This window comes from Sphingomonas fucosidasi (genome assembly GCF_036663855.1).
Taxonomy (GTDB): domain Bacteria; phylum Pseudomonadota; class Alphaproteobacteria; order Sphingomonadales; family Sphingomonadaceae; genus Sphingomonas; species Sphingomonas faeni_B.
This window is the reverse complement of sequence record NZ_JAXOJR010000004.1, coordinates 230,686-400,460: the sequence shown is the minus strand read 5'-3', so window position 1 is coordinate 400,460 and position 169,775 is coordinate 230,686. Positions and strand designations below refer to the sequence as shown.

The following is a 169,775-nucleotide window of genomic DNA, read 5'->3' as shown; positions in this document are numbered from 1 at the left end:
CGTCCAGGCGGCAACAGCAAGCCGATGTCCTCACCTGGGCGGATTGCTACTCGATCGATCGGGACCGAGGTATCCGGCTCACCTAAGGGGCGGGCCTCGATCACACGCCACCCCTTTACCGGTCGCAATTTGCGGGGAATGGTAATGATCCTGTCGCCTGCCATCTTACGCCAATCCGGCCGTCCGCGCGTGAACCGCTCGGTTGGATGGTCGATGATTAGATCGAACGTTCCGGCGGGTTGGTCCGAAGGTAAGGTCGCGAGCCGCATGGTTTCGCTACCGCCCCGGCATGTCGTTTGTGAGATAGTAAGAGGATCAATACCGGTCTTTTCTTTAAGCCGTGCGGCCATCCATTTCTGACCATCGGCCCGAGGAACTTCGGTTGCATGCGAATAGCCTACGTGAATCAACAGCTTGGCGGTCGGGTGACTCTTTACAAATGCCGCTAAGTTGTTGGCCTGGGCTTCTTCTCGAAGAGCAATCTGCTGGCTCTGATTGACATCCTTGCTCGGCTCGTTGTGTGTGTTGTCCTCATAAGGCAGCAGGCGATAGCCAAGAGCCTTGGCTTGCCGCCCGAGCCGCCCGTAGCCCGCCTCTGAAGAGTAGTGGCCGTCGTCGTCAGAAAGATAGGGCAGTTCCGGATGGCCAAGAAGCGAGGGCAGATACCGCTGCGGTACAGTAGCCGGCGGATTAGACAGCGTTTCCAGCCCCAGCGTATCGTAACCCAGTGGGCGCAGGCGTCGTACTACTTCCGCAGTAAACCGGCGGTGACGCGATCGTTCGTGGCTTTCGTTGATGATGACTATGGAAGTCCGCCCGGCTCTACGCACGATTTCATCTACAGCCGCTGTCGCCAGTGCAGATGGTGAGCAGTTCGTAGGTTTATAATCGTCGCTAAATGCTGCGATTAGATCCTCACGCCCGAACAGGCTGAGGGTCTGTGTGTCGCCATCCGATACAATGGGATTGTCTGGATCGATTCTCGACAGGTTCTCCAATTTCCAAGAGATCATGGAAGGCAGACTATTTACCTGAACGATCTCGAATGGCTGTGAGAGTATTACGCGCTGCCCTAAGACACCGGGTTGGTCTGTTGCACACGAGCTAAGCGAGGCAACAAAAACTGCCGCGATGAGCTTTCGTGAACTCATATCTGGAATAAGTATGCGCATATCGAATGCTACCGGTCACCTTTTCCGATTTTAACTTTTGGCGAGCGTGAGAGCTCCCGCGTTTTCAAGCTTCTGATGCAAAATTCACGGATCTCGCATCAGCCCAAGGACGGCAGGAAACCAAGGGGGCCGGCGATTCAAAAAGACTGATGCAACTGGGATACCCGTTTAGTGATCGGTTTCTTGGGGGTGGGTGCCCCAAAGCAGACCGTCGGCTTTCCTTCCCATGCCGGCCTTTCGCCTACCCCAATCCGCCGTTCCCGGGCGCCAGCACGTTCCCCGATTGCGTACAGTCATTCAACAAGGCAGCATGCTCGATCATGAATAATGTATTGCCAGCATGCACCCCGCCGATTCCCACGATTTATCAATCATTCGCTACCCGGCAAGTGTAGATACCGAGCGTTGAAGTCGACATGATTTCGTAGTTTCGCGATGCTCGGTATTAGAAGCTGTCGGCCGACCTTCACGATCAACCCATCGGCCTCGAGCATTTTAAGCATCCTATTCACATGTACAGATGTCAAGCCGGTGGCGTGCCCCAACTGTTTCTGCGTCATCGGAATATTTATTACGTCCCCAGTGGAAAGACCCCGCTCGTCCATTCGCGCTGCGTGCTCACATATGAAATGCGCAAGGCGAGTTTTCGCATCACGTTGTCCAAGGTTCAGAATCCATTCTCGACATATAGAATTGTCAGTCAAAACCGAGAGCAATACAGCTTGGGCAATCGACGGAGATATGGTGAAAATATTACGAAGTCTGACTGCTGAAACGGTTGCAATCTTAATATCTGTCAATGCTCGGACATCGTGGTCAGCAGTTCTCAGAAAAACATTTGGTAGGTCGAGCGCATCTCCGGGGATGACAAGAGCCACTATCTGTTGATGACCGATGGCAGTGACCTTTTGACGGATCGCGATCCCGCTTATCAAGATTGAACAGGTGTACGCGAGGTCGCCCTCTCGTATGATATAGCTGCCCGCGAGTACGTCTCGTCGCGTTACGTCCAACGATAACAGAGCCTCCTGGTCACTCGCCGATAACGGGAATGTTTCAGAGAGGCGGTGCGTAAAAACTGAAAGAGATCTTGCCACAAAAATTCCCCGAAAACTTTAGTCCTGCCGCGAGGAACAAGGCCAGATACGCGAGGATGATCGGGCGCTATATGCTGGCAAATAGCAACCTCGTATAGTCCACTCACGTTCGTTTCAGCGGATAGCTGTTCTCCTTTGAACATGGACATTCCCGAAATTCGATTGAAATTGCGAATGACGATTTTAGCAGTCGTACGGCTTTGCCAACGCTGACCAAGGGTCAGCCAAAAGCAGGTTGCATCGTGGCAAAATCGCCTTAAATTGTGGCAGGCTTGCTGGCGTTAAATCAGGTGTCAGTTAAGCAGGTTATACGGGTTTATATGCATGTCCAATGAGCCAGCCAAGACGGTGAAGGATCTGAAGACCCAGCTGGAATACGCCCGGTCGTTTGCCGACAACCTCAGCTTGCCCATGGTCGCAGTGTATATCGAACACGCGATTACTAACCTTGAAGCTGCTGAAAAATTTAACAAACGGCACGGCGGCAATTAAACCAAGTTAGGTACACGAAGCGGGACGGGCCGTATGGCCTATGGGCTAGGTCGCCGCAGCTGGGGACTAAGCGCTTTGGCAGATTCAAACGAGAATACAATGATGCTTCGAGATCGACGTGAGGCTTTGCAGAACCTCCGGGCCATTCTCGAAAAGATTCTGGTGGAGGCGCAGGTGTCGGACATGCCGGTTGTCGCTGCGATAGTGACGAATGCCATCGCAGCGCTTCCCGACGAAAATGAGTAGTTTACGATGATCCGCTACCGTTGGGTATCAGGCACAATCGGGGCGCTGTTCACCGCCGATATGGCGTCGCCGCGGCCTGCCGGGTGTATGGCCCCTAACTACCACCGACGCTGAGCCTCTCCCGATCAACTATCGTCTATGAGAACGCAGCAGCCGCGCAACGTCGGCTATTGCCACCCGTTCTCCCGAAAGCCGCCAGTCCGCTTTCCTCTCCATTGTCGGCATTCAGCTGCCCGATATGTGGAAAACCCGGTCGTAATCACCATTGTGCGACAAACAGGTGTTTTGCGTCACCCGGGCCGGCCCGCCATCGCTCACTTGCAACAAACATCGGACCCAGTAATGACCTGGCCTGCTGATAGATCACGCTTTCGGTGAGGCCCGCCGCGGATGCTCCGCTGACCCACATCCGGGCGCTTACGCCCCTTCCCTCGCTTCCCAACTTCGGACGCTGGTTCATCTTCGCAAACTACCGATTTCGAAGCCCGGCTATCAGCTCGCGAACCTCGTAATGAGAGAGGAGAGCGGAACGGCTACTGTTCGAGCCAGAACAGGCACAAACCCGATGAACGTTCATGTCGAGCGGACCGCGACCTAGCGCCGTCAAGCGCCCTTTAAAGGCTAAGAACCGGCGCCCAGAAGCAGCAATCGACTAGTCGTCGAGCGGCGAGACCGTGCGCGTTACCGCACTTGTCGTATACCCCTGCCACTTTTCGACGACAGTGTATCTCTAAGCCAGTCGCCAACGACTGCCACAAGGCGAGGTGATCCGAGGTACGGGCCCAACTTCGACGCCTCATCCAGCGCGCCTGCGACTGCGCCATCCTGGAACGAATGGCCGAGCCCGGCCAGCATCACAACTCGAGCGCGGGGGTTGCTCGCCAAGGCGGCACGTGCCGCAGGTGCGTCGTCCACCACCGTATCCTTGGTCCCGTAGATCGCTATAACGGGTATGTGCAGGGCCTTGAGATCCGAGGCCGAGCGTAACTTGCTCCCTTTCCAGGCCTCTGGAACGTCGATCATCGCAAGCGCTTGTTCCGCCTGCGGCCGCGGGAACCCCGCTGCCTCGAACCGGTCGACAGCGTTTGCCCGAAGGCGTGAGATCGTTGCCGCATCTCTGCTGTCCACGCGAGCCTGAAGCAAAGTCATAGCCGCATCCGTCGCCGGGCCGACGAGGGTGTCACGGCCGCCGACAACCATCTTCATCATCTGCCTGTAAAGCCCCTTCCTGACGTAAGGCAGCCCGTCGCCAACATTGCCCGCCAGCGTCACCACGGCTGCAATGTCGGGATCGGCAGTCGCCGCAGCGGGCGCAATCACACCGCCCCCGCTATGGCCGACCAAAGCGATGCGGCTGCCGGCGATATCCGAGCGATGGCGCATCGCCGCAACAGCGGCTGCAGCGTCCGCGGTCAGCCGCTCGGGATCCTCTTCATAGATGCCGGTCGACTGCCCGACCCCGCGCTTGTCATATTCCAGAGCAGCGATGCCGTCGGCGGACAGGCGTTTGATTAGCTCGGAAAAGCCGCCACGTTTATTGGGTCCATTCCCCTGGATCATCACGGCCAAGGGATAGGGACCCTTGCCGTGGCCTGCCGGCAGGTACAGCGTTCCCGCCAGAACAACATCCGGCTCGGATGAAATGCGAACATCGGTCGCGATCGGCCCGGGCACGGCCAAGCCAAGCCGGTTCGGCGAAGGTTTGTCGACAGCTGCCTGTGACTGCGCCTCTACGCGGCCCGTGATGCCTGTCGCGAGAAGCGGAAGAAGGGCCGTTGATAGCCGTATGGGGGACCACCGGAACGCATTGGTCATGGCTTTCATCATTGCTCCACCTCCTTACCGTGCAGCACGGCCGGTATGCCGTGCCGAAGTCTTCCCACCGCTCGCTGCCGACCAGTCGCTCGTAGCGTTCAGCAGCCTTGGCTCCCGCTACGGAAACATATGTAGATTTGTGGGTCCAGATATGCTGGCTTCGGATCTGATCACTCAAGCTGATTAACAGATGCTTCCAGATTAGTTGCGAAGATTTGGCGTCAGCCTTTTGAAGACATAGGGTGTCAAACCCTCATGTAGCGTAAGCTTTGTCGCTGAAGGTAGCCTGTCGAGGCGCAGCTTGCGCACAGAGCGCGTTCCATCCACGTCGAGCCCCTGATCGGATACGGCGCCGACATCAAAGCGTGGCAAGATGTACGGCCCATCTGCATCTCTACCGACAATGTAGGATATGGTTTGCTGATCGTTGAGCAGCATCTCGCCATCGGCTAGCTTTATCGTGCCACAGAAGTCGTTTGCGAACAGGCCGTTCGCGCTGGCGTCAACAACAGGCTTACGAACGAAGAGAAATAAAGCGATGAGCAAGACAGTGCCGGCTGCAACGACACCTATGCTAAGTACACGTCGCATCTTCGCTTCCCTTTCGCGTGTCGGACGCTGTTCCTCTGAACCCGTGCACGGCTTCGGCGTTTCGTCGCCCCTCCGCGTTGAGCCTCGCCACCCTCGTGCTAAGCATAGCAACATATGTAGATTTATGAGTCAAGAGGTCCGCAGAGGTCCAACCAGCCGCGAGGATTGTTGAAGGGTCCCTACAAGCTACCGGGCAAGCAAATCGCGCGAGGCGCCGGCAAGAACCCGAATGTGCCAGCGCGAAATAGATACCACCGCCACAAATTCGATCGCCAGCTCCGCAACTTGCGCCCTCAAGGACGACAAATCGAGCATCAATACGCCCATGAATAGCGACAGCGTGATCATTGCCGCTCCAATCAGCGTGCCGCACTTCACGATGCGCGGCCAATCCCCCTCTACGAGCATCCACGCAAGACAGAGGTGCACCATACCGAGCAGAAGCCATGTGATAAGCAAGATCGGGATGGCGCTGTTCTGAGACCAGATCAAATAGAGATTCGGTCCGTCGGCGGCGCTTGGGATGCCGAAAGGAGGACCTCCTGCCGAGGATAGGAAGCCGACCGCCTGCTGGAACTGCAGAACTGCCATCGGGATGAGTAACCCCAGGGCGAGCGCGTAGTTCGCAAGGATGAGGCGTCCTTCGCTGTGCTTCCCAATCTCTCGCCACGCTGCAAACAGGCAGCCGAGAGCGAACAGGAATGGACGCCGATCCTCCACTGCGGCTTCGAACTCCGCTTCCATAGCCATCGCCCAGGTTCGGCGATCCGAGCCGAGAGACCGACTGGCCATTGACAGCAAAGCCCGCGAAACAGCTAGTGTCACGCGAAAGCGGCCTTGGTGAAGGTCAGTGGGCCGGCAGGTGTCGCCATCCGCGCAAATGCCACTCCAGCATTCGTTAAACGGTACGCATGTCGAGCAGGACGGCCAGGGCGTTCCGGTTCGCGCCACTCGGCCTCGACAAGCCCTTGGTCGGTCATGCGGATCAGTAGCGGGTACAGCGTTCCAGACAGAAGCCCCGTTTCTTTCATCAGATCGTAGCCGTGGCGCCACTGCTGAGTATGCGCCGACAGCGCCTCCAGCAAGAGGAGCATTTGCTTCGATGGTCGACGATTACGGCCCATGCCCCTACTCAACTTAAGTAGAGTTATCTGTCAACCGCCCAGCAGGCAGTATGGACACCCCAATCCGCCTTTTCGACGTTGGTAAGTGCCTGCTGGCGGTTAGCGAGGGAAACGGGGTCTGTGGACCGTATGTCACAAAGCGCCCAGCTCCGAGAGATCCGCCAAAGACGTGGATCGACCAAATCGAGCGATTCAAATTGCTGAACTTGGTCGCGGGCAACAATCATGAAGCGCAATTAACAAACGGCCAAAATTGGGATACGGAAGCTACCAATAGATGATCGATAGGAGGCGAAAAACGCCCTGCCCTCCGGCTTCCGGCCGGACCCACAAGCGGAGCCTTACGGCATCTTCCCAGTACAGCCAAACCGGCCGTTCGTTCGTTCGTTCACGTAAAATCGGCGGGCCAAAAGCGCTAGAAGCGCCACTTTAGGGTTACCGCCGCAGCGGGTGTTACAACCGCAGGGTTTTGGCTTTGAATTACGTGAAGCTTTGTTTCTGCGTTAAGCGGCCCGGTGAACTCACCGCGTAGCGGCTTCGATGCAAATTTTGCCTTATCCGCGTCAGAAATCCAGATGTTCATGTTCTTGGGAGCGCAAACGATTATTTCATCGGTCGGGCTGCGGTCTGCGCAAGTCGCTTCTTTACGATGAACCTTGTCAAGATCGAATTCGGCCATCCGCGGCGTGATGGTAGTCTGAGCACCAGACGCTGCAAAAAAGGCAGCCACAGCTGCGCTCAATACCATGAAGCATTCCGTACGAGCACAGCTTCATCTCCTGCCACGGCAATGCTTATCGGCTGTCCCGGTGGCGACCGTGTTGTTTCAATTTCCACAGTATTTGGGCAACAACATGGCTGGCGGAGGAAAAACAATGGTCCATGTCGTTCGCGATCCAAACCCCCAATTCCCAACCATCGCTTCAGTTTTAGAGAAAAGGCAAAGCTTACTTACTTGCTAGGATCAGGACCGATAAGGTCAATAAACTTGCCGTCTGAGTCGAGCATGATTCCGACGAGAAGGGTGCGATCGGGATAGACGAGCGTAAACTCATCGAACCCGAACCCATCGGGCCGTCGAAAGCGGATGGCCTGCGGAACTGGAAGTGGTTGCAGGCGGCGGTGCGTAGCCGCCAGCGCCGCGCGGCCTGCCTCTGAGGCGTTCGGTTTCATCAACGTGTAATCAGGCTCAGGCGCGGTACGGCCGGCAAAGAGGCGGCGCAGCATTGCCTCCCCGCCCCTGAGCGCCACGGTCCGCGGCGCGAAGACTGAGACGGGGGACGCCGCTTCGATCGTAGCGGCAGCGGGCACTTGTCCGAGGCGGCGTAGCGTCGTGGCGAGCGCATCCGCGGCGGGGACCTTGAGATCGGGCTGCACGCCACGCCCTTCCCAGTTCGATCCGGTAACGGGACTCTCCGCACGACCGGTCGGGATAAACGCCATGACACCGTGTCCAATGAAAATACGCTCCCCGGGGTTCGCGCCGCCACCGGTCACCTCGCCGACAACGGTGCCGAGCTTCAGCGTCTGCATGTCGTAGGCGAGCTCCTCGCCGCCCGAAAAGGTATTGCCGCTCGTAAGGACATAGGCAGGCACACCGGCGAAGCTGACCGGGGTCGGCTCGCTGAAGAAGGAATCGCGCCTGAGCTCGGTGGTCCCTGCCTTACGCTCAACGATGCTGTTGATCTTGGTCCGCTTGCCCGCAGAAAGAAGAAAGCTGACTAGGTAGCTTACCGATGCCGGATCTCCGCCTCCGTTGCCGCGCATGTCGAGGATCAAGGCGCGACTGCCCTCCAACCCCGCCATCGCGCGGTCGAGCGCTGGTTTGAACGCCCAGGGGTTGGCGAACCCGTCAATTTGGAGATAGCCGATTCCGCCGGGCAGCCGATCAGCGCGGACGATCCCCGCCTCTCCGGCTGGCATCGACGCAACGCTCGACGCTGGCCGGTTCGTTGTGTCGAACACCATCAGATGTTTGTCGGCCATGACGCCGCGGAGGTCCTTGGTCAGTCGCGTGGCGAACGTGGACAGATCCACAATCCGATCGTAGGCGCCCGACGCTGCGGCGGCGGTGATCGCGGCGGCCCCCTTCTCGCCGACATCCGAGTAAACGTATTTGCTGCGCAACTCGGTCGACAAGCGCGCCACGATCGCTGTGCGGGCGGCCGCGTCGAGATTGGAAGTCCGTGCAGACGTGGCCGAAGCCGTGACGGTTTGAGCGCGGGCAGACGGTGGCATGGAGAAAGCTAATAAAGGGAGGACCATAATGAGGGCATGGCGACGGCGGGACATCGATTACTCCTTGGTCGATTTGAGAGCGGTGAGACGCATTGGGATCGATGACGCATCAAGCTGGGCGTCAAAGCGATCAAGGACTGAGATCAGAGAAGCGCCGATGTCCGCAAACAGGCCATCAAACAGGGGGTTGAGGTCCGCGTTGAAAGCCGTGAGCGCGGCAGCCTCGTGACGTGCCTTGTCCGTCGGACTTAAAACCCGTCGCCGGCCATCGGACGGATCAGCGTTTATCTCGACCAAGCCTCGCTCTTGGAATTCCCGTGCCATGCGAACGATAAGCGGGTGAGACAACCGTAGGCGTCGCGAGATTTCTACCACCCCGATCTGTTGGTGCTCAACGATCAGCAACAGCATCGAAGCGCCGCGCGGTGGAACGTCGAGGCCTAGCTGGAGTAGAACGCCGCTTATCTCCTCGACGATACGGTCCGACGAGCGGCGCAGTCGATGCGCTAGGAATGCGCTTCCGTGTGACTCGATGTAGTCGGCCATCATCAAAAGATGTTCGGTAACAGGTTACGTGTCAAGTTACGTATGTTAGGTGCCGTCTACTGAGAACTACGACTGCCCAGGTCTATCGGAACGGTTGGTTTGGGGATCCATCGCCAATCTACTGAACCGCCGGGGATCAGTCGAAGGACTTCCGAAGTTTTCCGGCCAGACCCACTTCCGGGCGCACAGAGATGGCCAGGCGTCGCCCCAAGCCGAAAGCTCGTTCAGCATCATCGCCGGCTAATCAACCACATTTCCAAACCGGCGGTTTACTGCGCATGCGTATACTCGATTGACCGATCTGGGCCGATGGAGATAGTCGATGGGTCACTCGTCAATGGACCCCGCCTTTCACGAACGTCGGCCTTGGAACGAAGGCCAGCTGATTGGTGCGAAGCGGGCGCTGAAACAGCAACAGGTCTGGGCCATTCGCTTCTGGCTCGACCAGCAGAGGCGACTGCGCGACCGAGCGCTGTTCGACTTCGCCATCGACAGCAAACTCCGCGGCTGTGACGTGGTCAGGGTGCGGATCGGCGATGTAGTTTCCGGCGGGCGCGTCCGTGACCGCGCCGTCGTGGTTCAGCAGAAAACCAAACGACCGGTTCAGTTCGAGATAATGGACACCGCGCGAAAGACGATGCGGGCATGGTTGGAGCGACGTGGGGGGACACTGAACGACTTCGTTTTCCCGAGCCGCAACGAGCTGATAATAGACGCCTTTCTCGGCCGGGACGCCCTTCGCATCGGGTTGGTGGCGGTGAAAGAACACGCCCAGGCCGTGATCGCCGATCTCGAACAGATTGACCGCCTCGCGATATTGCGGCGGGGTCTGCGCGGTCAGGCGACGCATCGTCGCGTCGATCGGCTGCTCGAACGACGAGCGCGGGGCAAGATGGCCGGCAGACCATGCGCCGATTTCGTGCGCGAAGACCGCCACGGCGCCCGTCAGCACCACGGCATAGAGCAGCAGGCCGAGCAGGATGCCGGACCAGCCGTGCACCGCGACCATCGCCTTGGTCTCGTCCTTCTTCAGATGGATCATCGGGCCTCCCCAAGGACGGGCGCAGCGGCGGGCGCGGCTGTGACGAAACGATAGGCGACCATGCCGCCGTGCACGAAAAACAGCACGGCCCCCACCAGCGCGACGCGCGCGATCCTGCGATCCAGGCAGGCATGGAGAACAGCATCGCCCAGATCAGGGGCGCGAAGACGAGCGGAAATGCCAGATTGTCGATGCCCGCCGAGCCGCCCGGCAGCCACAGCGGCATGCCCGCAAACAACGAGTGTTACGACGATCGCGCCCGGCCCCGCCAACAAGGTTCGCGCCCATCGCTGACGAGGCTGGATCGGGGTTGTGTGCGTCATGGAAGACATAAGGACCGCATAAATGCACCGGGTAATGCTGGCAAGCTAATGCTATTGATAATCTGTCGCAACGATATAAGAACGCCTACAATCGAACTGGAACGAGACGAAGGGGCGGAATATGGGGAAGTTGATCGTTGCGGCCGGTATGGCGAGCGTGCTGGCCAGTTCTGCGGCCTGGGCTCAGGATGCGGAGCCGGTCGCGCCGGAGAATGAAATCGTGGTGACCGGCACCATCGCCGGCACGAAGACCGAAACCCCGCTGATCGAACTGCCGCAGCCGCTTACAATCATCCCGGCGGACCAGTATCTGTCGCAGGGCGCGATCAACATCAGCGACACGGTAAAGTACGCCGCCGGCGTCCTAGCCAATCCCTATGGCCGCGATACGCGAGTCGATGGCTTCAACGTGCGCGGCATCAGCGCGCTGCAGTTCCGCGACGGCATGCGCGACATCTTCTCCTATTATGCCAGCATCCCCTCTGACCCGTATAATTTCTCACGGGTCGAGATCGTGCGCGGCCCGGCATCGGTGCTGTTCGGGCAGGGCTCGATCGGCGGGCTCGTCAACCTTGTCTCCAAGACGCCCGAGTTCCGCACCGGCGGCGAGCTGAACCTCGTCTATGGCAGCTATGACCGCAAGGAGGCGCTAGGGGATGTCAACCTGGCGCTCGGCGACACGCTGGCGATCCGTGCGGTCGGTCGCGTGCGCGACGCCGACACCTTTATCGATCATATGCCCGACGACCGCGTGATGTTCGCGCCGTCAATCCGCTGGCAGCCGACGCCGGACACGGACCTGATCCTGACCGGCCTGTACCAGAAGGACGATACCGGCTCGACCTCGCAGTTCCTACCGATCGTCGGCACCTTCGCGCCCAATCCCGACAATCCGGGCGGGCGGCTCGATCCCTACACCTTCGTCGGCAAGGCCGGCTGGGACCGCTATGCCGACCGCTCGCTCCAGGGTGGCGGGTCGCTGGTCCACCGCTTCTCGGACACTCTTCGTATCAGCCTGAAGGCACGATACATCGACAGCGACCTCGAATATTTCACGCATTACGCCGACAGCTATACCAACCCGACCAATCCGTTCGCGGTCTATGGCACCGATGGCCGCACCATCGGGCTGTACGCCGAGGCCAGCGATGCGCGGATGAATGTCTTCTCGACCGACAACAACGTCCAGCTCAAGTTCAACACCGGCGCGAACGTCGAGCACACGCTGCTGGCCGGCCTCGACTATAGCTGGAACAAGGTCGGCAAGCGGTTCGCGACCACCGCGCTGGAGACGGTCGATCTCTACGACAGCGATTATGCGTCGCTGCAGACCTACGACCCGAGCGGCCCGTTCGCCTATGATTCGCAAAAGCAGCTCGGCGTCTATCTGCAGGACCAGGTCCGCTTCTTCGACCGCGTGTCGGTGATCGTCGGCGCCCGCCGCGACCATGTGACCAACTCGTCGGGCCAGAAGGACAATGCCACCACCTTCCGCGCCGGCATCATCGGCGAGGTCGGCGCAGGCTTCTCGCCCTTCTTCAGCTACACCGAAAGCTTCCTGCCGATCGCCGGCCGGCTGACGGGGCCCGGCGGCGTCCCGACCGACCCCTTCAAACCGCAGATGGGCACGCAATATGAGGCCGGGGTGAAGTGGCAGCCCGATTTCCGGACGCTGGTCACCGTGACCGGTTTCAAGATCAAGGAGCGCAACCGCGTCCTCTATCTGGCGAACAACGTGACGACCCAGTCCGGCGAATTGTCCACCAAGGGCGTCGAGTTCGAGGCGAGCCGCGTCCTGCCGCGCAATTTCGAGCTGCTGCTGAACTATGGCTACAGCCAGCTCGATTCCGACGTGAACACCAGTCTCGACTATATGCCGCGCCACACCGCGTCGGTCTGGTCGACCAAGACCTTCGGCGACACCAGCGGGCCGCAGCTGAGGCTCGGCGCGGGCGTGGTGTATAGCGGCAAGAGCAAGTCGACCGGGGCGCTCGACCCCTATGGTCTCAACGCCGGGATCGCGCCCGGCACGCTGTACACGGTCGTCACTCCGTCGCGCACGACGGTCGATGCGCTCGCGGAGATCAGCTGGGACAAATGGCGCCTGGCGATCAACGCGACCAACCTGCTGGACAACCGTGGTTTCGCCTCCTGCCTCGCGCGTGGTGACTGCTTCATGGCCGCCCCGCGCAACGTGATGGCGACGCTCGGCTTTCGGTTCTAGCGGGCGACGCCTTGGCATCACTGTCCGGCGGCATGGATGCCTGCGGGCAAACGCCACCCCGGTTGGCTCTTCCCGCGATAGAAGCAACCGGACTACCAGCGCATCACGGTCAATCCGGCCTGTTCGTTCCAGCTTACCCGTCGATGACGCTAACCGATTTGCACAGACGCCAGCATTCAGGGACAATCGAGAACGTCGCGAACGGTCAAATCGGAGCTGTTGCTGGCTGTCCGGTTTGTGCCACGCGAACAGAAGGATCTGTCGGGAACAGCCGTTCGCCGGCTAACGCAGCGATGGCTTGAAGTGATCGGAAGCCGCCGCGAGGCCAAGACCCAGTAGCGGACGTTCAAACGCCCTTCCCGGCTTCCCAACATCAGACGCTCGTTCATCTGCGATCTGGAATCGCAGCCCTCAATTATTCGCTCGCGAAGAAGTGAGGGCTACAGTCTTGCACTGGCCGGGTAGGTGGAAATATCAGCTGCCCGTACGAGGCGGCTGGTACTTGCTCTTGGGCGCATCGACCAACCGCTTAATTAGGTCGACCTCCGACTGACGGTATGGCGTCCCATCGGCCTTCAGCACGTCGTGGAACCAGATCGTTGGCTGCGTGAGCGTGTAAGGATGGTACCAACTATCCCACGGCAGCCGCGTCTTTGTCTTTCCGTCGACGAAGCCCCAGTTCATCATCGCGACGTTGTAACGCTTGCCGATCGGCAGGCTGCCATCGAAGGTCGAGCCGTTACCCCGTGCCATATACTCGGTGCACAGGATCGGCCGGTGATAGGGAAGTAGCTGTTTAATCTTGACCTCGAGCGTTTCTGGCCAGTCGTAATTGTGAAAGCTGACAATATCGGACCGATCGAGCTGGATGGCTTCGATCGGCTTGCGCTTACCGCCCGGTGCCCAGTCGCCGTCATGGCTCCAAACAGGGCTCGTCAGCGGCTGAGTCGGGTTCATCGCCTGCGCCCACTGAAAGACATCGCCGAGTATCGCCTGGACCTGGGCGACTTTGTCGGGAGTCGCCGCGTAGGCAGGTGCCAGATTGTCGGGCTCGTTCCATACGTCCCAGGCAAGCACGCGATCGTCCTTGGCGAAGGTCCCGACAATATCTTGTACATACGCTTTAAGCTGCGGCCGCGCATCGCGGTCCGCCAAGAGCGCGGCCCCCGGAGATTGTACCCAGCCGGAATTGTGGACGCCCGGGATCGGCGGATGCTGAGGACCCAGCTTCGGATCGGGATCCCAGCAACTGTCGAAGAAGACCAGCATGGGGCGGATTCCGTGCCTCTTCGCGATGGCGAGGAACGCATCGATCCGCGTCTTGAAGCCGTTGGAATCCTGCTGCCAGAGCTTGTCGTGAAGGAACACGCGCATCGTGTTCATGCCCATCGCCTGAGCCCAGCCGAACTCGCGGTCGATCGCTGCGGGATCCCAGGTCGCGGCTTGCCACATTTCCAGCTGGTTGATCGCGTTGGCCGAAATGTAGTTCGCGCCCACCAACCAAGGCTGCTTCGCATACCAGGCGTTGGCCTGCGCGCTCGTCCACCGTTCGCGGGCATCGGCTTCGCTCGCCCCCATGGCGGTGCAAGCCAGGGCAATCAGGGCAGCCCCCATCCGACCTTTCATATGCATCTCTCCTGTTGCCGCGACCGCCGCTGCGGTTCTTTCGGCCTGTTGATCAGTGTTTTCTGCTCAGCCTTCCGCATCCTTCGCGCCCGATGTCGGTGCAAATTCACGGAAACCCGCTGCCATGAACCGCGCCATCCGCGCTTTGACAGCCTCGAAATCGTCGGAGTGGCACAGACCGTTCGACAGCTTGTCGATCCGCCCGGTTCGCGCGAGCGTGAGCAGCAGGCTGCCGGTGACGAAGTGATAGCCCCAGAAGATATCCTCTTCCGCCATGTCGGGCATCGCCCGCTTGAGCAGGTCGATCAGCCGCATCACGACCGGATCGAAATGCTTGTCCATCAGCTCGGCCCCATAGTCGGTGTTGCTGAGCTGGCCGCCGAGCGCGCCCCAGTTGCGCCACCCTTCCCCGCCGGAAATATACAGATCCAGATCGGTATCGAGGAACGCGTGCAGCGCGCCCTCGACGGTCGGGCGCCCATCGCACGCGCGTTCATACGCATCGAGCGCCTCGATCCGCCGCGCGCGCGTGACGGTGGCGCGCCGTTCAAAGACCTCGACGAACAACGCCAGCTTGTCGGCGAAATAATAGTGCATCAGGGACGTGTGGACGCCGACGCGCTGCGCGACGTCCTTGAGCGTCACGCCGTAGATGCCGTGTTTCGAGAACAGATATTCCGCGGCGTCGAGGATCTGCTCGATGCTGTCTTCGCGACGCTCTTTCCTCGAGCGTTTGGGCTGTGGGCGTTCGGCGGGTGTATCGGTGGCCATGGCGAGGGTCATGCGCGGAGGACCGCGTCGGACGCAACCGCTTCGGCCGCGCCAAAGGTTGCGCGAAGCGCCTGCTTGTCGATCTTGCCCGTCACGGCGAGCGGCATCCGGTCGATTCTGACGATCGCATCGGGCATCCACCACCGCGGGATCCGGCCAGCCAGCTTTGCTTCGATATCGACGTCGGTGCTGGCCTCGTAAATCAGGACCGGTCGCTCGCCCCATTTAGCATCGGCGCGCGCGATGACCGCGACCAGGCCCATATCTAGGCTCTCGGCGACAATGCGCTCGATCTCGCCGGGATTAATCCACTCGCCCCCGGATTTGATGAGGTCTTTTGCCCGTCCCGTGATCGTTAGGCTGCCGTCGGGGTCGATGCGCGCCAGATCGCCGGTATCGAACCAGCCTTCGGCATCGGTCGCATCCTGCGTAGCCCCGAAATAGCGCTGCACCACACTTGGTCCACGGACTTGCAAATGCCCCTCTGTCTCGCGCTGTCTGACGAGCACCATGCCGGATGCGTCCGTCAACCGCAGATCCAGGCCGATCGGCGCACGCCCCGCCGATCCGGAACGCGTCCGCTCCACGCCGTGGGGTGCCACGGTGCCGAGCGGTGAAAGTTCGGTCATGCCCCAACTCGCATGGACGGACACACCCAGACCGCGTTCCAGTCGGCGTTGCGCGTCGATCGGCATGGCCGCCCCGCCGAGATAGATCCGCTTCAAGGACGGCAACGCAATGCCGTGGCGCTCGACATGATCAAGCAGGTCGAGCCAGACCGTGGGCACACCCGCCGCGACCGTCACCGCCTCCGACGCGATCAAGCTGGCGAGGCTGGCGCCGTCCAGGTTCCTCCCAGGCAGCACGAGTCCCGCGCCCACAGCTGGCGCCGCAAACGGTATGCCCCAGCCATTGGCATGGAACATCGGGACGATCGGCAGCACCCGGTCGTCCGCCGTCAGCGCCAGCGCATCGGCTTGGAGAAGGCGCAGGGTGTGCAAATAATTGCTGCGATGCGTGTAGAGGACACCCTTAGGCGGACCAGTCGTCCCCGACGTGAAACAGAGCCCGGCAGGATCGTTCTCCAGAGCGCGCCCCCAAACCGGCGCCTCATAGTCGCAACCCCCGGCCGTAAGATCGCTCAGCGATGTACCGGCAGAACGTTCTGGATCGTCGATCGCGATCGTCGCCAGAGCATCGTTGGTGATCTCGGACGCCAGCGACGCGAGGCCGGACCCATAGAGCAAGAGGCGTGGGCGGCTGCGCGCCGTCATCGCCGCGAGTTGCGCTGCGCTCAGCCGTGGATTGAGCGTGTGGCAAATTGCACCTATCGCAGCAGCCGCATACCATAGCAGCACGTGCCCCTTGGTATTCCAGCCAAGCGTTGCGATCATGTCACCCCGCCCGATCCCCCCCGCAGATAGCGCGGCCGCCAGCAGGCCCGCCTCGCGTCGCAGTTCGGCATAGCCTGTTCGAACCACCCCATCGGGGCCTGCCGACGCCACGGTCACGTCGGGATGCCATTTGGCCGCATGGTCGAGAAACTTCTCTACGGTGAGGTCATGGCGCTGCATCGATCCTGCGTGCGACCGCTCGGCGGTCATGGCTCGTTCGTCCACGCGGGGATCGAAGTTGCCAGCGCAGCCTTTCTCGCCTGCTCTTCCAACGGAGTCAGCATCGTCGCCCTGATCGGCGTGGCGATCGTCAGGCTGCGTGGTGCCGTTGCCTCGTCGATCCGCGGCCAGGCGACTGTCCCCTTGGCATTCGGATTACCCGTCCGTGCGAACTGCACCCAATAATTTCCCATCGCTCGCGAGACGGAACGATCGGCATCGTCCCACACCGCTCCGTCATACGGGTTCCCGAACAGATATTGTAGCTCGTCACCATGCCCCGCCCCTGCGGAACCGGCGCGTTGCGATGCGGGGACCTGGTCGAAATAATAGCTGTATGCGCGGCCACCGGCCGCGGCATGCATCGCCCCGATCGACACCGAAGGCAGGATCGACAGGACATCCTCCGCCAGATCGGTTTTTGCCGCGTCGGCCGATTTACCCGGTCGCGCCGCGACGTAGCGCGTCTCGAAGTCGCTCACCGCGGTTCCCAGCGCCAGCTTCACCGCATCGGCGTTGTTCGACGACAGGGTCGACTCGTTCGAATTGGCGCCGATGATCAGCGGTATTTTCCTCTCGCGCTTGCGCAGGAAAGCGGTACCCGGGCTTGCGACGACGATCTTCCCGTCGATGAAGGGGAAGCTTCGCATCAATAGCTTGTCCGCCGGCAGCGCGCGCAGCCGCGCTGCCGTGACATCGCCCAGACCGGCCGCATCGCTCAACGTCTTGCCGATGGCTTCCACCTTCGCAAAGCTCGGCAGCACCGAGCCGCCTGCACCGGATTGACTGATCGCCTTGTCGAACAGCCCCTCTGCGGCGGGCGCCCCCATCAGGAGCTGCACCGTGCCGGCCCCCGCGGACTCGCCGAACGCCGTGACGTTACGCGCATCGCCCTGGAAACCCGCGATGTTGTTGCGCACCCATCGCAGTGCGGCGATCTGATCCATGATTCCATAATTGCCGAGTGCGCTGCCGGGAGCCTCGCGCGTCAACGCAGGATGCGCAAAGAAGCCCAGCACGCCGAGCCGGTAGTTGAGCGTCACTACGACGACGCCGCGGCGTGCCAGCGCGGCACCGTCATATAACGGTACGCCTGCCGACCCGTAGGTGAACCCTCCGCCGTGGAAGAACACCATCGCCGGATATCTGCCCGGTTTGGCCGGCTGCCAGATGTTGAGGAACAGGCAGTCCTCGCTGGTCGGGCCAACCTGAGCCCAGGCTTCCTTGCGTCCCGCGGGCTGCATGCAGGCTGCGCCGAACCGGGTCGCGTCGCGTGTCCCCTGCCATGCAACGACGGAAGCCGGTGCGCGCCACCGCCGATTACCGACCGGTGGAGCGGCATAAGGGATGCCCTGGAATATCCGCAGATCGTCCGTGGCGCGCCCGACGACGTCGCCACCTTCGACGGATACGACGGGCCCCTTCGGTGCGGCACACGCCGGTACAGCGCCGCCAAACATGGCCAGCGCCGCGACCAGCCCCCTCGTCAATCCAGATGTCATGCGCCCGGCTCCTCTATCCTGATCGATGGGCTCTGATGGCCCTGCTGATACCCCTTTTCATCATTCACTAATTCACATGTCAATCAGTATTGACTCCATTTTATCTTTCGGGGATTACTATGGACGAGCGCCGAAGAGCGCCGTTTTTAGGGAGTAAGAGGATGCGAGGGCTTCTTCGTGCGTCGGTGTCGATGCTCGTGCTGGCGGCATGGCCTGCCGCGGCGCAAACCGTAGCTGCGGGCGAGCGCGCGCCGGCGGCGACCAGTGCCGACCCGGTCCAGGCGGATGCGACGCCGCCCGACGACAGCACCGAGTCCAAGGATATCATCGTCACCGGTTCACGTACGATCGTCGACGGATCGCGCGCACCGACACCGATCACCGTCGTATCCGCCAGCCAGCTCGAAACCTCGGCACCAGGCACGATCGCACAGGGGTTAAACCAGCTCCCCGCCTTCCGTGGATCGACCGGCGCGGCCAACGGCCAGAGCGGATCGAACGCCGCCGATTCCGGCAGCTTCATCAACCTGCGCAATCTCGGGCCGCAGCGCACGTTGCTGCTGCTCGACGGCCGGCGTGCACCACCGTCAACGCCACTGGGTACGGTCGACACCAACATCCTGCCGCAGGAACTCGTCAAGCGCGTCGATGTCGTCACCGGCGGTGCGTCCGCTGCCTACGGGTCCGACGCGGTGGCGGGTGTGGTCAACTTTGTACTCGATACCGGCTATGAAGGGCTGAAGGGCAGCGTCCAGGCCGGCACCACGACGTACGCCGACAACGGCACGCAGAAGGTCACGCTGACCGCCGGCTCTGGCTTTGTCGGCGGACGTGGCCGCATCGTCGCAAGCGGCGCGTTCTACAGTTCCGACGGCGTCGGCAGCAGCGCGAAGCGCCCCTGGGGCCGAGATGCCTATGCCGTCATCCGCGATCCGGCAAATTCCGCGCAGAGCATCATCGTCTCGGACTTTAACAATCCGATCTTCTCGCCCGGCGGCGTGATCTATGGCGGCACCGGTCTCGGGTCTGGCGTGCTGCAGTTCGGTCCGGGCGGCACGTTGCTCCCGTTCAACCGTGGCACTATCGTCGACGGCGTGCAGGTCGGCGGCGACGGCCCCAAGACATCGACCAACCTGATCGCCAAGGTGCGATATGGCAGTGGATTTACGCATGCCGAATTCGACGTCACCGACAAGCTGACCGTCTTTGGCGAAGGCATGTTCAGCAGCGTGCGCAACCGCTACAAACAGGTCGAAGACTTTTTCATCCCCGGCTTCAACGCGCCGACCATCCTGAGCGGCAACGCGTTCCTGCCAACCGCCGTGCAGTCGATCCTGACCGCCAACCGGCTCGGTGGATTCCAGCTTGGGCGCTTCTCGTACGATACCCAGCCCGCGACCGCGACGACGACCAACGACACCTATAACTTGGTCGCCGGCCTAAAGTGGAAGCTGCCGAGCGACTGGCGGCTCGACGCCTATTATTCGCGCAGCCACAATACCCAGCTCACCAAGGTCGCGAACGACGTCATCTACAGCCGGTTCTTCGCGGCGGTCGACGCGGTCCGTAATCCCGCTAACGGCCAGATCGTCTGCAATGTCACACTGACTAACCCGGGCCTGTATCCCGGTTGCGTGCCGATCAACCTGTTCGGTAGCGGCAGCCCGTCCCAGGCCGCGATCGACTATATCAAGGGCACCGCCTTCTACCGTGCCGTGGTCAAGCAGCAGGTCGCAGAGGTCGCGCTGAGCGGTTCCGCGTTCACGCTCCCCGCCGGCGACGTCAGGGTCGCGATCAGTGCCGACTACCGCAAGAACTCGGTCACGCAGACCACCGACTCGCTGTCGACCACCCCGGTGTCCGCCACCGGCCTGCGTCTGGTTCCCGCCGCGGTGCTCGCCGGCGCCGGCAGCTATCAGCTTGGCAATACGCAGCCCTTGGGTGGTTCGTTCGACGTCAAGGAAATCGCCGGCGAGGTCAACGTGCCGGTCCTGTCGTCACGCTCGCCGATCGGCTCGATCGATCTCAACGGCGCCGCGCGCTACACCGATTATAGCATCTCCGGGTCGGTCACGACGTGGAAGGCGGGCGCAGTCTGGAAACCGGTCGACGGCATCGCGCTGCGCGGCACCGTGTCGCGCGATATTCGTGCGCCCAACATCCAGGAACTGTTCGGCGGCTCGATCCAGAGCCAGGTCACGGTCAATGATACGCGCAACAACCTCGCCGCCAACGTCATTCAGAGCCGGATCGGCAGCATCGCGCTCGATCCGGAGATCGCCAAGACCTATACCGGCGGCGTCGTATTCACCGGTATTCGCGGGCTGGTCGCGTCCGTCGATTACTTCAACATCAACGTGAACGACGTCATTCAGACGTTGACGCCGCAGCAGACGATCGATGCGTGCACCGCCTCGGCGTTCACGTCGGCCCAGTGCGCGAACCTCGTCTACACGAATGCGGCTGCGCGGACCGGACTGGTCCGTGTCTTCACGCCGCAACAGAATCTGAGCCGACTGAAGACGAGCGGGATCGACGGCGAGGTCGGCTACACGACACCGCTCGCCGGCGGCACGATGCAGGTCAGGGCGCTGGCGTCGTATCTGATCAACTATTCGATCGGCGTCCCGGGCGGCGCGACGATCGATTACACCGGTGTCGTCGGGACGTATCAGAACCCGCGCGTCACCGCCCTTGCCAGCGCATCCTATTCGGCCGGCGCCGTCACGCTCTACGCGCAAGAACGGCTGGTCGGGAAAGGCAAGTTCCAGGCGAGCACCGACTATTACAATCCGGCACTCAGCCCGTCCGACAATCGCATCCGCGCGGCTTGGTACACCGACATCACGTTGAAGGTCGATGTCGGCACGGACCGCCGCATGCAGCTGTTCGGCACTGTCAACAACCTGTTCAACGCGCATCCGCCGATCATTCCAAGCGGCGCGTTCCAATATGATTATCCGACCAACGCCAGCCTGTACGACGTCGCCGGTCGCACGATCACCGTTGGCGCACGAATGAAGTTCTGGTGACCGCTGCCAGCGCCACGCCGGAGGTCCCTTCCCCGCGCACAGCGGGGACACCGACGCCAGCGCGGCGCTGGATCACGCTCGGCATTCTCACGGCCGTCTACATCCTCAACTATGTCGACCGGACGCTGCCGTCAGTCCTCGCAAAGCCGATCCAGGACGATCTGAAGCTGACCGACGGTCAGCTTGGATTGCTTGGCGGGCTGTACTTCGCGCTGTTCTACGGCGTGCTGTCGCTCCCCGTCGCCTGGATTGCGGATCGGTCGAACCGGGTGCGCATCGTCGCCGTCGCGTGCGCGCTGTGGAGTGCGGCGACGATCGCCTGCGGTCTAGCCCGCGGCTACGGCGAACTCGCGACGGCGCGCATGGCGGTCGGTGTCGGCGAGGCCGGCGGCGTCGCACCGTCCTATTCGATCATCGCCGATCTGTTTCCCGGCGAACGCCGCGCCACCGCGCTGTCGCTGTACAATCTCGGGCCGCCGCTGGGCCAGATGCTCGGGGTCGCCGGCGGGGCTGCGCTGGCCGCCAGCGGTGGTTGGCGCCACGCGTTTCTGGTCGTCGGCGCGATCGGCGTGATCGCGGCGTTGATCGCCTCGATCGCCCTGCGTGAACCCGCGCGCGGCACGATGGATGCCGCTGTTCCAAATGCCGCAGAAGCGCCCGTGCGCGTTGGCTTAACCACCAGCGTCCGCCTCTTCTGGGCCGACACGACGCTCCGGATAGCCGCATTCGCCGCAGCCGCGTCGGCGTTCATCGGCTCGGGCACGCTCGCCTTCCTGACGCTGTTCCTCATGCGCGAGAAAGCCATGACCCTGCAGCAGGTGGGCAGCTACTTCGCCGTCCTGCTCGGCGTCTGCGTCTGTTGCGGCATCTTCGCCTCGGGCCGAATGATCGATGTCCTGTCGCGACGGTCGACCGCCGCATACGGACTCATTCCCGCCCTTGCCACGGCGGTATCGCTGCCGTTCTTCCTCGGGTTCGTCGCAGCGCCCGATTGGCGGATCGCACTTGCGCTGCTCGCCGTGCCACTCTTCTGCAACTATTTCTACCTGACGCCGGCCGGTGCGCTGGTGCAGGCACGTGTCCCCGCCGAGCGCCGGGCGACTGCCAGCGCGGTGATGTTGCTCGTCATGAACCTGATCGGCGGCGGGCTTGGTCCGACGTTCCTCGGCATGGTCAGCGATGCCGCGCACAGCGGCCATTCGGATACGCCGCTGCAATGGGCATTCTACGCGATGGCGCCGGTCTTTGTGATCGCGGTCTGCCTCCACCTTGCCGTGGCATGCAGGCTCAGGCGGCCGGCATCGTGACGCGCGCCGTGGCGCTGATCGTCGCTGCCCTGACGCTCACTGCGTGCGACGGCAGCAAACGCCACACCAGCGGCAGCGACATCGTCGTCGTCCGCAACGACACCGACCTGCACGCCGATCTCGTTGAGCCCGTCGTCAACCAGGAACGGCAGACGCCGATAGTCGCGCCGCCCACGTCGTCCGGCCTCGAAACCCAGCCGGCCGTCAGCGGAACCTTCACCGACACGCCGCTGCCACCCGAATTGGCGCACCTGAAAAATCTTGGGGCCGCGCCGAACATGACCATGTCGAAGCCCGAGGAGAGGATACCATGATGATCCGTACACTGAGTGCCGCACTGGCAATTCTGTCAGCCTTGCCCACCACGGCGATTGCGCAGAGCCTGGCACCGACCTCACTCGTGCCCGGCGATGGCGATTACGTCATCGCGCCCGATATCGTTCCCCGAACCTTCAAGCTCCACGTGCCCGCAAGCTACGACGGTACCCTGGCGGTGCCGCTCGTGCTCGACTTCCACGGCTTCAGCTCGACCGCCGAGGAAGAGCGCAGCGTCTCCGGCCAGCTTCAGCAGTCCGACAAGCGCGGCTTCATCGTCGTCTATCCCGAGGGACTGGCGCGAAGCTGGAACGGCTATGGTTGCTGCTCGACGAGCAAGGCGACCGAGGTGCCCGACGTCCACTTCGCACGCGCGATCATCGACTGGGTGAAGGCCCGCGCGAAGATCGACGCGACCCGGGTCTACGTCACCGGTATCTCCAATGGCGGCTCGATGGCACACCGCATGGCGTGCGAAGCCGCCGATGTCGTCCGCGCATCGGCCGCGGTGTCCTTCCCGCTCAACCTCGACAAATGCACGCCGCGCCGTCCGATCACGATGTTTTCGATTGCCGGCACGGCCGACACGACGATCCCCTATGACGGATCGAAGCCGGATGCGCCGGTCAGCAACATCGCCGGCGTGCCGGTCCGCATCCAGTCCGCGCCGGCAAGCCTTGCCGCGTGGAAGGCCAATGACAGCTGCTCGTCCACCCTCGCCAGCCGTGCCGTGATCCCGGATCGAGTACTCGAGGATGTCTATACCGACTGCGCGGGCGGCGTCCGGACCGGACTGCTGACGATCGTGGGCGGCCGGCATGTCCTCTACAACGGCTATCGCGGTCCCACGCTGAGCTACAGCGGCGACAACGCGCCGATCGACGTGTCCGAATATATCTGGACCACCGTTTTCACCCAGTGACCGCGGGACGGCATCGTCCCCCCGATAGCGATCTGAACGAGGCGCATTGCACAATGTCTCAGAACCAGCCGACAGGCGTGACGACACGCCGTGAGGTATTATTTGGCGCGGGAGCACTCGGCGGCATCGCTCTTGCGGAAAGCGTTGCGGGGGCGGCGTCGCCCGCTCGCGACATCGTCCCGCTGCCGACGCCCGAGATAATCCGCCGCGACTATCAACGGATGGTCGATTTTGGACCGAGGCTGCCGGGACACCCCAACCATGTTCGCTTCGTCGATTTCCTCGCAGCCGAGTTCCAGCAGATCGGGCTGACCCTCGGCCCATGCGACAGTTACGCCTATCGGCGCTGGGATCCGCTGGCCTACGGGCTCGATCTCGAAGACGACGGAACGATGAAGCCGGTCCCAAACATCGCCTATTACGTGCGATCACACCCTGCACCGCCCGGCGGTATCACCGCCCCGCTCCATTATGGCGGGACGATCGACAAGAACGGACCGACTGCGCTCGGCGAGGTTCCTGCCGGCAGCATCGTCGTGTTCGACGGCAAACTCCCGCAGACGACGATCCAGCAGCTTGTCGATCCGCTCTACATCCACGTGCCGGATGCGGAGAAAGCCGAATATCTGTCGCGACCCTATAAACGGCTGTGGCTCATGCCCGCATTTCCGCTCGAGGCCGTGCTGGCGAAGGGGGCCGCGGGTGTAGTCATCATCATCGACGTGTCGGACGCAATGATTGCTGGAAACTTCTCCCCCCACGCCAGCCATTACAGGCCGCCGCTTCCGGCACTGTTCGTCGGAAACGAAGCGGGCAATGGCGTCCGCCGGCTCGCCAAGCTCGGGAAACGCGCAAAGCTCACTGTCGACGCACAGTGGGTCAATTGCACTGTGCCCTCGCTAACCGCGATCCTCCCAGGCGAAAGCGACGAAGTCGTCGTCATCGACACCCACACCGACGGACAGAACTTCATCGAAGAGAATGGCGGCATGGCGATGCTGCAACTGGCACGGCATTTTGCCAGTCTACCCAAGCATCAGCGCCTCCGCCGGACCTTGGTCTTCGCTGGCTGGCCCGGTCACATGAGCGGTGCCCTGCCCGAATGTGGAGGCTGGGTCCGGGCGCATCGGGATCTCGTCAAGCGTGCCGCGGCTGCGGTAACGATCGAGCATCTCGGCGCGCCCGAATGGGAAGACGTTCCCGGCAAGGGCTACGCGCCAACGGGGCGCAACGAATATATGAACTTTGCAACAACCGGCGGGGTACTGACCGATTTGGTCAAGGACGGCTTTCGTATGTTCGACCTGCGTCAGCATGGTATCCAGGCTGGTCCGGGAACCACAACCGGCGCAGTGTTTCATGAATGCGGCGTCCCGCATGTCGGGGTCATAGGCGGACCCAATTACCTGCTGGGCATCGTCAAGAACGGCCACTTAGACAAGCTGGACGCCGACCTGGCAGCGCGACAGACGGCCATGATCGCCGAGTTGCTCACGCGCATAGACGGCGTATCGGCAACGGTCCTCAGGTCAGCCGATCATACCCTTGGGGCGCACCCTGCGCTCGGTGCTGATTCAAGCGTGCGCTCCGCATGTCGCCCAGCATTAGCGCCGGGCTAACCCGCCCAACGGACATGGCCGAGGCGACCGGACCCACAATCGGTCATTCGCGGCATTCGTTCCGCTTCTCCAAATCGGACGTTCGTTTAGGTTCAATAGTACCCCGCGAAGTCGAACCTTCGAGCAACATTCCTGTTGGGGCAGGCCGAGCAGCCGCTGTTAGCTAAACAGTGCTTCCATCGGAATTAGCGCGTCTATCAGGCCATCCTCGGTGGCGTAACGCAGCATACGGTCAAGCACGGCGCGATTGGGCTCGACGCCATACGTCCACGGCTGCTCGCCAAGCGCTTCGACACCACTTTGAGCAGAATTGGCGAGCCAAGGCATCGCGCATTTCGGAAAGTCTCGCGTCGCCAAGTCGGAGAGCGCCAGATCCAAGCTGCGGACGAACGCGTCGTACACGGCGACGCCTAGGGTTGGTGACCGCTCAATCAGTGAACGGCGGACCACCAACACGTGCATGATCGGGAACACGCGCGTCCGGTGCCAAAAATCGATCTCGGCCTGGCGATAGTCCTCCCACAGGCGACGCACCGGCGCGGCTCCGGTAGTGAAGCAGCGTGGCGCGGTTGGGCTGATGATGGCGTCGATGGCTCCGTCGGACAGCATCGCGTCGAGTGTCGACGACGATCGCGTGACAGAGATTTCCTCAGGCAGTGTCATCGACATGCGATCGGTGAGCACCGGGGCGTGCAGGCCCGCGGTGACCCAGTCGATCCCGTCGCGCGAGACGCCATAATCGTCGGCGAGTAGGCCGCGCAGCCACAGCGCGGCGGTCTGCTGGAAATCGACCAGTCCGATCCGCTTGCCGGCGAGATCGGCCGGGCTTTCGATGCCGCGATCCGCGCGGACGTAGAGATTGGAATGACGGAAGCTGCGCGAGAGGAACACGGGCAGGCCGACATACTCGCGGCGTCCCTGCGCGACCGCGGCGATATGGCTGCCCATCGAGAGTTCGGCGACATCGAACGTCGCGTCGTCCAGCGTCATGCGGAACAGCGATTGCGCCTCGACGCATCGGAGCGTCGATAAGAAGCCTTCGATCGCGACGCGACCGTCGAGCAGCGCCTCGATCCGGTCGGAGAAGGTGCAGCCGATCGTCAGCGCCGGGAGATCGCCGCGCGCCGCATCGCTCATCGGGCGAACGGGACGGCGAGCTGCGCCGCCTTGCATACGTCCGATTTGGCCGGCGCGACCCCCCATTGGTCGGTCCGCCCCAGTGCCCAGGTCCAGTCGGCGGGACCACCGACCCGGTAGTTGTCGTCGACCTGCAGCACCTCGGCAGTCTGTTCGATCACGAAGCCGAACGGATCGACGAAATAGGCGAAGACATTGTCGCCAGGGCCATGCCGCCCGACGCCCCAGGCGATCGGGAAGCCATGGTCGATCATCCGCCCCGATGCCCGCATCACGCCCTCCCAAGTCGGCACCAGAAAGGCCACATGGTTGAGCGTATTTACGGCGGCGTCCGCGATCACGATCGAATGATGATCGGTGTTGGTCCGCACGAAGGCCATCATTTTCGACCGATCGGTCAGCCGGAAACCGAGCCCGTCCACGAACAGCGCGGTATCGCGTGCGACGTCATCGCTGTTGATGTTGACGTGCGCCAGCCGCTCGGGCCGATCCGCGACGGGCGCGTCGGCGATGCGCCGTTTGTCGTCGGCGACGATACGGATCGTCCGGCCGGTGACGTCGGTGACGGCAAAGGCGGTGCCGTCGCCGGGTTCATCGACCGCATGAAGCGGCATCCGCAACCGACAACCCACGCCCAATAGCCGAGCGAGCGACCGGGCCTGCGCATCGCGATCCGTCGCGCGGAAGGTCATCGAACGGATCGTGGCACGTTCGCCAAGGTGGAGAGCGAGAAGCTGCGCATCTTCGCCCGTTCCCCGAAGCCAGGCCGAGTCGCCACGGCGATCCGCAAGGGTCAGCCCCCAGGCCGCGCTGTAGAAATCGACCGCCGCGCCGACGTCCGGCACAGTAAAATCGACGCTGCGCAGCCCGGATACATCAAAGACGGTCATCGCTGCGCGCCGTCAGAATCGAGCGCGGAACGTGGCACCGGCATAGCGGGACGCCTCCTTGGCGGTGAAGTAGAGAAGATTGCCGGGATTGGCGGCGTTGGTGACGATGTTGTCGCGCTGCAGGCCGAGCGCATAGGATTTGTCGGTCAGATTGCGGACGAAAACGGTCAGCTGATAGCGATCGTCCTGCGTATGCACGCCGATGCTGGCATCGATCGTGGCATAACCCGACTGACGCAACGCCTGATCCTGCTCGAACGAGAAACCAACGGCGGTCTGCGCATTGCCCGTCAGCTGGACGAAGCCGGCATAGTCGGTGCCCGCAATATCCTTGTCGTAGCGGACGCTGACATTGCCGCGCCACCGCGGCGCATTGGGAAGGCGCACACCGCTGAGGTTCTGGAGCGTGCCGTTGGCGTTGCGATAGCATTGGTTTACCGGTTCGGCCTGGCCGGCGGCGAGCACGACGGGGGCGGCCTGCGCGGGCAGGGCGCAGGCGATGCGATCCGCATCGTAGGTCGCATCGAGATAGGTGACGCCGCTGTTGATCGTCAGGTCGCGGGTCGGGCGTGCGGTGAATTCGAGTTCGATCCCCTTCGACACCGACGATCCGGCATTGGCCGGGATCGACACGTTCGGGGCGGTGGTGGTCTGGATCTGAAGATCGTTATACTTCGCGTGGAACGCCGCGGCGTTCAGGCTGAAGCGTCCATCGGGGCTCTGCCCCTTGAAGCCGATCTCGAAGGCGTTGACCGTCTCTGGCCGGACTGGAGGCTGACTGGCGAAATTGGCGGTCAGTTCGAGGTCGTAGCCCTGACCCTTGTAGCCGCGCGACCAGGTGCCATAGACCTGCGCCCGCCGGCTGAACTCGTACTGAAGCCCCGCCTTGCCCGACAGGTCGGTGTCGGACACCGATCCGCGGCCGGTATTGGCGGCGAACAGGGCGCGGTCGCCGGTGTAGGACGGAAGGCCGTTACGGCTGCCGGCATAAGATACGGTTTCCCGCTGCAGGCGGAAGCCGCCGATGGCGGAAAGCTGGTCGGTGACGTGCCACTGCACCTGGCCGAACGCGGCGTAATTGTCCGTCTGGCCGGTCGATGCGCTCGATCCCGACGAGAAGAAGAAGGTCGGGCAAGGCTGGCCGAACGCCGCAGGGTTGGTGACGCAGCCGCCGGTACGGCGCGTGAAATCGCGGTCGAGGTCGAGGTGGAAATAGAACAGACCCACCGTGTATTCGACCGGTACGTTCGACGGGGAGGTCAGGCGCAGTTCCTGTGTGAACTGCTTGATGTCGACGGTGCCGCCGTTGATCCCGAAATAGCCGTTGCCGAATGGCACATAGACCGGCGTCGCGGCTACGAAGCCATCGACATCGACATTGTTGGCGAACTTCCATTGCCGCCAGGCGGTGATCGACGTGAGCGACGGACCACCGAGATCAAGGCCGGCTTCGAGCGAGACACCGCCCTGGCGCGTGTCGCTGAACGTGCCCTGGTCGCTGGCGACCGTACGGTTTTCGCGCGAGGCTATGACCGGCGCCCGCAACGCGGCAAGGACAGGACTGGTGGTCTGGTAAGGGATTGGCTGGCAGCAGTCGCTGTCGCTCTTGCGATAGTCGGCGGTGAGCAGGAGGTTTAGGTTGGCGGTGGGATCCCATTCTACCTTGCCACGCAGGCCGAACGTCTCGTTGCCGTTGACGTGCTTGCCGCGACCGACATCGTACAACCAGCCGCGATCATTGGTGTAATAGCCGGTAAGGCGCGCGCCGAGAGTCTCGGTCAGCGGACCAGATACCGATCCGCGTACGCGATACTCCCCCATCTCGGCGATCGTCGCCTCGGCGACGCCCTCCAGCGATTTGGACGGGCGCTTCGTCACGACGTTGATGACGCCAGCGGTCGCGTTCTTGCCGAACAACGTGCCCTGCGGCCCGCGCAGCACCTCGACGCGATCGACGTCGATCAGATCCTGAAAACCCTGACCCTGCCGCGACAGGACGACGCCGTCGACGACGAACGACACCGCGGATTCCAGCCCGGTGTTGAACAGCGAGGTACCGACACCGCGGATGCGGACATTGTTGTTGAGGTCGCTCGTCGACTGAGTGAAGGTCAGCGACGGGACCAGCGCGGCGATGCCGCTGGTTCCGGCCACTTGGCTGTTGGCGAGCTGGTCACCCGACAGCGCCGTAACGGCGAGCGGCACGTCCTGAAGACGCTCGCTGCGCTTCTGCGCGGTGACGATTATGTCACCGGCTTCGAGGCCGCTTTCGGGGCTGGCTTGAGGACCGGAGTCGGATGGAGTCGGCGAGTCGGCCTGCGTGCTGACTTGAACCGGTTCGGTCGACGGGGCGGTCTGCGCGATCGCGGGTACGGCGATGCCGAGCGCCAGGCTGGCAGTGGCTGTGGTAGCAAGCAGTCGCCCGCAACGGTGAAACATTTGAAATCCCCTTCCAAGTTCCGCGCCGTTGATCGGCCGCTCTGTGATTGCTCTCGGACCACGAAGTAGCGGTCTTCGCCTCGGCTTTCGAAGTGCGCTCCGGCCATGCCCCGGTCAAATGATCGTACTTTGTATCGTGCCAACTTTTCCTGATGGCTGCCTACCGCGTCGTTTTGGGCGCGTAACGCAAACCATAGCCGCGCGCATAAAGCGGCCGGCCAGTGTCGGAGGGAAGGTCGGGCCGCTGGCGCTCGACCGCCGCCATCGACGCCGGCAGCTCGAATGGCAGCCGCCCTTCCGGTCGGCCATGGCCGAGCAGCACGTCGAGCAGCGGCCCGTCGCCGACCCCGAAATCGGCAAGCAACGCGGTCATGCCCGGCTGGATGTCGGTCAGGATCGCGGGGCGGTCGAGATAGGCGCTGACGACCAGCGGGATGAGCGCCGCCGTTGCGCGCTCGATTGCAAGACGATCCGCATTATCGGGCGGGAAGGCGAGCGAACCCTCGTGATGGCGCGCGCCGAAGAAATAGTTCGTATGCTGCGTGAACGGCGCGGCGATCCGGACGATCGCGAGATCGGCATCCTGCGGCCGCTCGACGACCGTGAAGCCATGCGCGCGCGCGACCTCGGGCGATACCTTCCACAGCCAAACCTTGCGACTGGCGGACGCGAGCGGCAGCAGTCCGCCGGTATTGCGCAGCAGCACCAGCGAACGGCGCTGCGCGTCCTGCGCGGCGGCGCGCGCGGCGGGATCGCCGACGGTCCGCTCCGCGTCGGCGGGATCGACATAGGCGTTCTCGAACAGCCCTAGCGCGAAGATCTGGGTCAGCAGCCGACGCGCGGAACGATCGATCCGGTCGGGCGCGATCCGGCCGGAGCCGACAAGGCGGACGACGATGTCGACATCCATCACGCCGCCAAACTGGTCGACTCCAGCGTCCAGTGCCTTGGCGAAGCGCTGATCCTTGGTCAGGCCCTCGACGCCCCACGGCATGCCGACCCGGTCGATGTCGAGCGTGCCGTCGACGCAGACGCGATCGCAATCGTCCGTGATCTTCCAGTCGGTCAGCACCACGCCGCCGAAGCGGTAACGGTCGCGTAACTGCTCGGTCAGCAACTGGCGGCTGAAGCCGGCGCCGACCCGTTCGAGCGCGCGTCCCGCGACGACGAGGCCGGCGGGCGGCTCGGCATAGGTCGGCATGACGCCCGCGACCTGCGAACGAAAGGCGCCGAGGAAGGGCCGGACATGCATTGCAAAGGCATCGCCGCGCAGCGACACGCGACGGCCATAGGGATTGTGCGCGTCGTAGCCCTCAGGCTGCGCCCCATAGCCGACCCAGTGCTTGACGACCGCGGCGACGCTGTCGAGGCCCAGCCCGTGGTCGCCGCCCTGGAACCCCTCGACATAGGCCTGGGCGTAGCGACCGACCGCGTCCGGATCGTCGCCGAACGTGCCGCTGATCCGCGGCCAGCGCGGTTCGCTCGCCAGATCGGCCATCGGCGACAGCGCCATGCGGATGCCGACCGCGCGATATTCGCGGGCAGCGGTGGTGGCGAAGCGCCGGACGAGCGCCGCGTCGCCGATCGCGGCAAGGCCGGTCGGCTCGGGCCATTGCGAAAAACGTCCCGCCGCCACGCTGAGCCCGAAGGTGTTTTCCTGCGTGTTGCGCGGATCGGAGCTGAACACGATCGGGATACCCAGGCGGCTACCTTCCGCCATCTCCTGCGCGGCGTTCGCCATCTCCGCCAGCGCGGCGGGGGCGGCGGTGACGCGGTGGATGAAATAGCGGATGTGGCGATCACGGATCAGCGGCTTCATCGCAGACAGGTCCCACGGCGCGCGCAGCCCCTTGTCGATGCCGGGCGGCGTGCCATGCATCAGCAGCCCCGCCTTTTCCGCGAGCGTCATCCGCGCGACCAGATCATCGGCGCGGCGTTCCGGCGACAGCCTCCAGTCCTCGTACGGCGACAGACGACCGTCGCCGTCGGAATCGTGGAAGTCGCGGCCGTCGACACGAAGAACGGGCTTGGCACGGTGGCCGATCGCGGGCTGCGGTTCCGGCACTGGCGCAGCGCCGATCAGCAGGGGCATCGCCGCCGCGAGCAACAGGAAATACCGGGTCATACTGATGATCCTGCGACCGGGAGGACGACATGCGGGGCATCGCGACGACGAGTCCTCGCATGGTGCGACGCGACGACTAGCGCGGCGATCGCCTGCGCGGCGGCGAGCATCGCAAGCGTCGTCCACAGCGCGTGCGGCATCGTCTGGGTCCAGCCGATCAGCAGCGGTCCGGCGACCCCACCGATCCGGCTGACCGCGACCGCCATCCCAACCGCGGTGCCGCGGATCGCAGTGGCATAGCTGACCGCGGTATAGTTGTTCATCACCGCCTGCGTGCCGAAGATGAAGAAGCCCGCCGCGGCGACTGCGACGAAGGCAAGGCTGCCGCCGATCGTCGTCGCGAGCAACAACAAGGCGGCGGCTCCGCCGACGAACCCCGCGGCCATGACGGGCAACCGCCCGTGGCGATCGGCGAACCAGCCCGCGACCAGACCGCCGACGATCTGCATCGTCATCAGCAGCGATCCGTATCCGAAGGCGGTGTTCACCGCAGCGCCCTCGCGCAGCAGGATCGAGGGAAGCCAAGCGGTAAGGCCATGAAGGCAGAACAGGCTGAGCGCGCTTGCGATCCAGATCGTCAGCGTGACGGTGCGATGCCGCGCGTCGAACACCGTGGCGAGGGTCGACCCGCCGTCATGCGGCGCGCCGCCCGCTATGAAGGTGGCACTTTCGCCATAGGCACCGACCCGATCGGGCCGCAGGCGGCGCAGGATCGCGCGGACCTCCGCCCAGCGTTCGCGCGCGGCGAGGAAGCGGACCGATTCGGGCAGGACGGCGTGGCAAAGCAGTGCGATCGGGATCGCCGCCGCACCGATCCAGTAGAGCGCGTGCCACCCATAGGTCGGCGCGAGCGTCATGCCCGCAAGTCCCGCGAAGATGCCGCCCAAGGAAAAGGGCAGCACGAACGCCATCGTCGCATAGCGGTTGGCGCACGACGCGGGCGCCCATTCGTTGATGTAGACGAACGCGATCGGCGACAGCATGCCAAGCGCGATGCCGAGCGCGACTCGCAGTACGCAGAAGGTCGAGAAGTCATGCGCCAGGGTGGCGAGCGCGAGGCTGGCGAGACCGAGCAGCCACACGCCCGCCAGCATGATGCGCCGGCGCCCGAAGCGGTCGGCGAGCGGCCCCTGGAGCAGCGCGCCCGCGGCCAGCCCGGCAAGCCCCAACGACAGCATAAGCCCCACCTGCGGCGCGCCAAGCTGCCACTGCGCCTTCACATAGGGCGCGACATAGGCCGCATTGAACAGGTCATAGCCGTCAATGAACAAGACGGTGCCGATCAGCGCCGCGAACCGCAGGTGGAAACGCGACAGCGGCGCCTCCCCCATCTCCCGCTCGACATCGATCATCGCCGTTCCTTTCTGGGGCGATCCGCCCGCCGGCCAGACAGAGCCGCGGGCGCTCGAACCCCCGTCACCCCTCGTCGCGAACCGGATTGGTCAGCGTGCCGATCCCGTCGATCGTCACTTCGACCGTGTCGCCCGCCTTCATCCACAGCGCCGGCTCGCGCTTCGCGCCAACGCCGCCGGGGGTGCCGGTCAGGATCACGTCGCCGGGCGAAAGCGGCGTGAAGGTCGAGCAATAGGCGATGATCCTGGCCAGCGGGAAGACCAGCTGCGCGAAGCTCGCCTGCTGGACGACCGTCCCGTTGAGGCGGGTGGTGATCGTCTTGTCGTCGATCGCGCCCATCTCGTCCGGGGTGACGAGCCACGGCCCGCTGGCGCAGGTGGCGGGGAAGTTCTTGCCGGGCGCGAACTGGGTGGTGTGCCACTGGAAGTCGCGGACCGATGCATCGTTGGCGCAGGCATAGCCCGCAATATGATCCAGCGCGTCCGTCTCGGCGATCCGCCGGCCGCCTTTGCCGATGACGATCAGCAACTCGCCCTCGTAGTCGAGCATCGTCGATTCGCGCGGGCGCAGGATCGGTGCACCCGCCGCGATCTGCGTGTCGGCCCAGCGCGTGAAGATCGACGGATGGTCGGTTTTGGCACGGTTGGTTTCCTTCCGGTGATCCTCGTAATTGTGCCCGACGCACAGGATCTTGCCCGGATTGGGCACGACCGGCAGCAATTCGACGTCGGTAAGCGCCAGCGACGGCTCGGCACGCGCGGCGAGATCGGTCAGCGCATCGGCGGCGATCGCGGCCTTCAGGTCGGCGGGTGCGCCGGGCAGCGCAGCGAAGTTCGCCACCTGGTCGCCGGTGAGCGCGCCGTAGCCGGGCGTGCCGTCGTAGCGAAAGCTGATAAGTTTCATGCGGGATCCTTGTCGCTGTCGGCGTTCGGTAGAGGAGGGTCAGGCGTAGCGCCGGGGTCGGCAATCAGGCCGGCGTGCGCGACGGCGGCGACGGCGCACGCCTCGTCGAGGTCGGAAGTATCGCCGCTGATGCCGACCGCACCGATGATCTCGCGGTCGTGGTTGCGGATCAGCACGCCGCCGGGCGCGGGGATAAGCGTCCCCTCGCTCACGACAGCGAGCGCATCGAAGAAAGCGGGAGCTGCCTTCGCACGCGCCGCCAGCGCGCGGCTGCCCATACCCATGCCAAGCGCGCCCGACGCCTTGGCGGTGGCGATCGCAGCGCGCAGCAGACCGGCGCGTTCGTCGCGCTTGAGCGCGAGAACGTGTGCGCCCGCGTCGAGGACGACGACGCATAGCGGTTGCGCACCGCGTGCTTCGCCCTCCGCCAGCGCCGCATCGACGATCCGCGCGGCGGTAGCCAGCGTCAGCGCGATCACGCCGCGACCATCCGCGGCGGCATCGCCAGCGCGACCGCAGTGAGCAGGTCGTTGACCAGCCCCACTACGCCGTCGCGCGACGCCGCAGTGCCATAGACGTAGAAATCGGGACGAACGAGCACCGCAACAGCCTCGTGGCCCGCCAGCCATTGTGCCATCGTGCCCTCCGCATCGGCGAATTCGTCGCCGATCGCATAGACGGTGCCGCCGAGCGCGGCGAAGGCCGCGATCGTCGCCTGGTCCAGTGCCTCGGCTATCGCGCCATCCGCAGCGATCAGTACGAATCCGCCGCCGGTCACGTCGTCGAGCAGCGCAGGCGTACCGTCGTTATCGGTCACGCGCGGCTGAATGAACCGCGCGCCACCGCCTGGGTCACCATCGCGGACCATGCCGTGAATGGGAACGATCAGGTCCGCGGCAGTGTGGACGGTGCGGTCGGCCTCGCGCGCGCGGATCGCAACGTCACGCGCAGCGGCGGCGGCGGGATCGCGCTCGCAGATATAGCGCCCGGTCTCGACCGCAGCGGCGATCACGGCGCGCACCTGCGGCTCGCGCTCGCGTTGGTACCCGTCTAGCAACGACGGCGGGGCGGCGCGCCGCGCGACCAGCGCCAGCTTCCAGGCGAGATTGGCGACGTCGCGCATGCCATGGCACATGCCCTGTCCGAAGAAAGGCGGGGTCTGGTGCGCGGCATCGCCGGCCAGGAACACGCGGCCCACCTGCCATTGTTCCGCGAGCAGGCCGTGAAAACGATAGGTTGCGGCGCGGATCACGCGCGCGGGTGCATCGCCGATCCACGGCGCGATCAGCCCGTCGACCACGTCGGGTTCGCGCATCGCCAGGTCGTCTTCGCCGGGCAGCAGCATGAATTCCCAGCGGCGATGGTTGCCGCGGCCGGGCACGATCGTCGCCGGCCGGCGGGGATCGCACAGCATCACCGACAATTGCTGGACGTCCGCGCCCTCGGGCAGGCCGGGAAAGTCGGGGAAACGCACTGGGCCGTCGACCTCGGCATCGACGACCAGCCACGGCTCCTCGAAATCTAGATCGACCAGCGGCACGCCCAGCACCTTGCGGACGGGGCTGCTCGCGCCGTCGCAGGCTATGACGTGGCCGACGCGCAGCGATGTGCCGCCGGCGATTGTCACCGTGACGCCGTCGTCGTCCTGCACCAGACCCTCGAACCCCTCGCCGAAGCGAAGCGAGACATGCGGAAACCGGGCAAGTCCGGCGCGCAGCGCGGTCTCGAGTTCGGGCTGGTAGAAGAAATAGTCGTTCGACCACCCGAACTGGCGCGCCTTGCCCGCGGTGCCGAGGTAGCGCAGCACGCCGCCATCCGCACCGATATGCAGGTGGCCCTGCGTGTCGCGCATCTGCGGGCGGATGACGTCGTCTAGTCCGGCGGACTGGAAGATGCGCATCACCTCATGATCGATATGCACCGCGCGGGGCAGCGGATAGGGTGCGGCCTGCTGCTCGATGACGACGACCCGCAGGCCAGCCTGTCCCAACAGGTTCGCAGCGGTGCCGCCCACGGGTCCACAGCCGATGATCGCCGTGTCGAAATCCAGCACTTCCGGCGTCTCCCCTCGGTGGCTCCGCTATGGCGGTGTCTGAGCAAGGCTTTGACAGCGGAGCACGGTTCCGGTCAAATGATCGTACTGCGGCGCGTATGGAGTTTTGCTGATGGCAGTCGATGCGGTCCAGATCGCCAACCTCCTCGCGATCGCGCGGCACGGCTCGTTCACGCGCGCCGCGGAGGAAAAGGGCATGTCCCAGCCGGCGCTGTCGAACAGCATCGCGCTGCTGGAACAGAGGCTCGGCGTGCGCGTGCTCGAGCGCAGCCGGCGCGGGTCGACGCTGACGCCCTATGGCGAGATCCTGGTCCGCCGTGCGGAAGGCCTGCAGGCGTTGCTCGGCGATGCCGAGACGGAGGTTCGGATGCACGCAGCCGGCGTGTCGGGGCCGTTGCGGATCGGGGCGACGCCCAGCGTCCTGCCCAAGCTGCTGCCCCGCGCGCTCGCCAGGCTGGTCGAGGACGAGGGGCCGGTCGATATCGAGATCATTGAACAGCTCGATCAGGCGCTCGTGCCGATGCTGCGGTCGGGCGCGCTCGACATCATCGTCGGGCCGGTCGGCGAGATGTTCACGTCGAGCATCGACATCGCCGAGGTCACCCTGCTGCCTGATCCGTTCGCGATCGGTGCGGGACCGCGCAGCCCCTATCGCGACCGTACCGTGCTGACGCTGGCCGAGCTTCAGGATGCACCCTGGATCCTGCCGCGCGCCGGCAGCACCTATCGCCGGCATGTCGAGGCGCTGTTCCTGACCGCCGGCGTGCCATGGCCGCGCGACTGCATTCATGCCAACTCGCTGCCGCTGCTCGAGGCGATGGTGTTGTCCACCGACCGGGTGACGATCGTGTCCCCCATCCAGATCGCTGCGTCGGGGGCTGCGATCTCGGTCGTCACGCTGGCCAATGGCGGCAGTCGTGCGATCGGTTACAAGGTCCGGGCACAAGGCCGGATGACACCCCTTGGCGATCGTTTCATCCGGCACCTCGTTGCTGACACAAGTCAAAGCAAACTGCTCGAGGAGAGATGACCCACAACCCGACATTCAAGCGCTGTTTAACGTGTCCCAACTTCCGCCATTCGTTCATTTGGTTGAACGCCAGCTCTAGGTGCCCCGGTTCAGCCGTTTGTACGACTAAAAAAGCGAGGATCGTGTCGACACATCTGCGTTCGTACGTAGGCAGGGCTAAAGTTTAGTTCCAATCGGACTACGTGCGCCCGCCCCCTTAGGCGGGGGCCATTTGAACCCGGCATTAATTGAGCTCGGTCATCTAACACGGATTTCGAACGGTTACTGCGAGAAGGAGCCCGTTTTTTTAGTGCGATTGGGGCCTTTCGAGGACATGAATTCAGCTTCAAAATGCGCCCAAGCTGCGCCAGAGCATATCGACGATCTGTTTGCTGGAGGCGAGATGTCCCGTAGACCGCAGGGGCAGCAATATCGCGGCCAAGTAACGAACGCCTTCCTGAATGGATCACGGCTAGGTGTTAGCTCGATCGACGATCAGCGTAAGGGCAACGTCCGCCGTAACATTCCCGATAGTGCGGAAGATGTCGGGGATGGTCTCGACCGCGAGCAATAGCGGTAGTATCTCGACCGGTACACCCATCGCCAGACAAACCGGTCCGATCGAGGTGAAGAACGACACCTGGCTCGGCAGGCCGACCGCCGCAAGGCTGACCACGGTGGCGACGATCACGCCGATGACGAACAGGCCGGGGCCGATCGCGATGCCGTGTAGCGCCGCGACGTACAGGGCGACGGCGAAGTTGGCGGCGGCGCTGGTGATGCGGAAGATCGACACCGCCATCGGCAGCACCACGTTGCGCACCGGCTCGCGAATCTTCAGCGGACCGCTGGTCGCGTCGATCATCGCCGGGAGCGAGGCGATCGACGATTGCGTGCTGCACGCGATCGCCTGCGCCGGCGCGACCGCCCTAGCAAACCGGCCGATGCCAACCCCGCTGGCGACACGAACGACCGGATAGACCAACACTGTGACCGCCGTGCAGGCACAGACGACGATGGCGACATACTGCGCGATCGTGCCGGCGGCGGCGATACCGGCGCGCGACCCCGCCACGGTGGCGAGCGCAAAGACGCCGATCGGAGCGAGCCGAAGGACCCAGTGAACGATCACCATCAGCGTGTCGGTGAGGCCGTGGAACAGGCCAATGAGACCGACCCGCCTGGACCCGTCGATACGCGTGGCGGCGAACCCGAACAGCAAGGCGAAGGCGACCAGGGGGACCATCTCGCCTTCCGCCGCAGACTTGAAGGGATTGACCGGGATGAAGCTGAGCAGCCAGTCGCCAGTGATCGCAGTGGCCTGCGCGGGCATCGCGCTGGCCATGCCGAGGCTGCCGAGCGCGCCGGGCGCCACCGTCCAGATCGCCAGCAAGCCCTCGACCACCAACCCCGCGACGAGCGCCGAGCCCGCCAGGCCGATCGCGATGAACAGCAGGGCGCGACCCGCGACGCCGCCGGCGCGTGCTGCATCGGCGGCGGACGCGATGCCGGTGACGATCAGCGCGAACACCAGCGGCACGATGGTGATCCGCAGGCCGCCAACCCACGCTTTGCCGATCAGTTCGGCGACTGGCGTGACCCGCGCGGCGAGATCGGGGAAGCGGGTGAGTAACAGCCCGCATGCCAGGCCTGCGATCAACGCGGCCAGGATCCGTTGGGTCAACGTCATGCGGTGGCCTCATAGGCGAGCGTGTGCGTCATTCGCGGTTCAGTGGGCAGCGGTCGCCCTGATAGCGCATCGCACGGGCCAGGTCGCGGTTCGGGTGGCCGGCGACGATCTCGGCGAAGGTGCCATCGGCCTCGTCCTGCCCGAGCTTGAACACTGCCTCGCACGACGTCACGGTCGCGCGGAACGCGACGATGTGCTCGATCATGCGGTCGTAGCGATCACCCATCGCGTCCACCTGCCACCCGCCCTCGGGCTCGAGATGAGCAGCGAGCTGGCGCAGGGCCGCATCGGTCTCGCTTGCCACGAACGCAATCTCGGCGACGATGCGCAGCGTAGCATAATTCCACGTAGCGCCCCAGATCGGGTTCGACACCAGTCTCGGGGAGACATAGCCCTGCGGCCCGTTGAACAGGATCAGCGCATGGGGATCGGCCTCGAACGCGGCGACCTGCGGATTGCCACGGGCGTAATGACCGAACAGTGACACTAACATCCCCTCCCCGTCGCATTCAGCGAGCAGCGGCAATGGGGTGGCGTCGAAATCGCGCGAGACCACCCAGGCTAGCGGGTGCGCCGCGATCAGTGCGGCGATATCCGCCGGCGCATGCGGTGCGAAGCTCATGAATGGCGCGCACCGAGCCGAGCGGAGAGCCAGTGCGCGGCGTCGTCGAGCGCACGATCGGCCAAGGCGGCGATCGACATCGCCTCGAGAAAGCTGTGCGTCGCGCCGCGATAGACCTGCGCCTCGACCGCCACGCCGGCCGCCGTCAGACGCGCGGCCATCGCCAGGTTGGCATCGGCTAGGATGTCGCACTCGGCGATCGCCAGGAATGTCGCCGGAAGGCCGGCCAAGTCGGCCTTGAGCGGTGCCACGAGGGGATCGGTAAGCGCAGCGCTATCAGCGGTATAGTTGTCCCAGAAGCGATCCATCTCGGCGATCGTCAGCATATAGGCGGGGCCGTCGAACCGCGCATAGCTCTGCGTTGCTGCGGGATCGAAGGCACCGTAATTGAGCAGCGTCGCCACAGGCAGCGGTTCGTTCGCGGCGCGCAAGGCTAGGCAGGCGGCGACCGAAAGGTTTGCCCCGGCGGAGTCCCCGCCAATCGCGATCGCGGCGGGATCGATGCCGAACGTGGCGGCGTCGCGGCGCAGCGCGCGAAACGCATTGACCACTTCGTTGAGCGCGACCGGATATTTCGCCTCGGGCGATAGGCTGTAATCGATGCCGATGACGACGATACCGGCGCGCGCGGCATATTCGCGCATCAGGCGATCGTGCGTGTCAATGCTGAACATCGTCCAGCCGCCGCCGTGGATATAGAGCAGGGCGGGTGGCGGCGCGGTCCGTGCCTCCATGTGCGGGCGATGCAGCCGCGCGCGGCAGCCAGCGATCACCGTCTCTGTCGTCTCGGCCATCACAGGGCCACCGGCGCGCCACCGCTCCCGTACCGTCTCCGCCGCCGCGCGCCGTTCAGGCAGCGGCAGCGCGTCGAAATCAGAGAACTGACCGTAGCCGTGGTTCAGCGCGGCGATGAACCCGCGAATCTCGGGATCGACGTCATCCTGCTCGGCCATTGCCTCGATCGTGGAAGTCATGCCTCGTCCTGCTCCGTTTCGGGCGCTGCCGGCCCGGTGTCGATCTGATAGGGGCTGTCCGGTTGCGCGAAGACGGCGGTCAGGCCAAACATCGCCGCAATCGGGCCAGCTGGCGATTTACGGTAGTGCGTACATGCTGGGCGGTACGCCATAGGCGCGGCGGAACATCGCGGTGAACGCGCTCGGACTGTCATAGCCGACGTCGAACGCGATTGTCGTTACCGGCCGCCCCGCCGCCATCAGCGACAGCGCCTGCATCAACCGCACCTGTTGCCTCCATACGGCCAAGCCCATCCCGGTCTCGCGCTTGAACGCGCGGGTAAAGGTGCGACGCGCCATCCCGGCGATGCAGGCGAGCTGATCGACATCGCGATTGTCCGCCGGGTCGGCCAGAATGGCCTTGCACACGCGCAGCAGCCGCTCGTCGCTCGGCATCGTCGCGCCGTAGGGAGCGATCGGCATCGCCGCGACCTCGTCGAGCAACACCTCGACGATGCGGCCCGCATGACCATCGCAATCATATTCGTGGCCGAACGAAACGACCTTTAGGATCAGCGCGCGGAGGAAATCGCTGACCTCAACCACCCGGCATTCCGGCGCCTGGGCATATAGAGCGGGATCGATGTAGAGCGTGCGGAGCGACACCGGGCCACGACACGACACTTCGTGCGGCATGTTGGCGGGCAGCCATACCGCACGCTGCGGCGGGACCACAAAACTGATCGCTGGCGTCACCACCGACATCACGCCGGAACAGGCATAGAGCACCTGAATACGGTCATGGGTATGGACCGGATCGACGAAACCCGCTGGGTATTCGTCGGTCAGGCCGCATACCGGCCGGGTGCAGGTTTCGAAATTGTGCGAATGCTCGATCGGCCGGATCCCTACAATATGCCCTCGATCGGCGCGAAACTGCCTGTTTCGCGCCGATCACGCAATCGTCAACGAAGTCCGAAGCGCAGGCTGGCGCCGATCGTGCGGGGCCGCGTTACGCTGCCGGCGAACGAGAAGGGCGCGTTGAGGATGCCATATTCGTCGAACAGGTTCTTGGCGAACACGCCCGCCTCGATGCCGTCCGCGACGCGGATCGAGGCGTTGAGGTCGATCAGGCTGTAGTCCCCCTTCTGCAGCGCCGCGCCGAACGCGACCGGCGCCTTCGACAGATAGCGATGCGCGATCCCGATGCGCGGACGCAGCGGGGAATTTCGCAGTTCGAAGTCGAGCTGGTTGGCGAGTATCCATTCCGATGCGCCGGGCAATCGCGTGCCCGCCGCATAGCCGCCGCCGGCGGCCGAGCTGTCCGGCAGCAAGCCCGACAGGCGCGCATCGTTATAGGTCAGGTTGGCGGTGTAGGTCAGGTTGCGCGATGGGCGGAAGACGAGCGACATTTCTATACCTTCGATCTTCGCACCGCCGCCATTCACCGTATAGGCGTTGAAATCGACCGGCGTGAACAGCCGCGACTGGATGTCGTTCCATTTGATGTGGAACGCGGCAATATCAAACGACATCGTGCCCGGCACCAGATCGAACTTCGCACCGACCTCGTAATTTTGCGTAGAATCGCTGGCGAATTCGAGCGGTACGCCGGTCGCTACGGCATAGGTATTGATCCCGCCGATCCGGAACCCTTCCGAGTAGAGGCCGTACACGGTCAGCTGGTTGCTGGGCTTGTAGGACAGCGAGACCTTGGGCACGAACCCCGATTCGTTGCGCGTGCCGGGCGCATAATCGAACGGTGCGATCAGCGCGGCGTTGGGTAGGAATTGCAGTCGCGGCCGCGACTTGTATTCGAACAACCGACCGCCGACGGTCAGCGTGACTACGTCGGCAAGCGTGTAGGACAGTTCGCCGAATGCCGCGGTTTCGCGCACGCGGCTGGTCCCGATGGTCCGGCGGAGCAGATCGCCAGGTGCGAGCACGCTACCCGCCTGGCCCCCGAACAATGCCGAGTTGGCATCGATATAGGCACCGATCCCCTCGACGAACGCACCATCGGTCGAATCCGAGCGAAGCTTGGTGTAATTGCCGCCGATCAGCCAGGTGAACGGTCCAGTCCCGCTGGAGGCCAGGCGAAGCTCGCCATAATCGGTCTTCGACCTCCCGACCGAGCTGGACAGCTGCGGCGTGTCGGTACGTGAATCGTTGCCGCCGAAGATCGAATCGTCGAACGCCAGATTGGCTTTCTTGATGGTATGGCTGCCGATCGCGGTGAGGTTTGCGAAGCCTAGCTCCTGATCGAGCCGTAGGCTGAACAGCTGGATCTCGGTATCCTGGAACTCGTCGACATTGGTGTTGCGATCGTACGTCTTGGCGTACGGATCGGCGCCGAACTGTACGTAGGTCTGATCATCGAGATCATATTCCTGATACAATCCCAGCGCAGCGATCTTGGTCGTTTCGGTCGGCGTGAAGACGATCGAGCCGCGCAGGCCGCGCACGCGCAGATCGTTGCTGCCCTTCTCACCCGTGCCGGTATTGTTGAGATAGCCCGCATCGTAACGCTGCAATCCGACCAGGCGCACCGCCAGCTTGTCGGCGATGATCGGCAGGTTGATCATCGCCTTGGTCGCATAGCTCGCGTCGCCCGAGCGCCGGGTGGAGGAGACAATGCCCTCGGCCCCGGCGTCGATCGCGGACGGATCGGCTTCGTTGACAACATAGTTTATCGCGCCGCCTAGCGACGACGATCCGAACAGCGTGCCCTGCGGGCCGCGCAGGACTTCGACCTGCTTTACGTCGAACGAGTCGATATCGGGGATGACCAGGGGAAAGCCTGGCTCCACCAGCGGAATCTGGTTGATGTAATAGCCGGTCGTGGCCTGGTTCGCCTCGTGATAGGTCGTCGATGCCACGCCGCGGATCACCACTTCCGACACGCCGGGCTGGTAGTCGTTGAACACGACGCCGGGGACACGGGTGATATAGTCCGACAGGCTCTGCGCATTGAGCCGCTGGAAATCCTGTTCGGTGACTGCCGAGACCGAACCAGCGATATCCCGTGTAGATTCGTTGCGCTTCGTCGCGGTGACGACGATATCCGTCGCCTCGGGATCGACGGCGGTCGCGGATTGGGCGAACGACGCCGCGGGCGCGAAGGCTATCGCTGCTAACGCGGTGGCGCTAACCCGGCATAAGAATGAAATATTGTTGCGCATTTTCGCCCCCTTCGAAGTGTCCCGAGGCAAGGTTACGAGTATTTGTGACGCTTTCGAGCGCCGTGATGGCGCTAGCTGGGTCGATGGCTGTTGCGTTTGGGCCAAACTGGCGGTGAGCCGGACGTATCGATTGCTGAGGTCGGGCGCTCGCCCCTACCCTCGCTTCAGACCGCCCCATGAGGAACGCCGACTGCCATGTCGCTCGCCACATACCCCTTCGCCCTGTCACGTCGCCGCTTCCTGGCGGAGGTTGGCGCCGTCGCGATCCTGAGCGGCGTGACGGTGCCAGCGCGCGCCGCTGGCCGCGCGCTGCCGCCCCCGCCAATCACGCCGCGTATCCCGTTTGTGCGCACTCAGGTCGGAAGGACGCGGACCGACCCCTATGCTTGGATCAAATACGTTCCAGCCAGCGGGCAACGCAGCATTGAGACGCTGCCCGCGCCGGTGCGCGAGCATCTGCTGGCCGAAAATGCTTACTCTAGGGCGGTACTGGAACGCGTGGCGGCGGACGAGGCCGCGTTTTTCAGCACGATGCAGGCGCGCTTGCCCAACGGCGATGCCGAGCCCAATCTTACAAGAGACGGGTGGGCATATGACACCGCGTATCCCGACGGATCGCACGCGCTCTATTCGCGCCGTCGCATCGGATCGTCGGTCGTCGAGACGCTGCTCGACGAGGCGGTGCGCGCGAGCGGCGAGGCCTATTATCGCACGACCGGACAACAGGTCAGCCCGGATGGAACGTGCTATGCGTGGGCAGAGGATGTCGGCGGCAACGACCGACATCGTATCTGCGTACGCGATATCGTCAGCGGCGCAGTACGGACGCTCGTCGATAGCGACGCGTACGGCTATGGCGGGCTGATCTTCTCCCCCTCGTCGGACTGGTTGTTCTGGATCTGGCGCGATGCGCGCAACCGGCCGACCCGCGTCTATCGCACGCCGGTAAAAGGTGGCGCGCGGGTCTTGGTGTATGAGGAGGCCGACCCGGCGATCTTCATGCAGGTCAGTCGCACCGCGGCTGACGGGTTCGTGACGATCACCCTATCGGGGCCGGATACGAGCGAGGTGCGGTTGATCCCCGTCAAGGGCGAGACGGACGCACCCGTGGTGGTATGGCCGCGCGCTGAAGGGCGGCGCTATTCCATTGAGGAATGGAATGGCGACCTGGTCGCTTTGATCGAAGATGCGGATGCGCTCGACGGCCGGATCGCACGGGTCGATCGCGGCACTTTTGTTGAACGGGGTGATCTGGTGCCGCACCGAGGGGGCACGCAAATCCTGCAAATGGCCTCGTTCCAGGGCGCGCTTGTGCGGCTCGAGCGGCGCGACGTGCTGCCGCGCATGGTGCTGACCCTGCCGGGCGGTGAAGAAAGGGAAGTCACAATCTCGGGCAATGCGTATGCGTTGACCATACCGATCGGACAGGACCATCGCGGCACTACGTGCCGGGCGATGATCGAAACGCCAGCCAGCCCGCCGCGCTGGGTCGACGTCGAACTGACCAGCGGGCGCAGCACGGTGATCGCAACGCAGCGCATCGCCGGGTTCGATCCGGCCCGCTTCGAGGTGCGGCGGCTGTTCGCGACAGCGGCGGACGGCGCACGCGTGCCGATCACGCTGCTGACTCGTAAGGGCGCGATTGCCGACGGCACCGGACCGTTGTTGCTATATGGCTATGGCGCGTACGGCGTGTCGAGCGAAGCACTGTTCGATGTCGCGCCAACGGTCTTGGTCGAACGCGGATGGAGCTACGCCATCGCGCATGTCCGCGGTGGGTCGGAAAAGGGCCGCCGCTGGTTCCTCGACGGGCGACTGCATGCCAAGTATAACAGCTTCGGCGATTTCGTCGCCTGCGCGCAGCACCTGATCGCCGAGCGCCACGCAGCGCGCGACAAGGTAGTTTCGTACGGTTTGTCAGCGGGCGGGTTGCTCGTCGGCGCATCGCTGAACGCCGCGCCCGAACTATGGGCCGGGGTCATCGGTTCGGTGCCGTTCGTCGACATGCTCAACACGATGAGCGATGCCGATCATCCGCTGGTGCCGCTGTTCCGGCCCGATTGGGGCGACCCATTATCCAGTGCGACGGACTATGATTACATGGCCTCGATCTCCCCGTACGAGAATGTCCGGCGCGCGGCTTATCCGCCGCTGCTGACGACCGCCGGTCTTAAAGACGACCGGGTGGGATATTGGGAACCGGCAAAGCTGGTTGCCGAGGTGCGCGCGCGATCGACCTCCGCCAGCCCGGCGATGCTGCTGACCGACATGGCCGCCGGACACCAGGCCAGCGGCGGGCGCGAGGCCGAGAACCGCAAGATGGCGCGTTTCTATGCCTTCGCCCAAGGTTGTGTCGAGGGGATGTTCGCATGATTACGGTGTTCGATCCGCGCCAGCTGTCGCACGCACCGCGGCGGGAACTGCATAATGGCGGGTGGACGGCTTATAACGAGACCCCTGAGCGGGCCGCGACGATAATGGCGGCGGTCGGCCCGGCGACACCAGCCCGCGATCATGGCATGGCGCCGCTCGAGGCAGTGCACGACGCGGCGTATCTCGACTTTCTGCAGGTTGTGCATCGCGACTGGATAGCGGCGGGACGCGAGGGCGATGCGATCGGCTATACCTGGCCAGTGGTGGGCCGGCGTGACCTGGACCTCTCGCGGATCGATGCGCGGCTCGGGCGGTACAGCTACGACGCCGGAACGCCGATCACGGCCAATAGCTGGACCGCGGCCTATTGGTCAGCGCAGACAGCGTTGACGGCGCTGGACGTGGTCGCGCAAGATCGTCAGCGCGCTGCGTTCGCGCTTTGCCGCCCACCCGGGCACCATGCCGGCGCTGACTATCTGGGCGGCTATTGCTTCCTCAATAATGCCGCCATCGTCGCGGTAGAAGCGCGCCGGATTGGACTGGGGCCGGTCGCGATCATCGATGTGGATTATCATCATGGCAACGGCACGCAGGATATTTTTGCGGCTGATCCAAACATGCTATTCGTATCGATCCACGCCGACCCGGCGACCAATTATCCGTTCTACTGGGGGCATGCCGACGAAGGAGGCACTGGCGCGGGGATCGGCACGACGCTAAACCTATCGCTGGCGCGCGGTACCGACTGGGCGGGGTATCAACCGGCGCTGGATCGCGCGCTGGCGGCGATCGCGGCATTCGGCACGCGTTTCTTGGTCGTCTCGTTCGGCGCGGATACCTATGCCGGCGATCCAATCTCCCACTTCGCGTTTCAGCGGGACGATTTCACCCTATTGGCGGCGCGGTTGGCGACGCTGGACGTGCCGAGCGTGATCGTGATGGAAGGCGGTTACGCAACCGCCGCGCTAGGGAACAACGTAGCGGCCTTCCTGCGGGACGACGCGTGGAGGTGCCGTGATACGGACTGACGGGTAACATATTGCCTATCGTACTCATGCCTACGGCCCGTGGGCTGACGCTCCGTTGCGAACTCCACGTGAGTTTGATCGTTTGCGAACAGGTTATCCCCATGCAGACTTATAAGCTGTTCAGACTGTCCCCTTTCCGATCGAGGAAGATTAGTTAGACCGCGGACGCGTACTTGGGGGACGACGACCCACAATCGGACGCTCCCGCCCATTCCCTCGCTTCCCAACTTCGGACGCTGGTTCATCTTGGCGAATGACCAATTTTGAAGCCCGGCTATCAGCTCGCGAATGTCGTGATGTGGGCAGGTTAGCGGACTGGCCGCTATTGGAAAGACAGATGGCGTTAGTGGACGTTGCCGGACGCTGCGGCCTCCTCAAAAGGTTCAAATATCGGGAACTGCCGGATCTGGAGAAAACCGCGGCGTCAATCCAGCTACGAGTGCATTCTAGCCATCAAGTACATCAGCAACAGCAAGACGGCGATCGTGATGACGGTGAGCATCGCGATTGGGAGGAGCAACCCGGCGCTGTTGTCGTGCCGCCAAGCCAGCATGAGAAACGTTGCTATCACGCCTATCGTAAGCCCACGCGGACCGAAGGCAACGCTTCCTACACCGACAATCAGGACAGCCAAGCCAACTGAAACCCCAACGCGCGAAGCTGTTTTTGAGGGTTCCATCGGTCTTACGATGTCACCGACGGGCGTGAGGCGCAACATAAGCATGCCTGCCGATGCCGATCCCCTGGAGTTTAGACGGCGGTAACAATCCCGCGAGGAGTAGAATTCCGGGAATGTCGGGCTTGGGAAGGATTGCGGACCGTTGGCTTTGGAGACCGGATCCCCAGGAAGCGGACGTTGACCTATGTCTTCAGTGGCCAATCTACGGTGTCAAAATCAGGGTGCTGGAATGATATAATTCCTGCCAGATGAGCGGCGGCTCGCGGTTCATCTGTTGGGTGTTCCGGCAAATTTGCCAAAGCCTCAAAATCCGCGATGCGCTCAGGAGAACAAAGCTGCTCGCACAGATTGATCCAGTGAGGTTTGTCCATAGCGCCAAGCGCGAAACTGATGTTTCCCTTACCGTACTCGAACGTTAGGGGCGTGCCACAATCACGGCAAAACCCACGACGCACTTTATTTGAACTTCGAAAATAACCGGGCTGGCCTCGGGTCCAGATCACTGCGTTGAAGGGCGCTCCGACGTAGGGTCCGAATAACCCGCCAGTTGCCTTCTGGCACATTCGACAATGGCAGATGGATGCGTCTTCAAGTTCGCCCTCAACCCGGAACCGCACTGCTCCGCACTGACATCCACCGGTACTGATCATCATGACTTGAGGGTTTCATATTAGCTATAGATTCGCAACGGTGCGGAACTGGAACGGGCGAGTTGGAGAGGAAGCGGACTGGCGGCTTTCGGGTCCGCGCTCGGGGAAACCTACCACCGAATGTGCCTGTCAAATCCGCCCGATTTCGCACCGGCGGATGCACCGGCTTCCTGCCGTTCTGGGGCTGACGCGGAATCAGTAATTTTATAATCAGAAGCAGAGGAAAAGGGGGAGGGCCTACTCTCGCTTAAAAGTTGAAATCAAGAAATATGACCGCTAGCATTCGATATGCGCCTACTCATTCCATATATCAGTTCACGAACGCTTATTATTGGTGGAACTCTCGTTGCGTCCCTTAGTTCGTGTGCCACCGATCGGCCCGGTGCTCTTGGGCAGCGCGTAATTCTCGCACAGCCATTCGAGGTCGTTCAGGCGGATAGTCTACCTCCCGCGATTTCGTGGAAATTGGAAAGCTTATCGAAGATTGATCCCGACCATCCCATTGCGCCGGATGGCGACACACAGACACTTAGCTTGTTCGGGCGTGAGGATCTTATTGCAGCGTCTAGCGACGATTATCCACCTACTAATTGCTTGCCATTAGTCCCGGGAACGGCGGCTATAGACGAGGTTGCTCGTAGGGCCGGGAAGACATCCATAGTCATTATCAATGAAAGCCACGAGCGATCGCGGGGCCGCTGGTTTACTGCTGAGGTAGCTCAAAGATTGCGCCCATTGGGTTACGATACGTTAGGTCTGGAAACACTGTCGAACCCGCCCGCCACAGTACCGAAGCGCTATCTACCTCCACTTCTGGGCCAGCCGGACCTACCATATCTTTCCGATAACGACGGCCAATATTCTTCAGAGGCGGGTTATGGACGGCTCGGGCGGCAAGCCAAGGCTCTTGGCTATCGCCTTCTGCCTTATGAGGACAATACACACAACGAGCCGAGCAAAGGCGTCAGCCAGAGCCAGCAGATTGCTCTTCGAGAAGAGGCGCAGGCCAACAATCTAGCAGCGTTCGTGAAGAGCCACGCGGCTGCAAAGCTGTTGGTTCATGTGGGCTATTCGCATGCCGCCGAAGTTCCTCGGGCCGATGGTCAGAAATGGATGGCCGCACGACTTAAAGAAAAGACCGGCATTGATCCTCTTACTATCTCACAAACGACATGCCGGGGGGGTAGCGAAACCATGCGACTAGCGACCCTGCCTTCTGACCAGCCTGCTGGAACGTTCGATCTAATCATCGACCATCCAACCGAGCGGTTTACGCGCGGACGACCCGATTGGCGTAAGATGGCAGGCGACAGAATCATTACCATTCCCCTCACATTGCGACCTGCAAAGGGGTGGCGTGTGATCGAGGCCCGCCCCTTAGGTGAGCCGGATACCTCGGTCCCGATCGATCGAGTAGCAATCCGCCCAGGTGAGGACATCGGCTTGCTGTTGCCGCCTGGACGCTACCATGTCCGCGCAATCAACGTGGCTTATTCCAACCGCAAATAAGCATCAGCGGACAGGTAATTCGTGTTGGCCTGTTGATTCAAAGCTTCTGGTTTTTGCATCAGGGATGACCGGGATGGAAAAGATCGTCCTGAACGAATGACTGCTTCTGACGGCTCAGATTTTTAACTCGGGCGTCCGGATCTGGGCGAAACTGTTGGGCATCGCAGGGCTGCCAAGATCTAACAAGCGACACTCACAGGTCGTTTCCTCCCCCTTAAATTAGACGCTCATTCATCCTTTGGGTTTGCCGCATGCTGGCGCGACAGCTTGGACGTCCGAGGGCGCTGCCCGGTCGGGAGCGACGGGAGACTTGCGACCTCGCATGGACTTCAACGAGACGGATAGAATTCAGATTTTCGTCACCCCCACGTCATCCGATCCGGTGCACCTTCGCTCAATGGTGATTTTCCTTGCAGCATTCCTCGCGACTACTTCTGCCGATCCGGTCGGCGAAACCCGCGCGCAGAACGAAGCCAAGGCTCCGGCGCTGCATAACCGCCTCGATGCGGACCACGACGGCTTTGTGACTTATGCCGAAATACGTGCTGCCACCTTGGCCATGATCGTGCCGAAAGCGCAGATCTTAGCGCAACTGCCGAACGATCGCATGTCCCATGCCGAGTTCGATCGCGCGGACAGTGGTCACGACGGGCGAATATCGGCAGATGAAGCGGTCGCTGGTGCAAATAGGACATTCGATGAGGCCGACATGGATCATAACGGCCTCCTTACTCCACAGGAGCGCGGCGCTTACATGGCGCGCTCGCTTGCGGCCCTTCAGCGCGAAATCTCAACGTGGAAGCCACTGCCCTGCCAGCCCGGTGCGGCTTGTTCCACCGCGCGCGATCGTAGCTCGAGACCGCTAAAAAGAGACCCGTAACGGTCGCCCCATTTGGCACATCGATGACTGCCCCGTTCCGAGGATCGCAGGATGGTTCGACAAAAAACTGCATTCATTTTGAGGTGCCTTGCCGTCAGCGCATTGCTTGCAGCGTCTCACTCGGCCGCCCAAGCCCAATCGGCATCAGTTCAGGTTCCGATCCACGAGATCGATCTGTCCGACGGAACGCGGCGCTATGTGGTGACGATCGAAATCGATGGCCACCCCATCGACGCCGGCCTCGATACTGGTTCGGTTGGGTTGCGCGTGCTTCCAGGCGGTATCGACACTGCGGCGACCAAGACGGTGGGACCGGTGCAGCGATATAGCTACGGCGCCGGCACCACTCTTGAGGGACCAGTGGTGCGAACGGCGGTCTCTGTTGGGGGCCTGCAGAACGGTGGCCGCTGGCAGATCATTCGTGCGATCGGATGTAGCGCTGCACGTCCCGATTGCCCTGCTGCCCATGTTGATCCACGCAAGTTCGGTATCCAGGGCAATGGCCTTGCCGGCGAAGGGTTTCGCGCGATCCTCGGTGTTGGCCTGGCAAACGCCGACCTGCCCAATCCGTTTCAAGAGATCGGCGCGCACCGCTGGATCATCGAACTTCCCAGGCCCGGCGAAACCTCTAGCGGGCGCTTGATCCTGAACCCAAGCGACGAACAGGTGGCCGGGTTCACATCGCTACTGCTGGCGGATTCGCATCGGTCGCGGGCGAACGACGCTGTGCGCGCATGTTTGGAGCACGACGGCGGAAAACCCATATGTGCGCCGACGCTGATCGATTGCGGGGCCCCGGGGATCGAACTGGTCAACCACCGCGCCGACACCGGCTGGACCGAGGGCATGGGGGCACGGCTAACCTTCGAACAACCCACTGATACGGCGCTGGGAATTCGCTTCAGCGTAGGCCGCAGGGCGCAAGCATCTCGGTTCGATGCAGTCGCCGATCCGCGGGTGGATGGCGTCCGCATCCGGTCGGGCCTGTTGACCTATTTCGCCTACGACGTTCTTTACGATGCCGATCGCGGCTCGATCGCGATCAAACCACGGCCAGCCTATTCGGATGGGGTTGCTGCAGTCGATGGCGATCATTCAAATTAACCAAGAAGCCGACATCTATGGCGCCCTCTCCTCGCGCCATTTCCAGGCCAGACGAAGCCGCTTCGCGGCTAAATCGACCCATAGTCGACCACTCGCGTGCCCTGCCCTGCTCCCCAACTTCAGACACTCATTCAGGAGAATTCGAATGGCCGCACCCGACCAGCCCGCTCGGCTATCTTGAGCTTAGGACTGTGCCAACGGGCTCAGAACGGGCCGATCGCGACGGCGCATCTCACACCGTGGGAATAGTGCCGCCGTCGATCACGAACTCGGCTCCCGTGATGCTTGCCGCGCGGTCGGACGCCAGGAAGGCAATCAGGTTCGCCACCTCCTCGGGCGTGGACGGTCGTCCCAGGGGGATACCGCCTAGCGAATCCATAATGATCCGCTTTCCCTCTTGCGGGCCGCCTGCACCGCCAAGCCGCTTGGCCAGCGCAACGGCTGCCTCGGTCTCGATCCAGCCGGGAGACACCCGCACGACGCGTACGCCCGCCGGCGACACCTCCTTCGACAGACTTTTGCTGTAGGTCGAGAGCGCAGCTTTGGCGGCCGCATAGGCGGTCGTCGCGTCCGGCAGCGGCATCACGTGCTGGATCGAAGTCACGTGAATGATCACACCTGTATCGCGCGACACCATCTCCGGAACCAACGCGCGATCGAGGCGCACCGCCGGCATCAGATTGAGGTCGAGCTCCTTCGCCTATTCCGTTTCGCCGAGTGCGGCGAACCCTCCTGCTGGCGCCGATGATCCGCCAAGCATGTGCACGATGATATCGACCCCACCCATCCGCTCGCGCACGGTATCGGCTAACGCCGTGCACCCCTCGGCGGTCGTGAGATCCGCAGCGACGAACAGCGCGTCAGGCAGGCTTTCGGGCTTCGTGCGGGCGGTCGTGATCACGCGCGCGCCGAGTTCGCGGAACAGGGCGACGGTCGCGGCTCCGGCACCACGCGTGCCCGAGGTAATGAGCGCGCGCCTGCCCTCCAGCGAGAGGAACGGCATCATGGCTTGATTTCCAATGCGGTGACCTGTTCGCCGGCGAGTGTGAACAGGTATCGCAGATCGACCGGGCTGCCCGGGAAGTTGCCGACAACGTGACTGGTCACGATCGTGCGGTCGCCCTCGTCGGCGATCGCGAAGGGCTCGACGGTATAGCGATATTCCGCGCTCGCGTTCGCCTTCCATGCCCGGATGGCGTTGCGGCCGGTGTACGTGTGACCTTCGTCCCGGACGACGGCATCGGTCGTGAAGCAGTTGGCGACGGCGGCGGCGTCGCCCGCTCGGTCCACCTCAAAATATCCTGCGATTGCGACCGGCAATTCAGTGGCCATGACTTTCCTCCAGTGGTTGCGGCAGAGCGGACGCTGCGCCTCAGCCACGCAATCTATGGGTGGACGGCCTCCACGATAATCGGGATAAAAGGGGATGTCGCGTTACGGAAATCAGAACAATGCCACGATCGGGACTGGTTGAACTGGAGGCGGTTCTCGCGATCGTCCATCGTGGGTCGTTCCGCGCGGCGGCTCTCGATCTCGGCATATCCACGACGGCGCTCAGCAACGCGGTCGGCAAGCTGGAGCGCACGATCGGCGTGCGCCTGTTCAACCGCACGACACGCAGCGTTTCCCTGACGGATGCGGGCCGGACGTTCGTGGGCCAGATCGGGCCGGCGGTGGAAAGCATCCATGACGCCATGAACACCGCGCGGTCGCAGCAGGAGACACCGTCCGGCACGCTGCGCATCAATGCCTTTGCTACCGCCGCCCGCGAAATCCTGTCGCCGCTGATACTCGAGTTCCTTCGTCGTCACCCCCAGGTTCACATCGACCTCGTCACCGAGGGGCGTCTCGTCGATGTCGTGGCAGAGGGCTTCGACCTCGGCATTCGCTCGGCCGACCTGATCCCGACCGACACGATCGCTATCCTGCTCGGGTCTCCCCGACGCTTTTCGGTCGTGGCGTCGCCGGCCTATCTGGAAAATCGCGAGAAACCGCGCGTGCCGCACGACCTGCTGGATCATCCGTGCATTCGCGTGCGGTTGCCCAATGGCGCGCTCTATCGCTGGCATTTCGAGAAGGACGGCCAGTCGGTCCAGATCGACGCCGAGGGGCCGATCACGCTGGACGAGGCCAGCCTCTCGCGAATTGCCGCGCTCGATAGTGTCGGAATCGGGTTCTTCATGGAGGCGGACGTTCGCGAAGATATCGCGTCCGGCCTGCTCGTCCAGATGCTGGCGGACTGGACTCCGCCGCTCGCACCATTGTGCCTCTACTATCCGAGCAGGCGAAATCCTTCGGCGGCCTTCACGGCATTCATCGAACTGGCCCGAGAGGTCGCAGGGGCGCAGGGGCGCTAAGGCCCACAAGCCAACATTCAAGGTGCCCTACCGCCTTCCCAACTTGAGACACTCATTCATCTTCACGCTGCGCTGAGCTTGACCCTTTCGGCCTGCACCTCGTCCAGTCGCTTTACCTCCATCAGACCGTTGGCGTCATGGTAGTTGGCTAATTGGGCATGCCATTGCCCACCGGCATCAAACCCGCCTGCCTCAGCCTCCTAAAACTGGTGCAGCGCGTGCGCGGGTTCGGCTCGCGCGACGCCCCATGCCTGGCTGGCAACCGTCGCGGCAGCGATGATTAGCGCGAGCGCGCTGGCGGCGACGAAATAGACCGGCGACAGGGTGATCCGATCGTCGAATCCACCCAACCAGTGCGACATCGCGAACCACGCGATCGGCCACGCGATCACGTTCGCAAGGAGGACCGGCTGGAGGAACTGGATCAGCAGCAGCCGCATAACGTCGCTGGTCGAGGCGCCCAGCACCTTGCGGATACCGATCTCCTTCACCCGGCGCATGGTGTCGAACGCAGCCAGGCCATAGAGCCCGAGACACCCGATCGCGACCGCCAGCACCGCGCCGGTCGTGAACAGCCGCGAGCGCTGGACGTCCTGGCGATAAAAGGAATCGTATAGTTTCTGGTCGACCGTGATTGCGCCCGACGGCACATTCGGAGCAAGGCGACGCCATACCAATTCGACCCGCGCCAGCGTCGCCGCGACGTCGCTATTGGTACGAATGACGAGGACCGGAGCAGCGCCGCCATCCGCTCGATAGCTGTACGAGACAGCATTCAGCGGCTCGCGCGGAGTAGCGAAACGCATGTCGCCGACGACGCCGATGATACGCGCAGTCCGGTCGCCCTGTGCGATGACCTGTCCGACGGCGGCGGCGGGGGTTGTAAAGCCTAGGCGCTGGATCGCCGTGCGGTTGAGGATGACATTGTGGTCGCGCGTCTTCGTGCCCTTATCGTCCTGCTCCTCGTCGATTGCGAAGCGGCGTGGGTCAAATCGGCGACCGGCGAGCAGCGCGACGCCATAGGTCTCGAAAAATCGCTCGCCGACGGTCGCCTGGAGAATCATCGGCGGTTCGCCGGTCGCTCCGGCACGGTGCATGGCGCTGATCGAATAGCTGCCCCCGGTGGGTGCGATTCCACTGGTCGTGGTAGCTACAACTCCTGAAGTGGCGCGGATCGCGATGGCAAGCGCTGTGCGTTGCACGCGATCAACAGCCGCGGCACCATATCCCGGCACCATGATCAAACCGTGGCGCGAGAAACCGATATCGGCGTTCTGGACATGCCGCGTTTGCGCGACGAGTATTCCGGTGCCGATCATCAGTGCGATCGCGATCGCAAACTGAAAAACGACCAGCATCTTACGTAACCGCGCGCCCGGACGATCGCCGCCTGGCGTTCGCGCCGATGCCAGCACTCCCGCGGGTTGAAAGCGCGAAATCACGAAGGCGGGATGGAACCCGGCAAGAACCGACACCGTCACGATCAACACCGCGAGTGGGACCAATATCGAGTCCGATCCCCAATAGACGATCGCTAGGGTGGTGCCGCCGGTGGCGTTCACAAAAGGCAGCGCGACTTCAGCAAGCGCCAACCCGACCAGCGTTGCCACGGTCACCGCGATCAACGCCTCGCCAAGCAACTGCACGACGAGTGCTCCACGGGTCGCGCCGACGACCTTGCGCAGCGCAATTTCACGCGCACGTAGCGCGGCGCGCGCGGTTGCGAGATTGATGTAGTTGATCACCGCAAGCAGCAGCGCGACGGTGCCTACCGTTCCGAGTACGGTAGCAACTGTCCCCACGGTGTCCGCAGCAAGATGCACGTCGCCCAGCGGCACGATGCCGGTCTTGGCTATATCAACCATGCCAACTGGAAAATCGGGATCTGGGTGGCGTTTGACGAATGCCGCCAAGTCGCGCGCTACGCGTGCGGCGGCGGCATCGTCGGGAAACGACAAGAAAGTCCGGAACCCCTTGCCGCGCTGTGCCGTCGCATCGGGCGGAATGGCCGTGAACAGGTCGCTAGCGTAGGATATGTTGCCAGGCAGCGGCCGCAATACCGCTCCCACCCGGTACAGATGGGGCGCACCATCGAACAGGACGGTCAGCGTTCGCCCGATCGATGAGCCTTGCCCGAAATACGTCTGCGCGGCGGTGGTGGTTATGACGATGCCATCGGGTCGCGCGAGCGCGGCAACCGGATCGCCTTCGGCCGACGGAAACGGGAAGAGCTGGAAGTAGGCCGGGTCGACCTGTCCCATCGTTTGCGCAACGCTGACCGTACCGTTCTGAACCGCGACGTCGTACTGGAGCAAGCGCGCGCCCGTCGTGCCAGGATAGTCAGCCTTCATCTGGGCCAACATCGGCGGCAGCGAGGGAATCTCGACCTTCGGATTACCGGGAAACTGGAGCGTGCGCTCGATCATCCAGACGCGCTCCCACCCCGGCAGCACGCGGTCGTAGTTGGTTTCGAACCGGACGAACAGCATCAGTACCAGGAACACTGCGATGCCGAGTGCGAGCCCGCCGATGTTGAGCATCGCATACAGCCGATGCCGGGTGAGCGAACGGTACAGCGTCAGGAAAGCTGTTGACATCGCTCGGCCCCTATTCGTGGCGCAGCGCGCGCGCGGGTTCGGCACGGGCGACGCGCCACGCCTGCCCGAAGACCGTGCCGCTCGCGATCAGCACCGCGGCGAGCGAGGCGCCGACGAAGAACAGCGGCGACAGCGCGATCCGGTCGTCGAACCCGCCAAGCCAGCGCTGCATCGCGACATAGGCAAGCGGCCACGCGACGAGGTTGGCTAGGATCACGGGGCGCAGGAATTGCCCGATCAATAGCCGCAGCACCTCGGCGGTCGACGCGCCGAGCGTCTTGCGGATACCGATCTCCTTCACACGCCGTGCGGTGTCGAACGCCGCCAGGCCATAGAGCCCGATGCAACCGATCAGCACCGCGAGCACCGCGCCGATCGTGAACAGCCGCGAGCGTTGCGCGTCGGCCTTGTAATAGCGCTGGTACAAATTGTCCTCGACCGAGCGCGCCTCGAACGGAACGCCGGGAACGACGCGCTTCCATGCCGCCTCAAGCCCCGCCGTCATCGTCTTCGCATCGGCGCCGGCATAACGGACCGCCGCGAACGGCGAGAGGATATCGACGGTGTTGTAGGTATAGGCGACCGGCGTGACGGCATCGCGCGGGCTCCTGAAGCGCAGGTCGTCGACCACGCCGATGATCGTCGAGTCCCGTTCGCCGTCGTTGATCGCCTGCCCCAGCGCCGCGGTCGGTGACGCAAAGCCCAGCGCGGTCACCGCCGTCCGGTTGATCACCACATTGGGCCCTGCCCGCTTGCGTTCGGCCATCGTCAACAGGCCGCGGTCGTCGGCATGCGCGGCGTCGAACAGGCGCCCCGCGACGAGGCGCGCGCCGTACACGCGAAAATAGTCGCGACCCGTGCCGACATCCATCAACGATATCTTGGCGCCGGACACCCCAGCCCGGCTGTATCCCGAGAAATTGGTCGTGCTCTGGTCGCCCGGGGCATTGTTGGCGACGGTGACGCCGGTGACGCCGGGGGCTGCCGCGAGGCTGCGCAGGATCGCCGCGCGCTGCGGGGAGTCGATCCCGCCGGTCATCAGCGAGCGGACTATCATCAAGCCGTCACGGCGAAAACCGAGATCGGCGTCACGGATATGCTCGGTCTGTTTGAGCATGACCCCGGTGGCGATGGCGAATGCGATCGCGATCGCAAACTGCACGACCACCAGCGCACTCCGCAGCCTCGTGCCGCTACGCCCACCGCCAGGCGCGCGCGTCGAGGCGAGCACCGCCGCCGGGCGAAACCCCGACAGTACGAACGCGGGATACAGCCCCGCGACCAGTGCTATGCCCAGGACCAGCAGGACTAGCGGCAGGACGACGCCGTCCCAACCGACATAGCGGATCGCCAGCGACGTTCCGCCAAGCGCATTGACGAACGGCAGCGCGATCTCGGCGAGCGCGAGCCCGATCAACGCCGCCACCGCGACGGTCGCCAGCGCCTCGCCCAGGAATTGCCGGATGAGCGACCGCCGCGTGCCGCCCAGCACCTTGCGCATCGCCACTTCGCGCGCGCGCAGCCCGGCACGGGCGGTGGCCAGATTGACGTAGTTCACGATCGCGATCAGCAGCGTAAGCAGCCCGACCGCGCCCAAGGTCGTGACGATCGCGCGATCGCCCGGACTATACAGATGCATCGCAGTCAGCGGCCGCAGGGACTGGAAATACTCGCCTTTCTTGAGGCTGCCACCCGCATAAGCGTGGCGATCGAGAAACGCGGGCAATTGCGCCTCGAACGCGCGCGCGGCGGCATCGCTGGGGAAACGCAGGAACGTGGTCAACGACGCGCTGCCCCAGTGCTCCCACCATTCGTTGCCGAAGCGCGTGCGCGACAGTTGCGCGAACATCTCGCTCTTGAAGGTGACGTCGTCGGGCATGTCGCGCAGCACCGCCCCGACCTTGTAGGGATAGGTCGTCCCGTCGATCGACAGTTGCAGCGTCCGGCCGATCGCCGACTGGCTCCCGAAATATTTCCGCGCGGTCTTCTGCGTGACCACCAGGCCGTTCGGATCGGCAAGCGTTGCTGTCGGATCGCCCTCGACCGCGGGAAAGCGCATGAGATCGAGGAAGTTAGGGTCGACTGTGCCCAAGTCCTCGGCGGTCGCCTGCCCGCCCTGCTTCACGGTCGCGGCCATGTTCATGTAGCGCGTACCGACCAGCTGCGGGTAATCCGCCTGCAGGATCTTGAGCTCGCTGCCCATCGTGTTCGGATTGGTGTCTGCCGGATAGCCCGGCATCACATAGCGCTCCTCCATCACCCACAACCGGTCTTGTTGCGGCAATACGCGGTCGTACCCGGTCTCGAACCGCACGAAGAGGAACAGGACGAGGAACGTCGCGATCCCGAGCGCGAGACCGCCGATGTTGAGCAGCGCGAACAACCGGTGATGCGCGAGCGAGCGATAGAGACTGGAGAGCGCGGACATGGCGGTTCCTTCAGGCGTCGCTGACTGGCGTGGGGCTGGGCTTGGTCGCGGCAAGATGGCGGACGAGCACCACCACGAGCAGCAGCAACACGATCATCTGGAGCGAGCGGCGCATCAGGCGGCGCGCCGCGCCGAGGAGAGGATACGCCCGTCGAGCATTTGCACCGTCCGCTTGGCGATATCGGCGTGCGACGGGCTGTGTGTGACCATCACGATCGTCGCGCCCTCCGCATTGAGCTGGCTGAGGATGTCCATCACCTGCGCGCCGTTCTCGGTATCCAGGTTGCCGGTCGGCTCGTCCGCGAGGATCAGCCGCGGTTCGCCGACGATGGCGCGGGCGATCGCCGCGCGCTGTTGCTGGCCGCCCGATAATTGGTGCGGGTGATGACGCTGGCGGTGGGCGATGCCGACACGGTCCATCGCCGCCGCCACGCGCTCCTTCTTCTCGCGCGCGGGCATCGTCCGATAGGCCAGCCCCAGCGCGACGTTCTCGGCGATCGTCAGCTCGTCGATCAGGTTGAAGCTCTGGAACACGAAGCCCAGCCGGTCGCGGCGCAGCTTGGCGAGCTCGGCTTCGGGCGCATGCGCGATGTCGGCGCCCTCGAACAGGTACCGGCCGTCGGTCGGCCGGTCGATCGTGCCGATGATGTTGAGCAAGGTCGATTTGCCGCACCCCGACGGCCCCATGATCGCGACGAATTCCCCCGCCTCGACTGCGAGGTCGATGCCGCCGAGCGCGGTCGTCTCGATCTCGTCCGAGGCATAGGTGCGGCTGAGGTCCTGCAGGTGGATCATATCGAATCCTATCGGATGAGAAGGGTCTGGAAGGGGGTGTAGGTGCCGAGCGCGGTGGTCACGATCCGCTCGCCGGGTGCCAAACCGGAGACGATTTCGACCTGGTCGGGATTACGCCGGCCGGTGACGATCGCCCGCCGGACGGCCTTCTTGTCGCCGTCGAGCACGAACGCGGTGGTGCCGCCCGCATCGAGCCAGCCGCCCAAGGGCGCGACCACTGCGGGCCGGTCCGCGCCGAGCACGAGCCGTACGTCGACCGTCTGGCCGCGGTTCAGTCCCGTGGGTACGGGACCGCGAAAACCGAGTTCGACGCGAAACCGACCTTCGGTCACCTGCGGCAGGATCTTGATGACCGACATCGGATAGCTGCGTCCGTCGATATCCGCGGTCGCCGCCAGCCCGGCCCGGAGGCGCCCTAGGTAGAATTGGTCGACATCTGCGGTCAGCTTCCACTGGCCCTCGGAGTCAATCTGCCCGACCGGGTCGCCGGCCTTGAGTGTCTGGCCGGGCTGCAGCGTGAAGGCGGTGAGCCGTCCCGCGACCGGCGCACGCAGCACCAGTGCGGACAGGCTCGCGCGGACCATCGCCAGGCTCTCGCGCAACTGCCGCGCGGTGGCGGCGATCCCCGAGGACTGATCCGCCAGCGTCGCGCCCGCCTCCGCGGTCCCGCGATCGAGCGCCGAAACACGCGCCTGCTGATAGCCGACATCCTCGCGCACCGGATCGATCGCGGCGCGCGTGATGATCCCCTTGTCGTACAACACCTGCTTCTGCGCGAGCAACGTGCGCGCCTTGGACAGCGCGTTGCGTGCCTCGGCGAGATCGCGTGCGCCATCCTGCCGGGTGTTCTGGACCGACAACCGCTGGCCGCTGATCGCGCTCAATTGCCCGACGATCTCGGCCGAGCGGCTGGCGACGTCCAGTTCGAGCGATGGATTGGACAGGCGCGCGAGCGGAGTACCCGCCGCGACTATGGCGCCGTCGCTCGCGGCGAGTTCGGCGACCTGTCCGCCCGAGATCGCGGTGACGAACACGGTCCGCAAGGGTGCGACCTCGGCACGTAGCGGCACGAAATCGCGGAACGGCGCGCGCACGACGTCACCGGTCCTGATCGCTGCGGCGTCGACGGTCAGCGCATTGGCGCCGGGCATCAATAACCACAGCAGCACCGCCGCGGCCACTACTGCGAGTACAAGCCCACCGCGTACGATCCGCTTGCGCCGCCGGGCGTGCGGACGCTCGATACGCCGGTCCATCGCAGCGCCAGTTCCAGGCAGGGTCGTCTCCGTCATGCGGACAGTGTACGGGATCGAACCAAGCAAACCTAAGTCGCTGTTATTACCCTGCTTCTTACGGAAAGCACCGGAGTAGTCACTTCTACTGTACCAACTGTCCGTTTCCGGACACTATGCCGGCCATGTCAACCGAATCGCATATCCTCGTGATCGACGACGATCCAGACATCGCCAAGGCGGCGCGGTTGTTGCTCGAGCGGCACGGGATGCGCGTGTCGACCGCGGCGAACCCGGAGGCGGCCTGGGTCTTGCTCGCGGGCGAAGCGATCGACGTCATCCTACTCGATCTGAATTTCGCGCGCGGACGGACCACCGGCGAAGAGGGCTTCACGATGCTCGACCGGCTGATCGCGGCGGACGCGCGCGCCGTCGTGATCGTCGTCACCGGGCATAGCGGGATCGCGGTGGCAGTGCGGGCGATGCGCAGCGGCGCGACCGACTTCGTGATCAAGCCCTGGAACAACGAACGCCTGCTGACCACGGTCGAACGCGGTTTGGCGCTGCGCCGCGCGAGGCGGGAGACCGCCGCGACACCGCCTGTCCATGACGGCATCCTGCTCGGCGAAAGCGCCGGGATTGCCCGCGCCCGCGACCTGATCGCCCGCGTCGCGCCGACCACCGCGCCGATCCTCGTCCACGGTGCTGCGGGCACCGGCAAGACGCTGATCGCCCGGCTGATCCATCAGGCCTCGCCGCATGCCCATATGCAGCTCGTCACGCTGGATGCCGAGGCGGCGGACGCCGCAGCTATCGCCGAGTGCACTGCGGCCGCAGCTGGCGGGATGCTGGTGATCGACCATATCGACCGATTGCCTCGCGCGCTCAACGGCGTTCTGCTGGCTGCGTTAGATGGCATTCGCGTCATAGCGACCTCGCGGCTGGATCGCATCGGGATCCGGGGGGCGATCGGCGAAGACGTGCTCGACCGGGTCGCCACGATCGAAATCCCGTTGTCCCCGCTCGTCGATCGCGTCGGCGACGCGGTAGTGCTCGCCCGCCATTTCCTCGCGCTGTTCGCGTACCGCCATGGCAGGCCGAGCATTGCGCTCGACGAAGATGCCGCGCGCGCGATCGCCGCGGATCGCTGGCCCGACAACGTCCGCGGTCTGCGCCAGACGATCGAACGCGCGGTACTGCTCGGCAATAGCGACCTCATGCTTTCACCCGCTAACGCCGAGCCCGCAGCGTTAGCGCCCGACCTGTCGCTGGCCCGCAACGAAGAGTCCCTGATCACCGCAGCGCTCGAACGCCATGCCTTCAACGTCAGCCGCGCCGCCGCCCAGCTCGGACTGACCCGCGCGGCGCTGTATCGACGGATGGCGCGCTATGGCCTCTGACCAAGTGCGCGCGATGCTGCGCGCATTGGTGATCGCCGCGGCCGGCGCTGGCGGGGCGGTTGCCGCCATGCGCGGCCTGTACGCGACCGCATTGCTTGCGGCGCTGATCACGGTCTGGATCGCCGCGCTCGACCTGGTCGATCGCGGTCCTCGACGGCCGCCGGCACCTCCGCCCCCCGCGCCTGTTTTCCCCGGAGAAGAGGAACGGCGCCGCTTGAACGCCTATCTCGATCTGTCGCCCGCACCGCTGGTCGCGCTCGACGACGGTCGCCTGCGCGTCGTCAACCGCGCCGCGCGGCGCTTGCTCGGAGCCAGCGATCTGGTCGCCGATCCACCCGAGGGGCTCGTCGCAGCGCTCTCGGAGACCCGCCCAGGCCGGACCGCCACGATCGACATCGGCCACGACGCCGACGTCCGCAGCTTCGCGCTTTCCACCGGCGATCTCGCGCTGACCGGCCGGCTGACGCGGATCGGCGCGTTGATCGACATCGACGCCGAACTGAAGGCCGCTGAGGCCGCTGCGTTGCGCGAGCTCGTCCAGGTCCTGAGCCATGAGATCGTCAACGCCCTGACCCCGATCGCCTCGCTCGCCGAGACCGCGGTGGCGATGCTTAACGACCCCGACCCGATGCTGCCCAAGGTACGCGACGCGGTCGAGACGGTCGCGCGCCGCGCAGCCAGCCTACACCGTTTCGGCGAAAGCTACCGTGCGTTGGCGCGGCTGCCGGCCCCCTCGGAGGAACGGATCCCTCTCGCTGGGTTCGTCGGCGATTTGGCAGCATTGTTTGCCACGAGATGGCCGACGATTGCCTTCACGACCGACCTCCTTGAGGCACCCGCCAATATCCTGGCTGACCCCGATCAGTTGACTGCCGCGCTCTGGGCCGTCTTGCAGAACGCAGCCGAGGTATTGCACGATTCGCCCGGTGCACGCGTCACGCTCACCATCACGGCCTTAGTCGGCCAAACGCAGTTCACGATGACGGACACCGGCCCGGGGATTCCAGCCGCGAACCAAAGCGACATCTTCCGCCCCTTCTTCACCACCAAGACCGAGGGCACGGGCGTGGGTCTGGCCCTCGCCCGGCAGATCTTCCGTGGCCATAACGGCGATCTCAGCCTCGCACATTCTCTACCCGGTAAAACGCGGTTCGACGGCACAGTGCCTTCCAGTCCGACCAGCTAAACAGGCATCAGCGAATATTAATGTATTGAACACATCAATTAAACCGGAAGCCCCACTTTCGGCCGCGCAGAGACTACAAGGCGCCGCCCGAAACAGAGATCTTGTTTAGCATCATCGACGGCTGATCAACCACATTTCTAAACCGGCGGTTTACTGCGCATGCGTATACTCGATTGACCGATTTGGGCCGATGGAGATGATCGATGGGTCACTCGTCAATGGACCCCGCCTTTCACGAACTTCGGCCTTGGAACGAAGGCCGGCTGATTGGTGCGAAGCGGGCGCTGAAACAGCAACAGGTCTGGGCCATTCGCTTCTGGCTCGACCAGCAGAGGCGACTTCGCGACCGAGCGCTGTTCGACTTCGCCATCGACAGCAAGCTCCGCGGCTGTGACGTGGTCAGGGTGCGGATCGGCGATGTAGTTTCCGGCGGGCGCGTCCGTGACCGCGCCGTCGTGGTTCAGCAGAAAACCAAACGACCGGTTCAGTTCGAGATAATGGACACGGCGCGAAAGACGATGCGGGCATGGTTGGAGCGACGTGGGGGGACACTGAACGACTTCGTTTTCCCGAGCCGCAACGACTACATGGACCACATGAGCACGCGGCAATATGCCCGCCTTGTGCGCGAGTGGGTGGTCGGCATCGGCCTTCCGGCGCAGGATTATGGGACGCACTCGCTACGGCGCACGAAAGCATCGATCATCTACAAGGCGACTGGCAACCTCCGCGCCGTTCAGATCCTTCTCGGCCATGCCAAGATCGACAGCACGGTGCGCTACTTGGGCGTTGACGTGGAGGACGCTTTAGAATTGGCCGAACGCACCGAGGTCTGAGCGGACCCATAGGCCGTCATCCAGTTAGCTCTTACGGCCCCCCAGCTCCGGACGTTCGTTCAGGTCGGCGGCGCAACAAATGCGTGCCGATTGCCGGTGTGACCGCCGCGGTCCCGCCCATTGCCGACAACCTTGTCGTTTGCGCGGCAGACCTCATCTTTGCTGCCATGAATACGTCACTGGCGAGCCCGCTCATTACTATCGACAGCAACTGCGTGGTTGGCCTGTTCGATCGAACCTCCGCGACCGCGACTTCTGTCGACGAGCTTCGCAACCTCATGCGGTACGCTCTGTCGGGTATGATCCGCATCGCGGTGACGACTAAGGTCGAGGTAGACTTCTCGCGAGACCGAAACGACGAACGGCGGAACGCGATGCTTGAGCAGATGGCCATGCTTCCGGTAATCGCATCGACCTTCCGGCTCGACGAAAGCAGGCTCGATGAGCCTGACGTTCTTTTCGGCTCCCGGGAGCAGGGCCTTTGGGACGAGATCCAACGGATCGTGTTCCCTGGGCTGACGGAGAGCAGCGGCAAGCGGGCAAACAAGATCGCAGACATTGACCACCTCCTCGGTCACAAGCTCGCCGCCCGCGACGTCTTCGTAACCGATGACCGCGACATTCTGCGGCGCTACTCAGAACTGCGGGACGGGCCTGGAATCATCGTCATGAGCCCAGAACAGTGCCTGCGGTACGTCGATGCGCACTTCGCGCGTCAAGAGAAACGGCCGCTCGAGCCGATTGGCGGAGCGGACGCCTATCGCGACACCAGGCTGCGGGGCACCGTCTCCTTCGATTACTCGAACAATGACCAGCGTTTCGTGATTGGCGAGGGCCTGAACCTGTTTGAGACGCAGTGGTCCAAGGCGAGCGACACAAGTATCTATGCGCTGCGGGACGCACCTTCGATTGATGCCATCGCGCTTGCCAAAGGGGCGACGGATATTATAAATGTTCGAACCGCCGCAGCCTACGATTTCTCCTCGCGCCACCGGACTCCAGGGCTTGGGGAGATCATCGTTTGGCGCAATGCGAACGGCGTTTATGCCGCCACGAAGATCGTTGCGATCAAGGATGACACCAGGGGTGCCGACAATGACGAACTCAGCTTCGAGTTCGTTATCCTGCCGGACGGATCGACCGACTTTTCGCGAGCTTGAGGGTGTGAGCGACGGTGCGACCCACATCCGGCCACTGAAGGCTTCTCGTTCATAGCTCCGAAGTGGACGCCTGTTCATGTATACCTATCGCCGGAATGGACTGCGAGGCACTGAGAGACAGGGTAATCTGGCCGGCCCGCTTTGGTCTTCGCTCCGCCTCACGCGATCGGCCCCGCAAGACGATGGCGTCGAACCGTCATCAACGCGCGATGATGCAGCTGCGCGTGTCCCATGCAGGAAAGCGGCCGAGTGGACCATCCACGGCCTCTGGGATGCCGTCGGTCGTATTGTCGACCTCTACTCGCCCCAGGAATGCTCAAACCGTTTCGTAGCCGTCGGTTACGATGCAGCCTGATCAGAAACCGCTCTAGAAGCCAACAATCTTGATCCAGAACGCCGCATGCCAGTTGGCCAGCTGCTCGTTGCGGCCAGTCGCTTCCTAGAGGCATCGTCAAGATGATCGCACTCAGCGGGAGCACTCGCTACCGTGTGCCCCTATCTCCGCTGGCACGTGCACGGGCGGATTCTAGAATATCTGACACTTTAACTCAACGACGGGATTGCCCCAGCCTTTTAGTTCTATACGCCGTTTGAACGCTTGCTGCAAAAGGTCTTCGATCGCTGTATCGTTGAGGTTTTTCGTGTGGTGTCGAAAGGATCGGAGCGCAGCTGCGTTCAACGCCCCACGAATGGGGATCTCTTTCGGCAGAATCACGCCAGGGACCCCGCCCTGTTCGATCGTGAAATCGAATTCGCGTTTGACGTCCAAAACCATTCTCCCCGGCTATGATGGATGTGATGAGTCCGGCTCAGCTACGGATGGATCGTGGGGCTGGATGCACACGGCCTATGGCGATCCGACCGCCGTCCATCAGATGGATAAAGCGCGTTGGTCGAATAGTTCATGTAGGCGGCGGCACGAAATTTTCGTAATACTACCGTAATCGGTCACCGTCACATTAATGGGATCGCGCTGGGCGAACTGTCCTGGCAGCGCAGGGCTCGCAAGACCCACAATCGGACGCTCACGCTCCTTCCCTCGCTTCCCAACTTTGGACGCTGGTTCATGCCCGCGATTAGGCCGATAGAAAGCGCGGCCATCGACTCGCGAATGTCGACAAAAGGCCGGCCGTTCGCTTTCGAGGGCCGCAACAACGATGTCAGACATGCGACGCTACTGCCCATCCACTTTGGGAAATCCAACCGAAAGGTAGCGAGGGGAACGCCGGTTTTTGTGCGTAGGTTATAACGGCGTTTCATCGACGCTAGCCATCAGAACACGATCTCCCCCCTGATCACGGCGCTGACGCCGCGATCATGTCCGGGGAAGTCGCCGATCGGATTGAGGATATTGTACCGCACAAGATTGAGTTTAAATCCGGCCCAGTTGTTGAGATACCAGTTTGCCCCAAGCGTCGCAAAACTTCCGCGCCCGCCGAACGGTGCGTCGGCTTGGTCCTCCCGATCGTAGCGTAGGAGCAATTCGAAAGCGCCCAAGCCTCCATCGGTCACCGACGAGCGGACCTCGGGCCGGTGCCATACGCCTTCGCTGCTGGATAGAGGGGGCGCCTCGCCGGTCAGGAACAGACCACCACTCAGCGACCAGGCATCCTGTTTGAAACGGCCGGTCGACGCCGTGCGAATGTGCCGCTCGCCATATTCCCCGGAGAACCACGCCGAGCCGACCACCCCGGCCGCCTCGACCCCAAAAGCGTCGATCGAGCGCGGATCGCGGATCAGGCCGGGCAGCACGGCGATATTCTGGTTGAAGTTCGAGCCCTCGACGTCTCCTTCGGCAAGCAGACCGACATTGTCGTTGATGCGTTCGTGAAAACCCCAGCCCCCAAGGTGCAGGAAACCAGATTTGCCGTGCAGTGGCACGACATGGCCGCGGCCGATAACGACAAGGCTGTCATTGCGCGTACCGTCGTTGGACCCCTCGCCTTCGCCCTTGACGTTGACGCTGAGGTGGCCCCGCTCACCCTCAAGCGAAGCGAACACGCCAACCCCGTAGCTGCCACCTTGTGGCGCGATGAGATTGGCGACCGTGTTGCGTTCGGCAAACGGGATCGAGGTCAGCGACGTTGCCCCGTCAAGTGACCGGTCATTGAGCTTGTTCCCCGCCAGCAGGCGCAGATCACCCAAGCTGGTATCCTTCTCGTACCCAAACCAGGCGTCGCGGATCGTGACTTCGTCGCCGGCGAAGTCGATCTCCGCACGATAGGCGAAATCGCCGATGCCGCCATCGGCTCCGAGACGGACGAGACGGAGTTCCGTCCCGGAAATGTTGCGATCCGGGAAGCGCGAGCCCGAGCTCGTCGAGGCGTCGGCTAGTACGCGCAAGCGAGGCCGGAAGGTGAACCGTCCATCGGCGCTCTCGATCGACGGCACGCCGTGATCCCAGCTGACCGGCGATACGGAGGTGATCGATGCCGAAGCGGAAGAGGTCGGGGCGGACAACGGTGCTGGCGCCACCGCCGCAACACGCGGCGCCCCGCTCTCGTTACGCGCAATAGTATCATCGCGCACTTCGACCGCATGCAACCGGGTAGATAGGGCCTCGATCTGTCGGGCCTGCTTGTCCACCAGGGCGCGAAGCGCCGCCACTTCGCCATCCTGGGCAAACGCGGGCTCCGCCATCACGATCGTGGCCACCGCGCAGCCAGACATAAGTGCGTGAACGATCCGGCTCATGATATTCCCTGCCCGCCTTTAAAGGCCCGCCGTCCGGACCCCTTCCACATGCGCGTGTCATCCGCACATTGCCACAGCTCGCCTAATGACTAAATGTGCTAGTAGATCAAGTACTTAGTTGACTAAGGCACTTGTTTGCTTGCCATGAATCACGTCGGCGGCCAGCGGCTATGGATCAAAGGACGCTTCGTCAGCATCTGTCATTTGGAACGCGCGTCCTTCGCCTGCATGACAGTTTTAGCAGCAGGGCATCCGCCCCTGCACCACATCCGGACTATGCCATGACAAACCCCGCGACATTGCCGCTACCTCTGCACCGTGCGCCGTCAAAAAGATCGATCGATAGGGTAGGCTTTCGACCGGCCCCTCGCGTTGTAGCCGCTGAACCACCTTTGCCGTGGTCACCCGGCTAACGCCAAGATGCTCAGCGAGATCGGTCAGCCGCACCTCCCCGATCCTGCTGATCAGGTCGCCGATCAGTTCGACGTAATTCTCTGCGTCCTTGCGGTGAACCCTAGCGCAAGGGTCGAGCGTTCGCGCCATTGAACGAGAGGGAAGTCTGTTGATGATTGGAACCCTGAGCCAAGCCGTCCTGGCATCTGCGATACTCTCGGTGGCCTTCACCGCTTGTTTAGCAGTGTGGGTGCGTCGCACCGCAGGCTAGGTCTCGCTCTCGTCGGTTCAGACCCAGTTCCGGACGTTCAGTTGCCCTTCCCCGCTTCCCAACTTCAGCCGTTCGTTCATCGGGCTGGAAGTGACCGACGCTGATCGCTGGCGCCTGGCGATCTCACTGGCTCGGTGCTGCAATGTCTTTGCCTGTGCCGAAGGCGGTCCCCGCCATCTTGGCGATGCAGTCTCCGTTCAGCTGCGCACGGGGGTCACGAAGGAAGGCCATCGTCATCTGCCCACCGCAACGGTTGAACATTGCTCCATGGGACTGCCCAGGAACCTGCACGAACCTTGCGTTGGTCATAGTACGGAGCAGCCGACGGCCCCAGGCCGGTGGTGTGATTGGATCGAACTCACCAGCGAGAATGAGGACCGGCACGTCGCTTGTCACCGGAGCGTTTGCCAGCGCATCGGCGGAAGAGACGCGCCACGCCGCACACATTTCCGGCGTCGCCGTGCGATTGTCGGTTCCGCCCAGACCCAACGTCGGGGATATCTGCGAGGCCATCCGATGGGCGTTCTCGAACGGCATTTCTTCACCGCACCAGATCGACAAGCGCAATCCCCAGTTGAAAGTCGATGCGACCTGTCGGGTCAGCGGCAGCAGTCCGGTCAACCGGCCTCCGGCGGTCTCGCTAATGATGTCAGGCAAGGCCGGAATAACGCCGGCTTGCTGTAGACCGGCGCCTACAGCCTCGACGATATCGCGACCACGCAGCACGCGACCCGGTGCCGGGATACCGTCGCGATCGGCATCGGCGACTAGCGCGGCGAAGCGAGCGCGAAGGTCCGGGTAGCGGACATCGCACACCTGATCGCCGGCGCAAGCGTCCAGCAGGGCGTTAATCGCGCGCCTTAGTGAAGAGGCAGCCGTCTCGTCATAGTTGACGTCGACGGGCAGCACTGAATCGAGAACGACACTACGCACACCCTCCGGATGGCGTTGCAGCACCGTCTGGGCCAGACGCGTGCCGTAGGAGAAGCCGATCAGGTTCCATTGCCGGATACCCAGCGCGCGACGCAAATCGTCAAGGTCATCTGCGGTCTCGGCCGAGGTATATCCATCGAGATCGACGCCCGACGCGCTTAGCTCTGTCCGGCAGCGGGCTGCCGCCGCTGTCTGCACGGTGGGAGTCGCATTCGCGGCACGAAGATCGTTTATCTCAGGGCAGCCAAGCGACGGCCGGGCGAACTTGTTGCCCCGACCTTCCAGAAGGATCTGGTCGCGTTCCGCGAGGAACGGGTTCCCTTTACCCGTCGTGCGTCCGTCGATGCTGCTCAGGCCCGGTCCCCCGGGAAAATAAACGACCGGGTCGGCCGCGGGAGCGGAGGCGGTGCTGCGAAAGATCATTACCGGAAGACTGATCGTGCGGCTTCGAGCCTTTCGCCGGTTCTCCGGCACGAATAGCAGACCGCATTCAATCCTTTCGGTGGGCACGACCTTTACGACGCACTCTGACTTTTCGAAGCGTGGCTTCACTCGCCTGCCATCGGATGCACTCGCTGTCGTCGATGCTATTATCGCAAGGGGTATCAGGGTAAATCTGACGCGGTGAAACTGGATCAAAACGGTCCCCAGGCAAAAGAGCATAGCGGTGTATTGCCGTAATAATACGCCATTGCAACATAGCTCGTTGCCAGCACTCTCGGTTGGAACTCGTAACGGGAAAGGCGCAACTTCCAGTCGGCCAGTTAGAGAGAGAGCTCAGACCCAGAACCGGACGTTTACGCCCCTACCCTCGCCTCCCAACTTCAGACGCTGGTTCATCTTTGCGAATAACCGATTTTCAAGCCCGGCTATCCGCTCGTGAAATCGTGATGGGGAAGGAAAGCGGTCGGGCTGATTCTGGTCACGCAAGCGGCAATAGCCGACATTCAACTGTTGACCGCCGGGCGTTGGACGTCAGACGATCTAGTGTCCGAACCATGTAGATAGCAAATCACCATGGTCTTTCACTTTGTCCTACATCACCAACGCCTTCCAAAAAGCCATATCAAAGCTTTATATACCTGTCATTTGATTTCAAAATAAGCGCTCCCGTCTCCATCATCGCTAAAAACAGATGCGCTGTATATTCCGGTTCTCGCAATATCAACATTCTTGCTCACTACAAAGCCAGGTGACACCCTCGGATATCGAATGCTGTCCACACAAACCTTTGATCCGCGATCTAGGCCGGCGACCCAGACTGTTTTCCTGTCTCTTTGTACAATTACAGAACTGATACATACGCCTTTTCGCCAGAATTTATCGTGGGCCGATATGATGAAACTTCTACCATCAATATCGCGAACAGCTACCTCTATTACTTTTGCGCAGGAGGTAAGGTATAATAGACAAGTGACAAGCGATATTAGGTAAGACTTTCCTGAATACATGGTTCTCGCCTTCCGAATCCGAGTTTTTGCACATGTAGCAGTAGAGAGGATGTCTGCAATTGGCGTTAGCGGAATGGTAGGTATGAAGGCGAAAGAGGACCGGCTGCTTGACGCTTCCGGCATTAAGGAACGGCAGCTTGGTGGCACCGCCCGTCCCGACCTTTTACGTCCGAGTTTGGGCGTTTACAGCCATTCGATCCGACTTCTGGGACTACCACTTTTTCTCGACCCGGTGCCCTTCCCAAAGCCCACCCGGCCCCCGAAACGTCGCGATCCCGCTCTCCGCCGAAATCCCGGCCCCGGTAAGAACGACGATGTTTCTGATGTCCTGCATCGCCACAGGATAAACCGCGTTCTTGCCGTCCGAAAGGGCGCGCAATGCAGTTGGAACCCGTCGCCGAACACACCGACGCGGCGCCACCTCCCATTTCAGCCCGCTGAGCCTATGATGGGCCATGCGCCGTTATGAAAAACGCCAGCGGCTGCTGGCAATCGGGCTCGCCGCACTGGCGGGATTCGTCGATGCGCTGGGGTTTCTGAAGCTCGGCGGCCTGTTCGTCTCGTTCATGAGCGGTAACTCGACGCGCTTTGCGGCGGGTATCACCGGCGTCGTGCCGGGCAGTCTGTTCGCGGGTGCGCTGATCGCTGCGTTCGTCGGCGGGGTCATGGCCGGCGAAACCGTCGGGCGGCTGGCGGGACGACGGCGGAAGCAGGCGGCACTGGCGTTCGTGCTGGTCGCGCTGGCGATCGCCTCTGGGGCGGCAACGCGCGGTGGTGATCTCGTCTTGGCGCCGCTGCTGATGGCGGTGGCGATGGGGTCGGCGAACGCGGTGTTCCAGCGGAACGGCGAGGTCAGCGTCGGCGTCACCTACATGACCGGCACGCTCGTCAAGATTGGCCAGCACCTCACGACCGCGTTCGCCGGCGGCCCCCGCTTTGCTTGGGTGCCCTATCTTCTCCTGTGGCTGGGGTTGATCGGGGGAGCGACCGCGGGCGCCGCAGTGTTCCCCATCCTGGATCTGAAAGCGCTGTGGATCGCGGTCGCGCTGGCCGCACTGCTACTCGTGGGTGCCGCCACGCTGGGAACTTCGCACGAGGAATAAGCGGTGAGCGGAATGACCGGGTTGGATAGGAAAACGGACTGGCCGCTATTGGAAAGACAGATGGCGTTAGTGGAAGCTGCCGGACGCTGCGGCCTCCTCAAAAGGTTCGAATATCGGGAACTGCCGGATCTGGAGAAAACCGCGGCGTTCATCCGGCTACGAGTGCATTCTAGCCATCAAGTACATCAGCAACAGCAAGACGGCGATCGTGATGACGATGAGCATCGCGATTGGGAAGAGCAACCCGGCGCTGTTGTCGTGCCGCCAAGCCAGCATGAGAAACGTTGCTATCACGCCTATCGTAAGCCCACGCGGACCGAAGGCAACGCTTCCTGCACCGACAATCAGGACAGCCAAGCCAACTGAAACCCCAACGCGCGAAGCTGTTTTTGAGGGTTCCATCGGTCTGACGATGTCACCGACGAGCGTGAGGCGCAACATAAGCATGCCTGCCGATGCCGATCCCCTGGAGTTTAGACGGCGGTAACAATCCCGCGAGGAGTAGAATTTCGGGAATGTTGGGGTTGGGAAGGTTAGCGGACGTCCCGATGCCGCTTCATCGCGGCAACATAAACCATCGGCACGTAGACGCAGCTACCCAAAATCGTGATGCCAACTGCCGGGAGGGAAACCCACAAGCTCGATGACCTGCTCCCCGTTTTCAGGCCGCTGATAACTTAGCTTCGGTTTCCATATGCCCCTGGCGGGGGCGGTTCGTAAACTCGGCGGGAGCCATCCCGCCAAGACTGCTGTGCGGACGCACGGTGTTGTAGTCCGTCCGCCATGCCTCGATGATCCGTCTCGCCGCAGCCAGCGAGGGGAACAGGTGTTCGTTCAGACACTCGTCGCGCAAGCGACCATTGAACGATTCTACAAAGCCATTCTGCTGCGGCTTCCCCGGGGCAATGTAGTGCCACTCGACGCCGGTGTCCTGACACCAGGCGAGGACGGCGTGACTGGTCAGCTCGGTGCCGTTGTCGCTGACCACCATGCACGGCAGCCCGCGACGCTCGGCGATGGCGCTCAGCTCGCGAACGACCCGCCGACCCGACAGCGAGGTATCGACGACGCATCCCAGGCATTCCCGGCTGTAGTCGTCGATGACGTTGAGCATGCGGAACCCCCGGCCGCAGGCCAACGAGTCCGATACGAAGTCGAGCGACCAGCGCTGGTTGGGTTCTTGCGGGATCGCCATCGGCGCCCGCGTCCCCAGCGCGCGCTTGCGACCGCCACGCTTGCGCACCGTCAGTCGCTCCTCGCGATACAGCCGATACACCTTCTTCAGGTTCATGCCCTTGCCCTCCCGCTTGAGCAGGATCGCCAGCCGTCGATAGCCGAAGCGACGACGTTCGTTCGCGATCTCGCGCATCCGCTCGCGGACAGCATCGTCCTTCCCGCGAAGCGGCTCATATTGCCACGCCGACCGGTTGACCCCGATCAGCCTGCAGGCGCGACGCTCGGAGAAGCTGTGGTCGGCCATCAGCTTCTCCACCGCAGCGTAGCGATCTCCAGACCGGGTCAGTTTTTTCCCAGCAGATCCTTCAGCGCCGACACGTCGAGCATCGACTCCGCCAGCAGCTTCTTCAGCCGGCGGTTCTCGTCCTCGAGCGCCCGCAACCGCGCCGCCTCTGACACGGTCATCCCGCCGTACTTGGCCTTCCAGTTGTAGAACGTCGCGTCACTGATTCCATGCTTCCGGCACAGCTCGGCGGTCTTCACGCCGGCCTCATGCTCGCGCAGCACGCCAATGATCTGATCCTCGGTAAATCGGCCTCGCCGCATCACTCGTCTCCATCTGACGAGCTAACTTACCAATGGCATGAATTCTGGGGAGCAGGTCATCGACGGCCCGTGAAGACCGAAGATCGCGCAAATCAGCACTGCTACGATGGCAGGTATCGTCCAGATGGCTGCATCACGCCAAATGCCCCCAAGGAGGAAGCCAACAGCGTCACGCCGAGAGGCCGCGTCCGCCCGCATTGCAAGTCGATCGTGATATCCTTGGATCATAACCCATATGTCTCACGGACACTCAATGTCGGCAATTGGGCGAAGGCACCCTGCCTTCCGGCTTCCGGCCAGACCCATGGTCGGCCATTCGCGCGTCCTTTCCCACTGCCCAACTTCAGACACTCATTCATCTCCGCGCTGACCACTTTTGGTGCCTGCTCTTCCTTCATGAACGTCGTGATAGGGAAGGAAAGCAGACCGTCCGCATTCGGGAAGTCGGGCGGAGATAGCTAACATTAGGCACAATCAGACCGACGATCTGCCTTCAATACAGCACAGTGAGGGTTCGCCCGCGATCCGGGTCAACAGGCTCCGTCAATAGATGCCGATAGATAGAGTTAAGCGGGGTTTCGCCTAACAACATGAATGTAGTGTCAAAGTCGCCTACTGAAACGAGTTTTTTCCAATCGTGGATTGTGACGATACCGGCACGAAGTTCGACAATTCCTCCGATTCGCAGTTCCTTAAGGGTTCTATTCACATGAACACCTGTCAGGCCGGTCGCGTCGCCGAGATCCGATTGGGTGATAGGCAATGGAAACGATGTCCGGTCGCCATGACCGGCCTCCTCGCTGCGGATCGCCATCTCGCAAAAAACGTGAGCCAATCGCGATAAAGCGTTGCGTCTACCGACGTTCACGACCCATTCGGAGAATATCGAGCCGTCTGCCACACAATCTCGCCAGAAGGCCTCGGCTACACCTGGGTGTTTGGCGGCGAGCCTCCGCAGGTCAGTGTGGGGGATTTGGAGAATGGTTGTGTCCGCTAAAGCACCGAGCGCCCAACCTGATGTTGGACTAACAACGGAGGGTAGGTCCGCCATGTCTCCGGGAATATAGAGGCAGGTGATTTGTCGGATGCCATCGCGGGTCTGTCCAAAACGGCCAACAAGTCCTTCGACTACCAGGCAGGCGTGACTAACCTGCTGACCAAGCCGAACAAAGTCGACATGGGCAGCGACCTGTTTGCAGCTTCCGGTCAGGCCCAGAAGTGCTTCGCGTTCCACATTTGTTAGAGTGGAACGCGATCTGAGACGGTTCAAGAATAATTCAAGTCCCGCCTCTTTGGTTCGATGCATAACTAACTCCAGCCCGATAGGCGGGAGCACACGAGGTCTCACAGCCACCGGCGCCAAGAGATAATTGCCCGCGGTTCACCACGCTAGCATGCCTAGTAACGGTCACCTATGAGCCGATTTTTACATTCTACCTTTTGGAGTAATGCGAATTATACACGGAACCAATCATATATCAGTATAGATCGGCATATCAAATGATCTGCCAGCTGCTCGGATTCTAGAATGGAGAGATTGGAGAGGGCGCCTTCGCAGATTGTGGTTTTCCGTTGAAAACTGATAAATGAATCTCTCAACCGATGCTAATATTATACGGCATGATCGAAACTGCCAGCACCGTATTACGATGGCGACTGACTGAGCAGCCCCCACCGGGTGGTCCGGGTAGATAGTTAGTGCATTGTCGCCTCCGCCGCCATTGCCGGGCGTAGGTGGAGCGAAGCGGAACCGGAGGCTGGCAATGGCGGGGTCGCTGCTGCTGGCGCCGGAGGTCGATAGCCCAGACTGCTGTGTGGTCGGACGGTGTTATAGTGACGCCGCCACGCCTCGATCAGCACCCTTGCCTCGGCGAGGCTGTAGAAGATCTCGCCGTTGAGCAGCTCGTCGCGAAGCGAACCGTTGAAGCTCTCGTTATAGCCGTTTTCCCATGGCGAGCCCGGCGCGATGTACAGCGTCTTCACGCCGATCTGGCCGAGCCATTTCTGGACCGCGGTAGCGATGAACTCGCTGCCATTGTCCGACCTGATATGCGCGGGCGGCCCCCGGGCGATGAACAGCTCGGCAAGCGCCGCCAGCACGTCTTCGTGTTTCAACTGACGTGCGACGATCAGCGCCAGGCATTCCCTGCTGGCCTCGTCGATGATCGTGAGGATCCGGAACTTGCGCCCGTCGTGCGTTCGCGCTTCGACAAAGTCGTATGCCCAGACATGCCCCGGATACTCCGGCCGCAGCCGGATGCACGAGCCGTCGTTCAAACACAGCCGGCCACGCTTGGGTTGCTTCTGTGGCACCTTCAGCCCCTCACGCCGCCAGATGCGTTCGACACGCTTATGATTCACCGACCACCCCGCGGCATGCAGCAGTGCGGTCACCCGGCGGTAACCGTAGCGTCCATACTGCCCGGCCAGCGCAACGATATCCTCAGTCAGTGCCTGTTCGTCATCTGCCCCACACGGCACTTTGCGCTGCGTCGACCGATGCTGCCCGAGCACGCGACACACCCGTCGCTCGGATACGTCCAGCACCTCTTTCACTTGGTCAATGCAGCGTCGGCGCCGCGCGGGGCTTAGAAGTTTCCCCGTGCCGCCTCCTGCAGGATCAGCTTGTCCAGTGTCAGGTCGGAGATCGCACGCCGCAGCCGCAGGTTCTCCTTCTCCAAATCCTTCATCCGACGAGCCTGATCCGTCTTCAGGCCACCATATTCCTTGCGCCAGCGGTAATAGGTTTGCTCGCTGACCGCGATCCGCCGACACGCCTCGGCGGTCGTCCCGCCCTGGCCCAGGACGATTTCAACTTCACGCAGCTTCCCGATGATCTCTTCCGGCTTATGCTTTTTCGCAGGCATTCGTCGTCCCTTCCTTGATCCAGACTCTCATAGTCGTTGGACCGCTCAGAAGGGGGCAGCTCATGACAAGGCGATACGGTTTGCATTGGCAGGAGCTGAGTTGGCGTAGCGGCCCCTATCAATCCTACGAAATGAGCGCGAACTCCGTCCGAAGCTTGGTGCAGCAGTCTACGCACCTGCGCGTCGTACAAGGCAGTCTCCTCGTTAGCCCGACGATGAACCATGTTCCATGACCCAAACTCATTGGTCGTTATGCGGCAGTCAGACAACACAGTCAGGTAATAGTGACGAGTATCGCGTTTTATCCTTTCGAAACAAGCTTCAACACTAACGCGAGGCCCCTCGATGGCCTGCAAAAAACTTCTCCCGTCGGACCAAAGCAGGCCGGTGATGCCGTCGATCGCGTTATTGTGGCGAGATTGGTTGAGAATAGCAGAAAGATCAGCACCATCGCCCGGTACGCTGCTTAAGCTCACATATACGATTTGCCGCATCGGATTGCCCCCAACAAGAGAGCACTGTTATCGCGCGAATTACTGGAACGTCTTCGATCTACATCATACCGATTGAATGAGGATTATGCGTTAGACCATACTCCTAGGCTCGGCATTTAGACGCGTTGAAGCCATAACGGCGGACCGCAGGCCTCCACTCGCGATCGGAACTTTTAGCCAGACGGTCGTCCGCCTGATGACCCTGAAGGGGTGCTGTCAGTCTAACGCGAACCGCTCTCCACGCGATGCACGTCGGGCTTGAGCGCAGCGGCCTAGCTCGCGAGGATCTGCCACTCCGCCAGGGCGGCGGAGCGTCGGTCCTTGTAGGTCTGGCGATCGACGAGATGGCGTTCGAGATTGAAGTGGTTTTGGACGTTGGCATGGACCGAGGCGAACTTCTGTAGCGTCTTCATTCGCCTGAAACGCAGCATTGCACGCTCCCTTCGTCGGAACGACAGGTGGCTGTTCTCAACCCGGTTGTTGGCCCAGCGTCCGACCTCCTGCTTATCGATATTGCCCAGTTCCTTCATCGCAGCACCGTACGAGCGCAGCCCGTCAGTCGTGATCGACTCGGGCCTGCCGTGACGCTTCAGCGCCTTCTTCATGAACGTGAGCGCTGCCCCCTTGTCTCTGGTTTTGGTGATGTAGCTCTCCAGGATCTCGCCCTCATGATCGACCGCTCGCCAGAGGTACACCATCTCGCCGTTCAGCTTCACGTACATCTCGTCCAGGTGCCAGCGCCAGTGGCGGAAGCCCCGCATCGCGCTTACCCGCTGCCGGCGGATGTCGCCGGCGAACAGCGGGCCGAACCTGTTCCACCACATGCGCACCGTCTCGTGACAGACGTCGATGCCGCGCTCGAACAGCAGGTCCTCGACATTGCGCAGCGACAGCGGAAATCGGACGTACATCATGACCACGAGCCGGATCACCTCCGGCGACGAGTTGAAACGGCGGAACGGGCTAGGCGGCAGTGCCCTCGATTTTCGGCTCATCCGTGGCCGGTATCATCCACCCGCCCCGCCTGCCACGTTGGTCTGACAAAGCCCGCACCATAGATCTACATCTCCGCGCCGAGATACCGTCGGAAAGGTTTAAGTGGTCGGAACGGCGATCGCATGGGCTGCCTATCCACTGAACCGGTCACCATCATTTTCGGCTGGTATGTATAATACAGTTCAAAATGGATCGTTCTGTTCGATTATGTACTCCAGAACCTTGCCCGGAAGTGGGTGGCTAAAGTCGACCCCGATCGCTTCCGGACTGCTCCAAGCGACCCAACCCTGCACGTCCGTGAAACTTGGTATCGCTATCCGAATGAAAGTACCGACAGCAACGCCCAGGTCCGTTTCGATACGACAGCCGCGGGTGGTACAATCCGTGACCTTCACGGCGCACGAGCCAACTTTCTCAACAGCGACCGATGCTCCCCAATCCACCACGATGCGGACTGAATTTCGCTGGTCTTTTCCAGTCCAGCCTGGAGCCGCAAACTTGAACGATCGGTCTGTCATTACGGGCTTCCTTGCACTGGCCATCCACGCCGCCTTACGAAAGTACGTCTGAAAGTGGCGGAAAACGCTAGTCGAGTCGCCGCCGCCTCGCTTGCAATTTGACCTAGTGCGGTAACACGTCAATCCATTCTAAGAGTGCAGCAATGATTACTACCCGAATTGCCGAACCGTATGATCTGCCGCGAATCATGACCTTCGATTCGTTTCCGGGCGATCGTATCGCTGAGATCGTGGAGCGTCGGATGCTAGTGGCGGAGATGGGCGACGTCGTTGTGGGCTATGTTGCTTGGCAACGCGGGGGCTGCATTGGCAAAGACTATGTGAACAAGCTGGTTGTTGATAACCTATATCGCCGTCGTGGCACTGCTCAGGCTTTAATCCGCGCATTGAACACAATGCTGAGTGGTAAGGTTTTTATTTCGACGGGGGCGGAGAATACAGCCGCGTTATCACTTCTCAAGCTGACAGGCTGGTTGCCGGCGGGCCAAATATTTGGCCTTCTCCCGTTGAATGAGCCGACCATCTTCTTCTACAGAGATATATGGCCCGCAACGTCGCACGTTGAATCGTAAAATCGTCCCTGTCTATTGGCTATAGTCGGAAAGCGGCCGACGTTGTCGCTTGCTCGATGTGCATGAAAAGATCAGCCAGTTAGTCGCACCAGAGGCTCGCAACACGGTCCCGCCCTAGCGTTCAGACTTCGTGGCCGCGTTAACTACCGCTCGTGCCGCCGTGTCTTCGGTTGCTTCGGTCATTGCGTCCCAAGTTTCTACCGATCGCTCGTGCATAAGGCGGCGGTTAGCCAAGCTAGTCGCCTTGGCAGCCTCACGCTGGGCAACCGCGTTCGAGCGGTAGATTTCGGCAGGGGTCATTTCTTCAATCCAAGATTGGCAGAGCATCGGAAATGTTTTCAGAATGCGTGGCCATCCCCTTTGCCGACGGTGCTCCACTCAACAAGTCGTTGACGAGAGCTTCGGTCGCGTACGGATGGCGCTGAGGAGCGATGGTCAGCGCAGCGGGGGGCGTCTCGGGAACGCTGAACTTGCTGCGGTAACCTCAGTCGTGATAGGCGACACAAGAGACGCAAGACCGGTGGATCCCAGGTTGCGGCAATATCGCGACGAACGCGTATGACAAGCACGATTGAGAAGATCGCCGCGACCGACGTCTAGTAGTTCCAATCGTTTAATGGCCCGCGTCCGAAATGCTGTGATCAGATCGACGGGTGCGGACAGGTCTGGCCATTGGGCTGGGCCTTATAACGATTTGAAGGTGCCCGTAACGCCCTAAACTGAGTTATGCAAAAAGCGAATGCTATAACGGCCCGCCCCCCGGGGTCAGGCAAAGGACGGGCCGGCCAGGCGTCGATGGGCGCCCCCGGCACTGCCGCGGATGCTCATGTATGGTGCCGATTGGCAAGGTTAGTGGGACCGTTCAAACGTAACGGATAACCCGTGGCGGACCGGCCGAACGAGCAGCCTCGGTATAAGCGCCCCGCATGTCCGTGTGACTGAACTTTGCGGGGCGCTGGGGTACTCGACACTGGAAGCCAACGCCTCCACTGCCTGATACCGTGTTGCTTTTAATTTTTGGTGAAGCATCCCGCCCGCTCCGTGTGACACCTCAGATGCCGCGGGCGGGATACCGAGCATTCGCTGTTGTGGATTCGCGAAGCTCTAGCGACGGTGTTGCTGATGCCGGTAGAGTACGCAAGGGGAACAGTCCGGACAAATCCCGGAGTGGGACTCTGCGGGCATCGTGATTGCAGTCTAGTGTTGTCGTGCTTCGTCAGATCGCGACGTTTTGCTCGATAATATACTCGAGAACGCGGTTCGGAAGCGGATGGGCGAAGTCGACCCCGATCGCTTCCGGACTGCTCCAGGCGACCCAACCGGGTACGTCGGCAAAATTCGGGACGGCGACATGCACGAATGTCCCGACTGTCACTGCCAACCAGGTTTCGATTCGGCACCCTAATCGTGTGCAGTTGGTAATCCGGACAGCCTCTACGCCAAACTTGTCCGCCGCGACTGTCGCAGGCCAGTCCACAGGGATGCGGACGGCTTTGCGTTCGTCTGCCGCTAACCAAGATGGATACTCGGGATTTGAAGATTGGCTCGCCATCGTCCGGCAATAGCCGACCGACCTCAACATTTGATTACGAGCCGCCTACTTACGTTTTGCCCGCCCGACGAGTAACTTTCGAAGGAGGCCATTCGTTAAATGCAGAGGCGGTTATCGTGCGGCGCTTCCGACAGGAACCGACAAGGCTGCCCGTTCAGATCGAAATACTGCCTCTTTGGCATCGACGAGTTGACCGAAGCATGCCCGATGGCGAACGTGTGGGAACAGTTGCCCGAATCGGCTAACCGGGCATAGGCTCGGGCCATGAGCCAGCCCGAAACCGCTTCACCCCTCCTGGCCGAAGTTCGGCGCCTATTGGCCGCACAGGATGCATTGGCACTTATGCCGACCCCAATGCTCGATATGTCGGTTTCAAACCTAGGGGTCGACCCTATGGCGGCATTGGGAACCGTTGAGCTACAGCACGACATTGCCACTGCGATCGCTCGAGCTTCGGACACCGATCTGATCCAAGCATACCAAGAGACTGGGGGAGTCCCTGGTGACTTGGAAGCGGACTCTCTGCTCGCCGAGATCGAGCGGCGCAACCTGAACATCTGATGGCGCGCGCTGGTCCCATGGACGATCGAGAGGTCTGGATACAGGCGGGTGCAATCCTCGCCCAACATGGCGACGGAGCGACCGACTATGTCATTGACCAAATATGCGATGCACTAGGGAATCGGGCGGTGGTCGAAGACTGGCGCCGGGTCGCGAATGCGGTAGACGCGATCACCGGCGCCGCCCCTCAATGAGGAAGCCGATATATAAAACTCAAATCGCCGCCAATACGCTTTCCGATGAAGCGGGAGAGTTTTTACAGAGGGGGCGTTTCGACGGAAGCTGTTGGGTTATTTATGATCTGACAGCCCAAGCAGCCAGCGAGTTGCTCACTGCGAAACTGGTTCGTCTGCGCCAGGACGACCACGTCATTACTAATTTCGGAATGAATGTCCGCGCTGTGATCAAACGAGTCAGTTATTATTGATCGTTATTCACGGGAATTGCCGATTCATGTCGCCGCCAATCGACCTCCGCTCGGACTGTGCTAGATTTAATCGCCGGTTCCGGTAAGTGCCGACCAAGCCGCCTATAATCATCTGGGATTTGACAGCGGTTAGGAACGGCGCATGAGCATCAGGCGTGCGTCGTTCCGGTCCGTCGCGCAGATATACTGGCCCGACTCGCTCGTCACGCATAGTCGTGCGCCATGAGTAAGGAGCCCCTGGAGGACGTGATCGAGTTCCTGGACAATCAGAGCTTGCTTGAAGCGTATCAAGAGACGGACAGATCGCCAGAGAGAACCGAGGCCAACGCGCTGCTCGGCGAGATCGCGCGGCGTAACCTCGACATATGACGGTTCGTAAGGTCGTCCACACGATCACCGCGGATCAAACGAAGGACGTTGCCGTGTTCGAGCACGACCTTGGCCCTGACGTGATCGTTCAGGTCCGCAGCAAGCGCGGACGCGTCCTGAAGATGTGAGTCGATGTCCTGCCCGATCGCGTACTTGTGCACTTCAAGGACGGGACCAGCGAGCAACTGGTGGTGGTGATCATTGGCTAGGGTCCGTTCTAAAAATGTCCGCGAGATCGAGCGGGTCGTCGTCGCTGAGCGCAGCAATTGACGCTTTGAATGTCGCTCGTTTTGCGACAGCAGGTATGCGCGGTACGAAGGACAGGGGCGGCCGCTCTGCTTGGTCCGGACACCCGGCAAGGCCCATGACGTGCGAGGTTTCGGGCAGTTGTTTAGGATGTTGGCCGAGTGGGTCAAAGCTCCGCTCGCGGACAGGGGTTATGATGCAGACTCCATCCGCGAGACGCTCGCCAAGGCCGATGTCGAGGCGGTCATCCCTGCCAAGAACAACCGTAGCACGCCCATTCCGCAACACCCGCGGAAGTACCGCTGACGCAATCTCGTCGAGCGCCTGTTCGGCAAGCTCAAGACCTGGCGGCGCGTCGCGACCCTCCATGACAAAACCGCAGAATCCTACCTTGGCTTCGTTACCCTCGCCTCAGTAAAGCTGTTGATACCAACTGTCTACTATGCCGATTTTGTGGCGGGAGGCTCCGTAAAAGCCTTGCGAAATCTGGTTAACTAAATTTTTACTATCCCGCATCCGGTGATCTTGACGACACGTATCTTTTGTTAGCGTGATCAAACCGTGACCCGCACGGGCGGAAGAACGCTGAGGCTCTGGGAGAACCGAGATGGCTACTGTGAACGGTGACGGCGGTGACAATTTCCTGACTGGCACTGAAGACGAGGATGTCATTAACGGATTAGGCGGCAGCGACACTATCGACTCGGTAGATCGCCCGGCAAATATCTTTGGACCTTCGATCAGTCCACAGCGTGACGTCGTCGATGCTGGTGAGGGCAACGACCTCGTCACCGGCGGCAGACTGGATCAGCTCGATGGCGGCGCCGGAACCGATTTCTTGCTCCTCAACTTTAATTTTAATGGTCCGGTTGCAGGTTCGGCTTCCGCGATACAACTCATGCTGAACTCGGCTGGCACCGGCACTGCGTCTGACGGTACTTCCATCACCGGCTTCGAGTCCGTCAACTTCTTCCTGTCCGATAGCTGGGACAACGTCGTGAACACGGGCAATGTTCAAGCGCAGCTGACAGGTGGTACTGGGGCCGATGTTTTGACGACCGGTTCGGCCGATGACGGGGTGTTCGGCGGCAGCGGCGATGACATCATCTCCACCGGCGGCGGAAATGATACGATCGGTGGTGGCGCAGGCAATGATCTCGTTACCGGCGGCGATGGCGACGATACGGTCGGAGTCGATTTGGCGAACGATGGTCGTGACACCGTTGATCTGGGCTTGGGAAACGACACGGTCCGCTTTAACGGCGCGACCGGCAACGTCCGTGTCACCTTCACCTCTTCAGAAGTTGGCAACGGCAATGCGAACGACAGCAACACGATGGCAAACCAAGACGGTGGCTTGGCTGTGCGCATCCAGGCAGAGGATGGTGGCGGCAACCCGACGGGTCCCGTTTCACGGTATGACGACGAGGGAACGACTTTCATCGCTGGAACTCAAGGCATCACCTTCGATGTCCGCGATTTGGTGTCCGGCGTCGCCCGCGGCGATGCGTTCGAAGGCGTTGTGCTCGGCACAAGCGGGGCAGATGCACTCACGTTTTTCCCACCATCTCGTGCGGGTCAGAGCTTCTATTATAATGCGGGCATGGGCGACGATCTCGTCACCGCCGGCCAGGCCAACGACTTCCTCGTTGGGGGCGGTGGAAACGATAGGCTTGAGGGCAATGCTGGCAACGATAGCTTTATCGGTGGCGGCGGAAACGACACTCTGTATGGTGGATCCGGCAACGACATCGCGACCGTCAACGTGGTCACCGATGGCGCCGATAGCGTCGATTTAGGTAGCGACTCGGACGTCGTCAACGTAAACAGCACGACGCCAGGCCAGGTACGACTGAGCTTCACCTCGGCGCAGGCCGGAAACGGCATTGCAAACGACAGCAACACGATGGCCAATCAAGACGGCGGTCTCGCGGTGCGATTGCAGGCGGAAAACGGCAGTGACGTGCTCGTAGGGCCGGTGAGTCGATACGACGACGAGGGCATAACCTTCGTCGGAGGTGCGGGCGTGACCTTCGATGTTCGCGATCTGGTGAGCGGCGTCCAACGTGGCGATCAATTTGAGGTGGCGACGCTTGGTACAGCCGATGCCGACACCTTGACGGCGGTGCAGCAGACTCGCGCCTATTACATCAACGCAGGGATGGGGAACGATACGATAAGCGGTGGCACTGCCGACGATTTCCTGGTCGGTGGCGCAGGTAACGATCGCCTGGAGGGCGGCGCGGGCGACGATCAGTTTATCGGCGGAGCCGGCGTGGATCGCTTCGCGTATGCGCTGGCGGCGAACACAGGAGACGATACGATTTTGGATTTCATGAAGACAGATATCTTCGTGTCAGACGGTCGGTTACGCGACGGCAATGGTGACGGCATTATCCAGTTCGACGGCAACAAACTGCTCGATCTGGGCGTCGGCGATACGGTGGCGTTCACCGGAATCGATCCGATGTCGGGACTGCGCTTCCTAGGGCAACTATCAGACGGCAGCTTTGCCTATGCCGATGCCACGACCAGACCGATGGGTGCCAAAGAAGGAACGCTCGCCAATGACACCCTGAATGGTAGTGGCGGCGCGCAGCAGTTTTTCTTCGACACTGCGCTGGGCTTGGACTTCGGCAATGACCGGATTGCCAACTTCGGAATGGACGACCTGATCATCACGACGAGCGCGATCACCGACGGGAACAGTGATGGAATAATCGCCTTCGGTCGTAATCGCACCGTGGACTTGGCCGACGGTACAAATATCCTGATAAACGATGGAAACGTGCGCTCGCTGGAGTTCGATGGGTCAACCATCCGGAACGGCGTAGAGTATTTCGTCTACAGCTTGGCCGGCTCGAACGGAGCGGGCGTCGCGGCTGCGATAGGGTAAAGATCGCGCCAACCATACTGACGTAGTCAAGTCCCGCCCCGCGGTTCGGCAGAAGCCTACGCGGGGCGGAAAGGATCATGTGCTGGTTCGTTCATCCTCGTGCCTACAACGGCGGCTCCTCGGACGGCTTACGGAAAACTTCAGCTGTTACACCGGCCGCGAGACCCGGGCTTTCTTGCGTGACAGCGGCTTTGACTAAAAAACATGCCGAAGTTGGTATCCTCAATGAGCCTTCAAGATGCCAACCCTGACCTGACTGCTGCCTTAAGCGGCACGCTTCGAAGGGCGCCTCCGAGCTCCCGCTACTCGAGGTCGCTTTCTGTCACTGTTATCAGATTGGCTGTTGGCCGAAGCTCGGCAAGATCGGTGCAGATATCGAGAATTTCGTCGCTGAACCGTTCGAACAGTTCCAGGGCGTCATTGTCTGGTTCGTCGCCGCTCACCTCACGCAAAACGGCGTATTTCACGGCAAAATCGCGGTCGTCGCTATCGATTTCGGCGGTAAACTCGACCTGCTTTTCGCGGTCGTTGTCGACCAGGCTGTCTTGATCAATCGTGAGTCGGTTCGCCATGTATCACTGCTTCCTTTGTTGGCAGGCTCCCCTGCCCGAAGGCTACACAGCACGCAAACTCAGCAAAGGCTGATCCCGCGGTACGTCGCATCATCCACGATGATCTTGGCAGTTCCCGGGCCGACGATCGTGTTCACCTTCCCCAGCGTCGTATCGATCGTGTCCCCTGGAAATACGATCTCGACCACATGGGAATTGGCGACTGGGAGGCCATCAGCGCTGATTACCATCGGCGCCGGTAGCAGTTGAACACGATAGGCAGGTATGTTGGAGTTGGTCATGCGATCTTCTCCAACCTGCTGCAATTGTGTCAATCCCGGCGGACCTCAGCGTAGAAACTGTTCCAGCATGGGGCAGATTTGGTCACGTTCATTTGCCGTGACTGCGCTCAAAGGCTACAATCCGATCACGCACTTGGCACATGCCCGCAGGGCTTATAGGCATGGCCGTCTTATCATCGACGCATTCTCGAAAGTCCGGTTTCATGCAGGTAATCGTCCGCGACAACAACGTAGACCAGGCTCTTCGCGTTCTGAAAAAGAAGCTGCAACGCGAAGGTGTGTACCGCGAGTTGAGGCTGCGCCGTCATTTCGAGAAACCGTCGGAGAAGCGAGCTCGCGAACACGCAGCGGCCGTTAGCCGGGCGCGCAAGGCCGACCGCAAGCGCGCCGAAAAGGATCAGTAAGCGCGGGATTTGACTAGACCGTCAGCGTGCGACTGCGTGCTGGTTGCTCAGGCGGCGAACGACGGAAACGAGCTTCGCCATTGCGGGGTCACGGATCGGCTCCGCGATGCGCACCTCGCGGCTTCGTCCGTCAATCGTCAGGCCAACCGTATACGTGCGCGCGTCCGGCCTCGCGACCTCGGTCGATGGCTCACAACCAAAGAAGTCAGCTTGGTCGGCAAGGCTGGTGAGTTCCTGACGCTCCGGTATGGCAAGGTCGCCGAACGAAATGGTCTGCTCCCTCGCACGACCGGGAAAATGGGCGAGGCCCCCCTCGATCCGAACCCGGGCTTCGCCCGTCACGGTCTCGTCGCAAGCCTTGCCCATCTGCATCAGATCACTCCAACCGCTGTCCATGCCTCGGCGACGGCTGTCGTCTCGGCGCTGTCTGTGCCGTGCAAACGCCCCGCGACGTCGATGGTGACGCGGGCAAAGCCGGCGAAGTCCGTGTTGGCCCGCGTACTAGGGTCCAGCAGCGCACTATACCATATGCGACCGGCGCGGTCCCATGCGTTTCCACCGATCGCCGTTGCGGCCAGATAGAAGGCTCGGTTGGGGATGCCAGAGTTGATGTGAACCCCGCCATTGTCCTGATTGGTGCGGACAAAATCGTCCATGTGGCCGGGCTGCGGATCCTTGCCGAGGACTGGATCGTCATAGGCCGTGCCGGGCTCCTTCATCGACCGCAGCGCGACGCCGTTGACCGCCGAAGTCAGCAGTCCGGCACCAATGAGCCAATCCGCTTGATCAGCCGTCTGGCCCAGCAGCTTCTGCTTCACCAGGCTGCCGAACACGTCGGAGATGCTCTCGTTAAGCGCGCCCGACTGGTTGAAGTAAGTGAGCCCTGCCTCCTTCTCGGTAACGCCGTGGGTGAGCTCGTGACCAATGACATCGAGCGCGATCGTGAAGCGGTTGAACAGCTCGCCATCGCCATCGCCGAACACCATCTGGGTGCCGTCCCAGAAGGCGTTGTCATAGTCCTGGTCGTAATGAACCGTGGCATCGAGCGGCAGCCCGGCATCATCAATCGAGTTGCGCTGATAGGCCTCCCAGAACAGCGCGAACGTTGCACCCAAGCCATCATACGCCTCGTCGACCGCGATATCGCCCGTTGGTCCCTCCCCTTCACGCCGCACGACTACAGAACCAGGCGCTTCAGGTTCGCCCCCGGCGTCTCGGATCGTGCGCAATGGACTGGGCACAATAATGTTGCCCGCAGCCGATCGCCGTCGGGCGAGGTCTCCGGTGACGGGCCCCGCCGTACTGGCCCGCACGATCCGGATGGTCGGGTCGATCATCAGGCTGTGCATCGCGATGGCGCGCAGCGCAGGTGTGCCGTTCTCGGCGATCTTGGAGAGGATGTAGGGTGGCAGGATGCAGTGAAGCGAATGCCGGTGCGTGGACATGCACATGATCGTGTCTCCTTGGGAATTAGTGGCGAGAGTGGCGGAGTGCGAACGGTACGAGCGCGACCCACATGATCGTGATGAAAGCGAGGAACTGGCTCGTCTGTGCAGGGCCGCCCGGGAGGTAGCCAAAGCCGCCCAACGAGGCCGCGTAGAGCTCGAACGAAATTACTGACACGCCGATCGCCAGCACATCGGCATCTCCGCCACTCTCCTCCTGCGTCCCGAACCATCGCAGCGCGATGACGAACAGCGTAATGATGACGATCAGGATCAATCGAATGACGATGTCGGTGCCCGCGATGCCTATGGCGAGGGGGTAAAGCGTTACCGCCTCGACAGGGAATAGCTTCACCAAGCTGGTGTAATATGGCTCAGGGGTTGGATCAGGCCGGCGCCCGGGTCTGACCGACGGCGTTGATGCTCGTCGAAGGCGCAGCGCGCCGCGCAGGGCTGGCCGAGCGGACGCCACCCCATCATTGGCAAATGCTGCAATCGCGCGCTGTACGGCTGCCGCATACCGCGACACCTCGGCATCGCCCGGTGTTAGTGCGGCCCCGATCGCCGTCGCCTGTTCGCAGCGATCCAGGATCGTGGCGAACGCCGATCGGTCCTCGGCCTCGGGGCTGTGCAACGAAACGAACCGATCGCGTTCGTTGCCGAGCGCCGTGCGTAACCCGAACATCGTATCGAAGAAGCGCGGGAGATAGCGGGGGTTCTCGGTCAATTCCTGAAGCTGATCGATAAGCGCATCTGCAGCCTCCACGGCCTGGGTAAAGGTGGTCATTGGATCCTCCTCAGGCGGGGGTGGCGATCGACGCGATCAGTCCGAGCGCGCGGGTGATGCGATCGATGTTCAGTCGAGCCGCGGCGCGGCGCTGCTGCGATGATAAGCGACCTGCCAACGCATCCCGCAGCCCGGCCTGGGCTTTTGCGGTGAGATCAATCGCGTCTGCCACCTCGGCCGCCCGTACGGGTCCCTGCTTCGCGGCCTCGCGGGCGGCGAAAACACGGGCGGCAAGCTGCTCGCGCTGTTCGGCCGTCAGACTGGTGCGATTGCGAAGGTAGGTTCGGAACAGCGCGTTACCGTAGAGATCGTCGGCGTTGCGCGCCGCCCCCATGCCCCAGGTCGTGACCTGGACAGACAGCGATGTCAGTGCGCGATCGACGACGGTGCCGCGTTCGACAACCAATGCACGTACATCGCGGGTTTGCCGGGCTTCGCGCGCGAGGTCGTTGGCAAACGCGATCAGCGCGACGACGCTCTGCCCTTGTTCGCTGCCGACAGCGGCGTTGACGTTTGGCAGGTCGGTGCCGGCGACAAAGTTCGTGAACCGGGCCAGCCGGTCGGCCTGATCGGCAAACGCAGTGATCTCGACGGATACGTCGGTCTTAGGAGCATCGAGAATCGCCGCCAAAGCATCAGCGTATCCGCTAATCGCGGCGAGCAGGGCAACACGCGGCTCCAGTACTGCGCGTGGACTGCTCCCGATGTCGATTTCGAACGCCGTATAGCCAAGGGCGGGTGCCTCGTTCGCAAGGCATAGAGGTGCGGGCGGGACGGTCGGCGCCGTAGGCACCTGGATGCGGAGCGGGGTGGCCGGCAGGCAGCTTGGATCGCTTGCGACCAGCGCTGCAGCAGCCTCCCGACGGCGCAGCTCTATCGCGTCGAAATAGGCCGTCGTGGCTAGGACTGCCTCTCGGCCTCGGGCCTGAACGGTCCCCGCGGTTTCGAGCTGAATTCCGTTTGTCGCACACCCCGCCAGAAGAGGCAGGCCCGTCAGTACGGGCAGAAGAGAAATGACGCAGCAGCGCATAACGGGCTCCTTCGGGCTTTCCGGCATCATGCGCCTAAACTTCGATTCTCTCTTCTCTTTCTACGCCGCGGGATCGTCCGCACACGCGAACGGTCCGCTGGCCGATCACGCGTGCGAACAGCCGTAATGATGTTGACGACGCTGGTGATGAGCGCTGCGATACCTACGAGCATGGGGCCGTCGATCATGTCGGTCATTGTCCGACTCTCCTTGTTGATCCGACCGCCGATGTTCCACATATGTTCCTTGTAGGACAGCGCTATTTGCGGCCGTTACAGCCTAATATCTTCGGCCTCGGTAACTAGCACCCGGACAACGTCGCCGGTCGCCTTCTCCTCGTTCGAGAATCCGTCAAATCCCCGCAACGACCCAAAGTCTAGGTTCGTCAGGCCTTCTATCGCGAGGACTGATCGCTGATAGGTCTTGAACGCTCCGAACAGGAGCAACTGCGCGTCCAGGTCGACATCGTGATCGATCAGATACGCGGAGGCCGATGGACGGCCATCGTCATGGATGAAGGCCACGACCTTCCAATAAGCCAGCGGGATAGCGACGCCGCGGTAAACCGGATCATTAGCCCGGAAGACCGGCCCCGTAAAAACGGTCGCACGTTCGCCGACCCGGCGCGTGTTGCCGAGGATATAGTCCTCGAGGCTCAGCCATGATCGCTGATTGAAGACCGAGAGTTGGGGCGCGCAGTTGGTGAAATGAAAGGTATCGCGGTTGGCTACGCTGGCGGTCGGGCCCCAGTTCGGATCTTCGCGCCGCACAAGATGGCCGCGATCGAAGTCGTTATCCGCATATAGCTCATCCCCCGCCTGGGCCTCTTCGGGAATGCGGCCGTCGAACGCCCACGGATCTCCGCCACGCGGTACCGACACGCTGGCGCTTCCATCGATATTGACAGCGGTGAAGAGGGCAAGACGCCGGCTTTTCGACATGAGAATCGAGAAATGCTCGTAATCAAGGCGGCCATCCTCACTGCCCGTAACCGGCAGCACATCCCCGGCAATAACACCGGTTTCGGGGATAGGCACGGCAAAGCCGGGGAGAAAATCTGCGTCGTAACCTGCCCGTCCCTGGAACGCGCCAGCGTCGGACGTCCTTACTCCTTCGCGTTCGAAGGGCAGTAAGCCGCGACTTTGAGGTGAGAGCGTCCGAAGGTCGGCCAACCGGGGTCTATATGACAGGTCGATCATGATGATCAGCTCCTCAGAGTTTCACGGCAGGTGCGCTCGATACGTAGTGTTTTGATGACATCCGCGTCGCGGACAAACGCATAGGGACGCAAGGTGGCAGTCTCATTGCATTGATGCGCCGCTACCTGACACGGTATCATCCAGGGCAGCCGAAGCTGTCGGTTACGACCCTTCCCGTGATTTTTCTCGAACAAATACGAAAAGGCCGGGCGATCGCTCGCCCGGCCTTTCATTCAAGCAAATGGGTGAGATTAGCGCGGCGGAGTGGTGCCGGGCGTTCCCCCTGTCGTGGAGCCCATCGTACCGCCGGTCGTGCCACCCATTGTGCCGCCAGGGTTCGTGCCACTCATTGAACCAGCGGTGCCGTCGGTCGTACCGCCCATCGTGTCCGCACCAGTCGTGCTGCCGGTCGTACCGGACATCGTGCCACCCGTCGTACCTGACGTTGTGCTGTGCGTCTTGCCACGGGCCTTCGTGCCGTGCTGCGTGCGTGTCGTTGCGGTCGATCCTGATGTACTCGTCGTTGGATTAGTCTGGTCCATCGAACCGGTCGACGCTCCCCCGTTCATGGTGCCAGTGGCTGATCCACTCATACCGCCGCTTGTCGTGCCACCGGTGGTGCTGCCGGTCGTCTGTGCCATCGCTACACCCGGAATAATCAGGGCTGCAGCTGCTATCGACGTTAAAATCCGCATTTTCTCTCTCCTATATTCTTAAAGAAGAAAGCGATCGCGGTTAAGTATGTTCCCTACGACATGAATATAAAGGGTCCTTCGTCCGACTCTATCACGGGTGCCTGGTATCTGTCGACGACTTACGCAACCTGATCGACGGAGGTATTATTCTAAACCGCAGCGTGTGGTGCGTCGGTCCTGATCGTAATATTCTTCGCCTTTATCGCCTCCGAATTCGCGAACCAGGTCAATTACGAGCGACCGCGTCCAGCAAGGATGGCGCGGAGGGGTGCTGTCCGTCTAACGCGGACCGCTCTCCATACGATACAGTCCGGGCTTTGAGCGCAGCGGCCTAGCTCGCGAGGATCTGCCACTCCGCCAGGGCGGCAGAGCCCCATTCCTTGTAGGTCTGGCGGTCGATGAGGTGGCGTTCGAGATTGAAGTGGTTGTGGATGTTGGCATGGACCGAGGCGAACTTCTGCAGGGTCGTCATTCGCCTGAAACGCAACATGGCGCGCTCCCTTCGCCGGAACGACAGGTGGCTGTTTTCAACCCGGTTGTTGGCCCAGCGTCCGACCTCCTGCTTTTGGGTATTGCCCAGTTCCTTCATCGCGGCACCGTACGACCGCAGTCCGTCGGTGGTGATCGTCTCGGGCCTACCGTGACGCTGCCAGTCGGCCGTCAGGCGACCAGGGCTGATCCGGCAATGTCCATGCGAGATCCGGCGTGCCCGTTCGAGCGATCAGAGTTCGCCCGCCTGCATCTATCACTGCAAATCCGTCGCCGCGTTGTACCGCCACCTCACTGCCTTGCGGCGACGCCATCGCACCGTCGAGCAAAAGCGCGTCGATGCTGTCGTTGCCGACCTGCCGAACAGTTGGTCGAGCGAAGTCGATCTCAAACTTGTCGTCATCGAAACGGAACAGCAACCCGCGGTCCCCCGTCCTCAAGACGAAGGGCATCTGCGTCGGCAACGCGACCACTTTGCCGGTCAACGCTGCCAATTGCGCTCGCAGTTCCGCCGCGCTGATCACCGGCGTTCGCGTCCCCCGAGCAGCATCGACCAGAACCCAGCTCCCTGCGTCCGGTCCGATCGCATCCCAGAAAACCAGGCGATCGCTCGCAGTCAGCCAGCGCGGTGCGACAAGGCTGTCACGGATCGCTTCGGGCCAACGATCGACGCGACGGGCGCGGTCGACCCGGGAAACGACCTCGCCGTCCTCTTGTGGCACCTGAGCGACTGCCACGCTGACCCAGAACAGCGCGGCAATGATGACGGTCAATGAATTAAACATACGTGATGGGTAGCTCGCCAATGCCATCCGCTACCAATATATCGTTGAGTGCGGATCGAGACGGGAAACATCATGATCGACATACGTCAGATGCGCTTGCTCATCGCGGTCGCCGAAGAGCTCCATTTTGGCCGGGCTGCGGCACGGATCGGTATGGCGCAGCCGCCGTTCAGCCAGCAGATTCTAAAACTGGAGCGCGATCTCGGCGTCGATCTGCTCCTGCGTACCAGCCGTCGCGTCTCCCTCACCCCGGCCGGCGCCGAATTGCTACGATCCGCGCGAGATTTGATCGCACGCAGAGACCAGGCGGTCGAACGCGTCATACGGACGGCGAACGGCAACGCAGGCACGCTGCGCGTAGGTTTTGCCGCATCATCCGCCATCGGGATCCTCCCGCCGATTATTCAGAAGATGCGCGCAGAGCTTCCCGACGTTATCTTGCAACTTGATGATCGCGACGGGGCCGACTTCGCCCGCCTGATACGCGCCGACGCGCTTGATGCCGCGATCGTCCGCGCGCCGTTCCAAGCGCGTGGCATCGTGGTCGAGTCGTTACACAGCGAGCCGTTCGTAGCGGTATTTCCCAATGGTCACCCGCTGAGTGAACGCGACTCGCTAACGCCGGGCGATCTCGCGGACAGCCCGTTCATTCTGTTTCCGCGAGCGGCCTCGCCAGGTCTCCACGACACCATCATCGGCATGTGTATCGGGTCCGGGTTTTCCCCTGCCATCGTTCAGGAAGCAGGCGCTTGGTTGTCCGTCGTCAGCCTGGTCGAAAGCGGACTTGGCATCACGATCGCGCCGTCCTCTGCAGCACGGCACTGCCCCTCGGGTGTTGCGTTTGTCCGAATTCGAGGCACCGAGGCCAGGGCCGAGCTCGCTACGGCCCGTGGCGAGGGACCGGCTTCGCCGCTTGTTAAACGCTTCCTGGACATTGCCAGATCGCTAGTAAGCGTGCCAACTCCGGTGGCATAAAGTAGATTTAGCTGTATCCGATTATTATGCTTGAAGACCCATAACCGGACGTTCAGCCCGCCCTTACCGCTTCCGAAGTTCGGACATTCGTTCAGGTCAGAAGCTCAACGTTGTCTAAGGGTCAGCGAGACTGATCGCACCGGAACGCCGGCACGTATGCAAACAGGCCGGGCAAGCCGCCGGTCATGACGAACAACACCGGTTCCTCGTTGCATCACGAATCGTCTCGGATGGCGGCGATGAGACCTGCAAAAGCCTTTTCGCTATAGACCGGATCGAGCACGCAGCCCTTCCGACCGGGCAACCAGCTGTACTACATCGAACATTGCGTTGGACGCTGCGGTCTGCGCAACGGCGATTACAGGCGTCGGTACCAGCGCCGCCAAGCAAGCGCGCTTTTCAACAATTCCGCGCCCTAACTCTCTCCTATCGGCACCCTTCTCATAAACGGCGATCCCGATCCCTGCGGCTCGGGGCCAACATCCAAAGGGAGCGGGCGTTCTTGAAGCGGAATTGCGTCGCGGACGACCAACCTTCCGGAACGGCGAGGCGTGCAGAAGCAGACGCACGGCCCTGCACTTAGGTAATAATAATCTTCCGTTGCTATACTTGGTAATATGATTTATCCATAACTCACAATCAAAAGGTGCTCAGAGCATCACGGGGAGAGGGAAATTGGACACCAAGGCTCGTCTGACGTCTTTTGCGATCGGCGTCAGCGCCATCGCACTGTGTCAACCGGTGAATGTGCAAGCTCAGGTTGACGCACCTGCACCCACGCAAACCCAAACCGAAGTAAACGCTACCTTGCCTGTTGACGGGACGGAGAGGACGCCGGTCGAAGACATCATCGTCACTGGCAGCCGCATTCCACGATCAACATTCCAGACGCCGACCCCAATCACGACCTTCACTGAGAAGCAACTGGAGCAGAAAGCGGCGACCAACGTGGTCGATCTCCTGCGCGACGTGCCGGCTCTACGTCCCAACCGTAACAACGGCAGCGGTCGCAACCTCGGTCTCGCGACCTTCAATATGCGTGCGCTTGGCTCCACCCGCACCCTGTTGCTGATTGACGGGCAACGCGTGCTCGACAGCAGCCCGATCGCCAACGGGTTCGACATCAACATCATCCCCGCGCCGCTCGTGTCGCAGCTGGATATCGTCACGTCGGGCGCCTCGTCGGTTTATGGATCCGACGCGATTACCGGCGTCGTCAACGTCGTCCTCAACGACAAGATCGTCGGTGGAAAGATCGACGGCCAGTTCAACATGTCCACGTATGGCGACATTCCCCAATATTCGCTGAGCGGGATCTATGGCGGCAAGTTCGATGATGGCCGGGGACATTTCGTGGTCGCCGCCTCCTACTTCGAGCAGCCCGACATCGTCTATCAGGGTGCCCGCCCCTGGGGTCGCCGCGGCGTGACGTTCATACCCAACGCCGCCTACACCCCGACAAACGGCGAATTCCGCCAGCTGATCGTGCCGGACGTCCGCTATTCGCAGATGACCGCCGGCGGCGTCATCACCACGCCCGGCGCGCTGCGCAACATCCAGTTCGGCGAGAACGGTGCGCAGAGCCTGTTCCGGCAGGGCACCAATGTCGGCACGGTCTGGATGCAGGGCGGCGACGGGCTGATGCCGCAGCCCGACTTCGCCCCGCTGCAGGTCGCCTCGCGGCAGTTCAGCGGTTTCAGCCGGCTGACCTATGACTTCCCCAACGACATGACCGCGCGCGTCGACGTGCTCGCCGCCAACACGCGCGCGCAGAGCACCGGCAACTACAACACGAACAACGCCGACATCACGATCCGGCGCGACAATGCGTTCCTGCCGACCAACATCCGCGACGCGATGATCGCGAACAATCTGACGACGATCCGGATCGGGCGCTACAATCCCGAACAGGGCCGGAACGAAAATTCGACCAGCAACACCTATATCAGAATCGGCGCCGGACTGAGCGGATCGTTCTCGGATATCTGGAAATGGGAGCTGGGCAACAGCTACACCTATGCGCGATCGTTGACGCTCGGCCGCAACAACCGCAACCAGGCAAAATGGGCCTTGGCGCTGGACTCGGTCATCGGACCCAATGGCCAGCCGGTATGCCGGTCCACGCTGACCAACCCGGGCAATGGCTGCGTCCCGGCCAACGTCTTCGGGATTGGCGCGGTGACCTCGGCGGTGAACGAGTATGTGCTCGGCACGTCGCGCCAGGATTCGCGTTCCGACAGCATCATCTTCAACGCCAACACCTCTGGGCAGCTCTTCAACACCTGGGCGGGGCCGGTGAAGGTCGCGGTCGGTGCGGAATATCGGCGCGATACGGTCGACAACAAATCCGACCCGATCTCCGACATCAACGGATGGCGGCAGGGCACGTTCGGCTCCTATTACGGCAGCCTCGAGGTCAAGGAGGGTTACGGCGAAATCTCGATACCGCTGGCCCGCGACACCAGCTTCGCGCGCAGCCTCGACGTCGATTTCGCCGGTCGATACGTCGACTACAGCACGGTCGGATCCGCCACGGTGTGGAAGGCCGGGGTGAACTACGCGATCAACGACAGCATCCGCCTCCGCAGCACCTACTCCCGCGATTTCCGCGCACCGAAGATCAACGATCTGTTCGCACAGGCCAATATCCGCATTGGCACGGTGACCGATTATCTGACCAATCGCACCGCCAACGTGAATTTTCTAATCGGCGGCAACCCCAATCTGCGGCCGGAGACGGCATATACCTTCACGGGTGGCATCGTCCTCCAACCGTCGTTCATTCCCAACCTGCAGCTGTCGGCCGACTTCTACGATATCAATCTGCGCGATGCGATCGTCACGCCCGGCCAGCAAGAAGTCGTCGACCGGTGCGGCCGCGGCGAGAGCATCTTCTGCACGGGCGTGATCCGCGATGCATCGGGCGAGATCACGCAGGTCAACGCGAACTCGTTCAATGCGCAGCGGCTCAAGACCCGCGGGATCGATTTCGAGGCAAGCTACCGGTTCGAGCTCTTCCAGGGACAGCTCACGACGCGTGCGCTGGCCACCTATGTCGATCGCCTGATCTCGACGACCGCGAGCGGCCAGGTCGATACGGCCGGCCAGCTGCAGGGCGGTTTCGCAGTGCCGAAATGGCGCGGCTCGACCACATTGTCCTACGACCAGGGGCCGCTCAACCTGCGCGTCCTGTTCAACTATATCGGCCCGGGCACCTTCGACAATAATTTCGGTCCGCTCGACCTGAACCGCAACCACTACCCGGCCTATGTCTATACCGACATCTCCGCGCAGTACGACATCACCAAGACCTTGCAGATTTTCGCCAAGGTCGAGAACCTGACCAACACCGCGCCGCCCCTGCTAGCAGAGGCGAGCATCACCGTCGCACTGGCCACCCTGTCGCAATATCACGACCTCCGCGGACGGGTATTCGGCCTGGGCGGACGCCTACGGTTCTGAAACCGCGCAGCATCGATGAGGACAACAGCATGAAGATCGGATTTGCAGGCACGGGCATCATGGGCCGGCCGATGGCGGGACACCTGCAGGCCGCAGGCCACGAACTGCTGCTGGTCCAGCATCGTTCGCCCCTGCCCGCCGAACTGCTGGCGGCGGGCGCGACCGTCTGCCAGTCCGCCGCCGAACTCGCCGCCGGGGCGGACATCGTCATCCTGATGCTGCCCGATACCGGCGACGTCGAGGCTGCGCTGTTCGAGGCCGACGGCATCGCCGCCGGGCTTCGGCCGGGCGGGTGCGTGATCGACATGAGCTCGATCGATCCGATCGCGACGCGCGGGTTCGCCGCGCGGATCGCGGCGCTCGGCTGCGATTACGTCGATGCCCCCGTATCGGGGGGCGAGGTGGGCGCCAAGGCGGCCAGCCTCACGATCATGTGCGGTGCTTCCGACACGGCGTTCGCGCGCGCCGAACCGCTCTTCCAATTGATGGGGAAGAACATCACTCATGTCGGCCCGGTCGGCGCGGGCCAGGTGACCAAGGTCGCCAACCAGATCGTCGTCGCGCTCAACATCGAGGCGGTGGCCGAGGCGCTGCTGTTCGCGGCGAAGGCCGGCGTCGATCCGGACAAGGTTCGCAGCGCGCTGATGGGCGGGTTCGCGGCATCGCGCGTGCTGGAGGTGCATGGCCAGCGGATGATCGATCGCACGTTCGCGCCGGGCTTCCGCATCGCACTCCACCAGAAGGACCTCAATCTCGCGCTGAACACCGCGCGGTCGCTCGGAATGGCCTTGCCCAACACGGCCTTGGCACAGCAATTATTCAGTGCCTGCGTCGCGCGCGGCGGCGCCGACTGGGATCATTCGGCGATGGTGCGCGCGCTGGAGGTCCTAGCGGATCACGAGATCGCGAAGGTTTGAGCGCGACGCGCTACGGGAGACGGTGATGGACGGGTTCGACATCAAGGCAGCATCGCGGCGCGGCGTACTGCAGACGCTGTCGCTGGCAGGGCTCGGCATTGCGACGGGAACGTCCGGCCCGCTGCTGGCGCAGGGGCGGCCCGGTATCGATACCCGGTTCGATCCGAAGAAATGGTGGACGCAGGATTACCGCATCGTCCAGACCAATTTGCGCGAGATCGATATCCGCGAAGATCCGCGCACGATCGCGCGCGCGATCCGTCAGTTCGGCGGCAACGTCATCGTCTCCAACATCGGCGGGATCGTCGCCTTCTATCCCACCGCCCTGCCCTATCAGCGCCGCAACCCGTATATGAAGGGCGATTTCGTCGAGGCGATGATTGCCGCGGCGCGCGAGGAGGGACTGGCCTATATCGGCCGCTTCGATCTCTCCAAGGCGATGAAGCCCGTCTATGACGCGAATCCCGAATGGTTCATGCGCAACCGCGACGGCACGCCGCGCGAATTCGCCGGCACGTATCAGGCCTGCCCGAACGGCGCCTGGGCGCTCGATTACGGCCTGCGCATCCTCACCGAGGGACTGACGCGGTACAAACCGGACGGCATCTTCTTCAACATGACCGGATATCCGCGGACGGATTACGCCAATGTCGATCACGGCATCTGCGTCTGTTACAATTGCCGGCGCGGTTTCCTCGCGATGTACGGCAAGGAATTGCCCGCACGCGAAGGGTTCGCGGACCCGAACTGGCGCGATTACCTGGCGTTCCAGGCGCGCACGTCGGAAGCGTTGCGCCAGCGGATCTCGGCGCACATCAACCAGCTCGCGCCCGGCGTGCCGATCACCCAGCATGACAGCGTTGAGCAGGTCGGCCGCGGCGAGGTGCAGCGGCGGGTCGACCGTGCCGCGCCGGAATGGGCGTATCAGTCGGGCGAGCAATGCCGGTCGGCGCTCGCGCGCAGCCCCGGTAAGCCCTGGTCGTCCACCTCCACCGCGCACATTGACTATCCGTGGCGCCAGGTGACCGAGAGTGCCGCCTGTCACGAGAACCGGATGGCGCAACAGATGGGCGTCGGCGCGAAGCTCGATCTATACCTGATGGGCACGCTCGCCGGTCAGGACGATCCCACGTATCTGCCCCCGGTTTCCCGCCTCTTCAGATGGCGCGCGGCGAACGCCGACAGCTATGCCGGCATGGCGGAGTCGGCGCCCGTCGGGATCTATCAGTCGGGCGCGACCGGTCGGCTGGCCGGGATGACGCCGTACGCAATATACCAGACCGACGAGTTTCGCGGGCTCTACACGGCGCTGGTCGATGCGCGCATTCCGTTCCGGTTCGTCCGCCAGCCCCGAAATGCGGATGATGCCGCCAAGCTGCATCAGGTGTTCGACGTCATCGTCGCGCCCAACGTCATGGTCGTGTCGGATGCCGAAGCGGCGGCGCTCGATCGGTTCGTGCAGGATGGCGGCGTGCTGGTCACCACCGGCCTGTTCGCCGGGTTCGACGACCGCGGCGACGCACGCACCGAGATGCCCCTCGCCTCGTTCCCGCTGGCGCGCTACGCGGCGGCACGGACGATCGCGGGCTGGACGCTCGACCCCGCCAAGAGCGTATTGAAAACCGCCGGTCGCGTGCCGCTCGACGGCCTCTATTTCGGTGGCGCGGCGCGGCGTGACGCGGAGACGCTGATGCGCTTTGCCCCCGACCAGCGCTTTGGCCCGCCCGAATTCAGCTATGCCATTCCGGGCGTCGCCGCGCGCACCGATCCGGGCGTGTCGGTGCGCGCGCACGGCAAGGGGCATACGGTCCACATCCCGTGGTTCATGGGCTGGCACTATTACCGCGACGGCCTGTCCGCGCACCGCGAACTGATCGCCGCGATCATTGCCCGCTACGTGCCCCCGCAGCGCTTCGCCCTAACCGGCGCCGGCCCCGCCGAACTGATGGTCATGCGCCGCGACGACGGCGCCTCGCTCGTCACCGTCGTCAACTATGCGGGGCAGCGCAACGGCACGTACGTATCGCCGCCACCGCTGCACGGCCTGAGTATCGGTGTGCTCGGGTCGCGTGCGGGCGAGGCGCGTGCGCTGGTCGGCGGCCAGACGATCCGCGCGCGTCCTGGCGACGCCGGTCGAAGCTGGTTCGATCTTCCGCCGGTCGGTGCATTCGAAGCGGTGCTGATTCCGGTATGACCGGTGCGGCCCATACTTTCGGGCGGACACGGGGCACGCTATATGATGGCATGATGTCGGATCCCCTTTCATGAATGCACCATCGATCAGGCCGGCAAAGCTCGCGGACGCGATCGCCGAGCACGTCCAGCAGATGATCCTCGAAGGGTCGCTTCGCCCCGGCGAGCGGTTGCTGTCGGAGCGCGAACTGTCCGCCAAGCTCGACGTGTCGCGACCGTCGCTGCGCGAGGCGCTCGACAAGCTGATCGCGGCGGGCCTGTTGACTACCAATGCCCAGGGCGTGGCGCATGTCAGCGAGGATATCGGTCGCAGCCTGCGCGATCCGCTCGCGCAACTGATGGACACGCCCGAGGCACGGATCGACTGCCTCGAACTCCGGTCCGAGATCGAGGCCGCCGCCGCCGCCTTTGCCGCCGAGCGCGCATCAGATGTCGACCGCGACGCCATCCGCGCCTGTTTCGAGGCGATGGTCGTCGCACACGAGGCGCAAGACGTCGACGAGATCGCCCGCACCGATGCGGAGTTCCACTTCGCGATCTACGAAGCCAGCCATAACCTGATGATGCTGCACTTCATGCGCAGCATCGAAGGCATCCTGCGCTCGAACGTCTATTTGAACCGCAAGAACTTGTACGAGCATCGCCGGCAGAAGGATTCGCAGCTGCACGAGCATCAGGCGATCTACGACGCGATCATGGCACGCGACGTCGCCGGCGCGCGCGAGGCGTCCCGGCTGCACATGACGACCGCGATGCGCACCCAGCGCGAGATCTACGATGCGGAACGTCGCCTGGAGGCCAGCATCCGCCGGCTGGCACGCAGCGACATCGTCGCCCCCCCAAGGTCCCGCGGCCGCGACGCCTGAAGCGGGCATGCGAACGATCCTCCCCCGCCAGGGGGAGGTGGCAGGCGTCAGCCTGACGGAGGGGGCGGTAAGCGACACCCAGCGTTCCGTGTCCTCCCCCTCCGACGTCTGCGGCGCCACCCTCCCCTTTCGGGGGAGGATCAGGAAGCTACCGCCGGTCGGACGGCGCACGCAGCAATGGTGAAGCGGACCATGCCGAGCGGGCCGTAATCCGCTGCATACCGTCCCGGTAATAGCCAGCCGCGATCGCCGATCTTGCCGGTCACGATCAGGTCACCCGGCCGTGCAGCGCGTCCGGTCCTTCGCGCCAGCGTCACCACCGTGTCGAGGCTCCGCCGCTGGCCGCCAAGCGACTCGGCGCTGAGCCCGGACGCGATCGGCTGCCCATTGCGCGTCAGCGATACGCGGACGCCATCGAGGTCGACCCCATCGGCATCGCGCATCGCCCCGCGAACGTAGCGCGCCGCCGAGACGTTCGCGGCCACCATGTCGATCGCGCTATAGTGATCGGGATCGCGGTAGGCGATGTCCGGCAGGTCGATCACGGGCAAAACCATGACGCCTCGGCTGGGGTCTGCCGAGGACGAAGACAGCAAATAGCCCAGCTTCAGTTCGAACGACGCCTTTCGGTATCCGCACAGCGAAATGGTCGCGCCGTCGTCGGCCCGGCCCGAGGCGAACACCACGCCCACCAGCGGCTCGGCAACGTTCCGCGCCTTCAGCGACGCGTGCGACATCAGGCCGCCCTTATAGCCTGCCACGGTATCGCCCGTCCGGAGGCGGTGGCGGACATAGCGCTGCTGCATGCGGTAAGCGCCGGCGAAATCCGTCGTCGGCTGGCTCGCGGTTATCGGATCGAACGGCGTGGCGGCGCGCTCGGCGGCAATGAAGGGCCCGAGATACGTACGATCGGCCCCGTCAGTCGCGCACCCCGCCAGCGTGGCCACGGTCACCGCCGACGCAAGCAAATGCCATCCGCGCCTCATGACGGGATGATGCCGGGGAAGACGTATTGTTGAAGCATGACAATCACCCCGAGCACCAGCGTCAGGAACACGCTGTGCTTGAAGGTGCGCGCCAGGATCGCGCCTTCCTGTCCGCGGCAGTCGGTGGTGCTGGTGCCGGTCGAGATGTTCTGCGGCGAGATCATCTTGCCGAGCACGCCGCCCGACGCGTTGGTCGCCGCCATCAGCACCGGGTTCAGATCGAGCTGGCGCGCAGCGACGACCTGAAGGTTGCCGAACAGGGCATTGCCCGACGTGTCGCTGCCCGACAGGAACACCGCCAGCCAGCCGAGGAACGCGGACAGGAACGGAAACAGCGGTCCGACCGACGCGACCCCGACGCCGAGCGTATAGGCCATGCCCGAATAGTTCATCAGATAGGCAAGGCCGACGATCGTCATCGTCGTCGCGAGCGGCAGCCGGATCTGGCGGAGCGTCTGCCGGATCGCCGTCACCAGCTGGGCAGGCGTCAACCGGAGCAGCAGCGCGGTGATGATCGTGGCGACCAGGATCGCGGTGCCGGTGGCGAGCGGCTGGAACGACCAGATCGCGGCATAGGGCTTGCCATAGGTCGTGATGAAGATTGCCTCGTGCAGCCCCGGCCACGCCACCTTGATCTCGCCGATCAGGTTCACCTTCAGGTGCACCCACAGGATGACGGTGACCGACAGCACCAGCCATGGCAGCCAGCCCTTCAGGCTGTTGCCGGGAACGGCGGGCGCGGCCGTCGCGCTCGATGCCATTTCTGACGATGCCGCGCCTGGGGATGCCGTGGCTGGGCCGCGCAGCGCGAACGCGGGATCGGGCTTGATCCGCCAGACCTTCACGAAAATCAGCGTGCAGACCAGCGACGAGAGCGACGACAGGACGTCGGTCAGCGCATAGCCAAGGAAGTTCGCCGACAGGAACTGCATCGTCGCAAACGATCCGCCCGCGACCAGCAGGACGGGCCACACGCCGCGCACGGCCCGCACGCCGCCATAGACCGCGATCACGTAGAACGGCAGGAACAGGGCGATCAACGGCAGCTGCCGGCCCACCATCGCACCGAGCGCGACGTCGTTCAGCTGCGTCACGGCCCCCAGCGTGATGATCGGCGAGCCCAGCGCGCCGAACGCAACCGGTGCGGTGTTGAACATGAGGGTAAAGACGATCGCCTCGATCGCCGGAAAGCCGAGCGCGACCAGGAGCGCGCTGGTAATCGCGATCGGCGTGCCGAAGCCCGCGACCCCTTCCAGCAGGCACCCGAACGAGAAGCCGACCACGACCAGCGCCACCCGTCGGTCGTTGGGCAGATGCTGGACCATCCAGGCACGGAACGCCTCGAAACTGCCGGTGACCACCGCGATGTTGTAGAGGAGCAGCGCGTTGAGCACGATCCACATCACCGGCCATGCCGCGAACGTCGCGCCGGCGGCAATACTGTTCAGCGCCATTCCGGCGGGCAGCCGCCACACCGTCACCGCCAGCACGAGCGCGACCAGGACACCGGCGATGGACGCCTGCCAGGCAGGACGCCGTACGATCCCGAGGAGTACGAGCACGACCACGATGGGCAGAGCAGCGGCCAGGAACGATAGCGCCAGATTATCGGCGACCGGGGTGACTAACTGGCGGAACATTCGTCCTCCTCTCCTGCTGCGCCTTCTGGCGTCGATCGCGCGATCCTAGGGTGCGATGACCATTATTTCAATTGGAAAGTATATATAGCCAAGAATGCATTACTCCGTATTGGGCAATGGATTGAGAACGTTGTAATTGTATATTCCGATTACCCTTCTCGTCGTCAATTGAATCGGCTTGAAGAGCCGCTGCGTGTCGTGGTAATAAAGATTATCCAATAGAAGAATACGCCATGGGAGGAGATGCAATGGTCGGCAATCAGCCGGAGCGCCTGGACGGTATCGACCGCCGTACCGTGATCGGCGCGTCAGCGCTCGGCGTCGCGGCGGTTCTCCCTGGCGTCGCGTTCGGACAGGCGACCAAGACTGCGACGGGCGAAGGATGGGAATGGGGCCCGATGCGCTGGGTCCAGATCTGCGCGACCGAGGACGATCCCGGTCGCTACGACATCGGTTTCTGGCTCGATTTCCTTAAACGCACCAGCACGCAGGGCGTGTGCCTGAGCGCGGGCGGGGTCACCGCCTTCTACCCGACCAAGGTGCCCTATCATTATCGCAGCCCGTATCTGGGCACCGGCGACATGTTCGGCGATCTGGTCCACGCCTGCAAGGCGATGGGCATCCGCGTGCTGGGCCGCGTCGATCCGCATGCAATGCGCGCCGACGCGCTGGCCGCGCATCCCGAATGGGTGGCGCGCGATGCCGCCGGCCAGCCCAAGCGCCATCCGACCGACCGCGATCTGTATCTCACCTGCCCCAATGGCCCGGTCACGTTCGACTGGATGCCGCAGGTGCTGCACGAGATCGTCAGCACCTATCCGGTCGATGGACTGTTCGGCAATCGCTGGGCGGGCGGCGCCGGGCTGTGCCACTGCGCCGTCTGCAAGACCAAATTCAAGTCGGCGAGCGGCTTTGCGCTTCCCACCGCGCTCCGCGACGTTAGCGACCCGGTGGTGCGCGCCTATCTCGTCTGGGACGACGAGGTCCGGTACGAGCAGCTGGCGCTGTGGGGACGGACCGTTACCGCGGTCAATCCGCAGGCGTTCTTCACGCCCGGAACCTGGGGACGGCTCGATCCGCGTCGCCTGCGACGCACCGCGCGCGCGTTGTTCGCGGATCGCCAGGCGCGCAGCGGCAACGCGCCGGCGTGGCTGAACGGACGCAGCGCCAAGGAAACCGCCTGCCTGATGCCCGACCGGCCGATGAGCGGCATCTTCGCGGTGGGCGAGACGGCGACCCCCTATCGCTTCATGGATTCGGTGCAGGCGCCGACCGAGATCCGCGCCTACCTTCACGACGGTCTGGCGCACGGCTTCCGGCCGTGGATGACCAAATTCAAGGCGGAGGTGTTCGACAAGCGCTGGGTGCCGGCGGTGGCCGAATCCTATGCCTGGCATGCCCGCCACGAGGCGTATTTCCGCAACACCGACAATCTCGCGCAGGTCGCGATGCTGCATTCGTCGCAGACCAACACCTATTATATCGAGGAGGTGCAGCGCGCCGACGGCGGCTCGGGCGGGCCGCAGGACGCACAGTCGCTGCGCGGCAGTTCCGACGATGCCACCAACGGCTTTTACCAGGCGCTGGTGGAAGCGCGCGTGCCCTTCGCGTTCGTCGACGAACGGCTGCTCGAGCCCGAGGCGATCGATCGGTACAAGGTGATCGTGCTGCCCAACATCGCGGCGCTGTCGACCGCACAATGCGCGGCGCTACGCGGCTATGTCGCGCGCGGCGGCGCGATCGTCGCGACCCACGAAACCGCGCTGTACGACGAATGGGGCAAGCGCCGCGCTAACTTCGGCCTCGCCGACCTGTTCGGCTGCGACTTCGACGGCACGATCGATCGCCGCGTCCAGAACAGCTATCTGACTGTGCGCGGACCGGGTCCGCTGACCGTCGGACTGGACGATACGCCGCGCATCATCGCCGGCACCAAGCGCGTGCACGTCCGGCCCCGCGGCGCCAGCCTGCCCGCCGCGTTCACGCTGGTCCCGAGCTATCCCGACCTGCCGATGGAGAAGGTCTATACCGCGACGCGGACGACCGACGAGCCGATGGTGTATGCGCGCCGGTTCGGCAAAGGCCGGGTGGTCTATTTTCCGTTCGATCTCGATCGGACGTTCTGGGAAAACTCGACCGGTGACCATCTCGCGCTGTTGCGCAACGCGGTCGTCTGGGCGGCGGATGGGCCGCAGCCGATGGCGGTGACGGGCCCCGGACTGCTCGACATCAGCTATTGGCGACAACGGGGTTCGCTGGCGGCACATCTCGTCAACCTGACCAACCCGATGGCGATGCGTGGCTATATGCGCGAAGTGCTGCCGGCCGGCCCCTATCAGGTGACCTTGCAACTGCCGCGCGGCGCCACCCCGCGCCGCGTTCGCCTGCTCGAAGCCGAACGCGACGCGACGTTCCGGCGGGAGGGCAATCGCCTGATCGTCGAGGTGCCGCAGATCAAGATACACGAAGTCGTCGCGGTGGATCTGGCGTGATGGCGGAACCGATCGCCAAGCTGAGCCCGTGGACCGACCAGACCGCTCGCGACGCGCTGCGCCATCTCTTCGACGTGGCGGTGGCGAGTGCGGACCCCGCCCGCGTGCTGGCGCAACATCTGCCACCAAAACCGCAGGGACGTTGCATCGTCGTCGGGGCAGGCAAGGCAGCCGCGTCGATGGCGGCGGCGGTCAATGCGGCCTGGCCCGACGTCAACCTGTCGGGCATCGTTGTCGTGCCGTACGGCTACGGCATGCCCGCCGGACGCATCATGGTACGCGAGGCGGCGCACCCGGTACCCGATGCCGCCAGCGAGGCCGCCGCGCGCGAAATTCTAGCAGCGGTCGCCGGGCTGCTGCCCGAGGATCTGGTGCTCGTTCTGATATCGGGCGGTGGATCGTCGGTCATGGCGCTGCCGGCACCGGGCATCACGCTGGCGGACAAGCAGAAGGTCAGCCGCCTGCTGCTCGCCTCCGGGCTCGACATCCGCACCATGAACGTCGTTCGCCGCCGCCTGTCCGCGATCAAGGGCGGCAAGCTGCTGGCCGCGGCACATCCGGCCCGCGTCGTGACACTCGGGATCAGCGATATTCCCGGCGACGACATGGCGGCGATCGCATCGGGTCCGTCGATCCCCGATCCCACCGCCGACATGGACCTGCGGCATGTCGTGGCATTGCTCGGCGACCAGCTTCCGGCGGCGGTGTCCGCCCGGCTGCTCACTGTGGAGCCAGCCATACTCTCCAGTGGCGACCATGATGCCCGCCTGATCGGAACGCCGGCTGCCGCCCTCGACGCAGCCGCGGACGCTGCCCGAGCGCTAGGTCTTCATCCCATCCTGCTCGGCGATGACCTGGAGGGTGAAAGCCAGGCGCTGGGCCAGGAGATGGCCGCGCTCGTACGCCGCGGGGTACCCACGCCGACCGTCCTGTTGTCCGGCGGCGAGACCACCGTGACGCTGGCGGGAAAGACCCCTGGGCGAGGCGGACGCAATACCGAATTCGCGCTTGCACTGGCGTGTTCGATCGAGGGACTGCCCGACGTCTGGGCGCTGGCAGGCGACACCGACGGCGAGGATGGCGCCAGCAAGGCCGCCGGCGCGCTGATCGCCCCCGATACGATAGACCGGTGCGCAGCGATCGGTCTCGATGCCCACACGTATCTGGCCGCGCATGACAGCGGCACGCTGTTCGCGACGATCGGCGATCTGCTCGTCACCGGCCCCACCCGCACCAACGTCAATGATTTCAGGGCGGTGCTCGTGCTGCCATCGGAGGACCACGCATGACCCGCCTCGCCGCCAACCTGACCATGTTGTTCACCGACCTGCCGTTCCTCGACCGGTTCGCCGCCGCCGCCGAGGCCGGTTTCAAGGCGATCGAATGCGTGTCGCCCTATGGCGAGCCCGCCGAGGCGGTGGCGGCAGCTGCTCTGCGACACGGCCTGACGGTAGCATTGTTCAACCTGCCGCCGGGTGACTGGGCAGCTGGCGAGCGCGGCATCGCGGCCGACCCGACACGCGTCGAGGAGTTCCGCCAGAGCATCGATACGGCGCTGGCCTATGCGCGCGCGACCGGATGCCGGACACTCCACGTCATGGCGGGCAAGATCGCCCCCGGCGCGGACCGGGAGGTCTGGACCCGCACCCTGATCGACAACATTCGGATCGCGGCCGACATGGTCGCGGACGACGGTATCACGCTCGTGCTCGAGCCGATCAACACGCGGATCGATATCTTGAACTATTTCTACGACACCACGGCCGCCGTTCTGGACGTGATGGACGCAGTAGGTCGCGACCACGTCAAATTACTCTACGACGTGTATCACATGCAGATCATGGAGGGCGACGTGGCCCGCGCGATCGAGCGCCTGCTGCCGCGCATCGGCCATATCCAGATCGCCGACAATCCGGGGCGGCACGAGCCAGGAACCGGCGAACTGAACTTTCCGTGGCTCCTCGAACAGATCGACACGCTTGGCTACACAGGATGGATCGGGTGCGAATATGCGCCCGCGACGGAGACTGTCGCCGGCTTGGGCTGGGCCGGACGGTATCTCGGCTGAGTTGATTTACGGCACGTCGGGCCCGACAAGCGCCCGACGACGATCGCGCGGGATAGAGGATGGCCATTGACGACACCGGCATCGCGGACTCCTGGCACCCCTGGAACGGGGGACGATGTCCGGTAGCCGATGATGCGGCAGTCGCGGTCCGCTGCCGCTATGGTCCCCGGAAGTTCGCGCGCGCCGGCGACCTGCGATGGTCGCACGACCAGTATCTGGCTTACGGCGCCGAAGATATCGTCGCGTACGCGCTCGTCGACGAGAGCCCCGCCCCCGCTGCCGTAGGACCGCTACGGTCGCCTGAGCCAGCAGAAGACCCCTTTGCCCGTGCAGGAGACACGCCATGACCATCCTCGCGGTGGCGCTTGCCGTCGGCCTGCTCGTGCTGCTCATCTCGGTGGTAAAGCTGCACCCGTTCGTCGCGTTCCTGATCGCGGCACTGGCGGCGGCGATGCTGCTCGGCCTGCCGCTCGACCGCGTTGCAGGATCGCTGACCCGCGGAGTCGCCGACATGCTGGGGTCGCTGACCGCAATCCTGTGCCTAGGCGCGATGTTCGGCAGGATCGTCGCGGACAGCGGCGCCGCGCAGCGCATCGCCGATACGTTGATCCATGCTGTCGGGCGCGGGCCGATCACGCTGGCGCTCGCGCTGGCGGGGTTCATCGTCGGCATACCCCTATTCTACAATGTCGGCTTCGTCCTGATGGTGCCGCTGATCCTGTCGGTCGCACGCCGTTCGGGCATGCCGACCGTGTATCTCGCCGTGCCGATGCTGTCCGGACTGTCGATCGCGCACGGCTTCCTGCCGCCGCATCCCTCGCCGACCGCACTGGTGGGGATGTTCGGCGCGGATATCGGGTTGACGCTGATCTATGGCCTCGCGGTCGGGATACCGACGCTGCTGATCGCCGGACCGCTGTTCGCCCGCAGCCTGCGCGGCATGACGACGCATCCCCGCCCCGCCGCCGATACGCCGGAGGCCGTCGTGGAACTGCCGAGCGCGACCGCCAGCTTCGCGATCGCGCTGTTGCCGGTCATGTTGCTCGCAGGCGCAACCGTCCTGATGACGCTGCCCGCGCTCCCGCCGGTTGCAAAGGGCTGGATCGCGTTCGGCGGCAACCCAGTCGTGACGATGCTGATCTCCGTGCTAGCCGCGATGCTGATCCTCGGCGTCGCGCGGGGCACGTCGCTGGCGCGGCTGTCGACGGGCAGTGGAGAGGCGGTGAAGGACATCGCCGGCATCCTGCTGATCGTCGCCGGCGCGGGCGCGCTGAAGCAGGTGTTCGTCGATGCTGGCGCGGACGTCGCACTGGCCGGCTGGTTGAGCGGACTGAGCCTGGCGCCGCTGGTACTGGGCTGGGGCCTCGCGATGGTGATCCGGGTGGCGCTGGGGTCCGCCACGGTCGCCGGCCTGACGGCGGCCGGCATCGTCCAGCCGCTGATCGCCGCGCACGGCGTCGATCCCAGCCTGATGGTGCTCGCGATCGGCGCGGGCAGCCTGATGTTCAGCCACGTCAATGACTCGGGGTTCTGGATGTTCAAGGAATATTTCGGCCTGAGCCTGGCCGAGACGTTCCGATCCTGGTCGGCGATGGAAACGCTGGTCGGAGTTTTCGGGCTTTTGTTCACGTTGCTGCTCAGCTTGGTGGTATGATAATCCCGAGATGAGCTCCTAGGTGACTTGCCTGGCCCTTTAGTTTTGGGCGCATCGCTCACATTGCGCTTCTGACCCAGAAGCGGTCATTTGCTGGCGATTTTTTAGCTCTCTAACTTCCGCCATTCGTTCACGCTGCGACGACGACCGCGGCACTTGGATGCGGAAAAGACATCAGCACGACATATAAATTGGTATAAGTTGCCATTGGCGCGGTGCGCCGAAGGAGATCGCCATGTCATTCATCGTCAACGGAAACGCCGTCGCAGGACCGGTCGACCCTCGTGTATCACTGCTGGACTATTTCCGGGAGACGCTGCACCTGACGGGCACGAAAAAGGGCTGTAATCAGGGCGCATGCGGGGCGTGTACGGTGCTGGTTGATGGCGAGCGCATCCTGTCCTGCCTCGCGTTGGCGGTCCAGTATGACGGCCATCAGATTACGACGATCGAGGGCCTGGGCGAGGTCGGGACGCTCCACCCGTTGCAGACGGCCTTCATCGAATATGATGGCTTCCAATGCGGCTACTGCACGCCGGGGCAAATCTGCTCGGCTATCGGCATGGCGGCGGAGGCGCGACGCGGCGTTCCCAGCAACGTCAGCGCCGACCTATGCGGCAGTGTGACGCTGACCCGCGAGGAGGTTCAGGAACGGATGAGCGGCAACCTGTGCCGTTGCGGCGCGCATAACGGCATCATTGATGCGATCCAGGCGACGATCACATCGGAACGCGCCAGGGAGGTAACGGCATGACCCCCTTCAGCTACACGCGTGCCGACGATGTGACGGATGCGGTGCGACTCGGCGCGGGCGATGCGACGGCCTTCCTCGGCGGCGGCACCAACCTCGTCGACCTGATGCGCGAGGCGGTGGCGCGGCCGGAGCGGCTGGTAGACGTCACCGGCCTGTCTGACGCGATCACCGAGACCGCGGATGGCGGGCTGCTGATCGGCGCGGCTGTCCGCAATACGGCGCTAGCCGAGCACCACGCGGTGCGGACACGCTATCCGGTGCTGTCGCGCGCGATCCTGGCGGGTGCTTCGGGGCAGATCCGCAACATGGCAACGGTGGGAGGCAATCTGCTGCAGCGGACCCGGTGCACCTATTTCTACGATACGGACGGATCGCGCTGCAACAAGCGCACGCCCGGCACCGGGTGCGATGCCCGCAAGGGCTTCAACCGCATCCATGCGATCCTAGGCGCCTCCGACGCCTGCGTCGCCACGCATCCATCCGACATGTGCGTTGCGCTGACCGCGCTCGAGGCGACCGTGCATATCGAAGGACCCGACGGCGCGCGCACGCTCGCCTTTGGCGACCTCCACCGCTTGCCCGGCGACCGGCCCGATCTCGATACGGTGCTGGCGCCAGGCGAGCTCATAACGGCTATCGCGCTGCCGCCGCTAGGCTTCGCGGCGCGTTCCACCTATCGCAAGGTGCGCGACCGGGCGAGCTACGCCTTCGCGCTGATCTCCGTCGCTGCGGCGGTGGAGATGGACGGCGACCGGATCGGCGATGTCCGGATCGCGTTCGGCGGCGTCGCGCACAAGCCCTGGCGCGCGACCAAGGCGGAGGCCGCGCTGCGCGGCGCATCGCCCACCGAAGCCGCGTTCCGCGCGGCAGCGGCCGCGGAGTTCGCCGACGCGCAGCCTCTTCGCGACAATGCGTTCAAGCCGGAACTGGCGGCGCGGACGCTGGCTGCGGTGTTGGCCGACCTGGCGAAGGGAGAAGTGGCATGAGCATCGTCGAGACCGCGAAGCAGGTAGCGCAGGGCCTGATGCAGCGCGCAATGGAGAAGCTCGTGCCGCTAGCACCCGACAGCTGGATTCCCGGTGGTCGTCCCGATCCTCTGATCGCGCACAAACACGGCCTGATCGGCACGCCCGTATCCCGGCTCGACGGCACGCTGAAGGTCAAGGGCGAGGCTACCTTCTCGGCGGAATTCCGCTTCGACCACATGGCGTATGCAGCGCTCGCTTATGCGACGATCCCGCGCGGACGGATTACGGCAGTCGACAGCGGCGCCGCGGAAGTCGCGCCGGGTGTCGTGCTTGTGATGACCCACCTCAACGCGCCTCGGATGAACAAGCCGGGCGTTTTCGGCTCGTCGCCGACCGCGGTGGGCCCCGCCGACCTGCCTATCCTGCAGGACGACCGAATTCACTGGAACGGCCAGCCGATCGCCTGCGTCCTCGCCGAGACGCAGGAACAGGCCGATCATGCCGCGTCGCTTGTTCGCTTCACCTATGACGAGGAGCCGTCGACGACCAACCTGGCGGGCGCAAAGGCCAACGGCATCGAACAAGGCTTGTTCATGGGCCAGCCGCTGCTCAACGAGATCGGCGATGCCAAGGCCGCGCTCGCCACCGCGGCGCATGTCGTCGATCAGGTCTATCGCACGCCGCGCCACAACCACAATGCGATCGAGCCGCATGCCGCGACAATCGCTTGGGTCGATGGCGAACTGGTAATCCACGACGCAAGCCAGATGGTCACCGCGCAGGCACAGACGATCGGCGAGGTCTTCGATCTCGATCTTCATCAGGTCCATCTGACGTCGCCCTATGTCGGCGGCGGCTTCGGCAGCAAGGGCCTTTGGGACCACCAGATCATTGGCGCCGCCGCGGCGAAGCTAGCGCAGCGGCCGGTGCGTATCGCGCTGTCGCGCGAGGGCGTGTACCGCGTCGTCGGCGGTCGAAGCCTCACCGAGCAGCGCGTCGCAATCGGCGCGACAGCGGATGGCGCCTTCGACGCGCTGATCCACACCGGCCTGTCGGTCATGACACCGCACAACAACATGCCCGAACCGTTCATCCTGGGCACCCGCGCTGCCTATGCCTGCCCCAACATCACCCTGCAGGTCGAGATCGCCAGAATGAACATGCTGGCCAATACCTTCATGCGCGCGCCCGGAGAGGCGGTCGGCACCTTCGCGCTGGAATGCGCGATCGACGAATTGGCTATCGATCTCGGCATGGATCCGGTGGAGCTGCGTATCCGCAACGAGCCGGACAAGGATCCGACATCGGGCCTTAGCTTCTCCTCGCGGCACATCGTCGACGCGTGGCGCTCCGGCGCCGAGCGGTTCGGCTGGGCGGATCGCCCCGCCGTTCTGGGCGAGCGCCGGGACGGCGAGTGGCAGGTCGGCATGGGCTGCGCGACCGGCACTTATCCCTATTACCGGATGCCGGGTGCCCAAGCACGCATCACCCTTGCGCGTGACGGAGACACGGTGCGCGCGAAGATCGAGGTCGCAGCCGCCGAGATGGGCATGGGGACGTCGACCACCACCGCGATCGTTGCAGCGGAGCGACTGGCCCTGCCGATGGACCGGATCGAGGTCGGCTACGGCGACGCATCGATCCCGGGCGCGATCATGGCAGGCGGATCGCAGCAAACCGCAGCGATCGGTGCCGCCGTCATCGCCGCGCAGAACGCGCTGGTCGGCGAACTCCTCAAGCTCGCCGGCAACGATTCGCCTCTAGCCGGGCTGTCAGCGGACGAGGTAGGTAGCGAGGACGGCGGGCTCGCCAAGCGCGACGATCCTGCGCGGCGGGAAAGCTACGCCTCGATCCTGACACGCGCGCAACGCGACAGCGTCACCGTCACTGAGGCGGCGTCCCAGCCCCTCGAACTGATGCACTGGTCGATGCACTCGCACAGCGCGATTTTCTGCGAAGTGCACGTCAACGCGGTTACCGGCGAGACACGGGTCAGCCGTATCCTTGGGTCATTCGATTGCGGCCGCATCCTCAACCCCAAGACGGCGAGGAGCCAGTTTCGCGGTGGCATCATCATGGGACTGGGCATGGCGCTGATGGAGGAGACGCAGTTCGACGAACGCAGTGGTCGGATCATGAACCCTAGCCTCGCCGAGTATCACATTCCCGTGCACCTCGACGTGCCGGACATCGACGTTATCTGGACCGACATTGCCGACCCTCACACGCCGATGGGTGCGCACGGTATCGGCGAGATCGGTATCACCGGCGTAGCGGCGGCCGTCGCCAATGCAGTCTACAACGCAACCGGCAAGCGCGTGCGCGATCTGCCAATCACGCTCGACAAGCTGATGTAGGTGGTTGGTTAGAGGGAACGCGTTGCTTTGACCCACAAGTGGTCACTCAGCGGCTGTTAGGCTCCCCCAGAAACGGACCTTTGTTCATCTAGCATGTTCCGCCTTGTTTGGCCGACCTCCGTCCGGCTGCTTCGGAGAAGAGCCTGTTCGCAGGGCAGTAGCGGGCCATGCGGGCTGTTCCACCGTCCATCGGTCCCATGCTAAGCCGAAGCAGAGCAACGTGGGGAGGTAAAATGCTGGAAGTCCGCCGCATGATTGCTGATGCGTTGGGTCCGAACAAGCAGAGCCCTTCTTCCCTTCCCAACGTTCCGGTTTCCAACGACTGGTTCGAGCAACCGACGTGCGGGAATTGCGCTACGCCGATGACAACCGCGTATTGCAGTGGATGCGGGCAGAAAGCCGCGAAGCGGTTCGTCTGGCACGATATCCGCAAGGAAACCTGGGATCGGCTCCGCCTGTTCGAACTGCCGGCAATCCGGACGCTCGGCAAGCTGATCGTAACGCCCGGTACGGTCGCCCGGGAATATGTGATGGGTCGGCGCACGACGTGGGTGCACCCGCTGAAGCTGCTCGTGGCGACTGTTGCCGTCCTTGTTTTACTACTCGCGACCAACCAGTATTTCAGCGTCTATGCGGGCGTTGATCGCGATGGCGTCGTCAAGCGCATGGCCGCGCAGGTGCTGGCTTATTCCAACTGGAGTTTCTCGCTGGGCATCGTCGCCATCGTCGCTGCGGCAGCGATCGTGTTCCGGCGCCGGCTTGGCTATAATCTGGTCGAAGTGACGGTGCTGGCGATCTACTGTCAGTCGATCGTGTTGGCGTTCATCAGCGTCAACATGTTGCCGACGTTGATCTGGCGTGATCCGGGGTTCATCCTGACGCACAAGGCGGCGTCGCAAATTTACGTGCCCATTCTCAAAACGTTGATCGTCGTGGTGGCCTATCGCCAGTTCTTCCTCCTGTCATGGCGGACCGACTGGCCAAGGCTGGTTTTAGCCGGCATCATGGTCGCCGCGATCAACTGGACGCTGCTGCGCGTTTACGCATGGGCGATCCTTTGGCTGGTAAGCCGCTGACGAGGAGACGGTAACATGCGGACCCTGCATCTGGCATCAATGAGTGCGCTGGCGGCCCTCCTGACAAGCGGATGCGGCAAGTCGGACGACACGAGCAAGACGGCCTCCAGCGCGGCCAGGGTAGAGGCGATCGCGTCGACGCTGCAGGCCTGTTCCTATGACGGCAAACCGGTTCAGGCGGATGCAACATCGCTGAACGGCGGTGCCCCGCAGGATTGCGCCAGCGCCGTCACGCGCATCATGGGCTATACCGGCCTCCCCGCCAATTTCGTCGTCGTGTCTGGACCGGTGCCGAACGCTGCCGCGGTCATCATGCTCGATGACAAGCGTGTGCCGCGCCGAGTTATAGCCTTCAACCCCGCGTTCATGAAGGCGGCTGAAGCGCAGGTCGGCGGCAGCCCTTGGGGACCGATCAGCATCATGGCGCACGAGATCGCGCACCATCTGTCCGGGCACACCATCGTGCCCGGCGGCAGTCGCCCAGAAATCGAATTGGAAGCCGACAAGTTCAGCGGCTACGTCCTGCAGAAGATGGGCGCGCCGCTCGCCGAGGCGCAGCGGATGATCCTGACGGTCGGCAGCAGCCACGGCTCGCCGACCCATCCGGCAAAGGACCAGCGCGCCAACGCGATCCAGCAAGGGTGGCGACAATCCTGCACGCAATCGGGCGGTCTCGAGTGCGCGGGCGGGAAAATGCCTGCGGCGCCCGGCGGTGCCTCGCCAGGCCCGATCGCGCAAGGACCGACCGCGCCACCGGCCGCTACACCGCCGGCGGTCGTGAATGCCTCGGTCCCTGCCCGCCTGTTACCGGCACCCGGATCGATACCCTTCAAATACGGCCGCTTCATCGTAGACGAGACCGGACGGCTCGATCCGGCGCGTATGAGAACGATGGAGCATAGGCTGTATCGCCTCGCCAAGGACTCAGGCGTCGAAATGAGTATCCTGGTGGTCGACGACCTGAAGGGGCTTTCCGCGAATGACTATGCCTGGGCGATGATGCGGCAGTTGCGGATAGGCAAACTCGATGTCGGCAACGGCGCGGTCGCGGTCGTCGCTCCGCGGCAACATCAGGCCGCGGTCGCGTTCGGGCCCGGCCTTGCCAAGGAGGCCGAATTCTCGGATCCGAACACGCAGCTCGTGCGATGGATCGATGCGGCGTGGCCCAATTGCGAAGATGCCGATGGATGCGCCGGCTGGACCGACGCGCTGTTCACCGTGTTCGACGGAACCTTGTTCTGGGCCGAGCGCAGCAAATGGACGATCGACTATCAAAGTCTTGGCCAGCTGCTCGACCATTACAACACGATCAATGCCGAGCGGATGCGGACCAAGCGGCCGTTCAACGCCGCGACCGATCAGCCCAACGGCAATCTTGTCCGGGTGACTGGGCGCATTACGAGCCTCACGTCGCCGACCGGATACGGTCAGGCGAACGAACGGCTTCTGGGCGGAAAGCTTGGCTACACGGCTGTCAGCATGACGACCGACGATGGCCATGACCTAGTGTTGTATGTCGCACCCCGCCTCGCACTCCTGATGCCGTCCGGTTCACTCAGAAACGGCGCCAGATATACTGCAGTCGGCCGGCTTCAAAGCACCGGTGACAAACCGAGCAAGCAGAGCTCGTCAATGTGGCTATTCAGCTACGATGCAATCTGATCTTTGCACGCGCGTTCCACGATATGGCAGCCAGGACCCAATTCCAGACGTCCAAACCGCCGTGCCCGCTTTCCAAAAGCAGCCGCTCGTTCATCTCGCCTCGAAGCGCCTTCCGGCGACTTTCGCGCGTTCGACGTTAGGCTTTCAATCGGGGAAATAAGATTTACCCCCATCGGCGGGATCGACACATGGCAGAACCCTTCTTCATAGCGGTACTCGACGACCGCCTCGCCGCCATCCGCGCAAAGGTCGAGGCGTTCGACTGGAGCCTTATGCCGGACGCGGGAAGCTGGCAGTCAGGCGTCGGCCTCGCCGATCTCAAGCGGCTCGTCGACTATTGGCTGGCGGACTACGACTGGCGCGCGCAGGAGCGGCGGCTCAATATGCTGCCGCAGTTTACGGCCGACGTGCAGGGGCAGAGCCTCCACTTCATTCATGCGCGGGGCGATGGCTCACGTCCCCCGCTGCTGCTGCTGCACGGCTGGCCGGGTCGTTCCTCGAATTCGAGGCGCTGATCGCGCCACTCGTCGCCGACGGTCACGACGTCGTCGTCCCCTCGCTGCCCGGCTACGCGTTTTCGGGCCGCCCCGTGTCTCCGATCGGACCGAAGCAGACCGCAGAACTCATGCACGGTCTAATGGTCGAGCTGTTCGGCACGCGACGCTATCTCGTGCAGGGCGGGGACTGGGGTTCCGCGATCGGTGGCTGGATGGCACACGCGCATCCCGAAGTGATCGCCGGACTCCATCTGAACATGGTGCTGCTCCAGGCCAATGATGCGGTGCCAAAAAAGCCCGACGAGGTCGCCTGGGCTGCGAAACGCGCCAGGCTTGCCAAGGAAGAAACCGGCTATTCGCAGGAACAGGGCACGCGCCCGCAGACGCTAGGCGTAGCGATGTCGGACAGCCCGGTCGGCGTCGCGGCGTGGATCCTGGAGAAGTTCGGCACATGGGCCGACGTGCCACGCGACGCACACGGCCGCCCCGACCTGTGGCAGGCGTTCGACGAGGACCTGCTCCTTACCAACATCATGCTGTATCTGATCGAGGGATCGTTCGTGACGTCGACCTGGATGTACCGCGGTCGCGTGCTGGAGGATTCGGGCACTTTTCCCGCGGGAACGCGGATCACCGTACCGACCGGAGTCGCGGTGTTCCCCGACCCGGTCTTCCCGCCGCCGCCGCGCTCGCAGGCGCAAAAGACCTACGACATCGTCCAGTGGACCGAGATGCCCGCGGGCGGCCACTTCGCCGCGCTCGAGCAACCCGAATTGCTGCTCGCCGACATGCGCCGTTTCTTCGCGTCCAGATCGGTTTCCGACGACGCCCCGAAACGCTCGATCGCACTTCGCTCGGCTGGGATCATCGCTGCGACACTGGCAGCAGCCGCGGTCTACACTCGCGCGACGACCAAGCGGATCGAGCAGGACGTGCCCGCCGACGGCCGTTTCATCGACGTCGCAGGTGCACGGATCCACTATGTCGATCGCGGTGCGGGACCGCCGATCGTCCTGATCCACGGATTGGGCGCGCAGCTCCGCAACTTCTCCTACGGAGTCGCCGATGCGCTGGCCGACGGGTATCGCGTTATTCTCGTCGACCGACCCGGCTCGGGCTATTCGGTGCCGACCGGCGAACAACCCGGTATCCTTGGCCAGTAGGCGATCATTGCGAGCCTCATCGACACGCTCGCGCTCGATCGTCCGCCGCTGCTCGTCGGTCATTCGCTGGGCGGTGCGGTAGCCCTCGGCGTGGCCACGCACCATCCCGGTTCGGTCGCCGGCCTCGCGTTGCTGGCGCCGATGACGTAGCCGCCTGGATCGATGCCGCCTCGGTGGCAAACGCGATCGAAGGCAGCCCGCGCTCACGCTCGATATTCGCCAATCTGATCGGTACGCCGATCAGCCGTGCGGCGTATGGCCTGCGCTGGGGCAAGATCTTCGCGCCCGATCCAGTCCCGGCCGATTTCGCCACGCGCGGCGGCGGTGGGCTTGGCGATCGCCCGGTTGCGGTCAATGGTGCGCTGCTCGAACTGGCCAGCGCCGACGTCGACCTTGCCGCAATTGTCAGCCGCTATCCTGAACTGACGATTCCGGTCGCGCTGCTATACGGCCGTGACGACCAGGTAATCGCCCCTTCGATCGATGGCGAGCAGACAGTAGCGGCAATTCCAGGCGCGACGCTGGAAATGACCGACGGAGGCCATATGCTCCCTGTCGCGCATCCGCAGGCCAGCGCCGCGTTCGTGCGCCGATGCGCCGAACACGTCTTGCAATAGCGCCAAGCGGGTCAGGGAGCTCGGTGCCCGCCGACCCACTCAGAGATATAACGACGCGTACCTGTCTTGCGCGTCAGTGACCGGCGACTTGTCCACCGTCGACGTGGAGTATTTCGCCGGTCACGAACGTGGCATCCTCGAGGTACAGCACCGCGCCGACCACGTCCGCGACCGTGCCCATCCGACCGAGCGGGTGAAACGCTCCGAGCCCGGCGCGCGTCTCGGGAGGGTGCATCGGCGTTTCGGTGATGCCGGGCGACACCGCGTTGGCGCGTACGCCGCGGGCGGCATATTCGATTGCCAAGCTGCGCGTCACCGCCGCAAGACCGCCCTTGGTCAGCGACGCCAGCACCGAGGGGAATTCGACATCGGCGTGCTCCGCCAACGTCGTGACGATCTGCAAGATATGGCCACTGCCCTGCTCGACCATCAGCGGCAGCGCCGCTTGCGTCATGTTGAAGAAGCCATCGAGATTGGTCTGCGTGATCTGGCGATACTGCTCTGCCGTATAGTCGGTGAAACGCTCACCGATGAAAACGCCAGCGTTGTTGACGAGCGTGTCGACACGCCCGAACCGGCCGCGCGCGGCCATCACGGCGCGCCTCGCGGTTTCAGGATCGGCGACGTCACCCGCAACGGTAATCCAGTCGTCCGATTGCGACGCTGCGATCGATCGCGACACGCCGACGACGCGCCAGCCGCGCGCGCGATACGCGCCTGCAATCCCCTCACCCAAGCCTTGCGAGGCACCGGTGACGATAGCGACCTTGGGCGCGTCAGACATCGACGGCGCCCAAATGCGCACGGAAAGTAACGGGATTCGTCATTGCCGAATGGACTCCAGAAGAGAACGAGAGCGCATTGGTGCGCCCTCGTTTTATCAGGACAGCGGAGGTTGACCGTTGGACGCGGTCAGCCCGCCGTCGACCGCCAGGTTGACGCCCGTCACGAAGCGCGCGTCGTCGCTCGCCAGGAACGCGATCACACCCGCGATATCGGCGGGTTCGGCGCCCCGTCCGAGAGGAATTCGCTCCTCGAACTTGGCGATCAGGTCGGGCTGTTCCTTCATCCCGGCGGTCAGCGCGGTATAGGTCAGCGATGGGTTGACCGCGTTGACGCGTACGCCGTTCCTGGCCTCGTCCATCGCCAGCGCGCGCGTGAAGTTGCTGACCGCACCCTTGGCCGCGCAATAGAAGCTGTGGTTCCAGTCGCCGCCGAGCCCCGACACCGACGACACGTTGATGATGCAGCCCTTCGACGCACGCAGATGTGCGATCGCCGCGCGGCTCATATGGACGACGCCGTACAGGTCCGTCTCGATCACCTTGGTGAATTCCGAAAAGTCGCCCTCGTCCAGCTTGCCCAGATGGTCGACGCCGGCGTCGTTGACGAGTACGTCGATCCGACCGAAGCGGTCGATCGCCGCCTCGACCAGCGCCTCGCACGCGGCGCGGTCGGTGACGTCGGTTTCCCGCGTCTCGACGGTGCCGCCCAGTTCGCCCGCCAACCGGTCGAGCGCGCCCTTGTCGATGTCGCCCAGCACCAGCGTCGCGCCTTCCTCGGCGAAACGGCGAGCAGCACCCTCACCAATGCCCGAGGCGGCACCGGTAATCACGACCACCTTGTCGGCAAAGCGCGCCATCATGCGTTCTCCGCCTGCGCCTCGTGACTGCCCTCGCAGAACTCCTCGACGAGCTTTGCACAGAACGCAGCCAAGTCATCCGGGGTGCGGCTGGTGACGAGGCCCTGGTCGACGACGACCTCCTGATCGACCCACGTACCGCCCGCATTGCGGATGTCGGTGGCGAGCGTCGAGAACGAGGTGAGCGTGCGGCCGCGCACCTGATCGGCCTCGATCAACGTCCACGGCGCGTGGCAGATCGCGGCGACCGGCTTCCCGGCGGCGAAGAAATCGCGCACGAACGCTACGACCTTGTCCGACGAGCGCAGCGTGTCCGCGCCGACGCACCCGCCCGGGATCACCAGGCCATCGAAGTCGGATGCCGACACGTTGTCGATCGCTTTGTCGACGGCGAACGTCTTGCCAGGATCGAGATCGTTGTTGACCGTCTCTGCGTCGCCGGTTTTGAGGCTGATGACGGTTACTGCACCGCCTGCCTGCTCGACGGCTGCCTTTGGCTGCGCGAACTCGGGCTCCTCCGTGCCGCGCGGTGAAATCAGAATTGCGATTGTCTTGCCTTGGAGCTTCATGATCGTCCTTTCGAAATCTGAATAAGCGTGAGCGGCGTCAGGCCGGGATATCGGTGATGGTCGCTGTGTTGGCGACGGCAATGCCGGTCTCGCGGTGGCGGAAATCGCTGAGCGCGCGATACACCTGCATGCGCGCGCGCATCACGCCACCGAGCGGACGATGCGCCTCCAGGGCGTGCGCTGGCCGGAACGTCATCAGCTCGTCGAAATAGCGGACGCGATCCGGGCCATAGGCGGCCTGCCGCGGCAGACGGATCGTCGCGATCGTGCGGTATTCGCTGACCCGCGTCGGCCAGTCGACCGACGTATCTTCGATCGGCTGCGTCTCGGCATCGGCCCAGAGTTGCGCGCGCAGTTCGAACACCGCGTCGTTGGCGTCGAAATACGCGATCGCGGCGTGACGGAAGCCATCTTCATCCTGATGCGGATCGAGCCGCCAATCATCGAGTGCACGCTGCTCAGGCGCGACCGGAAACACGCCGAGTTTCGCGACATGACCGCCGTAGCGGATGGGGCACTGGCTGAAATAGGTCTCGACGAGCGGGTGGCTGAACGGATGGCCGTAAAAGTCCAGCGTTGGGCTCGGTTCGGCACCGACCGCGTTCAGGACCTTGTTGATGTTGCGCGCGATCGATGCGGCCGCGCTTTTGACACCTTCGGGCATCGGCACGGTCATGCCGATCTTCTTCGCCTGCGCTAAGAACCCGGCGGCGGTGCCGGCCGGAAACGTCGTACCGCTCGCCAGGACGAAATCCTGCGTCGGCGCGTTGTGACCGGCCAGCTTGGCGCCTCCGACACCAAAGACCTTGATCGCCATGCCACGGTGCGTCGAAACCCTGTCCCCGAGCTTCTCGCCCGGACCTTGCGCGAAGCGGACCGCGACGTCGAACGTCCCCGGGCTCGCGAACAGCCCTTGCGCCAGTTCGGGCGGCAAATTCCCGGCGACGACCATCTTGCCGATGACGCAGGCCGTGCTCTTGGCGTGGCTGGCGCGCACCGCATGGCCGTCGCGCTTCTCGACCGTCTCGCTCTCCTGCGTCATCCCCTTGATGATGCCGTCAATACTCTCCTGCTCGCCAGCTTCGGGCGTCTCGATGTCGTCGCGATAGGGTAGATAGGGCATGGGAAGCTCCTGTTGCATCAGGATGTTAACACCCGAATGCCCGGCGACGTTTCGGTACGGTTCCGTGCAGACCCGATCAGTCGAGCGGGGGAAGCGTCCGCGGCTCGTGCATCGGGCAGCCGTTCAGCTGGCTGCGCAGATCCTGGATCACCGGATACACCGCACGGCGCGCGCGCATGACCGACCCGAGCGGGCGATGCGCCTCGACGCCGTGCCAGGGGCGGAATGCGGTCTGTTCGTTGAGCACGGTGACGCGCTCCTCGGACCAGCTCTTCTGCGGCTTCACCGTGATGGTCGCGACCGGGATGTAGGGATTGCGCTGCTCCGGCCACGACGTCGCGGCGTCCTCGATCGGGTTTTCCTCGAGGTCACGGCAGAGCTGCACGCGCAGCGTCCAGGCACCACCTTCGTTCGCGAAGATCGCCATCAGTTCTTCGCGGATCGAATCGGGGCTCTTGCTCTCGCCGAGCTTCTGGTCGGTCAGCGCGCGGAAATTGGGCGATTCCGGCACGATGTCGAACTTTGCGATATAGTCGCCGAAGCGGAGCGGCGCCTGCGTGCCATAGCGGTCGCCGATCGGATTGGTGTCCGGATAGCCGCCAAAGCCCTTCAGCAATGCGCTCTCGCCGCCGACCGCTTCCAAAGCCTGCTCGATCGGGCGCAGCACCTTCGATAGCGCCGCCTTGGCCCATTCCGCGCGGTTGGTCGTCGCGGCGAGCGGCTTGGTGTTGCGCAGGAACCCGACCGGCGTCGGGTTCGAGAACACGACACCGGACGCCATGAGGAAGTCCTGCGTCACTTCATCCTCGGCACCCGGCAGCCGATCGCCATCGACGCCGATGATCTTGATCGAGAAGCCGCGCGGCAGCGACACGCTGTCTCGGATTGGATCGCCGGGGATCGCCGACATGCGGATGATGACGGGGTAGCAACGCCCGCGCTCGAAAATGCCTTGCGCTTGTTCGTCAGCGAGGTCGTCGCGCACCACCATCTCGCCTTCGAGCAAGGCATGGCTCTTGGCATGGACGCCGCGCTGCGCGTGGCCGAGGTCCTCGTGCGTCTTTTCGACAATGTAGCTGAACGTCTTGTTGAGACCGTCAATCGTCTCCTGCTCGTCGGGACCGATAGTCTCGACGTCGGGGCTGTAGCGGATCGGGTTCTTCAACATGGGAAATCCTTATGGATCAGGGCAGTAAAGCGCGATTCGCGCTTAGGGGGCGTCGGTGTTCCGGAACGGTCAGGCGTTGGCCGCCGCCTTCGCGCCGGCCGCGGTCGCGACGCCGAAGACGAGGTGGACCATCGTGTGCGTCCCGATCGTCGCCGCGTCCGCCTGCCATTCGGGCTTCTTGAGGCCCAGCATCGGCCCGGTGATCCAGTGCATCGCCGCATAGAACGCCAAGCCGAACACGATCCCCGATGACACCACGCCCGCATCCTCGTCGACGGTCGCGGCATAGACCGCGCCGGCCGCGGCGGAGAGCAGGAGGTGACTGCCCTGAACCACGACCTGTTCGGTGGCATCGGGCAATCGATCGCTCGGCGGTACGGCGCGGACGCCGAGTTGCCGCGCACCGGCCCGTTCGAGATCGGTGAGCTCGGACGGCGTGCCGCTCTTCCTCTCGCCCGCCAGCATCATCGCGGTGATGTCGAGGCCTGCCACCAACCCACCGGCGATCGCGCCGGCCATTCGCTTTCCGTTCATGCGCGCTCTCCCTCTTCCTTTGGATCGTCGGGCAGTCCTTCCTCGCGGCTGGGGACCGACATGTCGTAGGCATTGAGCAGTAGCGAAACGAGGCAATAGCCGCCGACCAGGTAGACCAGCTCCGCCGTCTGGTCCTCGCCGAACGCGCGCACGGCACGGTTATAGGTCGAGGCTGGCAGCTGACGCCCGGCCGCCAACGTGACCGCGACGTCATAGGCGGAAGCCTCCTCTTCGGTCAGGTCCCCGGGACGCTGCCCGGCGGCGATTGTCGCGACCTTCTCGGCCGACAGACCCGCCGCCTCGCCGACCCGCTCGTGCGCGTAGAGTTCGTAGCGCGAGTTAAAGACCGCGCCGGTCGCCAAGATCGCGACCTCGTGCGCCGCCTTGGGCAGCGTGGCGTTGTCGATCAGCGCCTTGGTATACGTCCAGGCGGCGCGACCGAACGCGGGAAAGCGCAGCATCGGCGCGAATGGCCCGACCAGCGCGCCATCAGCCCGGTGCGAGACGAAGCCCTTCAGATGCTCGGTGATATAGGCGTCCATCTCGTCGTGGAGCGGACGCAGATCCGCGGGCATGTCCGCGGGCGGATAAGGTGGGGTACGCATCGCTTGCTCTCCGTTGTCAGGCCGCGCCGGCCAGATGCCGGTCACGAATTGATCGACGGGGCGGCGCCGGCCACCCCGTCGAACCGATCAGCGGCGGGGCGCACCTGCGAAGGCTGCCTTCAGGCGCGCGACCGCCAGCTCGTTGGCGTCCTTCGCACCGTGCACGACCTTGGCCATGCCGAAGAACTCATGCGTCACGCCGGGGAAGGTCTTCTGCTCGACCTTCACGCCCGCGGTCCGCATCGCGGCTGCCAGCGTCTCGCCGTCCGAGCGCAGCGGATCGATCTGCGCGTTGATGATCGTCGTCGGCGGCAGGCCGCGCAGGTTGGCGGCGACCAGGTTCAGCCGCGGATCCTGCGCATCGGCGGCGCTGGTCTGGTAATAATAGCCGAACCACTTCAGCATCGCGGCATTCAACGGCTTGGCATTCGCCGAATCCTTACGCGACGGCAGCGTCATGCTGCTGTTGGCGATCGGATAGACCGAGACGATGTAGCGCGGCACGGTCAGGCGATTGTCGCGTGCGTAGATCGCGGTGGCGATTGCAAGGTTGCCGCCAGCGCTCTCGCCCGCAACCGCGATCTTGGCGGGATCGCCACCCCAGCTCGCCGCGTTCTGCAACGTCCAGCGATACGCCGCTGCGGCGTCGTCATGCTGCGCGGGAAACTTGAACTCGGGCGCGTGGCGATACTCGACCGACACGACGATCGCGTTGAGCGCCTTGGCCATCGCGCGTGGTGCCGAATCATACGTGTTCACGTCAGCAATCACCCAGCCGCCGCCATGATAATAGACGACGACCGGCATCGGCTTGCCATTCGCGGGCGCTGCCGCGGGCTTGTAGATCCGCGCGAATTGCTGGGCGTCCGAGCCATACGGCACGTCCTGCGTCGTTACCGAAGCGTCGGGCGCGGTCGACATGCCCTGCTGGACCATCGCCGCCTTGGCGCCATCGGCGGCCGAAGGCTGCATCCGCGCCTGCGCCGGGGTCAGCGTCTCGATCGGCTTGCCGCCGAGACCCGCGAGCGCGTCGAGCACCTTTTGCATGTCGGGCGCGGCCTTGGGGGGCTGCGTCGCGCTTGCCGGCGGGGCGGCGGGTGGCGGTGCGCTCGGCGAGCGTGCCGATTGCGCGAGAACGCCGGCCGATGCCGTCAGCAGCGCCGCCGCGAAAAGGCTGCGCGCGACCGGGCGCTTCGAGATGGAAACCATTTGATCCTCCTGTTTGATCGCTCATGAACAAAGCAGGATGGCCAACGTTGCTGTACGGAACCGTGCAAAGTCCGCCGGTTAGAAGGAGAATTGGGTGTCGACGATCGTTTCCTTTACCGGCGCAACGCCTTGCGCAGCGGTCGATCGCGATGAAGCTCCTGTCGAAAGAATGGTCGGCAATCGGCTGCTAGCCAGCCTCTCTCCGGAAGATTTCAGCTTGCTGGCGCCGCATCTCAAGCCGGTATCGTTCGCGGTCGGAGATTTCATCACGCGAGCCGGCGATCCGATCGAAAGCATCTGCTTTCTGGAACAGGGTATTGCCGGAGTGCTGGATTCGCTAGACGACGATCGTCGCTATGCGGTCGGTCTGGTCGGCGCCGAGGGGTTCATCGGCTGGCCGCTGGTCATGGGCGACGATCGCTCGCCCTACGACGTCACCATGCGCGCCGAGCGCGGCCAGGCGCTGCGCATGCCCGCCAAGGCGTTGCTGGCAGCGGTGGACCAAAGCCCTACGCTGCGCATGACACTGCTCCGCTTCGCGCACGTGTTCATGTTGCAGATGGGCCGGACCGTCGTGTCATCGCTGGCGCATTCGATCGAGCGCCGCATGGCACGGTGGATCCTGCTCTATCACGACCGTGTCCAAGCCGACGAGATCTGCATGACGCACGAAGAGTTTCGGCTGATGCTGGGCGTTCGCCGCAGCAGCGTCACGGACGCACTCCACCGGCTGGAGGAGGAGCACGCGATCCGGGCCGTCCGGGCCAAGGTTCTTGTCCACGATCGGACAAAGCTAATGGCCCTGGCGGGCGATACATATGGCCAACCAGAACAGGACTATGTCCGTCTCCTACAGATGGGCCGAAGACGCTAAGGATTTGCGACAGGTGACCCACAAACGGCCATTCAGGGCCCCATGGCCTCGCCCCAACTCCGGCCGTCCGTTCATTTAGCGAGACGCCATTTTTTCGGCGCTTCGTACGAGAGCTTCGGGCAGATGGAACGTAGATAGGTGGTCTTGACGACGCGATCGTGATCAGCCGTCACTCGAACTCAAGGTCTTTGATACGCACGGCATATGAGGGACAGTAAAGTCCATGTGCTTCGGTAGATTTCGCAACGACCGAACCGGCGTTGATGACGCAGCCCTCTCGAACAGTGACGCCCGGATAAATGGTGACGTTGGCGCCTACCCAGCAACCGCGCTCGATCAGGACAGGCCGAAGTCGATCCCCATCCACGCCCCGTCGCCAGACCGAGCGTGTGATGTGGTGGGTCAGCGAGATGATCGTGCACCGGTAGCTGATCCGCACCGCTTCGCCGATCTCGACGCCACCGCCGGCGTCGATCAGTCCTTCCGGGCCGACGAACGCACCCTTGCGCAGCGTCAGGCGATGCGGATCGATAACCGTGCAGCTCGGATCGATAAAGGCCCCTTCCTCCATCGTGATGAGGCGCAGCATGTCTTCGGTCAGCACAGGCGTCTTTTCTCAGTTCTTCAATCCGCCGTCCGTCGTCGAGGCGTCCCTCGCGGTCAACTCCCAACCGTCTCAGTACCGGACCTTCGCCCCCGCGTAAAAATACCGACCGACCGGCGAGATCGGCACGTTGGTCTCGAAGCCGATGTCTGGCTTCTGATCGGCGAGGTTGTTGACCCCGCCATAGAACGAGAATTTCTCGTCGACCGCGACCTCGGTCTGCACGTCGTGCTGCCACAGCTCCTTGTACTGGAGATAGCGCGGATCGACGAGGCTCGGGTTCGCATCGGTATCGACTTTCGCAAACCGGCGGACGCCGTCCTGCCAGCGCAGGTTGTAGCTCAGCGTCAGCGCCCCCGCGGTCCAGCTCGGCGAGAAGGTGAGGGTATATTTCGGACGGAACGGCTGATCGACATTGTCCTCGGTGATGGCGCCCGGCGTGGCGACCTGTTCGAGCTTGTTGAGATAGCCGCCGACTAGCCGGATATCGAACGCGCCTGCTCGCGCCGTCCGGAAGCGATAGGCAATGTTGAGTTCGGCGCCGGCGGTGCGGAACGCCGCGACGTTCTGCGGCTGGACGACATAGCCGTTGATGAACCCGGTGCCGCGCTCACGGCTGATCGCGTTGCAATAGGCGTTGTCGAGCGTCGGCTGGTCGACGCACAGCGACGCGATCGTGTTCGCATCGGGCGTGTTGATCGCGTCGCGCAACCGGATATCGTACCAGTCGAGCCCGATCGACAACCCCGCAATTGGCCGTACCACGACGCCTGCAGTCCAGGTACGGGCGACTTCGGCGCGCAGGTCCGGATTGCCCTGCTGCGTGCCGGGGATGAAGATCGTTGCGTTCGGGTTGTTCTGCGCGGTGAAGGTGGTGGGATTGCCCCCTGCGCCGGTGATCAGCGTCTGGCAGTTCGCGGTGCGGAACTGCGTCCCGAGCGTGCGGTTGCCGAGGTAGCAGGGATCGGAGAAGAAGTTGCTGCTGCCGGTCTGCGGACGGAACATCTCGCCGATGTTGGGCGCGCGGACCGAGCGGCCGTAGGAGCCGCGGAAGCTGATCTCGCGGATCGGCGCGTAGATGCCGTTGAACTGGTACGCACGGGTCGAGCCGACCGTCGAATAATCCGAATAGCGTCCCGCGGCCCCGACCGAGAGCAGGCTGGCGAACGGTACGTCCTTCAGGATCGGCGCGTTCAATTCGCCGAATGCTTCCCAGACATCGAAATGGCCGCTCGACGGGGTCGGCAGGATGTATTCGTCATACTGGTAGAACAGATTGTCGGTGATCGCCTGCGCCGGACGGAAGCTGCTCGACTCGCGGCGATATTCGCCACCGACAGCAAATGCGACCGGGCCGCCGGGCAGTGTAAAAAACTGTCCGAAGTCGCCGTTCAGCGAGGCGTTAGCGACGTGCTGAGTCAGTCGCGCATTGCTGACCGGGTTGCTAAGGAAATAGTCGAACGAGGCCGGGTCCACGGTGTTGCCGCCGAACGTGTTGACCGGGACGCAGCCGGCCGCGCTGGCCTCGGCCGAACGGCAGACGATCGTTCCCCCCGGCGCGCGCACCGCATCGAGCGCGTTCAGGAAGCGATCGTTCAGGCGGTCGTTGAGCTTAGTCGCGCGGACGTCGGTCTGGCCATAGGTATAGGACACGTCGTAGCTGGCATGCTCCGAGACGCGGCCGGTGACGTCGATGACGCCGCGATATGTGCGTCGGCGGTCTTCCTCGCCACGCCGCGGGATGTCGAAATTGTTGCGGTTGACGTCGACCGAGCCGAGCCCGGCCGCAGTCGCGGCGGCGAGGATACTCGCCGGGATGTAGGGATTGTCGAGCGCGATGATCGCCGGGTAATTGCCGCCATAGCCGCCAAAGCTGGTCACGGTCGACTGGACGAACTTACCCTCCAGGCTGATCTTGAACGCGTCCGAGGCATCGTAATGCGTCAGCGCGTTGATCGCGTGGCGGCGGGTACGCGGGAAGATATCGCCGATATAGCCCGCGACCGGCGTGTCGTCGCCGCCGACCGTGTACCCGTCGTTTTGCAGGAACCGGCCGGGCGTGTAGAGCGCGCCGTCGCCCCGGAAAACCTGGTCGCCGATATACACGATGCTCTGGTTCGAACTGTACGGATAGCGCAGGTCGCCGACCGGTCCGATCTTGTAGCTGCCAGCGCGCGTCGGGTCATAATTGTCGAGGTTGACGAAATACTGGCGGTCGCCCTGTGCGAGATACCGACGATCGTCGTTCGCGAGCGGCTGGTCGGCGTTATACTCGTACGCGAGCGTTAGATTGCCGCGGCCGTCAGCGAAGTTGCGGCCCGCGATCAGCGACGCAAAGCGGTTGGCGGCGTCGCCACGCTCGGAGATGCCAAACTGGCTGCGGGCCGCGACGCCATCGAAATCGCGCTTCAGCACGAAGTTGACGACGCCCGAGACGCCGTCCGCGCCGTACACAGCCGACGCCGCGCCTGTGAGTACATCGACGCGCTCGATCAGGTCGGTGGGGATCGCATTGATGTCCACAGCAGCGGTGTCGGGCTGGCCGGCGACATGGCGGCGACCGTTGACAAGCACCAGCGTACGGTTGGGGCCGAGACCGCGCAGGTCGAGCAGGTTGAGGCCGACCTGCCCGAAGCTGCCGTCGGCCTGGGCATTGCCCGCGGTCCGCGTGCTGTCGCGCGAGTTGGTGAGCGCCGGCACGCGCTGCAGGAAGGTCGTGACGTTGGTGTTGCCCGACTTCTGGAGGTCGGCGGCGCTGAACGAAACGATCGGGTTGGGTGCTTCGTAATCCGGGCGCGCAATGCGCGAACCGGTAACGACGATCTCGCTCACTGGATTGGGTGCCGGATCCGTGGCCTGGTCGGTGGCGGTGGGCGCTGACGTATCGGTAGAAGGCGGAGCAATCTGCGCTTGCGCCGAAGTGGCGGCAAGCAGCGCGACGCCGGACAGCAGATGACGGCGGCGAAGGATACGCATGACTTCTCTCCCTGTTCGCCGGCATTGACCCCCCACCGGCGTTCGTTGCGTCCGGCTTAAGCGCATCGTCGGCAGGGGAGCAAGCCGATCGCCCGCGCAAACTCGGCCAAGGCCTTAACCTGACGCAATTTTTCGGCCGTTACCGTGTCGCGATGGGGGTAGCGCCGGACGCTGCGATGCGCCACGATCCGGCGATGGGGGAGCAGGCGCAGGACTGGACGCGGAGAGCCGCATTGGGACTCCTGCCGACGCTGGGTTTGGCGGCCTGTACCGGCACGCGCGGCCCCAAACCGCTGAAATTCTGGGCGATGAGCTATGAAGGCGATTATTCGCCGATGCTGATGCCTGCCTTCACTGCCACGACGGGGATACCGGTAGACGTGCAATCCCTCCCGGCGACCGCAGCGCACGAAAAGCTCCTGACCGCGCAGGCGGGCGGCGCGATGCCCGACGTGCTGATGCTGTATAATGGCTGGGTCCAAGAGTTCGCCACGATCGGTGCAATCGCCCCCGTCCCATCCACCGCGCTAGTCGCCGACATGTTCCCTGGCGTGCTCGAGGCCACGAGAGTCGGCGGTCGGGACTTCGCGGCGCCGTGGTCGGTCGCGCCTCAGGTCCAGTTCTACCGTCGGGATATTCTCGCTAAGGCAGGCTACACCGAGCCGGCAAAGGACTGGGACGGCTGGCTCCGCATGGGCCGCGCGATCAAGCGACAGCGGCCCGATGATTTCGTGTTCATGCTGCTGCTCAACTGGCCGGACACGCTCATCACGATGCTTCGCCAGACCGGCGCGACAATGCTGCGCGACCACGACACACGAGGCAATTTCCAGACGCCGGAGGTTAGGGCCGCGTTCGCCTATTACGCGCGGATCTTCGCCGAAAGTCTCGCACCGAAAGCACTCTCGACCGAAATCCAGGATCCCGTCGCGGCCTTCGCGCAGGGCTATTTCGCGATCTGGCCGACCGGGCCGACGACCCTGCTCGACCTTCACCGTCGCGCGGCGGAGATACCCGCCGATCGCTGGGGGACGGCGCGGCTCGCCGGTCCGCACGGTCTTGGCGCGGTGTCGGGGCTGAGCACTAGCCTTTGCGTCTCCGCATCGACGCCGCGCCCGGCCGAAGCCTGGGCACTGGTCCGCCACCTCAGTTCCCCGGCGAGCGAACTCCGCTACCAGCGCCTGATCGGCAATCTCCCTGCCCGTCTGAGCGCGTGGTCGTCGCCGCAACTCCGCGCGCCGATACTAGCGCCGTTCAGGGAGCAGATGCGCTTCCCCACTGCCGCGCCGAAAGTGATCGAGTGGGAGCGGATCAAACTGGAGATCCAGTTCGCCGCCGAGCGCGTCGTGCGGGGCGTCCAGACGATTCCGCAAGCGCTCGCCGGGCTCGACACGCGCGTCGACCAGTTGCTCGCCAAGCGCCGTGCGCTGGTCGAGGCGGGCACGCTCGCATGACCCGCCAGGAACGCGCCGCCTGGCTCTTCTCCGCGCCGGTCCTCGCAATCATCGCGCTGGTCTTCGTCCTGCCGACCGCACTGGCGATGGCGTTGTCGGTCACCGACTACTCGATCTACGCGCTCGCCGACTGGGCGAACCTGCGTTTCGTCGGGCTTGGCAATTTCGTCGACCTGTTCTCGACGCCGCTGTTCTGGCGCGCGATGGGCAACACTGCAATCTTCGCGCTGCTCGGCGTGCCGATGGCGATCGGTACTTCGCTCGCCGTCGCGCTGCTGCTCAACGACGCTACCGTCCGATGGAAGCCGCTGTGGCGCGTACTGCTGTTCGCGCCCTACGTTACCAGCATCGTCGCGACCGCGGTGGTGTGGCGGTTCCTCTTCAACGAACGCTCGGGCCTCATCAACCGCGCGCTCGCGGCCATCGGCGGGGCGCCGGTCGACTGGCTCGGCAACCCACACACTTCGATTCCGGCGATCCTGATCTTCGTCACGTGGAAGATCTTCGGCTACAACATGATCGTCTTCACCGCCGCGCTCTCCGCGGTGCCACAGGACCTGATGGAGGCCGCACGGCTCGACGGCGCGGGCCGCTGGAGCCGCTTCCGCCACGTCACCCTCCCCGCGATCGGCCCGACTTTGCTGCTAGCCGCGGTGATGAGCGTCGCGGGCTTCCTCCAGATCTTCGCCGAACCCTATGTCATGACGCTCGGTGGCCCGGCGCAGAGCACCACGACGATCCTGTATTTCATGTTCGATGAGGGCTTCAAATGGTGGAACCTGGGCCAGGCTAGCGCGGTCGCGTTCGTCCTGTTCCTGATGATCCTCGCGCTGACGATGGTCCAAACGCGGATCGGGAGGCGCTACGAATGGCTCTGATGAAACCGCGTGCGATCCTCGCCAATGTGGCGGTTGCGACCCTGACCGCGCTGACGATCGCCCCGCTGCTCTACATGGTGATCGTGTCGTTCATGCCGCGCGGCGAGTCGAGCAACCTGCCGACGCCGCTCTGGCCATCGCATTGGTCGCTGGAAAATTACCACGAGCTGCTCGTCCGGCGGCTGATCGACGGCGCGTGGTTCGACTACCGGATCGTCCCCGCCTTGTTCAACAGCGTCGCGATCGCCGCGATCTCGACGCTGCTTGGCCTGCTGCTGACGGTCCCAGCCGGCTACGCGTTCGCCAAGCTGCGCTTCCGCGGACGCGAGCGGCTGCTGAAGATCCTGATCGCATCGCTGGTAGTGCCCGGCCAGGTCGCGATGCTGCCACTGTTCCTGATCTTCAAGCAGCTCGGGCTCGTCAACAGCTATGCCGGCGTGATCCTGCCGAGCCTCGCCGGCATCTTCGCGATCCTGTTCGTGCGGCAGGCGACGCTGGCGATCCCGGACGAGATGATCGACGCGGCGCGGATCGACGGTGCGAGCGAGGCGCGAATCTTCGTGACCATCGTCCTCCCCCTCCTCATCCCGATCGTCGTCACACTGGCGCTGTTCATGTTCCTCGGCTCGTGGAACGACTTCCTGTGGCCGCTGATCGTGCTGGCCGACCAGCATCTCTACACGCTGCCGGTCGCGGTCGCAGCGATCGCGCGCGAGCATTCGGCGGACGGCGAGCTGATGATGGCAGCCGCAGTCGTCACGACGATGCCCGTGCTGCTACTCTTCCTCGCGATGCAGCGCTATTACCTGACCGGACTGCTCGGCGGCAGCGTGAAGGGATAGGCGCGACCATCGGCGGCGAACACATGCGCGTCCTCAGGCGCAACGCCGACCCGCAGGACTTCCCCGAGCGTGACCGACCGATCCCCCGGCAACTGCGCGACGATCGTATCCGCCGCGCCCCGCGCGCCAAGATGCGCGAACGACAACGGCCCGAGCCGCTCGAACAACTCGACCGCACCATCGAACGGCCCTGCGTCATCCACGTACAGATGTTCCGGCCGGACCCCGAACGTGACCGCCGCGCCAACCGCTCCCGCGGGGACGATCGCGCCGGTCCTCACCGTCTCGCCTTCCGACAACCTTACGGTCGTACCGTCAGCGTCGACCGACGCGATCGTCGCCGCGAGCAGGTTCATCCCCGGCGACCCGATCGCCGCGGCGACCGCCAAACTCGCCGGTCGCCGATACACGTCGATCGGCGGACCGACCTGCTCGACGCGCCCTTCGCTCATCACGACGATACGATTGGCCAGCGTCATCGCCTCGAGCTGGTCGTGCGTGACATAGATCATCGTCGCGCCGAGCTGTTGATGCAGCCGCGCGAACTCGTGCCGCATCCGCGCGCGTAGATTGGCGTCGAGGTTCGACAACGGCTCATCGAGCAACAATACCTTCGGCCGTCGCACCACCGCGCGGGCGATCGACACGCGCTGGCGCTGCCCACCCGACAGGGCGCGTGGCCGTCGGTCGAGCAGTTCGGAAAGATCGAGCATCGCCGCGACCTCAGCCACCCGCTCGGCCATCTCGCGCTTGGCGACCTTCGCGACCTTCAACGGAAACGCAATGTTCTCAGCGACCGTCAGATGCGGGTAGAGCGCGTAGGACTGGAAAACCATCGCCAGCCCGCGGTCCGACGGCGCGGCATCGGTCACATCGCGCTCGCCGATCACCACCCTTCCGGTGCTTGGTACCTCAAGCCCGGCGATCATCCGCAACAGTGTCGACTTGCCGCAACCCGACGGCCCGACGAGTACGACGAACTCGCCTTCCTCGATCGTCAGGTCGGTCGGATGGAGCACCGTCGTGTCACCGAAACACTTAGAAAGTCCACTGATTTCGACGCTCGCCACGGCATGTCCTTTACGTATCCCATCTTGAGTAGCGGCTGACACGACAGCGGGCAAAGCCATCGTGATTTGTAACCAAGCCGCTCCGCGCTGACGAGGACCCATAATCCGTCATTCGCGGCGCACGGTGCGCGTTCCGATTCTCACCATTCGTAAATCTCTAGGATTGAAAGCCAGCCACAACGATACCGTAGGTCATTGTTTCAGACTTATAATGCTGAGCAAGACAGATTCATTGGAAGGTAAACTCCGCTTCCGGGTCCGTTCAACGCGAGTTGAACATCGAAATCTCCCGGTTCCGCTCGCGTTGTGCCGTCCTGCGTGACGAACGCCAGATCGGCACGGGTAAGAGACACCGCAAACCGCTGACGAACGCCAGCACGCACGGCGATGCGCGCGAACCGCTTGAGTTGCTGCACCGGCCGCGTCCGGCTGGCGACGCGGTCGTGAATGTAGAGCTGGACCAGCGCTACGGCATCGCGGGCGCCGTTATTATGGACGAACCCACCGACCGAAAGTTCGGCTTCCCACGCCATTGTCGGGGCGACCACGACATCTTCGAGCGCCAGGCGTCCATAGGTCAGCCCGTGTCCGAAAGAGTAGAGCGCGCGATCCGGTGCGTCGCGCCACCTAGCGCGGCCACCCTCCAGCGGATCCGCGTCGCGCGCGGGGCGGCCGGTCGAGCGGTGATCGTACGACCAGGGCTGTTGCCCGCTCGCCAGCGGAAAGCTTACCGGAAGATGGCCCGACGGGCCCTCGATCCCGAATATCACGTCGGCGACCGCGTCGCCGGTCGCTTCGCCAAGGAACCACGTCGCGAGGATCGCCGCCGCATCTCGTATCGCACCGTCCAGCACCAGCGCGCGGCCGTGACGCAGCAGCACGACGACCGGCGTACCCGTCGCAGCGACGGCCTCCGCAAGCTGGCGTTGCACGTCGGGGACGTCGATCTCGACGCGGCTATTGCCTTCGCCGGACATGTCGCCGGCTTCCCCCACCGCCAGCAGCACGACGTCCGCCGCCCGCGCTGCAGCGACGGCACGCACAATGCCGTCCGGGAGCGCCTCGTGAATGCCGGAGCCCGGTTCGACGACCAACGACGTCGGGTCGGCAAGGCGCGCACGGATCCCGGTCGCAAGGTCGGTCCCCGCACCCTGTTCACCCGCAAACGACCATGGTCCGTAGAGATTGGCCCGATCGGTCGCGAACGGCCCGATCAGTGCGATCCGCTTGCCGGCACGCGTCAGTGGCAGGATGTCGCGCTCGTTCTTCAGCAGCACGATCGACCGTGTCGCCACCTCGCGCGCCAGCCTGCGGATCGCCGGGCTGCGCGTCTCCCGGCGTTCGACCCGCGCGTCCATCGACCGGTACGGATCCTCAAACAGCCCGAGCGCTTCCTTGAGCGCGAGCACCCGGCGCACCGCCCGGTCGACAGCCGCGATCGGCACCGTGCCTCGCGCGACCAGGCCGGGCAGATGCCGGTTATACAGCCCGCTCTGCATCGACACGTCGATCCCGGCGAGGATCGCCAATCGCGCGGCATCGGCTTCGTCCGCGGCAATGCCGTGCGCGATCAGTTCGCGGTCGGCGTCATAGTCCGACACGCAGACCCCGGTGAACCCGAGTTCGCCGCGCAGGATGTCCGTCAGCAGATGACGGTTCGCGGTCACGGGTATGCCGCCGAAATCCGTGAACGAGGCCATCGTCGCGCCGGCGCCCGCCGCGAACGCATCGGCGAACGGCGGCAGATAGGTCTCGCGCAGTTCCGCCTCGCTCATGTCGACCGCGGCATATTCCATCCCGCCGCGCACTGCCGAATAGCCCGCGAAATGTTTGGGCGTCGCGAGCATCGCGTCCGCGCGTTTGAGGTCATCGCCCTGAAACCCGCGCACCCGCGCGACGGCGAGCAGGCGGTTGAGGTACACATCCTCGCCAGCACCCTCCGCCACACGTCCCCAGCGCTGATCGCGCGCGACGTCGACCATGGGTGCGAAGGTCCAGTGGAGCCCGCCCGCCGTCGCCTCGCGGGCGACCGCTCGTGCGGCCCGTTCGGACAGATCGGGATCGAAGGCGGCGGCCTCGGCCAGTGGGATCGGGAAGATCGTGCGGCAGCCGTGGATCACGTCGGCCGCCAGCACGAGCGGGATCTTCAGCCGGCTCTGCAACGCCGCCGCCTGCAACCGTCGCGCACCCGCGACGCCGTAGCCGTTGAATAGCATCCCGACACGCCCCGCCCGGACCCGCGCTAGCATCGCGTCCGCACTGCTCGCGTTGACGATCGGATTGAACACCGCGCCGACCGGGCGGACGTCGTCGTTGAAGCAACTGAGCTGGCCGGCCTTCTCCTTGATCGTCATTGCCGCGATCAGGTCGTCGATCCGCCGCGCGGCGGCCCCGACCGGTACCGGCACTGCGGTCGCCGCGGCGAACAGTCCACCCCGCACCAGCAGCGCACGACGGTCAATCGTCACTTTCGTGGTCGAAGCGCGGGGGGCGGACGTAGCGCGAGAAACACCGTGCTCCACAATTGCGCCGCGTTGGACTCGTCGACGTCCGCACTCGATGCGCCGAACGGGGCGACGGTGTAGCGCCCGTTTGCATATGCCCAGGACCAGAGTTCGGACGTCCGGACCTCGCCAGCTGCATCGATCGCCCGCCACAATCGCGCCCGCGCCGATACCAGCCGGCCTCGCGTCGCCGCCGGAAGATCGCTCCGCGCCAACTGCCGATCGAGACCCGCGGCCAGGATCGCCTGCTGCCACGACCACACCACCGTCCCGTGATACGCCGTCGCACCGAACCGCCCCTGCACGTCCGCCGGCGCAAAGGCGGGGTTGGCGACCAGCAGTCCGATATCTGTCATCAACCCAGCCGGGAACGGCCGCATCATCGCATCGACCGAACGATCCAGATCGGCAGCGGAAGCCGTGCCGAACAAGAGCGCGAACCCGTCGTCGGAATGGACCACGGGGACGGGCTTCCCTGCATCGTCGAGCGACAATGCGTTGAACGCAAGCGGTGCCGTCCCAAGCGATGCCAGCGCCGACGCGGACGGCACGCCAATTTTCCGCGCATAGGCGGCGATATCGGCACTCGCCTCGGCATTCGGCACGGTCATCGCGAACAACCTCGGCGCGGCGCGCTGCCAGACTTGCGCCTGCGTCGCGGCCTTCGTCATCGCCGCGCGGTCTTCGGGCGTGCCGTAGCGGTCGAGCAGCCCACTGGCGGCAAACCGCTCGATCGCGGCCAGCGCGGCGGGCACCCACACCGCGTTCACGTCATACGCGTACCGGCCGCGCCCGAGCCCTTCCTCGCTGTCACGCCACTGCCCGGTCAACCGCCCGGCCTTGATGGCGACCAGCGCCCTGTACCCCGGCTGCCCAGCGAACGCGGCGGTGCGATCAACGACCCAGGCGAAGTTCCGCGCGATCAGGTCGCCTTGCCGCAGTCCTTTCCCCGCCGGCGCGGCGAGAAAGGCGGCGGCGCGCGCGCGACCACGCGGCGCGTCGAGCAGCCACGCACGCGCCACCGGCGCCAGCATGAAGTCGTCGTCGACCATCGCGTAGTCATAGACCGGCGTCGCGATCCGCCCGCGGCCTTCCTTGGCGTTACGCAGGACCGCGAACTCGCCGATATCCTCCTCGTGCGCGACCTCGCCATTGGCAGCGAGCCGTGCCAACACCGCGCCGATACCATCCTCGACCGCAGCCGGTTGCAGCACCGGCATCAGCAGCCGCAGCGACATCAGCGTGTCACGGCCGAAATACGTGTCGAACCGCCACGACCCCGCCAGGAACTTCTCCTTGTACGACAGGTACGACAGCGCATTCCGTGCGCGCGGATCGTTGCGTGCCGCTGCGGTCAGCAGCGCATCGCCACCGAGCGGGATGAGCGGCGTCTCGCCACTGCCGGCGACGATCGCGATCCGGATATGCCCGCCCTTCCCCGCGCGAAGACCGTCCTTGTCGACCACCGTGCCGTCGAGCCCGCGAACCGACAGGATATAGCCTGCCGCGCCGTCGAGCCGATCGCGCGTCCAGACCATCCCGGGCCCGCCGCGAAGATCGAGATCATACCGCCCCGCCACAAGGATCTCGGCAGGCGCCTTTCCCAAAGCCTCATAGTCGCGCAGCACTCGGATCGACGACAGCACCGCCTGCCGAAAGCGCAGCACCGGCACGTCGATGCTCGCGGTCGCCTGCACCGCATGCAGCGGCCGCCCCTTGGCATCCATCATCGGCGACGGCATCGGCGGCGTATCGAGCGTCCAGGTCGCGGGACGATCGATCTTGTCGAACCAGAGCCCGACCGCGCTGTTACCCGCCGGAAATGCCGACAGGATGCGCGGCACGTCGCCCGATCGCAGCAGCAGGTGCGCAGCGATCTGGCCGTCGCGCACGAACGCATTGATGTTCCGCCCTTCGTCGATCCGGAACGCGAGCGGCGCCGCATCGCGCTGGGCCCGGCCGTCGGTCAGCGTGCGTTGCGCGGACCCGGCGACACCGCCGGCAAGCGCGACGACTAGCGCCAGCGCGGAGGTGAAGCGGATCATGATGCCTCCGAAGAAAAAGGAGCACGGCAGGGGTGGACCGCGCCCAAGGGGAGTTAGAAGTCGAAGCGCACGCTCGCCACCGCGTTGCGGCCGTTGATCGGACGCGCGAAATACGTGTTCTGGCCCGTATTCTCGACGAACCCACCGCGCGGGTTACCTTCGGTAAGTCCGATCACGTTGCCGATATTCTCGACGCTCGCCGACAACGATACCGCCTCGTCGAGCCGGAACAGCACGCCCGCCGAGAACACCGAATACGCCGGCAGCTCGAGCGAGTTCGACACGTCGGCATAGATCTTCCCGATCCGCTTCCAGCTGCCATAGATCTCACCCAGATTGTTCGGCAGCACGATCGCCGGGGTGACGTTGATGTTGAGCGCCGGCGTCCGCTCCGGCCGGTTGCCGCCAAACCCCTGCACGGTCGCCCGCAGCGCCGGATCGATCGTGTTGAGATCGACGACCACTCCGTTGCGTCGCGCGATCAGCTCGCCGATGCTGATGCTCGAATCCTGGATCACGCCACTCGCCTGCAGCCGGAACCAGGTCGTCGGGCGCAACGTGACGTCGAACTCGCCGCCGTACACCTTGATCCCCGAATTGGCGGTCAGCTGCTGCGTGATCTGCACGCCGCCGACGGTCGAGGTGATGTCGCGCGACTGCGGGTAATCGAGGAATTTGGTGTAGAAGCCGGTGACCGACGCCTGCAGGAAGCCACTCGAATAGCGCACGCCGCCTTCCGCGAACCGCAGATTGGTCGGCGTGTTCTGCTCCTGCGCCTGGAACCCGGTGGCATAGCGGCCATAGACCGCGAGCCGCGGGGTGATCAGGTAGTTCGCGCCCAGCGTCCACGCGACCTTGTTGAACTCGCGGCGCTGCGCCGTGTAGGTGCCGGCAAAGCTGTTGTTGATGTAGTTGTTGGCGATGATGTTGTCGTTGTCGACCAGCAGGTTGCCGTTCGCATCATACGTGCCCGATCCGGCGATCGGCGCGCGGTTGATTGTTTCCCCCGCCAGCCGGTTGAACACGAAATGCTCGAAACGCGCGCCGCCGTCGATCCGCAGCTTGTCCCACAACGTCAGCTGGTCGGTCGCATAGGCCGAGATCGAGCTGAATTTGGCGCGGCTCGGACCCTCGCCAAACGTGCCATAGGTCAGGAAGCCGTTCTCGGTCAGCGATCCGACCACGTTGTTGGCGGCGTTGAGCGCGACCACGTCGACGCGGCGCGCCCGGTCCTGCACGTCGGTCAGGAACGTCGCGGTACCGATCGCATCGTTGTAACGGCTTGACCGCGTGAACAGCCCGCCCAGCGTCAGCGAGTTGGTCGGGGTCTGCCACGTGATCCCGGTATCGCTGTTGAACTCCTTCACCGACGCGCGATTGCGGCCGATCACGCTCTCGGCGATCAGCCCGTTGCCGTTGATCGCGTTGAGCGCCGCGGTGCCGGTGATGACCTGGCCGGTATCGACATAACGGAGGCCGAGCTTGTTCGCCCCCTGCGGCACGAACCGCGCGAGCGTCTGCGCGCTGGTCGGGTTGTTCGCCAGCCGGTCCGACGCAAGCCCCAGCCCGGAATTGTCGTACGAGAAGATCGAATTGAAGTCGGTACCGAAGTTCGTGTAGCGGCCGCGCGCAAAGAAATTGAAGTCGCTGCCGATATCCTGCGTCAGGTCATACCCGTACGACTGCGCCTTGGTGTGCACGCCGTCTTCGAGGTCGATGGGCTGGAACGAGCGCCCAGTGGTCGGCGAGGTACGCGTACGGACGAGCGAGAAGTCTCGGCTCTGGAGCAGGCCGTGGGTCGCGGACAGGCCGGGGATCGATTTCGGATCGCCGACCCCGGTCAGCGGAATACCGACATAGAAGATGTTGCTGTCGTCGACGACCTTCGCCGACAGCGTCAGCTTGCCGCCGGTCCAGCGCTGCGCGATTGCGCCGCGAAAGATGAAACCGTGGTTCGCGTCATACCCCGGATCGCGGATGCCGTCGTCCTTGCGGTAGAACCCGCCGATCGAGATCGCCGTGTTCTCGGCGATCGGCTTGGTCATGAACGCATCGACGCGTGCCGTCCCGAAGCTCGACGTGGTCAGTTGGAACGTACCGCCGGACTTGTCGAAATCGGGTTTGCGCGTGATGAAGTTGACCGTCGCGCCCGCGCCGTTGACGGTCAGGATGCCCGACGACCCCGACCGAACCGCTTCGAGACGATCGATCGAGACTTCCTGCTTCAGGATCGTGTCGCTGAGCGCATTGATGTAGAAAACGGGCAGCCCGTCCTCCTGCAACTGCACGAATTGCTGGCCACCACCGGCGAGGCCGCGGACCGAGAAATTGTTCGAGACTTCGCCGCCCGACCCTTCGACGAACACCCCCGGAATCAGCTCGAGCGCCTGCGCAGTCGAGCGCGGCGCCTTGCGGTCGAGGTCCTCGCGGGTCGCGACGGTAACAGCCGACGACGAGGTCAAAACGGTCTGGCCGCGCGCACGCGTGCCGGTGACGACGATCTCGTCGAGTTCGTTGCTGGCCTGCTGCGTCTCGGGCTGGACGCCGACCGGTGTTGCGGGATCGGTCTGCGACACTTGCGACGCGGCGACGGCACCGGTGGCGAGGACGGCCGTGCGACCGTCGAACGATACGAGCCTCAGGCCGGATGCGGTGGCAATGCGGCGAAGCCCGTCGGTGATGGCGAGATTACCGCGGATTGCGACGATCCGCCGACCGCGCGTGGCGTCTTCGGGTGCGATGATCTGGATACCGGCCTGGCGCGCGAAGGCGACGATGCCGGTCGATGCGGACTGCGCCGCGACGTCGAAGCTACGGGTCTGTCCAAAGGCCGCGGCGGGCGACGCGACGACGAGGGCGCTGGCCAACACCAGACCCGTATACAGCTGTGAACGCATGACATTTCCTCCCTGCGATTATCCCGAACGCGTCTTCAGCGCGTCTGGGGATAGAGATGCGTCGCCGTCGGATTTCCGTCAGTGCACCGCGGAATTATTCGACGACCCGCAAATCGCTGCCATCGCGCTCGATCCGCGCGCCCGTCATCGCCGCCGCCGAGCGCGCAAACCCTTCCATGTCGTCGGTCCGGAACCAGCCGACGATCCTGCGATCCGCGAGCGGCGCCTCGACCGACAATTGCCGAGTGTTGTACCGGTTGAACTCGGCCGCCGCATCGCCCAGCGTCATGCCATCGAGCACGATCTCGCCCTTCCGCCAAGCCAGCGTCTCCGCAGGCTTGGCCGTCGACACGATCGTCTCGGCGGTGCCGGATGCGTCCGCGACGACCGCGTGCTTGCCCGCGTCGAGGGTAACGAACCGTTCGGGCGCGGCTACCGACCAGACCCGCACGCGCCCCTCGGTTACAGTGACTTCGGCGCGGCCGACATGGCGCCGCACGGCAAAGGCCGTACCGACCGCCCGCACGCGGACGTCGCCCGCGGAGACGATGAACGGGCGCGCATGGTCCTTTGCGACCGCAAACCAAGCCTCGCCGTCGTCCAGCGCGACCGAGCGTTGTTCGGGGGTCATCCGCACACGCGTCCGGCTCGCGGTGTTCAGAACAATCGTCGAACCATCGTCGAGTTTGGCGATACGACGCTCGCCGACCTTCGTGGCCAAGGCCGTATCGCCGCGCGTTTCCAGCCAGATCGCACCGACCACGGCAGCGGCAACCGCCAGCCCCCCGCTGGCGGCCAGCACGCGACGGCGTGACCATGGGGGCACAGTCTCTATCGAACCGTCGTCCACCTCATCCGCGTCGATCCCGGTCCACACCGCGCGGGCGCGCAACAATGCACCCGAGTGACGCGGATGCTCCGCACACCAATCCTCGATCTCACGCGCCAGATCGGCATCGTCCGGTGCCCGGTCCAGCCGAGCAACCCAACGCGCCGCAGCCGTTTCGATCACGTCAGGCTGGTCGGGCATGACGGCTCCTCACGGTGCGGGCAGGTAGGTCGGCACGGTCTTCCGCCGAAAGTCCGTTCAATATGGTCTTCAATCCTCGTGCCAAGTCATTCTCGACGATGGTTTCGGTGATCCCCAGCGCGCACGCGATATCCCTCTGCGACAGTCCTTCGACCTTGCGCATGCGGAAGATCGTCCGGCTACGTTCGGGAAGGTCGGCGAGCAGATGTTCCACCCGTGAGAGCAGTCCCCGTCCGGCAACGATGCGTTCAGGCGACAGATGATCGGCCGCCAGCGCACCTTCGAGATCGGCGCTGGTCCCGACGACATCGATCCGCACGACCCGCGAACGCCGCAGTTCTGCGAGCACGACATTTCGCGCCGTCTGGAACAGGTACCGCCGTGGGTCCTCCACGCGCCTGAAGTCGGCCAACGCCGCCAGCCGGCAATAGGATTCCTGGACGACGTCATCGACATCGACGCCGGGAAACCCGGTACGGAGCCACCGCCGCAACGCAGGCTCGTGCGGCAGGATCTGCCGCGCGACCCATGTCACAAGCTCGGTACTCAAACGCGTCATGTCACCCCTTGGCCATCGCATGGATGCTCGGCGTGGATACTTCCGTCACGTCTAACCGAAATTTTTAAGGACGTTAACGCCGCCCGATAACCAAAGAGCCTTCTCTGTATGGTCGAACTGAAGTGATACGAGATCGTTGTCGACGATCTGCATTCCGACTGTTTGCGGCCGCGACAATGTCGACCCAAATGTTGACGTTCGGCACTGCGTGGCGGCTTCCCATAAGCTGCCTTTTGTTCATTTGCGTGGCATAGGCAGAAGCTGCCTCAAACCTACCGGGCCCTTCATACTACCGCACAAGCCGTCCACCGGCTTCAGCCTTGCCCGGGAAAGACACATCTGCCGAGATTGCAGATCCCAACCTGCCCCATCACATCGCCTGGAAGTTGTTAACCCCCGCCCCGCGGCGATGCCCCCGAGCACGCGGGTGCGCAACCGATCCAGTCGTCACGACCATTTTTGCCGATTTCAATCCAAGACAGACAGGCCGGCCGCAGCAATGCCGGCTAGCGCGCACGTCTCGTCATTGTCCGAGGTGTCGCCGGTCACACCCACTGCACCAACCAACTGGCCGTCTGTGTCGACGATGAGCACTCCACCCGCCGCAGGCACGACGCCGTGCGGAGAGATGGGCCCGAGCGAGGCGATGAACGTCGGTCGCTCCGACGCCATCTCGGCAATCTTACGGCTCGATATGCCGAGCGCGAGCGCCCCGCCCGCTTTGGCCATCGCGATCTGCGGCCGCAGCGTTGAGGCCCCGTCTTCACGCTGCATCGCGACGAGATGACCTCCAGGATCAAGCACCGCCACGCATAGCGGCTTGAAATCGAGCTCCACCCTCTTCTGCAACGTCGCCATGATAATCTGGCTGGCAAGTTCAAGCGTGATGCGCACCATGCATGGTTCCTTTGTATCGACCGCTATACGGGACGGCCGGTGATCGGCGCGGGGTTGGCCGGGATCATGGCCAATGGGGGAATGCCTCGACCGCCTTCAGCGATCCACGCGGCGCCGATTTCGGCAGTTGCCGCACACAAATATGCCCCGGTTGACCGGCCCAAACAAATGCTTTGCGGCCCACGTTAGCGGTCGATCGTTAAAACCGTCATGCGGCGGTCGATCCTCGTCGACTGCGAACGTGCGATTATGGAGTACGGATGATGGGCGATCTTCTGGCGAGTCGAGTTGGCCTTGAAATTGTCGAAACGGGAAAGGGCGTAGGCGCGGAGGTTCGGGGTATCGATCTTCGGACGCTAGACGATCAACAGTTCGCCGAGCTGCAGCAGGCTTCGCTCGACAATCTTGTCCTGCTCGTCCGCGACCAATCGCTGTCGGACGCGGACCTGATCGCCTTCAGCCGCCGGTTCGGCGACCTCGATCTTGCGCCCATCCAGGAGACCGGCCGCCGTTTCGTCGAGGGACTACCCGAACTCTATGTCGTCTCGAACGTGGTCGAGGGCGGCGTCCCGATCGGCAGCCTCGGCAATGGCGAGGCGGTCTGGCACACCGACATGTCCTATGTCGAAGTCCCGCCCCAGGCGAGCGCGCTCTATGCGCTGGAAGTGCCGCCGACTGGGGGCAATACGAGCTTTATCGATATGTACGCCGTGTACGAGGCGCTGCCCGATGACTTGAAGGCTCGCATCGCCGGACGCCGTGTCAAGCACGACGGCACCTACAATAGCGGTGGTTTCCTGCGCCAGGGCGTCACGCCGAGCGACGATCCGCGCGAAGCGCCGGGCAGTCTGCACCCGTTGGTCTACACCCATCCCGAAACCGGGCGCCCCGCACTGTATCTCGGCCGCCGGCGAAATGCCTATATCGATGGTCTGGATCTGGCCGAGTCCGAAGCGTTGCTCGACGAGCTTTGGGATCATGTCGACGGCGACCGGTTTGGATGGAGTCATCACTGGCGCAAGGGTGACCTGGTGCTGTGGGACAATCGCTGCACGATGCACCGGCGTGATGCGTTCGATCCTGCCGCACGGCGCGTGATGCACAGGACGCAGATCAAGGGGACGGGCCGACCTGCATGACGGGCCATGGCCTGAGCCGGACCGAGGCGGTCGCTCGTCACGTCCCACGGTGGATGAGCATCCCGAACCGCATCCTCGCGGTACTCTGCCTGATGTATCTGGTGCTTTACATCGACCGAGTGAATCTGGCGACGGTTGGCCCGCGGATGACCGCCGAACTGGGCATTAGCAACACCCAGTTCGGCTTGGCGATCTCCGCCTTTTCCTATCCGTATGCCCTGATCCAGCTTTTCGGCGGTCGGGTCATCGACCGTTTCGGGCCGCGACGCATGCTGCTGATCTGCGGTGCGATCGTTTGCGTGGCGACGGTGTTGACCGGTCTGATCGGCGGGATGGCATCGCTGTTCGCACTGCGTCTCGCGCTCGGCATCGGCGAAGGGTTCGCCTTCCCCGCCGCGACGCGCGCCATGGCGACATGGCTGCCACCGGCGCGCTGGGGCTTTGCGCAAGGGATCACGCACGCCGCCGCGCGGCTCGGCAATGCGCTGACCCCGCCGCTGCTGGTCGGGTTGATGGCGCTCGTGTCCTGGCGGGGGGCGTTCGTGGTGCTAGGCCTTGCGAGCGCGGTCTGGGTGATCCTGTGGCTGGTGGTCGCGCGAGAGAACCCGGAACGACACCCCGGCATGTCCGACGAGGAACGCGCCGCACTGGCCCCGGCCGCGCAACAGGCTGCCACCACGCCTCCCGTCCCGTGGTGGCGGCTCGCGCGGCGGATCGCGCCCGTCACCGCCGTCGATTTCTGCTATGGCTGGACATTGTGGGTGTTCCTGACGTGGCTCCCGTCGTTCTTCTTCAAGAATTTCGGGCTCGACCTGAAGCACTCGGCGCTGTTCTCGGGCGGCGTGCTGTTGGGTGGCGTGATCGGCGACTGGGTCGGTGGAGCGGCCAGCGATTATATCTACCGCAAGACCGGCAGCCTGCAGGCGGCGCGGCGCAACCTGATCATCGTCGGAATGGTCGGCGCCTTCGTGTTTCTCGTGCTCGTGGTCCTCACCCACGACCTGACGACGGTCGCGATATGCCTGTCGCTCGCGTTCTTCTTCTCCGAGCTTGTGGTTGCGCCGATCTGGGCCGTCCCGATGGACATCGCGCCGCAATATGCCGGCACCGCCAGCGGCATGATGAACTTCGGCTTCGGGATCGCCGGTATCCTCTCTCCGCTGGTGTTCGGCGTGGCGGTAGATCTCACGGGAAGCTGGTCGATCCCGTTCTGCGCCTCGCTGGCGCTACTCCTGGTCGGCGCAGGCCTGTCGTTCTTCATGCACCCGGAAAGGCCTTTCCAAGTCGACGGACCTCGCTGAGTCGGAATGGGGAACGCGCCGCTTTGCAGGACGTGGTGACATATCGCGTGAAATCTAATCGCCCCGATCTCAGCCGAGACCCGGGATAGAACGGTCTGGCGCGTATCTGAACAGCCACATTGCGCCGCTAACCGGAAGACGGCAGCTTGTGCGTTCACGGAATGGGAGACCGGATTGTGTCTGTTGCTGTCCTGGATAGCCATCGGCTGACGCTTATCGCGCTCGTCCCCGACAAGGCCGTCTCCATATTCGAGCGGTTCCGGGAGTTTCCGCGGTTTGGCGATGCTCAGCATATCGCTGTTCGCAGCCGTACCGCGGCCGAGCGAACGGCGCTGGCGGCGCGGATCGATGCCGCCGTATCGGCGTCGGATCGTGCCGTCATGCTCCTGGCGCAGGGGAGTGCCTGCGCGGCCGCCGCATGGTGGGCGCGACTGTCGCCGAAAGCCTATACCGCGAACGTTGCTGGCGCCCTGTTGATCGCCCCCGAAGGCGCAGGCTCGCATCACGGTCATTTTGCGGCACCGAAAATCGGCCTGCCCTTCCCGTCGATCGTCGTCGGCGCCGATGACGAAGCGCAGCGCCTCGGCGTGGAATGGGGCAGTCGCCTCATCGATGGCCCGCTCCTGAACGCGGCAACGGCGCCGACCAACCGCCTGCGCGCCATCATCGAACGCTTCACGTCCGCAGTGGTCGAGCGCGACGTCGGTGCCGCGTACCGCATCATCCAAGCGATCGGAGACGCCTAGCTGCATGGCGGCCGTCAAGTTAGACTGGCCGAACGTCGGGCGATGCGAGCGCCCTGTCGTAAATCGCCGTGACGAAGCAAACCTATCCCAGCGGCGCACCTTTGCTTGCTTTCAATTCCCATCGATCGAGGGGATGTTGGCAGCAGCAAAGGAGGTGGATATGCGAAATCTCGTCGCGAGGATGCCCGTTATCGAATGGCCCACGCTCACGGTCGCCGTCCTGATCTACGCTGGCTGGATCGCGCTTACCGCGTTTCACGCGCAGGTTCCGCTTCCCGTGCTGATCGTCCTCGGCGGATGGCTAGTCGCCTGGCAGGGATCGCTGCAACACGAGACGATCCACGGCCATCCGACCGGGATCGGCTGGATCGACGGCGCGATCGGCTTTGCCCCCTTGTCGCTCTGGCTGCCGTACCGGCTGTATCGCCGAAGCCATCTCGCGCATCATGGCGCCAAGGTGATCACCGACCCCCGGCACGATCCCGAATCGCGTTACCGTCTATCCCGACGCGGCGCCCTCGCCGCTTCGCTGCAATCGACGCTGGTCGGCCAGATGATCTTCGGCCCGGCGCTGTCCATCGGCCGATTCCTGATCGGCGAGGCGCGACGTGCGGTCCGCAGTCCTGCTGCCGTCGCGCGAGACTGGACACCGCATCTGATCGGCGTGGCGGCGCTGTTGTGGTGGCTGGATCATGTCGGACTGAACCTTGCCACCTATCTGCTGGCCTTCGTCTATCCGGGCACCGCGCTGACGATGCTGCGGTCCTACGCGGAGCATCGCGCAGACCTGGCGAGCCCCGGACGCGCCGCCATCGTCGAGCGCGGTGGCCTGTTCGCATTGCTGTATCTCAACAATAATCTCCATGCCGCCCACCACGAACGGCCACGGCTCGCCTGGTATCGCCTGCCGTCCTATCACCGCAGCCACCGGGACCGGTTCGTGGCGCAAGGCGCGCCGGTGTATCGCGGCTATCGCGAGATCCTGCGCCGGTTCGCGTTTCGATCGCACGACGACATGCTCCATCCCGATCACCGGACGCGCTCCGCGTGACGCGGCTGGTCGCGTCGCTCGGGATGTACGATCATCCGGCGCAACAGGGATCGAACGATCGGATCTGGTCCGCGATCGTCCGTATCCTGCGCACCCGCGGGGTCGAAGGCGTGCCCGATGTCCTCGACCGGGCGCGCCACGTCCATGACCTCTGGCGGGACCCGAACCTGCTGTTCGGGCAGGCTTGCGGCTATCCGCTCATCGCCGACGATAGCCTTGCTCTGCACGTCATCGCCTTGCCGATCTACGACGTGCCGGGGTCGACGAGTAGCGACGCGACGCACGCCAGCGTGCTGGTGGCGCGCGCGAACGATGGGCGTAGATCGCTGGTCGACTACCGCGACACCCGCGCCGCGATCAACGATCCGCAGTCGAACACGGGCATGAACCTGTTTCGCGTGACGCTGGCGCCGATCGCCGAGACGAATGTCTTCTTCGCCAGCGTGGTGCAGACCGGATCGCACCGCGCCAGCGTCGCGGCGGTCGCCGCCGGAGACGCGGATATCGCCGCGATCGACGCCGTCACCTATGCCACGCTGGTGCGTCACGAACCCGATCTGGCCGCCCCGCTCAGAATCGTCGCGCGCAGCCCCGCCTCGCCGACGCTGCCGTTCGTGACGTCCGCGGCCACGAGCATCGAGACGATTGCAGCGCTTCGGCTGGCCTTGCAGCAGGTCATGACGGACTCTCGTCTCGCGGACGATCGCGCCATGCTCGGGCTAGCGGGTATCGTCCCCGCGAACTCCGACGCGCTTGCCCCGATCCGCGCGCTGGAACGTACCGCGATCCGCTTCGGCTATCCGGACCTGCGATGACAGCGCCGCATCAGCAAGTGCCCGATCTCGACGACGCCATCGCGGACCTGCGCGCCGCACGCGACGCTTGGCGACGCGAGGATGGCGGACGCCACAACGTCGCGCACTTCCCGTCGCGCATAGAGGTCGAGCGCGCGGTCGGCGATCTCGTCGTCGCGCTGTTTCCCGGTCGGCTCGGTGGCTATGCGGGGGATGGCGCGGGGGAAGACGCCTTCGTCGCCTCAGCACTTCGTCGCGCCCTGACGATCCTGCAGCGACAGGTGGCGAGCGAACTTGCCTATTGGCAGGAGGAGTCGGCGCACGCATTCGACCCCAGCCAGCCGGCGATGATCGTCCGTGTCTTCGTCGCAGAACTTGGGGCCATCCGCGAGATGGCCGACGCCGATGTCCGCGCCGCGTTTCTCGGCGATCCCGCGGCACGCAGCGCGGACGAGATCCTCATCTGCTATCCCGGTATCGTCGCGATGCTCCATCACCGTATCGCGCATGCGCTCTATAATCTCGGCGCGCCGATCGTCGCTAGAATCGTCTCCGAACTCGCCAACACGCGCACCGGCATCGACATCCACCCCGGCGCCACGATCGGGCGAGGCGTGTTCATCGACCACGGCACCGGCGTGGTGATCGGCGAGACCGCGATCATCGGCGACCGGGTCCAGATCTACCAGCATGTGACGCTCGGCGCGCGCAGCCCTCTCGGCGTGACGGACATGTCGGTGCGCGAGCGCTTGGCCCGCCATCCGATCGTCGAGGACGACATGGTGATCTATGCCGGGGCCACCATCCTGGGGCGGGTGACGATCGGTCGCGGCGCGACGATCGGCGGCAATGTCTGGCTGCTGGAGGACGTGCCGCCCGACAGCGTCGTGGCGCAACCGACCGCGGTGATCCTGAAAGGCGACGCCGCCACCCAGTTGCACGAAACGTTGCGCGGGCGAACCGCGTGACGCGTTTCTTTCCCTCGTGTCGTGATAACAGCCGTCGCGATGCAGAACCCGCACGCCCGGTGATCGGCGTGGTGTGCTGCAACGAAGTCGCCGATCGTCCGATCCAGGCGGTCGCCACCCGCTTCATCGATCCCCTCGTGCAGTATGCGGACGCGACCGTGCTGCTGGTGCCGGCGGTTGCGAACGCGCTGGACGCCCGGTCGCTGGCGACACGGCTCGATGGCCTGTTGCTTACCGGATCCCGGTCCAACGTGGCTGGCGACCGCTACGGCGGGGTCGACGTGGCGGCCGATACGCTGGATCTCGACCGCGATACCGTGGCGTTCGATCTTGCCGCGCGGATGATCGAGGCGGGCCAACCGGTCTTCGGCATCTGTCGCGGACTGCAGGAACTGAACGTTCTGTTCGGTGGTACACTGACCGATGCCGAAGCGGGGCACCACCGCCAGACCGGCGACGCAACGGCGTATGAAACGCTGTTCGATCATGTCCACGATGTCGCCTTGCAGACCGGCGGGTTGCTCGAAACGGCAATGGCGCGGTCGAGCGTCACGGTGACGTCGGTGCATCGCCAGGGCGTCGACCGACTTGGTACCGGCCTGAGCGTGGAGGCGGTAGCGATCGACGATGGCCTGATCGAGGCATTTTCCGCACGGCCTTGCGGCGGCGACGTCATCGCCGTTCAATGGCATCCCGAATGGGATGCCGCGGTCAGCGACGCCAGCCGCGCATTCTTCTCCCTGATCGGCCGATCGCTTAGAAATTCGACGAGTTCGTGAGCCAACACCCGCAACGAGATCGATCAGATCCTCGAAGATCGATCCACCAAAGAAGCTGGTCGGGGCCATCTCGCCTACCGGAATAGATCGAGAAACGCGAATTGCTGGCCGTGATGTTCCCGCCTTGACATGGCGCACACTTCGATGGCTTTTAGCGCCATGGGGACTGCGATCTCCCCACGAGGCGACAGGCTGGAGTATCGCGTCCCTATCTACCTGAGGACGCATCATGCCTGCGCTAAATGCCATCACCGTGGACAAGCTTGTTCGTATCGTTGGAACGCCGAACGGCCCTGTCGTCATCGATTTGGGACTGGATACGGTCCAGCATACCATTCCCGGCGTTCTACGTCGGCCCTTCGCCACTATGCCTGACTGGGCAGGTGGGTTCGTCGGCCAATCCGTCATTGTCGTCTGCGAGGATGGCGGCGCAAATAGCCAAGGCGCTGCCGCCTGGTTGCGGCAGGCCGGGGTTGATGCCGACTACCTGGCAGGAGGTTCACGCGCCTGGGCCAAGGCTGGGCTTCCTGTCGTCGACCAAGACGCGGTGCCGCTGCGCGATGCGGCGGGCCGCACGCTCTGGGTTACGCGCGCGCGCCCCAAGGTCGACCGCATTGCCTGTCCCTGGCTGATCCGACGCTTCGTCGATCCCACCGCCATGTTCCTGTTCGTCGCTGCGCCCGAAGTGCTGGCGGTCGCCAAGCGGATGGGGGCAACACCGTTTGACGTCGAAGGCGACGGCGTGCGGTGGACTCACGATGGTGAGCGCTGCACGTTCGACGTCATGGTCGATGCTTTCGGCCTTGGCGGATCGGATGCTCTGACCCGGCTGGCGACGATCGTGCGCGGAGCGGATACCGGCCACCTGGAAGCAGCGCCCGAAGCCGCGGGACTGCTCGCGGTGTCACTGGGCCTGTCGCGCATGTACGCCGACGATCTCGAACAACTCGACGCCGGGATGCTAATCTATGATGCGCTGTACCGATGGTGCCGCGATGCCACCGGCGAGACGCACAACTGGACCTCGCATGTCCCTGCCCGATCGAAGGAGCGCGTATAATGGCCATCTCCTCGCAATCCACGGGCTCTGTGCCGCTCGAACGGCCCGCGCCGGTGACGCTCGGCGCCGCCTTCTGGGTCTGGCTACGCATCGCATCGCTCTCGTTCGGTGGACCTGCCGGGCAGATCGCGATGATGCACCAGGTGCTGGTCGAGGAGAAACGGTGGATCGGCGAGCATCGTTTCCTGCACGCCCTCAATTACTGCATGCTGCTGCCGGGGCCTGAAGCGCAGCAGCTCGCCACGTATATCGGCTGGCTGATGCATCGCACGCGCGGCGGGATCATCGCGGGCGGTCTCTTCATCCTGCCCGGCCTGCTGTCGATCATGGCGTTGAGCTGGATTTACATCCTCTATGGACGGCTCGGCATCGTGTCGGCGATCTTCTTCGGCCTGAAGGCGGCGGTCCTCGCGATCGTTCTCCAGGCGGTCGCGCGGATCGGCGGCAGGGCGCTCAAGAATAGTGTCATGCGCACGCTGGCCGCGACCGCGTTCGTGCTGATCTTCTTCTTCTCCGTTCCGTTCCCGGTCGTCGTCCTGGGTGCCGGTCTGATCGGCTGGTTTGGTGGACGCGCGGGAAACCCGGTTTTTCAGGTCGGTGGAGGGCATGGTTCGGCCAAGGGGAGAATTGTCGCGGATGCAGATACGCTGCTCGGCGACGAGCTGCCGGCACACGCGAACCCGAGGTGCTGTCAGTCTAACGCGAACCGCTCTCCACATGATGCAGTTCAGTCTTTGAGCACAGCGGCCTAGCTCGCGAGGATCTGCCACTCCGCCAGGGCGGCGGAGCGTCGTTCCTTGTAGGTCTGGCGGTCGACGAGGTGGCGCTCGAGATTGAAGTGGTTGTGGACGTTGGCATGGACCGAGGCGAACTTCTGCAGGGTCTTCATTCGCCTGAAACGCAACATCGCGCGCTCCCGTCGTCGGAACGACAGGTGGCTGTTCTCGACCCGGTTGTTGGCCCAGCGTCCAACCTCCTGCTTATCGGTATTGCCCAGTTCCTTCATCGCCGCACCGTACGAGCGAAGTCCGTCAGTTGTGATCGTCTCGGGCCTACCGTGACGCTTCAGCGCCTTCTTCATGAAGGTGAGCGCTGCGTCCTTGTCCCTGGTTTTGGTGATGTAGCTCTCGAGGATCTCGCCCTCATGATCGACCGCTCGCCAAAGGTACACCATCTCGCCGTTCAGCTTCACGTACATCTCGTCGAGGTGCCAGCGCCAGTGGCGGAAGCCCCGCATCGCGCTTACCCGCTGCCGGCGGATATCGCCGGCGAACATCGGGCCGAACCTGTTCCACCACATGCGCACCGTCTCGTGACAGACGTCGATACCGCGCTCGGACAGCAGGTCCTCGACGTTGCGCAGCGACAGCGGGAAGCGCACGTACATCATGACCACGAGCCGGATCACCTCCGGCGACGAATTAAAACGGCGGAACGGGCTAGGCGGCAGTGCCCTCGATTTTCGGCTCATCCCGTTCCGGTATCATCCCCCCGCCCCGCCTGCCACGTTGGTCTGACAGAGCCTTTCTGCCGTTTAGTCGCGATGCCAAACTCAAGGAGCGACAGAATGCAGATATACACGGCACCCGAGAAGGAACTTTATGACGCGTCCATTGTATCACCCCCGTCACGCAACTGAAGCGCCCAGCCTTATGTTTGGACCGGTTGTCCATGATCACGACGTTGCCGGGTGAAAGATCGGGCACGGGGACGCGATTGACGTAGGTCGTGAAGGCTTCGCCGTCTGCGATCACTGTGAAGACGGCTTCTTTCCGTTCCAACGATAGGATTGCACCATCAGACCGTCGGATAAACCACCTAAGCTATCTGGCTCTGCTTTAATCGACCGCGAGGAGTTTGAGGTCCAAAACAAAAGCATTTTAGGACACGTAAAAACTCGCATTCTGCGGTTGCGTCCTTTATAGAATTGTGTTCCCTACTATCTGCTCCAAGCCGCGTGATTACTGGGGTGAACAACGACCTTTACGTCATTTCGGTGATTTGCTGACCCTCTACCGGGTCGTGATTCAGCGCGGCAAGTGCCTGGACGCTCCAACTACTTTTTACGACTAGCTTTATGAGCTGCCGGACGTTGTTCGGCCGCTGTCGCTATGCCCACACGGCAATAAACGAAAAGATATAGTAGTAGAAAATTACGCTTCTACGCAACTGCAGAGGCGATAATGTCTATTGAACTATAATATGGTTGACGAAACGTTAATCAGATTATATTCGATTCGCCGGCGTAGCCCCAGTATGTCCGGGAACAATATCGATTGTTTTGGCTCAATGGGAGGTCGTAATGGCATTCAGAGATAATAGCGTCCTGATATCGACGGCAGTAGACGTGACAGTTTTCGCTAATAATACCGATGATTCCTATGATGGTAGTGGAGGTGCAACTGCTTTTGTTGTGGAAACCGGCTTAAGTGGCGATGATGATTTCCTAAACTTCGGCAGCGATGATTCACTCATTACGGGCCGCAAGATTTTTGACGGCAATGACGACGGCTTAATCGCCTTTGGCCCCAACGGTGTGCTTGATGTCGACCGTTATGGTGGAGGTGATCGTCGCGCCGGTGCGGACCAGTTCCAGCTCGTCAACGGCGATGCAGACATTACCACGATTCGCTATCTTGGTACCAAGAGCAACGAAGCCGGCCAGCATGTCTATGCCAGCGCCAGCACGCTGTTCAATATGTTTGCCGCTTTCGGTGAGGCGAATGTGATTGAAGGTGAAGTCAGCAATGATTTGATTAGCATGAGCGGTGGTGCTTTGGTGCTGTTGCACGACAATGGTCTGGGTCTTAACCTCGGCAGCGACACCGTCACCGATTTTGGTGCGGACGATCTGTTCGTTACCACTAGCGTGCTTTTTGACAAGAATGGCAACGGCGTTGTTACGTTTGGCGGAAATGACGTTCTTGACACTTCGGGTGCAGGCGGATCGATGCCTAGTGACCCGACCACTGGACCAGGCGGGCAAGTCAACTTTACCGGCATCGACGGTCTAGAATACTTGGGTTTCAGCACGATCAACGGCGTAATCTACTACTATTATGGCACTGAAGATACAACGGCCGCGCCTGATGGTCTACAATTCTAAGGGTCTACCATATAGCACATTTAGACGGAATACGATAACACCCAGCAGCGGGAAGCCACTGCTGGGTTTATTGTTTGATCTGTCGCCGGATCAGTCGGTCCAGCCAGTGGCGGGACGTTCAGAAGCCAAGGAAGCTGGCGTTGGTCACCTTTCAGCGGATATCCCACCAACTTGCGAGTCTCGCGGCCAGACGACCTCCTACATATCGCCTGTGCTGATGCAGCCCATTTCCAGGCAGCCCATGTCTGCTATACCAAAGTCCAGTCCGTCAGGCTCCACCTGGGTCAAAAACTAGGGTCAGGACCCATCGATCTGAGAGGCACGATCTGATTCAAGCTCCGTGAGGAGACCGCGAATGAGCGACCTGTACTGGTCGACCGACGAGCAGATGGCGCGGCGCGAGCCATATCTCCGAAAGAGCCACGGCAAGCCCCGAGTTGACGATCGGCTGGTGTTGAGCGGCATCGTTTTCGTCAACCGCAACGGACTGCGCTGGTGCGATGCACAAGAAGTCTGGCACCATAAGACGCTCTACAAGCGGCGGGGCGAAAGGGGTGTCTTCGTCCGCATGATGGAGGGGCTGGCTGCCGTGTTGTTGCCCCCTAAAGGCCTGACAGAGCCTCGCAGTTTTGCGCGATGAACTCGCGTGGGGATCGATAGCGCAAAGCGCTATGCGGATGCACCTCGTTATAATGGGCGAACCAGCCGGGCAGTTGGCCGATGACGCTCTGCGCATTCGGCCTGGGGTTCACGCGGAGATAATCGCGCTTGAGAGTGCGAACGAACGTCTTAGCCATGCCGTTCGATTGAGGACTGCTGACCGGGGTCGTGCGCGGGATCAGCCCGATGCCCCGGGCGAACGCACGTGTGTTGCGAGCGGTGTAGCAGCTGCCGTTATCGGTGAGCCACTCGATCGGTTCGGGCACGCGGTTCACCTGTCCGTAGCGATGCTCGACCGTGGCGACCATCAGGTCCTGGACGTCCTCGGCGGTGATGCCGCCCGTCGTCGCCACGTGGCCCATCGCCTCACGGTCGCAACAGTCGAGCGCGAAGGCGACACGCACCTTCTCACCATTGTCGCAAGTGATCTCCAACCCGTCGGAGCACCAGCGGGTGTTGCGGAGGTCGACGGCGACCCGGCCGTCGTGATGTCGTTCCTCGCGGCGTTCGCCGTCCCGCTGCAGCAGCAGCCCGTGCACCTTCATGACGCGGTAGACGCGTTTCGGATTAGGCGCTGCGCGCCCGGTCTTTTCAGCCTCCCGGCGCAGCAGAGCATGAACGCGGCGATAGCCATAGGTTGGTAGATTGGCGACGAGCGCGCGGATGTCGGCGACCAGCTCGGCATCCGGCAGCGGCGGTCGTCCGCATGGTCGGGGCGCCGGGCGATGGCGCATTGCGGACAGGAGTGGGCGAGCAATTTCGACCGCCTCTGCGACCGCGCTCACCGTCCATCCCGCGGCAACGAAGTCGAGCGCAAAAGCAGTTTTTTTGGGCCTGCGGCCCGGGACACGGCCTCGCGGAGCAGCTCGTTCTCCATGGCCTTCTTGCCGAGCAGCCGGTGTAGTTCACGCACCTGCACCTCGAGCGCACTGTACTCGGACGCCGGCCCCACTTCCTCGCCCGCTGTCGCGGCGGTCAGCGCACCCTGCGCCATCAGGCGCCGCCAGGTGAAGATCTGATTGCCACCGATGCCGTGCCGGCGGGCGATGAGCGACACGCTCATGCCCGGCAGATACGTCTCCTCGACGATCCGGACCTTTTCCTCCGGTGTCCACCGCCTCCGGCGCTGATCACCGGAGAGAACCTCGCCATCGTTGTAACGCCTGGTCGTACCGTCAGTCATATGCCTCACTCTTAGCTAAGAGCGGGGCCCTGTGAGGTCATTTAAGGGGCCACCTCAAAGGTAGACCGCTCAGTTTCTTCATGACCGCTCGCCAAGTCAGCGACTACACCGGCGCTCCCGCGCTTCTCGACGATCTACGCCCCCGCGCGGTGGATGCTGGGCGATCGCGGCTACGACGCAAACTGGTACAGGGATGCCCTTCAGGCCAAGGGCATAACACCCTGCAATCCAGGCCGAAAATCCCGGATCACCCCCGTCAAATATGACAAGCGCCGCTACCGAAGCCGGAGCCGTATCTAGATTATGTTCGGACGGCTAAAGGACTGCGCCGCGTCGCCACCTGCTACGACCGATGCCCGACCGTCTTCTTCTCGGCTGTGGTTCTCGCCGCCGCCGTCATCTTCTGGCTATGATCAACCAGTCCTGACCCGAGGCATGAAATCGATGCCGGTCGCTACACTGACAATAGCCCTTCCAGTTAGCGGCAATTGGATTTCGTCTGCTGAAGCCGTTTTTACGGGAGGCCAGCCAGGGTTACGCCTGCGCCGCCGATCGTCGCCGAGGTGCGGCCTCGCTACCTTTACGGGGCGGGTCTGACTGCCCCTTCCCTTCAGCGTGATTAAGGGCGTCTAAGAGATCGTCGAAGCGCGGCGCTCTTTCAACGGGAAAGGCCTGTGCGAAACTACCTCCCAGCGCCTCCACGTATTGCTCAGCAAGCACCCCGCTGGCCCATGCTCGCGCCTGCGACCTCGAAATTGCTTCGACGAACCGCAGACCGGCCTCGCGCCCGTTCTTCCGGACCACAATGCACAATTTGGCTTGGTGACCGAACGAGCTGATTGTCACAACATCACCAGAAAGAAGCGTGTGAGGCGTATTAATCAGCATGCCAGACATCGATATGTTCCGAGCGTAGCAAGTGAACGAAGCCACGGTCGGACCACCGACCTGTACTCTTACGTGGGCGGCGTAACGACGCGCGCGCGGTAAAGGTTTGTGGCCAAGCAAATTGTCCATGCACCACCTACAAGCTGCTCAATGTGAGAACTGGCAGAACGTTGCGCACTGCCGATCGGACCGTTCGAGAATGCATGCTAGCCGGTATTCGTAAACGAGTTATGCGCTCGGCCATTGTTGCAATCCCGCAATAACCTGCTCTTGGTGCTCCCGCTGCAATATGACGGTCAACGGCACCGCGCCAGAGCGAGCGCGCGGGAGTCTCGATACGATGCGTGAACCCAGCATGCCCGTGAGGGTCCCCCGGTTTCTCATCCAATCTGAAAGTGAGTTTCCGGCGTTCATTCGGCCGCTTTGATGGCCGCGGCAGCAGCATATTCGACCGGCGTCATCCAGCCAAGCGATGTGTGAGGGCGGCTCTCGTTATAGTCCCGTCGCCAGGCCTCGATCTTGGCTCGGGCGTCGGCAATGGATAGGAACCAATGTGCGTTCAGGCACTCGTCACGAAGGCGACCGTTGAAAGACTCTATGAACGCATTGTCGGTTGGTTTGCCCAGTCGGCTGAAGTCCAGCGTGACGCCGTTCTCGTATGCCCAGCGGTCTAGAGCCTTCGAGATGAACTCCGGCCCATTGTCCACGCGAATGGTATTGGACGCGCCGCGGGTCGACGAAGTCCGTGCCATCGCCTCGACCACCTGCTTGCCCTGATCCCCTGGTCCTCCCGTTGGTCTAAGGCTGTCTGCTTGGCAAATGTCAGACGGCGAGATCGGGATGTTGGTATTGGATACAGTATTGAGGATCCGGCGCGGGCACCCGTCGGGTAAAGCCATCAAGGGAATAATACGGGACCTGCATTTGTCACGCAGGGTGGTAAACAGGGCGAGGCGGGCGCCTGAGGCGGACACGAACTACCGGGGAGAAGTACAGCCGCTGGCAAAATTGGAGCCGTTTTAGATGCGGCTCGAAGCGCTGTTGGAAGCGGATGCGGCACGACCGCGGCGCGAGAAACTGCGCATTCGCCTGTCCACGATCTGCTGCTGGGCCGGATGGCTTGCTTGTTGACCGCAATATATATTTTAAAGCCAGGAAGACGCTCAGCAAGTTCGCGACAGACGCTCGCGTAGCAGGGACATCACAGCCTAGGCACATTGCACCTTGTGGCGCTACCTGTCAGATAAAAGACCGGCGGAATTTGTCTGGTAAGCCTAATCAATATTAATATAATTTTAGAAATTCTTTACAGGCCGTTAACTAAGGCGGGCCCAAACGTTTGGTCATCGACTAGAGGACCGGTCAATGCGAGAAACAGATACAGAGCCTTATAACCGCAGGGCGGAACAGCATCTTGAGATGGCTGCCAATGCAGCATGCCTAGCAGCAAAAAAATCTCACCTGAACCTTGCAGCCCAATTGGCTACGAAATCTGAGTTGGTCCGGCTGCAGACAACGTCAACATCTTTTTCAGCACTTGGATAACAGGCACAACCATCACGCCCCGACGTCATCCCCGTCTTGATAGCGTCAACCGAGTTTGCCGCAATCAGCGTTCTCCATGAGCCGTTCGCTTTCCGAAACTCTAAATATACATAACCGTTTTCGCATTCCTGACAATTCCGACTCGATGCGTGCCGTGGCAAGCCCGCCGTATGTGCGACTCCATCAGAAACTCCGAGGACCTACATTTTCCGGAAGTGCACAGACAGCCTCGTAGAGCGGCTAACGTTTATTGGGGACTGTCGGCATGCCCTTACGGCCCTGCGAAGCTCGCTCAATCGGGCTTGTTTGGATCGTCCGCTTTAGGTCCAGCTGATTCGCGCAAGCCGCCTCCCTGCCCCGCCTCCTCAATCAATGCGTCAAGTGCCGCCGCATTGAGCCGTCCCGCCGTTCTCAGCGCGGCCCTGGCCGTGAGGTTCACGGCGAGATGATCCGGTCCTTCCATCTTGATGGAGGGACCTTCCCGAGAGACGTTACTTGCGTCGTCATAGATTTTCGGCATTCAAAAAACCTTTCTGCACGCGAGCTAAGAACCAGCGCAATTTGGTGCATATGCCTTGGACGTAGTGCGCTTTTGGCTCACCCGGCAAATGCCGTTGGGGCAGACCCGGCGCGGTTCAGTTTGAGAGGGCGAGGCACCCGCAATGCCTACCCGCTCTACCCTAACGATTGGTGCATTTGGTCTGACAGTGCCAGACAATCGGCGAAGCGTCGCATGACTAGCCTTCCCGTATCAGGTTCAACCTACCCGCAGCTCACGTCGGAATAGTCCGAAAACCTTGGACTGAAAATTCGCATGGCTGCCTCTTCGGTTATAACATCTCAACCATCATTCTATTCATTCACATCGTCGCCGTGGAACGAAGGTGGCGCGGCCGTGCCGTCCAACGCAAGAAATGATTAGTACTTGTTAGCATATCGGCGCTAGCGGGTATTCGGGGCAAATAGGCAGTGGGGGCTGCGAGAGTGGCATCGAAGTCTGCGAGCATATGGCTTGGACTACTGGTTCTCGTTCTAAGCTTAATGCCGCAGACGGCGTCGGCGGCAGGTATCGACTTGCGTCAAGCAGCCTGCACCACGAAACTTGCCGACATGGCCACGAATGCGGCGGTGGTCGCTGCGAGCTACCGCTGCGGCACCGACGCGCCGACAGACGGTGACGATTGGCTTTGGCTGCGTCTGGATGCTTCCCGCCTTCACAATCTTCCGCCTGATTGGACGCTGTTGGTCGATCAGACCCGATTCGACCGGATTGCAGTGTTGGTTACAAGCAAGAGTGGCGCAATGCGTCAAACCATGATGCATTCCGAACTGAGGGACCACTGGTCGCCCGGTGGCTTACTGAATTTTACGATCGAGCTGCCCGGTCACGACGTTCACCGTCTTTACCTTGGATTCCGCCACCTCGACGACATCTCGCTCATGCGGAAGATTGTCGCGACGCCCGGCTCGTCGGCATCCGCCAATGACACGACGTGGTTGCTGCTCATGGGGATGTTTGCCGGAACGCTGTTATCGGCGCTGCTCTACAACGCGGTTATCCATACGGGGCAACGCCACGCGTTTCAACGTTGGTACCTCCTTTGGGTCACCGTGGCTCTAGCCTATGGGCTGACATGGACGAACGTCGCTGCATTTGTCATCCCGGGTCTTGTCGGCCCGTTGGTCGTCCGGCTAGACTTTGTGCTCATTGGCCTGATGGTCGCGGCCGGCAACATGTTCTTTTTTGCCGTGATCGAAGAAGGCATCTTGCCGCGGCCTCTGGTTACCGCTGGTCGCCTGCTTTCAGGTGCCGGAGCTATACTTGGGTTGATGGCCGCAGCGGACATGTGGCTTCCTGTCGTTCTGACCGACCGGCTGCTCAATTATGCGATTGCGGCCACAGGCGTGATTATAGCAGGATCTTGCTTCATTGCTGTTCGGCGCGGCAGCCGCGTGATCTGGTTCTATCTGATTGGCTGGGGACCAGTGTTCTGCGTGTTTCTGGCGCGGCTGGCACGGAACCTTGGTTTCCTACCCCAAAGCGATGCCGTGGACATGGCGACTTTTGCGGCACTCGCGTTCGAGGCGCTGATATTGTCGCTTGCCATTGCAGACCGGTTTCACCTGATGCGAGGCGAACTCGAACTCGCGCATCGACGTCGCGAGATTGCCATTACAGAGGCGGAAACGCTGCGGATCGCGGCGGAGACTGATTTCCTGACGGGGCTTGGCAACCGCTCCGCTTTTCACAAGAAAGCCACCGCATTCGTTTGCAGCGGCACGCCATTCAGCTTGTTCTTAGTCGACGTGGATTTTCTCAAGGCCGCCAACGACCATTTGGGTCATGCCGGCGGAGACGCCCTACTTCGTTGTGTAGCGTCGGCGCTTTCGGCTACGACCGGCCAGCTGCAGGACTCTCTCGTCGCTCGGGTCGGGGGCGACGAGTTTGCTATTCTATGCCCAGGCGATCTGTCTGCGGAAAGCGCGCTTGCCAGCACGATCGCTGCCCTGCAAGGCAAGACGTGGAACCATACTGATGAGAATTGTACGATTTCGCTTAGTGTCGGCTCCGCACGCTTTCCGGACGACGGCAAAGCGACAGATATACTGTTTCAAAATGCTGATCTCGGACTTTACACCGCCAAGCGCCTCGGCCGGGCGCAATACTGCCGCTACGATCCACTACATCGTGCGTTGCGCGACCTCCAAACCGGGTTTACTTTCGATGCCGAAGCCGCTCTGACACAAGGTCAGTTTCGGCTGTACATGCAGCCGATCGTGTCATTCGCTACTGAAACCGTTTGTGGTTATGAAGCTCTGCTCCGTTGGGATCATCCTCAATACGGCCTTATGACGCCGGATCGTTTCGCGGATGTGCTCGTAGCGGAGAGGATCGGGCTGCGTATCCAAGAGCACATTCTGGAACTTGCTTTGTATCAGTTGCGCGAGCACGCTGATCAAATTGGGGTGCTTAGCGTCAATTTCACCTCGGCTCAGCTGGCAGGACCGAATGCGGGCAAGCAGGTGCTCGACCGGCTGGCTCACTATGGGGTTTCCGCAGAGTCACTTTGTATCGAGGTTACGGAAGGGGTAATGCTCGATCGGGCAGCAGATAGCATCCTTGCAAACCTAGAGATGCTGCATGACGCCGGAGTATGCATTGCCCTCGACGACTTCGGGACGGGATATGCCTCCCTCGTTCATCTTCGCCGAGTGACGGTGGACCGCATTAAGATCGATCGCTCCTTCGTATCCGGCATGGATCAACCCAACGGCGGAACGATGGCTATCGTGACCGCCATCATTGGTTTGGGTCGCGGCCTTGGGAAAGTGGTCGTTGCTGAAGGAATTGAGACCGAGGCACAAGCAATCTGCCTACGGCAACTAGGCTGTCAGCTTGGTCAAGGTTTTCTCTACGGACGCCCCGCTGCGCAACTTCTGGAGAGCACGCCGCAGATGCCACGAGGTAGCGGCTTTGCCGGCTAAGGGCCACGCTCTAGATTTGGCGCTCCCCGCTGAAGTGAGGCTTAGTGGTCAGAGCGACCCAGGTTCTGCCATTTGTTCAGCTTTCGATTTTCGACATAAATTTGGTCGATCGTCTGCCGACGGAGCAGGATTGTCGGCGCTGGGCACAATGCCGCCGGTCCAAAGTTACGAGCCATTGATCAAAAGGCCGAATTTTACCTCAGATTCGATTGAGCGGTCCACAATGTCGCCGCGGTGACGAGGGCCACGCTTTGCCGGCCTGCTTCACGCGGCTTGAGGGAACGCGAGTTCCAGTAACAGCAGATCTTCCGTAGTGCTCCGCACGCTTGTTAACTACTCGATAACCATGTCCTCGAACGGCGTCGAAACACTGTCGAACTAAGCTTCGAATGCGAAGGCGGACGAGAAGGCCCATCGGTTAATATGCGTTCGTCCGTCATAAGCACGTATCTTCACGTGAAACCCATCGCGGTGGTTGCGATAGCCGTGTTAGGCCTCGCTCTGGCCGGGATCCTTGCGATCTTACTCGCCGGGGCATCAATGAATTCCGACGCCTTGAACACCCAGCGGCAGCTCATCGATAATGCCGTCAGCCAAGATGTGGTGGAGGGCCTGAACGAGATACAGAGCATCGCTTTCTGGGACGTCGCGGCCGAAAAGACCGCTGCACGCCGGATCGACATCGACTGGCTGAACAACGAAATCGGAGAGTATCTTAGCGAGGTCAACGGCCACGACGCCGTATGGATACTCGATCCGGACAACAAGCCGATCTACAGCTATGGCGACAGTCGCCAGCTCCCGCCCTCTTCGCTCCAACCTTACGAGCGAGAACTTGCGGAACTGGTTGAGATCATCCGCAGCGGCAAAGAGGACGGTCGCCGCGTACGCGACGCGAACATCGACACACATCGCACGACGTACGCCGGCTCCGTCGGCAGCGATGTACCTGGTCGTTGGAGCTCGCATATAATTGGCGAGAACGGTGAAGCGGTGATCCTGACGGTCATGACGATCGTGCCGGTCTCGAAACGTGTGGTGTCGCTCCGCCGGCCATACCTGATCGTCAGTGCCGTCAAGATCGGTACGCGTCACATTCAAACCTATGCCGATACGCTGCTTATCACCGATCTACGAGCGGAGCCCTTGACGTCGTCACCTATCAGCGCGGGCACTTACATCCTGACCGACGACAAGGGACGACCGATCGTCCGTTTCGTATGGGTCCCCCGACGACCAGGTCGGATCCTCCTCCATTACGTCTTGCCGCTCTTCGTCGTCGTCACCGCCATCGCTGCATTGCTGTTGGCCACAACGCTCCGCCGAATGCAGAAGATGACGATCTCGCTCGTCGATAAGGAGCGGGAGGCGAGCTTCCTTGCCAACTTCGATCCGCTGTCCTCGCTTCCTAACCGGCGTTTCTTCCTGCAGCGTCTCGAAGAATCGCTTGCTCCGGACGTGATCAATTTACATCCGATCATGATCGCGTTTTGCGACATCGATAACTTCAAGACCGTCAATGACACATGGGGTCACGAGGTCGGCGATCTGCTCATCCAAGCCGTCGCCATCCGACTGCGAGACGGTTTTCCCGACAGCGTGCTCGTTTCACGCTTCGGCGGAGACGAGTTCGCCCTGATGCACGCGGAGAAGTGGCTGTCGGTAGAGGAATTCGGAGACCGCATACAGCGCGCGTTCGCCGCGCCTTTCGATCTTGCAGGATCGTCGTCACGCATCGGCGTGTCGGTCGGCATCGCAATCGCACCGGGCCACGGTCGCGCGAGCAGCACCTTGCTACGCAACGCTGATATCGGCCTGTATGAGGCCAAGGCTGGCGGCCGTGCGCGTTGCGCCGTGTATCACCGCGGCATGCACGATCAGATCGTTACGCGGAAGGAACGCGAAACGCGGATCCAGGAGATGCTCGAAGCCAGGCGCTTCGAACTCCACTACCAGCCCATCGTCGATATCCGCGGCGCTCGCGTCTGCGGCATGGAAGCGTTGCTGCGCTGGCCAGCGGACGATCCAGGAGCAATGCTGCCCGCAGAATGCATCCCCATTGCCGAGCGAGCGGGACTGATGCCAGAGCTTGGAAACTGGATCGTCTCGCAGGCCTTCCGGGACTCGCTGCGATGGCCGGAGCTGTGGGTCTCGATCAACCTATCACCGCTGCAGATCACCGCCCCCGGCCTGATAGATACGTTACGTCGCGAACTACGCATCAGCGGCGCCGATCCGACACACATCATGTTCGAAATAACGGAGGGCCTGCTGCTCAATTTAACCACCGATGTCGGCCGAACCTTTGATTCCATTCGGGCCATGGGCTTCAAGATTGGCCTTGATGATTTCGGAACAGGCTATTCTAGCCTGAGCTATCTCCAGGACTTCACGTTCGACAAGCTCAAGATAGATCGCAGCTTCATCTGCGACGGCAAGCTGCAGCAACCCCGTTCCGCGTCCCTGGTGAAAGCGGTCATCGACGTCGGCCGGGCCCTCGGCATCGAAGTCGTGGCCGAAGGGGTCGAGCATCTCAGCGAGGCGCGGTTTCTTGAGGCGCTTGGTTGCTTTCAGCTCCAGGGTTGGCTCTACGGACGAGCGTTTTCAGCCGCTAAGGCAACGGATCATCTACGAGAATTGAACGCACTTCTGTCCGAAGGGTTTACCATCGATCCAGTAACCTCGCTGCGCGTGGCGAAATAGCTATTCGTATTCCTCAAGACCTGCTCTTGCGACTATTGGCAGGTGCGATGTTGATCGGGTTGGTTTCGACCACCTCATCGGCCCAGATTTCCGCGTCAAGGATTAACACCGACGAACCGGGGGAAATCATTGTGACTGCGCAACGGCGAACGGAGCGGCAGATCGATGTACCGGTGGCGATCACTTCCATGTCCGGCGCGGTCTTCGACGCAGCGGACCTAAGTGACACCAAGGCGATAATCCGATACACGCCTGGTTTCTCTGGCGTCGCAGAGAACAACTTCGTCGACGGCATTGCCACTCGCGGCATCGTGTCGAACGACTACGGGCTTGGCGGGGACCCCTCGATCGGAATCTTCCGGGACGGCATTCACCAAGGTCGGACCGGGTCGGCGATTACGACAGCTTATGATCTGGAACGCGTGGAGGCGCTACGGGGACCGCAGGTCTTCTTGTTCGGTCGCAACGCGATTTCCGGCGCACTGGCAATCGTTACCACGGCGCCCGATCCGAACGCGACCGAAGGCTACGTGACCGTTCGTGCGGGCACTAGGGAGCGCTTCGAAGCTCAGGGCGCTTACAATTTCGCTTTGGGCGATGGTTGGGCGCTCCGCGCTGCCGTTGACGGGGAAACCGAGAAAGGATCGTCCCGAAACGCGAGTTTCCCCAATGCGGAGAAACTGGGATCGCGCGACGTCACCGCAACTCGCATCTCTCTGCTTCATCGTGGCGAAAGCATCACGGCGCGGCTGACGGCCGAATATGACGACCGCAATCTGGGCGGCACGCCGCACCGTGCGAGGGTCGATGATACGGCGGTGATCGACCTGCTACGCGCACTGGATCCACAACTGGAGATCCGCGGCGGCCGGCGCGACGTCGACAGTGATATATCGAAGCTGCGCGATCACAGCCGCGTCGGCTCTTTGACTCTACGGATCGATCACGATGCAGGCCCAGTGGCGCTCGCTTCCCTGACCGGGCTGCGCGCTCATCGCTACCGGTATGTCGAGGACTATGACGGCACCCCCCTAGTCATCGATGCGTTCGGCGTCAGACAGCACGGCAATTATATGAGTCAGGAGTTCACTGCCGTCTCATCGGGCGAAGGTCCGCTTCAATGGGCGGCAGGCCTCTCGGCCTACCGCGAGCGCGTGAAGGCCCTCTACACCAACGGCATATCGGAGCAGATCGTCTGCGGCCCAGGCTACGGATATGCGGATTGCGATCAGTTGGTGGCGGACATCTATGGCGGCGACCGAGTCTTTGTTCCTGGGGTGGACGGCATTCTGACCGACGTGAACCGCGCCAAAGCCGCAAACTGGGGCATTTCGGCCTATGGGGCGGTGGATTGGAAGGCGAGCCCGGATCTCACGATCGGGGCAGGTGCTCGCTACACGTGGGATCACAAGCGATTCGATCTCGACGTGCCGCAGGTCGCGAGCACGCTGGGAAATGTCTGGCTCTCGACCTACTACACTAACGGGTATGTTCGGGCGGCGAAGACTTGGGACGGCGTCTCGCCGCGCATTTACGCACGTTGGGCCCCAAACCCTGACTGGACGATCTACGTAAGCGCCACAAAGGCCACGAAGGCGGGAGGGTTCGGGACGTTCAGCCTCGTCGGTCCAGGACCGCTCGATAACCACGGCCTCGTTCCTGCCGGCACGGGGCCTGACGATTACGGTGAGGAAACGGTCCGCAGCGTCGAGATGGGCGTGAAGGGCCGACTGCCGGGCGGCCGCGGCACCGCCGCCATCACGGCTTTCCGCTACATCTATGACGATCTGCAGGCCAACGTCTTCGATCCTGTCCTCCGCAGTACGCAGGTCATCAACATCGGCAAGGTCCGTGGCACCGGCATCGAGGCGGAGGCTGCGCTGCGGTTCGGCCGTCATGTCGATCTGGCGCTCAGCGGCGCCTGGACGCGTACGGTCAAGACCGGCGATCGCGGCTGCACGCTCGCCGACTGCGGTGGTCTGGGCAATCCGACGCTGACCGGGAGCGCGATCCTACGTGTGCATACGCCGTTTCGAAACGGCGAATTGTACGTGCAGGGCGAGACGTCCTACGCCAGCCGCGCACGACGCTCGTTCGACGACAGGGGCTTTGGGCGCGTGCCTGTCTGCACCCGCGGCGACGTGCGACTGGGGTATGCCGGCAACGCAGGATGGAGTCTCGAAGGCTATGTCCGCAACGTGACGAACTCGCTGTGCTACGCGGGCGTCGACAACGGCGGCGGGGTGTCCCCCGCCACCTTGTGGGGTCCGATCCTCGCGCGCACAGCGGGACTAGCACTCACCCGACGCCTCTAGGCCCCGTCCGTCCCGCACCATAACCCAGTATGCTCGAAAGCAGTGCGGTATCACCGCGTCCACATTGGCCGGTCTATGACGGTAGACGGATCGCGTCTGCATGGTCGCAGCTTTCGAACCGCGATGGGGGCCGCGGAGGGCTTGCGATCAATTATACCAGACGTTGGGCTCCACATAGCTGCCCATCCCTCTCTCGAGATCGATCGCAACGGGTGCCAACCCGCC

139 protein-coding genes and 11 pseudogenes (1 of these 150 running past the window's edge) are annotated in these 169,775 nt (G+C 63.1%); 68 read left to right on the top strand and 82 right to left on the bottom strand.

Annotation, left to right across the window (positions count from 1 at the left end):
* On the bottom strand, positions 1-1,172 hold a 1,172-nt coding region (locus U1737_RS09940), incomplete at its 3' end, for a hypothetical protein (protein ID WP_332796671.1).
* Between the two features lie 371 nt (positions 1,173-1,543).
* Positions 1,544-2,269 (bottom strand): Crp/Fnr family transcriptional regulator, encoded by a 726-nt coding sequence (locus tag U1737_RS20730; protein WP_443027113.1) that lies wholly within the window; start codon positions 2,267-2,269, stop codon positions 1,544-1,546.
* A 324-nt stretch (positions 2,270-2,593) separates the two neighbouring features.
* Here U1737_RS20730 and U1737_RS09935 point away from each other — a divergent pair, with 324 nt between their 5' ends.
* Positions 2,594-2,761, top strand: coding sequence for a hypothetical protein (locus tag U1737_RS09935; protein WP_332796670.1), 168 nt, complete (start codon positions 2,594-2,596; stop codon positions 2,759-2,761).
* Between the two features lie 99 nt (positions 2,762-2,860).
* Positions 2,861-3,007, top strand: a complete 147-nt coding sequence (locus U1737_RS09930; RefSeq protein WP_332796669.1) for a hypothetical protein — start codon at positions 2,861-2,863, stop codon at positions 3,005-3,007.
* 681 nt (positions 3,008-3,688) lie between these two features.
* Here the strand turns inward: U1737_RS09930 and U1737_RS09925 are convergent.
* From U1737_RS09925 to U1737_RS09895, 7 genes are all read right to left on the bottom strand, one after another.
* On the bottom strand, positions 3,689-4,834 hold the full coding sequence (locus U1737_RS09925) for an alpha/beta hydrolase (protein ID WP_332796668.1): 1,146 nt from the start codon (positions 4,832-4,834) through the stop codon (positions 3,689-3,691).
* A 189-nt stretch (positions 4,835-5,023) separates the two neighbouring features.
* Positions 5,024-5,413, bottom strand: coding sequence for a hypothetical protein (locus tag U1737_RS09920; protein ID WP_332796667.1), 390 nt, complete (start codon positions 5,411-5,413; stop codon positions 5,024-5,026).
* Positions 5,414-5,599: 186 nt separating this feature from the next.
* Positions 5,600-6,157 (bottom strand): hypothetical protein, encoded by a 558-nt coding sequence (locus U1737_RS09915; protein ID WP_332796666.1) that lies wholly within the window; start codon positions 6,155-6,157, stop codon positions 5,600-5,602.
* 77 nt (positions 6,158-6,234) lie between these two features.
* The gene (locus tag U1737_RS09910) at positions 6,235-6,507 is read right to left on the bottom strand and encodes a PadR family transcriptional regulator (protein ID WP_332796665.1); all 273 of its coding nucleotides are present in this window, start codon (positions 6,505-6,507) and stop codon (positions 6,235-6,237) included.
* A gap of 445 nt (positions 6,508-6,952) precedes the next feature.
* Entirely contained in the window at positions 6,953-7,285 is a 333-nt protein-coding gene (locus U1737_RS09905) for a hypothetical protein (protein ID WP_332796664.1), read from the bottom strand.
* Positions 7,286-7,488: 203 nt separating this feature from the next.
* On the bottom strand, positions 7,489-8,829 hold the full coding sequence (locus U1737_RS09900; protein ID WP_332796663.1) for a S41 family peptidase: 1,341 nt from the start codon (positions 8,827-8,829) through the stop codon (positions 7,489-7,491).
* A gap of 3 nt (positions 8,830-8,832) precedes the next feature.
* Complete coding sequence (locus U1737_RS09895) at positions 8,833-9,324, bottom strand: MarR family winged helix-turn-helix transcriptional regulator (RefSeq protein WP_332796662.1); 492 nt, start codon at positions 9,322-9,324, stop codon at positions 8,833-8,835.
* A 319-nt stretch (positions 9,325-9,643) separates the two neighbouring features.
* Between U1737_RS09895 and U1737_RS09890 the strand changes: the two are divergent.
* Positions 9,644-10,018, top strand: a pseudogene (locus tag U1737_RS09890) (site-specific integrase); the annotation flags it as partial.
* A 132-nt stretch (positions 10,019-10,150) separates the two neighbouring features.
* On the opposite strand, the pseudogene U1737_RS09885 reads toward U1737_RS09890, so the two are convergent.
* Positions 10,151-10,330 (bottom strand): annotated as a pseudogene (locus tag U1737_RS09885) (PepSY domain-containing protein); the annotation flags it as partial.
* A 29-nt stretch (positions 10,331-10,359) separates the two neighbouring features.
* A complete protein-coding gene (locus tag U1737_RS09880; protein WP_332796661.1) occupies positions 10,360-10,695 on the bottom strand; it encodes a hypothetical protein in 336 nt (111 codons plus the stop codon).
* A 112-nt stretch (positions 10,696-10,807) separates the two neighbouring features.
* Here U1737_RS09880 and U1737_RS09875 point away from each other — a divergent pair, with 112 nt between their 5' ends.
* The gene (locus U1737_RS09875) at positions 10,808-12,910 is read left to right on the top strand and encodes a TonB-dependent siderophore receptor (RefSeq protein ID WP_443027112.1); all 2,103 of its coding nucleotides are present in this window, start codon (positions 10,808-10,810) and stop codon (positions 12,908-12,910) included.
* 474 nt (positions 12,911-13,384) lie between these two features.
* On the opposite strand, the gene U1737_RS09870 is transcribed toward U1737_RS09875, so the two are convergent.
* The 4 genes from U1737_RS09870 to U1737_RS09855 form a co-directional block, all read right to left on the bottom strand.
* Positions 13,385-14,524 (bottom strand): glycoside hydrolase 5 family protein, encoded by a 1,140-nt coding sequence (locus U1737_RS09870; RefSeq protein WP_332796660.1) that lies wholly within the window; start codon positions 14,522-14,524, stop codon positions 13,385-13,387.
* A gap of 78 nt (positions 14,525-14,602) precedes the next feature.
* Positions 14,603-15,307 carry a TetR/AcrR family transcriptional regulator gene (locus U1737_RS09865; protein ID WP_332796659.1) on the bottom strand — a complete coding sequence of 235 codons (705 nt, stop codon included), beginning with the start codon at positions 15,305-15,307 and terminating at the stop codon, positions 14,603-14,605.
* Positions 15,308-15,315: 8 nt separating this feature from the next.
* Positions 15,316-16,911, bottom strand: coding sequence for an AMP-binding protein (locus tag U1737_RS09860; RefSeq protein ID WP_332796658.1), 1,596 nt, complete (start codon positions 16,909-16,911; stop codon positions 15,316-15,318).
* Entirely contained in the window at positions 16,908-18,422 is a 1,515-nt protein-coding gene (locus U1737_RS09855; protein WP_332796657.1) for a carboxylesterase/lipase family protein, read from the bottom strand. The genes U1737_RS09860 and U1737_RS09855 overlap by 4 nt, the downstream gene beginning before the upstream one ends.
* Before the next feature lie 161 nt (positions 18,423-18,583).
* Between U1737_RS09855 and U1737_RS09850 the strand changes: the two genes are divergently transcribed.
* The 5 genes from U1737_RS09850 to U1737_RS09830 are packed head-to-tail and all read left to right on the top strand — an operon-like array spanning position 18,584 to position 25,617.
* Positions 18,584-21,454, top strand: coding sequence for a TonB-dependent receptor domain-containing protein (locus U1737_RS09850; RefSeq protein WP_332796656.1), 2,871 nt, complete (start codon positions 18,584-18,586; stop codon positions 21,452-21,454).
* The gene (locus tag U1737_RS09845; RefSeq protein ID WP_332796655.1) at positions 21,451-22,761 is read left to right on the top strand and encodes a spinster family MFS transporter; all 1,311 of its coding nucleotides are present in this window, start codon (positions 21,451-21,453) and stop codon (positions 22,759-22,761) included. The genes U1737_RS09850 and U1737_RS09845 overlap by 4 nt, the downstream gene beginning before the upstream one ends.
* On the top strand, positions 22,758-23,075 hold the full coding sequence (locus U1737_RS09840; protein WP_332796654.1) for a hypothetical protein: 318 nt from the start codon (positions 22,758-22,760) through the stop codon (positions 23,073-23,075). The genes U1737_RS09845 and U1737_RS09840 overlap by 4 nt, the downstream gene beginning before the upstream one ends.
* Positions 23,075-23,998 (top strand): CE1 family esterase, encoded by a 924-nt coding sequence (locus tag U1737_RS09835; protein ID WP_332796653.1) that lies wholly within the window; start codon positions 23,075-23,077, stop codon positions 23,996-23,998. Before U1737_RS09840 ends, U1737_RS09835 begins: the two co-directional genes overlap by 1 nt.
* Before the next feature lie 53 nt (positions 23,999-24,051).
* Entirely contained in the window at positions 24,052-25,617 is a 1,566-nt protein-coding gene (locus tag U1737_RS09830) for a hypothetical protein (protein ID WP_332796652.1), read from the top strand.
* 159 nt (positions 25,618-25,776) lie between these two features.
* Here the strand turns inward: U1737_RS09830 and U1737_RS09825 are convergent, their stop codons facing one another.
* The 8 genes from U1737_RS09825 to mhpA form a co-directional block, all read right to left on the bottom strand.
* Positions 25,777-26,754, bottom strand: coding sequence for an ABC transporter substrate-binding protein (locus tag U1737_RS09825; protein ID WP_332796651.1), 978 nt, complete (start codon positions 26,752-26,754; stop codon positions 25,777-25,779).
* Complete coding sequence (locus tag U1737_RS09820) at positions 26,751-27,644, bottom strand: VOC family protein (RefSeq protein WP_332796650.1); 894 nt, start codon at positions 27,642-27,644, stop codon at positions 26,751-26,753. Before U1737_RS09820 ends, U1737_RS09825 begins: the two co-directional genes overlap by 4 nt.
* Positions 27,645-27,656: 12 nt before the next feature.
* Positions 27,657-30,083: a TonB-dependent receptor gene (locus U1737_RS09815; protein ID WP_332796649.1), complete on the bottom strand. Its 2,427-nt coding sequence runs from the start codon at positions 30,081-30,083 to the stop codon at positions 27,657-27,659.
* Positions 30,084-30,243: 160 nt separating this feature from the next.
* Positions 30,244-32,208, bottom strand: a complete 1,965-nt coding sequence (locus tag U1737_RS09810; RefSeq protein ID WP_332796648.1) for a glycoside hydrolase family 3 protein — start codon at positions 32,206-32,208, stop codon at positions 30,244-30,246.
* Positions 32,205-33,560 carry an MFS transporter gene (locus tag U1737_RS09805; protein WP_332796647.1) on the bottom strand — a complete coding sequence of 452 codons (1,356 nt, stop codon included), beginning with the start codon at positions 33,558-33,560 and terminating at the stop codon, positions 32,205-32,207. The genes U1737_RS09810 and U1737_RS09805 overlap by 4 nt, the downstream gene beginning before the upstream one ends.
* A 64-nt stretch (positions 33,561-33,624) precedes the next feature.
* Positions 33,625-34,464, bottom strand: coding sequence for a fumarylacetoacetate hydrolase family protein (locus U1737_RS09800; protein ID WP_332796646.1), 840 nt, complete (start codon positions 34,462-34,464; stop codon positions 33,625-33,627).
* Positions 34,461-34,943: a GlcG/HbpS family heme-binding protein gene (locus U1737_RS09795; protein WP_332796645.1), complete on the bottom strand. Its 483-nt coding sequence runs from the start codon at positions 34,941-34,943 to the stop codon at positions 34,461-34,463. The genes U1737_RS09800 and U1737_RS09795 overlap by 4 nt, the downstream gene beginning before the upstream one ends.
* Positions 34,940-36,517, bottom strand: a complete 1,578-nt coding sequence (gene mhpA / locus U1737_RS09790) for a bifunctional 3-(3-hydroxy-phenyl)propionate/3-hydroxycinnamic acid hydroxylase MhpA (RefSeq protein WP_332796644.1) — start codon at positions 36,515-36,517, stop codon at positions 34,940-34,942. The genes U1737_RS09795 and mhpA overlap by 4 nt, the downstream gene beginning before the upstream one ends.
* Positions 36,518-36,629: 112 nt before the next feature.
* On the opposite strand from mhpA, the gene U1737_RS09785 reads away from it, so the two are divergent.
* Entirely contained in the window at positions 36,630-37,547 is a 918-nt protein-coding gene (locus tag U1737_RS09785; protein WP_332796643.1) for a LysR family transcriptional regulator, read from the top strand.
* A gap of 451 nt (positions 37,548-37,998) precedes the next feature.
* On the opposite strand, the gene U1737_RS09780 is transcribed toward U1737_RS09785, so the two are convergent.
* The 5 genes from U1737_RS09780 to U1737_RS09760 form a co-directional block, all read right to left on the bottom strand.
* The gene (locus tag U1737_RS09780; protein ID WP_332796642.1) at positions 37,999-39,216 is read right to left on the bottom strand and encodes a dicarboxylate/amino acid:cation symporter; all 1,218 of its coding nucleotides are present in this window, start codon (positions 39,214-39,216) and stop codon (positions 37,999-38,001) included.
* Positions 39,217-39,244: 28 nt separating this feature from the next.
* On the bottom strand, positions 39,245-39,838 hold the full coding sequence (locus U1737_RS09775) for an FMN-binding negative transcriptional regulator (RefSeq protein ID WP_332796641.1): 594 nt from the start codon (positions 39,836-39,838) through the stop codon (positions 39,245-39,247).
* On the bottom strand, positions 39,835-40,812 hold the full coding sequence (locus U1737_RS09770; protein ID WP_332796640.1) for an alpha/beta hydrolase: 978 nt from the start codon (positions 40,810-40,812) through the stop codon (positions 39,835-39,837). Before U1737_RS09770 ends, U1737_RS09775 begins: the two co-directional genes overlap by 4 nt.
* Positions 40,813-40,929: 117 nt before the next feature.
* Positions 40,930-41,640, bottom strand: a complete 711-nt coding sequence (locus tag U1737_RS09765) for an AraC family transcriptional regulator (RefSeq protein WP_332796686.1) — start codon at positions 41,638-41,640, stop codon at positions 40,930-40,932.
* 116 nt (positions 41,641-41,756) lie between these two features.
* Positions 41,757-43,973, bottom strand: coding sequence for a TonB-dependent receptor (locus U1737_RS09760; RefSeq protein ID WP_332796639.1), 2,217 nt, complete (start codon positions 43,971-43,973; stop codon positions 41,757-41,759).
* Between the two features lie 195 nt (positions 43,974-44,168).
* Between U1737_RS09760 and U1737_RS09755 the strand changes: the two genes are divergently transcribed.
* The 3 genes from U1737_RS09755 (at position 44,169) to U1737_RS09745 (ending at position 48,017) form a co-directional block, all read left to right on the top strand.
* On the top strand, positions 44,169-46,346 hold the full coding sequence (locus U1737_RS09755; protein ID WP_332796638.1) for a prolyl oligopeptidase family serine peptidase: 2,178 nt from the start codon (positions 44,169-44,171) through the stop codon (positions 46,344-46,346).
* The gene (locus tag U1737_RS09750) at positions 46,343-47,374 is read left to right on the top strand and encodes a histone deacetylase family protein (RefSeq protein WP_332796637.1); all 1,032 of its coding nucleotides are present in this window, start codon (positions 46,343-46,345) and stop codon (positions 47,372-47,374) included. The genes U1737_RS09755 and U1737_RS09750 overlap by 4 nt, the downstream gene beginning before the upstream one ends.
* A gap of 253 nt (positions 47,375-47,627) precedes the next feature.
* Positions 47,628-48,017 carry a hypothetical protein gene (locus U1737_RS09745; protein WP_332796636.1) on the top strand — a complete coding sequence of 130 codons (390 nt, stop codon included), beginning with the start codon at positions 47,628-47,630 and terminating at the stop codon, positions 48,015-48,017.
* A gap of 218 nt (positions 48,018-48,235) precedes the next feature.
* Here U1737_RS09745 and U1737_RS09740 read toward each other — a convergent pair whose 3' ends face one another.
* Complete coding sequence (locus tag U1737_RS09740) at positions 48,236-48,703, bottom strand: GFA family protein (RefSeq protein ID WP_332796685.1); 468 nt, start codon at positions 48,701-48,703, stop codon at positions 48,236-48,238.
* Positions 48,704-49,438: 735 nt separating this feature from the next.
* Between U1737_RS09740 and U1737_RS09735 the strand changes: the two genes are divergently transcribed.
* From U1737_RS09735 to U1737_RS09725, 3 genes are all read left to right on the top strand, one after another.
* Complete coding sequence (locus U1737_RS09735; RefSeq protein WP_332796635.1) at positions 49,439-50,212, top strand: hypothetical protein; 774 nt, start codon at positions 49,439-49,441, stop codon at positions 50,210-50,212.
* 322 nt (positions 50,213-50,534) lie between these two features.
* Positions 50,535-51,092 carry an EF-hand domain-containing protein gene (locus tag U1737_RS09730; RefSeq protein WP_332796634.1) on the top strand — a complete coding sequence of 186 codons (558 nt, stop codon included), beginning with the start codon at positions 50,535-50,537 and terminating at the stop codon, positions 51,090-51,092.
* Between the two features lie 51 nt (positions 51,093-51,143).
* Complete coding sequence (locus U1737_RS09725) at positions 51,144-52,196, top strand: hypothetical protein (RefSeq protein ID WP_332796633.1); 1,053 nt, start codon at positions 51,144-51,146, stop codon at positions 52,194-52,196.
* A 232-nt stretch (positions 52,197-52,428) separates the two neighbouring features.
* Here U1737_RS09725 and U1737_RS09720 read toward each other — a convergent pair.
* Both U1737_RS09720 and U1737_RS09715 read right to left on the bottom strand, forming a co-directional pair.
* A pseudogene (locus tag U1737_RS09720) lies at positions 52,429-53,199 on the bottom strand (SDR family oxidoreductase).
* Positions 53,199-53,528 carry a nuclear transport factor 2 family protein gene (locus U1737_RS09715; protein WP_332796632.1) on the bottom strand — a complete coding sequence of 110 codons (330 nt, stop codon included), beginning with the start codon at positions 53,526-53,528 and terminating at the stop codon, positions 53,199-53,201. Before U1737_RS09715 ends, U1737_RS09720 begins: the two are co-directional and overlap by 1 nt.
* Positions 53,529-53,647: 119 nt before the next feature.
* Between U1737_RS09715 and U1737_RS09710 the strand changes: the two genes are divergently transcribed.
* The gene (locus tag U1737_RS09710) at positions 53,648-54,553 is read left to right on the top strand and encodes a LysR family transcriptional regulator (RefSeq protein ID WP_332796631.1); all 906 of its coding nucleotides are present in this window, start codon (positions 53,648-53,650) and stop codon (positions 54,551-54,553) included.
* Positions 54,554-54,753: 200 nt separating this feature from the next.
* Here the strand turns inward: U1737_RS09710 and U1737_RS09705 are convergent, their stop codons facing one another.
* The 4 genes from U1737_RS09705 to U1737_RS09690 form a co-directional block, all read right to left on the bottom strand.
* On the bottom strand, positions 54,754-57,150 hold the full coding sequence (locus U1737_RS09705; RefSeq protein ID WP_332796630.1) for an FtsX-like permease family protein: 2,397 nt from the start codon (positions 57,148-57,150) through the stop codon (positions 54,754-54,756).
* 10 nt (positions 57,151-57,160) lie between these two features.
* Entirely contained in the window at positions 57,161-59,578 is a 2,418-nt protein-coding gene (locus U1737_RS09700; protein WP_332796629.1) for an ABC transporter permease, read from the bottom strand.
* Positions 59,579-59,692: 114 nt separating this feature from the next.
* Positions 59,693-60,373: an ABC transporter ATP-binding protein gene (locus tag U1737_RS09695; protein ID WP_332796628.1), complete on the bottom strand. Its 681-nt coding sequence runs from the start codon at positions 60,371-60,373 to the stop codon at positions 59,693-59,695.
* 8 nt (positions 60,374-60,381) lie between these two features.
* Positions 60,382-61,629 (bottom strand): efflux RND transporter periplasmic adaptor subunit, encoded by a 1,248-nt coding sequence (locus U1737_RS09690; protein WP_332796627.1) that lies wholly within the window; start codon positions 61,627-61,629, stop codon positions 60,382-60,384.
* Between the two features lie 161 nt (positions 61,630-61,790).
* Here U1737_RS09690 and U1737_RS09685 point away from each other — a divergent pair, with 161 nt between their 5' ends.
* The 4 genes from U1737_RS09685 to U1737_RS09670 all read left to right on the top strand — a co-directional run bounded on the left by U1737_RS09685 (position 61,791) and on the right by U1737_RS09670 (position 66,187).
* Complete coding sequence (locus U1737_RS09685) at positions 61,791-63,005, top strand: sigma-54-dependent transcriptional regulator (protein WP_332796626.1); 1,215 nt, start codon at positions 61,791-61,793, stop codon at positions 63,003-63,005.
* Positions 62,995-64,191, top strand: a complete 1,197-nt coding sequence (locus U1737_RS09680; protein WP_332796625.1) for a sensor histidine kinase — start codon at positions 62,995-62,997, stop codon at positions 64,189-64,191. Before U1737_RS09685 ends, U1737_RS09680 begins: the two co-directional genes overlap by 11 nt.
* A 218-nt stretch (positions 64,192-64,409) precedes the next feature.
* Positions 64,410-65,027 (top strand): tyrosine-type recombinase/integrase, encoded by a 618-nt coding sequence (locus U1737_RS09675; protein ID WP_093401111.1) that lies wholly within the window; start codon positions 64,410-64,412, stop codon positions 65,025-65,027.
* 98 nt (positions 65,028-65,125) lie between these two features.
* Positions 65,126-66,187 (top strand): hypothetical protein, encoded by a 1,062-nt coding sequence (locus tag U1737_RS09670; protein WP_332796624.1) that lies wholly within the window; start codon positions 65,126-65,128, stop codon positions 66,185-66,187.
* 1,272 nt (positions 66,188-67,459) lie between these two features.
* On the opposite strand, the gene U1737_RS09660 is transcribed toward U1737_RS09670, so the two are convergent.
* From U1737_RS09660 to U1737_RS09650, 4 genes and pseudogenes are all read right to left on the bottom strand, one after another.
* Positions 67,460-68,881 carry an OprO/OprP family phosphate-selective porin gene (locus U1737_RS09660; protein WP_332796623.1) on the bottom strand — a complete coding sequence of 474 codons (1,422 nt, stop codon included), beginning with the start codon at positions 68,879-68,881 and terminating at the stop codon, positions 67,460-67,462.
* Positions 68,882-69,118: 237 nt separating this feature from the next.
* Complete coding sequence (locus tag U1737_RS20725; protein WP_443027111.1) at positions 69,119-69,424, bottom strand: hypothetical protein; 306 nt, start codon at positions 69,422-69,424, stop codon at positions 69,119-69,121.
* 244 nt (positions 69,425-69,668) lie between these two features.
* Positions 69,669-71,030, bottom strand: coding sequence for an alpha/beta hydrolase (locus U1737_RS09655; RefSeq protein ID WP_332796622.1), 1,362 nt, complete (start codon positions 71,028-71,030; stop codon positions 69,669-69,671).
* A gap of 1,122 nt (positions 71,031-72,152) precedes the next feature.
* Positions 72,153-72,263, bottom strand: a pseudogene (locus tag U1737_RS09650) (Sir2 family NAD-dependent protein deacetylase); the annotation flags it as partial.
* A 121-nt stretch (positions 72,264-72,384) separates the two neighbouring features.
* Here U1737_RS09650 and U1737_RS09645 point away from each other — a divergent pair.
* Both U1737_RS09645 and U1737_RS09640 read left to right on the top strand, forming a co-directional pair.
* Positions 72,385-73,032, top strand: coding sequence for a YoaK family protein (locus U1737_RS09645; RefSeq protein WP_332796621.1), 648 nt, complete (start codon positions 72,385-72,387; stop codon positions 73,030-73,032).
* Positions 73,033-73,035: 3 nt separating this feature from the next.
* Positions 73,036-73,398, top strand: a complete 363-nt coding sequence (locus U1737_RS09640; protein ID WP_332796620.1) for a hypothetical protein — start codon at positions 73,036-73,038, stop codon at positions 73,396-73,398.
* Between the two features lie 295 nt (positions 73,399-73,693).
* On the opposite strand, the gene U1737_RS09635 is transcribed toward U1737_RS09640, so the two are convergent.
* From U1737_RS09635 to U1737_RS09615, 6 genes are all read right to left on the bottom strand, one after another.
* A protein-coding gene (locus tag U1737_RS09635; RefSeq protein ID WP_332796619.1) for an IS3 family transposase occupies positions 73,694-74,814 on the bottom strand; the annotation gives its coding sequence in 2 pieces (ribosomal slippage) (positions 73,694-74,565 and positions 74,565-74,814; 1,122 coding nt in all).
* A 493-nt stretch (positions 74,815-75,307) separates the two neighbouring features.
* The gene (locus U1737_RS09630) at positions 75,308-76,120 is read right to left on the bottom strand and encodes a Crp/Fnr family transcriptional regulator (RefSeq protein WP_332796618.1); all 813 of its coding nucleotides are present in this window, start codon (positions 76,118-76,120) and stop codon (positions 75,308-75,310) included.
* Positions 76,121-76,509: 389 nt separating this feature from the next.
* Positions 76,510-77,624, bottom strand: a protein-coding gene (locus tag U1737_RS09625) for an IS3 family transposase (protein ID WP_443027116.1) whose coding sequence is annotated in 2 segments (ribosomal slippage) — positions 76,510-77,417 and positions 77,417-77,624 — 1,116 coding nt in all. Because the reading frame shifts where the segments join, the coding sequence is not laid out codon by codon here.
* Positions 77,525-78,175, bottom strand: coding sequence for a BLUF domain-containing protein (locus U1737_RS20720; RefSeq protein WP_443027110.1), 651 nt, complete (start codon positions 78,173-78,175; stop codon positions 77,525-77,527). Before U1737_RS20720 ends, U1737_RS09625 begins: the two co-directional genes overlap by 100 nt.
* Positions 78,176-78,447: 272 nt before the next feature.
* Entirely contained in the window at positions 78,448-79,170 is a 723-nt protein-coding gene (locus U1737_RS09620) for an IS6 family transposase (RefSeq protein ID WP_332796616.1), read from the bottom strand.
* Between the two features lie 183 nt (positions 79,171-79,353).
* Positions 79,354-79,689, bottom strand: coding sequence for a hypothetical protein (locus tag U1737_RS09615; RefSeq protein ID WP_332796615.1), 336 nt, complete (start codon positions 79,687-79,689; stop codon positions 79,354-79,356).
* 143 nt (positions 79,690-79,832) lie between these two features.
* On the opposite strand from U1737_RS09615, the gene U1737_RS09610 reads away from it, so the two are divergent.
* Positions 79,833-80,261 carry a GNAT family N-acetyltransferase gene (locus tag U1737_RS09610; RefSeq protein ID WP_332796614.1) on the top strand — a complete coding sequence of 143 codons (429 nt, stop codon included), beginning with the start codon at positions 79,833-79,835 and terminating at the stop codon, positions 80,259-80,261.
* A 1,216-nt stretch (positions 80,262-81,477) separates the two neighbouring features.
* Here the strand turns inward: U1737_RS09610 and U1737_RS20715 are convergent.
* Positions 81,478-81,813 (bottom strand): PilZ domain-containing protein, encoded by a 336-nt coding sequence (locus U1737_RS20715; protein ID WP_443027109.1) that lies wholly within the window; start codon positions 81,811-81,813, stop codon positions 81,478-81,480.
* Between the two features lie 264 nt (positions 81,814-82,077).
* Here U1737_RS20715 and U1737_RS09605 point away from each other — a divergent pair, with 264 nt between their 5' ends.
* The 5 genes and pseudogenes from U1737_RS09605 to U1737_RS09590 all read left to right on the top strand — a co-directional run bounded on the left by U1737_RS09605 (position 82,078) and on the right by U1737_RS09590 (position 86,312).
* The gene (locus tag U1737_RS09605) at positions 82,078-82,374 is read left to right on the top strand and encodes a hypothetical protein (protein ID WP_332796613.1); all 297 of its coding nucleotides are present in this window, start codon (positions 82,078-82,080) and stop codon (positions 82,372-82,374) included.
* Positions 82,375-83,023: 649 nt separating this feature from the next.
* Positions 83,024-83,170 carry a hypothetical protein gene (locus U1737_RS09600; RefSeq protein WP_332796612.1) on the top strand — a complete coding sequence of 49 codons (147 nt, stop codon included), beginning with the start codon at positions 83,024-83,026 and terminating at the stop codon, positions 83,168-83,170.
* On the top strand, positions 83,167-83,298 hold the full coding sequence (locus U1737_RS09595; protein WP_332796611.1) for a hypothetical protein: 132 nt from the start codon (positions 83,167-83,169) through the stop codon (positions 83,296-83,298). The genes U1737_RS09600 and U1737_RS09595 overlap by 4 nt, the downstream gene beginning before the upstream one ends.
* A gap of 199 nt (positions 83,299-83,497) precedes the next feature.
* Positions 83,498-83,722, top strand: a pseudogene (locus tag U1737_RS20710) (transposase); the annotation flags it as partial.
* Between the two features lie 301 nt (positions 83,723-84,023).
* Complete coding sequence (locus tag U1737_RS09590; protein WP_332796610.1) at positions 84,024-86,312, top strand: beta strand repeat-containing protein; 2,289 nt, start codon at positions 84,024-84,026, stop codon at positions 86,310-86,312.
* Positions 86,313-86,614: 302 nt separating this feature from the next.
* Here U1737_RS09590 and U1737_RS09585 read toward each other — a convergent pair whose 3' ends face one another.
* Entirely contained in the window at positions 86,615-86,884 is a 270-nt protein-coding gene (locus U1737_RS09585) for a DUF1488 family protein (RefSeq protein ID WP_332796609.1), read from the bottom strand.
* Positions 86,885-86,943: 59 nt separating this feature from the next.
* Positions 86,944-87,165, bottom strand: a complete 222-nt coding sequence (locus U1737_RS09580) for a hypothetical protein (RefSeq protein ID WP_332796608.1) — start codon at positions 87,163-87,165, stop codon at positions 86,944-86,946.
* 203 nt (positions 87,166-87,368) lie between these two features.
* Here U1737_RS09580 and rpsU point away from each other — a divergent pair, with 203 nt between their 5' ends.
* Positions 87,369-87,569, top strand: coding sequence for a 30S ribosomal protein S21 (gene rpsU, locus U1737_RS09575; RefSeq protein WP_332796607.1), 201 nt, complete (start codon positions 87,369-87,371; stop codon positions 87,567-87,569).
* 21 nt (positions 87,570-87,590) lie between these two features.
* Here the strand turns inward: rpsU and U1737_RS09570 are convergent, their stop codons facing one another.
* The 9 genes and pseudogenes from U1737_RS09570 to U1737_RS09530 all read right to left on the bottom strand — a co-directional run bounded on the left by U1737_RS09570 (position 87,591) and on the right by U1737_RS09530 (position 94,026).
* A complete protein-coding gene (locus U1737_RS09570; RefSeq protein WP_332796606.1) occupies positions 87,591-87,941 on the bottom strand; it encodes a protealysin inhibitor emfourin in 351 nt (116 codons plus the stop codon).
* Positions 87,941-89,020, bottom strand: coding sequence for a M4 family metallopeptidase (locus U1737_RS09565; protein WP_332796605.1), 1,080 nt, complete (start codon positions 89,018-89,020; stop codon positions 87,941-87,943). Before U1737_RS09565 ends, U1737_RS09570 begins: the two co-directional genes overlap by 1 nt.
* A 19-nt stretch (positions 89,021-89,039) precedes the next feature.
* On the bottom strand, positions 89,040-89,801 hold the full coding sequence (locus U1737_RS09560; protein ID WP_332796604.1) for a hypothetical protein: 762 nt from the start codon (positions 89,799-89,801) through the stop codon (positions 89,040-89,042).
* A gap of 10 nt (positions 89,802-89,811) precedes the next feature.
* Entirely contained in the window at positions 89,812-90,861 is a 1,050-nt protein-coding gene (locus U1737_RS09555) for a hypothetical protein (protein WP_332796603.1), read from the bottom strand.
* The gene (locus U1737_RS09550; protein WP_307090327.1) at positions 90,858-91,028 is read right to left on the bottom strand and encodes a hypothetical protein; all 171 of its coding nucleotides are present in this window, start codon (positions 91,026-91,028) and stop codon (positions 90,858-90,860) included. Before U1737_RS09550 ends, U1737_RS09555 begins: the two co-directional genes overlap by 4 nt.
* A 75-nt stretch (positions 91,029-91,103) precedes the next feature.
* Positions 91,104-92,030 carry a DNA/RNA non-specific endonuclease gene (locus U1737_RS09545; protein ID WP_332796602.1) on the bottom strand — a complete coding sequence of 309 codons (927 nt, stop codon included), beginning with the start codon at positions 92,028-92,030 and terminating at the stop codon, positions 91,104-91,106.
* A 251-nt stretch (positions 92,031-92,281) separates the two neighbouring features.
* Positions 92,282-92,725, bottom strand: a complete 444-nt coding sequence (locus tag U1737_RS09540) for a hypothetical protein (protein WP_332796601.1) — start codon at positions 92,723-92,725, stop codon at positions 92,282-92,284.
* 331 nt (positions 92,726-93,056) lie between these two features.
* Positions 93,057-93,374: pseudogene (locus tag U1737_RS09535) on the bottom strand (DDE-type integrase/transposase/recombinase); the annotation flags it as partial.
* The gene (locus tag U1737_RS09530; RefSeq protein ID WP_332796599.1) at positions 93,361-94,026 is read right to left on the bottom strand and encodes a hypothetical protein; all 666 of its coding nucleotides are present in this window, start codon (positions 94,024-94,026) and stop codon (positions 93,361-93,363) included. The gene U1737_RS09530 and the pseudogene U1737_RS09535, both read right to left, overlap by 14 nt.
* Positions 94,027-94,071: 45 nt before the next feature.
* On the opposite strand from U1737_RS09530, the gene U1737_RS09525 reads away from it, so the two are divergent.
* The 5 genes from U1737_RS09525 to U1737_RS09505 all read left to right on the top strand — a co-directional run bounded on the left by U1737_RS09525 (position 94,072) and on the right by U1737_RS09505 (position 102,412).
* On the top strand, positions 94,072-94,974 hold the full coding sequence (locus U1737_RS09525) for a LysR family transcriptional regulator (RefSeq protein ID WP_332796598.1): 903 nt from the start codon (positions 94,072-94,074) through the stop codon (positions 94,972-94,974).
* A gap of 807 nt (positions 94,975-95,781) precedes the next feature.
* The gene (locus U1737_RS09520) at positions 95,782-98,436 is read left to right on the top strand and encodes a TonB-dependent receptor plug domain-containing protein (protein ID WP_332796597.1); all 2,655 of its coding nucleotides are present in this window, start codon (positions 95,782-95,784) and stop codon (positions 98,434-98,436) included.
* Positions 98,437-98,465: 29 nt separating this feature from the next.
* Entirely contained in the window at positions 98,466-99,353 is an 888-nt protein-coding gene (locus tag U1737_RS09515; protein WP_332796596.1) for a 2-hydroxy-3-oxopropionate reductase, read from the top strand.
* A 25-nt stretch (positions 99,354-99,378) separates the two neighbouring features.
* The gene (locus tag U1737_RS09510; protein ID WP_332796595.1) at positions 99,379-101,547 is read left to right on the top strand and encodes an alpha-amylase family protein; all 2,169 of its coding nucleotides are present in this window, start codon (positions 99,379-99,381) and stop codon (positions 101,545-101,547) included.
* A gap of 70 nt (positions 101,548-101,617) precedes the next feature.
* Positions 101,618-102,412, top strand: a complete 795-nt coding sequence (locus U1737_RS09505) for an FCD domain-containing protein (RefSeq protein WP_332796594.1) — start codon at positions 101,618-101,620, stop codon at positions 102,410-102,412.
* Positions 102,413-102,552: 140 nt separating this feature from the next.
* On the opposite strand, the gene U1737_RS09500 is transcribed toward U1737_RS09505, so the two are convergent.
* A complete protein-coding gene (locus U1737_RS09500; protein ID WP_332796593.1) occupies positions 102,553-103,398 on the bottom strand; it encodes a 2-keto-4-pentenoate hydratase in 846 nt (281 codons plus the stop codon).
* On the bottom strand, positions 103,395-105,038 hold the full coding sequence (locus U1737_RS09495) for an L-lactate permease (RefSeq protein WP_332796592.1): 1,644 nt from the start codon (positions 105,036-105,038) through the stop codon (positions 103,395-103,397). The genes U1737_RS09500 and U1737_RS09495 overlap by 4 nt, the downstream gene beginning before the upstream one ends.
* A 248-nt stretch (positions 105,039-105,286) precedes the next feature.
* Here U1737_RS09495 and U1737_RS09490 point away from each other — a divergent pair, with 248 nt between their 5' ends.
* The 14 genes and pseudogenes from U1737_RS09490 to U1737_RS09425 all read left to right on the top strand — a co-directional run bounded on the left by U1737_RS09490 (position 105,287) and on the right by U1737_RS09425 (position 120,346).
* Positions 105,287-107,530 (top strand): beta-galactosidase trimerization domain-containing protein, encoded by a 2,244-nt coding sequence (locus tag U1737_RS09490; RefSeq protein ID WP_332796591.1) that lies wholly within the window; start codon positions 105,287-105,289, stop codon positions 107,528-107,530.
* Positions 107,530-108,819, top strand: coding sequence for a glycerate kinase type-2 family protein (locus tag U1737_RS09485; RefSeq protein ID WP_332796590.1), 1,290 nt, complete (start codon positions 107,530-107,532; stop codon positions 108,817-108,819). Before U1737_RS09490 ends, U1737_RS09485 begins: the two co-directional genes overlap by 1 nt.
* Entirely contained in the window at positions 108,816-109,598 is a 783-nt protein-coding gene (otnI, locus tag U1737_RS09480; protein ID WP_332796589.1) for a 2-oxo-tetronate isomerase, read from the top strand. The genes U1737_RS09485 and otnI overlap by 4 nt, the downstream gene beginning before the upstream one ends.
* 59 nt (positions 109,599-109,657) lie before the next feature.
* On the top strand, positions 109,658-109,945 hold the full coding sequence (locus U1737_RS09475; protein ID WP_332796588.1) for a hypothetical protein: 288 nt from the start codon (positions 109,658-109,660) through the stop codon (positions 109,943-109,945).
* Entirely contained in the window at positions 109,942-111,252 is a 1,311-nt protein-coding gene (locus U1737_RS09470; protein ID WP_332796587.1) for a gluconate:H+ symporter, read from the top strand. Before U1737_RS09475 ends, U1737_RS09470 begins: the two co-directional genes overlap by 4 nt.
* A gap of 235 nt (positions 111,253-111,487) precedes the next feature.
* Positions 111,488-112,006: a 2Fe-2S iron-sulfur cluster-binding protein gene (locus U1737_RS09465; protein WP_332796586.1), complete on the top strand. Its 519-nt coding sequence runs from the start codon at positions 111,488-111,490 to the stop codon at positions 112,004-112,006.
* Complete coding sequence (locus tag U1737_RS09460) at positions 112,003-112,992, top strand: FAD binding domain-containing protein (protein ID WP_332796585.1); 990 nt, start codon at positions 112,003-112,005, stop codon at positions 112,990-112,992. Before U1737_RS09465 ends, U1737_RS09460 begins: the two co-directional genes overlap by 4 nt.
* Complete coding sequence (locus U1737_RS09455) at positions 112,989-115,331, top strand: xanthine dehydrogenase family protein molybdopterin-binding subunit (RefSeq protein WP_332796584.1); 2,343 nt, start codon at positions 112,989-112,991, stop codon at positions 115,329-115,331. The genes U1737_RS09460 and U1737_RS09455 overlap by 4 nt, the downstream gene beginning before the upstream one ends.
* A 233-nt stretch (positions 115,332-115,564) precedes the next feature.
* Positions 115,565-116,407 (top strand): DUF3667 domain-containing protein, encoded by an 843-nt coding sequence (locus U1737_RS09450; RefSeq protein ID WP_332796583.1) that lies wholly within the window; start codon positions 115,565-115,567, stop codon positions 116,405-116,407.
* Between the two features lie 15 nt (positions 116,408-116,422).
* On the top strand, positions 116,423-118,069 hold the full coding sequence (locus U1737_RS09445; protein WP_332796582.1) for a TPM domain-containing protein: 1,647 nt from the start codon (positions 116,423-116,425) through the stop codon (positions 118,067-118,069).
* Positions 118,070-118,257: 188 nt separating this feature from the next.
* Positions 118,258-118,584 carry an epoxide hydrolase N-terminal domain-containing protein gene (locus U1737_RS09440; RefSeq protein WP_332796581.1) on the top strand — a complete coding sequence of 109 codons (327 nt, stop codon included), beginning with the start codon at positions 118,258-118,260 and terminating at the stop codon, positions 118,582-118,584.
* Positions 118,551-119,816: pseudogene (locus tag U1737_RS09435) on the top strand (alpha/beta fold hydrolase); the annotation flags it as partial. The gene U1737_RS09440 and the pseudogene U1737_RS09435, both read left to right, overlap by 34 nt.
* On the top strand, positions 119,796-119,879 hold the full coding sequence (locus U1737_RS09430; RefSeq protein WP_332796684.1) for a hypothetical protein: 84 nt from the start codon (positions 119,796-119,798) through the stop codon (positions 119,877-119,879). The pseudogene U1737_RS09435 and the gene U1737_RS09430, both read left to right, overlap by 21 nt.
* A gap of 23 nt (positions 119,880-119,902) precedes the next feature.
* Positions 119,903-120,346, top strand: a complete 444-nt coding sequence (locus U1737_RS09425) for an alpha/beta fold hydrolase (RefSeq protein WP_332796580.1) — start codon at positions 119,903-119,905, stop codon at positions 120,344-120,346.
* 73 nt (positions 120,347-120,419) lie between these two features.
* On the opposite strand, the gene U1737_RS09420 is transcribed toward U1737_RS09425, so the two are convergent.
* The 8 genes from U1737_RS09420 to U1737_RS09385 form a co-directional block, all read right to left on the bottom strand.
* On the bottom strand, positions 120,420-121,130 hold the full coding sequence (locus U1737_RS09420) for an SDR family NAD(P)-dependent oxidoreductase (RefSeq protein ID WP_332796579.1): 711 nt from the start codon (positions 121,128-121,130) through the stop codon (positions 120,420-120,422).
* Positions 121,131-121,226: 96 nt separating this feature from the next.
* A complete protein-coding gene (gene budC / locus U1737_RS09415; RefSeq protein WP_332796683.1) occupies positions 121,227-121,988 on the bottom strand; it encodes a meso-2,3-butanediol dehydrogenase in 762 nt (253 codons plus the stop codon).
* Complete coding sequence (locus U1737_RS09410; protein WP_332796578.1) at positions 121,988-122,557, bottom strand: type 1 glutamine amidotransferase domain-containing protein; 570 nt, start codon at positions 122,555-122,557, stop codon at positions 121,988-121,990. The genes budC and U1737_RS09410 overlap by 1 nt, the downstream gene beginning before the upstream one ends.
* Positions 122,558-122,594: 37 nt before the next feature.
* Positions 122,595-123,680 (bottom strand): catalase family protein, encoded by a 1,086-nt coding sequence (locus U1737_RS09405; protein ID WP_332796577.1) that lies wholly within the window; start codon positions 123,678-123,680, stop codon positions 122,595-122,597.
* Between the two features lie 76 nt (positions 123,681-123,756).
* Positions 123,757-124,848 carry a catalase family protein gene (locus U1737_RS09400; RefSeq protein ID WP_332796576.1) on the bottom strand — a complete coding sequence of 364 codons (1,092 nt, stop codon included), beginning with the start codon at positions 124,846-124,848 and terminating at the stop codon, positions 123,757-123,759.
* A 69-nt stretch (positions 124,849-124,917) separates the two neighbouring features.
* Entirely contained in the window at positions 124,918-125,382 is a 465-nt protein-coding gene (locus U1737_RS09395; RefSeq protein ID WP_332796575.1) for a hypothetical protein, read from the bottom strand.
* Positions 125,379-125,987, bottom strand: coding sequence for a carboxymuconolactone decarboxylase family protein (locus tag U1737_RS09390; protein ID WP_332796574.1), 609 nt, complete (start codon positions 125,985-125,987; stop codon positions 125,379-125,381). The genes U1737_RS09395 and U1737_RS09390 overlap by 4 nt, the downstream gene beginning before the upstream one ends.
* An 87-nt stretch (positions 125,988-126,074) precedes the next feature.
* Complete coding sequence (locus tag U1737_RS09385) at positions 126,075-127,196, bottom strand: alpha/beta hydrolase (RefSeq protein WP_332796573.1); 1,122 nt, start codon at positions 127,194-127,196, stop codon at positions 126,075-126,077.
* 94 nt (positions 127,197-127,290) lie between these two features.
* On the opposite strand from U1737_RS09385, the gene U1737_RS09380 reads away from it, so the two are divergent.
* Positions 127,291-128,070, top strand: coding sequence for a Crp/Fnr family transcriptional regulator (locus tag U1737_RS09380; RefSeq protein WP_332796572.1), 780 nt, complete (start codon positions 127,291-127,293; stop codon positions 128,068-128,070).
* A 169-nt stretch (positions 128,071-128,239) separates the two neighbouring features.
* On the opposite strand, the gene U1737_RS09375 is transcribed toward U1737_RS09380, so the two are convergent.
* Positions 128,240-128,674 carry an acyltransferase gene (locus U1737_RS09375; protein ID WP_332796571.1) on the bottom strand — a complete coding sequence of 145 codons (435 nt, stop codon included), beginning with the start codon at positions 128,672-128,674 and terminating at the stop codon, positions 128,240-128,242.
* A gap of 72 nt (positions 128,675-128,746) precedes the next feature.
* Positions 128,747-131,650 (bottom strand): TonB-dependent receptor plug domain-containing protein, encoded by a 2,904-nt coding sequence (locus U1737_RS09370; protein ID WP_332796570.1) that lies wholly within the window; start codon positions 131,648-131,650, stop codon positions 128,747-128,749.
* Between the two features lie 176 nt (positions 131,651-131,826).
* Between U1737_RS09370 and U1737_RS09365 the strand changes: the two genes are divergently transcribed.
* From U1737_RS09365 to U1737_RS09355, 3 genes are read left to right on the top strand one after another with little or no spacing between them, the layout of a single operon-like run.
* Positions 131,827-133,104 carry an extracellular solute-binding protein gene (locus U1737_RS09365; RefSeq protein ID WP_332796569.1) on the top strand — a complete coding sequence of 426 codons (1,278 nt, stop codon included), beginning with the start codon at positions 131,827-131,829 and terminating at the stop codon, positions 133,102-133,104.
* On the top strand, positions 133,101-133,982 hold the full coding sequence (locus U1737_RS09360; RefSeq protein WP_332796568.1) for a carbohydrate ABC transporter permease: 882 nt from the start codon (positions 133,101-133,103) through the stop codon (positions 133,980-133,982). Before U1737_RS09365 ends, U1737_RS09360 begins: the two co-directional genes overlap by 4 nt.
* On the top strand, positions 133,973-134,824 hold the full coding sequence (locus tag U1737_RS09355) for a carbohydrate ABC transporter permease (RefSeq protein WP_332796567.1): 852 nt from the start codon (positions 133,973-133,975) through the stop codon (positions 134,822-134,824). Before U1737_RS09360 ends, U1737_RS09355 begins: the two co-directional genes overlap by 10 nt.
* Here the strand turns inward: U1737_RS09355 and U1737_RS09350 are convergent.
* The 7 genes from U1737_RS09350 to U1737_RS09320 form a co-directional block, all read right to left on the bottom strand.
* The gene (locus tag U1737_RS09350) at positions 134,785-135,894 is read right to left on the bottom strand and encodes an ABC transporter ATP-binding protein (RefSeq protein WP_332796566.1); all 1,110 of its coding nucleotides are present in this window, start codon (positions 135,892-135,894) and stop codon (positions 134,785-134,787) included. The genes U1737_RS09355 and U1737_RS09350 overlap by 40 nt on opposite strands.
* A gap of 206 nt (positions 135,895-136,100) precedes the next feature.
* Positions 136,101-138,362: a glycoside hydrolase family 3 N-terminal domain-containing protein gene (locus U1737_RS09345; protein WP_332796565.1), complete on the bottom strand. Its 2,262-nt coding sequence runs from the start codon at positions 138,360-138,362 to the stop codon at positions 136,101-136,103.
* Positions 138,359-140,443 (bottom strand): hypothetical protein, encoded by a 2,085-nt coding sequence (locus tag U1737_RS09340; RefSeq protein WP_332796564.1) that lies wholly within the window; start codon positions 140,441-140,443, stop codon positions 138,359-138,361. The genes U1737_RS09345 and U1737_RS09340 overlap by 4 nt, the downstream gene beginning before the upstream one ends.
* A 53-nt stretch (positions 140,444-140,496) precedes the next feature.
* Positions 140,497-143,340 (bottom strand): TonB-dependent siderophore receptor, encoded by a 2,844-nt coding sequence (locus U1737_RS09335; protein WP_332796563.1) that lies wholly within the window; start codon positions 143,338-143,340, stop codon positions 140,497-140,499.
* 94 nt (positions 143,341-143,434) lie between these two features.
* A complete protein-coding gene (locus tag U1737_RS09330) occupies positions 143,435-144,370 on the bottom strand; it encodes a FecR family protein (protein ID WP_332796562.1) in 936 nt (311 codons plus the stop codon).
* The gene (locus tag U1737_RS09325; protein ID WP_332796561.1) at positions 144,354-144,929 is read right to left on the bottom strand and encodes an RNA polymerase sigma factor; all 576 of its coding nucleotides are present in this window, start codon (positions 144,927-144,929) and stop codon (positions 144,354-144,356) included. The genes U1737_RS09330 and U1737_RS09325 overlap by 17 nt, the downstream gene beginning before the upstream one ends.
* Positions 144,930-145,397: 468 nt before the next feature.
* Positions 145,398-145,826 (bottom strand): GlcG/HbpS family heme-binding protein, encoded by a 429-nt coding sequence (locus tag U1737_RS09320; protein ID WP_332796560.1) that lies wholly within the window; start codon positions 145,824-145,826, stop codon positions 145,398-145,400.
* 260 nt (positions 145,827-146,086) lie between these two features.
* Between U1737_RS09320 and U1737_RS09315 the strand changes: the two genes are divergently transcribed.
* The 9 genes and pseudogenes from U1737_RS09315 to U1737_RS09275 form a co-directional block, all read left to right on the top strand.
* The gene (locus tag U1737_RS09315; protein ID WP_332796559.1) at positions 146,087-146,965 is read left to right on the top strand and encodes a TauD/TfdA dioxygenase family protein; all 879 of its coding nucleotides are present in this window, start codon (positions 146,087-146,089) and stop codon (positions 146,963-146,965) included.
* Positions 146,962-148,266, top strand: a complete 1,305-nt coding sequence (locus U1737_RS09310) for an MFS transporter (protein ID WP_332796558.1) — start codon at positions 146,962-146,964, stop codon at positions 148,264-148,266. Before U1737_RS09315 ends, U1737_RS09310 begins: the two co-directional genes overlap by 4 nt.
* 176 nt (positions 148,267-148,442) lie before the next feature.
* Positions 148,443-149,012, top strand: a complete 570-nt coding sequence (locus U1737_RS09305; RefSeq protein ID WP_332796557.1) for an alpha/beta hydrolase — start codon at positions 148,443-148,445, stop codon at positions 149,010-149,012.
* Positions 149,013-149,172: 160 nt separating this feature from the next.
* The gene (locus U1737_RS09300) at positions 149,173-150,063 is read left to right on the top strand and encodes a fatty acid desaturase (RefSeq protein WP_332796556.1); all 891 of its coding nucleotides are present in this window, start codon (positions 149,173-149,175) and stop codon (positions 150,061-150,063) included.
* On the top strand, positions 150,060-150,878 hold the full coding sequence (locus U1737_RS09295) for a phosphate/phosphite/phosphonate ABC transporter substrate-binding protein (protein ID WP_332796555.1): 819 nt from the start codon (positions 150,060-150,062) through the stop codon (positions 150,876-150,878). The genes U1737_RS09300 and U1737_RS09295 overlap by 4 nt, the downstream gene beginning before the upstream one ends.
* Positions 150,875-151,825: a serine O-acetyltransferase EpsC gene (gene epsC / locus U1737_RS09290; protein ID WP_332796554.1), complete on the top strand. Its 951-nt coding sequence runs from the start codon at positions 150,875-150,877 to the stop codon at positions 151,823-151,825. Before U1737_RS09295 ends, epsC begins: the two co-directional genes overlap by 4 nt.
* The gene (locus tag U1737_RS09285; protein ID WP_332796553.1) at positions 151,822-152,604 is read left to right on the top strand and encodes a gamma-glutamyl-gamma-aminobutyrate hydrolase family protein; all 783 of its coding nucleotides are present in this window, start codon (positions 151,822-151,824) and stop codon (positions 152,602-152,604) included. The genes epsC and U1737_RS09285 overlap by 4 nt, the downstream gene beginning before the upstream one ends.
* Before the next feature lie 229 nt (positions 152,605-152,833).
* Entirely contained in the window at positions 152,834-153,664 is an 831-nt protein-coding gene (locus U1737_RS09280) for a chromate resistance protein ChrB domain-containing protein (RefSeq protein ID WP_332796552.1), read from the top strand.
* Positions 153,664-154,347 (top strand): annotated as a pseudogene (locus U1737_RS09275) (chromate transporter); the annotation flags it as partial. The gene U1737_RS09280 and the pseudogene U1737_RS09275, both read left to right, overlap by 1 nt.
* Positions 154,348-154,412: 65 nt before the next feature.
* Here U1737_RS09275 and U1737_RS09270 read toward each other — a convergent pair.
* Positions 154,413-155,135, bottom strand: coding sequence for an IS6 family transposase (locus U1737_RS09270; protein ID WP_332796551.1), 723 nt, complete (start codon positions 155,133-155,135; stop codon positions 154,413-154,415).
* 831 nt (positions 155,136-155,966) lie between these two features.
* Between U1737_RS09270 and U1737_RS09260 the strand changes: the two genes are divergently transcribed.
* Entirely contained in the window at positions 155,967-156,770 is an 804-nt protein-coding gene (locus U1737_RS09260; protein ID WP_332796550.1) for a hypothetical protein, read from the top strand.
* A gap of 355 nt (positions 156,771-157,125) precedes the next feature.
* Positions 157,126-157,359, top strand: a pseudogene (locus tag U1737_RS09255) (transposase); the annotation flags it as partial.
* Positions 157,360-157,372: 13 nt separating this feature from the next.
* Here the strand turns inward: U1737_RS09255 and U1737_RS09250 are convergent.
* Positions 157,373-158,613, bottom strand: a protein-coding gene (locus tag U1737_RS09250; RefSeq protein WP_443027108.1) for an IS3 family transposase whose coding sequence is annotated in 2 segments (ribosomal slippage) — positions 157,373-158,265 and positions 158,265-158,613 — 1,242 coding nt in all. Because the reading frame shifts where the segments join, the coding sequence is not laid out codon by codon here.
* Between the two features lie 56 nt (positions 158,614-158,669).
* Here U1737_RS09250 and U1737_RS09245 point away from each other — a divergent pair.
* A pseudogene (locus U1737_RS09245) lies at positions 158,670-159,026 on the top strand (transposase); the annotation flags it as partial.
* A gap of 121 nt (positions 159,027-159,147) precedes the next feature.
* Here the strand turns inward: U1737_RS09245 and U1737_RS20705 are convergent.
* From U1737_RS20705 to U1737_RS09235, 3 genes and pseudogenes are all read right to left on the bottom strand, one after another.
* Entirely contained in the window at positions 159,148-159,630 is a 483-nt protein-coding gene (locus U1737_RS20705; RefSeq protein ID WP_443027107.1) for a PilZ domain-containing protein, read from the bottom strand.
* A 281-nt stretch (positions 159,631-159,911) separates the two neighbouring features.
* Positions 159,912-160,277, bottom strand: a pseudogene (locus U1737_RS09240) (integrase core domain-containing protein); the annotation flags it as partial.
* A gap of 1,061 nt (positions 160,278-161,338) precedes the next feature.
* On the bottom strand, positions 161,339-161,566 hold the full coding sequence (locus U1737_RS09235; RefSeq protein ID WP_332796548.1) for a hypothetical protein: 228 nt from the start codon (positions 161,564-161,566) through the stop codon (positions 161,339-161,341).
* A 464-nt stretch (positions 161,567-162,030) separates the two neighbouring features.
* On the opposite strand from U1737_RS09235, the gene U1737_RS09230 reads away from it, so the two are divergent.
* The 3 genes from U1737_RS09230 to U1737_RS09220 all read left to right on the top strand — a co-directional run bounded on the left by U1737_RS09230 (position 162,031) and on the right by U1737_RS09220 (position 169,550).
* The gene (locus U1737_RS09230; RefSeq protein WP_332796547.1) at positions 162,031-164,532 is read left to right on the top strand and encodes a putative bifunctional diguanylate cyclase/phosphodiesterase; all 2,502 of its coding nucleotides are present in this window, start codon (positions 162,031-162,033) and stop codon (positions 164,530-164,532) included.
* Positions 164,533-164,988: 456 nt separating this feature from the next.
* Positions 164,989-167,235 carry a putative bifunctional diguanylate cyclase/phosphodiesterase gene (locus U1737_RS09225; RefSeq protein WP_332796546.1) on the top strand — a complete coding sequence of 749 codons (2,247 nt, stop codon included), beginning with the start codon at positions 164,989-164,991 and terminating at the stop codon, positions 167,233-167,235.
* 47 nt (positions 167,236-167,282) lie between these two features.
* The gene (locus tag U1737_RS09220; RefSeq protein ID WP_332796545.1) at positions 167,283-169,550 is read left to right on the top strand and encodes a TonB-dependent receptor; all 2,268 of its coding nucleotides are present in this window, start codon (positions 167,283-167,285) and stop codon (positions 169,548-169,550) included.
* A 147-nt stretch (positions 169,551-169,697) separates the two neighbouring features.
* Here the strand turns inward: U1737_RS09220 and U1737_RS09215 are convergent, their stop codons facing one another.
* Positions 169,698-169,775: the 3' portion of a hypothetical protein gene (locus U1737_RS09215; protein ID WP_332796544.1), read on the bottom strand. The gene runs 657 nt beyond the window's last position; only the last 78 of its 735 coding nucleotides appear in the window; its start codon lies beyond the right edge, outside the window; its stop codon occupies positions 169,698-169,700.

What these genes read in the sequence shown, in the direction of transcription:
- U1737_RS09460 (WP_332796585.1), top strand. Translation starts at nt 112,003, where the DNA reads ATGACCCCCTTCAGCTACACGCGTGCCGACGATGTGACGGATGCGGTG.
- U1737_RS09280 (WP_332796552.1), top strand. Translation starts at nt 152,834, where the DNA reads ATGCCTGCGCTAAATGCCATCACCGTGGACAAGCTTGTTCGTATCGTT.
- epsC (WP_332796554.1), top strand. Translation starts at nt 150,875, where the DNA reads ATGACAGCGCCGCATCAGCAAGTGCCCGATCTCGACGACGCCATCGCG.
- U1737_RS09675 (WP_093401111.1), top strand. Translation starts at nt 64,410, where the DNA reads ATGGACCCCGCCTTTCACGAACTTCGGCCTTGGAACGAAGGCCGGCTG.
- U1737_RS09500 (WP_332796593.1), bottom strand. Translation starts at nt 103,398, where the DNA reads ATGAGGCGCGGATGGCATTTGCTTGCGTCGGCGGTGACCGTGGCCACG.
- U1737_RS09455 (WP_332796584.1), top strand. Translation starts at nt 112,989, where the DNA reads ATGAGCATCGTCGAGACCGCGAAGCAGGTAGCGCAGGGCCTGATGCAG.
- U1737_RS09600 (WP_332796612.1), top strand. Translation starts at nt 83,024, where the DNA reads ATGAGTAAGGAGCCCCTGGAGGACGTGATCGAGTTCCTGGACAATCAG.
- U1737_RS09525 (WP_332796598.1), top strand. Translation starts at nt 94,072, where the DNA reads ATGATCGACATACGTCAGATGCGCTTGCTCATCGCGGTCGCCGAAGAG.
- U1737_RS09395 (WP_332796575.1), bottom strand. Translation starts at nt 125,382, where the DNA reads ATGAACGGAAAGCGAATGGCCGGCGCGATCGCCGGTGGGTTGGTGGCA.
- U1737_RS09310 (WP_332796558.1), top strand. Translation starts at nt 146,962, where the DNA reads ATGACGGGCCATGGCCTGAGCCGGACCGAGGCGGTCGCTCGTCACGTC.
- U1737_RS09690 (WP_332796627.1), bottom strand. Translation starts at nt 61,629, where the DNA reads ATGGACCGGCGTATCGAGCGTCCGCACGCCCGGCGGCGCAAGCGGATC.
- U1737_RS09580 (WP_332796608.1), bottom strand. Translation starts at nt 87,165, where the DNA reads ATGACCAACTCCAACATACCTGCCTATCGTGTTCAACTGCTACCGGCG.
- budC (WP_332796683.1), bottom strand. Translation starts at nt 121,988, where the DNA reads ATGGCGCGCTTTGCCGACAAGGTGGTCGTGATTACCGGTGCCGCCTCG.
- U1737_RS20720 (WP_443027110.1), bottom strand. Translation starts at nt 78,175, where the DNA reads ATGCGGCAAATCGTATATGTGAGCTTAAGCAGCGTACCGGGCGATGGT.
- U1737_RS09340 (WP_332796564.1), bottom strand. Translation starts at nt 140,443, where the DNA reads ATGATCCGCTTCACCTCCGCGCTGGCGCTAGTCGTCGCGCTTGCCGGC.
- U1737_RS09905 (WP_332796664.1), bottom strand. Translation starts at nt 7,285, where the DNA reads ATGGTATTGAGCGCAGCTGTGGCTGCCTTTTTTGCAGCGTCTGGTGCT.
- U1737_RS09270 (WP_332796551.1), bottom strand. Translation starts at nt 155,135, where the DNA reads ATGAGCCGAAAATCGAGGGCACTGCCGCCTAGCCCGTTCCGCCGTTTT.
- U1737_RS09915 (WP_332796666.1), bottom strand. Translation starts at nt 6,157, where the DNA reads ATGGAAGCGGAGTTCGAAGCCGCAGTGGAGGATCGGCGTCCATTCCTG.
- U1737_RS09775 (WP_332796641.1), bottom strand. Translation starts at nt 39,838, where the DNA reads ATGAGCTTCGCACCGCATGCGCCGGCGGATATCGCCGCACTGATCGCG.
- U1737_RS09745 (WP_332796636.1), top strand. Translation starts at nt 47,628, where the DNA reads ATGACCAATTTTGAAGCCCGGCTATCAGCTCGCGAATGTCGTGATGTG.
- U1737_RS09615 (WP_332796615.1), bottom strand. Translation starts at nt 79,689, where the DNA reads ATGACAGACCGATCGTTCAAGTTTGCGGCTCCAGGCTGGACTGGAAAA.
- U1737_RS09760 (WP_332796639.1), bottom strand. Translation starts at nt 43,973, where the DNA reads ATGCGCAACAATATTTCATTCTTATGCCGGGTTAGCGCCACCGCGTTA.
- U1737_RS09540 (WP_332796601.1), bottom strand. Translation starts at nt 92,725, where the DNA reads ATGCGGATTTTAACGTCGATAGCAGCTGCAGCCCTGATTATTCCGGGT.
- U1737_RS09805 (WP_332796647.1), bottom strand. Translation starts at nt 33,560, where the DNA reads ATGATCGATGTCGAGCGGGAGATGGGGGAGGCGCCGCTGTCGCGTTTC.
- otnI (WP_332796589.1), top strand. Translation starts at nt 108,816, where the DNA reads ATGACCCGCCTCGCCGCCAACCTGACCATGTTGTTCACCGACCTGCCG.
- U1737_RS09445 (WP_332796582.1), top strand. Translation starts at nt 116,423, where the DNA reads ATGCGGACCCTGCATCTGGCATCAATGAGTGCGCTGGCGGCCCTCCTG.
- U1737_RS09810 (WP_332796648.1), bottom strand. Translation starts at nt 32,208, where the DNA reads ATGACCCGGTATTTCCTGTTGCTCGCGGCGGCGATGCCCCTGCTGATC.
- U1737_RS09355 (WP_332796567.1), top strand. Translation starts at nt 133,973, where the DNA reads ATGGCTCTGATGAAACCGCGTGCGATCCTCGCCAATGTGGCGGTTGCG.
- U1737_RS09725 (WP_332796633.1), top strand. Translation starts at nt 51,144, where the DNA reads ATGGTTCGACAAAAAACTGCATTCATTTTGAGGTGCCTTGCCGTCAGC.
- U1737_RS09920 (WP_332796667.1), bottom strand. Translation starts at nt 5,413, where the DNA reads ATGCGACGTGTACTTAGCATAGGTGTCGTTGCAGCCGGCACTGTCTTG.
- U1737_RS09385 (WP_332796573.1), bottom strand. Translation starts at nt 127,196, where the DNA reads ATGGTTTCCATCTCGAAGCGCCCGGTCGCGCGCAGCCTTTTCGCGGCG.
- U1737_RS09710 (WP_332796631.1), top strand. Translation starts at nt 53,648, where the DNA reads ATGCCACGATCGGGACTGGTTGAACTGGAGGCGGTTCTCGCGATCGTC.
- U1737_RS09740 (WP_332796685.1), bottom strand. Translation starts at nt 48,703, where the DNA reads ATGATCAGTACCGGTGGATGTCAGTGCGGAGCAGTGCGGTTCCGGGTT.
- U1737_RS09235 (WP_332796548.1), bottom strand. Translation starts at nt 161,566, where the DNA reads ATGCCGAAAATCTATGACGACGCAAGTAACGTCTCTCGGGAAGGTCCC.
- U1737_RS09685 (WP_332796626.1), top strand. Translation starts at nt 61,791, where the DNA reads ATGTCAACCGAATCGCATATCCTCGTGATCGACGACGATCCAGACATC.
- U1737_RS20715 (WP_443027109.1), bottom strand. Translation starts at nt 81,813, where the DNA reads ATGGCGAGCCAATCTTCAAATCCCGAGTATCCATCTTGGTTAGCGGCA.
- U1737_RS09465 (WP_332796586.1), top strand. Translation starts at nt 111,488, where the DNA reads ATGTCATTCATCGTCAACGGAAACGCCGTCGCAGGACCGGTCGACCCT.
- U1737_RS09780 (WP_332796642.1), bottom strand. Translation starts at nt 39,216, where the DNA reads ATGACGTTGACCCAACGGATCCTGGCCGCGTTGATCGCAGGCCTGGCA.
- U1737_RS09440 (WP_332796581.1), top strand. Translation starts at nt 118,258, where the DNA reads ATGGCAGAACCCTTCTTCATAGCGGTACTCGACGACCGCCTCGCCGCC.
- U1737_RS09335 (WP_332796563.1), bottom strand. Translation starts at nt 143,340, where the DNA reads ATGCGTTCACAGCTGTATACGGGTCTGGTGTTGGCCAGCGCCCTCGTC.
- U1737_RS09595 (WP_332796611.1), top strand. Translation starts at nt 83,167, where the DNA reads ATGACGGTTCGTAAGGTCGTCCACACGATCACCGCGGATCAAACGAAG.
- U1737_RS09495 (WP_332796592.1), bottom strand. Translation starts at nt 105,038, where the DNA reads ATGTTCCGCCAGTTAGTCACCCCGGTCGCCGATAATCTGGCGCTATCG.
- U1737_RS09510 (WP_332796595.1), top strand. Translation starts at nt 99,379, where the DNA reads ATGGACGGGTTCGACATCAAGGCAGCATCGCGGCGCGGCGTACTGCAG.
- U1737_RS09370 (WP_332796570.1), bottom strand. Translation starts at nt 131,650, where the DNA reads ATGCGTATCCTTCGCCGCCGTCATCTGCTGTCCGGCGTCGCGCTGCTT.
- U1737_RS09330 (WP_332796562.1), bottom strand. Translation starts at nt 144,370, where the DNA reads ATGCCCGACCAGCCTGACGTGATCGAAACGGCTGCGGCGCGTTGGGTT.
- U1737_RS09450 (WP_332796583.1), top strand. Translation starts at nt 115,565, where the DNA reads ATGCTGGAAGTCCGCCGCATGATTGCTGATGCGTTGGGTCCGAACAAG.
- U1737_RS09680 (WP_332796625.1), top strand. Translation starts at nt 62,995, where the DNA reads ATGGCCTCTGACCAAGTGCGCGCGATGCTGCGCGCATTGGTGATCGCC.
- U1737_RS09900 (WP_332796663.1), bottom strand. Translation starts at nt 8,829, where the DNA reads ATGTCCCGCCGTCGCCATGCCCTCATTATGGTCCTCCCTTTATTAGCT.
- U1737_RS09620 (WP_332796616.1), bottom strand. Translation starts at nt 79,170, where the DNA reads ATGAGCCGAAAATCGAGGGCACTGCCGCCTAGCCCGTTCCGCCGTTTC.
- U1737_RS09865 (WP_332796659.1), bottom strand. Translation starts at nt 15,307, where the DNA reads ATGGCCACCGATACACCCGCCGAACGCCCACAGCCCAAACGCTCGAGG.
- U1737_RS09825 (WP_332796651.1), bottom strand. Translation starts at nt 26,754, where the DNA reads ATGAGCGATGCGGCGCGCGGCGATCTCCCGGCGCTGACGATCGGCTGC.
- U1737_RS09750 (WP_332796637.1), top strand. Translation starts at nt 46,343, where the DNA reads ATGATTACGGTGTTCGATCCGCGCCAGCTGTCGCACGCACCGCGGCGG.
- U1737_RS09925 (WP_332796668.1), bottom strand. Translation starts at nt 4,834, where the DNA reads ATGATGAAAGCCATGACCAATGCGTTCCGGTGGTCCCCCATACGGCTA.
- U1737_RS09315 (WP_332796559.1), top strand. Translation starts at nt 146,087, where the DNA reads ATGATGGGCGATCTTCTGGCGAGTCGAGTTGGCCTTGAAATTGTCGAA.
- U1737_RS09565 (WP_332796605.1), bottom strand. Translation starts at nt 89,020, where the DNA reads ATGTGCATGTCCACGCACCGGCATTCGCTTCACTGCATCCTGCCACCC.
- U1737_RS09820 (WP_332796650.1), bottom strand. Translation starts at nt 27,644, where the DNA reads ATGACCGTCTTTGATGTATCCGGGCTGCGCAGCGTCGATTTTACTGTG.
- U1737_RS09260 (WP_332796550.1), top strand. Translation starts at nt 155,967, where the DNA reads ATGGCATTCAGAGATAATAGCGTCCTGATATCGACGGCAGTAGACGTG.
- U1737_RS09605 (WP_332796613.1), top strand. Translation starts at nt 82,078, where the DNA reads ATGAGCCAGCCCGAAACCGCTTCACCCCTCCTGGCCGAAGTTCGGCGC.
- U1737_RS09550 (WP_307090327.1), bottom strand. Translation starts at nt 91,028, where the DNA reads ATGACCGACATGATCGACGGCCCCATGCTCGTAGGTATCGCAGCGCTC.
- U1737_RS09695 (WP_332796628.1), bottom strand. Translation starts at nt 60,373, where the DNA reads ATGATCCACCTGCAGGACCTCAGCCGCACCTATGCCTCGGACGAGATC.
- U1737_RS09300 (WP_332796556.1), top strand. Translation starts at nt 149,173, where the DNA reads ATGCGAAATCTCGTCGCGAGGATGCCCGTTATCGAATGGCCCACGCTC.
- U1737_RS09530 (WP_332796599.1), bottom strand. Translation starts at nt 94,026, where the DNA reads ATGGCATTGGCGAGCTACCCATCACGTATGTTTAATTCATTGACCGTC.
- U1737_RS20725 (WP_443027111.1), bottom strand. Translation starts at nt 69,424, where the DNA reads ATGGCGCGAACGCTCGACCCTTGCGCTAGGGTTCACCGCAAGGACGCA.
- U1737_RS09730 (WP_332796634.1), top strand. Translation starts at nt 50,535, where the DNA reads ATGGACTTCAACGAGACGGATAGAATTCAGATTTTCGTCACCCCCACG.
- U1737_RS09705 (WP_332796630.1), bottom strand. Translation starts at nt 57,150, where the DNA reads ATGTCAACAGCTTTCCTGACGCTGTACCGTTCGCTCACCCGGCATCGG.
- U1737_RS09560 (WP_332796604.1), bottom strand. Translation starts at nt 89,801, where the DNA reads ATGACCACCTTTACCCAGGCCGTGGAGGCTGCAGATGCGCTTATCGAT.
- U1737_RS09485 (WP_332796590.1), top strand. Translation starts at nt 107,530, where the DNA reads ATGGCGGAACCGATCGCCAAGCTGAGCCCGTGGACCGACCAGACCGCT.
- U1737_RS09910 (WP_332796665.1), bottom strand. Translation starts at nt 6,507, where the DNA reads ATGCTCCTCTTGCTGGAGGCGCTGTCGGCGCATACTCAGCAGTGGCGC.
- U1737_RS09870 (WP_332796660.1), bottom strand. Translation starts at nt 14,524, where the DNA reads ATGGGGGCTGCCCTGATTGCCCTGGCTTGCACCGCCATGGGGGCGAGC.
- U1737_RS09475 (WP_332796588.1), top strand. Translation starts at nt 109,658, where the DNA reads ATGGCCATTGACGACACCGGCATCGCGGACTCCTGGCACCCCTGGAAC.
- U1737_RS09755 (WP_332796638.1), top strand. Translation starts at nt 44,169, where the DNA reads ATGTCGCTCGCCACATACCCCTTCGCCCTGTCACGTCGCCGCTTCCTG.
- U1737_RS09470 (WP_332796587.1), top strand. Translation starts at nt 109,942, where the DNA reads ATGACCATCCTCGCGGTGGCGCTTGCCGTCGGCCTGCTCGTGCTGCTC.
- U1737_RS09325 (WP_332796561.1), bottom strand. Translation starts at nt 144,929, where the DNA reads ATGACGCGTTTGAGTACCGAGCTTGTGACATGGGTCGCGCGGCAGATC.
- U1737_RS09590 (WP_332796610.1), top strand. Translation starts at nt 84,024, where the DNA reads ATGGCTACTGTGAACGGTGACGGCGGTGACAATTTCCTGACTGGCACT.
- U1737_RS09830 (WP_332796652.1), top strand. Translation starts at nt 24,052, where the DNA reads ATGTCTCAGAACCAGCCGACAGGCGTGACGACACGCCGTGAGGTATTA.
- U1737_RS09660 (WP_332796623.1), bottom strand. Translation starts at nt 68,881, where the DNA reads ATGAGCCGGATCGTTCACGCACTTATGTCTGGCTGCGCGGTGGCCACG.
- U1737_RS09800 (WP_332796646.1), bottom strand. Translation starts at nt 34,464, where the DNA reads ATGAAACTTATCAGCTTTCGCTACGACGGCACGCCCGGCTACGGCGCG.
- U1737_RS09860 (WP_332796658.1), bottom strand. Translation starts at nt 16,911, where the DNA reads ATGACCGCCGAGCGGTCGCACGCAGGATCGATGCAGCGCCATGACCTC.
- U1737_RS09930 (WP_332796669.1), top strand. Translation starts at nt 2,861, where the DNA reads ATGATGCTTCGAGATCGACGTGAGGCTTTGCAGAACCTCCGGGCCATT.
- U1737_RS09855 (WP_332796657.1), bottom strand. Translation starts at nt 18,422, where the DNA reads ATGACATCTGGATTGACGAGGGGGCTGGTCGCGGCGCTGGCCATGTTT.
- U1737_RS09715 (WP_332796632.1), bottom strand. Translation starts at nt 53,528, where the DNA reads ATGGCCACTGAATTGCCGGTCGCAATCGCAGGATATTTTGAGGTGGAC.
- U1737_RS09400 (WP_332796576.1), bottom strand. Translation starts at nt 124,848, where the DNA reads ATGTTGAAGAACCCGATCCGCTACAGCCCCGACGTCGAGACTATCGGT.
- U1737_RS09850 (WP_332796656.1), top strand. Translation starts at nt 18,584, where the DNA reads ATGCGAGGGCTTCTTCGTGCGTCGGTGTCGATGCTCGTGCTGGCGGCA.
- U1737_RS20705 (WP_443027107.1), bottom strand. Translation starts at nt 159,630, where the DNA reads ATGGACAATTTGCTTGGCCACAAACCTTTACCGCGCGCGCGTCGTTAC.
- U1737_RS09880 (WP_332796661.1), bottom strand. Translation starts at nt 10,695, where the DNA reads ATGTCTTCCATGACGCACACAACCCCGATCCAGCCTCGTCAGCGATGG.
- U1737_RS09545 (WP_332796602.1), bottom strand. Translation starts at nt 92,030, where the DNA reads ATGATCGACCTGTCATATAGACCCCGGTTGGCCGACCTTCGGACGCTC.
- U1737_RS09220 (WP_332796545.1), top strand. Translation starts at nt 167,283, where the DNA reads ATGTTGATCGGGTTGGTTTCGACCACCTCATCGGCCCAGATTTCCGCG.
- rpsU (WP_332796607.1), top strand. Translation starts at nt 87,369, where the DNA reads ATGCAGGTAATCGTCCGCGACAACAACGTAGACCAGGCTCTTCGCGTT.
- U1737_RS09390 (WP_332796574.1), bottom strand. Translation starts at nt 125,987, where the DNA reads ATGCGTACCCCACCTTATCCGCCCGCGGACATGCCCGCGGATCTGCGT.
- U1737_RS09630 (WP_332796618.1), bottom strand. Translation starts at nt 76,120, where the DNA reads ATGCATCGAACCAAAGAGGCGGGACTTGAATTATTCTTGAACCGTCTC.
- U1737_RS09835 (WP_332796653.1), top strand. Translation starts at nt 23,075, where the DNA reads ATGATCCGTACACTGAGTGCCGCACTGGCAATTCTGTCAGCCTTGCCC.
- U1737_RS09570 (WP_332796606.1), bottom strand. Translation starts at nt 87,941, where the DNA reads ATGCAGATGGGCAAGGCTTGCGACGAGACCGTGACGGGCGAAGCCCGG.
- U1737_RS09875 (WP_443027112.1), top strand. Translation starts at nt 10,808, where the DNA reads ATGGGGAAGTTGATCGTTGCGGCCGGTATGGCGAGCGTGCTGGCCAGT.
- U1737_RS09490 (WP_332796591.1), top strand. Translation starts at nt 105,287, where the DNA reads ATGGTCGGCAATCAGCCGGAGCGCCTGGACGGTATCGACCGCCGTACC.
- U1737_RS09700 (WP_332796629.1), bottom strand. Translation starts at nt 59,578, where the DNA reads ATGTCCGCGCTCTCCAGTCTCTATCGCTCGCTCGCGCATCACCGGTTG.
- U1737_RS09555 (WP_332796603.1), bottom strand. Translation starts at nt 90,861, where the DNA reads ATGATGCCGGAAAGCCCGAAGGAGCCCGTTATGCGCTGCTGCGTCATT.
- U1737_RS09420 (WP_332796579.1), bottom strand. Translation starts at nt 121,130, where the DNA reads ATGTCTGACGCGCCCAAGGTCGCTATCGTCACCGGTGCCTCGCAAGGC.
- U1737_RS09320 (WP_332796560.1), bottom strand. Translation starts at nt 145,826, where the DNA reads ATGGTGCGCATCACGCTTGAACTTGCCAGCCAGATTATCATGGCGACG.
- U1737_RS09515 (WP_332796596.1), top strand. Translation starts at nt 98,466, where the DNA reads ATGAAGATCGGATTTGCAGGCACGGGCATCATGGGCCGGCCGATGGCG.
- U1737_RS09935 (WP_332796670.1), top strand. Translation starts at nt 2,594, where the DNA reads ATGTCCAATGAGCCAGCCAAGACGGTGAAGGATCTGAAGACCCAGCTG.
- U1737_RS09770 (WP_332796640.1), bottom strand. Translation starts at nt 40,812, where the DNA reads ATGACTTCCACGATCGAGGCAATGGCCGAGCAGGATGACGTCGATCCC.
- U1737_RS09505 (WP_332796594.1), top strand. Translation starts at nt 101,618, where the DNA reads ATGAATGCACCATCGATCAGGCCGGCAAAGCTCGCGGACGCGATCGCC.
- U1737_RS09410 (WP_332796578.1), bottom strand. Translation starts at nt 122,557, where the DNA reads ATGAAGCTCCAAGGCAAGACAATCGCAATTCTGATTTCACCGCGCGGC.
- U1737_RS09815 (WP_332796649.1), bottom strand. Translation starts at nt 30,083, where the DNA reads ATGTTTCACCGTTGCGGGCGACTGCTTGCTACCACAGCCACTGCCAGC.
- U1737_RS09785 (WP_332796643.1), top strand. Translation starts at nt 36,630, where the DNA reads ATGGCAGTCGATGCGGTCCAGATCGCCAACCTCCTCGCGATCGCGCGG.
- U1737_RS09895 (WP_332796662.1), bottom strand. Translation starts at nt 9,324, where the DNA reads ATGATGGCCGACTACATCGAGTCACACGGAAGCGCATTCCTAGCGCAT.
- U1737_RS09360 (WP_332796568.1), top strand. Translation starts at nt 133,101, where the DNA reads ATGACCCGCCAGGAACGCGCCGCCTGGCTCTTCTCCGCGCCGGTCCTC.
- U1737_RS09365 (WP_332796569.1), top strand. Translation starts at nt 131,827, where the DNA reads ATGCGCCACGATCCGGCGATGGGGGAGCAGGCGCAGGACTGGACGCGG.
- U1737_RS09585 (WP_332796609.1), bottom strand. Translation starts at nt 86,884, where the DNA reads ATGGCGAACCGACTCACGATTGATCAAGACAGCCTGGTCGACAACGAC.
- U1737_RS09610 (WP_332796614.1), top strand. Translation starts at nt 79,833, where the DNA reads ATGATTACTACCCGAATTGCCGAACCGTATGATCTGCCGCGAATCATG.
- U1737_RS09645 (WP_332796621.1), top strand. Translation starts at nt 72,385, where the DNA reads ATGCGCCGTTATGAAAAACGCCAGCGGCTGCTGGCAATCGGGCTCGCC.
- U1737_RS09405 (WP_332796577.1), bottom strand. Translation starts at nt 123,680, where the DNA reads ATGCCCTATCTACCCTATCGCGACGACATCGAGACGCCCGAAGCTGGC.